Below are 220,446 nucleotides of genomic sequence, written 5' to 3'. Positions count from 1 at the left end.
GCGACGACGCGGCGCTCGTCCTCGTCGACGACTCCTCGCGCTGGCGGCCGCCGACCGCGCCGGTCGTGTGGGGACGCCCCGACACGAAGCGGCCCGGTACCGAGTGCGAGACGTGGGGTGTGCCGGACGAGGCCCAGCGCAAGGCACGGTCTGTCGAGGCCGCGCAGTTGCGCGGTGAGGTGAACCCGGGCAGCGGCTTCGTCGGCAACCAGTACGTCATGGACGTGCGAACCTCCGGTGCCGGGTGGCCGGGCGACGGCACCTCGCCGTGGGGCGGGCTGTCGGGGGCGGCGGTGTTCTGCGACCGCTACCTCACCGGCGTTGTCGCCTCCGACCGGGCGAACTCCGGCCACGGCCGCCTCAATGTCGTCCCGTCCTACGTCCTCCACCACGACCCCGACTTCCGTACCGCCCTCGCGGAGCACGGTGGCGGCCCGGCGGGCGGGTTGGTGGCGGTGGAGTTCCAGGATGTCGCCGACCCCATCGACAGCCCCGCCGCCATCCGGCGGTCCCCGGTGACACCCGCAGCTCTGCTGGAGGCCGGCCGCCAGGTTGTTCCCTTCCACGGCCGCGCGGCGCTGCTCGCCGAACTGGAGGCGTGGCGCGACCAGGGTGGGTTCGGGGCGTGGCTGTTGCACGGCCCCGGCGGGCAGGGCAAGACCTGCCTCGCCCACCGCCTCGGCCGCGAACTCAGCGCCTTGGGCTGGACGGTGCTGTGGCCGCGCGCCGATGCCCGCCCCGACCAGTTGCTGGAGGTGAGGCGGGCGGCGAAGCCGCTGCTGGTCGTCCTCGACTACGCGGAGACGCGCCCTGAACAGTTCGGCGCCCTCGTCGACGCCGCCGCAGAACACGCTGGCACCAGCCCGTTCAAGCTCCTGTTGCTGGCCCGCACCGCCGGTGACTGGTGGCAGCAGGCCCGCGCGGGAAGCCGACAGGCGGAGGAACTCCTCGCCACCGCCCGTACGCGCCGCCTCCCACCATTGGAGGACGACCCGGACCGGCGTGCCGACCACTACCACGACGCCGCCCGCGCCCTCGCCGAGGTACTCCCCACCGTCCCCGGCCTCAACGGGCACAACTGGACCGCTGCCGCCACCACCCTGACGCCGCCTCGACAACTGCCCCGCGACGCCGCTTACGGCAACGCCCTCACCCTCCACATGACCGCCCTCGCCGACCTCCTCGACACCGCACAGGCCGCACCCGCCAGCAGCGGGAACGAGGACGAGGATGTACAGGACGTCGAGGACCGGCTGCTCCGCCACGAGGACCGCTACTGGCAGGGCACCGCCACCACCCACGGCCTCACCCCCGTCCTCGGCATGAACACCCTCAGGACTGCGCTCACCGGCGCAGCCGAAAACGCCGACCTACTGTGGCGACGCCTACCCGCCCTCGCCGACCAGCCCCGCGACCGCCGCGACCAGGTCACCGCCTGGCTCGCACCCTCACCGACCTCTGCGTCCGCCACCACAAGGCCTTGGCCCCGCACATCGTCACCACCAGCACCCGCACCGACCACCCCACCCCCCTCATCACCGCCTTCGACGCCATCACCGCCCACCCCAACACTCCCCTCGACACCCTCAACACGCTCTACGGTCTGTTCCCCCTGGCCAGCCAACGCCTCACCGCCACCGCGGTCCGCCTCGCCCGCACCACGCTGGCTGCGGGTCTCGCACCGCGAGCTCGACGGGACCCGGTCGCAGCCCTACCGCCCGGTGCACCCCCACGACACCCGCAGCCCGCTTCAGGCCGGGGCCGTGGTCGAGGCGGCGGTCGAAATCCTGCCCACCAGCAGGGTCTTCGCGGCGGGCCACCGGCTGGGGCTCGTGATCCAGGCCGCCGACCGCGGCGACCCCACCCGCTTCCGGCACGACGACCCCGCCGACCGGACCCACTCCACGGGAACCAACACGGTGCACACCGGCGGCCGCCACCCCTCGTACCTGCTCGTGCCCGTGATCCCGCCGAAGGACTCCTGAGCCCGCCGGGGCGCCCGGCCGCACGGCCGGCGCGGCCGGCGCGGCCGGCGCGGCCGGGCGCCCCGCGCAGAGCAACCTCCAGGCCGGGTACCGGCCGGTCCCTGCATCGGAACACCGGAAAGGCCCGCTCATGACCACCGACAGCCAGTTGCCCACCACCACGAAGGCGGTCCGGGTCCTCGGACACGGCGGACCCGAGGAGCTGGTCCATGCCGACTACCCGCTCCCGCCACTGGGACCCCGCGATGTCATGGTCGCCGTCGACACCGCCTCGGTCTCGGGTTGGGACCTCAAGTACCGCTCGGGGCAGCTGTCCGGGGAGCGGCTGCCCGGCCGGCGCGCGCTGCCGATGCCCCAGCAGCTCGGCCGCGAGGCCGCGGGCACCGTCATGGCGGTGGGAGACGAGGTGGCCGGGTTCCGGCCGGGGGACCCCGTCGTCGGTGTGGTGCACCCGGAGAACCCGTACGCGTCGCAGACCTACCGGGGCCTGGGCAACCTGTCGACCGGAGTCGACGTGCCCGGCCACGCCGGCCTCGGCTCGTACGCGCAGTACCTGGTGCGCGACCAGCGGCTCTGGCTGCCGCTGCCGGCACACGTCGACCTGGAGCAGGCGGCAGTGCTGCTCTGGCCGTACGCGACCTCGCACCGCCTCGTCCTGAACCGGCTGCGCGTGCGGCTCGGTGAGACCGTGCTGCTGTGCGGAGCCTCCGAAGGGATGGGAGAAGCCACCGTCCGCCTGGCCCGGATGGCCGGCGCCCGGGTCGCCGTGACGACCCGGCACGCCGACAAGGCCGCTCTCCTGAAGGAGACGGGCGCGGACCACGTGGTGGTCACCGCCGACCGGACGGCGGCCGCGGCCGAACTGCGGGACCGGACCGCCGGGACCGGGTTCGACCACGCCGTCGACTTCACCGGTGACGCGGACCTCTTCCGACTGGCAGTCGACGCCCTGCGGTTGGGCGGCACGATCTGCCCGGCGGCCGGCAACCAGCGCACGGGCGGGTACCTGCCGCTCACGATGAGCGATCTCACCCGCTTGGAGATGACGGTCGTCGGTGTGCGCGGTGCCCGCCACCGCGATGCCCTCGAAGTCCTGGATCTGCTGGCCCGGGGGCTGATCGGCATCCGGATCGCCGCACGCTTCCCCCTGTCCCAGGCCAGTCGGGCACACGCGCTGCCGGAGAACAGCACCGACCTCGTGGGCCGGGTCGTCCTCAAGCCGGGGTCGTGACACCGGGTGTCGCGGACACGGGCGGCGAAGGCGCGGGCGGAGACCGCGTTGGCACCCTCGGCCGCACACCAGCGGGTGCAGGCGCCGTAGAGCCGGGCCTGTTCAGCGCGCATGGTCTCGTCGAACCGGCAGGCGCCGGGGGCTTGGCGTCGAGAACGTGGTGCGGCGTTCAACCGCCCGAACGGTGATCGGGAAACGGACCGCCCGGGGCGGTCGGCGGCTGGCCGCCCCGGGTGCCGGTCCGCGCCCGGCGGTCCGTCAGGACCAGTCCCACTGCGGCTCGCCGGTGAAGTCCTTGCTCTCCTTGTCGATGTTGCCGCTCTGGTACTTGTCCTTGTCGGGGAGGGCGAAGACGTACTCGCGCCGGTCGGCCGCCGCGCTCTCCATCTTCTCCGGGACGCTGTGGTATCCGAGCGCGTAGAAGTTCTCGGACGGGTTCCAGGTGTTGTAGCAGTGGATGGCGTTGAGCTTCTTCTGCATGTGCCCGTCGGGGATGTTCAGCACGTAGGCGGCGCCCCTGCGGCGGTAGCTCTCCGGGTAGTCGTAGGCGTAGACGAAGTTGAAGCGCACGTCGGTGAGCACGCCGTCCCACGCCAGGTCCACGGCCGCGTCGGTGATCGCCTTGTGGGTCCGGGTGACCTCCAGCCAGCCCGCGGTGAACTTGTGCGAGGCGCCCGGGTACTGGTCCGCGAGGGACTCGATCTTCGACCTGACCGTCTTGGTGAGCTCCTCGAAGGCGTCGTCGCCGTTGTACGCGGTGTCGGGGATCTTCCAGTTGATCACCTTGTCGACGCCGAGGGCCTTCGCCGAGGCCATGAACTCGGTGGTCCGGCCGGGCACGACCATGCTGTCACCGTCGGTCGGCCATTCCACCCCGTGGCGGCCGTGGGCCGCGCACCGGCCCGAGGGGCGCAGCCTGCACGACCAGTCCACCTTCTCCTTCTTCCCCGTCTCCGGGTTCTTCTGCCACGCCCACTCGTTCATGATGGTTGCCAGCTGGTCGTTCTCACCCCGTGTCACCAGTACCAGGTACACGGGCCGTCCGGCCGCCTTGTGCTCCAGGATCGATCCGGCCAGGCCCAGCGCCTCGTCGTCCTGGTGCGGCGAGTAGAAGATCGCCGGGGCGGACGCAGCCGAGGCCTTGCCCCCCATCAGGCCGGTGCCCGCAAGCGTCGCCCCGGCCATCGCGCCCGCCGTCAGCAGGCGCCGCCGGGACAGGCCCGCGCGTGCGAGGCCCGCCGGTGCGGCCTCCGGCCGGCTCCACCGGGCGGGCCCGAACCCCGGCCCGCCGTCGCCGGTGGAGGCGGAGGGATCGAGGCGGTGGCGGAAGTGGCGATCGGCCATGGGCGGGCTCCTCGGGCAGCGGCGCCACGGGTGCGGCGCGGGGAACGGGCGTTGACGGTGACGGTGACGGTGACGGTGACGGTGGGCGAACCACCGGGTCACACGTACGACACTACGGAGCTGACCCGTCACCGGGCGTCACCCATCGGAACGGGGAGCGCACTCCTGCCTCCGCCGGGGCCCCGGACCGTGCTCCCGGGTCCCGGCCGGCCCGTCGGCGGTGGTGGCGGCGGCAGCGGGGGGCAGCGCACCGTACCGGCTCAACGGCCGGCGGATCCGCTTCGCCGGGCGCCCCGCGCCGCGCCGGTGCCCGGCCAAGACCACCCCGCAGGATGCGCCACCGGACCTCAGCGGGCTCCGCCCCGGAGCGCCGAGTCCAGGATCGGCCGCTCGACCGCGTACCGGCTGCTCGACCCGGCCGTGCAGACGGAGTTCGGGGGCGTCCCACGCGCGGGAGAGCACCGACCCGGCGGCCGCTGGCGCCGGGCCCGCCGGACGCCGCTGGAGGCCGTCGCCCGCCACCACCACGGCACCCTGCCCGACGGGCCGCCCGGCAGGGTGCCGTGGTGATCACCGGCGCCCGCCGCGCGGGAGAATCAGCCGGGTGACCAGCACCCGGCCCCTCCCCCGCGGCATCAGCTCCCTGATCCCGAACGCCCAGCTCCTACACCTGCGGTCGGCGACCGTCCCGGTGCCGGTCCTCGCCGCAGCCGCCGAGCTGATCGCCGCACAACTGGAGGACCCCGACCCGGCCACCCGCGAGGCCGCCGGCGCCGTCCACGCCCCCCTGCTCGCCGCCGTCGAGGACGCCGCACCCGGTGTCCTCTGACAGGTGGTCTTGACCGATTGCCAAGAGATCTTGACCGGCCTGTCCCGGCGATTGTGGATGATCGGGGTGTGCCGGTGCCTCAGGGTGATCATGTGCGCTGTCGAGACGCCATTGATCAACTGCGAGGCCGTGAAGGTGAGTCTGCTGGATGATGATTCGCGAGGATCACCGGCAGGAAACTGACGCTCCATCAGATGTCGGAGCCACCGCCCGGCGACTTCTTCGCTGGGGGGCGGGGCTTCGCGTGCGGTCCCCCGCCGCAGGTCGCCCCCGGGGCGGGAACCGGCGTCCCGATGCCGGGCGGCGCGGGGTTGCTGCCTCGAAGTGGGCGATTCAGGGCATTTAATGTGGTTTTGTCCTGATTTACTGTCAGGTGCCCTGTCGTGCCCGCGCCTTGCAGGGTGGGGCCCCGGGGCGCTTCGCTGTGAGGAGAGGTGAACCTGCGGATGAGTGCTCGTACGCGTGGACGAGGCGATCTGCCGTGGTACCGGGTCGGCCGTCATCGGCCCGTAGCCGTGTTCGACGGCACCCCGGCCGGCTCAGGTGGGCGGCGTGGGGGGCGTGGCGTGGGCGCGCTGCTCTCCGGTGTGGCGCTGCTGGCGGCGAGCGCTGCGCCGGTGGCCGCCGCCGCACCGGCCGGGGGCGTGCCGGTGCGGGCGCATCGGGCCGATCCGTCGCAGACCTTCACCTTCACGGGCGCTGCGCAGACCCTGACGGTTCCGGCGGGAGCGGTGGTCACGATCACCGCGGACGGCGCCGGCGGCGCCGACAACACCGGCACACCCTGTTCCGTCACCGGGACGGGCGGGACGGGCACGCGGGTGGTGACCACCCTGGCGCGGACCACCGCCCCGACGACCTTCACCGTCGACGTCGGTGGCACCGGCGGCAAGGGCTGCAACGGCAGCGGCACGGGAGGTGCCGGGGGATTCAACGGCGGCGCCCCGGGCGGGACCTTCCCGGCCACCGGTTTCCGGTTCGAAGGCCCGGGCGGAGGCGGGGCGTCCAGCGTCAGCGCGGGCGGCTCCCTGATCGTGGTCGCCGGAGGCGGCGGGGCGGCCGGCGGCACCGGAGCGGGCTCCGCCGGGGGGAACGGGGGCGGCGGCGGGACGACGCCGGACGCCGCCGGCGGTACCGCGGGAGGTGCCACCGGCCCCGGGGCTTCGCCGGGGCAGGGCGGCAACGGCGGCTCCACCACCACCAGCACCGGTGGCGCCGGCGGGGCCGCCGGGACCGCGCCGCACTGCGGCGCCACACCGGGTGCGCCGGGCAGCGGGTCCTCCGGCACCGCCGTCGGTGCCGGAGGCGCCGGGGGCGGCATCGGCGGAGGGTGCGCCCTCACCATCATGGGCGCCGGCGGGGGCGGCGGAGGCGGGTACTTCGCCGGCGGGGGCGGCGGCAGCTCCACCGTCAACAACACGGGCACCTCGGCGGGCGGGGGCGGTGGCGGCGGGGGCAGCAGCTTCGCCGCCCCGGCCGGCACCGGCACCGCCTACAGCGCCTCCGCCGTCGGGACGGCGAACAACAACGGCCAGGTGACCATCGCCTACACGCTGCCTTCCCTGACCGTCACCAAAACCCACACCGGGCACTTCACCCAGGGACGGGACGGCACCTACACCCTCACCGTCGGCAACGACACCGGGGCCGCCCCGACCGACGGCACCACGGTCACCGTCTACGACACCCTCCCCGACGGGCTCAGGGCCGACAGCATCAGCGGCACGGGATGGAACTGCTCCCTGATCAACCTCACCTGCACCCGTGACGACGTCCTGCCCTCCGGAAGCAGCTACCCGCCCATCACCCTGCAGGTCGACGTCTCCTGCGGCGCCCGCGACGAAGTGACGAACGTCGCCACCGCCGTCGGCGGCGGCGACACCGCCAGCCACATCGTCACCGACCCCACCACGATCAAGGGCCACGAGCACGACCGGCGCTGCGAGAACCACGAGCACTGGTAACCCGGCCGGCCCTCGCCCGGCGGCGGACCGTCCTCGTGGACGGCCCCGCCGTCAGGCGTTCGCCGCTGACCGGCGACGGCGGGCGGGCGGGGGCCCGGACCGGCACCGGCACCGGCGCCGACGACTGAAAACGCGTGACGCCCGGGCACTGCAACCCGGGCGTCGTCTGTCGCCGGGGCCCTTCCGGCCGCATGACACCTGGTCAGACCCGCAACACGGCCCCGCGTCGTGCCCGCCACCAGAGCGCCGAGCACCACCATCGGCAGGGGCAGGGCCGGAGGAAGCCGAGCGGCGTCATGCCGGTGGCCACCGGGGCGCAGCGGCGCGCCGGAGGCCGGGCCGGCTCCGGTCCGGTGGAGAAGGCACGTGTCGCACCAAGAACAGCGCGGCCTTCACCTCGGAGAAGGGCATGCGACCGGACCACAACCCCGCCGCCGGCACGATGCTGATCGTCACCGACCCCCGGCGGCACGGCGACATCCGCCGGATCATCGGCTCCGCCTTCACGCCGCGGATGGTCCGCCGGCTGGAGGAGACCGTGCGCGCCGTCGTGGTGGAGTCGATCGAGGGCCTGCGGGAGCAGGGCGGTGGCGGGTTCGTCGAGATGGCGGCCCGCCTCCCGGTGGCAGTCATCTGCGACATGCCGGGTGCGCCCCGGGAGGACTGGGCTTCACGCCGGAGCGGACGATGATCGCGTTCGGCTCCGACAAGGGGGCCGGTGACGAGTTCGCGGTGCGGCTGCCGTCCGCCGACCGGGGCGAGCGGGTCTTCGCCGGTCCCGGCGCCTTCGGCATCGCCCGCAACCCCGCCCGGCACCTCGCGTTCGCCGGCGGGGCGCGCTTCTGCCTCGGGGCGGTCCCTCGCGGCCACCGGACCGGCCGTCGTGTTCGACGAACCGACCGGCCGGCTGGACACCGTGGGGCTGGGGGTCGGGCCCGTGCCGGTCCCACTGCTCTGAACCCGCCGGAGCGCACCTCGTCAGGAACCTGACATGTGGCACAACTTCCCTGTTCCACAAGGTTGCTGGGAGCAAAGATGGTGTGCAGAGGAGATCGTTCGATCACCTTCCTTCGAGAGAACGGAAACGATTCACGATGAAGAAGGCCGTGTACGAGACCCCCGAGTTCGTCGCCGCGGGCACCTTCCGCCAGGTGACCGGCTTCATCTACTGGGCCGGCAACGACGGCTCCAACCGCGGCTGGCTCTGATCGCCGAGGGGTAACCGCTGATGACGAGCCACGGCGTTCCGCACTTCTTTGCGCTCCCTGACCGCGAGGAGGCGGGCGCCGTGGCCCGTCGCCTTCGGGAGTCCTCCCCCTCACTGCGCACCGTCGACCACCCTTCGGGCCGGCCCTGGATCATCGGCCGGTGGGACGACGAGGACATCGCCGTCGCCCGGGCCGGCCGTGACGCGGTCGCCCTGATCGGCACCCTCCCCCGTCTCGGGGACGAACTCGAGCGCTGGGCCCGCACGTTGAACGGCCGACCGGACCGGCTCACGGGTCTGTCCCGGTCGCTTCCGGGCAGCTACCACGTCCTGGGCAGCGTCGACGGGGCCCTGTACGCCCAGGGCACGGCCTACGGCATGCGGCGCATCCATCACGTGCGGCTCGACGGATGCCTGGTGGCCGGCGACCGCGCGGTGGCGCTGGCCGACCTGACCGGCGCCGGTGTCGACATCACCGCCGTCGCCCTGCGACTGCCCGACCCGCTCGCCCCCCAGCTGCCCGAGCGCCCGATGTGGCACGGCATCGTCCCGGTGGCGCCCGGCAGTTATCTGACCGACTCCGCCACCGGCACCGCCCGGCACGTCCGCTGGCACCACCCGCCCGAGCCCACCAGGTCGATGGCCGAAGGCGCCGCGGCCGTACGCGAAGCGCTGGTGTCCGCCGTGGCGGCACGCACCCATCGCGGCGGACTGCTCAGCGCGGACATGTCCGGCGGCCTGGACTCCACCTCGCTGTGCGCCGTCGCCGCCGGCCAGGTCGGCGCCGGCGAGTTCATCGCCTGCAGTTTCCCCGGGGACGAGACGGTCTGGGACGACGCCGTCTACGCGCGCCGCGCCGCGGCCGGGTGGCCTCACATCGAACACGTCGAACTCGCCTACGAGGACACGCCGTTGTTCTACCGGGGCCTCCTCGACGACGACTGCCGCACCGACATCCCCGGCATCGTCGCCATGAGCCGGGCCCGCACGACCGCGCTGGTCTCCCTCATGGCCGGGCGCGGTTCACGGCTGCACATGACCGGCCACGGCGGGGACCACCTGTTCTTCCACACCGGCTCGCACTACCACCACCTGCTCACCCGCCACCCGCTGCTCGCCGTTCAGCGCCTGCGCGGCTACCGGACGCTCTACGGGTGGCGGTGGGGTGCCCTGCTGCGCCAGCTGGCCGACCGCCGCTCCTACCGCAGCGCACTGGGCCGCCTCAGCACGGACGTGAGCGGGAACCTGGAGTTCAGCACCCCCACCGTCACCTGGTTCCGGACCCCGGTCGTCCAGCCCTGGCTGACACCCGAGTGCCGCCGGCTGGTGACCGACGCGCTGCGCGAGACCGTCCGCACCGCCCGCCCCCACGCGCCCACGATGGGCCGGCACCTCGAGCTGTCCGCGGTCTACACCGGCACCCAGGAGTGCGCCGCCATCGCCGAGGCCGGCCGCCGCGCCGGGGTGCCGCTCACCATGCCGTACTTCGACGACGCGGTGGTCGACGCCGCGCTGTCGGTACGCGTGGTGGACCGGGCCACGCCCTGGGAGTACAAGCCCGTGCTGAAGGAAGCCGTGCGCGGGATCCTCCCCGAGGACTGCCGGGTACGCACCACCAAGGTCGAGGGCACCGTGGACGCGGTCGGCGGCCTGTACCGGCACCGGGACGAGGTGGGCGCCCTGTGGAAGGACAGCGCCCTGGCCAAGGCCGGACTCATCGACGCCGAGGCACTGGCCAGGCTGTGCGAGACACCCGGCACACCCGCCCTCAAGGACGGCGCCGTCGACTCGACCATCATCTGCGAAACCTGGCTGCGCGCCGTCTCCTGACGTGCCGGCCCACGGATTTGAGGACACCATGAAGCTTCGGAACAGGCAGCACCTGGCGCTCACCGACACCGAGTACGGCGCGGTGCTGCTGGACGGCAAGACCGGCGAGTACTGGCAGCTGAACCCGCCCGCCGCCACCGTCGCCCGCACCCTGCTGGAGGGCGGCGACGCCCCGGAGGCCGTACGGCGGGTCCTGGAGGAGTTCGACGTGGACGCCGAGCGGGCGGCACGGGACGCGCACGCCCTGATCGACGCCATGCGCCAGGCCGGGGTGGTGCAGGAGTGAGCATCACCGTCGCCCTGAGCAGGGAACGCGTCCGACGGCCGCTGAAGCTGCGGTTGCAGACCCGGGTGGCGATCTGTGTCGCCCGGCCACTGGCGATGCTCAAGCCCCACCTGCTCCAGCGCGTGCTGACCCGCCTGGCCCGCGGCGCGACCGCCGCCGACGGCGCGCAGGCCCACGCCGCCAGGGCCTCCGTCCTGGCAGCCAGCCTCAGCCTCAACGGCCTTCGGTCCTGTCTGCCCCGCTCGGTGTCGATCGCGGTGCTGTGCCGGCTTCAGGGCGTCTGGCCGACCTGGTGCGTGGGTGTGCGGTGCGCTCCCCCGTTCGCCGCCCACGCCTGGATCGAGGTGGGCGAGGAACTCATCGGCGAGCCGGGCCTCCACGGCGCCTTCGCCCGCCTGATCAGCGTCGGTCCGGCCGCACCCGGCCGGCGGTCCTGAGCCCGGTCCGACGACCGTCGCGCGAATGCGTCTTCGCCGTCGGGTGGTGCCTGGTAGCCGATCCGGGCCCGGGTGTGGAGCCCGAGGCCGCCTTCCTCTGCTTGTTGCAGGGCGGTGGCTGTGGGGATTCGGCTTGTCAGTTCGCGTTCTGCGTCTGCGAGGGCTCGGCCGACGCTTGCGGGGGGCTGTGCCACCGTCTTCTCCTGTCGTTGGTGCGAGGCGTGTTCACCTCGTACCAACGACCGGGGCCGCGGGCGGCGACGGCGGTACGGGCCCGGTACGGCGGACGAAGCGTCGCGGGCTGCGGCCGGGGTCCCGCGCGGCGGGTGTCGCCGTGCGCCGATCGGACGAAATCCGTGGACACCCGCCGTGCGGGGTCCCGGCCGCGGGACCGGCGGGCTGAACACTGGCTGCCGCCCGGGACCGGCGGGCGCGAGGGAGCGAGGAGACCTGGTGGACCACGGGACGAGCGTGCTGCTCCGGGCGATTCCGCTGCTCATGGGCTCGGTGTCGGCCGCGCTCGGCGGCTACGTCCTCGCGCACTCCACCGGGCCGGGCGCCCGGGTCGCGGGCCTGACGCTGGTCTTCCTGGCCGCCGTCTGTCTCTGCCTGTTCGCCGTCGCGGCGACCGTCGTACGGCAACTGATCGGCCGTTTCGGCGCGTTGGACCGGATCGGCTACCCGGCGTTCGGCTTCGCGGTGGCCGGGGCCGCCGTCGGCTACGGGCTGGTCCTGCTGTCGGAGGGCGACCGGCCGGTGGCCGACTTCGTGGCCGGCGGCGTGGTCCTCGGCATCGGCCTGGTCTGCGTGTGCGTCTCGTCGGTGGCCGCGGTCGCCACCCGCTTCACGCTGATCGGGCACAACGCCGCCCTGCCGGAGGGTTCCCCGCCGCGCTCCCCCGCGCCGTTCGGCCGGTCCGCGGCCCGGGCGCTGGTGGCCGTGCCGGTCCTCGCGGCCGCCGCCGCCTGCGCGTGGGCGATCGTCATGCTGGCCGACGGGGGCGGCGGGGATTCGGAGGGGCGCTTCACGGCCGGGCACGTGGTGGTCGACCAGGCGATCGTCTGCACCGCCCTGACCGGGCTGGTGATCACCCTGCTGCGGCAGATCCGGAACACGTACACCCCGCGGGAGCGGGTCTGGTGGCTCGTCCCGGCCGCCGTACTCGGCGCCATGGACATCACCGGGGGCCTGGTCGTCGTCGCCCTGGACCCCCGGCCCGGTCAACTGGCCACCGGGTACGTGCAGATCGGGCTGGGCCTGCTGTGCTGGACGGTGCTGAGCGCGGTGCTGACGCTCGCCCTCGGCTGGCGCCGTGCCGGGCCGCCGGCCGGCCGCGTCCCGCTGGTCCCGGTCGGCACCGGGCTGCTGTGCCTGTTCATGTCGGCGTTCCTGTTCGAGTCCGCCGACCCGGACGTGCTGGTCGCGGCCCGGGTCCTGGTCGGCCTCGGCGCCGTCTGCTTCTCGCTCTTCGCCGTGGTCTCCGCCCTGGAGGCCGAAGTCGCCGACCGGAACTGACCGGCTGGAGACGGCAGGCGGCTGAAGCGCGGGCGTGCCGCCCCGCCCTCGGAAGGGCCGGGCGGCACGCGCGGGGCGGGCGGGTCAGGACGTGGCGACGGCTCCGCCGGGGACCTCCGCCCAGCTGTTCCACTGGCCGGTGTTGTAGTTGGCGTCGATCGTGTAGACGTGGTCGTCGGTGCCGACCCCGTAGACGTGCATCACGTTGTCGATGACCGTGCTGCTGAGCGACTTCATCTGACGCGTGTCGATCTTGGTCCAGGTCCCGGTCCAGCCGCTGCCGGAGTAGTTGCCGTCCGTGTTGTAGAGCGCGTTGTCCGAGCCGATGATCTCGAGGTGCACGGAGTTGCCGGTCATGGAGGCGGTCAGGCCCTTGGCGCCGGCCGCACCGCCGGGGACCTCGGCCCAGTTGGACCACTTGCCGCTGCCGTAGTCGGCGTCCTTGCCGAAGACCCGGCCGTCGGCGCCCAGGGCGAACACGTGCACCACGTTGCCGCTGGAGACGCTGGTCAGCGCCTTCAGCCCGCTGCCGTCCAGCCGGCCCCAGGCGCCGCTCCAGCCGCCGCCGGCGTAGTTGCCGTCGGTCCCGTACAGCGCGCCGTCCGAGCCGACGATCTGCAGGTGGACGGTGGTGCCGGTGATCGAGGCGGCGAGCGAGGTCGCACCGGCCGCGCCGCCGGGGACCTCGGTCCAGTTGCTCCAGCCGCCGGTGTTGTAGTCGGCGTCCTTGCCGTAGACCTGTCCGTTGGAGCCCAGCGCGAACACGTGCACGACGTTGCCGAGGCTCACGCTGGTGACCGCCTTCAGCGCGCTGCCGTCCAGGCGCGCCCACTGGTTGGTCCAGCCGCCGCCGGCGTAGTTGCCGTCGGTGTTGTAGAGCGCGCCGTCCGAGCCGATCAGGTTGAGCCGGGTGGTGCTTCCGGTCGCGGAGGCGGTGACCGCCTGGTTGACGTCCCAGGAGGTCTGGACGTCGTCGACGACCTTGTTGTAGCGGTAGGCCTTGTAGTCGCCGTTCGGGTGGCTGTCGAAGGCCGGCGCGCTGATGGAGACGCCCGTGCGGTGCTTCACCGGGGTGGAGCCGAACGAGTAGTAGGAGAAGGTGGTGTGCGCCGCGTCGTCCCACTTCTCGAAGAGGATCACGTGGTCGTAGTAGGAGTTGAGGATGTCACCCGGCTTCAGCTGGCTGCGGGGGATCTCCGTCGCCACGCCCGGCAGGCCCTGCGTGTTCAGGCCCGGGGTCTGCAGGTGCCAGGCCATCGACACGTAGCCGGAGCAGTCGGTGCGGTAGTAGGCGCCCTGCTGGTCGGGGTAGGAGCCGCCCTGGTTGTAGCCGATGGACTTGCCGTACCAGTACTGGGCCCGGGCGAGGATCTCGCTGCGCGATATCTGACCGCTGGTCACCGAGCTTGCGGAGGCGGTGGTGACGGTCGCCGCGGTGGTGGCGATCACGCCGGAGGCGGCGATGGCGGCGGCGAGGGCGACACGGACGAGCTTGGAGGCCTTGGCAGACATGTGAGTTCTCCTGGTCGGCACCTGGACATGGCGGTGCCGTGGCAATGGGTGAATGCGGCGGGTGTTCGCCCGGGGGCCGGACGGCTGCCCTGCAGGAGCAGCGGTCGGACGGCGCGGTGGGCGGCGGAAGTCAGGGGCGGCGCGGGTACGGGGCGCCGGGGGTGGGTGCGCAGGCGGCGCGGGTGGCCGGGTGGCGCGGGCCGGACGGGACTACTCCCAGGCGGTGGTGCGGAGGGCGGTGGTGCGGAGGGCGGAGCCCGGCGCGGGGGCCTCCCAAGCCGTGGTGGCGGTGGTGTGGACAGCCGGCGCAGAGCCGGCACCGGAGGCGGCCAGGGCCGGAGCGAGAGCGGCGAGGGCGAGGGCGGCGACCGCGGCGGCCTTGGCGAGACGAGTGCGAAGCATGGTGTTCAGTCCTCTACGAACGTGCTGACGGAAGGGGTTCTCCGGTCTCGCGTCCCGCGGTGACGCTTCCTCCGGTCTTGCCTGCCGGGTGTCGTTCCCTGCTGGCGAGTACTAGCTTCGTCGCAGCTCAGAGCGAGTGGAAGGGCTTTCAGGTGGACGGAAACGTCCCTGGACCGATCCGTCCAGGGAGGCCGGATCCGGACAGCAGCCGCTCGTAGAAGGGGGCCACCAGGGGGACGCCGACGCGGCCGACGGTCCAGCCGCACAGCTCGGGGAGCTCCTTCACGGCGCGACGGCACAGCTCGGCCGCCTGCTGTTCGGCGGCGGCCAGGGAGTCGGCGAGGAGGTAGATCCCCACCACCGCGTCGGGCCGGACGTCCCGGTGCACGGCGACGTGTTCGACGCTCTCGGCGAGGGTGCGCAGCAGCAGCGCGGTGGACTCGGGAAGGTCGCCGCCTGCGGCGGGACGCCGGAGGACGGCGTGGACGAGGTACATGCGTCCACTGTTCCGGGAACCGCATAGGGCTCATAGACGCTCAACCTGGACAGTTCAGGCCCTGGCCGGAAGCGTCCACCGGCAGTTCTGGAGGATTCGAACACTTCGTGCAATGATCTTGCCGTCTCACAGCCATGAAAAGCACAAATGGGGGAATGCGGTGCTGACCGCTCTTGGCTTGGACGCAACGTCGGAGTCCGTGTACCGGGCGATGCTCGCCCACCCCCGTGAAGGGGTCGCGGGTCTGACCGAGCGGCTGGGGCTGTCCGAGGAGGACGTCAGGCGCAGCCTCGACCTGCTCAGCGAGCTGGCGCTGGTGCGGCCCTCGTACGAGCGTGCCGGTGAGCTCCGGGCGGTGTCGCCCGAGGCGGGCATGGAGCTGCTGATGGCGCGGCAGCAGGCCGAGCTGGCCGCCCAGCAGCTGCGGATCGAGGCCTCACGGGCCGCGGCGGCGCAGCTCATCGCCGACTTCGCCGACGCGGGCCGGTCCGCCTCCGGCCCCGGGGTCGACCAGCTGACGGGCCTCGACGAGATCCGCGACCGGATCTCCGTGCTCGCCCGGGACCTGCGCTCCGAGTTGATGACCTTCGCGCCCGGCGGCGGCCACCGGCCGGAGACCCTGGATGCGTCCAAGCGCGACGACGAGGAGCTGCTGGGTCGCGGGGTGCGGATGCGCTCGCTGTTCCTCGACAGCGTCCGGAACAGCCAGTACACGGTGTCGTACGCGACTTGGCTGGGCGAGCTGGGCGGTGAGGTGCGGACCGCCGCCGAGCTGCCCACCCGGATGATGATCTTCGATCGGGCCACCGCCGTCATCCCGGTCAACAGCGAGGACAGCGCGGCAAGCGCCGTCGTGCTCACCGGCCAGGGCACGCTGACCGCGCTGTGCGCGCTGTTCGAGAACGTCTGGTCGGGCGCCCAGCCGCTCGGCGGCGCGGTCCGGGACAAGAGCGGCCTGAGCCCGCAGGAGGCCGCCGTGGTGCGGCTGCTGGCACAGGGCCTGACCGACGACGCGATAGCCAAGCGGCTCGCGGTCTCCCCGCGCACCGCCCGGCGACTGGCCACCGACCTGATGGAGCGCCTGGAGGTCCGCAGCCGGTTCGAGTTCGGCGTACGGGCCGTCCAGCAGGGGTGGCTGCCCGCGCAGCGCTAGTGGTGCGTCGTTGCGAACGTGCCGTGTTCCTCCTGCCTGGGTATCGGCGGTGGCCGCCGTACGCCTACGGTTCGAGCCCTTCGAGCCAGGCGGTCACGTCCAATGACTGCTGTAGGGCCGCTCCGAAGAGGTCGGGGTTGGCTTCGGCGAGGGCGCGGTAGTGGGCGGTGGCCTCCTCGGCGGCGGCCAGGCCCTCCGCCCGACGCCCCAGCGCGCCGAGGTCGATGGAGAGGTTGCTGAGGGTCCCGGCGAGGCTGGGCAGGTAGGCGTCGGGGCCGGCCTCGGCCAGGGCGCGGTAGTGGGCGACGGCTTCCTCGGCGGCGGCCAGGCCCTCCACACGACGCCCCAGCGCGCCCAGCCGGACGGAGAAGTTGGTGAGGGCCGCGGCGAGGTCGGGCAGGTACGCGTCCGGGTTGACCTCGACCAGGGCGCGGCGGATCGCGACGGCCTCCTCGACAGCGGTCAGGCCCTCCGCCTGCCGACCCACCTCGCTCAGAAGGCGGGAGAGGTTGTTGAGAGCCGCGGCGAGGTCGGGAAGGTACGCGTCCGGGTTGACCTCGACCAGGATGCGGCGGATCGCGACGGCCTCCTCGGCGACGGTCAGGCCCTCCGCCCGCCTGCCCACCTCACCCAGCCGGTTGGACAGGTTGGTGAGGGAGGTGGCGAGGTCGGGCAGGTAGGCATCGGGGCTGGCCTCGACCAGGGCGCGGCGAATCGCGACGGCCTCCTCGACAGCGGTCAAGCCCTCCACCCGACGCCCCACCGCGCCAAGGTCGACGGAGAGGTTGTTGAGAGCCGCGGCGAGGTCGGGAAGGTAGGCATCGGGGCTGGCCTCGACCAGGGCGCGGTAGTGGGTGACGGCTTCCTCGGCGGCGGCCAGGCCCTCCACCCGACGCCCCGCCGCGCCCAGCCGGATGGAGAGGTTGGTGAGGGAGGTGGCGAGGCCGGGAAGGTACGCATCGGGGCTGACTTCGGCGAGGGTGCGGTAGTGGGCGACGGCCTCCTCGATGACGGTCAGGCCCTCCACCCGACGCCCCACCGCGCCAAGCCGGGTGGAGAGGTTGGTGAGGCTGCCGGCGAGGTCGGGCAGGTACGCGTCGGAGTCCGCCTCGGCCAGGGTACGACGGATGGAGACGGCCTCTTCAATGGCGGTCAGGCCGTCCGCCTGCCGACCCACCTCACCGAGGTCGACGGAGAGGTTGTTGAGCGCCGTGGCGAGGTCGGGCAGGTAGGCGTCCGGGTTGACCTCGACCAGGATGCGGCAGATCGCAACGGCCTCCTCGACAGCGGTCAGGCCCTCCGCCCAGCGCCCCAGCGCGCCGAGCCGGACTGAAAGGTTGTTGAGGGCCGCGGCGAGGTCGGGCAAGTACGCGTCGGGGTCCGCCACGGCCAGGGCGCGGTAGTGCTGCGTGATGGTGGTGGCGAGACGGGCCACGGTGGTGGCGAGGCGTTGGCTGGCGTGGGGCAGCTGTTCGTGGAGCCCGGTGAGGACGTCGAGCGGGGCGGTGGGGTCGGTGGTGAGGGTGTCGAGCGCGGTGATGAGCGGGGCGGGGTGGTCGGTGCGGGTGGCGGTGGTGATGACGTGTGCGGCCAGGGCCTCGTGGTGGCGGACACAGAGTCCGGTGAGGTGGGTGTCGAGGCGGCCCTGGAAGACGGGGTGGGCGGCGGCGCGGCTGTAGACGGCGAGGAGCTGTTGGGCCTGGGTGTCGTCGGCGCCGTCGAGGAGGCGGTCGGCGAGGGCGGGGTCGGTGTCGAGGACGCGTCCGATGTGGCGTTCTGCGAGGCGGTCCGGCTGGAAAGCACCCCAGGGTGGTCCCGCGACGGTGGTGGGGTACAGCGAGGCGAGCCAGGCCGTGACCCGGTCGCGGCGGTCGCGGGGCTGGTCGGCGAGGGCGGGCAGGCGCCGCCAGAGCAGGTCGGCGTGTTCGCGGTCGGCGGCGCCGGTGAGGTGGGCGGCGGCGAGCGCCGTCCTCAGGGTGTCCGGGCTCAGGCCGGGGGCGAGGCCGCGGGCGGTGGCGGCGTCGCGCCAGTAGCGGGCTTCGTGGCCGAGGAGCCGGTCCTCGACGTTCCGCGCGTCCTCGTCCCCGGTACGGTCCGCGGGTTCGGTGCGTGCGGTGTCCAGGAGGTCGGCGAAGGCTGCCATGTGAAGGGTCAGAGCGTTGCCGTAGGCGGCGTCCAGGCCGAGCCGCCGGGGCGGTTGCAGCCCCGTGGCGGCCGCGGCCCAGTCGTGCCCGGCGAGGCCCTCGACGAACGGAAGCACGGCTGCGAGGGCGTGGGCGGCGTCGAGGTAGTGGCCGACGCGCCGGCCGGGGTGGTCCTCCAGCGCGGTGAGGCGGTGGGTGCGGGCGGAGGCGAGATGGTCCTCGGCCTGCCGACTGGCCTCGCGGGCCTGCTGCCACCAGTCGCCGGCGGTGCGGGCCAGCAGCAGGAGTTTGAACGGGCTGGTCCCGGGGTGCTCGGCGGCGGCGTCGACGAGCGCGCCGAGTTGTTCGGGGCGGGTCTCGGCGTAGTCGAGGACGACCAGCAGCGGCTTCGCCGCCCGCCGCAGTTCCAGCAGTTGGTCCGTACGGGCGCCGGCCCGCGGCCACAGCACCGTCCAGCCCCGGCCGGTGAGCCTGCGGTCGAGGTGGTGGGCGAGGCGGGTCTTGCCTTGCCCGCCGGGGCCGTGCAGCAGCCACGCCCCGAACCCTGCCCGGCCGCACCACGCCTCCAGCTCGGCGAGCAGGGCCTCCCGGCCGTGGAAAGGGACGATCTGCCGCCCGGCTTCCAGCAGCGCCGCCGGTGTCACCGGGGCGCGCCGGGTGGCGGGGTTGCCGGTGGGGTCGGCGAGGTCCTGGAACTCCACCGCCTCCGGCCCGGCCGCCGGACCGCCGCCGTGGGCGGTGAGGACGGCGCGGAAGGCGAGGTCGTGGTGGAGGACAAAGGTGGGGACCACGTTGAGCCGGCCATGGCCGGAGTGGGCGCGGTCGGCGGCGACGACGCCGGTGAGGTAGCGGTCGCAGAACACCGCGGCCCCGGACAAACCACCCCACGGCGAGGTCCTGTCGCCCGACGGCCCGGGGGCACGGGTGCGCAGGTCCATGACGTACTGGTTGCCGACGAAGCCGCTGCCCGGGTTCACCTCACCGTGGAGGTGCGCGGCCTCGACGGGGTGGCCCTCGCGTTGGGCCTCGTCGGGGACGCCCCACGTCTCGCACGGGGTGCCGGGACGGGCGGTGTCCGGACGCCCCCACCGAACGGGAGTGGCGGGCGGCTGCCAGTGCGGGGAGTCGCCGACGAGCACGAGCGCCGCGTCGTCGCGCCCGCCCGGGGTCCCGGCCCACAGCACGGTCCCGGTCGCGGTGCCGGGGCCTGCCGGGTGGAAGACCCTCACCCCGGTGCCGACCGGTCCGGTGACGTGGGCGGAGGTCAGGACCAGGCGTCCGCCGACCGCGTACCCCGACCCCCGTCCGCCCGGACCACTCACCCCGGCCAGCCGTACCCGCTCCACCCGTGCCCCCTGCTGTTCGGTCCTGTGTACCGCTGGGTGGCCGCGGCCGGACCGACGGGTGCCGGCCCTGGCCTTGGCGTCGGCGCGCAGCTCGACCGCGAACTCCGTCTCCACCGGTCCGACCGCGAACACCGCCTGCGGGTCGTCACCGGCCCGCGTCCGCCGGCGGGACATCCATTCGCACCCGCCCCTTGAACACCTGACGCGAAGTCGTGCCGATGCGGACACCGTAGGGCCCGCGCGGGGGCCTTCGCAGTGGAAAGCCGACTTCATGGGGACCGTCCGGCGCACCCGGACACCGGGCGGGCCGACGGTCATCGCGTGGTGCCTTCCGGAGGCCGGGACGGCGGGATCTTGCGGGGCGGGTCAGCCGATAACGGCCTGGGCGTGCCGGGTGAGTGCGTCCAGGAGCGCGGTCTGGTGGTCGGTCAGCTTGCCGTCGGCGTGGGCCTTGTCCTGTTTGCGCAGCCACGTGCCGGGGCGGAAGGCCGGGTCGGTTTCGCCGCCGGTGCGGTTGGCGGGGCCGTCGAGGGTGCCGCCGACGGCGAGGTAGGCGAGCAGGCGGCGGTAGGAGCGGTTCCAGTCCGGTTCCAGGCGCCAGAGTTCGTCCAGGGCGTCGAGCTTGGCGGCCTGGTCGGGGTTGAGGTTGTCGCTCTTGCGCTGGCGGCGCATCCACGCGCCGACCGCGTAGTCGTCGAGCTTCGCGGTGGCGGGGATGGCGAGGTGGCCGTGCTGGAGGTGGAACGCGGCGGCGACCGCGTGCATGCGCTGCCACTCGATCGCGCGCGGGTTGAAGGCGCGGAGTTTGACGGTCTGGAGGATCTTCGCGGCGTGCTGCTTCGCGTTGATCCTGAGCCACTCGATCGGCGACTCCGGCGCCGCCGGCGGCTGCCCGGCCTCGGCGGCCTCACCCTTGGTCGGCGTGGTCGCGGTGGTGTGCGCGGTGCCCTGGGAGCGGGAGGCGCGCAGCTCGGTGATCCGGCCGCGGCGGCCGGGCCGGACCGCCCGGGCCCGCTCGACTCCGAGTACGTGCCGCAGCAGCCGGGGCGCTGGGAGCGCGCAGCTTGCGGACGGCGGCTGGGGCGGTGGAGAGGACGGGGTCGGCGTCCGGAGGGGGTCCGGTGGTTCGGCCGGGCGATGTCGTCGGGGAGCGGCGGCGGCGCTACGGCGACGAACCACGACCCGGGTGGAACCGGGGCGGCCTGAACCGGCGTCCGGCGGCGCGCCGACCTACGATGCGGTGTGGCCCGCTTCGTTCTGACCCGCCGTTCGCCGCTGCCCGCCGAGGCCTGCTGGCAGCGGCTCACCGACTGGCCCCGCCACGGTGACCGGGTGCCGTTCACCCGGGTCCGGGTGGTCGGTGCCGGCGGCGGGCGGGTCGGCGACACGGTACTGGCCCGCACCCGGTTCGGGCCGCTGGTCCTCGACGACCCGATGGAGCTGGTGGAGCTGACCGCCCCGGCGGCCGGGCACGACGGTGTCTGCCGGCTGGTGAAGCGCGGGCGCGTGGTGCGCGGCTGGGCCGTCCTGACGGTCCGTGAACCGGGCCCGGGACGCGGTACCGAGGTGATCTGGGCGGAGGAGATCTCGGTCGCGCACCTGCCGCGGGCCGCCGATCCGCTGCTGGCCCTGTCCGGCCGGGCCGTCTTCGGCCGGGTCCTGGCGCACCTGCTCGCCTGACCTCCCGGCGCGCCCGGCCGGGCGCGTTGCGCGAAGGTCCGCCGCCGGCCGCGCGCCAGGGCCCGCGGGTCGCGCGGCTCGTACCGGAACGGAACCGGGAGCGCCCCGTCTCCTCGGCCCGGGCGCCGTGTCAGTCGGGCAACCGGCCGGTGAGCAGGAACGCGGTGAACGGGCCGCGCACGCGGGGGTGGCGCCGAGATGCGCGTCGGCGTCGCGCTCGGCGAGGTAGCGGGCCGGCGCCGGGAAGGTGTCCTCGGCGCCCTGGCTGAACAGCCCGATCGCCTCCTGCTCGCCTCCCGGGGCCACCGTGCTGTCCAGCACCATCCGGTCGGTGCGGGCGGGGTAGAGGCCGGCGTAGCGATGTGGCCGGTGCCGCCGGCGGCGGCCTCGTGCAGGAGCCGGGTGTAGCCGGCCCGGTCGAGGGAGGGTGGGCGGGCGGAGCGGCGGGACACGCGCGCCGGGCGCGCGGGCCTGCCCCGGGGTCACCGGGCGGGGGCGGAGGGTGCTGGAAAGTATCCGGTGCGGCGGAAGAAGTGGATCATGTTGTCCAGGAGCACCCGGTCGACGGGCGGGCAGCTGATCCCCGACCCCGCGAGGCCGGCTTCGATCCGGCTGCGGTCCATGCGGGGGAAGTGCTTGAAGCCGGACAGCTCGGCCACGGTGATCTCGCGCGTCGCGGCCGGGTTGGTGAAGAGCGGCTCGAACGGGCCGAACGGGTGCTCGGGGTTGTCGGCCATGTGACGGGCCATCGCCCGGGTCCAGTCGCCGTAGGGGACGGTGCGGACCGGGTAGCCGTGGAAGCGGAGCCTGTCCACCAGGACGTCGAGCAGGCATTCGCGGGGGTTGGTGACGTGGAAGGTCTGCCCCTGGGCGGGCTGGGTGAGGCTGAGGTGGACGACCGCCCGGGCGGCGAAGTCGGACGGCACGAGGTTCAGGGGCAGGTCCCAGTCGGGCGCCAGGCCCAGCTCGACGATGATCCTGAAGACCTGGGAGATCGCCGCCGCGGGGTCCCAGGTGTGGGTGACGGTGTCCCCGGTGATGTCGTACGGGCGGTAGATCGCCACCGGCAGCCCCCGGGCCGCGGCGTCGCGCATCAGCCGCTCGGCCACCCATTTGCTCTCGTAGTACCCCATCGACAGCAGCTCGACGTGGTCGACGGGGGTGTCCTCGGTGAGATGCCGCACGCCCAGCGCGTCGATGCCTCTGACCACCCCCACGGTGGAGATGTAGTGCACCGGGACCGCGCGGTACGACGCCAGCGCGATGATCTCCCGGGTGCCGTCGACGTTCGGGGGGCGCAACTGCTCGTAGGGGTAGAGGAAGTTGGCGTGGGCGCCGCAGTGGTGGACGGCGTCGGCGACGGCGGCCAGGTGTTCCCACGCGGCGTCGTCGAGGCCGAGGTGCGGCAGGGCCAGGTCGCCCGGCAAGGCGTGGACACGGTCCTCGGGGAGGTCGCCGGCGACCCCGTAGCGGGCCCGTGCCCGGACGAGGCGCCGGCGGGCGTGGCCGCTGTCGCGGGCGCGGACCAGGACGTGGACGTCGGCGCCGGTCCGGGCCAGCAGCTCGTCGAGCAGACGTGAACCCAGGAATCCGGTACCGCCGGTGAGCAGCACGTTCCGTGGGGCCCGCCAGCGCGGCGCGGGGGGCCGGGTGAGGACGGGCGGTGCCTCCCGGGCCAGGTCCTTGCGCCACCTGTCACCGGTCGCGGAGGTCTGCGCCGGCTCGGCGATGATGTGTTCGACCGCGGCGGTGAACGCGTCCTGGTCCGCGCCCGCGAGCAGCGCCCTGATCAGCCGGTAGCCGTGTGCGCTGCCGACCTGGAGGCGGCGCTGCAGGCGGATGACCAGCTGGGCGGCCTGGAGCGAGCTGCCGCCGCACGCGATGAAGCTCTCCCGGCCCGCGGCCCCGCCCGGCAGTGCGGCGGCCCACGCCTCGGCCACCGCCTGACGGGCCGACCACGGCCGGGCGTCATCGTCCGGCGCGTCCGGCACGTCCGGCGGCAGCCGCGCGGCGGACAGGGCCGCGCGGTCGACCTTGCCGTTGGCCAGCAGGGGGAGCCGGTCCAGCACGGTGATCACGGCCGGGACCATGAAGGCGGGGAGCCGGTCGGCCAGGTACGCGCGCAGCTGCGGCCCGGTGGGCGGCGCGTCCGGGTCCCGGCCGGCCACGTGGGCGGCCAGGTACCTGCTGGTGCCGTCCTCGTGGGTCAGCACGACGGCGTCGGCGACGCCGGGGTGCCCGACCAGGGCCGCGCGGATCTCCTCCAGCTCGATCCGGAAGCCGCGCACTTTGACCTGGTCGTCGCGCCGCCCGCGGAACTCGAACAGCCCGTCGGGGCCGCGGCGCACGAAGTCGCCGGTGCGGTAGAGCAGCCGGGGCGCACCGCCGCCGACCGCCATCACGCGGAAGCGCTCGGCGCTCTCACGCGGGTTGCCCAGGTAGCCGCGGGCGACACCGCCGCCCGCGATGTGGAGCTCGCCCTCCTCCCCCGGGCCGGCGGGTGTGCCGTCCTCCCGCAGGACGTGGCACACGGTGTCGGCGACAGGGCGGCCGATCGGCACGGAGCCCGCCCGCGGATCCAGGTCCCGGATCTCGTGGGTGAGGGTGAAGACGGTGGCCTCGGTGGGGCCGTAGCCGTTGATGAGATGCAGCGGCCGCCCGTGGTCCAGCACGCGCCGCGCCGCGTCGGGGCGCATCACCTCCCCGCCGGCCAGGACGTACCGCAGGCCGGCGAAGGTCTCCGGACGCTCCCTCGCGACGTGGTGGAAGATGCTCGTGGTCAGCCACAGGATGCTCACGCGTTCACGCTCGACGCACCGGTGCAGCTCGTAGGGGGCCAGCAGGATCTGCTGTTCGACGGGTACCAGGCACGCGCCGGCGAGCAGCGTCGCCCAGATCTCCAGCGTGGACGCGTCGAACGACAGCGACGCGGCGTGCAGCACCCGGTCCTCGGACAGCACGTCCATGAACCCGTTGTCCAGTGCGATCCGCGCGACCCCCCGCTGAGGTGCGGGAATCGCCTTGGGCTCCCCGGTCGACCCGGAGGTGAACATCACGTAGGCAGGCGTCGCCACGGCGGCGTCGGCTCCGGGCAGCTCCAGCCGCCCGGAGCCGACGCCGCCACCGCCCAGGACGTCCGCGAGGTCCACGACCTCGGCCTCGACGTCCGCCGGCGCACCGGCGCCCGGCAACCGGACGATCAGTCTCGCCCCGGCGAGGCGCAGCATCGTCCGTACCCGGTCCGCCGGGAGCGCCGCGTCCACCGGCAGGTATGTCGCTCCCGCGTAGACGACTCCCAGGATCGCGAGGATCGCGTCCCCGCCGCGCGGACCGGCCACGGCGACGATCGCCCCGGGGGCGACGCCCCGTCGCCGCAGGCCGCGCGCGCACCGCTCGGCGCCGGCGGCGAGCTCGGCGTAGGTCCGCCGCCGCCCCGCGGCGTCGATCGCCACGTTCTGCGGATGCCGCCGGGCCTGCTCGTCGAACAACTCCGCGAGCGACCGGTTCCATGACGATGATTCGGACACAACGCCCCCTACGTGACCCGCCCCGGGCGCGGCGCCGAGGGCGTCACCGTGCCCGCGCACGGGAGCCGCCCGCGGTGCAGCGCCCTCGCCGCCGGGCCCGCGTGGGCCCGGCGTACGCACCCGCCCCTGCACCCATACTTTGACAGATCCCTGCCAGGATGCGCGACGTCAGGCCCGGGCCCCGGGCGGGCTGCCGGCACCGGACCCCGGTGCTCCGGGGGCGGCGCGCGGCGGTGTGGTGGTCGGGCCGTCGGGGTTCGCGGCGCCGCGGGGGGACCCGTCGGCATGCCGGGCCGAAGCGCTGGGCGCGGGCGGTATCCGCGGGCATGCTGGTCGGGGGTCGTGCGGGACCGGCGTTCGGTGTGGAGGGAATGACGATGGATCAGGACGGACCCGGGGTACGGCTGAACCGTCGCGGGCTGCTGGCCGCCGCCGCGGCCGGCCTGGCGGCGGCGGGGAGCCCGGGCGGTGCCGTCGCGGCGTGGCCGCCGGCGGGCCCGGGTCCGGAGGGCTTCGGGCCGGTGGGGGTGCGGCCCGGGGACGCGCGGTACGAGAGCCTGCTGCGGGGCGACAACCACCGCTTCGTCGGGCGCCCGGACGAGGTGCGGGTGGTCGGAAGCACCGCGCAGGTGGTGCAGGCCGTGCAGGACGCCGTCCGCGACGGGCGGCGGATCGGGGTGCGCAGCGGCGGCCACTGTTTCGAGAACTTCACCGCCGATCCGGCGATCCGGCTGCTGCTGGACCTGTCGCCGCTGGACGCGGTGGGCTGGGACCCGTCGCGGCGGGCGTTCGAGGTGGGGCCGGGCGCCACGCTCGGCCGGGTGTACCGGACGCTGTTCACGGGCTGGGGTGTGACGATCCCGGCGGGCGGCTGCCCGGAGGTCGGTGCGGGCGGCCACCTGGTCGGCGGCGGGTACGGGCCTCTGTCGCGGCGGTACGGCTCGGTGGTGGACCACCTGTACGGCGTCGAGGTGGTGGTGGTCGACCGCGACGGCACCGCCCGCACGGTGGTCGCCACCCGCGAGCCCGGCGACCCCCACCGCGACCTGTGGTGGGCGCACACCGGCGGTGGCGGCGGCAACTTCGGCGTGGTCACCCGGTACTGGCTGCGCTCGCCCGGGGCCGACGCGCTGGCCGCCGGGCCGGCCGCGCCCGACCCGGGTGCGATGCTGCCGCCAGGCCCGTCCGAGATGCTCGAGGCCCTGGTGGAGTGGACCTGGGACCGGGCGAGGACCACGGAGCAGGCCGTCACCACCCTGATCCGCAACTTCTGCACCTGGCACGAGCGGCACAGCGACCCGGGCTCCCCCTACGAGGCCCTGTACGCGATCCTGCGGCTCGCCCACCAGGACGCCGGGACGTTCTCCATGGTGGTGCAGATCGACGCCGGCGTCCCCGGGGCCGCCGACCTGGTGAAGGAGTTCGTCGCCCACGTGAACGCCGGGACGGGCCTCGCCCCGGGCGGCGGCAGCGCCACCGCGCCCTGGCTGTACGTGATGACCTGGCCGGGCAACGGCGAGTCCGGCGACATCGTCACCCGCCGCTACAAGGGCAAGGCCGGCTACCTGAAGCGCTCCTTCACCGGCCCCCAACTGTCGTCGATCTACCGCCACTTGACGAACGGCACCGGCAACGCCGCGTGCGGGATGCTGATCGTCGGCTACGGCGGCCAGGTCCGCGCGGTGCGGCCGGACGCCACCGCGGTGGCCCAGCGGGAGGTGGTGATGAAGGCCGTCTACCACAGCGTCTGGGCGCGGGAGGAGGACGACGCCGCCAACCTGGCCTGGGTGCGCGAGCTGTACCGCGAGGTGTACGGGGACACCGGCGGGGTGCCGGTGCCCGGCGAGGTGAGCGACGGGTCCTACATCAACTACCCGGACGTCGACCTCGCCGACCCCGCGTGGAACACCTCCGGCGTGCCCTGGCACGTCCTGTACTACAAGGAGAACTACCCGCGCCTGCAACGGGTCAAGGCCCACTGGGACCCGCGGGACGTGTTCCGGCACGCCCTGTCGGTCGAACTGCCGCGCTGACGATCGGGCGGGCGGGCGCGGCGTGAGGCCCGTGGGCGGGCGCGGTGGGTGCGCGTCGGCCTCCGCGCGCTCCACTTTCCGGCCAGGTGCCCCGGGTGCCGGTCCGGCGTGTCCGGCGGCCCTGTGATCTGCCCATGTCAGGACGGACGGCGGGTGGCCTTCGGCCGGCGTTCCGGCCGCCCGACCCCGGGGCCTCTCGGGTCACACCGGAACAGGGCGCCCCACGCCTTGCGGAAATCCTGTAGGGAAATGGCCTGGAACGGGTTGGACCAAGGGGTGTTCGATTGACCGTCATGAAAGTGGCCCGGATACTGATCGGGCACGACGCAACGGGAATTCGTTGCGCAGCGGAATTCGATTCGTGATTTTATCCGACTGAGGAGGATTCATGTTCTCGAACGCGAAGAAGGCCATGGGTTCGATGGCCGTGGCCTTCGCCGCGGCGGCCACGCTCACCGTGGCCGTGCCGTCCGGCAGTGCCTTCGCCATCGACCACATCCCGTGCGACGGGAGCCGCAACGACTTCCTCAAGATCTGGTCGCACCTCGACGGCCGTGACAGCGTCGACTGTTACGCGAACGCCGGGTCGATCGGCTTCGGCGGGTGGTGGGTCGACCGGATCTCCACGGGGAACAACGACCTGGTCTACTCCGACGACAACGGCGACTCGGTGAGGGTCAACCGCTGGACCGACATCTCGTACCCGAACCGCCCGCCGAAGGTCAACTCCATCCGGATCCTCTGAGGAACCGGCGGAGCGGGCCCGTACGGAATTCTCCCGGACGCATCGCCGTAAGTCCCCTCACGTGGGTCGCCGTCGAATTCTTCCGTGACGTGAATTCGCTCCACCCCGGCTCGTCGGTGCCGGCCACGCCCCCGGGCATGGCCGGCACCGGCCTGTGGCGCCGCCGCCCGACGGCCCCTGGATCGTGGTGGTCAGGTGGTCCGGATCCGTCGAGGACCTGCTGAGGGGTCGTAGCGGGCCCGGCCCGGGTCGCCGTCGCGGGCGAAGGCGGTCCAGGCGCCGTGGACGCGGGCCGCGAGTCCGGCGGGGACGGGGTCGGGGCCGAGCAGGCGGGTGTCCGCGTGGAGCCAGGGCCGGTGGGCGTTGTCGAACACGAAGGGCAGTTCGACGGTGTGGGCGGCGCCGAGCTGGCCGCCCAGGGCTGTGGAGCGGTACGCGAACGCGTAGCGGTGGGTGCGGCCGCCCGAGATCCGCGCGCCGTACCGGTCTCGAACAGGGCCGCCGCGAGCAGGGCTCTCAGTGAGAGGTGTCTGTCGAGGGTGCGGGGCGGCAACCTCCGTACGGGGGTGGGGGGTTGCCGCCGGCGACGACGGTGCCGCTCTCGTAGGCGATGACGACCATCTGGGCGCGGTCGTGGGCGTGGAGTTTGGCCAGGAGGCGGCGGACGTGGGTCTTGACGGTCGCGGTGCTCAGCCCCAGGTGCTCGGCGATGGCGGGGTTGGGCAGTCCGCGGGCCACCAGGTGGAGGACTTCGCGTTCGCGCGGGGTCACGCCCGGCAGGTCCCGGGCGGGTCGCGGGTGCGGGTCGTGGTGGCGTGCGGCGAACTCGTGGATCAGGCGGCGGGTGACGGCGGGTGCGAGCAGGGCGTCGCCGGCGGCGACGACCCGCAGGGCGGTGAGGAGGTCGGCGGGGAGGATGTCCTTGAGGAGGAATCCGCTGGCTCCGGCGCGCAGGGCGGCGTACACGTACTCGTCCAGGTCGAAGGTGGTGAGGACCAGGACGCGGGTGCCGGCGGTGTCGGGGTGGGCGCAGATGCGCCGGGTGGCTTCCAGGCCGTCCGTGCCGGGCATGCGGATGTCCATGAGGACGACGTCGGGGCGCAGGCGCAGGGCGAGGTCGACGGCCTGTTCGCCGTCGGCGGCCTCGCCGGCGACGGTGAGGTCGGGCGCGCTCTCGATGAGCAGGCGGAAGCCCGCGCGCAGCAGGGCCTGGTTGTCGGCGATGAGGACGCGGACGGGGTGGTTCACGGTGTGCTCTGCGGTGGGCAGGGCAGTCGGGCGTGGACCCGGAATCCGCCGGTGGCCAGGGGGCCGGCGGTGAGGGTGCCGCCGCACATGGCGGCGCGTTCGCGCATGCCGATGAGTCCGTGGCCGCCGCCGGGGCGTCGGGGCGGGAGGCGGGGCGGGGCGTCGTTGACGACCTCGATCTCGACCTCTCCGGGGCCGGTCCGGGAGAGGTTCACCCGGCAGTTCGCGGATCCCGCGTGGCGGACGACGTTGGTGAGGGCCTCCTGGACGATCCGGTAGACCGCCAGTTCCACGCCCGGGGGCAGGGGCGGGTCGGGGTCGACGGACAGTTCCACGTGCGGGCCGGCGCCGTGGGCGAGGGCGGGCAGGTCCGCCAGGCCGGGGGCGGCTTCCAGGTCGGCGCCGTCGCCGGGGGCGCGCAGGACGCCGAGCATGCGGCGCATCTCGGTGAGCGCGGTGCGGCCCGCCGTGCCGACCAGGGCGAGGGTGTGCTCGGCCTCCTGCGGGTTGGTGGCGGCGACGGCGCGGGCCACCTCGGCCCGCACCGTGATGACCGTCAGGTGGTGGGCGACCACGTCGTGGAGTTCGCGGGCGATGCGCAGGCGCTCGTCGGTCACGGCCTGCCGGGCGGCGAGGCGCGCGTGCGAGCGCTGCTCCTTCAGGGCGGTGCCCACCAGCCAGGGCAGGGCCGTCATCAGCGCGGCGAAGACGGCGCCGCCCCAGGCGGCCCCGGGGTCCGGGGCCGGCCGCGGTGCGAGGGCGAGGGCCGCCGTGACGGCGGCCATCGAGCAGCCGAGGGCCGTCGCGGAGCGGCGCCGCGGTTCGCGCGCCGCCACCGTGTACAGGGCGGCCGCGACGGGGACCCAGGACTCCTCCCAGCCGGTGAGCGCGGTGGCGAGGACCGCCGCGGCCAGGACCGTGTACAGGACCAGGAGGGGCCGTGTGCGCCGCAGCGCGACGGGCAGCCAGACCGCGGCCGCCGCAGCTCCCGCGCCCCAGCCGGCGCCGCGCGTCTGGCTCGCGCCGAACGCGAGCGCCAGGAGTACGGCCGCGGCCGTGTCCACGCCGTGCCAGTGCCCGTCCCGCAGACGCCCGGCCACCAGCGGCCGTGACTGCCCATCACCCATGGCGGCCACGCTATCGGGGCCGGGCCCGGGGCCTGTCAGCCCGCAGGACGTCATCTCGCGGGCTGACTCATCCGTGCGGCCGATGCCCTTCGTACCCTCCTGGGCTGACGCCGGGTTCGTCCCCCGGGGCGAAGCCCGCCGGGCCCGCCGGGCGGAACAGTGGAGGGCATGAACCGGAGAACTCTGCTGTCCTCGGGCGCCGCGCTGGCCGCCGCCACGACCCTGGGCCCGCTCGCGCCGGCCGCCGCCGCGCGCCCGGGGCGGGAGGGGCCCGTGTGCTTCCAGCTGCCCGCCCCGGACGGGCCGTACCCGGTGGGCACCGTCGCGCTGCACCTGGCCGACACCGCGCGGCCGGACCCCTGGGTACCCTCCCGGCCCTGCCGCGAGCTGATGATCAGCGTCTGGTACCCCGCCCGCGGCGGCGCGGGGCGGCCCGCCGCCCCCTGGATGCCCCCAGCCGCGGCCGAGCGGTACCTGGCCTCCCTCGGCCTGCCCCCGGGCCGGGTGCGGCTGGGGAGCAGCCACGGCCGCGAGGGCGCCCCCGTCGGCGGGCCGCCGGGCCCGCTGCCGGTCGTGCTGTACTCCCCCGGCGCCGACGCGTCGCGCTCGTTCGGCACCGGCGTCGCGGAGGACCTCGCCGGCCACGGCTTCCTGGTGGTCACCGTCGACCACACCTACGACGCGGCGGCGGTCGCCTTCCCCGGCGGGCGCGTCGAGACGAACCCGCTGGGCGGGGTCGTCGACTACGCCAAGGCCCTCGCCGTCCGCACCGCCGACATCCGCTTCGTCCTGGACCGGCTCGCCGTCCTCGGCGCGGGCGGCCACCCCGGCGTCTGCCGCACCCCGCTGCCCGCGGGCCTGCGCGGGGCGCCCGACCTGCGGCGCGTCGGGATGCTCGGCCACTCCCTGGGCGGCGCCGCCACCGCCTCGGCGATGCTCGCCGACGGGCGGATCGGCGTGGGGATGAGCCTGGACGGGGGCGCGGCGGGCCCGGTGGTGGACGCCGGGCTCGACCGTCCGTTCCTGGTCGTGGACACCCCGGGCAAGGGCGGCATGGACAACAACCCGGCCCTGCGCGCGTTCTGGTCGCACCTGCGCGGCTGGCGCCTGCACCTGACCCTGCGGGGGGCCGCGCACCACTCGTTCGGCGACGACGTGCTGATCCTGCCGCTGCTCGCCCCGCTCCTGGGCAGGTCGGCGTCCGATCTGGAGGAGGACGTCGGGACGATCCCCGGGCGGCGGGCGCAGGCGTTCCAGCGCGCCTACCCGCGGGCGTTCTTCGACCTCCACCTGCGCGGGCGGGGGCATCTGCTGGACGGGCCCTCGCCCGGCTTCCCGGAGGTGGGCTACGACCGGTGAGCGCCCCGGCGGCGGGAGAGGCCCGTACGGTGCGCGGCCGCCGCCCGCGCGGGGGTGCGGGGCCCGTCCTGTCCCGCGCGGGCGGGACAGGACGGGGGCGGGTCAGCGGGGGCCGGGGTCGCTGGTGCCGGGGCGGCCGTTCTCGAGGTGGCCGGCCCAGCGGCGGCGGAAGGCGGGGGTGCCCGGGGCGGTGACGGTGATGTCGTACCAGCGGCTGCGCGGGTCGACGTCGAGGGCGAGCTGCGCGGAGGCGCCCGGGCGCAGGGTGCGGGTCGTCGCGGGGGCCTTGGCGTAGGCGTCGGCGACGGTGACCGTGCGGGGCGCGGGCCCGTTGTTGCGCAGGTGGACGTGGACCTTGGTGCCGCGGGGGTCGAAGCGGGCGACGAGTTCGGTGGCGGCCTCGCCCTCGAACTCCTGGAGGGAGCCGTTGGGGCCGTGCACGGCGAGGTGGTAGCGGCCCGAGTCCGGGAGCGTCCAGTGGTCGGTGAGGGTGTCGCCGCCGGAGACGGCGTAGCGGCGGGGGGCGCTCGCGGGCGCGGTGCGGTCGTAGACGTAGAGCCAGGTGCCGGCCTCGCCGCGGTTCTCGAGGTCGAGGTGGAACTGGCGGGGGTTGTCGGTCTCCTCCTCGTTGACGACGAGGTCGTAGGGCAGGGCGCGGGCCGGGCGGGTGCCGGGTTCCTGGACGGGCATGCGCTGGGGCAGGGGCACCTGGTAGGGCTTGCCCCGGGAGGCGAGGGGGGCGGGCACCGGTATGGACAGGGGCCGGGGGTCGGTGCCGGAGAAGTCGAGGGCGGAGGTGAGGTCGCCGCAGACGGAGCGGCGCCAGGCGCTGATGTTGGGCTCGTCGATGCCGAAGCGGGCTTCGAGGAAGCGCAGGACGGAGGTGTGGTCGAAGGTCTCGGAGCAGACCCAGCCGCCGCGCGACCAGGGGGAGATGACGAGCAGCGGGACGCGCGGGCCCAGGCCGATGGGCTGCAGGCCGCCGGGGTCGGCGCCGGGCACCAGGGGGCTCATCTCGCCGGGGTACGTGCCGAGGTCGAGGAGTTCGTCGCGCAGGCTGGTGCGGAGGTCGTCGGAGACCATGCCCTGGCCGCCGGGGGCGCTGACGGCGGGGGGCATGGGCGGGACGACGTGGTCGAACAGGCCGTCGTTCTCGTCGTAGTTGATGAGGAAGACGGTGCGGCCCCAGACCTCGGGGTTGGCGGTGAGGGCCTCGAGGACGAGGTTGATGTAGTAGGCGCCGTCGGTGGGGGTCGCGGAGGGGTGCTCGCTGTACTTGTAGGGCGGCACGATCCAGGAGACCTGGGGCAGGCGGCCCTGTTCGACGTCGGCGCGGAACTCCTTGAGGGTGTGGTCGGTGGCGCCCTTGTCGACGAGGGGGCCGGTGGCGCCCTCCGCCTTCTGGTAGCGCTCGAAGAACATCAGGGAGTTGTCGGTGTAGTTGTCGGTGGGCGTGCCGGGCTCGCCGGAGCCGCCCTGGTAGAGCTTCCAGCTGACGCCGGCGGCCTCGAGGCGTTCGGGGTAGGTGGTCCAGGTGTAGCCGTTGGTGTCGTTGCGCTCCCACAGGCCGGGGCCGTTGGGCTTGCGGCCGTAGGCGTTGCGCGGGTCGCTGGTGCCCGTCCACAGGTAGATGCGGTTGGGGGCGGTGTCGGCGTGGACGGAGCAGAAGTAGGAGTCGCAGACGGTGAAGGCGTCGGCCAGGGCGAAGTGGTACTGGAGGTCCTGGCGCTTGAGGTGGCCCATCGTCATGACGTCCTGCTTCTGGTTCACCCACTGGTCGTGGCGCCCCTCGTTCCAGGCGAGGTGGCCGCTGCTCCAGCCGTGGTCGGTGCCGGCCTGGTGCTCGGTGGTGTTCCTGGGGTCGATGTACCAGGGCAGGACCTCCTGTTCGGAGGCCGGCAGGCCGCGGTCGTGGTAGCGGGCGGTGCGCACGGAGGCGGCGGGCTGGTGCCAGTTGGGCTTGCCGTCGGGCAGGAGGGTGGGGCGCGGGTCGTTGAAGCCGCGGACGCCGCGCAGGGTGCCGAAGTAGTGGTCGAAGGAGCGGTTCTCCTGCATCAGGATGACGACGTGCTCGACGTCCTCGATCGAGCGGTGTCGGCCGATGGCGGGCAGTGCCAGGGCCTTGCCGACCGCGGGCGGGAGCATGCCGAGGCCGGCCGCGGCGGCGGAGGCGCCGCCCAGCTGGAGGAATCGGCGCCGGTCGAAGGAGGTCACGTGAGGCCCTTTCCGTCGGGGGGACTGGTCCCGAGCGGGCCCGACCCTAGGAGCCGTGGGCGGGGTGTGCGCGGTGTTCGGGCGAATGGTGCGTGAGCGTTCCGCCAATTCCTGTTGTCCAGCCAACTTCGCGGTGGCGGTTGGACGGTGCGGGGGCCGGCGGGGCGCGGGGGGAATCTTTTTCCGCCGGAGCGATGAGTTCGGGTGGCGGCGGCGGTCGGATACGGGAAAGCAACGGCAACTGCCCGGGGAGACCTGAGATGTCCAGCACCACCACCGCCACTGCCACTGCCACCACTGCCGCCGCCGTGAGGTCCGGACGGGCCGTCGTCCGGACGGTGTGGGCGCTGCGGATCCTGCTCGCGCTGTTCTTCGCCCTGGCCAGCGCGCTGCCCAAACTGCTCGCGCTGCCCGCCGCCACCACCGTCTTCGACGCCATCGGGTGGGGGCACTGGTTCATGTACCTGACCGGGCTGGTGGAGCTCGCCGGGGCGGTCGGCCTGCTGGTCGGGCGGCTGGCCGGGGCGGCCGCGGCGGCGCTCGTCGTCTTCCTGGTGTTCGCGTTCGCCGTCCAGCTCACCGCGATGCACGGGGAGAACGCCGGGACGCCGTTCCTGTTCATGGTGCCGCTGGCCGTCGTCGCCTGGAACCGGCGCGGCGACACCGCCGCCCTGCTCGGCCGGCGCCGGTGACCGGCCGTCAGGACGGCGGGCGGGCCTGGCCGGGGCCGGTTACCGGGTGGTAGAACGGTCGGCTCGGCCTTGATCGACAACGTGGGGGTGCGGTGAGCCAGGCCAGCGGGCTGATTCCTGACGGGCTTCGGGAGGGCGGCGCGGCGCGGCGCCGGTCCTGGCTGGTGCGGCGGGGGCTGCTCCTGGAGTCCGCGCCCCAGCGGCGGCTGGCCCTCGGAGGGTTCGTCAACCAGCTGGGCACCGCGGCGTTCCTGGCGACGGTGCCGCTGTACGCCCTGCGGGTGATCGGCCTGCCCGTCGGCCAGGTCGGCCTGGGCCTGGGGGCCGCCGGGGTGGTCGGCCTGCTGGCCGGTCCGCCGGTCGGGCACCTCGCCGACCGGCGCGGCCCGCGCGGCATCTTCCTGGCCACCCTGCTGGTGCAGGCCGTGGCCGTGCTGTCGCTGCTGTTCGCCCGCTCGTTCGCCGCGTTCGTCGCGGCCGTGGCGGTGACCGACCTGGCCGGGGCGTCGGGGGGTGCGGCGCGCGGCCCGATGATCCGCCGCTTCGGCGGCGACGAGGTGCCGAGGTTCCGCTCCTACCTGCGCTCGGCCGCCTTCGCGGCCAGCACCTTCGGGGCGCTGGCCGCCGGCGTGGTGATCCAGCTCGACTCCGCCTTCGCCTACCGCGCGCTGATCGCCGCCAACGCCCTCACCTTCGTCGGCTGCGCGGCCGTCGTGCTCCGGGTGCCCCGGCTGGAGCCGCTGCCCTCCCCCGCCGTGGCCGACCGGTGGCTCGCGCTGAAGGACGGGCCGTACATGGCGTTCGTGGTGCTGGACGGCGTCCTGTGGATGCAGGGCGAGGTGGTGACGTACGCCCTGCCGCTGTGGGTGGTGCTGCACACCCACGCGCCGCGCTGGTTCACCGGCGTGGCGATCGCCGTCAACACGGTGATGGTGGTGGTCCTGCAGGTCCGCACCAGCCGCCGTGTCGAGGGCGGCGAGGCGGCCGGGCGGGCCGCCCGGCGGGCCGGGCCGGCGTTCCTGGCCGGCATGGCGGTCGTCGCGGCGGCCGCGGGCCTTCCGGGATGGGCCGCCGCGGCGGCCGTGGCGGCCGGCGTCGCCGTCCACACGGTGGGCTCGCTGTGGCACGCGGCCGCGTCGATGGAACTGCGGTTCCGGCTGGCACCCGCGCACGCGCAGGGGCAGTACTCCGGCGTGTTCGGCATCGGCATGGGCCTGTGCTACACCGTCGCCCCCGGCCTGCTCGGCCTGCTCTGCCTGGGCTGGGGCGCACCCGGCTGGCTGGTCATGGGCGGCGTGTTCGTCGCGGCGGGGCTGGCCGTGCCGGTCGTGGTCCGGTGGGCCGGACGGTCCCGCGGGCTCGGCGCCGGCTGAACCGGGCGGCACGGTTCCGGGGCGGCGCCGACAGGCCGCCGGTACGGCCGGCGGCGGGCGGTCCGGGGCGCAGGCGGTAAGCGGTCCGGGGTGCCGGCGGGCTCCTGGTGGGTGGGGGAAGGCGTGCAGCGGCCTTCCCGGCCCGGCCCCCGGCGCCCCGCAGCCGGCCCACGGCCCGGTCCCGTCGCCGTGCGCCCGTGCCCCGGGAAGGGGCGCGGGCGTGCGGCGGGTGGGCCCGGCGACTACGCCACCCGGCCCTGCGGGGCTACAGCTTCGTCGCCTCCCGGACGCTGTGCAGGTGGATCAGGCCGTCGTAGGCCCGGCCGACGGCGACCACGGGTGTCGGGACGACCGGGTACTGCGTGCCGAAGCTGTACGTCGGGCGCGGGACGTCCAGCCAGTTGCGGGCCGCGACGGGGGCCTTGCGCAGGTCGGCGTAGTAGTTGCGGTACCGGACCTGGTCGAGCGTGTACTCGTTGGTGCCGGCGCCGGCGGCGGGGACGGTGAACTTCTTCCAGTCGCCCAGGAGCGGCTGGTCCTTGGAGAGGAAGGACCCCTGGTCGAAGGTGGTGCCGATGGCGAGGTAGTCCGCGCCCAGGGCGTCGCGCAGGAACGAGCCCTGGGTCTTCGGGTACGTGGTGGGGTCGGAGGCGGCGTAGCCGACGTGGGTGTCCTGGGCGGACAGCAGGACCTTGCCGCCGAGGTGGCGCTGCCACCACGCCGTGGTGTCGGCCATGACCTGGTCGCGGTAGCGCTCCGCGGCGGTCAGCGAGGCCTGGTCGGAGAGGTCGACGGTGAGGAAGGTGTAGGTCTGGGCGATGTTGCGGGCGTTCTGCAGGGCGAAGTCGAAGTCGCCCTCGCCCGGCTTGCCCTGACTGTTCATCAGGTCGATCAGCTGCTGTGCCGTGGCCCCGTTCTGGCGGCGTTCCGCGAGCGGCCGGTTCAGCAGGTAGCCGTTGACGGCGTCGTCGATCGGGCGCAGGGTGGTGAAGAGCTCGGCCAGCCGGGGCAGCGACTCCGGGTGGGTGCGCCGGACGTAGGAGGTGACCTCGTCGAAGACGCGGGCGTCGAGCCGGGGTGCGCCGATGTCGTCGCCCGTGAAGTGGACCGGGCGGTCGGGGTGTTGGACGTTGTGGTCGCGCATCCATCCGACGAGGGTCGCGAACTCCTCGCGGTCCCACGGGGATCCGGCCATCGTCTCGTGCACCACCTGCCGGGCGTCGCCGCTGCCGTCGCCGTTGCCGTGCTGGAGGTAGTCGTCGATCCGCAGCCCCGCCGACCAGCTCATCTCCAGGGTGAAGGTGGTGAATCCCTTCTTCTCGACGAGGTAGCGGAAGAGCCGGTCCTTCAGCGCGAAGAACTCGTGCGAGCCGTGCGTGGCCTCGCCCACGCCCACCACCTTGGCGTCGCCGACCATCTCCCCGAGGGCGCGCAGGTCGGCCGTGCCGGTGCCCGGCTCCGCCGACAGCAGCGGGTGGGCGATCCTCTCCAGCGCGCGGACGGGGTCCGGCGCGGCGGGTGCGGCGGCGGGTGCGGACGGCGGCGGGGAGGCGTGCGCGGCCGTCGCGGGGGCCGCCGTGGCGGCCAGGGCGAGCGCAGCGGCCGCCAGCCGGAACCGGCTGCTTGTGATCATGTGATGGCTCCTCAACCTTGGTGGTGCACGGCCCCGTTGAGAAGATGATCACGCCTGTGGCGGCCCGCTCGCACTGGGGGCGGCCCGACACTTTCCCGGGGGGACAACCCCCGGCCGGGCCGGGGGGGCATGGCCTTGTCCCGGCCCCGGGGCCCGGCCCAGGACGGCGGACGCGACCGGAGGGGTCCGTCTGCGGACGCCGCGGCCGACGGGGGCGGGGGTCCCGTCGGCCGCTTCCCTGGCCCGACGCCGGTCGACCCGGTGGTCCTGAACCGGCCGTGGCCGGTGCGGCGCACCGGGAGGGCCTGCCCCTGACGGGGGGTGGGCCCTCTTCGGTCACGGGGTCGGGCGGGCGGCACGGGCGAGGGCCTGGCGGCGCAGGTCGCGCAGGCGGTCCAGGAGGGGCTGGTCGGGGCCGAGGGCGCTCTTCTCGGCGTCGGCCTGGAGCCGGTCCACGACGGCGGCCAGGCCCGCCCGGTCCTGGCAGCGGGCGGAGGTCTTCGCGAGGGAGAGCTCGCGGCCGATGAGGTCGTGGGCCTTGGCCGGGTCGCCGCCGTCCTGCTTCACCTGCCGGTCGATCGCGGCCACCGGGTCCGTCAGGCGGGCGGCGTCCTCGTGGGCGGCGGACATGCAGTCGTGCCAGCGGCTCTCGGCGGCGCCGTAGCGGGCATCGGCCTGGACGGCGGTGACGACCTTGTCGGTGAGGACCTGGAAGGTGTTGAACAGGCGCAGGTAGTCGGGGCCGTAGAGGGCGTCGCGGGCGCGGGTGAGGCAGGCGTCGTCGTTGTAGTAGAACTGCCGGTGGTCGGGCAGGTCGACGGTGATCCGGTGGGCGTCGGTGCCCAGGAGGGCGTTCTTCCAGGCCTGGTCGCCGTCGTGGTCCCGGTTGGGGTCGGTCTTCGGCTTCAGGTTCAGCGCGGTGCTGATCACGCCGAAGCCGTCGCTCGCGGCCTGGTCGGCGCCGAGCAGCCCGTACGGGTTGGCGTCGACGCGGTGGTCGCCGGCGGCCAGGGACTGGGGGCGGTAGGTGAAGCCGCGCTCGCGCATGCAGCCGGTGACGAGGGCCTCCTCGGCGTCGTGCAGGGCGGTGCGCTGCTGCTCGTCGTAGTGGGCGACGCCGTCGAAGGGGCGCGGCAGGGCCGTGGGGGCGGTGGTGCCGCCGGAGGTGGAGCATCCGGCGGCACCCGCGCCCAGGAGGACCGCCGCGAGGGCGAGGGTGGTCCTGGTCCTCATCGCCGGGTCAGACCGTGCACCAGCGGTTGGAGAGGATCTGGCCGGGCAGGCCCTGCCCGATCAGGGTCCAGCCGGTGCCGCGGTAGATGGTCCAGCCGAAGCCCGCGGCGTTCTTCTGGGCGAAGACGACGACGTTGCAGCTGTTGCCGTTGTTGAAGGCCGAACCGCCGCTGGTGTTGTTGAAGTTGACGTACTGGCTGAGGTCGTCGTTGTCCTGGTAGACGGTCTGGACGGTGCCGACGTAGTTGGCGCTCCAGTAGACGCACAGGCCGCCGGCGTTGCAGCCGGCCGGGGCGGCCTGGGCCGCGGGGGCGGCGGCGAGCGGGGCGAGGAGGGCGGCGCCGGCGACGGCGGTCGCGGCGGCGGCCCTGGCGAGGCGCGAGGTGATGCTCACGGGGGTGTCCCTTCGGAGAGGGGGCGGGGTGGGCTGAACGCCGGCCGGTGTTCGGGACGAGCCTCGCGGGAGTGCGGGTGCGCCGCTATCCGCTTTCGTGTCGCGGGAGTTGCAGGGTTTGCGGATAGCGGGGACGGGGGGCCGGGGTTCAGGGGCCCGGGCGCAGGGTCGCGGAGGGCGGCCTGCCGTAGGACTGGCGGTAGGCGGCGCTGAAGCGGCCGAGGTGGGTGAAGCCCCAGCGGCCGGCGACGTCGGTGACGGTGCCGTGGGCGCGGCCCTGCGCGATGGCGAGGAGGTCGTGGTGGACGCGGTCGAGGCGCAGCCGGCGCAGGTAGGCGCGGGGGGTGGTGTCGAGGTGGGTGCGGAAGGCCTGGCGCAGGCTCTGCGGGGTGGTGCGTGCGGCGAGGGCGATGTCGGCGACCGTGACGGGTTCGTGGGCGTGTTCCTCGCAGAAGGCCTTGGCGCGGCGCAGGGCGGGGAGCAGGGCGGCGGGGCCGCCGGTGGCCGGGCCGGTGGCCGTCGGGGTGCCGCTGGGCGGGGTGTGGGGCTGGGCGTCCAGCAGGCCGTCGATGAGGAGGTGCTCGAAGTCGCGCAGGCCCAGCGGGGAGCGGCGGCTCAGCGGTGAGGCGAGGAACTCGCGGAAGCCGAGGGCGAGTTGGATCCAGGCGGCGGTCAGGGGGTTGCGCTCGTCGAGGACGGGGTCGAAGCGCGGGCCGGTGGCGCGGGGGCGCAGCCCGCGGGTGTGCAGGGCGCGGGTGAGGGCGGGGGCGGGGATGGTGAGGATGTGGTTGCTCGCCTCGCCGTCCCAGGTCATCGAGATGCGGCTGCCGGGGCCGGCGATGGTCCGGGTGGAGGGCAGGGCGATGCCGTCGACGGTGACCACTCCCCTGCCGGAGAGGGGGAGTTGGACGTTGTAGAAGTCGCCGAGCTCTCCCGGGGAGACGGTGACGTCGGTGCCGTAGCGCAGTTCGTGGAGGGCGAGCCGGCCTTCGTGGAGGCGGGTGAAGCGGCTGTTGAGGCGCCGGCCGTCGGGGACGGTGAGGCGGTGGGGTGCGAGGCGTTCGGTGACGAGGTGGTGCAGCCGGTCGCGGTCGGGGCCCTCGTAGAGGAGGGCGGGGCCGGCGTCGGGGGTGTCGGGGGTGCTGGGGGTGCTGGGGGGTGGGTCGGTGCGCGGCATGGACGTACCTGGCCTCGGCGTGTGGGTCGGGTGGGGTCCGGCCGGGTCGGGTCGGTCTCCGCGGCGGCGGTGGTGCTGGGCCCGGGGGTGGCGGGTTCGTGCGCGCCGGGGGGCCGGCTCGCGGCCGGGTGTTCCTGGCCGAGGGCCTCGTTGCCCGTCGCCCCGTGAAGCGTCGCGGCCAGCGCCCGCCCTGTCTCGCGTGTGGTGGCGCGGGTCGATGCCGGGGTGGGCGTGGTGCGTTGTCCGTCACGATGCCGCACGCCCGCGGGGGCGGGCAACCGTTCGCCGTCTCAGGTGGTGGTTGCGGGTGTCTCACGCGGCCGGCCCGGGGTGTGGGACGCGGGTCGTGGCGGGTGGGGGCGCGGGGCGGGTGGGGGGTGGCGGTTGTCCCGAAGAGGTGCTGTCCGGGCGGCGGGCTGTCCCTATGGTGTGAGCGACAGCCGAACGAAGGGAGAACCGTTGTGGAGCCGATCACCGCTGCTGCTCTCACCGCGCTCGCGGGCGGTGCCGCCACCGAGGCCGGGCGCCAGGTGTGGGAGGCGCTCCTCGCGCTGGTCAAGCGTCCGTTCCGGCGCGGCGGGGGGCCGGATCAGGAGGGGCCGGCCGGGGTGAGCTCCGGGGAGGTCGAGCTCTCGGCCCTGGAGACGCTTCCCGCCGACCCGGGCCGGGCGCAGGCGCTGGCCACCGCGCTGGGTGTGCGGGCGGCCCTGGACCCGGAGTTCCGTGTGCTTCTCGGCCAGTGGTGGGAGCAGGCGCAGGCCGATTCCGCCGGCTCCGTCCACAACAGCAACAGCGTCAGCGGCGGGACCCAGAGCGGTCCGGTCCTGCAGGGGCGGGACATCACGTTCACCATGCACTCCACCGCGCGGGGTGACGGCGAGGGCTGACGCGGCGGCGGGGGCGGCGGCGGGGGCGGCGGCGGGCGGGGCCTTCTAGCGGCGGGTGTAGAAGGTGGCGGTGTCGTGGTTGGCGAGCCAGCGCAGGGTGAGGGGGCAGGTGGAGACGGGGCGCCAGTGGGTGCGCAGGTGGGTGAAGAAGTCGTCGTCGGCGCAGAGGCCGCCGGGGCGGTCGCCGAGGTAGAGGAGGGCGGGGCCCCGGTAGGCGCGCAGGGTGTCGGCGGCCATGGGGTCGCGGTGGGGCGGCCACAGGAGGGCGAGGACGCGGTCGGGGTGGGCGGCGGCGTCGGCGGGGGCGTGGCCGGGGGTGACGGCGGTGTAGCGGTAGTGGGAGGTCCAGCCGTTGTGCTCGGTGCGGGCCTCGGCGTCGGTGGCGAGGACGTCGACGCCCTGGGCGCGCAGGAGGTGGGCCCAGTAGCCGCTGCCGGCGCCGACCTCGAGGAGGGGGCGGCCGTCGAGGCATTCGGCGATCCAGTGCAGGGCGGTGCGGGAGGCCAGGGCCCAGCTGTAGATGCGGGAGAGGTCCTGGCGGCGGGGCAGGGGCGGGCCGAGGCCGGGCGGGAGGTGGTCGAAGACCTCGATGACGGGGCGGGCGTCGGGGCCGTGGCGCAGCGCCGGGTACCACAGGAGGGGGACCATCTGGGGGTTGTGGGCGGCGAAGTCGAGGTCGGCCCCGGGCAGGAGGTCGGCGAGGGGGCGGAAGGGGCGGTCCCAGCCCGGGTGGCGGATCTCGGGCCGGGACTCCCACAGGGCGAGCAGGTGCTCGGCGGTGCGGGTGACCAGTTGGACGGTGGGGTCGGCGGGGGCCGTCACGGGGGGTCGCCAGGGGTCAGAGGGACATGTGGTCGGGCAGGGCCAGGGCGGTGGGGGCGCCGATGGCGATGTGGGCCTCGACGGTGAGGGCGCTCTCGGGGGCGGGGGCCGTCTCGGCGGCGGTGACGCCGGTGACGGCGGCGGCGGCCAGGGCGGCTGCGGCGGTGGCGATGAGGGCGCTGTGGCGGGCGTTGAGTTCCATGGCGGGCCTTGTCCGTTCGTGGGTTGACGGTTCGTCGGCAGCCTAGGCGGCCGGGTGGCGGATGATCAAGGGGCGGGCGGCCGGGGCGGGGTGTCAACCCCGCGTGGTGAAGGGGGCTTAGGCGTCTAAGGCGGTGCGGGGAAGGTAAGGGGGCCCGTTTGCCTGGGGTTCGGGGGTGCGGGGGGTCTTAGGCGGGTGCGCGGGGCGGGGCTAAGGCGTGCGGGGGGCGGAAGATCGGGCAGGCTCCCGATGCCCGGGCCCCCACTGGGGGAGGAAGCTCTTAGGTGTCAGGGAAACGGGAGACGGAACCCGCGAGGGGGAGCCGAGATGTTCGAGTACGACACCTTCCAGCAGCAGGCCAGGGAGCTCGCGCAGCAGGCCGAGCACGAGCGGCTGGTGCGCGAGGCGAAGCTGGCGCGCCGGGGGCTGCGGCGCCCGGTGGCGGCGCGGTTCGAGCGGCGGCCGGTGAAGCCGCGTGCGCACTGAGGGCCGCCCGGCGGGATGTCCGCCGGGGGTCGACGGGAAGGGGAGGCGCCTCGGGGCGCCTCCCCTTCCGGCGTTCGGCGGCCTTCCGGTGTTCGGTGGCCTTCCGGTGTTCAGTGGCGCAGGAAGCGCAGGTAGAAGGCGCCGAAGACGAGGACGATGCCGGCGTTGACCATCAGCCGGGGCCAGAAGTGGTGGCGGAAGAGGAGGACGTCGACGGCGATCACGACGGCCACCATGGCGAGCACGTACAGGACGACGGCGCTCTGCTTTCCCATGCCTTCCGTTGTACTACGCGCGGGCGGCGGGGGTGAGGGGCCAGGCCTGGATGTCGCGGTAGCGGACGGGGCCGGGCTCGGGCCCGGGGCCGGGCTCGCCGCCGACGAGGTGGAGGCGTTCGGCCGGCCAGGGGCGGCCGGTGAAGGCGGCGAGGGTGGCGGCGGCCCGGGGTACGGCGGCGGGGTCGTCGCGGCGGGCGCGGGCCAGGGTCAGGTGGGGGTTGAACGGGCGCGGGCGGTAGTCGGCGCCGCAGGCGCGGGCGAGGGCGCGGACCTCCTCGGCCAGGCGGTGCAGGGCCTGAAGGTCGCCGCCGACGCGGGCGTAGAGCAGGCGGTCGTCGAAGTGGCCGCCCCCGTACAGGTTCAGGCGCGGCGCGGGGTGGGCGGCGGCCGGGGCGGCGAGGGCGGCGCGCAGGGCGGTGGCGGCGGCGCGGGGCTGCTCGCCGAGGAAGGCGAGGGTGATGTGCCAGTCCTCGATGCGGTTCCAGCGCAGGCGGGGGTGGTCGGCGCGGGCGTGGCGCAGGGCGTGGTCGAGTTCGCCCTTGGCGTCGTCGGGCGGGGCGAGGGCGATGAACAGGCGCTGGGTGGCGGCCGGGGGGTGGGCGGTCGGGGGGTGGTCGTCCATGAGGGGGCAGGGTAGTCGCGCAGAGGGCGGGGGGTGCGGGAGGGGCCCGGCGGGGCCCCGTCCCGGGGTGGGTGGGTCAGCAGGTGACGGTGGCGGTGACGGTGGCGGTGGAGGGGGCCCAGCCGGGCTGGTTGATGCTGAAGGAGGCCCGGACGGGGGTGTTGCAGGGGACGGCGCCGGTGACGCTGCCGGCGTTGGTGCCGCCGGTGGCGGCGGAGGTGATGAGGACGGTGGGGTTGTCGGTGGCCTGGGGCGGGCTGGTGACGCCGGCGGTGGTCAGGAGGAAGGTGACCTGCTGGTCCTGCCAGGAGGGGTCGGTGGGCGAGACGTAGCCGTAGGCGCGGACCTGGTGGCCGCTGATGGCGAGACAGGCCCTGATGGTCAGGTAGTTGGGGGCTCCGGGGGTGCCGCAGACGACGGTGTCGGTGCCGGTGGTGGCGTGGGCCGCGGTGGTGGCGGCCGCGGGGGCGAGGAGGGTGGTGGCGGCCAGGGCGGCGGCGAGGGCGGTGCGGTTCACGGGGGTCCTCCGTGGTCGGGTGCCCCGGGACTCCCCCAGGACACATGTGACATGTCACATCGCTTTCGTGTGCGTGCTGGGCATCCTGGCAGGCGTGCGGCGCCGTGGCACCGCCTTCGGGCGCCGGGGCGGGGTTCCTGTCCGCTTTCGGGCCCCGGGTGACCTGAACGGTGTGTCATGGGCCGGTCGGGACGGCGCTGAACTCCCGCATGAGCAGCGGAAGTTGACGGCGGCTGGTCAGGGGGTCAGGGGTTCTGGGGGGCGGAGCGGCGGGCGTAGGCGCGGGCGGCGCGGGCGCGGTCGCCGCAGCGGGTGGAGCACCACTGGCGCCGGCCCTGGCGCAGGAGGAAGCGGACGCAGGGGGACGAGGCACAGGCCGCCAGGCGCGGGGCGTCGGGGCCGGTGAGGAGGTCGGCGGCGTCGGCGGCGACGGCGGCCAGGGCGTGGTCGACCATCGCGGTGGTGGGGTGGGGGGTGGCGCGGTAGGGGCCCTTCCTCTCGTCCCACTGCAGGAGGCGGGCGGTGGGGACGCGGGTGAGGGCGTCGTTGACGGCGGCGAGGGCGGCCGGGTGCGCGGGCTGAGCGCTGGTGTGGGAGGCGAAGAGAGAGCGCAGGTGCTCGCGCAGGGAGCGGACCTGGGCGGCGCACATCTCCTGCAGGCCGGCGGGGGCGGGGGTGAGGCCGTGGGCGAGGAGCCAGTGCTCGGCGTCGGCGGGGGTGGCGAGGCGGTCGAGGCGCAGGCCGGGGAGGGCGAGGGCGCTGTTGGCCAGGGCGAGGGAGATGTGCTGCTCCTCCCCCGGGGCGGGCAGGACGTCCGGGGCCCCGCCGGACGGGTCGGGCCGGTCCGGGCCCTGCAGGTTCGCGGGGTCCCGGGGCTGGTGGGGCGGGGTGCGGGGGCGCTCTGCGGTCATGGTTCTCATGGTAGTGGTTGCGCTCATCCGTGATGATCGCCTAGATTCTCTCACGGATACATCGCTCCCATCCGTGAGGTGAATGTCGTGACCCAGCTTCCCGTGCGCGTTTTCGGCGGACCGACCGCGCTGTTCGAGTACGGCGGCCTGCGCTTCCTGACCGACCCGACCTTCGACGGCCCCGGCGACTACCCCCGGGACGGGCGCCCCGGGCTCACCAAGACCACCGCCCCCACCGGCGGCGTGGAGGACCTCGGGCGGGTGGACGTCGTGCTGCTCTCCCACGACGAGCACCCCGACAACCTCGACCGCGCCGGGCGGGAACTGCTCGCCGGCGTGCCGCTGACCCTCACCACCCCCGGCGGCGGCGAGCGCCTGGGCGGCACCGCGCGGGGGCTGGCCACCTGGGAGGAGGCCGTGCTGGAGCGCCCCGGCGGCGGCACCGTCACCGTCACCGCCGTGCCCGCCGTGCACGGGCCCGGCACGCGCGAGCAGGTCGAGGCCGTCAGCGGCGAGGTCGCCGGGTTCGTCCTCACCGGCGAGGGCCTGCCGACCGTCTACGTCAGCGGCGACAACGCCTCCCTGGAGGCCGTCACCGAGATCGCGGCGCGCTTCGCGCCGGTGGACACCGCCATCCTCTTCGCCGGCGCCCCGCGCATCCCCGTCCTGTTCGACGGCGACCTGCTCGTCCTGGACGGCGCCGGGGCCGCCCGGGCCGCCGGCATCCTCGGCGCCCGCGCGGTGGTGCCCGTGCACCAGGACAGCTGGGCGCACTTCACCGAGGGGCAGAAGGAGCTGGCGGCCGCGTTCGCGGCGGCCGGGCTGGCCGACCGGCTGCAGGAGAGCGCGGAGGTCTGAGGGCCGGCGGTGCGGGTGACGGGACTCGAACCCGTCACCCGCACCGGGGCCGCCGGGCCGCGCCCGCGGTGGCGGGGGCGGCCCGGCGGCGGAGCGGCGGAGCGTCAGCTCCCGGCGGGCGCGCCGGGGGCAGCGGGGGCGCTGGGAGCGCCGGGGAAGCCGGGGGCAGCGGGGGCGTACGGGAAGCCGGGAGTGCCCGGGAAGCCGGGGCCGTACGGGTGGGCGGCGGCCAGCTCGGCGAAGCGCTCCTCCTGCGTGGCCGAGAGCTTCTGGACCACCGCGATCGCGAAGGCCGCCGCGACCAGGTCCAGCACGTCCGAGGCCAGCAGCCACAGCGCGGCCGTGCGGTAGGAGTCGGCGTAGGCGGCGCTGTCGAAGATGTTGCCGCCGATGCGGCCGGTGGCGTTGGCCAGCCAGAAGGTGATCCACCAGGTGTTCAGCACGCCCAGCGGCTGCGGCACCCGCGCCCCGGAGGCGTCGCGGCGGGCGCCGGCCTGCCAGATGTCGACGGCGATCTCGCGGGGGAACCACAGGCACACCACCGGGGTGAACCAGGCGCCGATCGCCCAGCCGCGGGTGCGGCGGTGGCCCATCGGGTCGAACACCTCGGCGTTGACGCGCACCCGGTGGAACCAGGTGATGAAGGCGGCCGCGGTGGCGATCAGGGCCAGCACCTGCAGCAGGCCCGAGAGGGCGACCATCCAGTCGGCGGTGGTGAGGCTGTTGGGGCTGATCTCGTCGGCGGAGCCGAACAGGAGCAGGTCGGCGACGACCGCGAGGACCGAGACGGCCATGGTCACGGCGAGCAGGACGGTGGCGACGGTGGCGGTCGTACGCGGCGACCGGTAAACGGCGGGCGAGGACATCGGTGCTGGAACTCCAGGTCTGGACCACAGGTGACGGGTCGCCACCCTAGGGCTTCACCGTTCGCATACACCAGTGCCTTTTAGTGGCGGGGACGGGAAGGGACGGTGCCCGCCCCCGGGGTCGGGGGCGGGCACCGTGGGGGTGCTCCCGTTACATGCAGGCGCGGGAGGACCAGTGGCTGCACCACAGGGACTCGACGACGGACTCGGACTCCTCGGCGAGGCCCTGGAGGTCGAGGATGAAGGCCATGGCGTTACCTCATTTCTGTGGGTGGGTGGGGTGGTTCACCGGGGCGCGGTGGCGCTCCGGGGGCTCAGGAGGGGCAGGGCCTCGCCGTGGAGGGCCAGCAGGAGGCCGGCGGAGCCGGTGGCCAGGTCGCAGGACAGGCGCAGGAGCTGGTGGCCGGGGACGGCGGCGCGGCCCTGGTGGCGGACCAGGTGCCAGGCGAGGCGGGCGAGCTGGCGCTCGCGGGGGGCGGCGGTGAGGGCGGTGGCCAGGCCGGCGCGGCCTTCGAAGAGGCCGGGCATGAGGACGAACTCGGCGTGGCAGGCGCGTTCGAGCTCCTCGGCGGCGCGGGCGAGGTCGTGGTCGCCGGGCAGGTGGGCCTGCAGGGCGCGGGCGGTGAGGGCGGCGCCGGCGGAGCCGTCGGCAAGGTAGGCGGTGGTGCGGCCGTCGTGGGCGAGCAGGAGGCCCTTGCGGTCCTGGCGGGCGCCGGCGAGGTCCTCGGCCAGGGCGGTGCGGGCGGCGGCGAGCCAGCGCGCCTCGCCGGTGTGCTCGTGCAGGCGCACCAGGAACAGGGCGCTGCCGGTGGGGCCGGTGAGCAGACCGGTGCCGGCGGGCGGTTGGGCGGTGGTGGTGAGGCGGTGGGCGAGGTCCTCGGCGCGGCGCAGGAGGGCGTCGGCGTCCGGGTGGCCGGCGGCCAGGTGCAGGTGGGCCAGGCCCAGGCCGGCGAGCCCGGAGGCGAGGGTGGGGCCGAGGACGCCGAGGCCCTCGCGGGTGGCGGTGAGGTGGTGGACGCGTTCGAGGACGTCGTGGGCGTCGTCGGTGCGGCCGGCCGCGTCGAGGGCCAGGGCGGTGCCGGCGAGGCCGTCCAGGAGGCCGGGGTGGACGGCGTCGGGGCGGCGGGCGGCCGCCAGGAGCCAGTCGAGGTGCTCGGCGGGGACGGGGCGGCCGGTGGCGGCGAGGGCGTAGAGGACGCCGGCGGCGCCGTGGGCGAGGTCGGTGCCCTGGCGGGTGAACTGCTCGGGGTCGCCCGGGTAGAGGCGGTCGGCGCGGTGGGGGGTGGCGGCGGCCAGGATGCCGGCGGCGAGGTCGTCGGCGAGGGCGCGCAGGCCTTCGGGGGTGGCGGGGTCGGGCAGTTCGGCGGGGCCCTGGGGGGCGCCGGCCCGGTGGAGGCGGCCGGGGGGCAGGGTGCCGCCGGTGGCGCGGGCGAGGTCGGCGAGGAGCTGCCCGGCCCAGGTGTCGGGCAGGCCGAAGCGGGCGGCGGCGGCGTGGGCGAGGTCGGCGGCCTTGCCGGCGTCGAGCTCGATCAGGAACGTCAGCGGCAGGAACAGGAACAGGCGCAGGCAGGCGAGGGCGTAGTCGTCGACGGCGGTGCCGGTGCGGGCGGCGGGGCTGATGAAGCCGGGGGCGCCGAAGGCGGGGGGCGTGCCGCCTTCCAGGTCGAAGGCGAGCTCGAAGTCCACCAGGGCCAGGCGGTTGTCGGGGCGCACCATGACGTTGCCGGGGTGAAGGTCGCCGAAGGCGACGCCGCGTTCGTGCAGGGTGCGCAGCATGGCGGTGAGCTGGTCGGCGAAGTCGAGGGCGAGGGCGGCGTGTTCGGCGACGGCCTGGGGGTCGGGGTCGCCGTCGAGGAGGGGGTGGCGGCCGGTGAAGAGGAAGCGTTCGAGTTTCTCGCCGTCGACGAACTCCTCGACGAGGTACTCGTGTTCCCACACGGTGCGGTGCTCGTAGAGGCGGGGGACGAAGTCGAGGCCCTCGAGGCGGCGCAGCATGTCGCGTTCGCGGTGCAGGCGGGTGACGGCGTCGGTGCCGTGGGCGTCGAGGCCGGCCAGGGGGCGGGCCTCGCGCAGGACGACGGTGCGTCCGTCGCGGCGGTCGCGGGCCTTGTAGACGCCGCCGCCGTTGGAGAAGTGCAGGGCGCGTTCGACGGTGTAGGGGAAGTCGTCGGGGGCGGCCTGGTCCTGGGTGCGGGCGTGGATCTGCTCGGTGAGGAAGGGCGGGACGGTGACCCAGTCGGGGACGGAGAAGACGGGGCGGCGGCGGTCGGGGACGAGGGTGCCGTCGGCGTCGCGCAGGGCGGCGACGGTGCGGCCCTGGTCGTCGAGGCAGTAGAGCTGGCGGAAGGCGCCGTAGCGGATGTGCAGGACGCTGGTGCGCCAGCGCAGGTCGCTGAGGATGTAGGGGCCGCGGTGGTCCTTGAGGAGGGGTTCGAGGGCGGTGAGGGTGTCGTGGAGTTCGGCCTCGTCGCGGGGGTAGAGGGTGAGGAGTTTGCCGCTGGAGCCGCGGGGGGCGTACTTGGCGTTGGCCTTGAGGACGGTGGCGCGGCCGCGCAGGTGCTTGACGCTCAGGCGGTGGGCGTGGGCGTGGGCGAGGACGGTGTCGATGACGGAGGGGGCGTTGTCGGGGGTGCCGGAGACGTGGACCTTCCAGCCCTGGTCGGGCAGGACGGTGCCGGCGGGGTGGTGGTAGACCCAGACGCCGTCGCGGGTGCGTTCCCAGCCGTCGGGCAGGGGGGCGGTGGCCTGGGGGTAGAGGTCCTCGGTGTCGTCGCCGGCGGCGGGGTCGTCGTAGAAGACGGGGTCCGTCTGGCAGTAGGGCTCGTAGTCGGACGGGCGCACGCTCGTTGTCCCCCTTCGGCCGTGGCGGGTGGGGCGGGCCGGGGTGGGGCCGGCTCCGCGTCTCCCGACCGGGCGTTCGGTTCCGTTCGGGGGGCACCACTAATCCACGCCCCGGGGGGCCGGGGCAAGACGTTGCGGTTTTGTGGACTGCGTGTTAACTGCCTCTGTCCGGGCGGTGGTTGTGTCCGCAATTGCCCCGCGGGGGGTTCGGCCGGATCGGGGTGAACCGGGTGGGGGGCGGCGTCCGTTGGCGGCGGCGGGCGACCTGGCGGGATCGGCGCCGGGGGTGGTCGCGGGGCCGCGGCGGGGGCGGCGGGGGTGCGGTTTTCGGCCGACTCGCGGGCGGCGGGCTGGAATCGGACGGGATGTCCGTTCCGCGGCGCGGGCGGCGGGGGCGGCCGGGGCGCGGGCACGGTTGGGGCGTGCCGGGGCCCGTGCGGGAGGGCGGCGCGGGAGAGGTTTCGTACGGGGGTGCCTGGTGCGGGGGTGTCGCGGTGGGCCCGGGGCGCCCTGGGTGCGGGAGGGTTCACCTCCCGGCGTCCCCGGGTGGCCGTTTAGGCCGGGACGATCGCGAACGAGCCGTTGGACAGGGCGGTCTCGGTGTACGGGCCGCTGTTGATGGCCTGCGGGTTGTAGGCGTCGAAGACCTGGCCGTTGACGGTGACGTTGGTGAAGTCCAGGCGGTTGAAGGACGGGTAGCTCTGGGACGGGGACTCGATGACCGCCTCCGCGCTGACGTTCTGCCCGTCGAGCTGCTGGACGGTGCTCTCGCTCCAGCCCTTGGTGGTGTCGCTGATCTGCAGGGTGTAGGAGCCGCCGCCGCTGTTGACGACGGAGGCGGTGAACACGTCGCCGGCGTCGACCGGGTCGGAGAAGTACTGCGGCGGCGCCGGGTACATCTCGTACCAGGCCGAGTAGACCGGGGAGCCGCTGGAGCAGTCCGCCTGCACGCCGGTCTGCTCCACCGTCTGGGAGCCGTAGCCGTCGATGCCCACCCACGGGGCGAACAGGTCGCTGGAGGTGTTGCACTGCACGGCGGGCATCGTCCAGGAGCCGGTCACGCTCTGGAAGCCGGAGCCCTGGGCGACGTAGCCGCCCCAGACGCCGCCGTCGTAGCGCGGTCCGTGCCCGAAGTGGTGCGCCCCGTACGCGGGGCGGGCGGTGTGCGGGGCGGGGGCGGCGGAGGCGGGGACGGCCGCCGCGACGGCGGGCAGGGCCAGCGCCGCGGCGAGCGCGAGGCGGACGGTACGGGACAGGGCCATGGGGGGCTCCTCGAGTGGGGGTTGTGGGGCGGCGCCCAGCTTGGGCGCGGCGGCGGCGCGGCGGGAAGGGCGGGGCGGGGACCGGAACGCGACATGGCGGGAACATGCCGATCGGTCAATCCCTTGATTTCGGGCACCCGGTGGCGCACAGTCGCAGGCGGGCGCATCGGGCCCACGGGTGCGGCGGGCGGTTTCGGGTACGAGGAGGGGCCGTGGCGGGGACGGGCGTGCTCGCCTCACTGGGCCTCGGCGCGGCGGAGGAGCGCCTCTACCTGCACCTGCTGGGCACCCGCGCCGCCGACCCCTACCACCTCGCCCTGCAACTGCGCCTGCGCGTACCGGCGGTGACCGCGGCGCTGGCGGCCCTGGCCGGGCACGGCCTGGTGCGCGCCCAGGGGGACGGGGCGTGGAGCGCGCTGGCCCCCGACGTCGCGCTGGAGGAGCTGCTGGAGCGCCGCGAGAGCGAACTGCGCCGCGCCCGCACCCGCCTGGGCGAGCTGACCCGCGCCTACCGCCAGGGCCGCGAGGACCCGCGCGGCGACGGCCCCGCCGAGGTGGTGTGCGGGCGCCGCTCCATCGCCGAGCTGTGGCGCACCCTGCAGTCGCGCACCCGCACGCAGATGCGCGTCCTGGACCGCCCGCCCTACGTGCGGCGCAGCGACGCCGACACCGAGCTGGCGCTGCTCGCGCGCGGGGTGCGGGCCCGGGTCGTCTACCACGCCGGGGTGCTGCGCGAGGCGGGGCGCCTGGAGCAGATCCACGCGTTCGCCGCCGCCGGGGAGCAGGCCCGGGTGCACACGGAACTGCCGCTGAAGCTGGCCCTGTTGGACGAGAGGTGGGCGCTGCTGCCGGTGAGTGCGGGCACGGAGCTGACGAGTGTGCTGCTGGTGCGTCCGTCCACGCTGCTGGAGGCGCTGGCGGGGCTGTTCGAGCTGTACTGGGCGCAGGCGGTGCGCCTGCCCTCGCCTGGTGGGGAGGGCGGCGGGCAGGTCGGGGGCGGCGGGGAGGGGGAGGCGGAGCGGCAGCGGCGGCTGCTGGCGCTGCTGGCCGCGGGGCTCACGGACGAGTCGATCGCGCGTCAGCTGGGGGTCTCCACGCGGACCGTGCAGCGGTGGGTGCGGGAGCTGATGGACCGCTTCGGGGCGCGGACCCGCTTCCAGGCCGGGATCCAGGCGGCGCGCGCCGAGCTGCTCTAACCGGCCCGGCCCGGCCCGGCACGCGGGGGCCGTTCGGAAGCGTGTGCGCAGGTCAGGGGGCCCGGCCGGGAGAATGGGGCGCGTGCGACCGTACGGGCACCGCGTCCGGACGGCGCCGATGCGAAGAAAGCGAAACCCCCACATGGATCTCGGCGTGCGCTGGAAGCTGCACGGTGACGGGCGTACCCCCGCGCCCGGGGCGGTCGTGCGCCCCGACGAACGGCTCTCCTGGCCCAGGACGGCCGGGCTGGGCGCCCAGCACGTGGTCGCGATGTTCGGCGCCAGCTTCGTGGCGCCGGTCCTGATGGGCCTGGACCCGAACCTGGCGATCATGATGTCCGGCGTCTCCACGGCGATCTTCCTGCTCGCCACCCACGGCCGGGTGCCCAGCTACCTGGGCTGCTCGCTGTCCTTCGTCGGGGTGGCCGCCGTCATCCGCGCCCAGGGCGGCTCCAGCGCCGTCGTCACCGGCGCGGTGTTCGTCGTCGGCGCGGTGCTCTTCCTCGCGGGGCTGGCGGTGCGGCGCTTCGGCGCGCGGATCATCCACGCCGCGATGCCGCCGATCGTCACCGGCGCGGTGGTGATGCTGATCGGCTTCAACCTGGCCCCCGTCACCGCCTCCACCTACTGGCCCCAGGACCAGTGGACGGCGCTGCTGACGATGCTGTTCACGGGGCTCGCGGTGGTGTGCCTGCGCGGCTTCTGGTCCCGCATCGCGATCTTCCTCGGGCTGCTGTTCGGCTACGGGATCTCCTTCCTCTTCGACCGCGTCCTCGGGAAGGTCCACGGCGTCGACGCCGCCGGGCACGCCACCGCCCACTGGCGCCTGGACCTGTCCGGCGTCGGCCGGGCCGACTGGGTCGGCCTGCCCGCCTTCCACGGCCCCTCCTTCCAGTGGTCCGCCGTCCTGGTCGCGCTGCCCGTGGTCATCGCGCTGATCGCCGAGAACGCCGGGCACGTCAAGGCCGTCGGCGAGATGACCGGCGAGAACCTCGACGACCAACTGGGCACCGCCATCAGCGCCGACGGCGCCGGGTCCATGCTCTCCACCGCGCTCGGCGGCCCGCCCAACACCACCTACTCCGAGAACATCGGCGTCATGGCCGCCACCCGCGTCTACTCCACCGCCGCCTACTGGGCCGCCGCCGGCTTCGCCCTGCTGTTCGGCCTGTGCCCCAAGTTCGGCGCCGTCGTCGCCGCCGTGCCCGGCGGGGTCCTGGGCGGGATCACCGTCATCCTGTACGGGATGATCGGGCTGCTCGGCGCGCAGATCTGGGCCCGCTCCGGCGTCGACCTGCGCAACCCGCTCAACCTCGTGCCGGCCGCCGCGGGCATCATCATCGGCGTCGGGAACGTGACGCTGAAGTTCACCGACACCTTCTCCCTGAGCGGCATCGCGCTGGGCACCATCGTCGTCATCACCGGCTACCACGCGCTGCGGGCGCTGGCGCCCGCGCACCTCAAGGAGCAGGAGCCGCTGCTGGACTCGGGGACGTCCTCCTACGACCGGGAGGAGGACGGGCGGGGGCAGGGGCAGGCGGGCTGACGGTGGGGCTGACGGTGGGGCTGACGGGCGGGGCGGGGCGCGGGTGATCGAATACCGCCTGTGCCCCGTCCCCGTTCCCGTCCCCGTTCCCGAGGTGAAACCGTGCCGCCGCTGCGCTCCGTCCGCTCCTGTTCCCGTCTGATGAGGCCGCTGTGCGCGGGGGCGGCGGTGCTGCTCGCCGCGTCCTGCTCGGCCTCCCCCGGCGGGGGCGGGGGCGACGGTGCGCGGCCGTCCGGGAGCGCGGGCGGGCGTACGTCCGGGAGCGCGTCCCCCGGCGGGGACGGGGGGCGGGTGATCTGGAGCGCCGACACCGCCGCCGGCCCGTCCTCCTTCGCCTCCGTGCAGTGCGCCGCCGGGGACTTCACGATCGCCGACGACCCCGCCAGGGGCCGGGTGTGGCGGGCCCGCCAGGCCCCCGGCGCGGAGCGCTGCGAGGCGCTCGGCCCCGAGCTGAAGGCCGGCGACACCTTCTACCTCGGCTGGTCCTCCCGCCTCGACATCGGCGACGACGGCGACCGGTACGTGTTCCAGCTCAAGTGCGACCCCAGCACCGGCACCGCCAACCACCCCGTCGAGATCGACGCCACCGCCGGGCGCCTGCGCCTGCAGGAGTGGGACACCGCGCATGTGGCACACCCGCTGTGGACCGCGCCGAACGCGAACGGCCAGTGGCACTCGTACGTCCTGAAGGTGCACCTGGGCCGCGGCGACGGCACCCTCGACCTGTGGTTCGACGGCGCGCGCCAGAACCTCGCCGGCGCCTCCCCCACCTTCACCGGCACCACCTTCGACGGCACCCGCGACTACCTCAAGTGGGGCTCGTACCACCCGAATCCGGGCGAAGCCGTCAACACCTTCACCAGCCCCGTCATGGCCTCCTCCCTGGCCGCCGCGACCCCCGCGCCGGCCGCCCTTGCCAGATAGGTGCACGTGCAATTATTGTCGATGCAGAAGTTGGTGGCGCCCCATACTTCTCCGTTCCCGACGATCCGCACCCAGGAGCCCGCCATGAGCAGCGCCCTGTTCACCCCCCTCACCCTGCGCGGCGTCACCGCCCCCAACCGGGTGTGGATGCCGCCGATGTGCCAGTACAGCGCCGCCCCCGGCGGGGACGCCGTGGGGGCCGCCACCGACTGGCACTTCACCCACCACGCCGCCCGCGCCGCCGGCGGCACCGGGCTGATCGTCGTCGAGGCCACCGCCGTCAGCCCCGAGGGCCGCATCACCCCCTACGACCTCGGCCTGTGGAACGACACCCAGGCCCGCTCCCTGGAGCGGATCACCGCCTTCCTGCGCGAGCAGGGCACCGTCCCCGCGATCCAGCTCGCCCACGCCGGGCGCAAGGCCTCCACCGAGCGCACCTGGGTCGGGCGCGGGCGCCCCCTGGCCCCCGAGGAGCCGTACGGCTGGCGCCCCGTCTCCTCCGGCCCCCACGCCTTCTCCCCCGCCCACACCGCGCCCGAGGAGCTGAGCGCCGAACAGATCGGCACCGTCGTGCGCCACTTCGCCGAGGCCGCCCGGCGCGCGCTCTCGGCCGGCTTCCAGGCCGTCGAGATCCACGGCGCCCACGGCTACCTGATCCACCAGTTCCTCTCCCCCCAGACCAACCGCCGCACCGACGCCTACGGCGGCTCCTTCGAGGGCCGCGCCCGCCTCGCCCTGGAGGTCGCCGAGGCCGTGCGCGCCGTCTGGCCCGAGGACCTGCCGCTGTTCTTCCGCGTCTCCGCCACCGACTGGCTCAGCGAGAACCCCGCCGACGCCCGCGAGGGCTGGACCGTCGAGCAGAGCGTGCGCCTGGCCAAGGAGCTCGCCGCCCGCGGCGTCGACCTCGTCGACGTCTCCAGCGGCGGCCTCGTCCCCGACGCCGCCGTCACCACCGGCCCCGGCTACCAGGTCCCCTTCGCCGAGGCCGTGCGCACCGGCTCGGGCCTGCCCGTCGCCGCCGTCGGGCAGATCACCGGCGCCCGCCAGGCCGAGGAGATCCTCGCCGCCGGGCGCGCCGACGCCGTCCTGATCGGGCGCGAGCTGCTGCGCGACCCCTCCTTCGCCCGCCGCGCGGCCGCCGAGCTGGGGGACGCGGTGCGCGGGCCGGTGCAGTACCACCTGGCGTAGCCGCGAGCCCCTTCTCCGCCCGGCACGGGGGTACGGGCGGGGCGGGGCGCGCGGCGGCCGTACGGTGGGCGGGCCCGCCCGGCACGGGAGTTGGGGCCCCGGGGGCGGGCGGGGCACAAATGCGGTGCCCGGGGGCGGGGGTTCGCGCGAGAATGCGCGGCATGGACGACGTGGTGGCGGGACCTGTGGGGACGGCGGATCCGGCGGGGCGTGTGGCGCAGGCGGCGCGCACGGCGCGCGACTCCGGGGAGGACGAGGACGGGCACGCCTACTGGGCGGTGGTCGAGGCGGCCGCCGCGCAGGACGCGCCCGCAGCGCTGCGCTGCGGGCTCGAACTCCTCGCCTCGCAGGGCGACCTGGAGCGGGCGGCGGGCTGCGACCTGCTCGGGCGCGCGGCCGAGGGCCACGAGGACCTGCGCGCCCCGGCCGCCGACGCACTGCTGGCGCTGGCCGCCGGGACGCTGGCCGCCGGGGCGCAGGCGCCCACCGGCGTGCTGACCTCCCTGGTCTGCGCGCTGGGCCGCACCGGGGACGTGCGCGCCGTCCCCGTCCTGGCCGGCCTCGCCGGCCACGAGGACGCCGACCTGCGCCACGCCGTCGCCTCCTTCCTGCCCCACGTCGCCACCGGGCGCCCCGACGGGCAGGACGTGCGGGCGCTGATCGGCCTCACCCGCGACCGCGACCCCTGGATCCGCGACTGGGCCGCGTTCGCCCTGGGCACCCAGCTCGACCACGACACCCCCGCCGTGCGCGAGGCGCTGTGGGCCTGCGCCACCGACGCGCACGAGGAGGTCCGCCGCGAGGGCGTGCGAGGACTGGCCCGGCGCCACGACGCGCGCGCCGTCCCCCTCGTCGCGCAGCTGCTGGCCGGCGGCGACGAGGAGGGCCTCGACCTCGCCCTGGACGCGGCCGAGGTCCTCGGCTCCCCCGCACTCCTGCCCGCCCTCGGCGCGCTGACCCCCCGCTCCCCCGAGGCCGACCGGGCGCTCGCGGCCTGCGACCCCGACCGGCGCGCCCGTACCGAGGACGACGCCTGGGCCGTGGTCGTCGAACTCGAGCGCCTGCGCCCCGGCATCGGGGCCGCACTCGCCTGGCCGCGCTGCGAGTCGGTGCACGGCCTCCGGCTCACCTGCCTCCACACCCCCGAGGACACCGCCTACGACGCGGCCGCGCTCCTCGCCCGCGCCGGAGGGGACCCGGCACGGGCAGCGGCCCTGGTCCTGGCCGACCTCGACACCGAAACGGTTTCCGATCGGCAACCGGTGTGAAGTCTCAGCCCGAGGATCGGGACAAGAATCGGCGATTACGATTACCCGTGAGAAACCGGTCACGGGTGAGGAGCTGACACGATGACGGCGACGACGGACAGGCAGCCGGGCCTGCCGGACGGGTTCGAGGACGCGCTCTCCCACCTGCAGTGCGCCCTGGTCGCGCGCCGCTCGCGCACCGACCCCGAAGGCCTGACCTGGCAGCAGTACGACGCGCTGGAACTGCTGCGCCTGCGCGGCGCGATGACCCCCTCCCAGCTCGGCGAGCGCCTCGGCGTCTCCCGCCAGACCACCAGCAAGGCGCTGCGCGTCCTCAAGGACCTCCACCTCGTCGGCCAGCGCCCCGCCGGCCCCGACCGCCGCGAGGTCGACACCTACCTCACCCCCGAGGGCGCCGCCCACCTCACCCGCGCCGCCGCCCAGCGCCGCCACAACGCCCGCACCGCCGCAGGCGCCCTCAGCCCCGGCGAACGGGCCCTGTTCGCCGAACTGTGCGCCCGCGCCGCCCGCGCCCTGGAGGAGGACGCCGGATAGGGGCCCGTGGCCTGCTCAGCCCTCCAGCGGCTCCACGCGGATCGGCTCGACGCGGATCGGCTCCGCGCCGCCGAGGTACAGCATGCACCCCTCGTTCTCCAGGCCCGCATCCTCCGGGTCCCCCGTGAACGCCTTCTCCGGCGGGAGCACCCAGATCCCGGCGGTGGGCGCGGGCGACCAGCCGAGGTTGCGCACGGGGTCGTACTCCTCGTAGTGCCCGACGAACAGGCGCGTGGGCGGGATGGAGACCACGCACAGGTCTCCGGCCCGCAGCTCGCAGGCGGCCGGCTCCACGACGTAGGGGACCCACTCCCGGGAGTCCCCGCGCGGGAGCGAGAACCTCCCGTCCCACCGGATGTTCGAGGAGTCGTCGGGGGTCCCCCACGGCCATGCGAGCGTGATGTGGCGCGCGTGCGCCGAGACCACCCTGGCGCGCGCGGGGGCGCAGGAGACGACGGCCTCGCCCCCGGAGCGGGGAACCGTGCGGACGCCCTCGGCCGCGAGGGCCTCGTGGCGCGGGCCGGGCGGGCCGAGCGGGCCCGGCGGGCCGAGCGGGCTCACAGGGCGATCGGGCGGTAGCGCAGGGCCTCGTCGAGGACCTGCTCGTCGGTCATGTCCCCGCTCTGCAGGAAGAGGATGTCCAGCAGGTACGGGTTGTACGGGTAGAGCGCCTCCAACTCGTCGAGCAGCGCCGTGCGCTCCTCCTCCGTGTACCTGCCCGACCTGAGGCGGGCGATGATCGGCAGGCCGCGGGCGCGCAGTTCGGCCCGGGCGCGGTCGACGGGGCCCGTCACCGCAGGCCGTCCGGGGCCGGGAGGTCCGCGAGGGTGTCGAGTTCGCGGCCGATCGCCCCGCGCAGGGCGTCGTGGCGCGGGCCGAGGGCGTGCGCGGGGTCACGCCAGTTGTCGGCGGGGTAGAGCCACACCGGGCCGCGCACCAGGCCCGGGTCCTCCCAGTCGTAGCGGGGCCACACGTGCGCGTGCAGGAACGCGTCGGTGTTGCCGAGGATCTCCAGGTTCACCCGCCGGAACGCCGGGTCCAGGCTCCGGCAGGCCCGCTCGACGGCCTCGCCGAGGCGGTCCATGTCCGCCAGGAACGCCGCACGCCGGCCGCGCGGGAGGTCCGACAGCCGCTCCACGCCGGGCTCGTCGGCCAGCAGCACCGAGTACCCCGGCAGGAACTGCACGTCCCCGATCACCGCGAACCCCGCACCGAGGCGGCGCAGCACGGTGGGGTTCGTGCCGGCCAGGGCGGTGCCGATCCTGTCGGCGCGCCAGTCGTCGTCGCTCATGGGTGCGCACCCTACACGCGCGGCCCAACTGGCAGGCCTGGCAGGCGCGGTGCCGCGCAGCCAGGGCGCGGGCGGGCGGGCCCGTGCCGGGCCCCCGGGCGCCGGAGCGAGGGGCCATGCCGCACCGGACTCCCCGGGGTGTGGCGAGCATCCGCCAGCGGCGATGTTCTGCGCACAAGTGCGCACCACGGACCGTCACGACGAGGTTCACCGCCGATCAGGCGAGCATCGGCTCCGTGCGCCGCTGGGCGCAGCGAGTCATTCCTGAACTCGGCCTAGCTGCACATGAGTTGGGCGATCTCGTGGGCGACGTGCAGGTCGTGCTGTCCGAGCTTGCGACCAACGCGGTCGTCCACGGCTGCGGGGGAGGCGGGCGGGCGTGGTGCTGGGCGCTGCGCTGGGGCTCACCGGGGGCGGCGCGCTGCAGGTGTGCGTCAGCGGCCCCGGGGCCGATCTGCCCGAGGTGCGGTCGGCGGACGGGGGCTCGCGCTGGTCCTCGCACTGGCGGACCGGTTCGGCGTCGACTGCCTTGTCGGGGGCGGGAAGTCGGTGTGGGCGGAGTTCGACCTGCCCGCACTCGCCCAATCCGTGCCGCTCACCGTCGTCGCCGTGGCCGCCGCCCGGGAAGCCCGGCCCCGCCGGTCGGTGTCGGCGCCGCCTCAGGGCCCGGCGGCGCTGGAGCGAATACCCGCAGCCTGACCAGGCCCCCCACAGCACCCGCCCGGCGAGGGCGGGTTGCGAGTAGGCGCGGCACCGCCGCTCCGACCGGCGCCGCGCTCACCGCACCACCGGACCGGCGCCCCACACGGGCACCGGTCCGGTCAACCCCGGCGGCCCGTTGGCGAACTGGGCCGCCTTCGCACGGCCCCGGCATCCCCCGTGGGGCCGGGCCCCCATCACCGACAAGGAGGGGAACCCCCGTGACCGCCACGCCGATCGACCTCTTCCTCACCCGGGCCGCAGCCCTGCTGACTCGGTCCGACCGAGGTGGATGTGGGCCTGGCAACTTTCCTCGCCTCAGTAGGCTTCGAGGGAGTACTCGACCCCGTGCCAGTTGAACTCCCCGGTCTCCTTCCATTTTGGGCCACCGGAGCCGTTAGTGAAGAGCCCCGCGGCATGTCGAGCCATGTCGCGATAGAAGGCAGCCTGGTTCTTGTTGTAATCCTTCTGCTTGTGGGGGTCAGGGCGAAACTTGTACAGATGCTGCGAGTTAGGCACGCCATTGGCTGAGATCTGAAGTTTCCTGCTTCCGGTCCTGTCCTCGTTGTAGCTGAACTCCTGGCCATTGACTTCCACTTCGGGCATGATGGCCCGCCTTCCTGGTCGGTTCTTCATCGGACGTGTGCGCCCCCGGCTGTGGTCGCCGTTTCAGGGCAGCGAGGTTCCTTTTATGGCCGCCTGCCTAATTTTCTGCAGCAAGCGGCCATCAGTCACTTTTTGTCCTCGTACGTGACTTCGACAGGCTCGTCCGGCACAGTCACATTGAAGTCGAGGACGTCCGTTTCCCCGTCCACCCTGTAGACGACATACGTGTGCACGGGGTACCAAGTGGAGATTGCTTCATCGTGGTCCGGAGTGATCGACCTCGAATAGTGTCTCTCATAGGTATAGTTTTCCGTGATCGTTTCAGTGGTGGTGACATTAAGGTCGTGGCCGAATGATGCGCCGATCTCGGCAGAGACCCCCCAGAAGCTGAAACCAGCATGTGTGTTGATACTAAAACTCGTGGTTTCCGAAATCACCTTCCCCTTTTCCTTTGTCACACCCTCGGTGGTCGACCATCCGTATTCCTTGGTCTCGTGAGCTGCATACGTTTGCCATCCCACGCGGTGCCAGCGGGACCACTTCTCGATGATGTAGTACGGGGAGTTCTTTCCCTGCCACGCAGAGTCCTTCCCGTGGTCGTCCTTGATGAGGAAGTAGGGAGCGGCCGTGACACCGGTCAGGACGCCCTTCTCGTCCGGCACCCAAGTCGGCGGCTCATTCATATCCTTGAGCTTTGGGGTGGCAGGCATAGCACTCGGCTGCTTTAGCTTGACAACAGCGGAAAATTCTCCCACTTCCTCCAGGGAGAACAGGTCTTTTCCGTTGTCTAGCTTATCGTCAGTGAAATATGGCTCTTCCACTGTCAAATACTGGGCGACATATGTGCTCCAAAGTCGGACATAGCCGGAACCAGCATCCTTCACCTCCCACAGGATTCCCCCTTTATGGGAGGTCTTTTGGTCGTTCCAGTAGGGAATGTAGTCGGCTCGCACGGAAGGCCCATGCCCCTCGATGGAATGCACTCCAGCGAAACGTCCAGTCACAGCGACAGGGCGTTTCAGGGAATCTCCGGCGACGACTGCGATCATCCAGTGTTCCGGATGCAAGGACGCCCGATGAAATACCCACGTAAACGGCTCCTTCTGGAAACTAATTCCGGAGAAGAACGATCCGTTGTACTTGCTTTTGATGTGGTAAGTCTTGCCAATCGTGGGGATGCTCATGGAAGTTCACTTCCTTCGTGGTGCTGGAGCACTGCGCGCGGGCCGCATGCGGCGGAGCGCCATACATTCAGTGCGCATAGAAACCATCTTTAGGGTGCCTGTTTCTGTGGATGATGTCGCAGTAGATGAGCCACTCAGGTGACCCGGGCCCGACCTCTGTGCCCCGTCCGCTGCCCGGCGGCTCGTAAACCACCGGTCAGTACAGCTCATGCGCATCCGCCTCTCACAGCGGGCGCATCCCGCCAGGCATGTCCGGGAACTGGAAGGAGTACCGGCCGAGCATGCTGACGTGGTGTCGGACGAACGGGGAGAGGCAGGCGACGTCCTACTCGCGGACGTCGAAGCCGTCGGCGAGGAGTCCCGGGGGTGCGCCGTCGATCAACGCGAGCGTCGTGTCCAACTTCCGGGGGTGATCCCGAGCATGTTCCCGTGGGAACGCCGAGGAACAGAAATGCGCGGTGAAGCGGGGAGATCCCGGGAGATTCTTGCAGCTCACAGCGTTGTCGCAGGTCGGGCAGGGGTCCGGTTCCGGTTCCCGACCGGCAGCGGCGGCGCGTTCCCGCCGCTCCCCCAGGAGGCGTCGCGGCAGGCGGCGACGGTCCGCCGTCCGGCGGGGTTCACCTGCGGCGGGGGTGAGCCCGGGGGTGGGCGCCCGCCGCCAGGCGGGTGGGGGGCGGATGGCGGGGAACGGCGGGGACTCTTCCCGACCCACCTGATCACGCGCGGGTGTCCCGAGCCCGCCCCGCCGCCGACGGCGGCGGCCTCCTGCCCGCCCCGGACGAACTACCCTCCGTCAGGGCGACGCGTCGCCCTCGCCCTCTTCCCCGGCCCGACCACCCGGGGCAGCCCCGCCGCCCGGTCCCGACACCCTCCGGAGAAGCCACCATGACCACCACCGCCACCGACGCAGTCCCCGCCTACGAGGACGTGAAGGCCGCCCGGGAGCGCGTCCACGGCGTCGTGCGGCCCGTCCCCGTCCTCGAGACCGACCGGGGAAGCTTCGGCACCGCCCGCGTCTTCCTCGCCCTGGACTTCACCCAGTCCACCGGCTCCTTCAAGGACCGGGGCGCGGCGAACTTCACCGCCGCCCACCTGACCGCCGGGACCATGCCCGCGGCCGGGGTCGTCATCGCCTCCGGCGGCAACGCCGGACTGGCCTGCGCCTGGGCCGCGCAGCGCAACGCCATCCCGGCCACCGTCTTCCTGCCCACCACCGCCCCCGCCGTCAAGGTCGCCAAGCTGCGCACGTACGGCGCCGACGTGCGCCAGGTCGGCGCCGAGTACGCCGAAGCCGCCGCCGCGGCCGCCAGGTTCGCCGCCGACACCGGCGCGCTGGCCTCGCACGCCTACGACGACCCGTACATCGCCGCCGGGGCCGGAACGCTGCTGGGCGAGATCCACGCCCAGGTCCCCGGCCTGGACACCGTGATCGTCGCCGTGGGCGGCGGCGGCCTGTTCACCGGCACCGCGGTGGCCGCCCACGCCCTGGGGGTGCGGGTCGTCGCCGTCGAGCCGGAGAACTGCCGGGCCCTGAACGCCGCGATCGAGGCCGGCGAGGTCGTGGACGTCGAGGTCGACTCCGTCGCCGCGGACTCCCTCGGCGCCCGCCGCGTCAGCCGGGCCGCCCTGCACTGGGCGCGGCGCACCGGGGCCCGCTCCGTCCTCGTCACCGACGACGCGATCCGCGCCGCCCGCCAACTCCTGTGGGACCACCGCCACCTGGCCGTCGAGCACGCCGCCGCCACCGCCCTGGCCGCCCTCACCAGCGGCGCCTACACCCCCGGCGACGGCGAACGCGTCGCCGTCGTGCTCTGCGGGGCGAACACCGACCCGTCCGACCTCGTCACCACCTGATCCCCCGCCCGCCCCGGGCGGGTGGAGCGGGGCGGCGGGGTACCGCGACAGTCACAGGAGGTTCAGCGCGTCCAGGGCGAGGTAGGCGGCGGCGGTGTCGGTCAGCTCGCCGCGGCGCAGCACGCGGGTGCGGAACTGGGCGAGGTCGAGGGTGACGACGTCGATGAACTCGGTGCGTTCCGGGGTCGGTTCGGCGATCTTGACGCAGTCGGTGGCGTAGAAGGCGTGGCGGCGGGTGTTGGAGTAGGCGTCCAGCCAGTAGGCGCCGGCGGCGTGGATCTGGCCGTGGTAGCCGGTCTCCTCCAGCAGTTCCCGGGCGACGGCCTCCGATGCCCGTTCGCCGGGTTCGAGGAAGCCGCCGGGAAGTTCGTAGAGCACGCTGTCGGGGCCGGGGCGGTACTGGCGGGCCAGGACGACCTGCCGGTCGGGGGTGAGGGCGAGCACCGCGCCGGCCGGGCGTTCGCTCTTGAGGTAGAACTCCTCGTTCCGTCCGTCGGGCAGTTCGAACACGGTGCGGTCCACGGAGCGGCCGAACTTGCTGAACACGGTGGTGCGTTCGATCTCGCGCCACGAGGCTGTGGTGTCGCTCGTCATGGCCAGGACTGTACGGCGCGGCGGGGGTGAGCCCCGGGGTGGGCGCCCGCCGCCAGGCGGGCGGGGGGTGGACGGCGGGGAACGGCGGCCCGCCTTCCCAACTCACCCGGTCACGCGCGGGTTTGCGGTCAGGCCGGGTGAGGCTGCTGGACGAACGGCAGGAAGAGGTCCGCCGTGGCCTCCGCGTGGACGGTGAACCGCTCGCGGGCGAGGCCCGGGTCGTGGGCTTCGATGGCGGCGGCGAGGGCGCGGTGGCGCTGGTCGGGGGTGCTGCGGGCGCCGGTGCCGCCGGGGTGGTTGGCGAGCAGGCGGGTCAGTTCGTGCTGGATGCCCTGTTCGGCCTCCAGCAGGCGCCTGGAGCCGGAGAGTTCGGCGATGTGCAGGTGGAGGCAGGCGTCGGCGGTGCGGTAGGCCTCGGCGTCGGCGAGGGCCGCGTCGGCGGCGTCCTCCAGTTCGCGCATCCTGGCCAGTCCGGCCTGCGTGGCGCGGCGGGCGGCGCGGGCGCAGGCCTCTCCGGACACGGCGATGCGCCAGGCCGTCAGTTCCTCGATGTCGGCGAGGGTGTACGGGTGCAGGGCGGTCAGTTCGCCGATGCGGGCGAGGATGTCGGGGACGACGTAGGTGCCGGCGCCGTGCCCGCGCCGGGTCTCGATCAGGCCGTCCTCGCGCAGCACCGCCATGGAGTGGCGCACGGTCATGACGGCGACCCCGAAGAGCTCGGCCAGGGTCTTCTCGGGCGGCAGGCGGTCGCCGCCGACGAGGATCCGCGCGCCGATGAGTTCGCCGAGCCTGCGGGCGATGGCCTCGGCGGCCCCGGCCGAACGCACGGGCTCGATGTGCTGGGTCCAGCTCTTGCCATCCATGAAATCTATTGTCTAGATTTCGCATCTCATCTGCAAGCCGTTCACCGGAGACCCTGGAGAGCCTATGAGCGTCACCGACCGCCCGGCACCCCTCATCGGGATACCCGTACGCCTCAGCGACGGTGACGCGCCCGGCGCCGACGAGCGCGTCGGCGAGGCGAACCGCGTCTTCGAGGAGGTCGTCGCCCTGGTCCGGGCCGCCGGCGCCGAGCCCGTCCTGCTGCACCCGCACTCCCCCGACGCCCCGCTGGAGGAGCAGCTCGCCGGCTGCGCGGGCTTCGTGGTGCCCGGCGGCGGGGACGTGGACCCCGCCCTGTACGGCGACGACCCCGGCCACCCGTCGCTCTACGACGTCAACCCCGCGCAGGACCGCCTGGACGCCGCCGTGCTGCGCCACGCCCTGGACCACCGGCTCCCGCTGCTCGGGATCTGCCGCGGCATGCAGCTGCTGAACGTCCTGCGCGGCGGCAGCCTGCACGTCGACATGGCGCCGACCCCCGTCACGCACAACCCTCCGGCCGGCACCGAGTGGGCCGTCCACGACGTCGCGCTGGAGGCCGGCAGCGCGCTGGCCGGGGCGTTCGGGCGCGGGCGGATCGCGGTCGCCTCCGGCCACCACCAGGCCGTGGACCGCGTCGGCGAGGGCCTGCGGGTCACCGCCCGCGCCGACGACGGCTGCGTGGAGGCCGTCGAGACCATCCAGGGCCCGGACGCGGCCTGGACCGTCGGCGTCCAGTGGCACCCGGAGGCGCCCGTACCGGACGAGGGACTGCGGCTGCCGCTGTTCCGCACACTGGCGGCGCGGGCGGACGCGCGGCGCAGAGCGGAGCCGCGCCCGTGAGCGGCACGCAGGCCCGTACGGGCGCGGCCCCGCGTGAGGGCGAGGCCGTCGACGGGGGCGGGCCGCAGCTGTCGCGCAGCCTGCTCAGCCGCCACATGACCATGATCAGCATCGGCGGCGCGGTCGGCGCCGGGCTGTTCGTCGGCTCGGGCGTGAGCATCCAGCAGGCGGGCCCGGGCGTCCTGATCGCCTACGGCGTGACCGCCGCGATCGTCGTGGTCGTCATGCGGATGCTCGCCGAGATGTCCGTGACCCGCCCCGACACCGGCGCCTTCGCCGTCTACGGCCGGCTGGCGTTCGGCCGCTGGGCCGGGTTCGCCAGCGGCTGGATCTACTGGGTCGGCTGGCCGCTGGGCATGTGCATCGAGTCCATCGCCGCCGGGCAGATCGTCCACGGCTGGCTGCCCGCCCTGCCCGTGTGGCTCGTCGCGCTGGTGATGCTCGCCGCGGTGAGCGCCGTCAACCTCGTCTCCGTGCGCGCCTACGGCGAGATGGAGTTCTGGGTGGTGTGGGTCAAGGTCGCCGTCATCGCGCTGTTCATCGCCGTCGGCCTCGTCGCTGTCGCCGGCCTGCTGCCGGGCACCCCCGCGCCCGGCACCGGCAACCTGCTGGGCCACGGCGGCCTGCTGCCGATGGGCCTGGGCGGCGTGGTGATCGCCACCTCCGGCGCCATGTTCTCCTTCTCCGGCACCGAGATCGTCACCATCGCCGCCGGCGAGGCCGAGGACGCCGCCGCCGCGATCCGCAAGAGCACCCGCACCATCATGTGGCGCGTCAGCGTCTTCTACCTCGGCTCGCTGTCCGTCGTCGTCCTGCTCCTGCCCTGGGACAGCGCCGCCGTCGGGATGAGCCCCTTCGCCGCCACCCTCGACCACCTCGGCGTGCCCGGCGCCTCCACCGTCCTCGACGTCGTGCTGTTCGCCGCGATGCTCTCCACCATGAACTCCCAGGTCTACGCCAGCTCCCGGATGCTGTTCGCCCTGGCCCGCGACCGCGACGCGCCGTCCCTGTTCGCCCGCATCTCCCGGCGCGGGGCCCCGCACACCGCGATCCTGTTCACCTCCGCGCTGGCGGGCCTGTGCCTGCTCCTGCAGGTCTTCCACCCCACCACCGCCTTCAGCCGGCTCGTCGACATCACCGGCGACACCGTCTACATCACCTGGATCGGCATCGCCGCCTCCCACCTCGTCCTCGGCCGCCACGACCGCTGTGCCGGGCGCCGCCCCGCCCCCGGCACCGCCGTCTGGCTGTTCCCGTGGCTCACCTGGGCCGCGCTGCTGGCCCTGCTCGGCCTGTACGCGGTGATGATCGCCCTCGCCGACTCGCGCGAGGACGCCCTGCTGGCGCTCGCCCTCACCGCGGCCGTCTGCCTCACGGGGCTGTGGCTGCAGCGCAGGCGGACGCCGGGCGCCTGAGCGCGTTCCGCCCGTCACCGGGTCCGCCGGTCCCCCGGCGGACCCTCAGTGCTCCGCCCGCGGGACCGGGGCTCCCGGGCCGCCGCCGTCCGTACGGACGAGGACGACGCGGCGCGTCGCCCCGGGCAGCCGGGCGACGCGCAGGCGCAGGACCTCGCCCACGGCCGGCGGGTCGCCCGGGCAGGTCACCCGGCCCCACGTCCCGTCGAAGGCGACGGTGAACCAGCGGTGGCACGGGCGCACCGACGTGACGGTGCCGGTCACCTGGGAGCCGACGGGGTGGCGCTCCCCGATCCGCCGCCACTGGTCGTCGTCGTGCGCCCGGTGCGCGGACAGGGGGCCACGGAAGTCGGCCTCCAGTGGCAGGAGCCTGATCTGGAGGCGCCCGGAGCGGCGCACGTCGTGGCGCAGGACCTCGAACCCGGTGCGCGCCCCGGGCCGCGGCCACCGCTGCGCCTCGCGCGGCAGGTGCCCGGCGTCGACGAAGCCCACGGGCAGGCCCCCGAGGTCCACACGGACCCCGGCCGCGGCGCGGCCCGGCAGCACCAGGTGGTCGCGGACCCTGCCCCGGACGAGGCCGCCGAGAGGGAAGCGGCGGACGAGGCCGTCCACGTCGCCGCCACCGTCACCGTCGCCCATGTCCCCCGCCCCCGGACGGGGTTCGGCCCGGCCCGAGGCGCCCGAGCGAGGCGCGGAGGCGGTCGAGGCCCTGCGCCCTCCAGTGGTCCCGGTCGGGCATCTGGTCCTCCCGGCGCCAGCGCCAGGCCGAGAACATGGCCCAGTCCACGGCGCGGCACCGGTGGACGAGGTCGTGGTCGGCCCCCGGGTAGTGCCGCCCCACCTCGTCGGGCGCGTGGGCGATGTCGAACTCGACCGGCCCGCGGCAGCACGTGGCGAGGTCCACGAACAGCGGCCCCCGCCCCGTGTTGAGGAGGTTGCCCGGATGCGGCTCGCCGTGCAGCAGCTGGTCGCGGGCCCGGTCCGCGCCGATCCCGGCGCCCAGGTCGCGCAGGGTGGCGACGAGGAGCTCCCGGTCCGCGCCGGACAGGTCGGGAGAGCGCTCCGGGTCGGCGACCACCGCCAGGGCCCCGGCGATCCGGTCGCCGACGTGCGGCGCGTCGTCCAGGTCGATCCGGCGCAGCGCGGCGTGGTGGCGTACGAGGGCGTGCGCGTAGTCGGCGGGCGCGATCGGCGCCGCCACGGGTTCGTAGTAGGTCCACAGGGAGACGGCGAAGCCGTCGCGCACGTGGACGCGGGGGGCGAGGCGGGGGTCCAGCCCGGCCACCGGGGCGCCGACCTCCGCGAGCCGGCGGGCGGCCTCCACCTCGAGCGCGGACTCGGCCAGGTGCCCTTGGGGCGCGACCCGGGCCAGCACGTCGCACGGCAGCAGGCGCAGCACCGCGCGGTCCGCGTTGTGGACGACGGCCGCGTCGTCGGCCGGCAGGCCCAGCTCCGAGGCGGTCGCCCGTCCCGCCTCGATGGCGCGGCGCAGGTCCGGGGGCTCCATGCTGCCGTTCTCCTTGTCGTCGGGTACGCGGACGGGGGCAGCGGGGCGGCCGGCGGGTGGGCGGCGCGGCCGGTCAGGTGCAGTAGGTGCCGAGGCCGTGTTCCAGCAGGGCGAACGCCTGCCGCGCGGCGGCGACGGCGCCGGGGTGGACGGCGTCGGCCGTCTCGCCGGCCGCGAGGCGTCGCACGTTCTCCCGGACCAGTTCGTTCTGCACGCCGCACAGCTGGGTCGCCGCCGTGCGCGCGGCGACGTCGCGCGGGCCGGTTCGGGTCTGCTCGGCGAGCGCGGCCGCGAGCGCGTCCACCGTGCGGGCGGCCTGTTCCAGCACGCGCAGCCGCAGGCTCGGCGCGGCGAGGACCATGCGGTGGAAGGCGAGGACGTGCTCGTCGTCGTTGAGGCCGGTGACGACGTCGCGCCGGTCGAGCCCGGCCAGGAAGCGCCGGCGCAGGGCGCCGAGCGCGGACTCGCCGGGGTCCCGGGCGAGGACGGTCGCGGCGGTGTCGTCGAAGTGGTCCTCGAACCGGTGCAGGACCAGGTCCTCCTTGGTCGGGAAGTGGTTGAACACCGTCATCGTCGAGACGTCGGCCGCCGCCGCGACGTCGGAGACGGGGACGCCGTCGAAGCCGCGCTCCAGGAACAGCGCGATCGCCGCCTCGGAGATGGCGCGTCGTGTCTGCTGCTTCTTCCGTTCCCGCAGGCCGCCGGTCCCGTTGCTCATGCCGTCACGCTACCACCTGGCTTATATCGCTACAAAGTTTGATTGACATAAGCGTTGTAGTCACTATAAGAATCCTTCTGGGCGGTCGCCGCGGGGCGTCCGGGCCCCGGAGGAAGCGGACGTGATGGGGGACGGGATGGGCGGGACCACCACGGCGGGGGCGCTCCGCGGGGAGGGCGCGGATCCGCCGATGAGCCGGCGGCACGTCGTGATCGCGGCGGTCGGCTGCTTCGCCACCCTGCTGCTGGGGCTGCTCGACCAGAACATCGTCAGCGCGGTGTCGTGGACGATGGTCAAGGACCTCGATCCGCTGCACGGCGTGGACCACCTGCCCTGGCTGCTGACCGCCTACACCCTGGCCGACTGCGTCGTGCTCCCGCTGTACGGGAAGCTGGCCGACGTCTACGGCGCCAAGCGGGTCTACCTGCTCGCGCTCGGCGTCTTCCTGACGGGGTCCGTCCTGTGCGGCCTCGCGCGGAACATGGCCGAGCTGATCGCCTTCCGGGCCCTTCAGGGCGTGGGCGGCGGCGGGCTGATGTCCGTGACCATGGTCGTCCTCGGGCTCCTGGTCCGGCCGGGAGGAACCGGGGAGCAGGAGGGCCCGGGCAGGGCCGGCATGGGCGGGATCATGGTGGGCCTGGGCATCGTGCTGGGCCCGGCCGCCGGCGGGCTGGTCGCCGACCACCTGAGCTGGCGGTGGGTCTTCTACATCAACGTCCCGCTGGGCGTCGCCGCGTTCGTCACCTCCGTGCTGCTCGTCCGGCTCCCGGTGGCACCGGTCGGGCACCGCATCGACTTCCTGGGCGCCGGCCTCGTCGCCGCGGCCGCGAGCGCGCTGCTGATGATCTCCCAGTGGGGCGGCAGGGACTACGCGTGGACCTCGCCGACCATCGAAGGGCTGGGCATCGCCGCGGCGGTCCTGCTGGCCGCGTTCCTCCGGCGCCAGAGGACCGCGCAGGAGCCGATCTTCACGCCCGCGCTGCTGCGCAACCCGGTCTTCCGCGTCATGGTGCCGCTCGGCTTCTTCGGCGGCGTCGGCCTCGCCGGCTCGGTGGCGTACATGGCCGGATACCTCCAGGAGGCCCGGGGCATGACCCCCGCCGGCGCCGGCCTGCTGTTCCTGCCCATGGCCGTCGGCATGACCGTCGTGGGCGCGCTCTCCGGAAGGGCCACGGCCAGGGCGGCGGGCCGGTACCGCTACCAACTGCTCGCCGGCCACCTGCTGGTGGCCGGCGCGATGGTGGTCTTCAGCACCCTGGGGACCGGCACCCCGCTGTGGATCCTGGCCTTGGGGCTGTTCCTGCTCGGCCTGGGCCTGGGGCTGTGCCTGGGCATCGGCCTGATGATCACCCAGCGCGCGGTCGACCCCGGGCACCTCGGCGTGGCCACCACCTCGGTGCGCTTCGCCCAGCAGCTCGGCGCCTCGGCCGGCCTCGCGCTGTTCGGCACCGTCCTCAACCGCGAGCTCGCCTCCAAGCTCAGCAGCGCGGCGGGCGCCGCCGACGCCGGCGGCCGGCTGAACACGGCGGCCCTGCCCACGCTCGGCCCGGAGCAGAGGCACGCCGCGCTGGAGGCGCTCGTCTCCTCCACCCACACGGTGTTCGCGATCGCCGCCTGCGTCATGGCCGTCCCGGCCGCGCTGTCGATGCTCCTCAGGGAACGGCCCGGGCCGCCCGGCGGGCCGTGAGATCCGGCGCCCGGGGGCGGGGGGGTGACGGGGAACGGCGGGGAGTCCTCTCAACAACCGGATGACACGCGGGTGTTCGGCCGGCGGAGCTCAGGGCGTGCGGGAGATGACCATGAGGTAGTCGCACGGCTCGTCCGTGCGGTTGGCGAAGCCGTGGTCGGCGTCGGCCTGGAAGTAGAGGCAGTCGCCGGCGTGGAGGGTCTCGGTGATGCCGCCGAGGGCGACGGTGAGGGTGCCCGTGACGACCACGACCTGCTTCTCCGTGCCCGGCGGGTAGGCGGGCAGCAGGCCGAGGGAGACGTGGGCGGGCAGGTGGTGGGCGATCAGCTCGCAGCGCCCGGCGCCCAGGGCGGCGGAGACGACGTGCCGTTCGAAGCCGGTCCGCGGGTCGCGGAAGACCGGCCGCTCCTGCTTGCGCAGGACGACGGCGACGGAGGAGGAGGGGGCAGTGCGGGGTGCGCCGATGAGGTCGGACAGGGGCGCGTCCAGGGCGTGGGCGATGCGGGAGGCGACGCCGATGGTCGGGCTCTTCTCGCCGCGCTCGACCTTGGAGAGCATCGCGCGGCTGACGGCCGAGCGCCGGGAGAGCTGTTCGAGCGTCAGGCCGGCCTCCTCGCGGCGGCGGCGCACGTTGACGCCGAAGGCGCCGGCCAGGTCGTCGCCGTTGTGCGGCTGCGCGCCTTCGTGCGCGTCGTGCGCGTCGTGCGCGTCGTGCTCGGTCACCGTGCTCCTCGGTCGGTCGGTCCTCCCCCGCCGTCCACAGTGTAGGGTTTCTTCTAAGGGAGATTCAGTCTTCTATTGAAGACATGACGGAGGGGTCCTGCCATGCGCCTGGTCTCAAGCGGCCGCCACCACGCCACGTTCGAGTTCGGCGGCCTGCGGGTCGTCTCGCTGCGCGACGGCTACATCGACATGCCGCCCACCCGGCTGCGCGACGTGCACGGCTGCGCGCTGGGCGAGCTGCCCGGCGCCGTACCGCTGGCCGGCGGGAACCTGCGGCTGTCCGTCAACGCCTTCCACGTCACCGACGGCACGCGTTCGCTCCTCGTCGACACCGGCGCCTCGAACGTGTGGCCCGACCCGACCATGGGCCTGCTGCACGAGGCGCTCGAGGAGGCGGGCGTCGACCGGGCGCACATCACCGACGTGGCGATCACCCACCGGCACGAGGACCACGTCTCGGGCCTGATCGCCCCCGACGGCACCGAGGCCTTCGCGAAGCTGGAGCGCGTGTGGATCGGCGCGGGCGACGCGGCGGTGGTCGCCGGGCGCCTGGAGCCGCTGCGCGGGCGCGTCGTGCCCGTGACGGAGCCGGTCGCGATCAACGCCTGGGCCACCGCCGTCCCCGCGCACGGCCACACCCCGGGCCACACCGTCTACGAGATCGCCGCGGGCGACGCCGGGCGCCTGATCGTCTGGGGCGACACCGTGCACGTGCCCACCCTGCAGTTCGAGCGGCCCGAGGTGTCCTGGGAGCTCGACGACGACCAGGCCCGCGCCCGCGCCGCCCGCGCCGGCCTGCTGGAGAAGCTGGCCCGCCCGCGCCACTACGTCGCCGGCGCCCACCTCGACTCCCCCGGCATCGCCCGCGTCACCCCCGCCGAAGGCGGCCGCGGCTACGCGCTGGAGTACCTCGCCCCGCCCGTCAACGGCTGAGCGCCGCACGGGCCTTGCGGCCCGGCGGGGGCGTACGGGCCGGGGCGGGCGGCGGCCGGCCTTCTCAACTCGCCCGGCCACGCGCGGGGTTCACCCGCGCGGCGTCAGCGGAGCCACCGGCGCCAGGCGCAGGAGCCGGGCCCGTCCCGGCGGGGGCGCGGCGTCGGCGGGACCGAACCAGAGGCGGACGTCCTCGCCCTCGTGCACGGGCAGGAGCGGGTAGTCGTTGGGGGCGTGCTCGGTGCGGTGCAGCGCGTGGGCGGGGGTGAGGTGGCGGGCGGCGTAGGCATCGAAGGCGGCCGGGTCGTCGGGGTGGCACAGGACGGCGGTGACCTCGGCGGTGCCGGGGGGCGGGGTGTAGCCGGGGCCGCGCAGGAGGTGGACGTCGTCGCTGTCGGCCATGGTGGCGTTGGCCGCGTCGCGGTGGGCGCGCCAGACAGGGCCGGTGTAGAAGGCCTCCAGGGCGCGGCGGCGGCGCGTCATGTCGGGGAAGGAGCGGATCCACACGAAGCGGTCGGGGTCGTCGAGGTCGTAGAAGCGTCCGCCGAGGGTGATGCCGGCGTCCTGCTGGCCGGTGACGAACTCGCGCTCGAAGAGGTCGACGAGGGTGTCGCGGGCGCCGGGGTGGAGGGTGTACCGGCGCAGCTCGACGACGGGTGCGGGATCGTTCACGCGGCGGGCGGCGGGCCCGTCCGGGCGCGGGGCGAGGCCCTGGGCGAGGGGGCGGCCGGCCGCGTGCCGGGTGCCGTGGAGGGGGTCGAAGTCGTCCATGCGCCGCAGGTTAGGGGCGCTCCACTGACATCCACTGTCAGTGGAGGGGGCGGATACTGGGCGCCATGCGCGCTAGCCGGCTGGTGTCCCTGCTCCTGCTGCTCCAGGACCGGGGGCGGATGAGCGCCCGGCAGCTGGCCGGGGAGCTGGAGGTGTCGGTGCGCACGGTGTACCGGGACGTGGAGGCGCTGGCGGCGGCGGGGGTGCCGCTGTACGGGCAGGCGGGGCACGCGGGCGGGTACCGGCTGGTGGACGGCTACCGCACCCGGCTGACCGGTCTGACGGCCGAGGAGGCGCGGGCGGCGTTCCTGGCGGCGCTGCCGGGAGCGGCCGAGCAGCTGGGCCTGGGGCCGGCGCTGGCGGCGGCCCGGCTCAAACTGCTGGCGGCGCTGCCGGCCGCCTCGCGCGAGCACGCGGCGCTGCTGCAGGAGCGGTTCCTGCTGGACGCGCCGGGCTGGTACGCGCCCGCGGACAGCGTGCCGCACCTGGGGGCGGTGGCGCGCGCGGTGTGGGGGCGGCGGGCGCTGGTGCTGCGCTACCGGCGCTGGCGCGCGCCGCAGGAGGTGGAGCGGCGGGTGGAGCCGTACGGGCTGGTGCTGAAGGCGGGGCGCTGGTACCTGGTGGCGGGCGGGGCGTCGGGGGTGCGGACGTACCGGGTCGACCAGGTCGTCGAACTGCGGGAGCTGGAGGAGGAGTTCGAGCCCGCGGAGGGGTTCGACCTGGGCGCGTACTGGGCGGAGCACGTGGCGGGGTTCCGGGCGCGGCTGCACACCGGGCACGCGCTGGTGCGGCTGAGCGCGGAGGGGGCGCGGCGCCTGGGGGTGGAGGCGGTGGCGGTGGGCGGGGACGGGTGGGGCCGGGCGCGGGTGCCGGTGGAGTCGCTGGAGCACGCGCACGGGGAGTTCCTGCGGCTGGGGGCCGAGGTGGAGGTGCTGGAGCCGGCGGAGCTGCGCGGGCGGCTGGCGCAGACGGCGCGGGCGCTGGCGCGGCTCTACGCGCAGCCCGGCGCGGACGGGGCGGGCTGCTCCTGAACTCCTGCCCGCCGAGCAGTGGTTGACGGTGCGTCAGAAGATCGGGGCGACGGCGGGGCGGGAAGGTGTTTGGCGCGGGGCCGGGGCGCTGCTACCTTTCCGCCAGGCCGTGCGAGAGAACGAGGAGGTGGTACCCGTGAACGCAGTATCGACATGGGTGCTCCCCTCCGGGGTCACGGTCGGGCGATAGGTCGTCGTCCGGGAGCGCCGTCTTCACGAGCACTCCCGAAAGGCACGACCGTGCACCTCGACTTCACCTCCGAGCAGCGTTTCGACGACGGCGTCCTCGAGCGCCGCTTCACCCTCAGCGGCATCCCCGGCATCCTGTGGACCCCCGACGCGGCCGGGCCGGCCCCGCTGATCCTGATCTGCCCTCCCCCGCTGGGGCTGGGCACCGTGTACCCGCGCCTGGCCGGGCGGGCCCGCCACTACGCGTCGCGGTACGGCTTCGCCTGCGCCACCATCGAGCTGCCCGGCAGCGGCGAACGCCCCCGCTGGGCCGAGGCCGACCGGGCCCGCGCCGACCTGCGCCGGGCGATGGAGGCGGGCGAGGCGGCGGGCCCCGGCCTCGTCGACGCCCTGATCCTGCCCCTGGTCGAGCGCTCCGTCCCCGAGTGGCGGGCCGCGCTCGACGCGCTCCTCGCGCTGGAGGGCATCGGCGGGCCCGCCGGGTACGAGGGGGGCGTCATCTCCATCGGCGTGCGGCTGGCCGCCGTCGAGCCGCGCATCGCGGCCGCCAACCTGTTCGCCGGCTCCCTCGTGCCCGCCTCGATCCTGGAGGAGGCCCGCAAGGTCGCGATCCCGCTGCACGTCCTGCTGCAGTGGGACGACGAGGGCAACCCCCGCCAGGCGTCCCTGGACCTGTTCGACGCCTTCGGCTCCCGGGAGAAGACCCTGCACGCCAACATGGGCGGGCACACGGGCGTGCCGGCGTACGAACTCGACGCCGGGGCGCGCTTCTTCGCCCGGCACCTGGGGTAGCACCCGCGGCGGGCCGCCGCCCGCGCGGGTTCGCGCGGGCGGCCGCCGCGGGGCCGTTCAGAGCCGTCAGAGCCAGCCGCGCTGGGCGGCCTTGATGCCGGCCTCGAAGCGGCTGCTGGCGCCGAGGCGCTCCATGATCGAGGACATGTGGCGGCTGACGGTGCGCGAGGAGATCCCCAGGCGCTGTCCGGCGGCGTCGTCGGTCAGGCCGGAGCCGAGCAGGCGCAGCAGTTCGCGTTCGGTGGCGGTGAGTCCGGTGTGCGGGTCGTCGGGGCGGGTGGCGCCGAGGGGGACGGCGGTGTTCCAGGCCTGTTCGAACAGGTCGGTCAGGGCGGCGAGGATGCCGGGTTCGGTGACGTGCAGGGCGCCCTTGCGGTTGTCCGCGGGGTCGATGGGGACGAGGGCCTCCCGGCGGTCGATGATGACCATGCGGGGCGGGATGGTGGCCGCGGTGCGGACCTCGCCGCCGTGGCTGAGCAGCCAGTGGGCGTAGACGGCGGCGTGCGCCTGGTGGCGGGTGGAGTCCTGGTAGAGGGTGCGCATGGCGATGCCGCGGGTGAGGGCCTCGGCGTCGGTGGGCCGGGCGGCGTCGAGGTCCTCGGGCCGCTGGTTGCCGGGCTGGCTGGCGAGGGCCTCGGCGGTGGCGCCGTGGCCCATCCGCTCCAGGCGGGCCTGGATGGCGTCCATGCCGAGCAGGCGCTCGCCGTGGCCGGCGCGGTGCTCGGCGCGGTCGGCGACCATGCGGGTGACGGCCGCCCGTGACGCGGCCAACTGCGCCTGCCGGGCGGTGAGTTCGGCTTCCTGGGCGGCGAGCATGTCGGCCAGGCCGATGTCGGGGCTGACCGCGCGCAGCTCGCCGGGGCGCTCGGCGGAGGCCCGTACGAGGGTGAGTCGGCCCAGTTCGTCGAGGTGGTCGTGCACCTGGACGGGGCTCAGCCCGCAGTGTGCGGCGATCTCGTCCACGCCGTGGGCGGGGTGGTCGAGCATCGCCCGGTACACGGCGGTGGCCCCGGCCGTCAGGCCCAGTACTTCCAGCATGTCGCGCCCCCCGGCACTCGTCGGCCGCCCCCCGGTCGAACGGCCCGGCGCATCCAAACAGAGGTACGACGGCCCGCTCAAGGCCGGAAAGATGATCTTTGTCGGCGAGTGGGGCGGTTTGGGCCGGTGCGGCCCGCGATTCCTGCCACGCGGAGAGCACAACGCGGTACGCAAAGCCGAAGATTTTGACATGCCCGCGCCATGATGTCCGGAGCCCGCCAGGCGACTTGGCGCCAGCGGAAAGGCCTTCCGGCCGCGTCGCCGGGCGGCGAGAGTAGTGATCGCCGCCAGGGAGGCCCGACAGGGACAGCCCAGGGGCGGCAGCCGGACGGAGCGTCAACCGCGGGACGCCCCGAACGAATCGGCACACCTCTCCCGTCAATCCCAGAACCCCAGAAGGGCCCCGCCATGATCCGCACCCGTATCGCCCAGGCCGCCGCGGTCGCCGCCGTCTCGCTCACCGTCCTCCTGGCCGTCCCGGCCGCCGCCACCGCCGCCGGCACCACCCCGGCCACCGCCACCACGACCACCACCACCGCCACCGGTTCCGACAGCTTCAGCTGGGGCGGCTGAGCCCGGGGTGGACATCGTCCACGCCAGCCTGCGCCGCCGCCCCGGCGGGACGGCGGAGGCCAACGAGGCGGCCCAGGCCGTGGACGCCCTGTGGGCGCACGCCGAGCCCGGCGACGGACTCCAGCACGCCTACGCCGAGCCCGCCGACGACCGGATCGATCTCCTGCTCTACCTGCTCGGCCGCGACCCGTCCGACCGGCCCGACCGGCCCGACGCCGTTCGCCGCGCGTACGGCCTGATCGCCCGCAGCCACCGCTCCTCGCCGGCGCTCCACCGCGGCTACCTGCCCCCGCGGCCCCCGCAGGCCAAGGACCGCACCGCCGGCTGACCGCGGCACCCGTCCCACCGGCCGCACCCGCCGGGTGAGTCCTTCCGTCCCCGCACCTCCACGCCGTACGGCCCCGCGCCGCCGTCGACCGCTGCTCCTGCAGGGCAGCCGTCCGTCCCGGGCGTGCCCCCGAACCTCCGGCCCGCATCGCGCGGCCGATCGCACCGAATCCGCCTTCCTTCCCGCCATTGAGGAGTACCGCCATGTCCAGCATCACCCGCAAGCTCGCCAAGACCGGTACGGCCGCCCTCGTCGCCGCCACCGCCATGACCGGTCTGACCGTCCTGCCCGCCCACGCCGACGCCTCCGGCATCGCCGCCACCGCCATCGCCGAGGCCAACAACGGGCCCTGCGCCCACGGCGGGTACGTCCCCGGCGACGGTTCGAGCAACTCGTGCGGCTCCGGCGGCAGTTCGGCCGAGGCGTGGTGCGCGGACTTCGCCGGATGGGTGTGGGCCCGCAACGGCGTGGCACACCTGGGGGACCTCAGCCCGAGCGCCGCGAGCTTCTTCGACTACGGGCGCCGCTACGGCACGCTGCACAACACCCCGCAGGTCGGTGACGCCGTCGTCTTCAACTACAACTACGGCACCGACCGTGCCGACCACGTCGCGCTGGTCGTCGCGGTCGGAGGCGGCCGCGTCACCTTCGTCGGCGGAAACGAGGGCCACAGCTCCGGCTACCGCTCCGGGATCGTCCAGCGGGACACCCCGCCGCAGTGGGGAGTTGGCCAGGCCCCGTTCGGCCAGACCATCAGCGGCTACATCTCCCCGGTCTTCAACAACACCCCGGCGGCCAACCCGAACCCGTCCACGCTGCCCACCGGCACCCTGGTGAAGTCGCCCAACGGCCCCGGCGTCAAGGTGATCATCTCGGGCTCCGGCGTCCCGATCGCCGGCTCGGACGTCGCACCCGACGGCTACGACCTGAGCAAGATCGTCCAGGTGGACGACGCGGCCTTCAACGCCCTGCCGACCTCGCCCCCCACCGGCACGGTGGTGCACGACATGGCCGGCGGCGCGGCCCGCTACGTGGTGGTCAACGGTGTCGCGCTGCCGATCTCCGGGGCGGACTGGACCTCGGGCGGCTACGGCACCCGCCAGGACATGGGCGTTCCGAGCAGCTGGCTGCAGGGCGCGGTCCAGGGCACGCTGCCCTCGGGCTGGGTGGTCATGGACCAGTCCGGCGCCGACCCGAGCCGCTACGTGATGGTCAACGGCTCCGCCCTGCCGATCTCGGGCACCGAGTGGACGGCCGACCACTACGACCAGCGGATGCTGATGGGCGTCCCCGGCGACTGGCTGCGCGCCGCGGCGGCCAGGCCGCTGCCCAACGGCACCGTCGTGATGGACCAGAACGGCACCGACCCGAGCCGCTACGTGACCGCCGGCGGCGCCGCGGCGGCCATCGCGGGCTCCGAGTGGTCCGCCGAGGGCTACAGCAACCAGCCGGCGGTGGGTGTGCCGGGCGCCTGGCTGGGGCGTGCGGCCGCCGCCACCCCGGCCGAGGGCACCCTGATCAAGGGACAGGCCGGCACCGACCCGAGCGTCTACGTGGTGGTCAGGAACACCGCGCTGCCGCTGACCAACGCCGAGTTCAGCGGCCCCTACGCCGGGCGCGACATCGTCGCCGTCCCCGAGACCTGGGAGGGCAAGCTGACGGCCCGCCCGCTGGCCAACGGCACCGTCGTCAAGAACGTCTCGGGCGCCGACCCTTCGGTGTACGTGATGGCGGGCGGCATGGCCGTCGCGCTGAGCGGCGCCGACTACACGGGCCTCGGGTACGACAAGCGGCCGCTGGTCGGCGTCCCCGGTACCTGGGAGGCCTCGGCCGCCGGGAAGGCCGCGCCGAGCGACGGCACACTGCTGCTCTCGCCCGACAGCAGCACCGTCTGGCAGGTCGTCGGCGGAGGCAACAAGAAGGCCCTGGCCGCAAGCGACTTCGGGCCCGGCAAGCTCGACCTGAACGACGTGGTCAGCGTCCCGACCGCCCTCACCACGAAGCTGCCGACCGTCACCCAGTAACCCGCGACACCTGCCCGGGGGGCAGCCCGGCCCTCGCCGGCCGGGCTGCCCCCGGGGCGCGGCACACGCCGCCGACCCTCACGCGCCAGACACCTCATCAGCCCACTGTGTTCCGGGGGGAACCACCCATGACCGCTGTCACCCGCAAGAAGTCCGCTCTCGCCCTCGCCGCCGCGCTGCTCGCCCTGGCCGCCCCGCTCACGCTCTCCGGCCAGGCCTCGGCCGCCTCGGTGTCGTCCTGGGACAAGGTCGCGCAGTGCGAGAGCGGAGGGGACTGGTCGATCGTCTCGAGGGGCAGCATCCCCTACTACGGCGGCCTCCAGTTCGACCAGAGCACGTGGCTCGCCTACGGCGGCAGCCAGTACGCGCAGTACGCGAACCGGGCCACCAAGCAGCAGCAGATCCTGATCGCCGAGAAGGTCCTCGCCAAGCAGGGGCCCGGCGCCTGGCCGAACTGCCACGGGCCGCTGGTGGGCGACCACGCCGACCCGTACCCGGCCACGACCTCCTACCCGGACCCGGCCTCGCTGGCCGGCGGCACGCTGGTGAAGTCGCCGAACGGGCCGTCCGTGAAGGTGATGATCGGCGGTGCGGGCGTACCCGTGGCCGGCTCGGACATCGCACCCGACGGCTACGACCTGGGCAGGATCGTGCTGGTGGACGACGCGGCGTTCAACTCGCTGCCGACCACGCCGCCGGCGGGCACGGTGGTCCACGACATGGCCGGCGGCGCGGCCCGCTACGTGGTGGTGGCCGGCGCGGCGCTGCCGGTCTCGGGGGCGGACTGGACCTCGGGCGGCTACAACTCCCGCCCCGACATGGGCGTTCCGACCGCCTGGCTGCAGAACGCGGCGGCGAGCGGACTGCCGACCGGCCTGGTGGTGATGGACCAGTCCGGCGCCGACGCGAGCCGCTACGTGGTGATCAACGGCTCCGCCCTGCCGATCTCGGGCACCGAGTGGACCGCCAACGGCTACGACCAGCGGATGCTGATGGGCGTCCCCGGCGACTGGCTGCGCGCCGCGGCGGCCAGGCCGCTGCCCAACGGCACCGTCGTGATGGACCAGAACGGCACCGACCCGAGCCGCTACGTGATGGTCAACGGCTCCGCCCTGCCGATCTCGGGCACCGAGTGGACCGCCAACGGCTACGCGAACGCCAGCCTGATGGGCGTGCCCGGCCGCTGGCTCGCCGGCGCGGTCGCCAGGCAGCTGGCCAACGGCACCGTCGTCAAGAACGTCTCGGGCACCGACCCTTCGGTGTACGTGATGGCGGGCGGCATGGCCGTCCAGCTGAGCGGCGCCGACTACACGGGCCTCGGGTACGACAAGCGGCCGCTGGTCGGCGTCCCCGGTACCTGGGAGGCGTCGGCCGCCGGTAAGGCCGCGCCGAGCGACGGCACGCTGCTGCTCTCGCCCGACAGCAGCACCGTCTGGCAGGTCGTCGGCGGAGGCAACAAGAAGGCCCTGGCCGCAAGCGACTTCGGGCCCGGCAAGCTCGACCTGAACGACGTCGTCAGCGTCCCGACCGCCCTCACCACGAAGCTGCCGACCACGACCCGGTGACGACCTGCCGCACGCCGCCCCGCCCCGCCTCACCGAGGCGGGGCGGGGCGGCGCACGCGCGCCCGGGCTCCTGCCGCCCGGGCTCCCGCCCACACATACTTAACCAATCGCTTGACTGTTGGGCGGCGCTCCCCCCATAGTCGAGTCCATGCCCACCCAACAGGCGGACCTGGACCGGGTCTTCCAGGCGCTGGCGGACGCCACCCGCAGGGACATGGTCCAGCGGCTGGTCGCGGCGCCGGCCACGGTCAGCGCCCTCGCCCGGCCCTACCCCATGTCGCTGCCCGCCGTGATGCAGCACCTCCAGGTGCTGGAGGACTGCGGGCTGGTGCGCTCGGAGAAGACCGGCCGCGTGCGCACCTGCCGGATCGAGCCCGCCGCGCTGCGCGCGGCCGAGCAGTGGCTCGCCGCCCGGCGCACCGCCTGGGAGGAGGGCCTGGACCGGCTCGGCCGCCACCTGGCCGCCGGCCCTGCCGACAACCCCGATGGCCCTGCCGACAACCCCGATGGCCCCAAAGGTTCCACCGGTTCCACCGGTTCCTGACACGGGAGAAGGACATGACGGACCGCCAGAGCGCACACGCCACCTTCCACCTCGAACGCCGCTACCCCTGCCCGCCCGGGCGCGTGTTCGCCGCCTGGGCCGACCCCCGCGCCAAGGCCGACTGGTTCTCCGGCGCCGGCGCCGTCCACGAACTGGACTTCCGCACCGGCGGACGCGAGGTCAACCGGGCCCGCCGCGCCGACGGCGCGGAACTGGTCTTCGAGTCCTGGTACCGCGACATCGTCGCGGACCGGCGCCTCGTCTACACCTCCACCCTCACCGCCGCCGGCGCCCTCGCGACGGTGTCGCTGACCACGGTGGAGTTCCACCCCGACGGCGACGGCACCCTCCTGACCCTGACCGAACAGGGCGTCTACCTCGACGGCGGCGAGCAGCCCGCCTGGCGCGAACAGGGCACCGGCGCCTGGCTCGACGCACTGGGCGCCCACCTCCGGCGGACAGCGGACGCGACGGCGGGGCGGGCGGCATGACGATCCGCCGGCTGCTCGCCCAGATGACCGTCACCGACCTGGACGCGGCGAGCGCCTGGTACACCGCGCTCCTCGGACGCGGGCCCGACGCCCGGCCGATGGACGGCCTGGCCGAATGGCACCTCCACGACGCCTTCGACCTCCAGGTCTGGGCCGACCCCGCCCGCGCCGGGCACTCGACCGCCGTCCTGGCCGAGTCCGACCTCGATGAACGCCTCGCCCACCTCGCACACGCGGGCATCCGCCACGACGGGCCCCTGGACACGCCCGCCTCCCGCGTCCTGCCCGTCACCGACCCGGACGGCAACCGCGTCGTCTTCACCGGCCGCTGACCCCCGGAGGCCCGGGGGCGGACACGGGGGCGACGCGGCCGGGCGGCCGCCCGGCTCAGCCCGCCGGCGGCACGCCGATGAGCGTGCGGCCGTCGTGGGCGCGGACGCGCGGGAGCGCGTCGCCGCGGAGGGCGTCGAGCAGGCGCACGGCGTAGACCTTGCCCATCCGCTCGCCGACCTCCTGCGGGGTGAGCCACGCGACGGCCGTGGACTCCTCCGACAGCCGCTCGCCGCCGCCCTCGGGGCGGCAGCGGAAGACCAGGGCGACGACGCCGCGTGCGGTGTTCCTGTAGACCCCGGTGAGCCGTTCCACCGAGACCTCGATCCCCGTCCCCTCGTACACCTCGCGGCGCACGCCGTCCTCGAGCGTCTCCGCGAGCTCCAGCACCCCGCCGGGCGGCTCCCAGGCGCCGTTGTCGGCCCGCCGGATCGCCAGAAGGCGGCCGTCCCCGCGCACCACCGCCCCGGCCACGGACACGGAGTGGAGGGGCGTCGGGGCCTGCCGCGGGGGCCTGGTGCTCATCACCGGAGCATAGGAGGCCCCGTCAGGTTCACGGGCCGGCGGGGCGGTTCCCCGCCCCGCCGGGCGCGCCGTTCAGGCCACGAGCAGGCGCAGGCCCAGATCCGCCGCGCCGAGGCCGGCGAGGGCGCTGTTGCGCTCGGCCCACCGGCCGGAGCCGAGGTCGGCGCCCAGGCTGCGTACCGCCCGCTGCTCGGCCTCGGGCCCGACCTTCGTCCACACCGACACCGCGCGGCGCACGCGCTCCTCCAGGTACGCCTCCGGGCGGCGCCAGTACGCCTCGAACAGGCCGTCGGCGCAGTCCCACGGGACGGGCACCGGCTCGGCGCGGGCGCCGATCGCGCCGGCCATCGCGGCGAGCGGGGGGAAGTCCGCGAGGACGGAGGCGAACTCGGGCAGGTAGTCGCGGGTGAGCCAGAACCGGTCCTGCCAGCCGGGCTCGTCGGTGTCGAAGGTGAGCACCACCACCCGGCGGGCCACGCGCCGCATCTCGCGCAGCCCCGCCAGCGGGTCCCCCCAGTGGTGGACGGTGGAGACGGCCATCGCGACGTCGAAGGCCCCGTCCCGAAACGGCAGGCTCTCCGCGGCGGCGGCCACGCACGGCGCGGCGCCGGCGGGCCGCTGCGCCCGCATCACCGCCGACGGCTCCACCGCGGTCACCTCGCGGTCGGCGGGCTCGTAGGAGCCGGTGCCGGCCCCGACGTTGAGCACGGTACGGGCGTCCCCGAGCGCCTCCCGGATCTGCGCGGCGATCCGCGGATCGGTGCGCCGTGTCGCGGGGTAGGCGCCGCCGATCGTGTCGTACAGCCGCGCGCCGAGCATCCCCAGCTGCTCCTCCGGTGTCACCTTCACTCCCTTCGCCCGTGCCGCGAGTTCCCTGTCGATGGCCGCCACCACGGCGTCGGCGCGGTCGCGCCGCTCCAGCACCAGGGCGCGCAGCCGGCGCAGGTGCGCGACCGTGTCGGTGGCCGGGTCACCGACCAGTTCGGCGACCTCCCGCAGTCCGAAGCCCAGCCGCCGGTAGGCCAGCACCTCCCGCAGCCGCTCCACATCCCCTGCTGAGTACGCCCGGTACCCGGCGGCGGTGCGCGCCGACGGCCTCACGAGCCCGACCTGGTCGTAGTGGTGCAGCGTGCGGACGCTCACCCCGGCCAGTTCGGCCACGTGTCCCACGGTCCAGTGATCTTCCACGGCACCGACTATGGGGCCTGACGCCGCGTGAGGGTCAAGCCCCGGCGCCGGGGGCGGGCGGCGTGCGGCGTGCGGACAGGCGCGCGGGGCTCAGGAGGCCGGCGGTGGGGGGTCAGGTGAGGAGCCTGCTGTCGAATCCGTCGGCCAGGAGCCGCTGGTAGGCGTCACGGACGGTCTCCGGAACTTCCTGGGCGACGGCGAACCCGAGCCCCGGGTACTCGATGACCCGTTGGAGGTCGCCCACGAGGCTGTCGATCACGAGGCTGTCGTCGCCGATCGTCTTGGCGTAGTCGTCGAGTTCCATCGGGGCGGAGGCGCACACCGCCTCGACGTGCGGCCACACCTTGCGGCACGTGGCGTACGCGCGGCGTTCCATGTACGGGGTGGTCACGAGCAGCACCGAGCGTGCCTGGACGCCGGCGGCCTCGAGGACCTCCCGGGAGAAGCGGATGTTCTCCCCCGTGTTGCGGGCGGCCGGTTCCTGGAGGACCGCGTGGGCGGGCACGCCGAGTGCGAGGGCGTGTTCGGTGAAGTGCGCGGCCTCGCCGCGGGGGAAGCGCTCGGGCCTGGAGGGGTTGGGCCCGCCGGTGAAGACGATCCGCTGGACCAGGCCGTCCAGGTACAGCGCGGCCGCCTCGGCGGCGACCCCGAGGTCGTGGCAGCCCAGGCCGATCGCCACGTCGCACGGGCGCCGCCGGTGCCCCATCCGGTGGTACTCCCAGATCAGCGCGGCGTCCGCCCACTGCCGGTCGGTGGTCCCGCGCTGCCGAGTGCCTGCCACGTCGTTCTCCCGCTCACTGGAGGCACGGTGCCCGCTGGAAGCCGGCCCGGATGCCCTGGATGCTCCTTTGTTGGTGGGTCATACCGTACGTGGCGGCCATCGCCTCGGCCCGGTCCAGCAGGGCGAGCCCCTCCGCCGCGCTCGCGCGGTCGCTCAGCAGGATGTGCCCGTGGGCGGTGGTCAGCCGCACGTCCTGCATCGGCGCCGGGCCGGTCGCGTTCGAGCGGGCGACCTCGATCTGCCGTGCCGCCTGCGCGAGGGCGAGCTTCTGGTGCGCCGTCGCCCAGTCCTCCACCTCCCCCAGGTCCTCGAACACCCCGATCGCCGCCTGCGTGATGCCGATGGCCTGGCCGTGCCGCCCCTGCTTGTCCAGCGCGGTGCCGACCCAAAGGGCCGCCCTCGCGCGGTCCCGCGGGCTGATGCGGGCGTCGCCGGCAAGCTCCGAGTACCGGGACGCCGCCGCGTCGAGCCTGCCCGACATCTCCGTGACCACCGCCAGCGACAGGTCCAGCTGCGCGATCCGCCGCGGGATGTCCAGGCGGGTGAACAACGTGTGCGCCTGGGCGTACGACGCCGAGGCCGACAACGGGCCGAGCAGCACGCCCTGGTCGCGGCGCAGGTCGCCCACGAGCGAGCTCGAACGGGCCAGGAGGTAGAGGCCCCGCTCGTCGAGTTCGCGCACGGTCCAGCGCGAGCGCCAGCGTTCCAGCAGGCTCCCGGCGAAGACGAAGTCCTGCCGGGACGCGGCAAGGACCGCCCGTTCGATGTCCTCCGTCCACGACTCGTACTCCCACGCGCGGGGTCCCGCCTGCAGTTGCGCGTGCACCGGGGCCCCGGTCTGCTGCGCCACGAGGGCCTCGAACCGTATCCGGGCCCCGGGGTCGCACTGGCGCAGCACGGTGTCGAAGATCGCCTGCGTGTCCGGCCGGGGCCGGGTTCCCGCCCCCAGCCGCTCCCAGTTCGTCACCGCCCGCACCGACATGCCCAGGAGTGCGGCGAAGTCCCGTACGGACTTGCGACACGCCACCCGCAGAGCCTTCGCCTCGAGCCCGGTCCACACGATCACCGCTGTCATCGCCACCTCCTGCTCCGGAAGTCATGGAAGCATCACGGGCGGTGACGGTGCGTCGGAACTGCCACGGAACTGCCACGGCGTGCGATTCCGTGGCGGCCCGGGTTCGGGCAGCCTCGAGGCAGACGACCTCAGCGACCGAAAGGAAGCGGATGCTGACCGAGCAACTGCCCGTCCCGCAGCCCGTGGTGGTCGGGCTCCTGCGTGAAGCCGTCGCCGCGGGGCCGGCCCGCCAGCGGGCTCTGACCGGGGTCCTCGGCGACTTCTGCCGGTGGCGGGAGCTTCGCCTGACCGAGGTGATCACCGACGACGGCACCGGGCCCGACGCCCTCCTCGCGCGCGTCGCGGAGCATGCCCACCTGTACGCCGTGGTCCTGCCGACGATCGCGCACCTTGGCAGCCGTGCCGACGCCGACCGTCGGCTCAGGTGCCTGGCCGACGCCGGCATACGGCTTCTCGTCGCGCGGGGTCGGTGTGCCGAGCGCCGTCGAAGCGGCCGAGACTTCGGCACCCTCCAGGATCCTCTGTCCGGCACCGAGCGAGTGAGGCACCCCATGGAACCGATTTCGCGAACCGTCATGGTGAGGTTCCCGGCCGACCGGGCGGGTGTCGGGTCCGTGCGCCGCTGGGCGCGGCGGGCGGCTTTGCCTGAACTCGGCCTGGACGCGGAGGAGTTGGACGACATCGCGGGTGACGTGCTGGTCGTGCTGTCCGAGCTGGCGACCAACGCGGTCGTTCACGGCTGCGGCGGGAACGGACGGGCGGGCGTGGCGTTGAGTGCCGCGCTGAGGCTGACCGGGGACGGCAGTTCGCTGCGGGTGTGCGTCAGTGATCCCGGGGCGGGGCTGCCGGTGGTGCGGGCGGCGGACGGGGAGGCGGTCGGCGGGCGGGGGCTGGCGCTGGTTCTCGCGCTGGCGGACCGGTTCGGGGTGGACCCCCTGGCCGGGGGCGGGAAGTCGGTGTGGGCGGAGTTCGACCTTCCCGTGCCCGCCCTGGCGGTCGCGCGCGCCCCGGGCGGCCCGGCGGGCGGTGCCGGGGCCGCCGCAGGGGCCGGTGGCGCTGGAACGAATACCGGCGGCGGCCTGACCCGGACTCCACAACGCCCGCCCGGCGAGGGCGGGTTGCGGCCAGGGCACGGCAGCCGCCGCTCCGACACGGCGCCGCGCCCACCGCACCACCGGACCGGCACCAGGTCCGGTGAACTCCGGTGGCCCGTTGGCGAATTGGGCCGCCTTGAGGGGGCCCGGCCTCCCCTGGGGCCGGGCCCCGAACTCGGGAGGGGGTGCGCACCGTGGGCGACAAGGACAAGGGCGGGCGATTCCATTCAGCTGATCGCGAGCGGCACAGGATCCAGGCCCAGCTTCCCCCTGCATGAGGCGACGCCCCTGGCGACCCAGGCTGTCACGGCACCGCGATCTGCCGCGATCGCGTGAAGCTCACGTGCCTTCTCCTGGACTTCGACCATCCACGGGGCCAGCGGGTCGTCTCGAAGGACTCGCTCGAAGTGATCGCGGGCCGTGTCCGGATCACCGACCAGGGCGGCCGCGATCCCGGCGTCGAAGCCCTCCCCGAGAAATCCCCGGCGCACCGGCCTGGACGTCAGGTATCGGGCGACGTCCGGCAGAGCCGGGAACTTCTCCCTCAGCGCGGTCACGCTCGCAGCCGCCTGACGGCTGAGTTCGAGTGCCAGCGGCGTGAACCGGTCCTCGGTGCGGAACAGTTCCGAGCCGACCTGGACTGCGTCCACGTGGAAGGCCAGGTGGTCCACGTCGTGCCACAACCACATCGCACCGACGTGCAGACCGCTGCCGGCAGTACGCGGCGGGGTGAACTCCACAACTCCCAGCCACCACCCGTGATCATCGACCCACAGCCGCGACCGCCCACGCCGGGCCAGGCCGAGCGGCTTCAGGGACTCCCGCGCCGCCGAGGTGATGATCCGAGGAACCGGACTGCGATCTGCCATGACCGGCATTGTCGACCGTCCTACCGACACCCCCGTCGGTACTGAGCATCACCAGCCCACAGGAGTTGGACCGGATCCCGAGAACCGGTTCTGGCTCAACTTCCGTGGCCCGCGCACGGTGAGTGACGATCGAGTGGTGCGGTCGGCGGCGGAACGTTGCCTGAAAATCGCCAGCGGCCGGGCCGAGGTGGCCGACGGTGCGGGACCGTGGACGATTTGGTGCCCCGCCTGGAGGGGCTGCTATTTCCGTCGATCGCGGGTGTCGCTGTGCTGTCGGTCGACGTGGACATCGAGTCAGTGAACGTGATGGCCCAAGCTTCGGCGGCGGGGCACAGTTACCCGGGTTGCGGGGAATGGTCGACCCGGATGCACAGCTCCTACCTTCGGTTTCCCGTCGACGGGCCGGTCGGGGGCAGGCGGGTCCGGTTGAGCCTGCGGGTGCGGCGGTTCGTTTGCGGCAACTCTTCGTGCGGGCGGCGGACGTTCGTCGAGCAGATTGAAGGGCTGACCCGGCGCCACGGCCGCTGGACCGAGCAGCTGCGGTCGACTCTCGCCGCGGTCGGCCTGGCGATGGCCGGACGAGCCGGGGCCCGACTGGCTGAGGTGTTCGGGGTCTCGGTGAGCCGGAGCACGGTGCTGCGGATGGTCGAGGAACTTCCTGATCCGGAGCCGCCGAGCCCGTGGATGGTGGGCGTCGACGAGTACGCGACGCGCAAGGGCCGCGCCTACGGGACGGTGCTGGTCGACGCCGAGACCCGCAGGCCCGTGAACCTGCTGCCCGACCGGGAGGCATCGAGCTTGGCGGCCTGGCTGGCCCAGCGGCTGGGCGTCGAGGCGGTGTGCCGTGACCGCGCACCGTTCTTCGCCGAGGGCGCCACAGCCCGAGCACCGCAGGCCGTCCAAGTCGCGGACCGCTGGCACCTGTGGCACAACCTCAGCGAGGCGGCCGAGCGGGCCGTCGCCCGCCATCGACAGTGCCTCCGCGCCGTAACTCCAGCTCCGAGTTCGGCCGTTACCACCGAACCGGTACTCCAGGAGGAAAACGCGGACCAGCCGTGGCCGACGGGCTTCCGGTTCGCCGATCGCACCCGGGCCCGGCACGCCGCAGTGCACGCCCTGCTGGCCGCGGGCCACAGCTGGCGCGCTGTCCAACGGCAGCTCGGCATGACCTACCGCACGGTCAAGGCGCTGGCCGACGTCGTGGCCCCGGAGGATCTCTTCCAGGGCCAATGGCAGAACCGGCCGTCTGTCCTCGACGACTACAAACCCTACCTCGATGACCGCTGGAGCGAGGGCTGCACCAACGCCTGGAAACTCTGGGAGGAGATCGTCCCTCTCGGCTACAAGGGCAGCTACCAACGCGTCCGGGCCTACATCCGGCTCAAACGCACCTTGCCGCAACCGGTGACCGCACCGCCGCCATCGCCCCGCACCGTCGCCAGCTGGATCCTCCGGCGGCCCACGGCACTGTCCGAGACCGAGCAGATCCAGCTCAAGACCGTCCTGACACACTGCCCCGAGCTCGACGCCCTGACCCGGCACGTCCGCTCCTTCGCCGTCATGCTCACCGAGCGCCAGGGCGAGCGGCTCCCGGAATGGCTCGAAGCGGTCCGCCAGGACGACCTGCCCAGCCTCCACACCCTCGCCGCCGGCATCGACCGCGACCGGGACGCCGTGATCGCCGGCCTTACCCTGCCCTGGAACTCCGGCGTCGTCGAAGGTCATGTCAACCGGATCAAGATACTCAAGCGCCAGATGTTCGGCCGCGCAGGCTTCCAACTCCTCCGCAAACGCGTCCTACTAGCGTGACAGAGCGTTGCTGTATCGGGAACGCCGAGGCCAGCAGTGATCCGGGATCACGGAGTGTCGGCGCACAGCGTCAAGTGACGCAGCGTCGTGTATGCGAGGTAGCCATGCCATGTGTCCATCGTGGGAACCTGGCGGGCGAACTGCATGTAGGAGGTGTTCCCGTCCAGCACTCCCCACAGCACTTCGCCATCCTCGCCTCTGGCTCGCTGGGCGGCGCGGGAGCAGGCCATCAGGGCGGCGCCGACCGCCGGGCGGGACGGGCCGTGGGAATCGGCAGGCCAGTCGATGGGCCGTACCACCTCCGATCCCAGCCAGGCGGCCAGGACGTTCGCCACAGTGCTCCACAGCTTGAACGGGCGCAGTAGGTGTGGGGTCTGGGCTATTCCATCCGGTTTGGCACCGTTCAGGCCCAGGAGTTCAACGAGAGGGCGCTCGAATAGAGCACGGGCGTCCCGGTCGAGGTTATCGGTGCTGTTGGTTGCGTGAACCAGGTTGAAGACCGGGTTCAGAGCCCCGAAATCGCCACGCAGAGTGCCTGGTCGGGCCCGGTGGGGAAGGGCATCCCCTGTGAAGCGGCCCGCGAGCTCGGCTGCAGCCGACCCATTGCCCGAGGACTGGCTGCCCTCCCGCTCCAAGAGCAAGACGTGCGCCGGCCCCAAACCGTAGAACACCTCGCTCAGCTGCCGATCGATCCGGCCTCCGGCCTGGGTGTCCGCGTCGAGGATGAGCTGGTGCTCCTGGCTCAGGATCAGCTCTCGGAAACCGCGCAGCTTGTAGCCCCGGTCGCGCGTCCAGAGAGAGATGAGCCGAGTGAGGTGCTGGGCCACGCCGTCCGGCTTGACTATGAGAAGGGCGAAGCGGTCCGGTTCAAGCAAGGAGGACTCCTGTGCGAGCACGATCTCACGGGGCGCTCCGACTGTACCCGGAGCCCAGACCAAGCCAGTTCGTTACTCTGAGTGGCCATTTCACAGAAGTTGAGCCAGAACCACAACTCGCGATCAAAGCCATGACCCGTTCAAGAACCCGGCGACGGAGTTCGGCCGCCGGTGCGCTCCGCCAGCGCGGAGGTGACCCGTCGGCTCAGGCAAGACTGCCGGCTATCGACCGGGACGCCGTCATCGCAGGACTCACCCTCCCCTGGAACTCCGACGTCGTCGAAGGCCACGTCAACCGGATCAAGATGCTCAAGCGTCAGATGTTCGGCCGCGCTGGTTTCTCGCTCCTGCGGAAACGGGTCCTGCTGGCCTCATAACGGCCTTGTCGGTGGCCGCTGCGATGATCGCCGCACAACGGCGTGAGGAGATCATCATGGGAACCTGGGGCATCGGCCCGTTCGAGAACGACATGGCAGCAGACTTCGCCGACGCGCTGGACGAAGCCGCCGAGGACGAGCGCGAGACCCTGGTTCGCACGACGCTGATCCGCACCATCCAGACCCGGGACTACCTTGAAAGTCCCGAGGGAGCTGAGGTCGTGGCCGCCGCCACTCTCATCGCCGCGCAGTGCCCGGGCGGTGAACCAGTCAGCACAAGTTACGGCCCCGATGAAGCCCTTCCGATCTTCGCCATCGATCTTCGGTCGCTCGCTGCCGAGGCGCTCGACCGCGTGGTTGCTGCGGAGTCCGAGCTTGCCGACCTCTGGGACGAAACAGTGGACGGCCCGAAGTGGCGGCAGGCCATCAGCCGCATCCGCGCCGTCCTCGCACCCGAGCCTGAGCCCCAGGAAGACCGACTCTTCGATCTCTAACCAAATAACCCACTGTTACCGGTCACGGAAGTTGAGCCAGAACCCGAGAACCGACAGCAGATGTCCACCGCTTCGGAAGGCGGCCGAAGGCCACGCTGCGATCGAACGGTGGCGTCCTTCGGGTTCCGGGAACGTGGTCGTGCAGCCGTCACCGGCCGTCAGGGGGTGGAGCTGGATCGCATGGCAGAGCGCAGTCCCCGCCCTGAGATGATCTTCGCGGGGATCAGCCGGAGCCACGTCCACTGCGCCGCCGTGGGCGAGAGCCAGGCGATGGGTACGGACAGCCCGAAGACGATGATGGTGGCGGCCAGATCCCGGAGCACGGCGCGCCCGAGGGTGTCGCTGATGGGTTCGGCTTGAAGGTGCTCCCGGCGCCAGAGCATCGCGGCGATGGCCAGGTGGAGGGCGACGATGACGACGATGACCGTCGCGTACAGGGAGACCGCGGCCGGTTCGTCGGGGTAGTCGGCCAGAAGCGCGGTGGGGAACGGCAGCAGCGCGACCGCCCCGAGCGAAGCCATCGTCAGTCGCAGGAGGGAGGTGTCCAGTCGGCGTACGAGAAGGAAGAGCCTGCGGTGGTCGCGCCAGAATGCGGCCAGGACGTAGAAGCTCAGCCCGTAGGCGGCGACCTGCGGTCCCAGATTGCCCATCGCGTCCCGGAACGCCTTCTCGTCCAGGCCTTCGGGGACTTTCACGTCCAGGACGAGGAGCGTCATGGCGATCGCGTAGATCCCGTCCGACAGCGCGAGCAGCCGGTCAGGGCTTCCCGAAGCAGTGACGTCATGCTTCTGCACTGCCATGGGGCACCTACCTGCTCGAATCAGGACCAACCGCAAAAAAGTACCTACTGCACGGTGGATCGGTGCCGCGCCGGGCCGCAACGACCTGACGCTTCACCTTCACTCGACTGCCACCTGACAACCACTGCGAATCGAACACCGCTCAGGCGACCGCCTCCCGAAGCGGTGAACATCCGAAGCCGAAACGCCTGCGGCGCCTCGACGGCTCCGTCGGCGCCCGTGCCGTGGCCGTGCCGGCGGGGTACGACCGTCGGGCCGGCCTCCCGCGTACCTCTCAGGTGCCCTGATTCGGCTGCTCCGTAAGCCTGTTGAGGGACCGACAGGTCCTCATCCGGAGTGACGCTCCCCCGGTGGCGGCGCTGACACGCTGACTCGTGGCGAACCCCTGTTCGCCCGAGTGAAAGGAAAACCCGTGTCCCGTCGTCTGGCCTGTGCCCTGATCGCGTCCTTCTGTCTGGCGGTGTCCGTGTCGCCGGCCTCCGCCGTCGCGGCCGGGGCCGAGGGCTCCGAAGCCTCGTCGGCCCGCTCGCACGGCGGTCCGCTGCAACTCGCCCTCAAGGGGCTGACCGACGCCAAGGCGGTGTCCGCGATCGCCGAGGTGAGCGACGGCGACCGGCGGTGGCGGGGCGCCACGGGGGTGAGCGACCTGGCCGGCCGGGCACCCGTCCGCGGTGACGGCCGGTTCCGCATCGGCAGTGTCACCAAGATGTTCACCGCCACCACGGTGCTGCAACTGGTCGGCGAGCGCCGGCTCGGCCTGGAGGACCCGGTGTCGAGCCACCTGCCGGGGCTGGTTCCAAACGGGCAGAACATCACCGTCCGCCAACTGCTCAACCAGCGCACGGGCCTGTTCGACGCCACCAACGACGGCACCGACATCTTTCCCGACCTCAACGACCCGGCCGTCTTCCGGAGCTGGCTGGCCCAAGGCGGCCTGAACCGTACGTTCACCGCGCGCCAACTGGTCACCGCGTCCGTCTCCAACCCCCCGTACTTCGCACCCGGCACCCAGTGGGGCTACTCCAACACCAACTTCGACATCCTCGGCCTGATCATCGAACAGGTCACCGGCCACCCCTACGGACAGGAGGTCAGCCGGCGCATCCTGCGCCCGCTCGGGATGACGAAGACCACCGTTCCCGGCCTCTCCACCACGATCCCCGGCCCGCACGCCCACAGCTACTGGACCACCGTGGACGGCGCCGGCACCGGGAACGTCACGAAGACCGACATCGACGTCACCGACCAGAACCCCACCTGGGCCGGCGCCGCCGGAGAGATGATCTCCACCACCGACGACCTGATCAGGTTCGACCAGGCGCTGCTCCACGGGAAGCTGCTGCGTCCGGCCCAGCAGCGCGAGATGACCACGATGCTCGAAACCGTGCCGGGCTCGCACGAAACCGACTACGGGATGGGGCTGGCGCGGGCCCAGCTCTCCTGCACCACCGTGCTGGGCCACAACGGCGGGACGTTCGGCTTCACCACCCAGCTGTGGGGCACCGCCGACCGCCAGGTCGCGCTGTCCTACACCCCGCGGGGCGACGACGCCGAGCAGACGGCGCAGAACACGGCGAGCCTCAAATTCCTCGACGCCGTCTTCTGCGGCACTCGCTGAACGGCCCGGACGCCCCGCCTGTTGGTCGCCTTCGCCTCGACGGTGTACCGCACGCGGTACGTCATGCCCGACACGGCAGCCGGGACAACGGCCGAACGGGGACCCCCCTGTCGGACCGCGGCAGTCATCAGCAGGAGGCAGCGGGCACGGAAGGCCCAGGACGCATCGAAGCTCCGCTGGTGACAGGCGACTTGAGGACCCGCTCACACCAACGGAGCTTCTCCGCGGCCGTCTCGACGGCCGTGGCGTCGTCGCGGCACTTCGAGCGGGGGCGGGTCAGCGCACCACCGGGTAGGCGCCCGTGCGCCAGTCCGTCAGGCGCTTGCGGATGCTCGCCACCATCGGCAGGCCGTCGCTCTCCTCGGGGGTGAACCAGGCGACCTCGAACGACTCGTCGGAGGGGCGCGGTTCCCCGCCGAGGGGGCGGGCGAGCAGGCAGATGGAGAACTCCTGGCGGACCTCGCCGTCGTCGTAGGCGAGGACGTGACCGGGGTTCGTGTAGGTGCCGACGATGCCGGTGACCTCGACGCGCACGCCGGTCTCCTCGAAGGTCTCGCGCACGGCGCAGCCGGCGATGGACTCGCCGAGTTCCATGACGCCGCCGGGCAGCGCCCACATGCCGTTGTCGGTGCGGCGCTGGAGCAGCACGCGGCCGTCGGCGTCGACCACGACGACGCTGGCGGCCGGCACCAGCGCGTCGGGCTTCGGGGCGTGCGGGTTGTCCTCGTAGTCGCGCCTGGGCATGCTCCACCTCCGGTCTCGTGCGGGAATCATGGCACCGCCGGGCCGGTCAGCGTGCGGGGGCGCCGTGTTCCCACAGCTCCTCGGCGTGCTCGGCGAAGCGGTCGAACATGCCGCCGTCGTGGCAGCGGCGCAGGTGCATCATCGGCGAGTCGTGGCCGACCACCCTGGCCAGGTGCGGGGTGACCAGCGCGTCGTGGTCGAAGCGGAAGACGGACAGCCCCACGTGGTTGGGCCCGTCCTCGGGGGCGCTGAAGCGGGCCTCGACGCCTTCGACACCGGAGAGCCTGTCCAGGTGCTCCAGGGTGATGCGGATGCGGGTCGACACGGTCAGGGCCACGTCCTCGACGCTCTCGCGCCGGCGGGTGGTCTCCGAGTCCGGGTCGCCGAGGAGGAAGCGGACCCGGCAGCCCTCCTCGGCCTTGCGGCGCAGTGTGTGGTGCAGGGCCGGCTGCTCCAGCCACACGAAGTAGTTCGTGTATCCGGCCAGGAGGATGTCGTCCGTCGCGTCGCCGATCAGCCGGGCCCACACCGACGTCGGGCACGCCGACCGGTAGGGGTAGGCGGCGAGGACCTCCCGGTCGTGCCCGGTCTTGACGTTCGCCCGGACGGCGTTGGGCCAGATCACTTGCTCATCAACCCCCAGGGCTGCGCACACGTCGTTTCGGTTCTTCTGATGCGGCACCAGCGCCGCGTTCGACAACCAGCGTTCCACGGTCTTGGGTGTGACGCCCCCGCGGGTCGCCAGTTGGCGCGGCGTGAGGCTGGCACTCGCCCTACCTTGCCGGAGCGCGATGTTCAAGAGTCGTCCCCTGGACGTTTGGGCCTTCTTGGACGCTAACGCCCAGACCGCCCTCATGTCCCGGATACGGGGGTGCTTTGGCCCTTCCGAGAGCGAAGGATCGGTGACACACCGAGAAAGACCCATCACGCCCGAACGGACAGACGGCCCATGCCGAAGACGTACGACGAGGACAAGGGCGGGCAGCGCGCCCCCGAGCGAATGGGACGCCCCGTGGAACCGGGTCCACGAACCGTCACGACGAGGTTCCCCGCCGACCGGGCGAGCGTCGGCTCCGTACGCCGCTGGACGCGGCGGGTGCTTCCCGAACTCGGGCTGGATGTGGAGGAGTTGGACGATCTCGCGGGTGACGTGATGGTCGTGCTGTCCGAGCTGGCGACCAACGCGGTCGTGCACGGATGCGGCGGGGGCGAACGGGAGGGGGTGGTGCTGGGCGCGGCGCTGGGGCTCACCGTCGACGGTGCGCTTCGGGTGTGCGTCAGTGATCCCGGGGCGGGGTTGCCCGTGGTGCGGGCGGTGGACGGGGAGGCGGTCGGCGGGCGGGGGCTCGCGCTGGTCCTCGCGCTGGCGGACCGGTTCGGGGTGGACTCCCTGGCCGGGGGCGGGAAGTCGGTGTGGGCGGAGTTCGACCTGCCCGTGCCCGCCCTGGCGGTCGCGCGGGCTCCCCGGGCCCGGCGGGCGGTGCCGGGGCCGCCGCAGGGGCCGGTGGCGCTGGAGCGAATACCGGCGGCGGCCTGACCCGGACTCCACAACGCCCGCCCGGCGAGGGCGGGTTGCGGCCAGGGCACGGCAGCCGCCGCTCCGACACGGCGCCGCGCCCGCCGCACCACCGGACCCGCACCAGGTCCAGTGAACTCCGGTGGCCCGTTGGCGAATTGGGCCGCCTCCGCGCTGGCCCGGCCTCCCTCGTGGGGCCAGGCCCCGCACCACATCCAAGAGGTTCGAGAGAGGATGCGCACCATGGGCGACAAAAACAAGGGCAGCCCGGGCGACGGCGGCGCGGGGAAGCACGCCAAGCCCGGCGGGCCGGCGATCGGCCCCTCGCCGTCGAAGGACGGCCAGAAGCCGAACCCCGACCCGAAGCACAAGAAGTGAGCACCGCCGAGGAGTTGCGCGCCCGCCTGGTGACGGCGCTGACCGGGGCCGGGTCGCTGACGGCCGGCTGGGCCCCGTCCCTGGCGGCCGTGCCGCGCCACGCGTTCCTCCCGGAGACGATCTGGGCGGACTTCGACGGCGGCGACACCGAGTGCCGCCGCGACGAGGACCCCGGACGGTGGCTGCGGCTCGCCTACGCCGACGTACCGGTCGTCACGCAGTGGGACGACGGCGCCGAGGACGGCGGGCGCACCGTGCCCACGTCGTCGGCGTCCATGCCCACGATGGTCGCCGGGATGCTGGCCGACCTGGACGCCGGGCCCGGCCACCGGGTGCTGGAGATCGGCACGGGCACCGGGTACAACGCGGCACTGCTGGCGCACCGGCTGGGGGCCGGGAACGTGTCCACGGTCGAGGTGGACGCGAAGGTCGCCGGCGCGGCGCGCTCCGCACTGCGCGCGGCCGGCTTCGCGCCCGAAGTCGTGTGCGCGGACGGCTCGTTGGGGTGGCCCGCGTCCGCCCCGTACGACCGGCTGCTCTCGACCGTGTCCCTGCGCAGCATCCCGCCCGCCTGGCTGTCGCAGGTCCGCCCGGGCGGGGTGATCGTCAGCCCCGTCTCACCGCTGCTGGGCGGCGGGGCGGTCGTGCGCCTCACGGTCGGCGACGACGCGGCGGCGAGCGGCCGGTTCACGCGGAGTTCCGCGTTCATGCTGCTGCGCCAGCAGCGCTACGTCGGCGCCCCGGTGGACGACTACCTGCCGGGCGAGTGGCCGGGAGATGCCGGACAGTCCTGGACGCGGCTCGACCCCGAGGACGTCGGTGGCGACTGGCCGGCCCTGTTCGCGTGCGCCCTCGCCCTGCCGGACGTCTACTACCGGCGCCACGACTACGGCGAGGGCCGGATGTGGTGGCTGTTCGACACGGCCGTCACGTCCTGGGCCACGGTGGACTCCGCACCCGGGCAACCCCGTTTCGAAGTGCGGCAGTTCGGGCCCCGGCGGCTCTGGGACGAGATGGAGGCCGCCCACGACCGCTGGGCGGCGGCCGGCCGCCCCGGGTACGGGCGGTACGGGCTCACGGTGACCGCCACCGGGCAGCGGGCCTGGCTGGACGAGCCCGGCAACGCCCTGCCCTGACCCCGGCGGGCCGGGCGGACGACGGGGAACGGCCGGCCGCCTTCCCCACTCACCTGTTCACAGAAGGGTGTTCACCGGCAGCGGGGAACCCGGCACCCAGGCTCCGAGAAGCGTCCACCTCGACCGGACCGGCCGTGCGAAGCCTGGAAACGACGGTCAACGAGGCCACCCCGGCCTGACCCCGGGTCGGAGTGGCCGTGCGCGTGGCCCCGACTGCCGGCCTCCTCAGCGCGCTCCGGACGGAACGGGGAAGGACGGGACCGTGCTATCTCGACAGCTGGCGAAGACGTTCGGCCACCGACCGTTCCCAGACGCCGGCGGCGACACGCCGCAGGGGCCTACCGACTCCGCCGCTCGACATGGCGGCGACGACACCAACACACCGCCAAGACGTGCCACTATCGGCGAAGAACACCGTGATGGCGTACGAGGCGATCGATTCCATCTCGTGCTCGGTAGCCCGACCGGTCGATGAGTTTCGGGCAGCCGCGTCGTCTGAACACACGAACGGCCACGAGTCGTCTGATCGCAAGAACACCAGCGAAAGGGTTTCGGATCATGGTGGACCAGGAGCTGAGCAGGCTCGGAAAGTTGGTTGGAACATGGGAACTCGGCGGCGACACGTCGGGCGTCGTGACCTACGAATGGATGGACGGTGGCCACTTCTTGCTGCAGCACGTCGACATGGTGCAGGGCGGCAACCCGACCAAGGGACTCGAAGTCATCGGCCGTCTACGTGAGTTCGGCTCGCCTGAGCCCAGCGCGGACATCAAGTCGCGGTTCTACGGTGCCGGCGGCGAGACCTTCGACTACGTCTACGAGATGAGCCCGGATCTTACGACGCTCACCATCTGGGGCGGCGAGAAAGGCTCACCGGCCCATTTCACCGGAACCTTCGACGACGCGGGCAACGTCCTTCGCGGCGCATGGGTCTACCCCGGCGGCGGCTACGAGTCGGTGATGACGAAGACGACCTGACCCCCCGTCACACCACCAGGTCACGAAGTACTGCTGGAGTATTGGGGCCTCTGACTCCGGGAAGAAATTCAACTTCCGTCTACAGGGATAGGCCCTGAACCGTCCCCAAGTCGGCGGCCACAAGATTGACAGGGCCTTCTGACGCCGAACCGCCGATTCCGGCCAACGCCCGAAAGCACGGGGGCGGCCTCCGACTCCCACCGCCTCTCGGCCCGGTTACCCCGGCCGAGCCCACGGCGGGGACGGATCCGGCGCCCGGCCACCCGGGCCGGGCGCCGCACCCGCGGCCCGGGCCGGGCGCCCGCCGACGGGCGGGCGGGGGGTGGACGGTGGGGAACGGCGGGGGGTTTTCTTCAACAACCGGACGGCGCGCGGGTGTTCGCCCCGGGCCCGGGTGGGCCCGGGGCGAGGCGGGGTCAGCCGAGGAGGTCGGCCTGGAGGGTGACGACCTGGCGGAAGGAGGCCAGGGGGACGCCGTCGGGGTTGGTCATGGTGACCACGCCCATGACGTCGGAGGCGGACAGGTAGGCCAGGCGGCCGGTCGGCAGGTCCTTGCCGGCCTTCGTCCTGCCGGTGAGGGCGGTGAGGGTGACGCCGCCTACGCTGTCCCAGTCCTTGAGGGAGAGGGTGTCGCTCTCGGGCACGGCCTTGGGCACGCTCCTGGCCCGGACGGTGGTGTAGGCGTCCCAGGCCTCGTTCGGGGAGGCGAAGCGCAGCAGGCGGATCTGGGTGCGGGTGCCGTCGGGGGTGGTCCACTCGCGCACGGTGGCGGCCAGGCAGACGTTGCGCTGGAGCATGGGGCGCAGTTTGGCGGCGTCCTGCTGGTCGGCGCCGATCGCGTCGCAGGGCGTCCAGTCGGCGAAGGCGGACGGGGAGGACGGCGTGGACGGCGTGGACGGGGAGGCGGCGGTGGGGGAAGGCGTGGTGGTGGGGGTGGGTGCGGGGGTGTCGGTGCCGGTGGGGGCGGGTGTGGTGGGGCTGGGGAAGGGCTGGGCGGTGGCGGGGCCGCCGGCCTCCTTGGGGGCGGGCAGGACGAGGTAGCGCAGGTCCGCGCGGTGGGGGGTCTTGCCGCTGCCGTCGGGGGCCTTGGCTCCGGCGGGCAGGGGCGGCAGGGCCAGGGCGGGGAAGGTGTAGCGGCCGTCGTCGGCGGTGGCAAGGCCCGGGATGTCGGTGCGGTCGGGGGCGGTGACGGCCAGGGCGGTGCCGGTGCCGGCGAGGGCGAAGACGAGGGTGGCGCCGCCCCAGCGCAGGGCGGCGGCGCGGCGCCGTCGGCGGGCCTCGGGGTCGGCCGGGGCCGCCGGGGCCGCGGGGCCGTACGGGTCCGGGGCCTGGCCGGGGGTGGAGGTGGCGGCCAGTTCCAGGGTTGCGGCGGCGTCCGTGGGGTCCGGGGCCGGGGTGCGGGGGTCGGTGGTGTGGTCGCTCATACGGTGGCTCCCGGGGCGGCGAGGCGGTCGAGCTGCGCGGCGTACAGGGCGATGATCTTGTCCTTGGGCAGCGGCGCGGGCCCCTCGGCGGTCATGATCACCAGCAGGTCGCCCTCGGCGGCCGAGCACTCGAGGTAGTCGATCGGGGCGGAGGGCGGGGCGGGCATCAGGTAGCAGTGCGCCTCGGGGTGCCCGGGCACGGAGGGGCCGACGCGGAAGAGGCCGGTGTCGCCGGTGAAGACGGCCGTGTACTCGTTGATGCGCTGCACCTCCTGCTGGTTGAACTGGCGCAGCTTGAGGCCGATGAGCAGGTCGTTGGCGGTGGTGCGGTAGGTGCGCACGCCGCTGCCGCGCACGTGCAGGCCCTCCCAGTAGGCGCGGATCTTGTCGCGCTTGGCCTTGGGGACCTGCTGGAGCTCGGAGTCGAGCTGGTCGGCGAGCTGGCGGCCGCTCAGCTCGGTGTCGTTGCCGTAGCCGCCCTCGTCGGGTCCGGGCTCGTAGCCGGCCGGGACGGGCAGCAGCAGGTCGCGCAGGGAGCCGAAGTGGCTGCCGTTGGACTTGGCGCCGTACGGGGTGGCGGTGGGCGCGGGGGCCGCGGGTGCGGGGGCGGCGGCGGTCAGGGGCGGGTCGTCGTAGCGGGTCTTGATGATGCCGACGCCGATGACCACGCCGACCAGGGCCGCGGCCACCGTCGCGGCGCCGGCGCGCACCAGGGGGTGCAGGGGCGGGCGCGGGGCGGAGGGCTGCGGCTCGGCGGAGGGGCCGTCGGCGGGCGGCTGCCCGTCGGGCGCCGCGGCGGGCTGTACGGGCGGTGCCGCGGGCGGTACAGCGGGAGGCGTCGCGGGCACGGCGGGCGGTGCGGGAGGCACGGCGGGCGGTTCGGCGGGGGTGCCGGTCACGGTCTCGTCGGTCATGCCAGCCGCTCCCACTGCTGCTTGGCGAGGGCCTTGAGGCCCTCGGGGTCCACCGGCCTGGGCGAGAAGACCTCGATCTCCATCGCCAGGGCGCCGCGCTTGGCGCCGGCGCGGCCGTAGTAGTACTGCTCGGTGCTCTCGGCCCAGTGCTCGGGCTCGTCGAAGACGCGGAAGGAGCCCTCGACGTCCGGGGCGAAGGGCTTGCCGGGCCCGGCGACGGCCACGTCGGAGTGCTCGGGCGTGTACTGGGTGAGCTGGACGCGGTAGCGGATGTCGTCCTTGATCCAGTCGACCTCGGCCGCGCGCCGGAAGCCCAGGCCGAGCAGGAGCTTGAACTGTTCGGCGGCGTCGCCGTGGTGCTGGGCGACTTCGCCGGCCGACGCCCAGGCGGGCTGGTCGGGCAGGTCGCCCCAGGGGGTGGAGCCGGCCGGGGGCGCCACGAGGAGCTTGGTCAGGTCGCCCTCGACGGCGGGGGGCTTGGGCTGGGAGGCGGCGAAGGCGTCCGCGTCGACCCGCTGCTGCGGGTAGGCGGGGCGGGCGACCTGCAGCGGCGGCAGCGGCGTGGGCGGGCGCTGGGCCTGGACGGCGTAGCCGACGCCGGCGCCGGCCAGGACGCCCAGCGCCAGGCCGTACACCGACAGCAGCACCGGGCGGGGCCGGCGCGGGGGGCGGGGCGGCAGTTCGGGGCCGGCGGCGAGGACGTCCGCGCCGAACGGCACGGTGAACGGCGGCGCGGCAGGTGCGGGCGGCGCGGCGGGCGGTGCGGGCGGTGCGGCGGGCGCGGGTGTGGGCTCCGCGGGTTCGGTGGTCACGAAGTGGCTCCCCAGGAAGTGGAGTTGGGAGTACGGGCGGCGGCGGACGGCGCCGGCGGCGGGGTTCAGCCGCCGGAGGCGAGCCGGTCGCGCTGGCGCTTCATCAGGTCGCTCAGCAGCGCCTTGTCCGGGGTGCCCTTCACGTCGACGTCGATGGTGTACTGCACGTCGCCCTGGGCGGAGATGCCGGTCATCGAGCCGGTGTAGGCCTGCTGCTTGGGCTTGTGGAGGAAGCCGTGGGCGTCGGGGTCGCCGTCGATGTCGATCGACTCCTGGGACTTGACGCTGTAGCCCTTGGCGAACTGGCTCGCCTGCGCGGTGGAGCCCAGGTGGATGAGGGTGACGGTGACCTCGGCCTTGCCGTCGGCGGTGCGGTAGACGCGGCTGGCGGCGTCCTGGTAGCCGAAGGAGCGCAGGAGGTCCTTGATGCCGTCCTGCTTGCCGAAGATGTCGGCGACCTCGTCGTCGGTGAGGGTGGTGCCGTCGGCGGGCCCGTAGGTCTCGCCGCCCTCGGGGACGGGCAGCAGGAAGAAGCGCAGGTCGCCGCTGTGCCTGCCGCCGCTGACGCTGCCCTGGACGGTGCTGGCGGGCTTGGGCTCGGCGGTGGCGGTGGGCACCGGGACGGGCACGGCCGAGGGCGTCGGGCTCGCGGACGCGCTCGCGGAGGCCGTGGCGGCGGGCGCGGGCGCGGCCTGGACGGCCGGGGGCCGGTCGGGGCGGCCGACGGCGACGGTCGCGGCGGCGCTGGCGGCGGTGACGGCCAGCAGGCCGACGGCGGCCAGCGCGACGCGCGCGGCGCGCGGCAGGCCGCGCGGGGCGGGCGCGGGCTCGGGCTGCGGCTCGGGCCCGTACGGTACGGGCTCGGGCACCGGCACGGGTGCGGCGGGTACGGCTGAGGCGGCCGGTTCGGGTGCGGCGGCGCTCTCGTGGTCGGGCACGGACAAGGCTCTCCCCCCGGGGAAGTCTGCGGGTCTCCACGCGCGGGCCCTCTCACGGGCACCGCTCCCCCAAGCGTGTTCCCGGACCGTCCATCGCGCGTCTCACCAGGGATTATGAGAGTTCGTCGGCGCGGGCGCCAACCAGATCAATCGCCACACTCCCCCGCATTGGCCGAAGAAGCGGACACGTCGTGACCGAACCGCAACGGGCCGCGGCGCAGCGCCGCCGCGGCCCGTCCTGGGGGGTTCGGTCAGACCGAGCCGCAGTTCTGGACGTTGTCGGTGCGGATGTCGGCGCCCCAGATGTATCCGGCGGTGTTGGCCCACTGGACTCCGTTGCGGCCGGGGCGCTCGATGCCCAGCAGCAGGGGCTTGGAGTTGTTGTCGTAGATGACGCACAGCGCGATGACCTCGTCGCCGGCCCAGGCGGTGCCGATCTGCGGGGTGCTCAGGCCCGGGCCGGAGTAGAGGGAGGTGTCGACGGTGGGGCTGTAGCGGGGCTGGTAGTCGTCGCACAGGGGAAGGAAGGAGGTGTTCTGGGAGAAGTCGGCGGCCCAGATCCAGCCGGCGGTGTTGGCCCACTGGACGCCGTTGCGGCCGGGGCGCTCGATGCCCAGGACGAGCCAGGCCTGGTTGTTGTCCTGCTTGCGGCACACGCCGGCGACGTTGTCGTTCTGCCAGGCGGTGCCGATCCTGGGGGTGCTCAGGCCCGGGCCGGAGTAGATGGCGGTGTCGAGGGCGGGGTTGATCTCCCAGCCGGCGCCGTCCAGCGCCGCGGGCCCGGGGCGCGCCGCGGCGGCGGGGGCGGCGGCTGCTGCCGCGGTGGTGGCGATGGCGGCCAGGCACAGCGCTCCGAGGAGCGCGCCGAGCCTCGTCTTCGTACCGGACATGTCTGTTCCTCCCTGACTGGGGAATCGGTCCGATCTCGCCTCCGCGACCCGGGAATTGACGGTCCATCAGTTATGCCCCGGGGTGTGCGGCGGCGCAGCGTCCAGGATGCCCTCCCCCGCCCTCTTCTGTCATGCACGCGACCTGTTGGGTGGCGGGCGGGGCGACGGGGCGCCCCGCCCGGGAACCGCCTACCGCCCGCCCGTCGGGCCTTGCGCCTCCAGCCGGTTCATGAAGTCGGGCCGGCCCGCCACCGCGAAGTCCTCGTTGGCCCGGCCGGGGTTGGGGGCGGAGGCGAGCGAGACCAGCACGTCGCTTCCCTTCGGGTTCAGGCGGCGGTGCCGAGTTCGGTGCGGGCCCGGTGCCGGAAGTCGCGCACGGCGCTCTCGCGGTGCCAGGGGGCGAGGGCGGTGTCGAACTCGCGGACATAGTCCAGGGCACGGCTGGAGCGGACGCGGGCGAGGACGTCGAGAGCCTGGTTGCCCAGCGCGAGGCCCTGGTCGAGGTCCTTGGCCTGGAGGTGGGCGGTGGCGACGATGGCCAGGCGCATGCCGACGGAGCGGGTGAACACCCCGGGCTGCATGGCCGCGGCGCGGGCGTTCCAGGCCAGGGCGGCCGTGGGGTTGCCCAGGTCGCGGAAGACCTCTGCGGCGTCGGCGGAGAGCCGGGCGTGGTGGTAGAAGTCGATCCAGGCGGGTTCGTCGGCACCGTCGCGGGCCCGGTCGAGGAGGTCCTCGGAGGCGGCGAGCGCGGCCGAGGCCGCCTTGGCGTTGCCGTCGCGGGCGTGGGCGCGGGCCTCGATAAGTCTGGTGAAGGCGAGGACCCGGGGGGCCGCGCGGTCCTTGGCCCGCTGGTAGGCGCCCTGGGCCATGTCGACGGCCTCGCTGGTGAAGCCCCGCAGCAGGGTCTGCATCGCCATGGTGGTCAGGACGTAGCAGCCGAGCTGGACGTCGCCGCCGGCGCGGGCCAGGCGCAGGGCCTGGATGAAGTGGCGCTGTGCGGCGTCGTGCCGGCCGGTGTCGAAGGCCGTCCAGCCGGCCAGGCGGGACAGCTGGGCGGTCACCGAGAACAATTCGCGGCCGACCTCGTCGGAGAAGGTGCCGGACAGCAGCGGGGCGGCCCGGTGCCTGAGGCAGTCGGTGACGGAGCCGGCCTTCCAGCTGCCGCCGCCGTACCTGGAGTCCCAGCGGCGGGCCTCGTCGGCGGCGTCGCGCAGTTCGGCGAGGTCGGCCGCGCCGACCCGGCCCCGGCCGCGGTGGGCGGCGCCGTCGTCGGCGGGGGTGACGAGCCACCGGGTGACGGGGGTGGCGAACGCGCCGACGGCGAAGCCCGTCCCGGTGAGGAAGTCTCGGCGGTTCACACTGCTCCAGAACGACGTGGCGACGCGTACGGCGTCGGCGGGCTCTCGCGGGAAATCCAACCCCACCGCAGCGTCCGGTGTCCCGGCGTCGGCCATACCGATCTCCACCAACTGCACGGGCCGGCCGAGGCGTTCGCCGATCGCCCGGGCCAGCAGCCTGGGCACGGGCCAGTCCGGGACCATGCCCCGGCGGCACCAGTTCGCGACCGAGGTGTGCGTGTACGCCGTGGTCAGCCCGGCCTCAAGGGCGAGCTGGTTCACGCGCAGGGCCAGCGATTTGTGGCTGGCGCCCTCGCACTTTTCGATCATCCGGGCCAGCGCGTCGTTCGGCGGCTTGGCCCGGCGGGTGGTCGACGCCACGGCGTCCCCCTCAGTCGGTCCCCGGCCGGGCGCGGGGTGTCGTACGCGACCGGGCAGGGGAAGTGATGCGCCCGGCACGTGGTGCCGGATCACCGAGGGTATTGCCTCGGATGCTCGTGGTGAACCGCTTTCGCGAGTTGTGAGCCCCCTTGCGAGCCCTGCCCCGACCGGCCGCCACCGGGTTGCCTGGTGCTCCGGGCCTTTGCCGGGGCTGGACGACCACCTCCCGGCGGGGCCGCCACCGGTTCACGCTCGGGGGTGACAACCAGATGTGCGGAATCGCAGGACTGGCCGGCGCCGACGCCGTCCGCCACCAGGCCACCGTCGCCGCGATGGGGCTCGCTCAGCGCCACCGCGGACCGGACGGCACCCGGCACCTGATCTCGGCCGACAGCCGGGCGGTGCTGTCCATGAACACCTTGCTGATCGTCGACGCCACAGCCGCTCCCGGCCCCTACCCGGACCCGGCCAGCGGCGTCGTCCTCGCCTTCAACGGCGAGATCTACAACTACCGGCAGGCCGCCGCCGACTGGGGCATCCCGTTGGAAGCCGGGGAGAGCGACGCCCACCTGGTCCTGCGGGCCTGGGCCAGGCTCGGCCCCGGCTGCCTGGCCGGACTGGACGGCATGTTCGCCCTCGCCGCCTACGACCCGCGCGAGGGCCGGCTGTTCCTGGCCCGGGACCGGCTCGGCGAGAAGCCGCTCTACTGGCGCCTGGACGGCGGACGCCTCGCGTTCGCCTCCGAGGTCACCACCCTGACCGGCTACGGCGCCGCCGAGCTGGTCGTCCGCCCCGAGATGCTGAGCATCGAGACGCCGACCGGCGCCGACACCCCGTTCCAGGGCATCCAGCTCCTCCCGCCGGCCGGGCTGCTGGCCTTCGACGTCGCCACCGGCTCGCTCGCCCAGCACAGGTGGTGGCGCCTGGAGGACCTGGAACCCTGGCAGGGCGACTACCGCAGCGCGCTCGCCCGGTTCTCGACCCTGCTGGCCGACCGCATCCCGATGCGGGCGCCCGGCTCGGACTTCGCGCTGCTGCTGTCGGGCGGGCTGGACTCCTCGGTGCTGGCCTACCTGATGCGCCCGCAGGTCTGCGTCACGGTCCGCTACCCAGGCCACGACCGGCTGGACGAGTCCCGGACCGCCTCCGCCGTCGCCCGGGACATCGGCGCGGAACTGGTCGTCATCGAGCCGACCGCCGCCGACTTCACCCGCGCGCTGCCCCGGATCGTGCACGCGCTGGACTACCCGATGGGCAACGCCTCGACGTTCTCCGAGCACATGGCCTACCGGGCCGTCTCCGAACGTGGCATCCGCGTCGTCGTCGGCGGGCTGGGACCGGACGAGTTCCTGATGGGCTACGTCCGCCATGCGCTCGTCCTCTTCGGCCCGCAGGCGGTGCTGGACGCGGGGCTGGAGTCCTACCGGCCGCTGGCCTCCAAACTCCTGAGCGGGAACGGTCGCCCGCCCGAGCCCGCCGAGGCGATCGTGAAGCTGATCCTGCGCGGGCGCGACCCGGACGGACGGCTGCGGGAGGTGGCCGCCGACGCCCTGGCCCGGGCCCGCGGCGACCTCGCGCGTGGGCTGACCCTGGCGGACCTGGCCACCGCCTGGCGCCCGCTGGTGATGACCAGCGACAAGCTCGCCTCGGCCTTCGCGCTGGAGCGGCGCTCGCCCTACCTGGCCCGTGACCTGGTGGAGTTCTCCTACCGGCTCCCCGCCGAGTACAAGATCGCCGACCCGACCGCCGGCAAGCGGATCCTGCGGGACGCCGCGAAGGCCCTCGGCCTGCCCCGCGAGGTCTGGGGCAGCCGGGACAAGCTCGGCTTCGCCTCCCCCGTCCCGAGCTGGCTGTCCGGCCCGCTGGAGCCCTGGGCCACCGCCCGGATCAGCTCGGCACTCGACCAGGCACCCCTCGGGCTGCACCCGCTGCTGGCCGGCGGCCTCGAGCCCGGCGGACGGTACGACCGCACCCGCATGCAGGCCCTCATGGCGGCGGCCTGGTTCCGCGACCACGCACCGGAAGCGACGGCATGACAAAGCGTCGGCTCACTACCGTGGGCCCATGGACACCCTCCCCCCGGACCCGTCCGCCGCCGCGCCGCGCGGCGCGGTCGCGATCATCACCAACCGCCACGGCGCACTCCTGCTGCACCTGCGCGACGACCTCGACACCATCGCCTGGCCCGGCCACTGGAGCCTCCTGGGAGGCGGCTGCGATCCCGGCGAGAGCCCGGCCGAGGCGATCGTCCGCGAACTCGACGAGGAAGCCGGCCTGGCCGTCGACGGCCTGGCGGAACTCTTCGAGGCCCCCGACGCCCACGGCTCGGGACAGACCATCACCTTCTTCGCAGCCTCCTGGGACGGCGACGAGAGCGTCCTCCCGCTGGCCGAAGGCGTCAAGCTCCAGTTCTTCGCCCCCGAGCACCTGCCCGTCCTGACCATCCCGCCGTTCATCCGCGACGGCGTCCACCGCTACCTCGCCACCCGGCCCGGCACCTGAGATCCCCGTCCCCGCGAGGGGACGGGCACCCGGCCGGACGGCGCCCCTCCCCTCCCCGGAAGGACACCCCGTGAAGCTCACCGTCATCGGCTGCGGCTACCTCGGCGCCACCCACGCCGCCGCGATGGCCGAACTCGGCCACCAGGTCCTCGGCATGGACACCGACGCCGACAAGGTCGGCACGCTGAACAAGGGCCAGGCCCCGTTCGTCGAACGCGGCCTGGACGACCTGCTCGCCAGGCACACCGCCACCGGGAGGCTCGGCTTCACCACCTCCTACGCCGAGGCCGCCGCCTTCGCCGACGTCCACTTCCTGGGCGTCGGCACCCCGCAGCAGGATGCCGACGGCGCCTACGACCTCACCCACCTGCACACCGCCGTGCGCCGCCTGGCCCCGCGGCTGCGCGACGGCGCGCTGATCATCGGCAAGTCGACCGTCCCGGCCGGCACCGTCGCACGGCTGCGGCAGACCCTGGACGAGCACACCCCAGCCGGGGCGCGCGTCCGCCTGGCCTGGTCACCGGAGTTCCTACGCGAGTCGTTCGCCGTCCAGGACACCCTGGAGCCGGACCGCATCGTGCTCGGCGTCGAGGACGGCGACACCCACAGCGAGGCCGTCTTCCGAACCGTCTACGCCGACGTCCTGGCCACCGGCTCCCCGCTGATCGTCACCGACATCGCGACCGCCGAACTGATCAAGGGCGCCGCGAACGCCTTCCTCGCCACCAAGATCTCCTTCATCAACGTGATCGCCGAACTCTGCGAGCTGACCGGCGCCGACGTCCGGCAGGTCGCCCTCGCCCTGGGCCACGACCATCGCATCGGCGCCCAGGGCATGCGGCCCGGCCTCGGGTTCGGCGGCGGCTGCCTGCCCAAGGACCTCGCCGGGTTCACCCACCGCGCCGAACAGCTCGGCGCCGACACCGGCCTGCTCCGCCAGGTCGCGGCGGTCAACCTGCGCCGGCGCGAACGCACCGTCGAACTCGCCCGTGAAGCCCTCGGCGGCGCCGCGACCGGCAAGCGGATCACCGTCTGGGGCGCCGCCTTCAAGCCCCACACCGACGACATCCGCGACTCCCCGGCCCTCGCCGTCGCCGACGCCCTCCACCGGGACGGAGCCGACGTCACCGTCCACGACCCCGCCGCGCTGGACAACGCCCGCAGGACGCACCCCCGGCTCGGCTACTCCGACGACCCCGCCCGGGCCCTCACCGGAGCCGACCTGCTGCTGCACCTGACCGACTGGCCCCAGTACACCGACGCCGACCCCGCCGAGCTGGCCCGGCACACCGCCGTCCCCACGGTCGTCGACGCCCGCGGCACCCTCGACGCGAACCGCTGGCGCGCGGCCGGCTGGACCTTCCGTGCCCTCGGCCGCCCCTGACGACCAGCCCCGGCCCGCGGGGAAGCCGGCACGGCCCGTGCCGAAGACCTACGACGAGGACAAGGGCGGGCGGCACGCCCCCGGAGGAACGGAACACCCCATGGAATCGAGATCACGGACCGTCACGATGAGATTCCCCGCCGACCGGGCGAGCATCGGCTCCGTACGCCACTGGGCGATGCGGGCGGCTCTGCCGGAACTCGGCCTGGATGCCGATGAGTTAGGCAGTCTCGCGGGTGACGTGATGGTCGTGCTGTCCGAGCTGGCCACCAACGCGGTCGTTCACGGCTGCGGCGGGGGCGGACAGGCGAGCGTGGCGTTGAGTGCCGCGCTGGGGCTGACCGAGGACGGCGGTTCGCTGCGGGTGTGCGTGAGCGATCCGGGGGCGGGGCTGCCCGTGGTGCGGGCGGCGGACGGGGAGGCGGTCGGCGGACGGGGGCTCGCGCTGGTCCTCGCGCTGGCGGACCGGTTCGGTGTCGACTCCCTGGCCGGGGGCGGGAAGGCGGTGTGGGCGGAGTTCGACCTGCCCACACCCGCCCGGGCCGTGCCGCTCACCGTCGTCGCCGTGGCCTCCAAGTGGGAAGCCCGGACCCGGCGGGCGGTGTCGGCGCCGCCTCAGGGTCCGGCGGCGCTGGAGCGAATACCGGCGGCCTGATCAGGACTCCACAACTCCCGCCCGGCGAGGGCGGGTTGCGGGCGGGCGTCGCGCCGCCGCTCCGACACGGCGCCGCGCTCACCGCACCACCGGACCGGTACCCCACGCGGGCGCCGGTTCGGTGAACCACGGTGGCCCGTTGGCGAATTGGGCCGCCGATCAGGGCCCGGCCCCTCTTGGGGCCGGGCCCTGCACGAAGGCGGACACGCCCGTGGCCGGCCCGCCGGAGGGGCACCCCTGCTGGGCGAAAGACGGCGGAGATCCCACCTCAACCCGGTTACGCCGCGCGGGTGTCCACCCGCGCGGCGGGGGCGAGCCCGGGGGTGGGCGCCCGCCGCCAGGCGGGCGGGGGGTGGACGGCGGGCGACGGCGGCCGTCCTTCTCAACTCACCTGGTCACGCGCGGGTGTTCACCCCCCCCGGGGGGCGGGCCCGGCCGGTCAGGGCCTGACCACCGACAGCAGCACGTCCACGAGCCGCTCGGCCGCGTCCGGGCGCCCGTGCCCGGCGGCCCGGCGCGCGGTCTCCGCGCGGCGGGCCGGGTCGGTCAGCAGCGGGCCGAGCGCGCCCCGCAGGGCGTCGGGGGTGGCCGGGCCCAGGAGGGCGACGGCCGCGCCCGCCTCGGCGAGGTGGCGGGCGTTGTGCACCTGCTCGTTGCCGGCCGACGTCGCCAGCGGGACGAGCACCGCGGCCCGCCCCAGCGCCGTCAGCTCCGCCAGCGTCCCCGCGCCGCTGCGGGAGAGGACCACGTCCGCGAGGGCGAGCACGTCCGGCAGTTCCGGGCCGACGAACCCGGTCACCCGGTACCGCGGGCGCAGGTGCCCGGGCAGGCCCTCCGCCCTGCGCCGCAGCCGCCCCTCGTGGCCGGGCCCGCACTGGTGGACGACGTTGGCGTGGCCGAGCATCCACGGCAGGTTCTCGCTCACCAGCTCGTTGATCTGCCGCGAGCCCTGCGCGCCGCCGGTGACGTACACCGTCGGCAGGGCCCGGTCGAAGCCCCACAGCCCGAGCGCCTGCACCGCCTTGTCGCCCTGGCCGGCCAGCACCTCCGGGCGCACCGGGTTGCCCGTCACCACGGCCCTGGCCCGTACGGGCCGGGGCAGCAGGCGCAGCGTCGACTCGGAGGAGAGCGCGACGCGCGTGGCCATCCGGGCCAGCGCCCGGTTGCCGAGGCCGAGGCGGACTGTCTGCTCGTGGACCACCAGCGGCCGGTGGCACATCCGGGCGGCCGTGCCCACCGGCACCGCGACGTAGCCGCCGGTGCCGAGCACCACGTCGGGCGCGAAGGCGGCGACGGCGGAGCGGGCCTGCGCCACGCCCAGGGGGACGCGGCCCATGTCCCTGACGTTGGCCGGCGAGACCATCCTGAGCGGGTTGGCGTGGCGCCGGATCTTCCCCGTCGCAACCGCCTTGAACGGGATGTTCTCGGCGGCGCTCACCTGCACCTCCAGGCCCGAGGCGGTGCCGATCCACAGCGCGTCCAGGGCGCCGCCGGCCTCGGCCAGGCGCGTGCGCAGGGCGCGGATCGCGGCGAGGGCCGGATAGGTGTGGCCGCCGGTGCCGCCGCCGGCGACGATGAGCCGCAGGGGGCGGCCGAGGCGGGAGAGGAGGCCGGCGGGGTCTGGGTGCACGGCTGGAAGATACCAGTGCCACCAGGGCACTTCCGCCACGGGCCTGACCGCACGTCAGCAGCGCCCCCGGCGCGGCCCCGCGCCTTGCGGCCGGCGCCTCCGGCAGGCTTGCCCCGGGCCCTGGCCGGTGCTTGTCTGGTCGCGTCAACTCCCCTCAGCGGGAGGGGAGATGAACGGGGGGAGCATCACATGCCGGACTTCGGTGGCGGGCTCGCGAAGATGGCCGTCACGAGCGCCGTGGTCGCCACGGCGGCCTTCGGCCTCGCGACGCCGTCGCACGCCGCGCGGCAGGACGCGCCGGCGTCCGCCGCGCACGGGGCCCACGCGCCCGTCCGGGGCGCCGCATCCGTCCAGGCGGTGACGGAGGACCAGGAGGACCAGGAGAACCAGGGGCACTACCTGTCCAACCCGCTCTGACCCCGCGACGACGGCCCTGGGGCCTCGGCGGGCCCGGGGGCCCGGCCCAGCCGGGCCGGCCGGGCCCCCGGGGCGTCAACTCCGCCAAGACTGTTCGGTGTTGAGGACGGCGAGGGCCTCGCGGGCGGCGAGGCGCCCGGCGTGGCGGTAGGAGCGCTCGCCGGTGTCGACGTCGTGGACGCCGCTGTGGCGCACGACCAGGGCCAGTGCCACCGGCACGCCGGGCAGGGCCTGGGCGAGTTCGGCGGCCACGCCGTCCAGCAGGGCGGCGTGCAGGAGGGCGAGGTAGTCGGGCGGGGCGTCGCCCTGGAGGGTGGCGTCGGCGGCGGTCTCCAGGTGCAGCCCCGCCTCCCAGGGCTCGAAGTCGACGGTGACGATCGCGTAGTCGCTGGGGCAGCCGGCCTGGTGGACGTAGCGGGCGCGCACGCCGCGGACGGGCCGGGGCGGGAAGACGTCCACGGGGGCCGGCCCGGGTCAGCCGCGGTCGACGGTGACGCGGGTGAGGACCACGTCCTCCAGGGGTCGTTCGCCCTCCAGCGGCAGGGCGGCGATGGCGGCGAGGACGTCCTTGGAGGCCTGGCCGGTGACCTGGCCGAAGATGGTGTGGCGGCGGTTGAGGTGGGCGGGGGTGCCCAGGGTGAGGAAGAACTGCGAGCCGTTGGTGCCCGGGCCGGAGTTGGCCATGGCGAGCAGGTGGGGGCGGTTGAAGGCCAGTTCGGGGTGGAACTCGTCGGCGAAGGCGTAGCCGGGCCCGCCGGTGCCGGTGCCGGTGGGGTCGCCGCCCTGGACGGCGAAGCCGGGCACGACGCGGTGCAGGAGCGTGCCGTCGTAGTAGGGGCCGGTACCGGGCGCTGCGGTGCGCGGGTCGGTGTAGGGGCGGGTGCCCTCGGCGAGTTCGGCGAAGTTGCGCACCGTCTTCGGCGCGTGGAAGCGGAACAGTTCCAGGTGGATGGGCCCGTGGGTGGTGTGCAGGACGGCGGCGCGGGCGTCGGTCACGGCGGGGGGCTCCTCGGGCCTGGGCACTCTGAAGAAAAAAGGGGGGTGTGCGAGGGGCCCATGGTGGCACAGGGGCCGGGCCGTAGGGTGGGGCGGGTGAGCGTTCATCTGGTGGTGGGGTACGGGCCCGCGGGGGCCGCGCTGGCGGATCTGCTGGCCGGGCGGGGGCACGAGGTGCGGGTCCTGACCCGCACGGGCGGGGCCGGGCGGGCGCCGGTGGCGGGGGTGGAGCACGTGGCGGGCGACGCCGCCGACGCGTCCGTCCTCGTACGGGCCGCGCGCGGCGCGGCGGCGGTGTACGGGTGCGCGGCGCCGCCGCTGCACCGGTGGGGGCGGGAGTGGCCGGCGCTGGCGTCCTCGCTGTGCGCGGCGGCCCAGGAGAGCGGCGCGGTGCTGGTGCTGCTGGGCAACCTGTACGGCTACGGGCCGGTGGCGGGGCCGCTGCGCGAGGACCTGCCGCTCGCGGCGGCGGGCCCCAAGGGCCGGGCCCGCGCCGCGGTGTGGGAGCAGGTGCTGGCCGCGCACGAGGCCGGGCGGGTACGGGCGGTGGAGGCGCGGGCCTCGGACTTCTTCGGGCCCGGCGTCACCGACGGCGGGCACCTGGCCTCCCGGGTCGTGCCCGCGCTGCTGCGCGCACGGCCCGTCTCCTGCCTGGGCGACCCGGACGCGCCGCACAGCTGGAGCTATGTGCCGGACGTGGCGCGGGCGATGGCCGAGCTCGCGGGCGAGGAGGACGCGTGGGGGCGGGCCTGGCACGTGCCGACCGCGCCCGCCGCCTCGGTGCGGGCGATGGCCGCCCTGATCGCCGCCGAAGCCCGCGGCGACGGAGACGGCGGGGGCGTGCGGGTGCGGCGGATGCCGCCGCTGCTGCTCGGCGCGGCGGGGCTCCTCTCCCCCGTGCTGAGGGAGCTGCGCGAGGTGCGCTACCAGTTCGACGCGCCGTTCACCCTCGACTGCTCCGCCTACGAGGCCCGCTTCGCGGTGCGCGCGACGCCGGTGGCCGAGCAGGTCGCGGCGACGGTGGCGTGGTGGCGCGAACGGGAGCGCCGGGCGGGCTAGCGGACGCCGGGAGCAGTGGACGGAAGACAACGGAAACGGGGTGGGGATCTGTGCTGATCGCGCAGGAGACCGTGTTCGATCCGCAGGAGATGTTCGAGCTCTACGACTCCGTCGGATGGGAGGGCTACACCTGCGATGTCGGCAAGCTCTGTCGTGGCCTGGCGAACTCGCACCTGGTCGTCACCGCCCGCGACGAGTCGGGCGCGCTCCTCGGGCTCGCCAGGACGATCTCCGACGACGAGAGCGTCTGCTACGTCCAGGACCTGCTGGTGAACCCGAAGTTCCACCGGCAGGGCGTCGGCCGGGCACTGCTGGAAGAGCTGAAGGAGCGGTACGCGCACTGCCGCTTCTTCCTGCTGTCCACGGATCACGAGTCGACGCCGGAGGGCAGGAGGAACGCCGCCTTCTACCGGAGCCTGGGTTTCCTCTCCTACGAGGAGAAGCAGATGGCGGCGTTCGGCCTGCCGAGGGTCCGGCCGGCCCGGGACGACGCCGGGGCGTGAGCGGTTGCGCGGCCGCGGCCCGGAGGCGGCCCGCCGCGCAACGGACGAAGGACCGGTCACCCGGTGGGTCGTCCGTTGACGACCCGCCGGTTCAGTCCCACCACAGGGTCCAGGAGCGGGCCCCGGCCGGTTGCCGGGCCAGGGCGGTGAGTGTGCCGTCGCCCTGGTGGAGCAGGTCCGGGCACAGGGCCGCGACCTGCCCGGCCGGCGGCAGCGCCTCGCGCGTGCTCGCGGGCGGGTGCGGGACGCTCAGGCGCAGCGTGTCGAAGCCGGCCTCGACCAGGCGCACGCCGAGGCGGTGCTGCCAGTGGGCGAGGACGGCGGCGACCTCGCCGGTGGTGCGGCGGTTGGCCGCGCCCGTCCAGCCGCAGGCCGCGAGGGCGGCGGCGCCGTCGGGGGCGGCGACCAGGCCCAGGCGTACCGGGCGCACCGCCTCGGTCTCGGCGGCGAGGTCGCGGGCGTCGGCGGCGCCGGTGTCGGCGTGGCCGGGGGCGGGGGCGTGGTCCGTCCCGCCCGCGCCGTCCGGGTGCCGCCAGCGGGCGAGCAGCGCCTGGGCGTCGTGGGCGCGCCCGTCCCCGTCGGGGCGGAGTTCGCCGGTGAGCCAAGGGCGGAAGCCGTCGTCGTCGTCCTCGTGCAGCGGGCTGAGCAGCAGCGGCCACAGGCCGGTTTCCGGGTGGGCGCGGTGCGGGCGCTCCCACGGGCCGATGGGCACGGCGCGGTCGCCGGCCCACGGCAGGGGGTGCCCGTCGGGGCCGGTGACGGTGCGTCCGGGCGGCGGGGGGACGGCGAGGTCGGCGAGGGCGGCGTCCGGGGGTGCGGTCGTCATGTCGGGTGAGGCTGGGTGCGGGTGCCGACAGCGGGGCGCTGGCGCGGGATGCCGGGGGCCGGGTGGCCGTCGGAGGAGGTGCGCAGCGGCGCGGGCGTACCGGGCGTGGAGGGCGTGCCGGACGTGGAGGGGCGGGCGGGGGTGAGGGGGGCGGCGGTGAGGCGGTGGGCGGGGACGGTGGCACCGGCCTGCGCATCGGCGTCCGCACCGGCGTCGGTGTCGAGGCGTTCGAGGCGGACCGCGAAGTTGACGTAGTCGTACGGTTTGCCGCCCTGGTGGCAGTCGTTGCCGGTGACGGTGACGCTGACGCGTGCGCCTTCGCGGGTGACCGGGCCGGCCGCGGTGCGCAGGTCGGGGCGCCAGGTGCCGGGGTGGGGCTGGTGTTCGAGGGTGAGGGTCCAGTCCTGTTCGTCGACGGTCAGGGCGGCGCCGACGGTGCCGGGCAGGACGCGGGTGCCGTAGCGGCCGCGGACGACGGCGCGCTGTTCGTAGTGGGCGTCGCGTGTGGTGACGGTGATCCGCCACGCGCCGTGGAACCTGTGCATGGGCGCCTCCCGGGGGTGAGCGGGGGCGGCCGGCCCGGGGCGGGCGGGTGCTCCCGTGCGGGTCTACGGGCGCGGGGGCGCTCGCGGCTCAGTGCGGCTCGGTGCGGCTCGGTGCGGCTCAGTGCGGGCGGGCGCCGGCGGGCGCCGCCGGGCCCGGGGCGGGGGCGGCGGGGGTTTCGGGGGCCGCAGGGGTGAGGGCGGGGTAGCCGTGGGCGGTCAGGACGAGGTCGGCGTAGCGGGCGTCGGCCAGGGGGACGCCGTGGCGGCGCAGGAGGTCGAACAGGTCGGCCAGGCGGGCGGGTTCGGTGCCGCGGGGCAGGCCGGCGGGGGTGGTGGCGAGGACGCCGAGGACGGGTCCGGGGGTGCGGCGCTCGCGCCGGCCGGGGCCGTGCAGGCGCAGGTGCAGGACGAGGCGGGCGGCGCCGGTGTCGGGGTCGGGGCGGGTGTCCATGGCCAGGCAGTGGATGTCCTGCCAGCGGTAGCGGCGGGGCAGGTAGGCGCGGACCAGGGTCAGGCCGGCGGGGCCGGCGCGCAGCCAGAAGCCGAAGGGGACGGGGGCGGCGGCGGCGAGGACGGCGGCGCAGGAGAGCAGGAGGGCGGGGGCGGGGCCCAGGCGGGCGGCGGCGCCGGTGCGGGTGAGGACGACGCCCAGCGTCAGGGCGGTGAGGCAGCCCAGGGGGGCGCCGGCGGCGCGCCGCAGGAACGCCAGGGGCACGGTGCGGGCGCCGCGGGCCGTACGGGCGGGGCGGTCCGTACGGTCCGTGCGGGCGGTGTGTCGTCGGGTGTGCGGGCTGGGCGGGGTCGGGTGCGGGGTGCGGTGCGGCGGCGCGGTGTTCACGGCCTGCCCCCTCCTGGGCGCTGCGGGCCGGGGGCGGCCGGTCGGGCCGTTCCCCGTCTCGGGGTGCCAGGGCGCGGCCGAGGTGGCGGCGGCGTCCTCGCGCGGGGGCCGGTGCCCCGGGCCCCGGCGGGGGGGCGGTGCGTCAAGTACCGTACTGGTGCGCGGTGTTGGCGCCGGGTCGTTTCGGTTCGTACGGCCTCCGGGTGTCAGAATGTCAGCCGCCCGCACGGGGGTCAACTGGCATGGATCGCGGGTATCGTCACATCCACGCCAGCTGGCGCGGTTCGGCTATCGTGACCTGCCGGCCCGCCCCCGGAGGCCGCCCGGCGGCGGCCGCGGCGGGGCGGCGCGCGGGGACGGGGCGAGGAAGGGTTGCGGCGGATGGCGGGGCAGGACGGGGACGCGCCCGGCGGTGCGGGGCACGCGGACGCGGGGCACGCGGAGACGGGGCAGGACGCGGGGCGGGGCGGGCGGGGGCTGGCGGCGCGCATCGAGGCGCTGTTCACCACCGTGCGCCGGCCCGACCGCGAGCAGTACACCAACGAGGAGGTCGCGCGGGCGTGCCGGGAGGCGAGCGGGGAGTCCTTCTCCACCACCTACCTGTGGCAGCTGCGCACCGGGCGGCGGGACAACCCGACCAAGCGTCACCTGGAGGCGCTGGCGCACTTCTTCCAGGTCCCGCCCGCGTACTTCTTCGACGAGCGCCAGGGCGCGGAGATCGCCAAGGAGCTGGCGCTGCTGGGCGCGCTGCGCGACGCGGGGGTGCGCAGCCTGGCGCTGCGGGCGGTGGACCTGTCGCCGGAGGGGCTGGACACGGTCAGCGAGCTGGTCGAGGTGATCGCCCGCCGGGACGCGGCGCGCCGGCGTCCGCCGTCCTGAGGCCCGCTTGCGCGGGCGGGTGTCCGCGCGGGGGCGGCGGGAGGGAGGGTGCGGGGAGGGAGGTTCGGCGTGCGGGGTGAGCGGGGCCTGCGGGCGGTGCGGGAGCGGGCGGCGCGCAGGGCGGCGCTGCGGCGCTGCCGGCGGGTGGCGCGGGAGCTGGAGGAGGGCGGGCCCTTCGACGCGGGCGCGCTGCTGGAGCGGCTGTCGGTGCGGCGGGGGCGGGTGATCGAGGTGCTGGCGGTGCCGGCGCGGGCGCACGCGCCGTGCGGGCTGCTGGTGTCCACCGCGCAGGCGGACTACATCCTGTACGCGGCGGACACCTCGGCGCTGCACCGCCGGCACATCGTGGTCCACGAGATCGCGCACCTGCTGCTGGACCACGCGGGCTCCGCGGCGCTGGAGCCGGCGCAGGAGCTGCTGGGGCACCTGTCGCCGGCGCTGGTGCGCCGGGTGCTGGGGCGCACCCGCTACGACGAGCCGCAGGAGCGGGAGGCGGAGCTGCTGGCGTCGCTGCTGCTGTCGCGGGCGGCGCGCTCCGGGGGGCGGGGGCTGGACGCGCTGGACGCCCTGTTCGCGCACACCCCCGGGGCGGGCGGGGCGGGGGCGGGCGGGTGAGCGAGCTGGCGCTGTACCCGGTGGCGCTGTTCTTCACGCTGAGCGCCTGCCACTTCGCCGGGCGGCGGGAGGGGGCGTCGGGGGCGGCGGCGCGCTGCACGTGCTGCGCGAGCGTGCTGCTGGGCGCGGCCCTGCTGCTGCTGGCGCCGCCGACGGTGCGCGGGGCGCGGGAGCTGGGGGCGCCGGCGCCGCTGGTGCTGGTGGCGCTGGGGGACGCGCTGCGCGACGGCGCGGCGGCCTCGCTGGGGCTGCTGGCCCGCTCCCTGCGCACCCCCGGCCCCGTACGGGGCCTTGTGCGGGGCTCCGTACGGGGCTCGGGCGGGGTGCGGGCGGCGGTGGGGGTGCTGGCGGGGGTGGTGGCGGTGCGCGGGGTGCTGCTGGCGGTGGCGGCGCCGGACCTCGCGGGCGGGCGGATGGCGGTGGGGCCGGGGTGGGAGGGGCGGTGGGCGCTGGCCGGGTACACGGCGGTGGGGACGCTCTACCTGGGCTGGTGCCTGGGGGCGCTGCGGCGCCGGGTGGCGGAGCGTGCGCGGGCGGCGTCCGGGGCGGCGCGGGCGGGGCTGCGGCTGGTGGGGTGGGGGGTGGCGGCGGGGCTGGTGTGGGACGCGTGGGGCGTGGACGACGTGGTGCGGGCGCTGGCGTACGGGTCGGTGGACGGCGCGGAGGACGCGGTGTGCGCGGTGCTGGGGCTGGTCTGCTCGGCGCTGGTGGCGGCGGGGCTGGGGTGGGCGCTGTGGCCGGCGGCGCGGGCGGCGGCCACGGGGTGGCTGCGCGCGCAGGCCCACTACCGGGCGCTGGCGCCGCTGTGGCGCGACCTGCACGCCGCGCTGCCGCAGATCGCGCTGGGCCCGGCGCGGCGCCTGGCGCCGGTGCCGCTGGACGTGCGCTACGCGCTGTACCGGCGGGTGATCGAGATCCAGGACGCGCGGCTGGTCCTGCGCCACCACCTGGACCCGCGCGCCGAGGCGTGGCTGGCCGCGGCCCTGGGGCGCTTCCCGGTGCCGGCCGCCTGCGCCGGGGCGAGCGCGCAGGCGGCGGCGCTGGCCGCGGCCCTGGAGCGCGCCGCGTCGGGTGCCCGCCCGGGCGTCTGCGCCCCGCCCGGCCCGCCGCCCGGCGGGCAGGGGGCGCAGGGGCCGGGCGCCCTGGACGCGGAGGCCGCCGGCCTGGCCCGCCTGGCCCGCGCCTACGCCACCTGCCCCGCCGTCGCCGCCGTGCGCACCCGCGCCCGCGCCGCCCGGGAGCACCCGTGAGCGGGGCGCCCGCTCCTGGTGCTGCTCCTGCTGCCGGCGCCGGCCGCCGTCGGGGCGGGCGCGCGGCGGCTGCCGGAGGCCGTGCCGGGGCGCGTCGCGCAGACGTGGGACCGACCCGCCGCCCGGGGCCCCTTCCCCAACCCCGGCCCCGTACGGACGAGTTCGACGGCAACGAGCCCGACCCCGCCCGGATTCCGGGCGGGGCGGGCGAAACCCCCCGCCCGCCGAAGCGGCGCGGGCAGTGGGCAGTGGCGGCAACTCCCCTTCCCCGCCACCGCCCCGCACCCCCCGGCCACGCCCGCACGCGGGCCCCACCGGGCCCCAACTCCCCTGCCCCCAACCGGCTTGACCTGCCCTTCGGCCTACCCGAGCATGACTACTGGACCAGTCCACCAATCATGTCGAAATGAGGGACAGTCATGGCACTCCCCAAGTACGACCAGATCGCCGGCGACTTGCGCGGCCGGATCGTGCGGGGTGAACTCGGCCCCGGCGACCCGCTGCCGTCCGAACGCGAGCTGACGGAGCGGTGGAAGGTCGCCCGCGCCACGGTGGTGCGCGCGCTGGACGTGCTGCGCCATGAGGGACTGATCGAGACCCGGCAGGGCACAGGCAGCACGGTGCGGGAACGCACCCCGCTGGCCCGCACGGCCGGCGAGCGCTACCGCACGGCCGTCCGGACCGGCTACATCTACACCGCGGGCGAACACGCGCGGATCCTCTCGGCGGACCGCGTCGCGGCGCCGGAGGATGTGGCGACGGCTCTCGGGGTGCAGCCCGGCGACCAGGTCGCCCGCCGCCACCGCGTGACACTGGAGGGCGAGCGTCCGACCTCCGTCAGCTTCTCGTGGTTCGACTCCGATGTGGTCGGGGCGGCGCCGCGCCTGCTGCTGCGGGAGCGCGTGCGGGAGGGCACGACCCGGTACGTGGAGATGCAGACCGGGCGCCGCCCGCACACCGGCCGGGACTGGTGGGCGGCCCGCCTCGCCACGGCGGAGGAGCTGGAGTTGCTCCAGCTGGAGGCTCCGGCCGCCGTGGCGGAGGTGCGCCACGTGGCCTACGACGCGGACGGGCGGCCTCTGGCCTATGAGGTCGGGATCCACCCCGGCGAGCGGTGGGCGCGCACTGATGAATATCCGCTGGTGGATTGACGAACAGTCAATTGCTTTGAGGGCCTCCGTCCTTGACGGAGGCCCTTTTCGGTACGACCGGCTTGACGTGACTAGTCAACCGGTGGACTATTCATGTGTGCGCTGAGTGACGACGTGATCACCCGCACATCCCCGCTTGTGTCTGCCCCGAGCTTGGGCGAGACCCCCGCGGCCGTGCGACCGGCCCGGGGGCGTGGCCAACCTGGAGAAAGCAGGTCGACATGCAGGACTTTACCGATCCCCCGTTCCCGGAAGAGGACCCGGGGCCGCAGCGGCCCGAGCAGTCGGTGCGGCTGTCCCGCCACCGGCTGTCGGCCCGCGCGGCCCGGAGTCTGCTGCGCACGTTCCTCGCCGGCGTCCCGGGAGCGGAGGTGCTCGCGGCCGACGGCCAGATCATCGTCACGGAGCTGGTGACCAACGCCGTGGTGCACGCCCGCGTCCCCGGGGGGACGTACATCGAGGTGCGGTTCGAGCTGGTCCGTGACCACCTGCGCATCGAGGTGCACGACGCCAGCGGCGAGAAGCCGGTGCTCCGGCGCTCCACCGGCCCGGACGACCTGTCCGGCCGGGGCCTTCGCCTGGTGGAGGCCCTGTCGGCGCGGTGGGGCTGCACGCCCCGGCCGGGCGGGACGGGAAAGCTCGTCTGGGCCCTGGTGGGCCCGGAAGGCGGCGCGCGGTGAACCCGGTGGGCCAGCCCCCCGCGTGGAAGAGGTCGGGGTGTCACTACTGCGGCCTCGGCGTGCTGCCGGCGCACGCGCGGTACATCATCGTCGACGGCCGCACGGCACGGGTCCACGCATGGCACAAGCGCCGCACCGAGGAGGTGGCCGCCCGATGAGCGAGGCGACCAGCGGCTCCGGCGCGCACGCCGGGCCCGTCCGGCGCACCCCTGGCAGCGGCCGACCACGGCCGGAAACAGGCCGGTTCGGCAGTGGAGGCCGGCGACCACCCGCCCCCGAAGGCGGGCGCGGCAACGGGCGGCGGACCCGGCCCCGCCCGGGTCCCGGGCGGGGCCGGGCGAAACCCCCGCGCCCGCCGTACGTGGCACGGGCGGCGGCGGCAACTCCCCTGCCCCGCCTGCCGGTTCCTGCGCCCCGGCGGCGGGGAGAAGCCCGGCCGCTCCCGCCCTCCGGTTCCGCCCCACGACGACGGGCACGACGGGGTCGGCCACCCCGAGGGCGCCCTCGTGGTGGCCGACCGCACCCGCACGCAGGCGAGTTCGCGCCGAGCCCCCGAAGGCGGGCCCGGGCCCGCCCGGGGTCCGGGCGGGGCCGCGGCTAAGCCCCCGGGTCCCGGGACGGCGGCAACTCCCCTTCCCCGCCTGCCACTTCCCCACCCGACCACGACGGCGGGCGCGGCCGACACCGGTGGGAAGCCGGGCCCGCCGGGGCGCGGCGGACGGGCGGCGGGGAGCAGCGCTGCGGCCCGTGCCGTCCGGTGCGCCCGCGGCGGCGAGGGGCCGGGGCCGCGTCCTCGTACGGCCAACCGCCGACCGCACACAGGCGGGTTCGACGGGGGTCCGGCATCCGCGTTGCTGCGGCCCGGACCGGCGAGCGGCCCGGGGCGCTCCTCTCGCTGTGGCCAACCACGCTCGCGGGCGGGCGAGTTCGTCCGAGGCGGCCGTCACCTCGTCGCTGGGCCCTCCGTCTGCGTGGGCGGGCGGCGGGGGGCGGCCCCGCCCGGGCTGCGGGCGGGGCCGTACGGCCCTCGTCCGTCGGGGCGGTGCGGACGGCCGGCGGCAACTCCCCTCCACGGCAGGCCTCTTTCGGTCTTCGGCCGCGAAGCCGGGTGCGGCAGGCGGGGGGTGGGCGGGGCCGCAACGAGGCCCCCGGGTCCCGGGCCGTGACAACTCCCCTGCCCCGCCTGCTGCTTCCTCCTTACCCGACCGAAGGCGGGTGGGGCGGCGGCAACTGCCCTGCCCCGCCTGCCGGTTCTCCCCTCCCCCGCCCCGGGCCGGGCGGCGGCGGTCAGGGGCGGGGGGTGGCGGCCAGGGAGCGCAGGTGGGCGTGGACGGCGGCGGGTTCGGTGCCGGTGAGGGCGGCGATCTGGGCGCAGGAGCGGTCCAGGACCAGGTGCAGGAGCAGGACGTCCTGCTGGCGGGCGCTGAGGTGGGCGACGGGGTGCAGGGGGCCGGCCTGGGTGCGGACGCGGTGGCGTACGGCCTGCCAGGCGCAGGCGGCGGGGCTGGCGGTGGCCAGGGCGTCGAGCCAGTGGGCGGCGAGGTCGTCGAAGGCGGCGCGCACGGCGGGCGGGGCGTCGCCGGGGGGCAGCAGGAGGGCGGCGTAGTCGAGGTAGTGGGGCAGGTTGAGGTCGTAGAGCGCCCACAGCCCCAGGCGGGGGGCGAGGGCGCGCGGCGGTGTGGGCATGGCCCTCTTCCCGGACGGCGGGCACGAACAGCGGGCGCGGGCACGAATGGCAGGCGCGGGCACGAATGGCGGGCGCGGGCGCGGGTGGTGCCCGCCCCGGGGCCGGCTCCCTGGCGGGGCCGGCCGCGGGGCGGGGGGGTTCTCAGCGGGCGGGCCGGGCGCTCTCGGGGCTCGGGGGCCCGTAGGAGCCGTAGGGTCCGTGGGCGGCGTGCAGGCCGTAGGGGAGGGGGCCGGCGTCCTCGCGGTCGGCGGCCAGTCCCGCGCGCAGTCCGGCCCACAGGCGGAAGAGGATCTCCGTGGAGGCGCCGGCGCTGGAGGTGCGCATGGCGGTGGTGAACTCCCGTTCCCAGGCGCGGGGTCCGGCCGCGGTGGCGGGGGTGCGGGCCTGGTGGACCCGCTCCCAGGCCGCCGCCCACTGGCGGGCGCGGGGCTCCTTGACCCCGCAGGCCTCCATGTAGACGAGGAACAGGGGCCTGCGCAGCGGGGCCTCGCCGCGCAGGACCAGGGCCAGGGTGGAGGGGGGCAGGCGCCGGCCCGCCTGGCGGGCGCGGTGGTCGAGTTCCTCCAGGGAGGGCCAGTGGGCCCTGCGCCGCATCTCCAGCATCGCCTGGCGCAGGTCGCCGAAGGAGTCGACGTGGTCGGGGTGGCGCCCGCGCCGGCGCGGGGCCCGCAGCCGGCGGGTGCCCGAGGCGTGCGGCACGCGGGTCCAGTACGCGGCGTGGGCCCACTTGCGGCGGGCGGCCTTCAGGTCGCCGCCGCAGGCGCCGGTCAGCGCCTCGACGGTCTTCCAGCCGGGCAGGGTGCGCCCGGTGGCGGCGCGCTGCAAGGTGGTGGGGTGGTAGTTGGTGTGGGCGGCCAGCTCACGGTAGGTCAGGCCGGAGCGGTCGCGCTGCTCGCGCAGCCACGCGGCGAGCTTGCCCAGGGCGGGTTCGCTGGCCTCGATCGGCTTCTCGGGGCGTCCCATCGCTTCGTCGGCGCCGTTCCCGCTAGGCCCGCTCCCCCCGTGTCCTGGCTCCCAGCAGGCAGGCGCCCAGGGCCAGTTCGAGGGCCGCGCCGGCCGGGGTGCCCGCGCGCACCAGGGCGGCGGCCACGACGACGACCACCACGACCACCACCGCGCTCACCGGGGCGCCGTGCGGGCCCTGCGGCCCGCGGGGGCGCAGGGAGTCGGCGCGGGATCGGGCACGGGGGCGGGGGTGGTGCGGGGTCCGGGGCGGGTGCGCGGCGCGGGGGCCGGCGGCGGCGCCGTGGACGGGGGTGTGGACGGGGGTGTGCTTGCTGCGCTTCCTCGTCATCGAGGAGCCCTCCTATATCACCGTCTGCTCCAACAGGCGGGCACTTTCGGCGGTTGGCGTCGCACCCGGTGCCCGGTGACACAACACTGTGTCAGGCGTACGGGTGAATCCCAATCGGTTCGGTGAACATCGCGCGGATTGATGCGCCCGCCTCCCGCCCCCCGTGCGCGATCCGGCTCACACCCGCGGCGCGGGCGCAGGTCACGGCCGCGAAACCCGGATTTGATGCGCTTTCGTGCAGGGTGGCCTTGTGGCCACCGTGGCCGGATGTGACGATGGGCGGCGGCGTCGTCCGGGCCCTGGGCCCGGAACCCGGGGGCGCCGTCGGCTCCAACATTCTCGGGAACCCCGGCAGCGGGCCGTGTTGGCGCATGGGCCCGTCCGGACAGCAGAGACCGCCCGGCCGCCGTTCTCGCGGCCCGAGCGGTCTCTCTGCGTTCCCCCGCATCCCCCTGCGCTCCCCCGCGTTCCCGGGGGCGCTCGGCCCCGGCCGGGCGGCGCGGCGCGGCCTCCGTACGCCCCCGGGCCCCCGCCCCGGACGCGACTCGGCGCGGCGGGGGCGGGGGCGGGGGCCCGGGGACAGGGTCTCAGGCGGGTCTCAGCACTGCGGCCGGCGGCCGTGGTTGGCCCCGCGCCGGGCCCTGGCCTTCTTCTTGCGGCGACGCTTGGACGACATAGGGCCACGCCCCTTTCCTCGGCCGGACGCGCCCGCGCCCGGCACCCGGCCACCCCGGGCCCCTCCACCGTTCCACACCCCCGCCCGCCCCGCGACCCGCCACCGCGACTCCCGCCCTGGCGTGCGCCCAACTCCCCGCCCCACCAGGGAGGTTCACCGGCGACGGGCGCCCGGCGGCCGGGACGGCCGGGGCGCAGCGGCCGCCCGGCCCGGCCCCGCCGGCGCGGACGCGGCCGGACGGGACGGAACGGGCGGACGGGACGAGCGGACGGGCGCGGCCGGACGGGACGGAACGGGCGGACGGGACGAGCGGACGGGCGCGGCCGGACGGGACGGAACGGGGCGGGAGCGGCCGGGCGGGACGGAACGGGGCGGGAGCGGCCGGGCGGGACGGAACGGGGCGGGAGCGGCCGGACGGGACGGAACGGGGCGGGAGCGGCAGGACGGGAGCAGCGGGACGGGACGGGGCGGGCGGACGGGGGCGGGCGCCGTCCCCGGGGTGGGCCGCCCGGGCGCGGCCGCCCGTCCGGGCCCACGGGCGCCCGCCCCGCCGGGCGGGCCGCGCGGGCGTCAACGCGGCGGTGCGCGGGCTCGCCCGTTCGAGGGGGCCGGTGTGCGCGGTGGGGCGGGTGGGACGTAGCGTCAAGGCGGCGGGGGCCCGGCGGGCGACGACGGCGACGGCGAGGGGTGTACGGGGTGCGCGGGTGGCGGGGCGGGCGGGCGGTGGCGGCCGCGGTGGCGGCGGTGGCGGTACTGGCGGCGTCCGGGTGCGGGCCGGAGAGCGCCGGGCGCGGGGCGGACACGGGCACGGCGCTCTCCGGCGACACCGCCCCCGCGACCACGGGCGGCGGCGCGGGCGCGGGCGCGGGGCGGCCGGTGGCGCTGGTGTACCGGGGCGAGTCGGCCTGCGAGGGCTGCCCGGAGGCGGCCGCCGACATGCTCGGGCGCGACGGGTTCGAGGTGCGCTTCGTCGGCGCCGACGAGCAGGTCCGCTTCGGCCCCCGCGCCCTGGAGGGGGTGGCGCTGTACGTGCAGCCGGGCGGCACCAACGGGCAGGAGGTGAACGCCGCGTGGCGCCTGCTGCGCCGCGAGGAGGGCTTCTCCCCCGAGCTGGTGCGCTCCTTCGTGCGCGGCGGGGGCCGCTACCTGGGCCTGTGCATGGGCGGCTACCTGGCCGGCGACCCCGGCTTCGACCTCCTGCCCGGCGACTCGGGCCAGTACATCCGCTCGCAGGGGGCGAGCGTGGCCACCGAGAAGGACCAGCTGGTGGAGGTCGCCTGGCGCGGGAAGACGCAGCGGATGTACTTCCAGGACGGGCCGTACTTCGACGTGGAGGGGCCCGGCGCGCAGGTGCTGGCCCGCTACCCCAACCAGCGGGCGGCGGCGGTGGTGGCCGCGTACGGGGCGGGGCGGGTCGCGGTCAGCGGCCCGCACCCGGAGGCGCCCGCGCAGTGGTACCGGGACTACCGGCTGCCGGACGAGTCGGGCTCCTCCGCCGCGCTGGGCGAGGACCTGCTGCACACCCTCATGGCCCCCGCCGACCCGCCCCCGCCCGCCCAGTCATCCCCCGCCCCGTCCTCGCCGTCCTCGCAGGCGCCGTCGGCGCACTAGTGCACCCCGGGGCGGTGCGGACCCCGCGGCCCCGCGGCCCCGGCCTGCGCCGACGGCCCCCCACCCGGCCCCGCGGCCCCGCGGCCCCGCCCGGTGCACTGCCCCACCCCCTCCCGTACTAGTGCACCAATCCGGAAAAGCCCCAGGGCAGGCCTTGTTGACGCCCCGACGTACGGCGTACGGTCGCGGGTATGGAGAACACCCCGGGCCCCGCCCGTCCCAGCGACGTCCTCATCAGCGGCGCCGGCATCGCCGGCCCGGCCCTGGCCCTGTGGCTGCGCCGGCGCGGCTTCACCCCGCTGGTCGTCGAGCGCGCACCCGCCCCGCGCCCCGGCGGGCAGGCCGTGGACCTGCGCGGCGCGGCGCGCACCGTCGTCGAGCGGACGGGCCTGATGCCGCGCTGCCGCGAGCTGTCCCTGCCCCAGCGCGGCATCGCCCTGGTCGACTCCCGCGGCCGGCGCACCGCCCGCATGCCGGTGGAGCTGTTCGAGGGCGAGGGCATCGTCTCCGAGATCGAGATCCTGCGCGGCGACCTGGCCGCCCTGCTCCACGAGGCCTGCCTCGCCGAGGGCGTGGAGCACCTCTTCGACGACACCGTCACCGCCCTCCACGACGACAACGACGGCGGCGACGACGACGGCGGGGTCCTCGTGAGCTTCGAGAACGCCCCCGCCCGGCGCTTCGCCCTCGTCGTCGGCGCCGACGGCCCCCACTCCACCGTGCGCCGCCTGGCCTTCGAGAACGGCGGCGCGGCCGGCCACTACCACCCCATCGGCGGCTGCCACGCCTGGTTCACCCTCCACGACGCCGCCCTCGCCCGCGAGCTCGACCAGTGGTTCCTGATGTACAACGCCCCCGGCGGCCTGGTCGCCGGCGCCCGCCCCGGCCGCCTGCCCGGCGAGGTCAAGGCCGGCCTCGCCCTGCGCCGCGCCCCCGCCCACCTGCCCCGGGGACGGGCCGGACGGGCGGCCCAGCAGCGCCTGCTCGCCGAACGCTTCACCGGCGCCGGCTGGCACAGCGACCGCCTCGTGGCGGGCATGCTCGACGCCGACGACTTCGCCTTCGACACCTTCGGCCAGGTCCGCGCGCCCGCCTACAGCCGCGGCCGCACCGTCCTGCTCGGCGACGCCGCCCACAGCCCCAGCCCCCTGACCGGGCTGGGCACCAGCCTCGCCCTGGTCGGCGCCTACGTCCTCGCCGGCGAACTCGCCGCCCCCGGCGCCGACGTCCCCGCCGCCCTGGCCCGCTACGAAACCCTGATGCGCCCCTACGCCGCCAAGGCCCAGGAACTGCCCCCCGGCGGCGTCGGCGGCTACGCCCCCGACAGCGCCCTCGCGATCCGCCTGCGCGCCGCCTCCATGCGCTGGATGGGCCGCTGGCCCCTGCGCCCCCTGCTGGCCGCCCAGTTCGCCAAGGCCGACGCCCTCGACCTGCCCCACTACCCCCTCCCCGCCCACGCCTGACACCCCGCCCGGCACCGCACGGGGGTCGGTGCCGGGCGGCGGGAGGTCAGCGCGCCTGGTTGAACCGCAGCATGTTGCCCGCCGGATCCCGGAACGCGCAGTCGCGCACCCCGTACGGCTGGTCCGCCGGCTCCTGCAGCACCTCCGCCCCCGCCGCCCGCAGCCGCTCGAACACCGCGTCGCAGTCGTCGGTCCGGAAGATCACCCCGCGCAGCAGCCCCTTCGCCAGCAGCTCGGCCGCCGCCAGCCGGTCCTCCTCACTGGCGTGCGGATCCGCCAGCGGCGGCTCCAGCACGATCTCCACCCCCGGCTGGTCCGGCGAGCCCACACTCACCCACCGCATCCCCTCGAACGCCACGTCGCTGCGCACCTCGAAGCCCAGCACGTCCCGGTAGAAGGCCAGGGCCCGGTCGTGGTCGTCCACCGCGACGAAGCACTGCGCCAGCTCGATTCCCATACGCCCCACGCTACGCGAACCCGCCCCGCCCGCACGGACCCCGTCGCTGCCCGCTACCCGCGTACGGGACGGGTGCCCAGCCGCGCCGCGCACGCCGGGATCCCCGCCCCCGCCCCGTGGTCCGCCGCCCGGTACGCGCTCGGGCTGCACCCCACCAGCTGCGTGAACCGCGCACTGAACGAACCCAGCGACGTACAGCCCACCGCCATGCACACCTGCGTCACCGACAGGTCCCCGCGCCGCAGCAGCGCCTTCGCCCGCTCGATGCGCCGCGTCATCAGGTACCCGTACGGCGTCTCCCCGTACGCCGCCTTGAAACTGCGCGCGAAGTGCCCCTGCGACATCAGCGCCGTCCCCGCCAGCGCCGCCACGTCCAGCGGCAGCGCGAACTCCCGGTCCATCCGGTCACGCGCCCGCCGCAACCGCACCAGATCCTCCAACGGCACCCGAATCGCCACACCCGCCAACCTACCCCCGCCCACCGACACCCCGGCCCGGGACCGGAGGCCGGAGGCCGGGGCGCACGGGCCCGGGCCGGGCGGACGGGCGGGCGGACGCGGGGTCCGGAGGCCGGAGGCCGGGGTGTCGGAGGCCGGGGTGTCGGACGGGCGGGTGCGGGACGGGGCCCCTCCCCGGCCGGGCCCGGCCGCGGGCGCCGATCTAGGGTGGGCCCCATGATCTCCTCCCCGATAACCAGCCCCGCCCAGGCCCTGCGGGTGCTGATGGAGGGCAACGCCCGCTTCGTCCACGGCCTGCCCGAACACCCCAACCAGGACGCCGGGCGCCGCGCCGCCCTCGCCCCCGCCCAGCGGCCCTTCGCGGTCCTGTTCGGCTGCTCCGACTCCCGCCTCGCCGCGGAGATCATCTTCGACCAGGGCCTGGGCGACCTGTTCGTCGTGCGCACCGCCGGCCACGTCACCGGCGCCGAGGCCCTGGGCAGCATCGAGTACGGCGTCGCCGTCCTGGAGTGCCCCCTCGTCGTCGTCCTGGGCCACGACTCCTGCGGCGCCGTCGGCGCCGCCGTCGACTCCCTCGAACAGGGCCGCCTGCCCGGCGGGTTCGTCCGCGACGTCGTCGAACGCGTCACCCCCAGCGTGCTGGCCGCCCGCGCCGCAGGGATCACCGACGTCGACGGCATCGTCGACGAGCACATCCGCCAGAGCGTCGACCTGCTCCTGGAACGCTCCCAGGTCCTGGCCGCCCGCACCGCCGCCGGCACCGCCGCCGTCGTCGGCCTCTCCTACCGCCTGCGCGACGGCCGCGCCCGCACCGTCACCGCCCACGGCCCCCTCACCTGACCCGCCCCGCCCCGCCGCCCCCGCCCGGGGCCGGCGGGGTCAGGCCGGCGGGCGGTTCAGCACGAGTCGCACACACCCGTCGCCGGCAGCTCGATGAAGCACCGCCCGCACACCGCCGCCACCCGCTCCACCGGCGCCGGCGCACCCGACGCCGCCCGCGTGCCCGACGCCCGCGGGGCCCGCGCCCCCGAGGCCCGCCGCGACAGCGACTCCCGCAGCCGCGGCGCCAGCGCCGGCGTCCCCCCGTCCGCCGGCAGCGCCGCCCCGAAGTGCCGGTAACACGCCAGCCGCGCCGCCGCCGCGTGCTCCTCCCGGTCCATCTCCGAGGCGAGCGGCGCGTGCCCCGCCACCGCCAGCACCTCCAGGTACCCCGCCCCCACCCGCCCGTCCTGCGCGTGCACCACCAGCGCCGTCAACGGCGGATCCCCCCGCCGGTGCGCCTCGCGCACCACCAGCGCCAGCACCTTGCCCAGCCACTGCCGCTGGTCGAAACGCGTCCGCACCCCCGACGCCTCCTGCACCGCCTCGGCCAGCTCCCCCTGCGTGACCACCGCGTGGTAGCGCCCCGCCACCTCCACCAGCGCCGGGTACGCCGCCCGCGTCCACACGATCTGCGCCTGCGTCGCACTCACCGGAGCACCGTCCGCCACCCGCCAGTACCCGTGCCCCTGACCCGCCACCGCACCCACCCCCACACCTCGCCCGACCCGCCCGTGCCGAAGCAAAACTACCCCCCGCCCGCACCCGGCGCGCCGGCCAGCCCCCCACCCGCCCACCGACCGCCCGCCCACCGCCCGCCGACCGCCCGGGCTTGACTTCAACCCCTGTTGAAGTCGTCCCATAGGACCCGCCGGCCGGCCGCGGCCCCGGGGCACCCGTCGACGCCCGCCCCACCCGCACCGGCCCCCGCAAAGGAGGGGGCGCGGGAGCCGGGGGACACGTGCCGATCCCCGCGATCGTGCCAGGCACACACCCCCCGGCCCCCACGCCCCCGACCCCGGCGGGCACACACAACCGGCAGCGACGCACCCCTCTCACCGGCCGGGCCCCGCACCACGGCATCCCGTACGGCCCTCCCCTCCCCGCCCCGAGCAGCTCCGCCGCCTCCGGCCCGAACACCCCCGGCATCCCGGCCAGTTGAACACCGGAGCACCACCAGGGCCCGGCCCCACCCGGCGAACACCGCACAGGAAACCGGCCCTGCCCTGCCCCACGCGCCTTCCCCTGCGCGGGAAGTCGGCCCCGCCGACTTCCCGCGCAGGTGGCAGAAGAGAAGAGGGGAACAGGGCCGAGCGAGAAGACGGTGCTGCCGGCCCGACCGGACCGGCAGCAGGAACACCCCTCCCCGCCCCGGACAGACCCGCCGCCACCAGCCCCAACACCCCCTCCGGACCAGCCGGTTGACCGCCGACCCGGCCGCCGCACGCCGCACGGGAAGCCGGCCCCGCCCGGCACCTACGATCAAAGGCCGTGACCACCACCCGGGCAGACGGCCTCACCCTCGACACCGGCCCCGCACGCATCGACCCCGACCGCGTGCACCACCGGCTCTCCACCGACGCCTTCCGGGCCCTGGGCCGCAGCCGCGAGACCGTCGCCCGATCACCCGGGCACTCACTCGTCCTCAGCGTCTACGCTCCCCGCGCCGACGGGCAGGCCGCCTTCGCCCGGGCCGTCACCGGCTACGCCACCTTCGGCCGGCTCTGCGACGTCTACGCCGCCCCCCACGCACGCCGCCACCGCACCGGCCCCCCACCGGCTCACACGCCTGATGCTCTCCACCCTCGACGCCCACGACGTCTACGCACGCGCGGGGCTTCACCGCCGTACCCGAACCCGGAAAACTCATGCCGCCCACCCCGCCCACCACCCCGACACCCCCCGGCACGGACCCGCAGCACCGACCCCCGGAAACCACCCCGGCACGGCCGCCACGACCCGCCCGCCGGGGAGTCAAGGACACCGCGGACGCAGGCCGAGCAAGCGGACCCAGGCGCCGGCGCGGTGGCCGACGCCCGCCGCGCCGGCAGCCACCAACCGCGCGGGCGACACCGCGAACGCACCGCCCCCACCCCCGCCGACGGCCCCCGACACCCGGCGCCCGCCGCACGGCACCCGCCGCACGGGAAGCCGACAAACCCCGGCCCCCGCACGGGGCCGAAGCACGAACACGCAAAGAAAGAGGGAGGAAGGACAAAGAGGCAGGGGACCAGGGACGGGCGGAAAAGACCGCGCGGCCGCGGTCCACAGGACCACGGCCGCACCACGCACCTCCCGGCCCGGCCCGCCGACCCGGGCAGGACCCGCCAAAGACCCCGCCCGCCGCACACCCCGCCCGCCGGAACCCGGCCACGGAGACCGGAACAGCGGAACCCCTCCGGCAAAGCCGCACGGGAAGCCGGCCCCGCCGGCCTCCCGTGCGGGCAGCAGCAGAGGAAGGGGGAAGAGCGGGGACGGAGAAGCCGGTGCGGCCACGGCCCCACTCCCCCGGCCCGGCCCGCCGGCCGCCCGTCAGGCCCGGACCGGCCTGCGGCGGGACGGCCCGGCGGGGCGCCGCCCGGGCCGGCCCGCGCCAAGAAATCCGCCCCCGCCCGCCCGCCGCTCCGGCAGGAGCCGGCGAGGAGGAAAAGGAGGACCAGGGACGGGCGGAAAAGACGGCGCGGCCGCGGTCCACAGGACCACGGCCGCACCACACACACCTACTGTTTCCGGCCCGGCCGGGGGCGGGCCCGCGTTCCGGGCCCGCCCCGCGGGGTCAGGCCCGGGCCGCCGCCCGGCGCCGCGAGGAACGCCGCCGGGCCGGCACCGCCTGCCCGCCCTCCCACGCCGCCACCGGGTTGCCCAGCCAGCGCGTCGCACCCGGCACACTCTCACCGCGCATCACCAAGGACGCCGGACCCACCGTCGCATCCGCCCCCACCGACGCGTTCAGCAAAACGATCGAGTGCGGCCCGCACGTCGACCCCTCACCCAGGTCCACCGGACCCAGCCGCATCACCCGGTCGTGGAACAGGTGCGTCTGCAACACCGTCCCCCGGTTCACACTCGCACCCGCCCCCACCGTCACCAGATCGCTCTCCGGCAGCCAGTGCGTCTCGCACCACACACCACGCCCCACCTTCGCCCCCAGCGAACGCAGCCACACGTTCAGGTACGGCGTCCCCGTGATCGCCCCGCCCCCGAACGGCATCGCCAGCTCCTCCACGAACGTGTCGTACAACTCGTTGCGCCACACGAACGACGACCACAGCGGATGCTCCGCCACCGTGAACCGCCCCACCAGCAGCCACTTCGCCACCGTCGTCACCCCCAACGCCACCACACCCGCCACGATCAGAACCACGCCCGACGCACCCAGCGCCGCCCCCAGGCCCCAGCCGTCACGCACCTCCTGCAACACCGCCATCACCAGATCCGCCAGCACCGCCGCCACGATCAACGGCACCAGCCGGCACACCTCCACCAGCGCCCGCGCCCACACCAGCCTGCGCGCCGGCGCATACGTACGCCCCTGGTCCCCGCCGGCCGCCACCCGCGGCAGCGCGAACGCCGGCCGCCCCAGCCACGACGAACCCTCGGGCGCATGCGCCGGAGCATCCGAGAGCACACCCACCAGGCAGTTGTCCGGCAACGTCCGCCCCGGACCCACGATCCCCGAATTCCCCACGAACGTACGCCGACCCACCCGCGACGCCCCCAGGTGCAGCCACCCGCCCCGCAACTCGAACGGCGCCACCAGCGTGTCGTCCGCCAGGAACGCCCCGTCCTCCACCCGCATCAGCTTCGGCAGCGACAACACCGTCGACGCCTCCACACCCCGCCCGATCCGCGCCCCCAGCAACCGCAGCCACACCGGCGTGAACAACGACGCGTAGAACGGGAACAGCGAACGCCGCGCCGTGTCCGACAACCGCGACACCGCCCACGCACAGAACGCCACCCCGCCACCGGCCGGATAGAACCCCGGCCTCAACGGCACCGACAACACCCGCACCAGCACCGCTATCAGCAGCGCGTAGCACCCGAGCGTCAGCACCGCCAGCGGCACCGTCCACGGCAGCAGCGTCAACAACGCCCCGCCCAGCGTCGACGACGAACCCACCAACGGCAACGCCACCACCAAAGCCGGCACCGCCGCCACCACCGGCACCACACCGAACACCACGAACGCCGCCGAATACGCCAGCGACCACCACCGCGACACCCGCCCCGGCCCCGCCAGCGGCCACACCGTCGCCCCCTGCCCCGCCGCACCCTCCACCGGCCGCGCCGGAGACCCGTGCCACACACCACCCGCAGGAACCGAACCCGTCACACACGCACCCGGCGCCACCCGCGCCCCCGCACCCACCCGCGCACCCGGCATCAACGTCGAACGGTGACCCACCACCGCACCCTCGCCGACCTCCACCGACCCCACACGCAGCACATCCCCCTCCAGCCACCACCCCGCGATATCCGCCTCCGACTCCACACACGCACCCGCACCGATCCGCGCAAGCCCCGTCACCGGAGGAACCGCATGCAACAAAGCGCCCCCACCCACCCGGCACCCCAGAAGCCGCGCGTACCGCACCCCCCACGGCGTCCCCGCCAGAGCACCCGTGTTGAACACACCCGCGAACCGCTCCGCCGCCCACACCCGCACATGCACACCACCACCACGCGGATACGACCCCGCCCGCACCCCCGCCGTCAGCAACCGCACCCCCGCAGCCGCCACCACGGAGCGACCCGGCGCACTGTAGAACACCACCAACAACGCCACCACCGGCCACCACGACGAATGCGGCGCCCACGACAACCCCGCCCCCAACAGGTTGTCCACCCCGATCAACACCACCACCCACCGCAAACCCGACAACCCGAACAACAACACCAACACCAACGACTGCCACACACCCGCACCCCGAGGCGTCACCCCCACCCGCCCCGCACGACCCGCCGAAGACGAGGAAAAACCATCCGTGTGCGAAATATCTTCCGCACCGCGCCCGCCGGCTCCGCCGGAACCACCCGCACCCCCACCATCACTACCGCCCGCACCACCAGCGCCCCCCACCACCGGCGGCAACGTATCCAAAAACGCCGCCATCTCCCCCAGCACCGGATGCGCATACACATCCGCCACCGACACCCCCGCACAACGCCCCCGCAACACCGACACCAACCGCGCAGCCGTCAGAGACGAACCCCCCACCGCGAAGAAATCGTCCCCACCCCCCGCACGCGCACCCAGCAAACGCTCCCACTCCCCCGCCAGCCACCCCGCCGTCCCCTCCAACACCACACCCGCACCCGCACCCGGGCCGTCACCCCCACCACCCGACCCGCCCGCACCGCCCGCACCGCCCGCACCGCCCGCACCCGGCAACGGCCACGGCAAAGCACCCCGATCCACCTTCCCCGACGTCTTCACCGGCAACGACCCCACCACCGCCAACACCGGCACCAACGCCTGCGGCAACCGCCCCAACAACACCTCCCGCAACCCCGCCACATCCAGCACCACCCCCGGCGAAGCCACCACATACCCCACCAACAACTCCGCCCCCGCCGGCGTCCGCCGCACCGCCGCCGCAGCCGCCACCACCCCCACCAACCCCTGCAACGCCGCATCCACCTCCCCCAACTCGATCCGCCGACCCCCCAACTTCACCTGATCATCAGCCCGCCCCAGAAACACCAGACCCGCCGGATCATTACGCACCAAATCACCACTGCGGTACACACGCGGCGACGACAACGCCGGATGCGGCGCAAACTTCTCCGCATCCCGCACCGGATCCAGATACCGCGCACACCCCACACCACCAATCAGCAACTCCCCCTCACCACCGAACGGCACCACCGCACCCGACGCATCCACCACCGCCACCTCCCACCCCGCAAGCGGCACCCCGATCCGCACCACCTCCCCCGCCACCAACCGAGCCGCCGTCGCCACCACCGTCGTCTCCGTCGGCCCATACGTATTCCAAAACTCCCTGCCGGGAACAGCCACCCGCTCCACCAACTCCGCCGGACACGCCTCACCCCCCACAATCACAAGACGCACCCCCGCCAAACACTCCACCGGCCACAACGCAAGAAGAGTCGGCACCGTCGACACCACCGTCACCCCCCGCTCCACCAACCACGGCCCCAAATCAACCCCCGACCGCACCAACGACCGAGGAGCCGGCACCAACGCCGCCCCCGACCCCCACGCCAACCACATCTCCTCACACGACGCATCAAACCCAACCGACAACCCCGCCAACACCCGATCCCCCGGACCCAACGGCGCCCCCTGACAAAACAACCCCGACTCCGCCTCCACAAACGCCACCGCACTACCGTGCGACACCGCCACACCCTTCGGCCGACCCGTCGTCCCCGACGTAAAAATCACCCACGCCTCATCCGACGCCACCGGCCACCGAGCAACACCCGACCCCACAGGCCACCACTCACGACGCCAAAAACCCCCCTCCCCCAACACCCCACACACACCCGCGTCCTCCCACACCAACTCCGCCCGCTCATCCGGATCATCAAAATCCACCGGCACATACGCCGCCCCACACCGCAAAACCGCCAAAACCCCCACATACAACCCCACACCCCCCGACCTCAACCGCACCCCCACACGATCCCCACCACCCACACCAAACCCCGCCAACACCCCCGCCAACACCTCAACCTCCCCCCACAAACCCCCATAATCCAAAACCACACCACCCCCATCCACCGCCACCGACGACCCAAACAACCCCACCACCCCAAACAACACATCCACCAAAGAACCCGCACCCGAACCCGAACCCGACACCACCGGCCACAACCCAGGCTGGGGAAGCTGCTGCTCGTACTGCTGGTACTGCATCGGCGCCTGGTACTCCGCCCCGTACTGGTACTGCTGGGGAAACGCCTCCGGATAGCCGGTCCCGTACTGATAGCCCGCCCCCTGCTGGGGATAGCCCGCCCCGTACTCCGGCGCACCAAAACCCGCCGGGTAACCCGCCATTTCCTGGCCTGCATCCATGAAAAACGTCGTCCTCTACGAAAAAAGCTGAAAGAAAAGTAAACGGAGGCGTGCACACACAGTGACCTGACAGGGAACGCCACCCACTACCATCGCCCACCCAGGACGGTGCCTGGCGCCACAGCGGCAGGATCAAAGGAACTTCTCACGAACCACGCCATGAAAAGCCCGAAAACACCATGAACCAGGCAGGCAAACCCCGCCAAAGCACGCCCACACCCTAGCCACTCAGCGCACCTCTCCGATCACGGGCAACCGGCGCCGCAGCTGGCACCGCAACCGGCCGTGCTCCCGCTCCCACACCACCCAAAGTGACAGCTGACCGCTCCGGTGCCCACCTGCTGCCCAGGAAACCGGCCGTCTGCCCAGAAACCATCCAGCTGGGCGCAGCCCGCTCACAGGCCACTCGAGACGAGCCGACGCGCGATTCCGCGAATCGGTTCCAAGGAACTTCGACGGAAATGGCTTTGTCCACAAATCGCGACAACGGAGGGCGGATCGCCGACCTCTGCACGGCGGGCAGGAGGTGGCACCCGATGGGCGCGAGGCTACCCAGGGGGCGTGAGCGAGGCCGTCCACGCGGGGCTCAACCGAAGGCCCAGACGCCGCAGCCGATGCCGTCGCCGCACTCGTAGCGCTGTCGCCCCATCCTCGGCTTCACGCTCCGCGGGTGCGGTTGGCGGCGTCGCAGGTGCGCAGGTCGTGGCCGGCGGGGAGGGCGGTCAGCCCCCACAGGGCCACGGTCGCCGTCCCCTGGCGGAGTTCGGCTTCCCAGGCTGCCCCCAGCACCTGTTCTCCCGGGGTGGTGGCGAACCGGAGCAGCGGCCACGACACCTGGTTGACCCACCGGGCGGCCGCGAAGGGCGCCAGGAAGGCCGCCAGCAGGGAGACCTCCAGCGGGGCGGGCCAGAGCTCCCGGTGCGCGCTCATCCACACCCCGGCGACCGCGCAGGCGACGACCACCGCGCCGAGCAGCACCGGCGTCCGCCGGTTCACCCGCCGCAGGCGTTCGACCGGTTCCTCGTCGTCGGCCAGGCCCTGCTCCGCGAGCCGCGCGCGCAGGGCCTTCGCCTCCGGGGAGGCGTTCACCGCCCGGAGGAGCGCCCGGAGGAGGGCCTGGAGGTCCCCGGTGAGCGCGGACCCGAGCGAGCGCACGGCCACCGCCGCGAACGCCGCCGGCAGAAGCACCAGGACCAGCCACATGACGTCCCCTCCCGGTCGGGCCCGCCCCGGTCTGTGCCCCGCGAGGACCGCCAGGCAACCGGCAACTTGGGTGGGCGGAAGGGGATTTGACCTTGGACGGACCGAGGCGGCGGCGAGGGGCCGTCAGAGCTCGATCTCCTCCCCGGAGGCGGTCCAGGCGAAGACCTCGCCCGAGGGGCCGGGCCAGATGGAGGCGTAGTCCTCCCGGTAGTCGACCAGACCGCCCTCACCGCGCAGGATCGTGAAGCGGACCGTCACGTGCTCACCCGCGGGGATCTCGTGCTCGAAGCCCATGGGCTCGAAGATCACCAGGAGCGGCTCGTCAGGGCCTGCCGCCACCACGATCTCCTCCTCTTCCAGCGGTGTTCTCCTGCGTCGCCTCCACCACATGGCGATCTCCTTGACCATTGCTTTGCTGATCCTTGAATCGATCATATGATCCACGAAGTTGGCGATCCGACCATCCAGCCAGGGGGCGCAGCAGCATGCGGACGGCACACACGGGGTCCACGACGACGGACAGGGCGGCGCTCGTCGTCTCCCGGCTGATCCTGGGCGCGGAGGTGCTCGGCAGCCTCTGGGTCGCGGTGGTGACGTGGATGCTGCGCGGCCTCTTCTACTTCGACGAGGACGGCCGTTCGGGCCTGCTCGGCCCCGCCGTCGCCCTGGCCTGGGCGCTGCTGTGCGCCGCGACCCTCGTCGCGACCCGGCGCGGTGGCGGGCGCGGGGTGTTCACCGCCGCGGCGGTGGTGCATGCGCTCGCCGCCGCCTGGGCCTCGTGGCACACGGTGTGGCCGCTGGCCGCCGGGGCGGTCGGGGCTGCGGCGGTACTCGCTCTCGCCGGTCGGCGCGGTGCTCGAACTCCCCTGCGGCTTCGTGGCCTCTCCGGCTGAGACCTCTTCACCCGACCCCGACCCCGACCCCGACCCGACCGCCGGGCCGCGAAGTCACGCCCCGGCGCTGGTACGGATGTTCAACGATCGGACCCACTGGGCGAGTTCGGCGTGGAAGAGCTTGTCCGGCGAGAGCGTCTGGGCGCGCAGGTGGCCGTAGATCTCCAGCGCGACCAGGCCGTGCAGGTGGCCCCACATCCGCAGCGCCAGGGCCACCCCGGCCGGCGGTAGGGCGGGAAACGCCGGGCGGACCTTGTCGAGCAGGCCGGGGTCGAAGTCGTCCCAGCCGAAGTCGCCGCCCCCGTGCGCCTGTTCGGCGCCGCTCCAGGCCGCGTCCGCCAGCGCGGCGATGCCGATGCAGACCCGGCGGGCGGCGTCCGGCGCGGCGCCGCCCGCCGGGGCCCGGTATCCGGGGACGGGGTCACCGTAGATCAGCCGGAAGCCTTCGGGGTTGGCCAGTGCCCAGGTGCGGAAGGCGCGCGCCCAGGCCTGTATCCGCTCCGCCGGGGCGTCCTGCGCGGAGGCGGCCCAGGCGGCGTCGACGGTGTCGGCGAGCGCGGTGTAGACGTCCACGATGAGGGCGGTGACCAGGTCGTCGCGGGTGGCGAAGTAGCCGTAGATGGCGTTGGCGGTCATGCCCATCTCGCGGGCGATCGCTCGCAGGGCGATCGCGTCGGGGCCGCCCGAGCCCATCAACTCCAGTGCTGTGCGCTTGATCTCGGCGGTCGTCTCGATCCGCAGTCGCTCGCGCCGTCCGGTGCTTCGGGTGTCTGCCACGGGATGACTCTACAGCGTCACGGCTCTGATTGCCGTTCAGAAACTGCACGCCGTATAGTTTTCGCACGGCGTGAGGCCCTGCGGTCTCGCGGCGCCCATCCGGCATGACCACGGCATGAATCAAGGGGAGAACCATGCACATCGGCGTCATCGGAGCCACCGGCACCATCGGCAGCAGGGTCGTCACCGAGGCCCTCCACCGCGGACACCGCGTCACGGCATTCAGCCGGGACGCCTCCGCGATCACCGACCGGCGGGAGAACCTCGACTGGGCGAGCGTCGACGTCCTGGACGCCGCGAGCGTCGCCGCCGTCCTGCCCGACCTCGACGTGCTGATCAGCGGCTTCCAGCCGGGGAACGCGGCGAGGGACTTCGCCGACACCCTCCGCCGCTCGATCGCGGACCCGACCGTCTACGCCACCGCCGCCCAGGCCCTGCTCAAGGCCCTGGAGAGCCGTCCGCGCACCCGGCTGATCGTCATCGGCGGCGCCGGCAGCCTGGAGATCGAGCCGGGCGTCGTCCGCGCCGACCACGAGGAGCTCGTCCACGCCTCGCTCGACGAACTGGGCCTGCCCCGCGAGTACGCCGCCGCCGTACTCGGGCACCGGGAGGCGCTGAACGTCCTGCGCGCCTCGAACCGGCTCTGGACGTACTTCAGCCCCGCCGAGCAGATCGCCCCCGGGGAGCGCACCGGGCGCTTCCGCATCGGCGGCGACCAGCCCGTCCTGGACGCCGACGGCCGGAGCCGGATCTCGGTGGAGGACGCAGCGGTCGCCCTGGTCGACGAGGCCGAGCTGCCCCGCTTCGTCCAGCGCCGGTTCACCGTCGGATACTGATCCTGCCGGAGCCGCGCCCGCAGGGCCGGATCCGGCCGCCTTCAACAGCCCGATCCGGCCTGATCCGGCCTGATCCGGCTCTGCGGGAAGCCCCGACCCTAGACCCCGGTGAGCAGCGGGGTCAGCTCCGCCGCCCACTGCGGGTACATCGCCACCTTCTCCTCGTGCAGGGCGCCGATCCGCGCCGCCAGGTCGGGGGCCGGATCGTCGGACATGTCCGGGCCGATGGCGAGCCTCGCCAGGTGCGGGATGATCTGCGGGTCCCCGGCCAGGTGCACCGGGTCGTGCATGTAGCGGCGCAGGGCCGCCATGTCCTCGATGCCCACGCAGTAGGCGTGGGTGAAGCCGTCCGACGGGTCGAGGTTCTGGCCGACGGACGAGAACACCACCGAGTCGACGGCGGCCGTGCGGCGCATGACCGCCAGCACGTGCTCCTTCTCCTCCTCGGTCGCGCCGTCCTTGAACGCGAAGCGCAGGGTGTGCACGATCACGGGTCCCCCAAGCGGTCGTCAACTGAACCAGCTGGTTCAGGAATCTGGTCTTACTGGTTCTGCTCTAGACTGAACCCATGGGTTCAGATCCGTCAACTGCCGTCGTTCGTACCGCCCGTGGCGCGCGGGGCCGGGAGCAGCGGCGGGAGGCGATCCTCGGCGCCGCCTTCGCCGTCTTCGCCCGGCGCGGCTACGCGCAGACCTGTGTGCAGGAGGTGGCCCAGGAGGCGGGGGTCGCCAAGCCGACGGTCTACAACCACCTGGACGACAAGGAGACGCTCTACCGCGAGGCTCTTCAGGCCGCCGCCGGGCGGGTCGCCGAGCAGGGCGTCGCCGTGGTCGAGCGGCTGCGCGGGGCGGGGGGCCACGGGGCGGTGCGGGAGGTGCTGACGGAGGCCGGGCGGGGCCTGGCCGAGCTGTGGAACGGGCCGGAGGCGAGCGCGCTGCGGCGGCTGGCCGAGGCCGAGGCCGGCTCCTTCCCCGGGCTCGCCGCGGACCTGCGCCTGCGCACCGACGTGCGCCTCCAGCGCGCGCTGGCCGACCACCTCGCCCGACTCGCCCTCGCCGGGCACCTGCGGGCCTGCGACCCCGACCGGGCGGCCGAGCACCTGCTCGCGCTGCTGACGGGCCCGGCGCGCTTCCGCCCGTACGAGGAGGAGGCGCCGGGCGGGGAGGACGCCGAGCGGGCCGTCGAGGTCTTCCTGCGGGCGTACGGCGCCTGACAGTTGATCTAGGGAGCGTCGGCCCCCAGCAGCCCCGACAGCACCGCCGCCGTCGAGGCCAGCAGTTCCTCGGCCACCGCGCCGCCCGCCGCCGTGCGCGCGAGCAGCCCCTCCCGCGCCGCCAGGATCACCGCCGCGGCCTGACGGGCGCTCGCCCCCGTGGGTACCAGTTCCGGCAGCGCCCGCTCCAGGACGTCCGCCGCCGCCCGCGCCAGCAGCGCATCGTGCGCCGCGACCTGCTCGGCCAGCGCCTCGGAGCGGGCCGCGACCAGCCGGAACTCCAGGAACAGCAGGATCCAGCCGGTCTCCGCGGGGTCGACCCGCAGCAGTGCCTCGGCCAGCAGCCGGGCCCGCTCCTGCGGGGCCAGGCCCGGGCAGGCGGCGGCGAGCCGCTCCAGTTCGGCCATCCGCTCGGCGGCCCGGTCGTCGAAGAGCGCCAGCAGGAGGTCCTCCTTGCTGCCGAAGTTCGAGTAGAAGGCGCCGCGGGTGTACCCGGCGGCGGCGCAGACGTCCTCGATGCTCGTCCGCGCGAAGCCGACGGTGAGGAACAGCTCGCTCGCCGCGGCGAGCAGCCGCGCCCGGGTGTGGACGCGGCGGCGGGGCGGCCGGGGCGCGGCGGCGGCAGCGTTGGCGGGGTCGGTGGGCGCTGGGTTCACAGGAGCACGATACATGGTGTATTCAGTACAGGTCGTATTCAATACGTCCCGTACTGAACCGGAGGCGACCCGGCATGTCCCGACTGCTCATCACCAACGCCCACCTGCTCCACCCCGAGGACGGCACCCTCACCGACGCCGGCTGGCTGGAGGCCGCCGACGGCCGGATCACCGCCACCGGCACCGGCCGTCCGCCCGCCGCCACCGAGGACGTCCGGGTCCTCGACGCGCGGGGCGGCACCGCGCTGCCGGGCCTGATCGACGCCCACGTGCACCTGCTCGTCACCTCGCTCGACCTGCGGGACGTGGCCAGTTGGACGCCCGGCTACGCCACCGTCCGCGCCCTCGCCGAGGCCGAGCGCATGTTGCGCCGCGGCTTCACCACCGTGCGCGACGTCGGCGGCGCCGACCACGGCATGGCCCGCGCCCTGGAGGAGGGCCTGGTACCCGGCCCCCGGCTCCTGCACGGCGGCAAGGCGCTCTCCCAGACCGGCGGCCACGGCGACCTGCGCCCGCTCGGCGACAACTCGCTCCCCTGCTGCGAGGCCCGCCCCCACTTCGGCCGCATCGCCGACGGCGTGGACGCGGTGCGCACCGCCGCCCGGGACGAGTTCCGCAAGGGCGCCCGCCACCTCAAGGTGCTGCTCTCCGGCGGCGTCGCCTCCCCGCACGACGAGATCGCCGCCGTCCAGTACAGCGAGGACGAGATCCGGGCGGCCGTCGAGGAGGCGGACAACCACAACCGCTACGTCACCGTGCACGCCTACCACCCGCGCGCCATCGACCGGGCTCTCAGGGCCGGGGTGCGCTGCGTCGAGCACGGCAACCTGCTGGACGACGGCACGATCGCGCTGCTGCTGGAGAAGGACGCCTACCTCGTCCCGACCCTGGTCGCCTATGAGCAGACCGCCCGGCTCGGCGCGGCCTCGGGCCTGCCGCCGGCCTCCCTCGGCAAGCTCGCCGAAGTCCGCGACCGGGGCCTGGAGGCCCTGGAGCGCGCCCACCGCGCGGGCGTCAACCTGGTCTACGGCAGCGACCTGCTGGGCCCGCTGCACCCGGCCCAGCTGGAGGAGTTCACCCTGCGCGCCCAAGTCCAGCCCGCGGCCGACGTGCTGCGCTCCGCGACCACCACGGCCGCCCGGCTCCTCGGCATGGAGGGGCGGATCGGCACGCTGGCCCCGGGCGCGCACGCCGACCTGCTCGTGGTCGACGGCGACCCGCTGGCCGACCTCACCGTGCTCACCCGCCCGGAGAAGCACCTCCACGTCGTCAAGGCGGGCGTGCCGGTCTGAGCGCGGCTCAGACCGCCGGGGCCTCCGTGCGGTTGGTGAGCACGGCCTCGGGCGAGACGCCGTGGGCCGCCAGGGCCTCGGCGATGACGGCCTGTCCGGCGGCGAGGTCGTCGCGTATCAGGATGTCCAGCAGGACGGACTCCGAGCGCACCTCGCCGTCCGGCCCCCGGCGCATCGTGGCGCCGCCGATCTGGGCGTTGCCGAGGCCGGCCCCGACCAGGCGGCGGTCGAGGTCGTCCATGACCGTACGGCCGTAGCCCGCGGGGCGGCCCTGGACGGGCAGGTCGAGGCGGAGGTCCCAGTGCCGGGCGCCGGCCAGCGGGCTGCGCCCGTACCAGCGGGCGACGAGGGCGCCGGGCCGGAGCGCGGCGAGGGTCTCGACGGCCCAGCAGGCCTCGGCCGTGTCCTGCGGCTCGGCGACGGCCCGGAGCAGCACGGGATGCCCGTACCCGGCCGCGCGCAGGGCGGCGGCGAGCTCCGGCAGGTGCGCGGCGCCGTCGGCGGCCGTGCAGCGGGCGAGGGCTGCGGCGACGGCCGGGGCGGCGAGGGCCGGATCGGCGGCGGCCTCGGCGAGGAGGTGCTCGGCGCGGGCGAGGAGGCTCCCGAACGCCGCGAAGGGGAAGTCGCCGCCCTTGCACCGCAGGGTGTACAGCGGCGGGGCGAAGGGGCGGCGCCCGGTCTGGGTGGCGACGGGGTGACCGCCCGGTCCGTCGGCGGACCACACCAGGCCGCTGCCCGCGAGGTTGCGCCACTCCCACCAGTCACGCGTCTCGGGGCGCAGGCCCGGGCCGCCGCCGGGGCGGACGTGCCGGAAGGCCGCGTCCACGAGCGGGCTCATGGCGCCGGGGTCGTCGCCGTCGTCGAGGACGGTGAAGGTGGCGAGCAGCGCGAGCACCGGGCCGGGGTGGCGCAGCTCGGGGTCGACGAGGGCGAACGCCCGGGCCAGGCGGTCGAGTTCGCCCCAGCGCAGGGCGTGCGGGATGGGGTGGGCCTGGTCGATCCAGCCGAGGGCGGCCGGTTCGTCGAGGCCGGGGGCGTCGAGGTCGAGGCTGTAGGTGGCGTAGGCCAGGTCGACGTCGAGGACCAGTTCGTGGCCGTCGCCGAGGGCGAAGCGGGCCGTGAACTCGTCCTCCCAGTTGTTTTCCTCCGACAGGTGGTCGTCGTCGTAGGTGTCGCCGTGCTCGAACAGGTAGCGCGGCCAGAAGTCGGGTGCGGTGAGGCGGGCGGTGAAGGCGTTCTCCAGGGGCACGTCGGCGACGCTAGCGCACACCACTGACAGTCCGTCCGGGACGGTCGGCGGCCCCGGACCCGCGCGGGGAGGCGCGGGGAGGCGCGGCGGGACGCACACTATGACGCATGACCAGCAGCACTCCGCCCCCGGGCCACGACGACCACCACGACTCCTCCCCGCCCCCCGGCTGGGAGAACCCGGCGGTGCGCGCCGACCGGCGCCTGGTGGAGCTGCTGCAGGAACTGAGAGTGCTGCAGACCGGGGTGCAGATCGTCTTCGCGTTCCTCCTCGGCGTGGCCTTCACCCCGCGCTTCGCCGAACTCAGCGACGCCCAGCAGGACATCTACGTCACGACCCTGCTGCTGACCGTCGTCGCCTCCGCCGTCCTGGCGACGCCGGTGGCCCTGCACCGCGGCCTGTACCGACACCCGGGCAAGGCGCGGATCGTCCGCGTCTCCGCCCGGGTGGCGCAGGTGGGCCTGCTGCTGCTCGCCTCCGCGCTGACCGGCGCGGTGCTGCTGGTGCTGGACGTGGTGCTGGGCGCCCCGCTCGCGGTGGCGATCACCGCCGTGGTGGCGCTGATCTTCGCCTCGCTGTGGTTCGTCCTGCCCTGGGCGGTGCGCCGCCCCCTGCGCGAGCCGGAGGCATGAGTCACGGCGGCGGCGCCCACCTGGGCGGGGCCGGCCCGGTGTCGTCCAGGACGGTGCTCCCGCTGCCCGTCGCCCGCGCCTGCCCCTCGGGCGGGCGCGGGCGACGGTGCGGGACCGGGCCGGGGCCGGCTGTCGGGCGCCGGAGGCCGGGCCGGGGAGTCGCGCTGCTCCCCCCACCCTCTCCGGAGTCCGACGGAGGGCCGGACCGCTTACCCGGGTTCGCCGCGTTCGGCCTCAGGCGTCCTCGATGTCCGAGATCAGCTTGGTGGCGAGGTCGCTCTGGACGGCCAGCCTGGTGTGCCCGGCGTCGGGGCCGGTGCCCCAGGTGAGGGTGACGGTGGTGAACAGGTGCCCGGCGCCGGAGTCGTGGTAGCGCACCTCCCAGCGGGTGGGCACGTCCTGGGCGCGCAGCACGCCGTCCGCGTGGTTGGCCTCCTCCCAGGCGGCGAGGCGCTGGCGCAGGTCCTCGGTGAGGTAGTGGGCGCGCAACTCGTCGCCCAGGTTGTCGGTGCCGTCGGAGACGGCGTCGATGTAGGCGCCGTAGAAGTCGGCGACCCGGTCGACGGCGGAGTCGGGGCCGCCCTCGCGCACGGGGGTCGCGGCGTCGGTGTCGGACATGAGAGGTCTCCCTACGTCGGGGGAATCATGCTGCCAGTGGCATCAACGACCGTACATGCCAAGGGGTTTCGCGCGATCGACCACGAGATGTCCCGGCTCATCGGCGCCAGGCCGCAAAGGTGGCGATCGCCTTGAGCTGGTCCACCGTCAGCGCGGGGGTACCGGGCAGGGTCTCGGTGTCGTCCTTGCCGTTCCACTCCGAGACCATGACCCGGGTGCCGTCCGGGTGCAGGGCGTCCACCAGCCAGCGCAGGGTCGGCCCGGTGTCGGACTTGCTCGCGCCCATCGTGTGGAGCTGGACGAGGGTGCCGTCCGGGAGCTGGGTCAGGGCGGCCGGGGAGACCGACCGCCGGAAGCTCTGGGCGGCGGCGGCCACCTCGGCGCTGTCCAGGGGGCGCGGGGTGACGGTGACGGCGAGCATGCTGGTCCGCCCTTCCCGCTCGACCGTGAGGTGGCCCTTGCCCGGGGTGTGCTGGGGGGCGCCGGGGTCGCTGCGGGTCTCGGGCGGCAGCATGGCGACGGCGGTGGTGACGATCTCGTCGGGCCGGAACTCGGCGGCGGCGACCGGGGCGGGAGCGACGGTGCTCGTGCGGCCCCCGGCGAAGACCGGGTCCCAGGCCTTGCTGGTGGCGATGACGGTGAGCTGCTCGGAGCTCAGCGGCGGAGCGGCGCGGGTCAACGGGGGCCCGTAGACAGTGGAGTTGACCTCCCAGAGGCTCACCTGGCGGCCGTCCGGGCCGGTGTAGGTGATCCGCCACTCGCGGACCTTCATCGGCTCGACGGGCGCGAGCTTGTCGATGACGACGATGCCGCCGTCCGGCAGGACGGTGCGCTCGCACCCCTCGACGGGCCGCTCGACGGCGTCGGCGCACTGGGTGCCGCGGGTGGTGTCGGTGATCGGCAGGGCGGCGCGGCCGACGGTCAGGTTGACCATGCCGGCGCCCTTGCCGTCGTCGAAGACGACGTGCGCGGCGGGCGGAGTGCTCCTCTCCGGCCCGTCGTTGGGCCCCTGGGCCCAACTGCTGCCGACCGTCCCGGGGGGCAGCAGCGCGATCAGCGTGTCGGACATGAACCGGTCCTCCAGGTGGGCGGGCCACTCCCCGGCCACCGGCCCCGCCACCGTGGCGCGGCCACCGCCGCCGGGCAGCAGCGGCCCGGCCAGGACGGCGAGGGCGACGACGGCGGCGCAGCCCCCCAGGAGCGCGGCGCCCTGGCGGCGGCGGTGGCGCCGGTGCCGGCGGCGGGCCGCCTCGGCGAGGTCGGCGGCGGGCGGGGCGGGGGCGAGGTCGGCGGCCTCGTGCAGCAGTCGGGTGAAACCGGGGGCGAGCGGGTCGTCCATGGGCATGCCGGTGCTCCTCAAGCGGCGGGGCGGGGAAGGGGGTTCAGGATCGGGCGAGGTCGTCCAGCTCGGAGCCGAGGACGGCGCGCAGCCGCACCAGGGCGCGGGAACTGCGCGAGCGGACGGCGCCCGCGCCCAGGCGCATCACGTGCGCCGTCTCCTCGACGCTGCGGTCCTCCCAGAAGCGCAGCACCAGCACCGCCCGGTCGTGGGCGGGCAGTTCGGCCAGCGCCCTCAGCAGGGTGACGCGCAGGGACGGGTCCGGGTCGGCGACGGGCTGCTCGGCGAAGGTGTCGGTGACGTGCTCCCCCGCGGAGCGCCTGCGGCGGTAGGAGAGGAAGGTGTTGACCAGGACGGTCTGGGCGTAACCCGCCTGGTTGTCCATCCGGGAGACCTTGCGCCACTTCCCGTACAGCTTGCCGAGCGCCTCCTGGGCGAGGTCCTCGGCCAGGTGCGCGTCACCGCCGGTCAGCAGGAAGGCGGTTCGGACCAGGTGCCGCCCGCGGACGGCGGCGAACTCCTGGAAGTCGTGGGTGTTCGTGCGCTCCATGACCTTCTAACGCGGTGGGGGCGGGATCCCGTCGCGCCCGGCCCGGAAGGCCTAGAGGTGGAGCAGCAGTTCGTCGAGCCCGCGCAGCACCTGCACGCCGGGGACGGCCGGGCCGCCGCGGCCCGTGCGGTCGAGCCAGAAGGCCGTCAGCCCGGCGTCGCGGGCGCCGATGCCGTCCACGTCGTGCCGGTCACCGACGTAGGCGACCTCGGACGGGGCGAGGCCGAGTGCGGCGCAGCCGGCGTGGAAGATGGCCGGGGCGGGCTTGGCCTGCCCGAACTCGTCGGAGCAGAGCAGCACTTCGTCCGGGAAGTGGTGCAGCAGGCCGATGACGGCGAGCTTCTCGCGCTGGTGCCCCAGCGAGGAGTTGGAGACGACGCCGAGGCGACGGCCCGGGGTGAGGGCCGCGAGGACGGGGGCGGCGTCGGGGAAGGCGGCGCGGGCCGCGTCGCGGTGGGCGACGTAGCCGGCGAACCAGGCGGCGGCCTGTTCGTCGGTGAGCGCGGAGCCGCCCTCGCCGAGGTGGTCGAGGAACTCCCGTGCGCGGGCGCGCTGTTGGCCGGTGAAGGTGAGCTCGCCGGTCAGGAAGCGCGCGTACTGGGCCTCCATGACCTCGCGCCACAGGCCCACGGCCGCGTCGGCGTCCGGGAACCGGCCGAGCAGGCCGCGCTCGCCCAGGTGGGCGAGCAGGCCTGCGCGGTCGGAGCCGGAGTAGTCGTAGAGGGTGTCGTCGACGTCGAAGAGCACGCCCCTGATCGGCAGGCTCACGCGGGCAGTTGCTGGCGGAAGCCGTCCAGGACGGGCGCGGTGGTGGTGGCGATGAACTCCGTGACGCGGTACTCGGCCACGCCGGCGAGGAGGAAGGGGTCGGTGGCCGCCAGGGCCTCGATCGCGGCCCGGTCCTCGCCGACCGCGAGGATGATCCCGCCCTCGCGGGGCACCTTGCGCCCGGCGGCGAGGAAGGTGCCGTCCTCGATGTGGCGGCGCACCCAGGCGACGTGCTCGGTGAGCCCGGCGTCGATCCGGTCCAGTTCGGCGGTGTAGGACAGCTCCAGGATGAACATGGGGCCCCACCCTAGCCTCGCCCGCCGGCGCCCTCCCCGGTCGGGTGTCCCCCGCAGCGTGTCAGGTCCGATCCTGCCAGCTCGGAGGGGGTTTCCGGTAGGACGTAGCGCACCCTGTTCCTCCCTTGTCCGGGCATGCCCGCGGCCCGCAGACTCGTCCGCATCCACTCCTTCGGCCTTCGCGCCGTCGCCCGCCCGGGGCGGCGTGCGCGCACGCCGTGCTGCCCGGATCCGGGCGGCGGGGGTGGGGATCGACGGACGACACGAAGGGGGCCCATCGGATGCGGGTGCACAAGGACCTGGTGCTGAAGGCGCGGATGCGGCTGATGAGCCACGACGGACGGGTGCTGCGCGGCGAGGAGGGTCTGCGGGTCTACCGGACGCTGTTCCCGCTCGCGCCGCGGGTGTACGGCTCGCGCCTGGCGTACGTCCTGATCGAGGTGAGCCGCCGGCCCGCCTTCGCCGCCCTGCCCGAGCGGCGGCGGGCCCTGCTCACCGAGGCGGTGGCGGCGGCCCGGGCGCTGGACGAGGAGCAGCCGTACCGCGCGAAGATGCTGGAGCGCGCGCTGGGTGACCTGGCGCTCCTGGACTCCACCGCCGCGACACCGGCGGTTCAGCCGGGACAGGAAGGGGGTGCCGGGCAGTAGGTGAACGGACCGTCCCTGCGGTACTACATTGCTCATTTGACGCACGATCGGAGAATCCCCTGATATGAGCAGCACAGGACTGTCCCGCCGCGACCTCCTCGCCCGAGCCGGCGCCGGAGCCGCCGCCGCGCTCGTCGTCGGCTGGAACACCACCACCCGCGCCTGGGCCGACGCCCCCGGCCCGCAGGTCGAGCAGCTGCCCGCCCTGGACGGCGCCGTCACCCTCGTGAGCGGCGAACTCGACCGCTTCTCCTCGGACTTCGGGCACATCGTCCGGCAGTCCCCGCGCGCCGTGCTGCGCCCGGGCTCGGTACGCGACGTCCAGCGGGTCGTCGCCTTCGCGCAGCGCCACCGCATCGCAGTCGCCGTCAACGGCCAGAGCGGGGACGCGGCCAAGCTCGGCACGGCCGGGCTGGAGTCGCACTCCAGCTACGGGCAGGCCAACCCGCGCGGCGGCATCGCGATCGACGCCCGCGGCCTGTCGCGGATCGTCTCGGTGCGGCCCGGGCGGGCCGTCGTCGAGGCGGGCGCGACCTGGGCGCAGCTGACCGACGCCGCGCTGGCGACCGGCTGGGCGCCGCCCTGCCTGACGGACTACCTGCACCTGTCGATCGGCGGCACGCTCAGCGTCGGCGGCATCGGCGGCGGCGTGCGGCACCACGGCCTGCAGACCGACACCGTCGAGTCCGTCCAGGTGGTCACCGGCACGGGCGAGCTGGTCGAGGCCTCGCGCGAGCGCCACCGGGACCTCTTCGAGGCCGTCCTGGCGGGCGTCGGCCAGGCGGGCGTGATCGTGCGCGTCACCCTCCGGCTCGTCCCGGCGCGGGCCCGCGCCCATGTGTTCAGCCTCTACTACGACGACCTGGCCACCTACCTGGCCGACCAGCAGAGGGTCCTCGCGGACGGCCGCTTCGACCTCCAGGCGGGCGAGGCGCTGCACCCGGCGGACGGCGGGCACTGGCGCTACAAGGCGGAGCTGGTCGCCCACGGCGACGAGGGCGAGCCGGTGGACCGGGAGGCGCTGCTGGCCGGGCTGAACCCGGTGGCGGCGGAGACGACGGTCGTCGAGCAGAGCTGGCGCGAGTACGCGTTCCGGGTGGACGGCTTCGCCGAGTACCTGCGCGCGGCCGGGTTCTGGAACCTGCCCAAGCCCTGGCTGAGCCTGTTCCTGCCCGCCTCCGCCACGCCGGAGTTCATGGCGGCGGCGCAGGCCGAGCTCGGCCCGGCGGACCTGGGCGCGGGCATCCTGCTGTTCTACCCGTACGCCCGCGAGCCGATCTCCACCCCGCTGGCCGTCCTGCCGGACTCCCCGGTCGGCTGGCACTTCGACCTGCTCGCCTTCCCCGGCCCGGGCGCGGACGTCCAGGCGGCGCTGCGGCGCAACCGCCGCCTGCACGACCTGGCCGTGCGCCTCGGCGGCAAGCGCTACCCGATCGGCGCGGTGCCGGACCTGACGGAGGCGGACTGGCGGCGGCACTACGGCGCGCTGTGGGGGCGGGTCCAGCGGGCGAAGCGGCGCTTCGACCCGGCGGGCGTCCTCACGCCGGGTCAGGGCGTGCACGCGTCCTGACCGGTACGGGCCGGGGTCGCTCCTCGCGGGCGGCCCCGGCCCGTCGTCCGGACCCGACTCAGACCAGGCGGTGCATGCCGATCGAGTGCGGCGCGGTGGGCACGAAGCCGTGCCGGGCGTAGAGCTTGTCCGCCGGGCCGTCCGCGATGAGCGAGACGTACGCGCCGGGCACCGCCCGCTCCTCCAGGGCCCCGACCAGCGCGGCCATGATGCGCCCGCCGAGGCCGCGGCCCTGGTGCTCGGGCAGGACGCACACGTCGGCGACCTGGTAGACCGTCCCACCGTCGCCGACGACGCGGCCCATGCCGACCACGCCCGCCTCGGGGTGGTGGACGGTCACGCCGTGCCAGGTGTTGGTGAGGCCGGCGGCGACGGCCTCGGCGGGGCGGTCGGTCATCCCGGCGCCGGTGCGCAGGCCTCGGAACGTGGCCACGTCGGGGACGCCCACCCGGATCTCGTAAGGGTCACTACTCGCACTCATGACTTACATGCTAGTCGTGAACCGATAGACCGTCGACTCCCGGGGGCGGAAGCCCGCCCGCTCGTACAGCCGGTTCGCGGCCTCCCGGGAGGGCCGGGAGGTCAGGTCGACCGTCCGCGCCCCGGCCGCCTCCGCCAGGCGCACCGCCTCGGCCGTCAGCGCGGCGCCCACGCCGTGGCCGCGCGCCGAACCGTCCACGACGACGTCCTCGATCCGTGCCCGGACGCCGGAGGGCAGCGGGAACACCACCAGCGTCAGCACGCCGACGACCGCCCCGCCGAGCCGAGCCGTCAGGACGGTGTTCGCCTCCGCGTCCACCACCCGGGCCACCGCCGCCGCGTCCAGGCCTCCGGCCGAACTCGAGAGCTGCGGCAGCAGACCGGCGAACGCCGCCACCACCTCGTCCGTCACCTCGCGGACGACCTCCACGTCAACACTCATGGGGCCGGACCCTACCTCCCCCGCCTCCCCCGTCCGAACAAGATGTTGCGGAGGTGTTGCGGTCCACGTGGCCGAGGGGCCCGGCGTAGTAGCGTCGGGCGTGCAAGTCAGGGACGCGACAGGGATCTTGACAGCCAACCGGACGGGGGTCGACAGGTGGGAAGGGGTGGTGGGTGTGGCACGGGCACGCGCGACGGCGCGGGTGATCAAGCACCCCGGCGTGGAGGACGTCAACGTCCAGCAGGTACTGGAGGCGCTCGCCGACCCGGCCCGGCGCACCGTGGTGCGCACGCTCGCGCACTCGACCACGCACCTCAGCTGCGGCTCCTTCGACCTGCCGGTCGGCCGCTCGACCAGCAGCCACCACTTCACCGTGCTGCGTGAGGCCGGGCTGCTGCGGCAGTACTACATCGGCACCACCAAGATGAACGCCCTGCGAACGGAGGAGCTGGAGGTCCGCTTCCCCGGGCTCCTCAACGCCGTCATCTCCGCCGCCGACAACGAGGCTGCCTCCAAGGGGGGTTGACGCCCTCAGCCCCTCAGCCTCTTGACCTCTTGACCTCTTGACCTCTTGACCTCTTGACCTCTTGACCTCTCGGCCCCTCGGCCCCTCAGCCCCGAGGGCCCGCGTGGTCCGGCGGCGGGGCGATGGCCTGGGCGTCGGCCCCCTCGCCGACCCAGAGGCCGATGAGGAGGGCGGCCGTGGCCTCCAGCAGACGGGCGCGGGCGAGCGGCCCCGCGCCCAGGGGAAGGCAGCCGAGGTCCCCGACGAGGCGACGGGCCGTGGCGAGGGCCCGTTCGTCGTCGCCGCAGAGCGGGACGGCGAGCGGGCGGCCGTCGAAGACGGGCGGGCGCAGCCGCCAGACGCTCTCGTGGCAGAGGTTGAACGCCTTCACCACGTGCGCGCCCGGGGCGGCGGCCGCGATCCGCTCCGCGACGGACGGGCCGGTGCCGGTGGCGAGGGTGAAGCCGGGGCCGACGGCGTTGGCCGGGTCCAGCACGGTGCGGCCCGCCAGCTCCCGCGCGTGCTCGGCCGCCAACTCCTCGGCGGCGCCGTACGGGACGGCGAGCAGGACGGCGCCGTCGCCGTGGTGCACCGCCTCCCGTACCGTCCCGGAGCGGGCCCCGATGCGCGCGGCCGTCGCGGCGGCCCGTCCCGCGTCCCGGCCGCCGACGAGCACGTCGTGCCCGGCGCTCGCCCACTGGCCGCCCAGGGCGGTGGCCATGCCGCCGTTGCCGATGATGCCGATCCTCATGGTCGCGCTCAACTCCCTTGTGCCGGTGTGCCTATGGGCCTCGCATGGAACGTACGGCGCCGCTGGTGCACCATTCGGTGCATGAGCGCTCACCAGGGCTTCCTCGCCGACTGCCCCGCCCGCCTGGCCTTCGACCTGCTCGGCCACACCTGGGACCCGGTGGTGCTCTGGGCACTGCGCCACCACCCGTACCGCCCCTGGGAGTTGCGCCGGTCGATCGGCGGGATCAGCCCCAAGGCCCTCACCGACACGCTCAACCGGCTGCGCCGGGCGGGCCTGCTGGCACGCACGTCCCGCCCCGGGGTGCCTCCGCACGTCGAGTACGCGCTGACGGAGCTCGGCCGCAGTCTCCTCGGCCCTCTGGAGGCGCTCGGCGCCTGGGCCGACGAGCGCGGCGGCGAGGTCGCCCGGGCCTGGGAGGACAGTGAGCGGCCCGCCCCCTGATCACCCCTGCGCGGCGAGGAGGACGCGGCCGGCCTCGGTGTGGACGTACAGCACGGCCCGGCCCGCGCGGCGGCGGGCGACCAGGCGGGCCTCGCGCAGGACGCGCAGGTGGCGGCCGACCGAGCCGAGGGGCAGGCCGGTGAGGGCGACCAGCTGCGTGGTGCTCCTGGGCTCCGCCAGCCGCGTCAGGACGGCGGCCCGGCCGGGGCCCAGCAGGGCGGCGAGCGGTCCGGCGGGCTCCCCCGGCGGCTCCGCCAGCTCGCCCGCGCACGGGTAGACCACGCCGTAGCCGCGCGGCCCGAGCGCCGGGCCCGGCTCGTCCCAGCACAGCCAGCTCTGGCCGGTGGTCACCGGGACGAACACCAGCCGCGCGCCCGCGAGTCGGCGCTCCCCCGCGTCCCCGGTGGTGATCTGCAGCCGGTCCCCGCCCAGCCAGCGCATCCCCGGGCGGGTGCCCTCCAGGGCCGCCGCCCAGCCGGCGTGCCCCGCACGGGCCGCGCGGGCGAGGATGTCCGCCTCCAGGACGCGCCGCCGCCGGGGCCAGTCCGGGGCCACCGTCTCCTCCCACACCCAGGCCAGCAGCCGCACCGCGCACCCAGCCACGTCCCCCTCCGCGAGGACGGGCGGCAGCGGGCCGCGCAGGCAGCGCGCGAGGTCGGCCCGCGCCGCCTCCGGGGCGGTGGCCCGGACGGCAGCCAACTCCCCTTCGAAGGAGGGTGCTTCGCCCGGAACGGGCGTCAGGAAGGTCGCGTTCCAGGCTCCCCCGAGCGCCGCCGGGACCAGCGCCGCCGCCGTCGGATCGTCCGCCAGCCGGGCCCGGTAGGCGCCGAGCCGCTCCTCCAGCCAGCGCCGCCGCCCCGGGTGCGCGGCGGCGGGCCGGTGCAGGGTCTTCAGCGCCGCCAGCGTCTCGGCCAGCGGGGAGACGACGAAACGCGCCCCGGCCAGGGTGTCCGCGTCCACCTGCCACCAGCCCATGACACCCTCCCCGTCACCCTCCCCGTACGGTCTTTCGCGCCCGCGCGAAAACCTAACGCCCCCGCCGCCACGGCGCACACACTGCCCGCCATGCCCTCCACCTACCGGGAGCTCGCACGGCACCGCGGGTTCGCCGCGCTGTTCGCCTCCTCCACCGCCCACACCGCCGCCCAGACCCTCGCCTCCCTCGCCCTCGGCGTCCTGGTGTACGGGCGCAGCGGCTCGCCCCTGCTCTCCTCCCTCGCCGCCTTCGGCCCGGCGCTCGCCCACCTGCTGGGCGCCGCCACCGTCCTGGCCGGCGCGGACCGCCTGCCGCCGCGCGGCGCGCTGACCGCCCTGGGCCTCGTCTCGGCCCTCGCCACCGCCGTCCAGGCGCTGCCGGGCCTGCCGCTGTGGGCGCTGTTCGCCCCGCTGCTGCCGCTCGGGCTCGCCGGCTGCCTCGCCGGGGGCGTGCGCCACGGGCTGCTCGACGAACTCCTCGGCCGGGACGGCTACCTGCTGGGCCGCTCCGTCCTCAACGCCTCGACGGGCGTCGTGCAGATCGCCGCCTTCGCCGCCGGGGCCGCCCTGACCGCCGCGCTCACCCCGGCCGGCGCCCTGCTGCTGGCCGCCGCCTGCCACCTGCTCGCCGCCGCGACCGCCCGTACGGGACTGGCCCGCCGCCCGGCCCGCCGCGCCGGGGCGGCGACCCCGGCCGCGAGCTGGTCCGCGACGGCCCGGCTCTGGTCCGACCCCGGGCGGCGGCGGGTGTACCTGGCGCTCTGGGTGCCGAACGGGCTGATCGTCGGCGCCGAGTCCCTGTTCGTCCCGTACGACCCGGCACACGCGGGCCTGCTGCTCGCCGCCTCGGCCGCCGGGATGCTCGCCGGTGACGCGGCCGCGGCCCGGCTCCTGCCCGCCCGGCTGCGCGGGCGCCTGGCCATACCGCTGTGCGCCCTGCTGGCCGCGCCGTACCTCGCGTTCGGCCTGCGCCCGCCGCTGCCCGTCGCGTCGGCGCTGGCCGCCGTCGCGGCGCTCGGGTACGGCAGCGGCCTGCTGCTCCAGCAGCAGTTGCTCGACCGTACGCCCGGCGACCTCACGGGCCATGCGCTGGGCCTGCACACCAGCGGGATGCTCGCCGTCCAGGGCCTCGCGGCGACGGCGGCCGGGGCCGCCGCCCAAGTCACCTCCCCCGGCACCGCGATGACGCTCACGGCCGCCGCCTCCCTCACCGTCACCGCCCTGCTGTGGCCCCGGCGGGGCCGGGCGGGCAGTAGGATCGACCGCGCTTACACAATTTGTCATCCGCACCTCTGGTAGGAGGCTTTTCATGGCTCAGGTCACGCTGAAGGGGAACCCGGTCCAGGTCGGCGGCGAGCTGCCCGTCACCGGCAGCCAGGCCCCGGCGTTCACGCTGGTCGGCGAGGGTCTCGCGGACGCCTCGCTCAAGGACTTCGCGGGCAGCCGCAAGGTCCTGAACATCTTCCCGAGCATCGACACCCCCACCTGCGCGACCTCGGTGCGCACCTTCAACGCGAAGGCCTCCGCGCTGGAGAACACCGTCGTGCTGTGCATCTCCGCCGACCTGCCGTTCGCGCAGGCCCGCTTCTGCGGCTCCGAGGGCCTCGACAACGTCAAGACCCTCTCCACCCTGCGCGGCCGCGACTTCCACGGCTCCTACGGCGTCGACATCGCCGACGGCCCGCTGGCCGGCCTGACCGCCCGCGCTGTGGTCGTCCTCGACGAGAACGACACCGTGCTGCACACCGAGCTGGTCGCCGAGATCGCCGACGAGCCGAACTACGAGGCCGCCCTCGCCTCGCTCAACTGATCGCACCCCGGTCGACACCGGGGCGGTGTACGGCGGCTGCCGTACACCGCCCCGGTGCGTTCCGGGCTTTCCCCCTGGCGGTGCGGCGCCCTAGTCTTGGCGCCGCTCGTACGGGCTCGTACAAGCTCGTAGAAGATCGACACCTTGCAGGGGGAGACAACCATGGCCTCGACGATCGCGGTGCACGCGGAGCCGCCGAAGTTCGGGCGGCGGGGGACGTTCAGGGTCGTGGTCGACGACGTCCTGGCGGGGCAGGTCAAGCAGGGCGAGACGCTGCGCGTCCCCGTACCGGCGGGCGCCCACACCGTCCGGGTGACGGCGAAGGACCGCGTCCGCTCCAACACCCTCACCGTCCAGGCCGTCGAGGGGCTCGAACACGTCGTGGCCGCCCGTGGCACCGGGCTGCACATCGCCCTCGCGCTGCTGGTCGGCGTCTCCGTGGCTGCGGTTCCGTGGGGCGGGCTCGTGGCCGCGCTGGTCGTCGCCGCGGTCCTCTACGCCGTCCCCGGCCTCCTCTTCCGCGTCCACCCGGTGGCCGTTCCCCAGCCCTGGAGCGCCCCGGTGCCCGAGCAGCCCCAGGCCGGCGGCCTGTGGTGGGAGTCCGACCCGGCCCTCGCGAAGCGCTACCGCAAGGACGGCACCGCCTGACCGGGCGCCCACGGCGGCGCCGGCGGCGGCTGGCAGGATGACGATCATGAGCCGGATCATCAACTACCGCATCTCCGGGAGGGCCAAGCTCCTCCCCTACCTCGGGGCCGCCGACGGCCTGACGCCCGACCAGCGGCGCGTCCACGGCATGATGCTGGACCGCGCCCGCCGCGAGCAGGCCGAACTCGACTGTCAGGGCGTCGACTTGGGTCTGACCGTCCCGGCCGCGCTGGAGCAGCTGACGGCCGGCCGGGCGGACTCGACGGCGCGGTACGCGGGCGGCGCGTACACCCGGGCGCTGCAGTGCATGATCGCCTGCACCTCCTCGGACCCGAACGACCTCGGCGTCTACTCCCGGCCCTCGACGTTCTTCTCCCTCCTCGACGAGGAGCTCACCCGCGCCGGGGTGGACCCCGAACTCCTCTTCCACGCACGGCTGTTCTCCGGACCGCCGGACGAGATACCGTTCCCCCTGCCGCATCCGGGCGACGGCCCGTACATCGGCATGTTCCCGCTGGCGCTCGCCGGGAGGGCCGCCGAGGCCTACCGCGCGGCGCTGGATCTGGTCGGGGAGGGATTCCGCCACGACCTGCGCGAGCTGGCCGAGTTGCTGGAGTTCGCGCACCGGGGATGGGAGCCCTCGACGGGGAACGCCGACCGGTACGGGCACGACACGATCTACTTCTTCACCCTCGGCTGATCGACCGAACCCACCTCCGGAGAGGGGCACATGAGGAAGCCGGGCCACCTGGTGCGGCGACTGCCGTACGGCCTCCTCGCGCTGGTGGGGCTCGGCCTCGTGGTGCTCTCCTTCCTCCGCTACGGAGCCCTGCACGAGGAGGACATCGCCTTCCGCTCCGCGCCGGTCTGCGGCACGCCCGCCGCCACCCGACACCCGGACTGTGTACGGCTGGAGAGCGGCTGGGTGGTGCGGAAGCGGGAGGACCACGACGACCACGAGGTCACCGTGGGCCGCGAGGGCACCGAGGACCGGGACTACCAGGTCGATTCACCGCTCTACGAGGCGCTGAGCGACAACTCCACCCTGGAGCTGCGGCTCTGGCACGGCCGGGTGGTCTCGCTCGCCTTCCAGGGTCACAACTCCGAGCCCATGAACACCCCGTGGCTCTCCATGCTCTGGGTCGGCCTGCTCGCGGGCGTGGGCACGGCGGCGCTCGTCACGGGCCTGAGCGGGCCCGACGAGGCCGAGTGGGTGATCCCGGCCGCCCTCGCCACCCTGTTCTCGGCCGCCGTCTGGTTCCGCGGCTCGCTCATCCTGACCGAGCGCCGGCCCGACTGGGCCACCTACGGCGAGCCCGCCGTGGTCTGGCTGCTGGTCGTGGCCTTTCTCCTCTACCTCACGGCGTGAGCCGGTGCGCCCGGACCTACGGCCGGGCGTCCCAGGCTGCGAAGTCGTACGCGTCCCAGAGTGCGCGCTCGTCCTCGTGCGGCGCGTACCGCACCGTCGGGTCCAGGTCCCAGATCCGGGTGGCCCGGCTCTGCGCCGAGTACTGCGGCCAGCCGGGCGCGGCGGAGCGGGCGAAGGAGGTCCAGGCGTCCATCATCCGCCCGGAGAGGGCGGTGAGGGCGGGGCGCTGCTCGGCGACGGTCTGCGCGCCGCGCGGGTAGGCGTCCAGGGCCAGGGTGCCGAAGACGAAGGGCAGTTCGAGGGTGTGCATGGCGCCGAGGTTCTGCGCGGCCGGCAGGCCGGGCACGTACGGGACGTGCCAGTCGAACTGGTAGACGTAGGTGGGCCGCCACCGTGACTGGGCCTCGGCCAGGCGCAGGCTGGGCACCCGTTCGGTCTGATCGGTGAGCATCGCGTTGACGACCCGGCCCTCGGGCAGCCCGGGGCGGTTCGCGGCGTAGCGGTCGTACATCTCCTGCTTGCGCGGCGCGAGGACGGGCGGGATCGCGCGGTAGGCGCTCAGCGGGAGGTCGAGCACCCGGGGGTCGAAGAGCGCCCAGTAGTCCGTCTCGTTCTCGGTGCTGCCGGTCATGACGTCGACGTGCCGGGCGCTGCCCGCCGCGACCCGCTCGAAGACGGGGCCGGGGACGAGCGCGCCGTCGATGTACGGGCCGAAGAAGACGGCGGCGGCCGGGCCGGCGAGGCTGCCCTGGGCGCGCTGCTGGAGTTCGAGGACCTGCCGGGTGGTCAGGCGGTCGAGGTCGGCGACGCTGTGGATGCCGCCGGTGGCGAGGACGTGGTCGGCGGTGGCGCGGGCCGAGGCGGCGGTGTGGACGAGGTAGCCGGGGCCGCTCTGCACGACGGCGCGGCGGAAGAGGCGCTCGGGGTGGTCGCCGGCGAGCAGCGCGCTGATCGAGACGGCGCCGGCGGACTGGCCGAAGACGGTGACCTGGCCGGGGTCGCCGCCGAAGGAGGCGATGTGGCGGCGCACCCAGGCGAGGCCGGCGACCTCGTCGCGCAGGCCGTTGTTGCCGGAGCCGGCGTAGGCGGGGTCGAGCCCGCCGAGTTCCGTCCAGCCGAGGACGCCGAGGCGGTAGTCGAGGTTGACGACGACCACGTCGCCGCGTTCGGCGAGCCGCCCGCCGTCGAAGTCCGGCTGGCCGGCGGCGCCGAGTTCGTCGGCGCCGCCGTGCAGGTAGACCATGACGGGCTTGGGGCGACCCCGACTCGCTTGCGGCGCCCAGACGTTGAGGTAGAGGCAGTCCTCGACTCCGGGCCCGCCGACGGTGAGGTCCTGCGGGCAGCCGGGCTTCACGGCGGTGGCGGCGAGGGTGCCGCGCCAGGGGGCGGCGGGCTGCGGCGGGCGGAAGCGCCGCTCGCCGGTCGGCGGCGCCGCGTACGGGACGCCGAGGTAGGCGCAGCGGCCGCCCTGGCCCACGCCCTGCAGCCGGCCGAGGGAGGTCGTCGTGCGGCAGCCGTGCGTGGGCGCCGCCGCCTCGGCGGGGAGCGCCGGAAGGGCCGCCAGGAGCAGGCCCGCCGCCGCTGTGGCCGCCCACCGTGTGAGTGTGTGCACCGTGCCCGCTCCCGTCCGCCGTTTCGTCGACCCTGGCGTCCAGGGTGCTCGCGTACGGGGCGCGGTGTCACCGCCGTCCGGGTGGATCCGGGCGTCTCCACCCCCGGGTGGAGACGTGCGCCTGTCCGGGCCCTCGAACCAGGTTCACATGCGAACAGGGGCCAACGGCCCGCCCGTGCAGCGGATTCAGCGCGGCCGGCGCTGCTCGGCGGCGGTCGACGCGTGGCGGCGCAGTGGGGCGAGTTCGCGTCCCAGGGTGCGGACGTCCCGGGCGATGCGGGTGGCGATCTCGGCGTGGTCGGTGCCCTCCGGCAGCAGGCGGGACCAGGAGCGGGACTTGGCCGGACCGTCGTGCACCATGTGGAAGTTGAGCCTCACCACCCCGGCCACGTCGACCAGGCTCACCAGCACCCGGGTGTCGGCGAGGTCGATGGTGACCTCGTTCCCGATGCACGAGCACGCCACCAGACCGTCGATGTCCTGCTCGGCCAGGTGCCTGGCCAACGGGACGGCCCTGCCCCGGACCAGAATCGGACGCTCCACCAGTCCCACGGGACCCGCCTCCTCTACCAGCTACGACGACCCTCCCGGCCTCGGCGCGTTGCGCGCCGTGACGGACCGAGCACGCCCATGCTCCACCACACCCCTCCCGGGCGCCAAGTCCACGTCTCGGTAAGTGAATTGGGCGAAGGCACCGGCCCGGCGCACCGGCGCACACCGAGGCGCACCCACCACCGGGGGCGGACGGGCGGGGTTCGGACGCGATCTGAGTACTCCTACTCAGGCGCCCCGGCCCTCCGACCTGCCAGGCTCTGGCACATGCCAGGAACCGGCCCTCCCACCGCCCGCGAGGTGCGCCGCCCGGCGCGGCGCTCCGGGCCTCCGGCGGCCTTCGACCTCGCGGTGGGCGTCCTGCTGATGGTCACCCTGGCGCTGGTGTACGTCGGCCGGATGTTCAGCAGTTCTGCACCGGAGGCCGCCCGGCGCACCGCCTCGCAGGTGGCCCACGCTCACCTGGAGTTCACCTGGGGCCTGCTGCTCGCGGTGCTCTGCCTCGCCGGGCTGGCCGCCCTGGTGCGCGCCCGCTGGACGGCGGTGCTGCACCTGGTGGCGGCCGGCGTGCTGCTGGCCTCCTCGCTGCTCCAGGCCTGACGCCTGGGCGGGTGCGTCTCCGCGTCTCCGCGTCCTCCGCGTCCTCCGCGTCAGCGGGTGGCGCGGCCGTGCAGGACGAGCGCCCGGGCGAGGGCGCCCAGACCGGCCGTGCACAGGGCCGTGCGCAGCATGTTGGTGGCGACCCACGTCCCGGCGAACTTCTCGCGGACGGCGGCGAGGTCGTGGATGCCCGCCGGGTCGCCGGCCGCCGCGAGGTCGTTGTTCAGCGGGACGTTGACGCCCATCGTCACGACCAGCGCCAGCACGTACAGCGCCGTCGCCGCGCCCGCCCACAGTGCCACCCGCCGACGCCCGGCCCGGTGCTGCAGCCAGGCCGCCGCCCCGGTGGCCACGAACGCCCCGACGAAGACCAGGCCGAACACCCCGTTCTCGATCGACCTGTTGATGTGCTGCATCGCCGTCACGTACGTCCGGTCGTCCCCCACCGCCAGCCCCGGCATCACCGACACGTCGAACGCGAAGAACAGCCCCGCCATCAACCCCATCGCGATCGTCGACCCCACCAGCACCGGCCCCGCCACCCGACCTCCGGACTCGGTGTGGGTCGCCTCGTGGTGCGGCATCGTGTTCGTGCGCATGTCCGGGCCCTCTCTCGTGTCAGCTCTCGTGTCAGCGGGCTCAGGCGTTCCAGACGCCCGTGGCGGCGGCCTCGCGGGCGTAGTCCGCGAAGTCCCTCGGCTTGCGGCCCAGGGCGCGCCGGACCCCGTCCCCGAGGGAGGCGTTGCGGCCGTCGAGGATCGTCGAGAAGAGGTCGGCGAAGTCCCCGGGCAGGCCCTCCGCCTCCAGGACGGCGCGGTACTCCTCGACCTCCACCGGCACGAACCGGATGTCCCGTCCGGTGGCGCGCGCCAACTCGCCGACGGCCTCGGCGAAGGAGAGCAGGCGCGGGCCGGTCAGCTCGTACACCTCGCCGGCGTGGCCGGGCTCGGTCAGGGCCGCCACGGCGACGTCGGCGATGTCCTCGGCGTCGACGAACGGCTCGACGGCGTCGCCGACCGGCAGGGCGACCTCGCCCGCGAGCACCGGGTCGAGGAAGAAGGACTCGTCGAAGTTCTGGTTGAACCAGGCGCAGCGCACGACGGTCCACGCGGGCACGCCGGACTCCATCACGGCCCGCTCCCCCGCCTCGGCGGCCTCCTCGCCGCGCCCGGAGAGCAGGACCAGCCGCCGGACGCCGCGTTCGGCGGCCAGCCGGGAGAAGGCCCGCACCTGCTCGACCGCGCCGGGCACGGCGAGGTCCGGGTGGTACGTCACGTACGCGGCGGCGACGCCGTCGAGCGCGGCCCCCCAGGTGGTCCCGTCCTGCCAGTCGAAGGGCACCTCGGCGTGGCGCGAGCCGACCCGCACCTCGTAGCCGCTCGCCAGCAGCCGGGCGGCGACGCGGCGCCCGGTCTTGCCCGTGCCGCCGATCACCAGCACCGCGCCCGCTTCGGTCGACAGCACACCGTTCATGGCCATAACGATCGTCCTCGTTTCGATAGGTCGGATCTTGATAGGTCGTCGGGGAGGGCGAAGAGGTCCGCTCTCCGGAGCGTCCGCCCGGGCTCCTCGTCCTGGTCTCCATCGAAGCGTCCGCCGCTCCCCCGGGCCATGGCCGCTGCGCTCAGCTCCATGCGCGAGCGTCTACGCCGCGCGCCCGGCGCTGTATTCCCCACCACAGCACACCGCGCCGACCGGCCGGAATCGGCCTCGACCGCCTCTCGACTCCGCCTCGACCGGGTCGGCGGACTTGCCTACCGGGCGCCCCGGGGCCTACGTTTTGAACGCATTCAATTTGAATGCGTTCAAAACTGCTTCAACGCTCCGCTCCGAGGGGGAACACCATGGGAAGACGGCAGATCGCACCGCCCGCCGGGGAGTCCCGGCTGATCGTCCTGCTGGCCGTCCTGAGCTGCGTGCCGGTCGTCGTGAAGTCGCACACCGGCTACGCCCCTCCGCACGCGGCCTACGTGATCATCGAGATCGCGGTCGGCTTCCTCGCCACGCTGCCGCTGCTCATGCCGAGCTCGGCGGAGTTCCGCGCCGTCACCCTGACCTGCGGCTGGCTGATCCTCGGCGGCGAGATCCTCGTATCCGCACCGTTCCTCCTGCTGCCGCTGGTCATCTTCGTGCCGGCCCTCCCCGCCGGCGTCCTGCTGCTGATCGCCGCGAGGCGCGACGCCCCGATCACCCGACTGGCGATCGCCGCGGGGATCACCGCGGTCCCCTACGTCTGGCTGTTCAGCTGGATCGCCTGACGCCCGGGCGAGCGCCCCACGCGCCCCCTGGCGATGATGGTCCGGCGACGGACCGAGGGCGCCCCCGACCAGGGGCGCCCGCCCCGGGGGCGGACGAGGGGGCGAGCGGGGCGGCGTGCAGGGGGCGAGCGAAGGAAGGCCCCGACATGACCGATCCCGCGAAACCCTCCCCGTCATCCCAACGGCGGCACGCGCTCCCGCCCGGCACGGTCGCGACCGACGTCCCCACCCGGCTGGACCGGCTGCCGTGGTCCCGCTGGCACTGGCGCATCGTCATCGGCCTGGGCACCGTCTGGATCCTGGACGGCCTGGAGGTGACGATCGTCGGCAACATGGCGGGCCGCCTCGCCCAGGACGGCAGCGGCATCAGCATCACCACCGCCCAGGTGACCACCGTCGCGGCGGCCGTGTACGTGGCCGGGGCCTGCACCGGCGCCCTGTTCTTCGGCTGGCTGACGGACCGGCTGGGCCGCAAGAAGCTGTTCATGGTGACGCTCGCCGTCTACCTCGCCGCGACGGCCGTCACCGCCCTCTCCTGGACGGCCTGGTTCTTCTTCCTCTGCCGCTTCTTCACCGGCTTCGGGATCGGCGGCGAGTACGCGGCCATCAACTCGGCGATCGACGAGCTGATCCCGGCCCGGCTGCGCGGCCGGATCGACCTGATCATCAACGGCAGCTTCTGGATCGGCGCGGGCCTGGGCGCCTTCGCCTCGATCGCCCTGCTGAACACCTCGCTGTTCGCCACCGACGTCGGCTGGCGGCTGGCCTTCGCGATCGGCGTGGTGCTGGGCCTGGTGATCCTGCTGGTGCGCCGCCACGTGCCGGAGAGCCCCCGCTGGCTGTTCACCCACGGGCGGGCGGCCGAGGCCGAACGGGTGGTGGAGGAGGCGGAGCGGGCCGTCGAACGGGAGACCGGCCACCGGCTGCCGCCGCCCGAGGGGCCGCCGCTGCTGATCCGCGAACGGGAACCGATCGGCTTCGCGACGATCGTTCGCACGGTGATCGTCCGCTACCCGCGCCGCACCGTGCTGGGCCTCGCCCTGTTCGTCGGCCAGGCGTTCCTCTACAACTCCGTCACCTTCGGCTACGCCACCATCCTCACCACCTACTTCGCCGTCCCCGAGGGCGAGACCGGCTACTACTTCGCGGTGATCGCGGTCGGCAACTTCCTCGGCCCGCTGCTGCTGGGCCACCTCTTCGACTCCGTCGGCCGCAAGCCGATGATCGCCGGCACCTACCTCGGCTCGGGCCTGCTGCTGTTCGGGACCGCCGCGCTCTTCCAGCGCGGCGCGCTCTCCGCCACCACCATGACGGCCTGCTGGACGGCGGTGCTGTTCCTCGCCTCGGCCGGTGCCAGCGCCGCCTACCTGACGGTCAGCGAGATCTTCCCGCTGGAGACCAGGGCGATGTGCATCGCCTTCTTCTACGCGGTGGGCACGGCCGTCGGCGGCATCAGCGGCCCGCTGCTGTTCAACGGCCTGGTGAGCAGCGGCGAGGTCTCCGACACCACCCTGGCCTTCTGCGTCGGCGCCGCGCTGATGGCGGTGGCCGGCCTGGTGGAGGCCGCGATCGGGGTGAAGGCCGAGCGGCGCGGCCTGGAGTCCCTGGCCGCGCCGCTCAGTGCCGTCAGACCGTCGGCGCGGGACTGATCACTGCGGGACTGATCCCCTCAGGACCGATCACCGCAGGACCGATCACCGCAGGACGCCGCGGACGGCCTCCGGGTCGGTGGGCGCGAGGCGCGCCGCGCCGGACTCGGCCGTGAGCGACTTGGCGGCGGCCGGCGGCGGGGTCACGTACACCGGCGCCGGGTCCGCCTCGGGCGCGCAGGTCTTGGCGATGCGCCCCTTGCCGTCCGGCAGGCTGCCGTCGCGCAGGTAGGCGGTGAAGGTGTCGTCCAGACAGGCGTTGCCGTGGAAGAGGATCTCGTGGAAGCTGCCGCCGTTCTGGACGACCAGCTTGGAGCCCGGCAGCGCGTCGTGCATGGCGAGCCCGCCCTCGTACGGGGTGGCGGCGTCCTCGGTGGCCTGGAAGAGCAGCACCGGCGGCAGGCCCTTGCCGGTGATCTTCAGGCGCCCGGCCTGGTTGCCCTGGTAGGGCCAGAACATGCAGGCGGCGTTGTACCACATGTTGTTATACGTGTAGAAGGGCGCGACGGCGTCGACCTTCGCCTGGTCCTTCTTCCAGAACTCCCAGTCGCGCGGCCAGGCGTTCTCGGTGCACTGCGCGGCGTTGTACGCCGGGAAGGCGCCGTCGTCGGCGCCCGGGGCGGCGTACCGGTTGTACGCGATGGAGAGCGGCCGGGTGTCGTGCTGGGTGACGTAGGCGGAGAGCACCGTCGCCATGCGGGGCCAGCGCAGGAAGTTGTAGCCGCCGCCGTAGAAGGTGTCCTCGAACTCGGCCGGGCCGATCTTGCCGGGGGCCGGCGCGGCCGCGACCGGGTCCTTGCGCAGGGCGTCCTCGACCTGGGCGTAGGCCTTCTTCACCGAGGCGGCGTCGGTGCCCAGGTGGTAGACGGAGTCGGCCTTGGCGGCCCAGTCCGCGAAGGCGTCGAAGCGGCGCTGGTGCTCCTTGTCCTGAAGGATGTTGTGGTCGTACCAGCTGATGGTCGGGCCGACGATGCTGTCCAGGACCATCCGGCGCACGTGCGAGGGGAAGAGCTGGCCGTAGGTGGAGCCCAGCGTGGTGCCCCAGGAGCCGCCGTAGAAGTTGATCTTCTGGACGCCGAGGGCGCGGCGGATGCTGTCCATGTCGCGGGCGTTGTCGACGGTGGTCATGTGCGGCAGCAGCCAGGACCAGTCGGCCGCGCAGTCGGCGGCGTACCCGGCGGCCTTCTTGAGCCAGGCCTTCGCGGTGCCCTGGCTCAGCTGGTAGTCGGGGCGCTCGCCGTCGAAGTAGTGGGCGTCGCAGATGACATGGGGGTCGCTGCCGTTGGTTCCGCGCGGGTCGAAGCCGATCCAGTCGTAGGTGGAGGCGACGTCCTTGGGGATCTGGCCGGAGATGTACGCGGGCATCCAGAGCCCGGAGTCGCCGGGGCCGCCCGGGTTCAGCAGGATCGGGCCCTGCTGCTTGTCCTTGGGCGCGGTGGCGGGCAGGCGGTTGAGCTTGATGCTGATCTTGCGGCCGCGGGGGTCCCGGTAGTCGACCGGCACCTCCAGCATCGCGCACTGCAGCGCGGGGGTGGTGGCGTCGTTGCAGGAGGTCCAGGCGAGACGCCCCTGGCCGGTGTCCTCCGGGGCGGCGGCGTCGGGGTCGGCGGCGGAGGCGGAGGTCACGCCGAAGGTGGCGACGGCGGCCGCGGCCGCCAGCAGGGCGATGGCTTTTCTCATGGGGAGCATGATGTGACATGTGCAATGGCACATCTAGAGGGCCGGTCGGACTTTACGAAGACTTGACCCGGTCAGCCTCTCGGCACCCTGATGGATCATCAGACTTCTCGCCCGCCCGGGATGTTGGCCCCCGATCCGCTCGCCGCCCGTGGCTAGCATCGGAACCGCATTCCGTTCGCGCGCTAATCGCCTGGGACGGGCGGCGGCGGACAGGCCCTGACAGGAGAGTTCATGCACGTGTCCCACCCCCACGTCCACCCCGTCAGCGACACCCCGACCCCCGCCGACCGCGCCCTGCCGCAGGGCCTGCCCTACCCGGACGGCTGGGCCGCGCTCGCCTTCTCCGCCGAACTGCCGCCCGGCAAGGTCCTCACCCGCCAACTCGCCGGGGAGGACGTGGTCCTGTACCGCACCCGCGGCGGCCGGCTGCGCGCGATCCGCCCGTACTGCCCGCACCTCGGGGCCCACCTCGGCCTCGCCTCGCTCGACGGCGAGGAACTCGTCTGCCCCTTCCACAAGTTCGCCTTCGCCCCCGACGGGCAGTGCGTGCGCACCGGCTACGACACCCCGCCGCCCCGCGCCGCCCTCACCCACCTGACCGTGCGCGAGGTCAACGAGGCCGTCTTCGTCTGGCGCCACCACGACGGCCGCGAACCCGACTGGGAGATCCCCTCCTGGCACCTGCTCGACGACCAGCCGCTGCGCCACGCCGCCTGGGAGATGCCCGGCTACGCGCAGGACGTCATGGAGAACTCCGTCGACCTCGGCCACTTCGTCACCCTGCACGGCTGGCCCCAGGGCGAGTTGGCCGCCCCCGTCGAGTTCGACGGCCACCGCTTCCGGGTCTCGATGCGCGTCCAGGAGACCTTCCCGCTCATCGGCCTGCGCCAGGTCGACGTCGAGGTCCACGGCTACGGCCTCAGCTGCCTGCACACCGACGTGCGCACGCCCTCGCTCGGCATCGAGATCTGCTCCCTCGTGATGGCCACCCAGGTCAGCCCCACCCGCATGCAGCTGCGCCAGGCCAGCCGGTTCACGCTCGCCGAGCCGCGCAGCCTGCCGCCGGCCGTCGCCCGGGCGCTCAGCCGGACGGTCACCACGCTGCTCGCGGGCCCGATGTTCAAGCGCAACTGCGAGTTCACCGCCGCCGACTTCCCGATCTGGTCCACCAAGAAGTACCTGACGCCGCCCAAGCTCGCCGCCGGCGACGGGCCCATCGGCGCCCTGCGGCACTGGGCCCGCCGGTTCTACCCGCCGGACCAGCTCGGCCGGGCCGTCGAGCCCGAGGCTGCCGAGCCCGAGGGCACCGAACCCGGGACTGCCGGGCCCGAGGCCGCCGGGACGACGGCGACGGCGACAACGGCGGAACGCGAACCGGCGCGCCCCTGAGGCCCGTACGGCAGGAGGGAGCCCCGGCCCGCGGGCCGGGGCTCCTCCCGCGTCAGGTCGGGCAGCCGATGTGCGCGAGCGCCCGCTTGAGCAACGCGCCCTGCCCGCCCGGCATGTCCTGCAGCACCAGCTCCGAGGCCGCCTCCTGCGGGCTGAACCAGACGAGGTCCAGCGCGTCCTGCCGCGGCCGGCAGTCCCCCGACACCGGGACGACGTAGGCGAGCGACACCGCGTGCTGGCGCGGGTCGTGGAACTCGGTGATGCCGAGCGTCGGGAAGTACTCGGCGACGGTGAACGGCTGCAGCGAAGCCGGGATGCGCGGCAGCGCGACCGGCCCGAGGTCCTTCTCCAGGTGCCGCAACAGCGCGTCCCTGATCCGCTCGTGGTGCAGCACCCGCCCCGACACCAGCGTGCGGGTGACCGTCCCGTCGGGACCGATCCGCAGCAGCAGCCCGATCTCCGTCACCTCCCCCGTGTCGTCGACGCGGACCGGCACGGCCTCGACGTACAGGATCGGCATCTTGGCCCGCGTGGTCTCCAGCTCCTCGGGGGCCAGCCAACCGGGCGTGGTTTCCGTCAAGTCAGACATCCGCCGATCGTACGGTCCCGAGCGGCCTCTCCGCCCCTCCCCCCGCCGCACTTCCGAAACAAGTGGCCCACGGACCCCACCCCTTGGGCCCATTCGACGGTCGACGACGACCTGCCCGGAGGCGGGGGGGCTGCTCCGGGCCGGCCGGAGCCGCGGCGGCCCCGGGGCGGCACGCCCGCGAGGAAATCCCTTGCTGAAAGTTGCCGAATGACTTTGCAGGAACCCTTGACGACCCGTGGGAGCGACCGGGATTGTCTACTCCTGCCACCCGGCCGGGACCGGAGCCGGCCCCCACGGCCGCAGGCCGTCGTGCCTCGGCGCGAGCCGCGCGCCACGGCCGCCACCCGGCCGGTCCCCCACGCGCCCACCACCCCTGGGAGTCCTGTGATGTCCTCACCCCGTCGCGCCCCGGCGCCCTCACCCCTGCCGCCGCCGTCGCCCCGGAGAGCGCACCGCCGCCGGGTGGGGCTGTTCGCCGCCGTCGCGCTGAGCGCCGGTTCCCTGCTCCCCTTGGCCGTCCAGGGCGCCGCGCACGCCGCCGCCACACCGAACGGCGGGGACGTCATCGCCAACCTGTTCCAGTGGAACTGGAACTCCGTCGCCTCGGAGTGCACCGACGTCCTCGGCCCCAAGGGCTACGGCGCCGTGCAGGTCGCTCCCCCGCAGGACTCGATCAGGGTCCCGGGGCACCCCTGGTGGGAGGTGTACCAGCCCGTCTCCTACCGGCTCGACAGCCGCATGGGCACGGAGGCCCAGTTCAAGGCCATGGTGACGGCCTGCCACGGCGCCGGGGTGAAGGTCTACGCGGACGCCGTCCTCAACCACACCGCCGGTTCCAACCAGAGCAGCACCGACTCGTACGGGGGCGCGAGCTTCAGCCCCACCTCGTACACGTACGCCGACGTGCCGTACGGGCCGTCGGACTTCCACTCCTCACCGCCGTGCCCGAACTCCGACCTCACCATCAAGGACTGGAACAACGTCACCCAGGTCCAGGAGTGCCAGCTGCTCTCCCTGTCCGACCTGAACACGGAGAGCGACTCCGTCCGGGGCAAGCTCGCCGGCTACCTGAACAGCCTGATCGACGCGGGCGTGGACGGCTTCCGGATGGACGCCGCCAAACACATCGCGCAGGCCGACATGGCGAACATCCTCTCCCGGCTGCGCACCACGACCTGGGGTGCGAGGCCGTACGTCTACCAGGAGATCTTCCCCGGCGGCAGCGGGCAGCTCGCCCCGGCCGCCTTCGAGGGCAACGGCTCCGTCCTGGAGTTCACCTACGCCACCAAGCTCAAGGAGCAGTTCAACGGCAGCATCGCCAACCTCAAGACCTTCGGGCCGAGTTGGGGACTGGAGCCGAGCGACAGGTCCGCCGTCATGGTGACCAACCACGACCTCGAACGCGACCGCACCACGCTCACCTACAACGACGGCGCCAAGTACACCCTCGCCCACGTCTTCGAGCTGGCCTGGCCGCACGGGACACCGCAGGTCTACTCCGGCTTCCGCTTCGCCAACCGCGACGACTCGCCGCCCGCCGACGCGAACGGCTACGTGACGGACACCGACTGCGGCAGCGGCCGGTGGGCCTGCACGGACCGCGACCGGGCCGTCGCCAACATGGTCGGCTGGCACAACGCCGTGCGCGGCGAGGCCGTCGCGAACTGGTGGGACGACGGGAACAACGCCATCGCCTTCAGCCGCGGTGGCAAGGGCTGGGTCGCCATCAACAACGGCGCCTCCGCGCTCACCCGGACCTTCGGCACCGGGCTGGCCGCCGGCACGTACTGCGACGTCGTCCACGGGGACGTCAACGGGAGCGCCTGCACCGGCCCCACCGTCACCGTCGACGGCGCGGGGAACGCCTCCGTCACGGTCGGCCCCGGCGACGCCGTCGCCCTGTACGCCGCGACCACGAGCACACAGCCGCCCACCACGCCTCCGACCGGCACGCCGACCAGCACCCCGACCGGCGCGACCGTCTCCGAGACCTTCACCGTGAACAGGACGACCACCCAGGGCCAGAACGTCTACCTGACGGGCTCGCTCCCGCAGCTGGGCAACTGGGCGCCGGCCGCCGCGATCCCGCTCTCCTCGGCCGGCTACCCGCTGTGGAGCAGCGGCGTCACGCTGCCCGCCGGGACCTCCTTCGCGTACAAGTACCTCGTCAAGGACGCGGCGGGAACCGTCACCTGGGAGTCCGGGAGCAACCGCACCGCCACCACCGGCTCCGGTCCCGGAGCCCTGAACGACACGTGGAACGGCGGCGGTTCGGGACAGGTCACGGTCACCTTCAGCGAGAACAGGACCACCACCTGGGGCCAGAACGTCTACCTCGTCGGCTCCCTCGCCCAACTCGGGCAGTGGAACCCCGCCGGAGCCGTCCCGCTGTCCTCCGCCGCCTACCCGAACTGGACGGCCACGCTCGCCCTCCCGGCCGGCACGTCCTTCGCGTACAAGTACCTCGTCAAGGACGCCTCGGGGGCCGTCACCTGGGAGTCCGGCGCCAACCGCACGTACACGACGGGAGCCTCGGGCGCGGTGACGCTGAACGACACCTGGAGGTAGCGGGACTGACGGGCCGGTGCCGGGGCCGCTCCCCCGGCACCGGCCCCGCAATGGGGGGCGGGAGGTCAAGACACTCCCAAGCCGCATTCAATCGGCGCGGAATCCACAATTCCTTCGCGAAATGCCTACTTTCCGAGCGCTCGACCGCCGAGACTTATCAGTCACTCAAAGTCACCGGGCGCCGGATGCAACCGCCGCTCAGCCGCCAAGTTCGACCACTCTCAAAGTCGTCCTGGACGCTCGGGCGGGATTCGTGTAGCGTCGGATTCGCCCATGTTCTCCATGCAGAACAGCAGTCAATTGTTTTCGGCCGGGCGGGGCGGAGGAAACGCTGACCGTGTTAACCAATTTATTTGGCGGGGCGCGCACAGAACTTCTCGAACGCCAATCAGAAATATCCGAGATCGAGAGAAGACTCGACGATCTGAGCGGCGGATTCGGTGGGGTCATCGCAATTGAGGGCGCGCCGGGCACGGGCAAGACCAGCCTCCTCCACCACCTGCACTGCAAGGCCGTCGACAGCAAGTTCCTGGTACTCCGCGCGAGGGGGAACGAATTCGAGGCCTCGTTCTCCCTGGGAGCAGTCGCTCAGCTGGTTGAATCCGCCTCCGAGGACATTCCGGGCGGGAATCTTTCCGCCCGTCTGCAGGCAACGCGCGTCGCGCACCTGCTGCACGGTGAACTTCTCAACGAGGCACATCCCGCGGAATGGCACGCGCTGCTGCACGAATTGCACCGGGTGTTTCTGGACCTCGCCGGTGAGCGGCGGCTGGTTCTCGTCGTCGATGACGCGCAACTGGCCGATCTGCCCTCGTTGCGGTTCCTCAGTTATCTCGCCGCCCTGGTGGGGCGGAGTCCCATCGTGCTGACCGTCGCCATGGAGCCCCGGGGGCCCGGTCCGGCCGCCGATCTGCTGGGCGCCGTGGTCACCTCCTTCGAGTCGACGGTGCTCCGGCCGGCGCCGCTGAGCCTGCGGGCGCTGGAGAAGGTCGTCGCGGAGACCGTCGGCGGGCCGGACCCCCGGGCGGTCGCCGAGTCGCTCCTCGAAGCGACCGGCGGTACCCCGATGCTGGTGCGGGCCGTGATCGACGAGGCGGCCGCGGGGACCGGGCGGCCCGCCGGGGCGGGCGCGGACCGGCTGACCGAACGCGCGCCCCGCAGTCTCGTACGGTGGATCGTCCGCAAGCTGCGCAGCCTGCCGGAGCCGTCCCTCGAACTGGCCCAGATGGTGGCGGTGTTGGGCCGGGCCACGGAGCCCCTGGTGGTGGAGCAGACCACCGGCCGCGGCGACGCCGGGGTCGACGAGGCGCTCGCCGCGCTGATCGACGCGGAGATCCTGGTCGACGGGCCTGAACTGCGGTTCGCCCATCCGCTGGTGCGCACGGCGGTGGACGCCAGCACCCCGCTGGTCACCCGCGGCCGGTTGCACGCCCGCGCGGCACGGGCGCTGGCCACCACCGGGGCCTCGCCGGAGCGGATCGCCGGCCACCTGCTGGAGGCGCCGGCCCGGGCCGATCAGCGGGCCGTCAGGAGCCTGCTCGACGCCGCCGCCGCGGCGACCGCGCGGGGCGAGCGGGGCACCGTGTGCTATCTGCGCCGCGCCCTGCGCGAGCCCCCGGCCGACCGCGATCTGCCGATGGTCCTGAGCCAGCTCGGCGCGGCGGAGCTGCCCGTCGACCACGAGGCGGCCGCCGCCCACCTCGGGGAGGCCCTGGAGCTCACGTCCGCTCCGGACGCGCGCGGCGCCGTCGCCCGCGACCTGGCCTGGGCGCTCGCGGCCGGCTCCCGGTTCGAGGAGGCCGTCACCGTCCTGGCCGACGCCATCGTCGAACTCCCCGCCTCGGACACCGTCGCGGACCTGCACGACGCGCTGTCCTGGATCGGCAGGCTGTCGCCCGGCGCGCGCGACCTCCAACGGCAGCGCCTGGCCGGGATTCGGGAGCGGACGACCGGGACGGGCCTGCCCTGGGACCTTCACGGCCTCCTTGACGACCTGTGGAACGGCACGGACGCCCGGCGGACGGCGGACTCGGCCGAGCAGGTCCTGCGCCGGGCGGGTCTGCCCGGCGAGGGCGGCGTCAGCTGGGGCGCGGCCCTCACCGCGTCCTGGGCCCTGGCGGCCTGCGACCGGCTCCCCGAAGCGCACCGCGCCCTGCGGACGGTGTCGGAGGAGTCCCGGCGCCGGGGGGTCCACCTCCTCCACCTCGACGACTGTCTGCGGGCGTCCGTCGAGCTGCAGCTCGGTCGGGTTCCGGCCGCCGCCGAGCTCGTCGCGACGGCGCTGGAGGCGAGCGAGTCGGCGGGCCGCCCGACGATCGCGCAACCGATCGCGGCGGCCGCCCTGGTCGAGTCGCTGATCGAGCTGGGCGAACTGGAGCGGGCCACCGCCGAACTGGCGAGCCGTGAGCTGCTCGACGCCGAGGTGGACACCCCCGTCCACCTCCCCCTGCTGCGCGCTCGCGGACGGCTGCGGCTCGCACTCGGGCAGACCGACGCCGGGGTGGCCGACCTGCTGAGGGGACGGCGACTGGACGCCGAACTCGGCCCGGCGGCCGGGTCGGTGGGGAGGTGGACCCCGCTCGTCACGGCCCTCCACAGCAGTGGGCGGGTGCGGGACGCACAGGAGTTGGGCGAGGAGGAGCTCGCCCGGGCGCGCGCCTTCGGAGCGGCCCGCCCGTTGGCCGTGGTGCTGCGGACCCTCGCCGCGACCGCGGCCCCGGACCGCGCCCTCCGGCTCCTGGAGGAGGCCGTCGGCCTGCTGGACGGCTCACCGGCCGTCCTCGAACGGGCCCGCACCCTCTACGTCCACGCCAGGCTGCTGGGCAGCACCGGCCGGACCCCGACGGCGCGCGAGCACCTCGGGCTCGCCGCCCAACTCGCCGTGGAGTGCGGGGCGTCCTCCCTGCACGGGCGGATCCGGGAGGAGTTGCTGTCCCTCGGCGACCCGGCCCGCAGCCCGGCCCGCGACCCTCGCCGCCGCAAGCGGTCACCGTCCGTCCTGACGCCCTCCGAGGAGCGGGTGGCGACCCTCGCCGCCGAGGGCCTGAGCAACCGGGACATCGCCCAGAAGCTCTTCGTGACGGTCAAGACGGTGGAGTGGCACCTCACCCAGGCGTACCGGAAGCTCGACATCGTCTCCCGGGAGGACCTCTCCGAGGCGCTCCAGGCCGCGGAGCACCGCTGACGGGTCATGGGTGCTCCTCTCCTGGGGTGGGGTGCGTCGTGGGCGGCGTTGGTCGTCATTCCTGGCGGCCGTAGGCGCGCACGGCGAGGGGGCAGAAGACGACGAACAGGGCGGCCGACCAGAGCAGCGTGCGGCCGATGCTTCCGTCGTCCGGCGTCCCGTTGAGCAGCGCACGGCAGGCGTCCATGACGTGGGTGACGGGATTGACGTCCGCCCAGGCCCCCAGCCATCCGGGGAGGGTGTCGGTCCGGGAGGCCAGGCTGCTGCCCAGCTGGAGCGGCAGGAAGGCGATGAAGCTGAACGCCTGCACGGCCTCGGCGCTCCTGACCTTGACACCGAGGAACACGGTGACCCAGCTGAGGCAGAACCCGAAGAGGATCGCGAGTCCGGTCGCCCCCAGCGCGGCGCCGATGCCGCCGTGGACGCGGAATCCGAGGGCGAGGCCGACGACGAACAGGATCGCGACGGCGATCAGGTAGCGGAGGATGTCGGCCGCCACGGAGCCGAGGAGCGGTGCCGTACGGCTGATGGGGAGGCTGCGGAACCGGTCGGTGACGCCGTTCTTCAGGTCGAGGTTGATGGCCGACCCGGTGGAGATCATGCCGGCCAGTCCGGCGCCCATGACGACGATTCCGGGGAACAGGTACTGCAGGTAGTCGCCGGTGGAGCCGGCGACCGGGCGGCCGAACAGGTAGAGGAACAGGACCATGAACAGCGCGGGGGTGACCACGCCGTTCATGATCGGTCCCGGGTTGCGGGTGGTCTTGGCGAGGCTGCGCTGGGCGAGCACCGCGCTGTGCCGCAGGACGGCGAGGCGTCGGGGGCGGGCGGCGGCCGTGGTGGTGGCCGCGGCGGTGGCGGTCATGCTGCCTCCTCGGCGTCAGCGGTGGCGTCGGTGGCGGGCTCGGCGGCGACGTCGGCGGTCGGGGCTCCGGTCAGGGCCAGGAAGACCTCGTCGAGGCTGGGCAGGCGGAAGGCGATCTCACCGACGTCGATGCCGCGCTCCCGGAGCTGGGTGACGATCTGGAAGAACTCGGCGTCTCCCGCGACCGGCACGGCGAGTTCCTGACGGCGTGAGCGGTCGGGCTCGCGGCCCGCGACCCGGGCGATGACGGCGGCGGCGGGGTCGAGGTCGGCGACGTCGGCCGGGCGGAGGACGACCGCGTGTCCGCCGATCCGGCGCTTGAGGTCGGTGGGCGTACCGGAGGCGATCACCCGCCCGTGGTCGATGACCGTGATGCCGTCGGCGAGGGCGTCGGCCTCCTCGAGGTACTGCGTCGTGAGCAGGACGGTCACGCCGTCCTCGCCGAGCCCCCGGATCAGCTGCCACAGCTCGTCGCGCTTGCCCGGGTCCAGTCCGACCGACGGTTCGTCGAGGAACACGACCTCGGGCCTGCCGACCAGGCTGGCGGCGAGGTCGAGGCGGCGGCGCATCCCGCCCGAGTAGGTGGCGACGGGGCGGTCGGCCGCGTCGTCGAGTCCGAAGCGGGACAGCAGTTCACCGGCCCGTCGGCGGGCGTCGCCGCGCCGGAGGTCGAGGAGTCGGCCGATCATGACGAGGTTGGACCGCCCGGACAGCTCGTCGTCGACGCTGGTGTTCTGCCCCGACAGCGCGATGCGTCGGCGGACCTCGGCCGGATTCCGCCGGGCGTCGATCCCGGCCACGCGCACCTCGCCCGCGTCGGGGCGCAGCAGCGTCGCGAGAACGCGTACGACGGTCGTCTTGCCGGCGCCGTTGGGGCCCAGCAGTCCCAGCACGTGCCCGCGAGGAGTCGAGAGGCTCACCCCGTCGACGGCCGTCGTCCGGCCGAAGGTCTTGATCAGTCCGTCGACCTCGAACCCGTTGTCGTCCACGACCAACTCCAATGTTCGCGCCATCCAGATGTCTTCATCATCTGAATGCCGCCTGTATCATGACACACCTGGAGACGAAGGGGACACCGTGGCGAGACTGACCCGTGCGCAGCAGCAGGAGCGGACCCGCGCGGCGGTGCTGGTCGCGGCCCGGCAGGAGTTCGCCGAATTCGGCTACGTCGAGGCCAAGATCGACCGGATCGCCGAGCGGGCCGAGCTGACCCGGGGGGCCGTCTACTCCAACTTCACCGGCAAGCGCGCGCTCTACCTCGCCGTCCTGGTCGACGCCGCCGAACGCGCCCGGGACGCCGCCGAAGGCCCGGCGAACCCGCCCGCCTCGGTCGGACAGGCGCTCGGCGCGTTCGCCCGGGTCTGGCTCGAACGGCTGCCCTTCCTAGGCGACTCCCCGGGGAGCGGCCACCTGCAGCTGCGCTCGCTGTCCGGGGTCCTCGGGACCGAGCCGGCGCGGGCCGCGCTCGCCGAACTCGTCCGGTTCGAGGCGCTGTTGCTCGCCCTGGCCCTCGAACCCCGCTCCACCCCGAGCGCCGGGACGGTGCGGCGCGCCGGGCTGGCCCTGACCCTGCTCCACGGGGCCGCCGCCGTCGCGGAGAACGCCCCCGGCGTCGGCGACCCCTTCGACCTGGCGCGCGCCGCCGAACACCTCGCCGACCTCGCCCTCGGCGACGACCGGGAGCCGCCGCACCTGCCCTACGTCGATCCGGCGCGCTCGACCGAGACCCCGTGGGCGCCGCCCGGCGGCCTGCGCGACGAGATCACCGGACGCCCGGTCGACCTCGGCGAGGACGGGGTGGTCGTCGTCCTGGGCGCGGGCCGCCTCTCCGCCGCCGAGGACGCGCTGCGCTCGGCGGGGCCGGAGGACGCGGTGACGGTCGTCGTCGTCACGGGCGACCCCGCCGAGACCGGCCGCCTGGCGCGGCTGCGGATCGTGGACCTCGTCGGCTGCCTGCGCCGGGTGTTCCCGGCCGACCGACTGCCGCGGGCCCGCGTCGTGTTCGACGACGGCGGCACTGTCGCGGCGGCCCTCGACCACCCGTCGGCCGAGGACCCCGACCTCACCGAGATCGCCGTCCGGGTCCGCGACGGACTGGTCACGACCCACGCGACGGGCCGCGGCGCGGGCTACGCGGCGGCCCGTCAGCCGGAGCACGACCAGCGGCACTAGGTGGTGAGCGACACCGTGCCCAGGGCGCCGAAGTCGGCGTGGACCTCCTGGCCGGGCCGGAGGTCCACGGCGCCGGACCAGGAGCCGGCCAGGACGAGGTCGCCCGCCGTGATGCCCGTGCCGAAGTCCGCCAGGATGCGGACCAGACAGGCCACCGACTCCGCCGGGTGGCCCATGACCGCCGAGCCGACGCCGGTGTGCTCGGCGCCGCCGCTGCGCAGGCGCTGCTCACCCACCCCGACCAGCTGGCGCTGCTCCGCGCCGACCCCGAGCTGATCCCGCAGGCCGTGCACGAGTTGCTGCGCTGGTGCGGGCCGGTCCTGGTGTCGCGGCTGCGGTACGTCACCGAGGACGCCGACCTCGGCTGGGGGTCGTTCCAGAAGGGGGACGTGGTGATGGCCGCGCTGAGCGGCGCCAACCACGACCCCCGGGAGTTCCCGGACGGGGAGCGCCTGGACATCACCCGCCGGCACGAGGCCCGCGGGGAGGCGCACGTGTCCTTCGGGGCCGGCCCGCACTACTGCCTCGGCGCCGGGCTGGCCCGCCACCAGGCCGAGGTCGCCCTGGGCCGGCTGCTCGCCCGCTGGCCGTCCCTGTCGCTGGCCGTGAGCCAGGAGGAGCTGAACTGGCAGCCGGTGTCGGGCATGCGCAAGCTGGAGCGGCTGCCCCTGCGGCTGAACGGGGCCTGAGGGCGCGGCGGTTCACAGCACCGTACGCTCCGGGAGCGGGCCGACGCGCAGCGTCTCCGCAGCGATCAGCGCACGCTGCTTACTCGCCGCTCACCGGCCCGCCTCCTCGGCGGCGTCGTCCGCCGGGTGCCCGGCCCGGTGGGCGTGGACCTCGTACAGCTCGGTGCCGACCAGCGCGGGGTCCTGTCGCACCCGCAGGGAGAAGCCCGCGCCCCGCAGCAGCCCGCTCAGCTCGGCGAGCCGGTCCCCCTCGTCGTGGACCTCGGCCACGACGGCGCCGATGCGCGGCCAGTCTTCGGCGTCGACCCCGCGCAGCACGTCGAGTTCCGCGCGTTCGACGTCGACCTTGAGCAGAGCGACGGAGCGCAGGTCGTGCTCGCGCATGAGCGCGGAGACGGTGGTGACGGGGACCTGGATGTTCCGGCCCTCGTGCAGTCCCTCGACCATCATGTCGACGGCCTCCTCGTCCAGGCCGTTGTGGCGCAGGAACGTCCTGGTGAGGGCGTCGTCGGCCTCGCGGTCCGCGTACAGGCCGGAGTTGCCGGGGGCCGCCGGGTAGTAGGTGAAGTCCTGGACGCCGGGCGCGGCCCCCACGGCGGTGCGCACCGGGGTCGCACCGGGGACGTGGCGGGCGAGGTTGTCCCGCAGGCACGCGAAGACGTCCGGTACCGGTTCGGCGGAGACGATCCGCAGGGGGCGCTGGGCATCGGCGAAGGCGATCGACACCAGCCCGATGTTGGCACCGATGTCCAGCACCGTGTCCCGGGGGCGCAGTTGGCGCGCGGCGAGCCCGTACAGGCCCTCACCCGTGGCCTCCCGCCAGATGAGCAGGGCCTCCGCGGGGCTGGTGCACGACACTCGCCGGCCGTCCGGGAGGTTCACCTCCCGCCGCGTCGCGCCGGGCGCGTCCGCGGGCGCGGTGCGTTGCTCGCTCATGGTGGCTTCCTCCGGATCAGGCGGCGACGAGTCGTACGGGCAGCGCGTCGTGGCCCCGGATCAGGATCGACCGCGTCCGCCGGGGCGGGCCGGTCAGCTCGGCGTCGCCGACACGTCGCAGCAGTTCCTCGAACAGGACGGTGAGTTCCCGGGTCCCGAGCGACGCGCCGAGGCAGTAGTGGGGTCCGGCCGCGAAGGTGAGGTGGGGGTTGGGCCGCCGGGTCACGTCGAACCGGTCGGGGTCCGCGAACACGGTCCCGTCGCGGTTTCCGGCCGCCAGCCACAGCGCGACCTGGTCCCCGGGGGCCAGCGCGTGGCCGGCGACCTCCACCGGGGCGGTGGCGGTCCGCAGGACGTGCATCGCGGGACTGGTGAACCGCAGGATCTCCTGCACGGCGGTCGGCAGCAGCTCCGGGTCCTCGCGCAGCGCCGCCCACTGTTCCGGATGGCGCATCAGCGCCAGCAGGCCGCCGACGCTCGCGTGCCGGGTGGTCTCGTTGCCTCCCGAGACGAGCCCGTCGCAGTTGAGGAAGATCTCCTCGTCGGTGAGGGGAACGCCGTCGACCGTGCCGTGCGCCAGCGCGGTGACGATGTCCTCCTGCGGTTCGCGCCGGCGGCGGGCCAGCAACTCCTCGTAGTACGACAGGATGTCCGCGTGGGCCTCGGCCGGGGCGAGCGGGTCGGCCGCCTCGTCCTCCCCCGAGCCGAAGGCCACCATGATGCGCTCCAGCATGAAGTCCCGGTCGCCGGGCGGCACTCCGAGCATGTCGCAGATCACCGACAGCGGCAGCCTGGCCGCGACCCGGGTGAAGTCGCACTCGCCGGCCTCCAGGGCCTCGTCCAGGGCGGCGGTGACCGTCTCGCGCATGGTCTGCTCCAGCCGGGCCACCATGCGCGGGGTGAAGGCGCCGCCGACGATCCGCCGAATCCCGCCGTGGCGCGGCGGATCGGTGATGATCAGCATCTTCCCTGCGGCGAGTTCCGTCGCGGCGGGGTTCTGATCCAGCCGCATGCCCTGCTGGGAGCTGAAGTTCCCGGGGTCCTTGAGGACCCGGGAGATCTCCGCGTGCGACAGCACGGCGTGGAACCGGCGGCCGTCGTACTCCCCCCCGTGCACGGGGGCGGCGCGCCGCATCCGCTGCCAGAGCTCCTCGGGGTCCCCGTGGGCGTAGAGGTCCGGGTCGCAGAGCTCCAGCGAGGAAAGTGCGGTGACCGGTCGACCACGTGACATGCCGATGGCTCCTGGGGTGAGGGGGATGAGCCGATTGTGCCCGGCACCCGCTCCGCGCAGAACCCCAGAGTTGCCCATGCGCCGCCCCACCCGACCCCGGGGGCGCCGCCGCCCAACTCTGGGGGCACCCCCTCGGCCCGCCCCCTCCCCAGCCGCACGTCCGAAACCCGTGGCCCACGAACCCCACCCACTGACACCATGCGACGGTGAACGACGACCTCCCCGACGGCTGGACCATCGAGCGGCTGCGCCTCGCCTCGGGCGACGACGAGGCCGCCCCGCTGACGCTCGACCGGCTCGTCGTCCTCGCGGAGCACGGCAGCGCGGACTACGAGGTGCTCCGGCCCGACGCCGTTCTCTCCTTCCACGACCTGTGCCTCGCCCGGGCCGACGGCGAGTGGTACATGGGGCTGCTCGAGGCCGACGGCTCCGTGGTCTGCTGGTCCTCTTACGGCCCCGATCTCGCCGAGGCCGTCCGAGCGTTGTGACCCTCAGAGCGACCCGGCCTCCGGCCAGTGGGACCAGTGGGTGTTGGGGGCCACCGTCGGGCGGTAGCGGGCGGGGTCGGCGGCGGCCAGAGCCTCGGCGAGCAGCCGGAAGGGCTCGTGCGCGCTGGGCGCCGTCTCCCAGAAGTCCTCCGGCTGGTTCCACTCCTCCAGGCGCAGCAGCGGCGGCAGATCGGCGGGCAGGCCCGCCCGCAACTCCGCCTCGTCGGCCAGCAGCAACTCGCGGTGCTCGGGCACCAGGCTGCGGAACACGTCCTGCAGCGGCGTACCCGGCGCCGCCCCGACCGGCAGCGGCCTGCCCCGGACGACCACCGGCACGCCCCCGCCGTACACCTCCTCGCCCTCGGGGTCGAGCGCGGCCACGTTCTCGACCCGGTCGAGGAACGCGCAGTCGCCCGGCTCGCCCTGCGTCAGGCAGTTGCCGAAGCGGTGCACCACGTCCACGAGGTTGCCCGACCGAGGCCCATAGCCGAGCAGTTCGGCGACCACGGCCCAGCGCTCGGCGTCCGCGAAGAGGCTCATGCGGACCTCGACCGGGTAGAAGTAGCCGTTGTCCAGGTCGGGGAAACAGGCCTGGTCGGCGCAGTGGTCGAACTGGCCGAGGATCGAGGAGACGGTCGTCACGGGGCCCGATTCTAGGAGCTGCCCCGCCCACTCGGTCGGTGCCCGCCGGGAGGTGGGTAGATTGACCGATCATGAGAACACCAAGCGGGGGCATCCGGAAGGCACTCGACCTCCTGGGGGCCGAACACCCGACGGCGGACCGCTCGCGCACATTCCTCGCCCGGGCCCTGCTGGGCGTCGCGGTCCTCCTCTTCACCTGGATCCTGGTGCTCGGCTCGACCACCCGGGGCCAGGCCGAGGTCCGCAACTGGTCCACCGCCTGGGTCGGCATGGACGTCCTCCAGGTCGCCGGGCTGCTCGCCACCGGTCGGCTGCTCGTCCTACGCTCCCGCCGCACCGCCCTGGCCGCCGCCGCGTCCTCCACCCTGCTCCTACTCGACGCCTGGTTCGACGTGCTGACCGCCGAGGGCGGCGGCGCCTGGTACACCGCCCTCGCGATGGCCCTCCTGGTCGAACTCCCGGCCGCCCTGGCCCTCGCGGCCCTCGCCCACACCGCCCTGGACTGGCAGGGCGGGGCCGCCGGGCCTCGCTCGACACCGCTTCCCCAGGACGCGATCGAGCCCCCGGCACCCGGGGACGTGAGGACAGCAGTCGGGCAACCCTGACAGGGCGGACCAGAGGTGGGCTCGTCCCCGTGGTCGGACGACCGAGGCCCCGGGCTCAGCCCTGTGCGGGCCGGTTGAGGGCGTCCCAGGCGCCGCCCCTCGCCCCACAGGCTCCCACCCTTCCGAATCGGGCATGGGGTCCGCAGCGGGCTGCCTGAGCAACCCTGCGCTGCCAGGACAGGCCCCGGCTGCGGCGCAGGGTGATCGGTTACGAACCCCGGTCCTGGCAGTGGACCATGGGGCCGGAGCCAGCCCGCCTCGGAAATCAGCAGGCCAGCAGTCTGTGGTGCTGCGTCAGGGGGCCCGGCGGCCCCGGGGGGCGTAGGCGAGGGTGGCGGCGAGGGCGGTCATGGCGGCGGCGAGGGCGAAGCCGGGGGCAGGGGTGGTGCCGGCGACGAGGGAGCCGGCGAGGGCGGCTGCGGCGGCGGAGCCGGCCTGGCCGGAGGAGTTGAGCCAGGCGAAGGATTCGGTGAGGACCGGGGCGGGGGCGGAGCGGGCGAGGAGGGTGAACTGGAGGGTCATCATCGGGCCGATGAGGAGGCCCCCGGCGGCGAAGAGGGCGGCGAGGGCCAGGGGGTGCGGGGTGAGGGAGGCGGTGGTCCAGGTGAGGGCGAGGAGGGCCAGGGCGGCGGTCAGCCAGGTGGGGAGGGGGCCGGGGAGGCGGGTGGCGCCGTGGAGGAGGCTGCCGGTGGCGCTGCCGACGGAGAGGGCGGCGAGCAGCCAGCCGCTGTGGGCGGGGGTGCCGTGGTCGCCGGCGAAGCGGAGGGCGGCGACCTCGACGGCGGCGAGGGAGCCGGTGGCGAGGAAGGCGAGGGGCAGGCTGGCGCGGACGGCGGGGACGCGCAGGGCGCCGGCCCAGTCGCGGGTGCCGGGGGCGGTCGGGGCGAGGGCGCGGACGGGTGGGCGGGTGGCGAGGCCGATGCACCCGGTGAGGGTGCAGAGCGCGGAGAGGGCGAGGCAGGCTTCCGGGGGGAGGACGCCGGCGAGGGCGGCGAGCAGGCCCGGGCCGGCGATGTAGACGAGGTCGATGACGACGGTCTCCCAGGCGGAGGCGGCGGCCTTGAGGTCCTCCTCGCCGTTGAGCATCCGGCCCCAGAGGGTGCGCATGACGGGCGCGACCGGGGGGAGCAGCGCCCCGACCGCGAAGGTCGCGCCGAGCAGGACGGGGCCGGGCAGGCGCGCGAGGGTGACGGCCAACAGCACCAGCATGGCGGCGAGTTGGGTGAATCCGGAGACCAGGAGGACGTGGCTTGCGCCCCGCCGGTCGACGAGCCGGCCGCGCAGCGGGCCGCTGAGGCCCGCGCCGACGGCGTACGCCCCGGCGGCGGCTCCCGCCAGGGCGTACGAGTGGCCGGCGCCGGTGGTCGCGAGCATCACGGCGAGGACGTTCATGCCGCTCGGCAGCCGGGCGACGAGCCCGTAGACGACCAGGGGGAGCACTCCGGGCCGGGTGAACAGCCGTCGGTAGCGCGAGTGTCGGGGCGCGAGGCTGGTCGAGGTCAACGGGGGCCTTCCTTGCCCGGGAGCGGCGCGAGGGGGACGAAGCGCTTGAACTTGCCGTGCTCGGAGAGCGGGAAGTGGTCCACCAGCCGGATGGTGACCCGGGGTTCGGGCAGTTCGGGGCGGCGCAGGAACTCGGTGACGGTGCGGTGCAGGGCCGTCGGGTCGAAGGGGCCGACGGGCCGTACGGAGATGTCGGCGCCGTCCGGGGTCTGGCGGACCTGGTAGTCGGCGACGTGGTGCTCGTAGTCGACGAAGGCCATCCGGAAGGTGTAGAGCGGGACTTCGACGCCGCCGGGGTAGACGAAGCCGGTGGTGCCCAGCCGGTTCCGGCCGGCGTCGGGGCCGGCGAGGCGGCGGCCGGTCCAGGGGCCGGGGTTGGGCTCGTCGAGGAGGGTGATCTCGTCGTCCAGCTCGTAACGGATCAGCGGGAGCAGCCGGTTGATGACGTTGGTCAGCAGGACGCGGTCGGAGCGGACGCCCGGTGGGACGGGCCGGTGGCCGCTGTCGACGGGTTCGAGGACGATGTTCTCCTCGACCACGTAGAGGCCCGGAACCCCCGGGTGCGTGTGGGCCATGGTGCCGCTCTCGCTGGAGGCGTAGTAGTCGATCAGCGGGGCGTCGAAGGAGGCTTCGATCGCCGCGGCGACGGCGGGCCGCAGGGGTTCGCCGGCCACCCCGAGGGCGTCGGGGGCGATCGTGAGGGCGCCGGAGTCGGCGGCCTGGGCCAGCTGGTGCAGCAGGGAGGGGTAGGCGAGGACGAAGGTGGGGCGGAAGGCGTTGAGCTGCTCGATGATCTCCGCCACGGGCAGCGAGACCGGGAGCTCGATGTACGTCTCCGGCGGCTCGAAGGTGACGCGCCCGGCGCGGCTCATCCGGGTGGGCAGGCTGGTCATCAGGTAGGCCCAGCGGTTCTCCTTCGCCCAGCCGCGGTGGCGGGTGAGCCAGGCGAAGCTGCGGATGTCGGCGAGGCGGACCTCCAGCCAGCCGGGGAAGTCCCAGGCGAAGACGGCGCCGGTGCCGCTGGTGCCGCTGGTCTCGACCAGGTGGTAGTGGTCGAGCAGGTAGGCGGGGCCGTTCTCCTCGACGCGGCGCAGGTGCCGGGTGGCGAGGTCGAGGGTGAGCCGGGGGTCGGTGACGATGGCGTCCCAGTTCTCCATCAGGTCGGCCTTGGTCATGACGGGGAGCTCGCCGAGGTCGTCCCCGGTGATCTGCTCGGGGTCGATGTGCCGCAGGCGTTCGGCGTGCCAGGGCGAGTGTCGCTTCGCGGTGCGCAGCAGGTCGCGCAGGCGTTCGTCGCGCAGGGCGCGGCGGGCGGCGTCCGGCCAGGTGAGCTGGTCGACGGCGGAGTCGAGGCGGCTCGCGAAGGCCTGGACGTGGCGCCGGCGGTCCTTCTCGTAGTCCCCGGTGAGAGGGAGGTCCCCGGCGAGGGGGAGGTCTCCGGTGAGGGGGAGGTCTCCGGCGAGGGAGAGGTCTCCGGTCGGCGGAGTCGGGTGGTCAGCCATCGGCCTGGTGGTCCTCTCGGGGCGTGAACTCGGCGGCGACTCCGGTCCAGAGCTCGCACATCAGGCGCAGCGAGCCCTGGTCGACGCGTTCGTCGACACCGTGGAACATCGTGAAGTAGTCGTCGGAGGCGATGTGTTCGGTGAAGAGCCCGTACCCGTAGCAGACCGATCCGGTGGGCCGGACGTGCCGGGCGTCGGTGGTGGCGGAGCTGATCGCCGGGACGATCCGGCCCTTGGGGGCGAGGCGGGCGGTGACGCTCTCCAGTGCCTCCCACAGCGGTGTCCGGCGTTCGGAGCGGCTGCCGGCGCGCCAGGTGCCGAACTCGGTGCGGACGCCGCCGATGCCCTGCAGGCAGTCGGCGAACAGGGCCTCCACCTGCCGGCGGGTCTGCCCGGGCATGACGCGGACGTCGAGGGCGATGTCCACCCGGTCCGGGACGACGTTGTGCTTGGTGCCGCCGCGGATGACGTTCGGGGAGACGGTCATCCGGGTGACGGCGTGGAAGTGCCGGGCCAGGCCGAGCGGGATCTCGTCGAGGGCCTGGTCGAAGGCGGCCGGGTCGAGCAGCCGGCGCCGCAGGTCGCCGCGGTGGCCGAGCCCGTCCACGTACTCCCGCCAGGTGTCGTCGAGGTGGAGCTCGGGGGTGAGGCGGGAGAGCCGTTGCAGCACCTCGGCGGCGGTGACGACCGCGTTGTCCGTACGGTACGGGAAGGCCCCGTGGCCGCTGGTGCCCTGGACGACGAGGGTGCAGGGGTAGGCGCCCTTCTCGCCGACGAAGCACTCCAGGGCGGCGACCCCGTCGGGGGTGGGGATGGGGAACCCGCCGGATTCGGTGATCACCGACGTGTCGCGCAGCAGCTCGGGCCGGTGGCGCACGAGCCAGCCGGCGCCCCAGTGGCCGCCGGCCTCCTCGTCGGCGACGGCGAGCAGGGTCAGGTCGCGGGCGGGGCGGAAGCCGGAGCGGGCGAGGTGCTTGAGCGCCACGGCCATGGTGGCGGTGATGCCGAGCATGTCGACGGCGCCGCGCCCCCAGATGACGCCGTCCACCAGCTCGGCGGCGAACGGGTCCCTGGTCCAGCCCTCGGGGCGGGCGGGGACGACGTCGAGGTGGCCGAGCAGGGTGAGGCCGCCGGAGGGGCCGCCGGTGCCGGGCAGGGTGGCGATCAGGGAGCCGCGGCCGGGGTGGGGTTCGACGGTCTCCAGCCGCAGCCCGCTGTCGGAGAGGTAGTCCGCGAGCAGTTCGGCGCTGCGCAGTTCCTGCCCGGAGTCGGGGGTGCCGTCGTTGACGCAGGCGTGCCGGATGAGGCGCCGCAGGAGCGTGGTGGCCTCGTCGAGCATGGCGCCCGGGTCGAGGGGGGCGGGGGTCACCGGGCGGCCCCGGCCCGGGCCCGGGCCCCGGCGACCCCCGCGACCGGCGGGGCGATCGGGTCGGTGGCGGCGTCGAGGGCACCGGGGACGGCCGCCGGGAGCAGGGCGCGGGCGACGCGGACGGCGTCCACCGTCTCGGGCACGTCGTGGACGCGCACCACGTCGGCGCCGAGCTGGGCGGCGGCGCAGACCGCGGCGAGCGAGCCCGGCAGCCGCCGTTCGGTGGACTCGCGGCCGGTCAGCTGCCCGACCATGGTCTTGCGGCTGACGCCGACCAGCACCGGGAAGCCGGAGGCGGCCAGGCGGGGGATGGCCCGGAACAGGGCGACGTTGTGGGCGAGCGTCTTGCCGAAGCCGAACCCGGGGTCGATCCAGACGGTCGGCGCCCCGGCGCGCAGGGCCTCCTCCGCGATGGCGTGCAGGAACTGCGCGACCTCGGCCACGACGTCCACGTACCGGGGCGCCTGCTGCATGGTGCGCGGGGTGCCGCGCATGTGCATGGCCACGTATCCGACGCCCAGTTCTCCCGCGAGCGGGCCGAGGGAGCCGGAGACGTCGTTGACGATCGAGGCCCCGGCGGCGACGGCCGCGCGGGCCACCTCGGCCTTGCGGGTGTCGACGGAGACCCGGCCGTAGGGCGCCAACTCCCGTACGACGTCCAGGACCCGGGCGCGTTCGACGGCCGCGGGGACCTCGGCGGCGCCGGGCCTGGTCGACTCACCGCCGACGTCGACGATGTCGGCGCCCGCGGCGAACATGGCCAGGCCGGCCCGGACGGCCCGGTCGGTGTCGGCCCGGGCGGTGTCGCTCCGGTCGGTTCCAGCCCGGTCGGTCTCGCTCCGGTCGGTCTCGCTCCGGATGCCGTCGAAGCCGTGCACGCCTCCGTCGTGGAACGAGTCCGGGGTGACGTTGAGTACGCCCATGATCTGCATTGCCGGGTTCAATCCCCCCTGGTAGCGGTGGAGTTGGCGAGCGGGACGGCCGTCACGAGGTCCAGGGGGCCGCCCACCCCGTTGTGCCGGGCGAACCCGTGGTCCGTCGCGCCCGTGAGGCCGGACGCCTGGCGGGCGGCGAGCTCCCCGTCGAGGGCGACCACCGCCGCCTCGGCGGCGCGCAGGGCGCGGGTGAGCAGCTCCTCGGTGAGGTAGCGGCCGGTGGCGTCCGTGGCGGCGCCGTCGATCCACAGCGCCTCGCGCCGGCCGGTGGTCGTCAGCCAGGTGAGCAGCGGCTCCCCGTCGAGCAGGTCGGCCGGGGCGCCCGCCGTACGGGCCAGGGCGGCCCGGGCGTGCCCGCCGACCACCAGGACCCGCAGGTCGAAGCGGTGGGAGCGCTCGCCGCCGGTGGTGCGGCGCAGCTCCATCCACGGCTGGGCGATCCGGTCGGTGCCCGGGTCGGGGAGGTCGCGCAGCGCGGTGACGGCGTGCCGCTCGACGCCGTTGCCGGCGGCGCCGACCCTCGGCTTGAGCACGGCGTAGCCGCTGTCCGTGCCGGTGCGCAGCAGCTCGCCGAGGGGGACGCAGGGCACGACGGGCACGCCCGCCGCGGCCAGGACGCGGTAGGTGGTGAGCTTGTCGCCACAGACGTCCCGGGCCCCGGGCGTGTTGACGACCTCGGTGGCCGGTCCGCCGGTGACGCCGGGCAGCCGGTCGAAGACGACCGTACGGGCGGCGCCCCGAGCGGCCAGGTGGGCGTCGGCGGCGGGCCGGTCGGCCAGGGCCGCGTCCACGCCCCGGGCGCGGAGCCCGAGCAGCAGGGCGGAGAGGTCCCCGAGGGCCGTCTCCGAGCGGTCGAAGTCGCCGACGAGCCGGGAGGCGGGCGCCACGGTGACGGCGTCCGTGGACGGCCCGGGCGGCTCCAGGCGGAAGCACTCGGGCAGGGTGACCAGGCACGGGTCGCCTCCCGCCCGGAGGGCGAGGGCGTCGGCGAGGGCCTCCAGCACGGGCGGGCGTCCGTCCGGGCCGGCGGGCTCGCGCAGGACGCCGGGGTGGTCGTTGACCTCCAGGACGAGGACCTCGCCGTCGGCGGTCACGACGACGTCGACCCCGGCGAGCAGCAGACGGGAGGCGCGGAGTGGCTCCGGGGAGCCCGGCGGCGTGCTGCCGCCGGGCTCCCCGGGCGTTGCTCGGTGTGTCATCCGGCGTGGCGGTCCGGCGCTACCGGGCGCCCGCGGCCGCGGCGGCGCGCAGCGGCTGGGCCGGGCGGTCGGAGACCGGGTTGTCCGCGAGGATGTCCGCCCACAGGGTGCGCAGGTCGGTCAGGCGCGGGGCGAGCAGGGACAGCGAGCTGCCCTTGACGATGTCGACGATCGCGATCGTCTCGCCCTGCGACAGGTCGATCCCGCTGCCCTGGAGGGCGCGGAACGGGTCCCGGGCGAGGTCGCCGAGGAAGCCCTGCGGGTCCTTGCGGGCGATCTCCAGGACCGCCTCGATCTTCTTCAGCGAGAAGATGACGGTTGCCATGACTGTCTTCCCTTCGGTGTCGGTGATCTCTTCAACTTCGCTTCTGCTGGCTAGAACTGAGTGGCCGTCAGGCGCTTCATCACCTCCGTCGCGTAGCGGACACCCGGCCCGGTGAGCCGCAGCAGCGGTCCTTCGGCCCGGACCAGGCCGAGGTCCGTCAGCTCGCGCAGGACGGGGGCGACGCTGTCCAGGCCGATGCCGGCCCGTCGGGCCAGCGCCTCCGGCTCGACGCCGAGCATGCACAGGCCCATGGCCAGGTCCCGCTCGAGCGTCTGCCGGGGGGTCATCTCCACCGAACGCCCCACGGGGCGGCGCCCGTTGTCGGCGTCGCGGTGGTAGGCGGCGTGCACGGTGTGGTTCTCCCACAGCTGCCGGTGGCTGCGGCTGTAGGCACCCGGACCGAAGCCGAGGTAGTCGGAGCCGTCCCAGGTGGTGATCACGTACCGGCACTCGAAGCCGGGCTCGGCGAACTCGGTGAGCGAGTACCGGGGCAGGCCCGCGCGGGTGAAGGTCTCGACGGCGTGGGCGCGCATCTCGTCGATGACGTCCGGGTGCGGCTGCGGGGGCACCTCGCCGGACCTGATCAGCCGGGCCATCACCTCGTCGGGGAAGAGGATCATCTGGTAGGCCGACAGGTGCTTGACGCCCAGGTCGAGGCAGCGCTGGACGGTCTCGCGCCACATCTCCATCGTCTGGCCGGGCAGCCCGTACATGATGTCCACGTGCAGGTTCTCGATGCCGGCGGTGTGCACGGCCTCGGCCATCGCGATCGCCTGCGCCGCGTCGTGGGAGCGGTTGAGGGACTTCAGCAGCGGGTCCTGGAACGCCTGGATGCCGATGGACACCCGGTTCACCCCGGCGTCCCGGGCGATCCGCAGGTCCTCCGCGGTCTTGGTGCCCGGCTCGGACTCCAGGGTCACCTCGGTGTCCTCGCGCAGCCCGAACTCCCGGCGCATCCGGTCGACGAAGTGCGCGATGGCGTCGTTGGGCAGCAGCGAGGCGGTGCCGCCGCCGAGGTAGACGGAGTGCAGGGCGGCCTCGGACAGGTCGTCGGTGGCCACCACCGTGTCGAGCTCGCGCCACAGGCGGGGGACGAACCCGTCGAGCGAGTCGCGGCGCAGCCGCTTGCGCTCGAACGTGCAGAAGGTGCAGATCTTCTTGCAGAACGGGACGTGCAGGTAGACCGAGTAGCGCTTCCACGCCTGGGGCGGAGGCTGGACGCCCCGGTCCCAGAGCGCCTTCGGCGGGTGGTGGAAGACGTAGCCGCCGTCGTCGCGCAGCTCCTCGGGCCCCTGGGGGTCCCGGGGCTTTTCGATGGTCAGCGTTTCCATGCCAGCAGCCTCTCCACAGGGTTTCCGATCGGGCAGTCGTCGATGCACATGCGGCATTCGATGTAGGTCTTGTCGGTCAGCGCCTCGGCCCGGCTCCTCGGGTCCCACGGGGCGGCGACCACCTGCTGGCACCGGCTGCGGTGGAAGGCGTCCTCCTCCAGCGCGTCGACGGGGCAGGAGCGCAGGCAGTTGCCGCACTTCACGCAGACGTCGCTCAGCAGCAGCGGGCTCTCGGCGAGCGGCGCGTCCACCAGCAGGGCGTGGATCTGCAGCCAGGAGCCGTGGTCGGGGTGCAGCAGCAGGTTGTTCCAGCCGCGGTTGCCGATCCCCGCGTACTCGCCGACCTCGACCATGGAGACGCCCTGGGCGGTGAGTTCGGGCAGGTCCTCGGTCGCGATCCCGGCGCGGTCGAGCTCGCGGCGGATCGCGGTGGCGGCGCGCAGCAGCACGTAGTTGGCGAGCAGCGAGCGGTACTCGCCGTGGTGGTGCCAGACCCACAGCCCCTCGTCGGTGATCGGGACGGCGTAGCAGAAGACGCTCCACCCCAGGTACGGCCGGAGGGTCTCGGTGGTGCCCTCCGGTACGAGGGCCAGGTGCTCCTCGGTGAAGACGAAGGAGCCGTGGACGGCGTCGGGGATGGCGCGGACGAGTTCGGTGGTGATGGTGATGGCGGCGTCGGTCGGGCCGGCCGGAGCGGGCGGCATGGGACTCCCGGGGAATGAGGGGGAATGAGAAGGGATCAGCGGGCGCAGCGCACGGAGGCGGCAGCGGCGGTCGCGGCCACGGGTCTCGGCCGGTTGCGCGCCGCCCACTCCTCGGCCGCGGCGACGGCCCGCAGCACCGGCTCGGCCTTGAGCAGCGCCTCCGCGTGCTCGGCCTCCGGGTCGGACTGCCACAGCACCGCGCCGCCGGCCCCGACCGTCACCCGGCCCTCCCGGACCACGGCGGTGCGGATGGCCACGGACAGGTCGGCCGCGCCGTCCACCCCGAACCAGCCGATGGCGCCGGAGTAGACGCCGCGCGCCGAGGGTTCGAGCCGGTCGAGCAGCTCCATGGTGCGCAGCTTCGGCGCCCCGGTCATCGACCCGGGCGGGAAGGCCGCCCGGAAGCAGTCCACCGCGCCCAGCCCGGGCCGCAGTCGGCCCTCCACCGTCGACACCAGGTGGTGGACGGTCCGGTACGACTCCACCGCCATCAGGGACGGGACCCGGACGGTGCCGGTGGCGCAGACCCGACCGAGGTCGTTGCGGAGCAGGTCGACGATCATCAGGTTCTCGGCGCGGTCCTTCACGCTGGTGCGCAGCGCCTCCGCCCGCAGCGCATCCTCGGCCGGGTCGGCGGCGCGGGCGGCCGTGCCCTTGATCGGCTTGGCCTCGGCCCGGCCGTCGCCGTCGATCCTCAGGAAGCGCTCGGGCGAGGAGCTGAGCACGGCCAGGTCGCCGAAGCGCAGGTACGCGGCGTACGGGGCCGGGTTGATCCGGCGCAGCGTCCGGTAGAGCGTCAGCGGGTCGACGTCGGTGCGGGTCGTGACCCGGTTGGTCAGGCAGATCTCGTAGCTCTCGCCCTCGCGCAGCCACTCCTGGCAGCGGGCGACGTCGGCCAGGTAGGCCGCGCGGTCGCGGGCCCAGCGCGGGGTGTGGCGCGGCGTGTGGCGGGGCTCGGTGTACGGCTGCGCGGTGACGGGCGGGGGCGGTACGGCCTCGGCGACGGTGCGCTCGGACTCGGCGAGCCACCGCCGGGCCTCGGCCTCCCCGCCGGGCAGGGCCAGGGCCAGGGCGTGCACCTCGCGGCGCTCGTGGTCGAAGGCGAGCAGCCGGTCCACGAACAGCAGGGCGGCGTCCGGCAGTTCGGAGCGGTGCACGAGCGCGGGCGTCCCGGCGCACTCGGCGCGCATCTCGTAGCCGAGGTAGCCGACGAAGCCGCCGATCAGGTCGAAGGGCAGGCCGTCGGGCCTGTCGGCCCGCAGCCGGTCGAGCTCCGACCGCAGGTGCTCCAGGAGGTTGCCGGTGCCCACCTCGTGGCGCAGCACCCGGGACAGCGGGCCGTCCTGGCCGCCGAGGTACGAGAAGCGGGAGGCGCCGTCGCTGCTGTCCAGCCAGAACGCGTGGGACCGGTCGGCGTACCGGGCCGTGAACACGCTCTCCGGCTCCGCCCAGCGGGCGAGCCTGCGCGTCAGCACGCGCACCCCGGCCGGTGCGGTGCGGGCCTCCCCCGGTAACGCGCCGCCCGCGGGCCGGGCGGGCCTCGCCCGCTTCCGTAACGGCGTCAGGTCGCGGAAATTGGTGAGCAGCCCGCGCCCGAACTCCGTGGCCACGGACTCGGGATGGAATTGCACTCCCCAGTGCGGCCGGTCGGTGCGCGCGACCGCCATCACCGACCCGTCCGGGGCCCAGGCGGTGCGGCGCAGATTCCCGGGTAATGATTCCGCCACGACCAGGGAGTGGTACCGCACGGCGTCGAATCCCTGCGGAATCCCGGCGAACAATTCCGACCCGTCGTGGAACACCGACGAGATCTCCCCGTGCGCCGGCCGCCCCGCCCGGACCACCCGGCCCCCGGCCTCCAGCGCGACCCCCTGATGCCCGAGGCACACCCCGAGAACGGGCAGGTCGGTGCCGCTCAGGACCTCCCGGCAGAGCCCGAAGTCCCTTTCCCTGCCCGGATGTCCGGGCCCCGGCCCGATCACGACATTGTCGAAGCCTTCGGTCGGGGCCCGCCGAGCCCCCTCCCCGTCAGCGGTGAGCACCACCGGCTCCTCGCCGTTGACCTCGGTCAGCAGCTGGAACAGGTTGAACGTGTACGAGTCCTGATTGTCGATGAGCAATGTGCGAACCACGCGAGCACCCCCGTTCGCTCCCCGGCTTCGTAGGCGATCGTGCCACCGGTCGATACCACTGGGGTAGGAGACGTCGGGTGATTTCACGGTGCTCAACACATCCGAAACACTGCGGACAAGCGAACGCACCAGGAGGGCTATCGGGCTTCGCCGAAGGCGCGTCGGTAGGCGCCGGGGGTGGCGCCGAGGGCGGCCCGGAAGCGGTGGCACAGGTTGACCGCGGAGGCGAGGCCGACCCGCGTGGCGATGGCCTCCACACCACCCTGGTGAGGTGGCGCCGCCGCGCCGCCACCGACTGGACCGCCTACCTCGAAGCCCGTAGCGCCGACCGGGTACCAGGAGGCGAGACAACCGGGCCCTGGCGGGCCAGGCTGTTGTCGTTCTTCTCCTGCTCAGGTGTCGTCTTCACGGGGGCGGGACTACCTGTCGTTTCCCTTACCGGAGTACGACGGTGACGCCCTTCTCGCGCAGGAGGTTCACGGTTTCCTCGAAGTAGGACAGGCCGCCGCAGTGGTGCAGGATGTGTCCGGCGAGGGCGTGGCGGGCGATGTCGGCGTGGTGCCAGACGAGGGTGAACGGGGGGACGACGGAGGGCCCGCCGCCCAGGTAGTCCGCCACCGAGTCCAGGGATGTCCCGTAGTTGGCGCCGGGGCCGAGCAGGGCTTCGCCGAGTGCCAGGAGCAGGCCGGCCCGGTCCGTGACGTACTGTCCGTCCAACTGGTACGTCCCGCCGGAGAGGCCCTCCGGCCCGTACGGGCCAATGCTGGTGAGGTCCAGCCACTCGGACCGGCCTTTGGCGTCGAACTGTGCCCACTGGTTGGGCAGAGTGGGAACGCCGTCGGACCAGGTCTCCCACACTGGGCGGGCGGCCGGAGTGGGGCGGTCGTCACCGGGGTCGGTGATGGTGACGTCGATCAGGGCTCCGCCGAGGACGGATGGGCGTGCCTCGACGATGTGCAGGTCGAGGCGGTACCCGGTCATCGTCCGGCCGTGACGGTCGAGGGGCCGGAGCGTGATCGGATCGCCCTCCTGTGGAAGGGGACGACACAACAGGGCGCGAAGCGGTGCGGCGGGTTCGCAGCCGATCAGGTGCACGGGCTGGGTGGGTCGCTGCGGGCGCGGGGTGAACAGGCCGTCAATGGAACGGCAACCGTCCGACGGGCTGCCCCCTTGGATCGAGTGGATCGAGTGGATCGAGGGGAACCACAGGTCGAACCGCGGCCTCGAAGGCAGCCGTTTGCTGCCCCAGTAGTCGTCCTCCCTGACGCCGACGCCCACGACGATGTCCACGCACCCGGGATCGCCCGGCGTGGGCCACTGGGCCAGGACAGCCGTGTCCTCCAGGTCCCAGAAACGAGCCGGCCCGTCGTTCGAGGGATCCACGGGCTCGATCGAGAGCATTCCGTCCCCCAGCAGCCGCACCGGTTCGGCGCCGGCCGCCACGGCCTGGACCAGCAGGCTCTCACGCGGGCAGCCCCGCAGTGTCAGGACCTCTCGCGGCAGCGGAGGCGGGTCCATGAACAGGCCCTCGACCTCCGCGCACCGCCCCCACAGCACGGCCTCCTCCTCGTCGAAGTCCTCCCGCACCAGGAGATACCGAACCGGGAAGTCCCGCTCCCACACCGCATGTTTCTCGGACCGCACGCTTCTCCCCTGCTACCAGGCTCTCTTGGCGCGCCAACACTACGGTCCACTGGCATGGAAGCCCTCCGAATATCGCGTGCTTGGAACGACGCTCCCCACCACCCGGTGCCGACGCCCAGCGCAAGGCCTTCGGCAACGACCTCACGCATCCCCAGCTGCTGATCGCCTCCTCGTCCTCCAACAGCAGCAAGTCCGACCCTGGCCCCGGACCAGAACTCCGCACAGCTCGTCATGGCGCTCCTCACCATGATCAACACCCCGGCGGAGCGGGTACGGCGCCGGGCGCAGGCGCTGCGCCCGCCCACGATCGCCTGCGGCGGCGGGACCTCGCCCTCGCCGCAGGAAATGTGGGCGCGAGTGGAGGCGGCGATGCCGCCGCGTTCGGCGAGTTCGGCCAGGCGCCCGCGGATCTCGACTACCGCCAGATCCAGCAGCCGGTACGCCGTCGTCGACCGGGACACCCCCGACTCAGGCGGACCGGGGTCAGCGTCCGACGAAGTTCTTGGCGACCAGCAGGTCCAGCACGTTGGTGTGGAAGTCGGGGAAGTCCATCGGCACGATCCCGAAGTGGCGGGCCTCGTTCGTGCGCGCGTTCAGGTAGTCGAACACCGGCGGCATGATCGCAGCTGCGTTCAGCTTCGGCCACTTCCCGCCCGCGTAGCTCGTGAAGTTGATGTACATCTTCGGCGAGCCCTGGTTGTAGTAGGCCTGGTCGAACTGGGCGACCACCGCGCGGGCCTTGCCGTCGGTACCGACGCCCTCGTACTGGTCCTGGGTGTCCATCAGCCCGGAGTTGCCCCAGTGCATCACGTTCCACGTGGAGTCGGAGCTGGTGTCGAAGTCCGCGAGCAGCACGATCTTGCCGCGGGCCTCTCCGAGGCTGGGCCACCAAGGGGCTGTCCAGAACAGGTTGCGGTAGCCGAAGCCGTCCAGGTGGTACTGCATGCGGCGCAGGAACTCCACCGAGTTGATCGGGTTGCTGCCCGCGTTCTCGTTCCTGATCCGCATGACCAGGGCCTCGCGCGGCGACTGCTTGAGGAAGGCCCGGCACTGGTCCAGCACCATGGCGAGCGTGCTGCCCTGGTAGAAGCGGTCGTGGAAGACGCCGAGCCAGTTCTTGGTATCGCGGTCGTTCAACGGGAACCGCTGGCAGCGGATGTCCAGGAAGCGGATGCCCCGCTGGAGCTGCTCGGGGACGCCCCAGTTCTGGGTGTGCGACCACTCGGTCCCGTTCCACGGATCGGTGCAGCACGAGTCGTGGGTGCCCGGGATGGTCAACTGGGTCAGGGACAGGCCGTTGGGGAGATTGGACATCCAGCTCTCGCTGCTCCACGAAGCCGCCGCGGCGGGCGTGGCCGCGGTGAGGCCGAGTCCGGCGGTCAGAGTCCCGCCTCCCACCGCGGCGCTCCAGCGCAGGACATCACGGCGGCTCGGGTGGACGGTCATGGGCTGCTCCTCGGTCCGGGACGGTGGACTGCCTGCACGACCGTCAACGGGGAGCACCCGCGTCCCGGTTCATCCGGCTGAGGTGGGCAGGGCGGCCCGTGCCGGAAATGCCCGCGCCCACAGGCCTGTTCGGCGTGACCGCCCCGGCAGACACCGCGTGGCTGCGCACCGTGCTGTCGGACGAGTCGGTGCCCGGCTGCGGCCTTGTCGAGAACCCCGGTGATGGCCCGTCATGGTCTGCGGCTCGAGACCGGATACCTGCACAGGCACGGGCTCGTTCGATCGGCAGCCGTGCCCCCGGTCTGGTAACCGCTTCTCAGGCACGGGCCACCGCACGACGACGGGCCGCCACGCCACCCCGCTCACCCCCAGGCCAGCGGCCACCGGCCACCGGTGGGACAGGCGCCCCGCCCCCGGCCGTCCCCTCACGCGGGCTCGGGTGCGGGTCCTCCCCGACACCACCCCGAGACAGGACCAGGGTCGGATCAGTACCCCTCCCTGATGACACGCCACGGCCCCGCCTGCAAGCGTGGCAGCGACGATCCCGGCCCGAAGGAGCCGACATGACACGAGGTCGAACCACACGACGCGCAACGATCACGGGCGCTGCACTACTCACCGCCGCGGCAACGGCGTTCACCGCCGCACCCGCCCACGCCGCCCCACCCACACCGCCCGCACGGCACAGCGGCCCCACCACGCACCTCACCCTCCCCGCACCCACGGGACCGCACGCACTGGGCACGGTGTCACTGCACCTGGTCGACCCCTCACGCCGGGACACCTGGGTCCCCAGCCAGCCGGTACGCGAGCTGATGGTGCAACTGTGGTACCCGGCCAAGCCCTCACCCGCACACCCCCACGTGCCCTACATGACCCCCGGCGCCGCCGCCGCATTCATGACCGCCAACCACCTCCCCGCCGACCGGATCACCCTGCCCCCCACCCACTCGACCCAGAACGCGCCCGCCGAACCCGGCCGCCACCCGATCCTCCTCTACGCCCACGGCTCGCACGACAACCGCGCCGGCAACACCGCACTCCTCGAAGACCTCGCCAGCCACGGCTACACCGTCGTCTCCATCGACCACACCCACTACGCCGAGGAAACCGAACTCCCCGACGGCCGCGTCGCCACCGAAGTCCACGACCCCGACCCCGGCCACGAACTCGACACCCGCGTCGCCGACACCCACTTCGTCCTGGACCAGATCACCGCCCTCGCCCACGGCGCCAACCCCGACGCCGAACACCGCGCCCTGCCCCCCGCACTGGCCGCCACCCTCGACCCCGCCCGCACCGGCATGTTCGGCGCCTCCTTCGGCGGCGTCGAAAGCGCCGCCGCCATGAACACCGACCCCCGGATCACGGCCGCAGCCAACCTGGACGGCCCCCTCTCCGAACCCGCCTTCGGACCCATCAGCCACACCGGCGTCACCAAACCACTCCTCAACCTCACCTCCGCGGCCGCCGACAGCCACCCCCCGCTACGCCCCCTCCTGCACGGCTGGGGCCGCGTCTACCGCATGGACGGCAGCCAGCACCTCACCTACTCCGACGGCGAAACCCTCACCCCCCAAGCCCAACCCGTCCTGCACATCCCCACCGACCAACTCACCCAGCAATACGGCACCATCGCCCCACCACGCGCCCTGTACCTCACACGCACCTACCTGCGTGCCTTCTTCGACCAGCAACTACGCAACCGCCACACCTGCCCCGACCCCTTCAACGACCCCTCCACCACATACCCCGAAATGAAACCCGGCCCGTAACCCCGACCACACCCCCACGGCAGCTCGCCGTCGAGTGCCGACCGCTCGGCGACGGCGAAGTCCGGGACCTCGATGACATCCGACAGCAGGTCCGCGAACTCGACCTCTACCTCGCAGCCCCGCTCCCAGGGAAGGAAAGCCCTCTTAGAACTCCTAACAAAATGAGATGAGGGATGCCCCCGATCGGGCGAGGATGTCTCAGTACTCGCCGATGAAAGGGCAGCTATGGGCGACAGTGCTCCGCAGGAGCTGATCTCCCGAGCTGATGACGAGGGGAACAGCGTCACCGTCAACGTTCTGGGACCGAGCGCCGGCTGGAGTGCCGGCCTCGACGCCGAGATCGTCGTCAAGACGCCCTTCGTGGCCGGCCGCGTCGACCTCGCGTTGTACGTCTCGAAGCCGATCCGCCCACCACCCGAACGCCCAGGTCGGCGCGGCACCCACGCTCCTTCAGCGGTGTGGCGGGGAGTTCGGGGGCAGACGGTCGGTCGCCGGCGAAGCCGCGCACCTTGCCGAATCGAAACGTTGTCATCCAATCCGAACGGGCTTGTGCAGCCCAGGCCGTTGACCGCTCGATGAAGTTCCACCACATACGGCCCAGCCGAGCCGTCCTCCGATCGGCATTCCTGTCTCAACACCCCGGCGGCCCAGCGCTGTTCGAGGGCCTCGAAGTCGGGGCAGCGGCCAGTGCCCGGCCCACGAGCGACGATTGCCGCAGTGGACCGAGATGGCTGTCCTGCCACCCCCTCCGGCGTGGTGGACAACGGTCGATCGACACGTGAACTCCGCGACGGGGGTGCCTGTCCTGCGAGCCATGTGGCGGGGCACTGCACCCTGGAGCCCCCGGGGCCTGAGCTGAGGAGTTGCTGAGGTCAGCCCTGTTCGGGGCGGGTGTGGGCTTCCCAGGCGGTGTAGCCGCCGAGGAGGTCGGAGACGTCGGGGTGGCCGTGGTGGCGCAGGAGGCTGGCGGCGATGGAGGAGCGGTGGCCGCCGGCGCAGTGGACGACGAGGGGGCGGTCGGTGGGGATCTCGTCGAGGCGGGCGGGGAGTTCGGCGAGGGGGATGTGGAGGGAGCCGTCGACGGAGCCCGCTTCGCGTTCGCCGCTGGTGCGGACGTCGAGGACGGTGGGGGGCTGCTCGGCGGCCAGGGCGGTGCGGAGCTGGTCGGCGGTGAGGCGGCCGGCGGGGGTGAGGTGGTCGGCGAGGGCGGGCAGGGCGCCGGCGGGGTTGCTCAGGTAGCCGGCGATGTGGTCGAAGCCGATGCGGGCGAGGCGGGTGACGACCTCGTCCTCGCGGTCCTGGGGGGCGATGATCGCGAGGGTGCTGTCGGGGGTGAGGACGGTGCCGGCCTGTTCGGCGAAGCGGCCGTCGAGGGGGACGTTGACGGCGCCGCGGAGGTGCCCGGTGCCGAACTCCTCGGGGCTGCGGGTGTCGAGGACGACGGCGCCGGCGGCGCGGGCCTCCTTGAAGCCTTCGGGGCACAGCGGCCGGGTGGGGCTGGTGCGGTCGAGCAGCGGGCGGTCCTGCCGGTTGAGGGCGGCGTCGTGGCCGAAGTAGGCGGGGGCGGCGGTCTGGCCGGCGGTGACGATGCGGACGAAGGTGGCCTCGTCCATGGGCCGGCAGGCGTAGTTGGTGCGGCGCTGGGCGCCGATGGTGGAGCGCTTCTCGGTGGAGAGGTTCTTGCCGCAGGCGGAGCCGGCGCCGTGGGCGGGGAAGACGAGGGTCTCGTCGGGCAGGGCCATCAGCTTGCGGTGGACGCTGTCGTAGAGCATGGCGCCGAGTTCCTCAGCGGTGACGCCGACGGAGGCGAGCAGGTCGGGGCGGCCGACGTCGCCGATGAACAGCGCGTCGCCGGTGAGGACGCCGTACGGGACGGCGTCGTCGGGCTGCTCGTACACGAGGACGCTGATCGACTCGGGGGTGTGGCCGGGGGTCTCCATGATCTGGAGGGTGACCTCGCCGAGCTCGATCCGCTCGCCGTCGGCGAGCTTGCGGATCGGGTACCCGGTCTCGGCGCGGCGGCCGTAGCCGATCCAGGCGCCGGTGCGGGCGGCGAGTTCGAGGTGGCCGGCGAGGAAGTCGGCGTGGAAGTGGGTGTTGATCACCGCCTCGACGGTGAAGCCGTGCGCCTCGGCCTCGGCGACGTACTCGTCCACGTCCCGGCGCGGGTCGACGACGACGGCGCGGCCGGTGTGCTCGTCGGCGATCAGGTAGGAGGCCTGGGAGAGGCAGTCGAGGTAGAACTGGGCGAAGTACACGGGGAACCCTCCTGGGGCGTGGCGGCGCGAGGCGCAGCGTCGTGGTCTTGATACCCCCCGGCGTATGTCGACCAGCATAGTCGTGCCTGGGGCGATACGGGGCGGGGTATCTCCGAACGATTTCGATAATACCCCCGGGGGTACTATGGTGGTCGTCGAGGGGGATCGGCCGTTGCCCGCGCCGTGCTGTTGAGCCGGCGCGCACCCCCGTCCAGCCGGGCCTTCGCCGCCCGGCCGCACCGCACCATCGGAGAAAGCCCATGCACCCGCTGCCGCACGTCGCTGCCCGCTGCCCCGTTCCCGGGCGTGTCATATGACCGCGCTGATCCTGGCCCTCGTCGCCGGGGCCGTGGTCGGCCTCGCGCTCGGCGGGCTCGGTGGCGGCGGCAGCATGCTGGCCGTCCCCGCGCTCGTCTACCTGCTCGGGTTCACCCCCGCCACGGCCACCACCGCGAGCCTGGTGATCGTCGCCGCGACCTCCCTGACCGGCCTGCTCGCCCACGCCCGCGCGGGACGGGTCCGCTGGCGCACCGGCGCGCTGTTCGCCGCCGCCGGGCTGCCCGCCGCCGCGGCCGCCGGGGCGCTGTCCGTCCATCTGCCCGGCGCGCTGCTGACCGGGGCGTTCGCCGTCCTGGCGGCCCTCGCGGCCTGGCGGATGCTGGCGCCCCGCGCCGTGCGGGAACGTTCCGCCGCCGGGGCCGGACGGGCGAGCGCCACCGGCGCCGGCCTCGGCGCCGTCACCGGACTGCTCGGGGTCGGCGGAGGCTTCCTGGCCGTCCCCGCGCTGGTCTCGGTGCTCGCCTTCACCATGGCCGAGGCCGTCGGCACCAGCCTGCTGGTGATCACCGCCAACTCCCTCGCCGCCCTGCTCCCCCGCCTCGGCTCCACGGCGGCCATCGACTGGTCGGTGGCCGCACCGTTCACCGGCGCCGCGATCCTCGGCGCCTGGGACGGCAAGCGCCTCGCCGACCGCCTCAACGGTCCCACCCTCCAACGGGCCTTCGCCATCGCCCTGTTGGGCGTCGCCGCGCTGATGCTCGTGACCACCTTCCTCTGATCGATCCCCCTCCCCCCACGAAAGGCCTCCCCGTGACCACGCCCCTGACCGTCGAGCAGCTCCACCCCCGCCTCGACCGGCTCACCCTCGTCGACGTCCGCTCCCCCGGCGAGTACGCCGCCGGACACGTCCCCGGCGCCCTGAACATCCCCCTCGACCAGCTCGACCGCGCCCTCCCGGCGCTGCGCCGCGCCGCCGGGCACGGCGAGATCGCCGTCGTCTGCGCCTCCGGTCAGCGCGCCGGCACCGCCTGCACCCGCCTCGAAGCCGCCGGTGTCGCCACGTACATCCTCACCGGGGGCACCAACGCGTGGTCCGCCGCCGGTCGGCCGCTGGACCGCCCCGCCGGCGGACGCGCGGTCTGGGCCATGGACCGCCAGGTGCGCCTCGCGGCCGGCTCGCTCGTCCTGGCCGGGCTGCTCGCCGACCTCGCCCTCCCGGGCGCCCGCTGGTTCTCCGCCACGATCGGCGCCGGGCTGGCCCTCTCCGCCCTCACCAACACCTGCGCCATGGGCAAGGCCCTGGCCCGCCTCCCCCACAACCGCCCCCGCCCGGGCGCGCCCACCCTCGACGACACCCTGACCGCCCTCCCCGGCGCCGCGCGCTGACCGGCCCGACCGGGCGTGCCCGACGGATCCCGACCGTTCGTTCCAGCAACGAACGGTCGGGATCCGAACGCCGACAGGCAGCCGAGGGTCAGCCGCGCCGCTCGGCGAGGACGAGGTAGTAGTCGAGGATCCCCCGCTCGTAGGCCCGGAGGAAGTTCCGGGGCCAGGTGTCCGGCGCCCACCACCGGCCGAGCCACGCGTCCCAGCCGGGCCAGACGTGCCGGCCCATCGACTCCGCCCGTACGCCGGTGAGCCCGGCGGCGCCCATCGCGTCGGTGAGCGCTCCCACCGGCCGGGCGATGTCCAGGCCGTTCGCGAAGGTTTCGAGCAGGGCGGCGAGTTCGGCCGGCCGCCCGGGTTCGCCGTCCACGGTGAAGAAGCTCGCGACCGCCACCCGGCCGCCCGGCCTCAGGACCCGGGCCGTCTCGGCCGCGAAGGCGGCGACGTCCGGGAAGTGCTGGGCGGCCTCGACGCTGACGACGAGGTCGAACTCCCCGGCCCCGAACGGCATGCGCTCCGCGGCCCCCCGCACGAACCGCAGGCGCTCCGGCTCGCTCCGCAGCAGACCGGCGTGCGTGTCCCGCGCCCGCCGCAGCTGCTCGGGGTGGATGTCCATACCGGTCGCCCCGGCCCCGCCGTACTCCCGCAGCGCCAGGGCACAGCCCATGCCGAGCCCGCAGCCGACCTCCAGGATCGCCGCCGACGGCGGCGGCTCGGCGGCGGCCAGGACGTGCCGGTAGAGGTCCTCCTGGCTGCGGACGCGCTCCGCCTCCCCGACCGGCCCGGCGAGGTCGATCCCCTGCCAGTGGCCGAAGTTGATGAACCCGCCCGCGAAGATCGGGTTCCGGCTCAGGTCCTCCGGGCCGTACGTCTCGCTCACCGCAGGCCCCATCACGGGGCTCTCCTGCTGGTCGCCGTCCGCCACCGTCTCACACCCTCCGATACGCGGGCACGGCCGGACTCGTCGGGACGTCCGCGCGTGCCTCCCCTGTCCTCGTCCCCGCCATCGTCCCAGTCGCCGTGCCGGAAAAGGCTCCTGACGTCGTCTCAGCCCTCGTCGGGGATCCAGCTGCCGTGGAATCCCGTCGGCACCCGCACGGGCAGGTGCACCGTGGCGACCGGATCGCCGGTGAAGTCCTCGGCGGAGAGGACGACCAGGTCGCTCGCGCCCCGGTCGGGGTCGTGGACGAAGGTGAGGAGGTAGCCGTCGTCCTCGGCCCGGGCGCCCTCGCGCGGGACGAAGGAGGTCTCGCCCGCGTAGCGCCCGGCACCGAAGCGGCGGACGGTAGCGGTCTGCCGGCCCAGGTCGTGCTTGATCAGCGCGTCGCCGGCCGCCTCCGGGGGCAGGGCGTCGAGCCCTTCGGTGTCGGCGAGGTGCCGCAGCAGGTCGGTGGCGACGGTGGAGTAGCCGTAGCGGTGCGGTCCGCCGACCACGGCGGGGCTGACCGCGGGGAACTCCTGGGGCCTGTCGTCGAGGCGGGACTCGACGACCCTGCCGGAGACGGTGTCGACGAGCCAGCGGTCCAGGGTGGGCCTGCTCTGGTCGGTCAGGGCCCCGCCCGTGAACATCCTCGGGTAGCGGACGACGTCGACGACGACGCGGTCGCCGTCCTCGTACGCGTTGAGCGTGTGGAAGACGAAGCAGGGCTCGACCTCGAACCACCGCACCTCGCCTCCGGCCCGGGGCAGCAGGCCGATCCGCGCCGGGCGGCTCTCGTCCCAGACGGCCGGGTACGTCGCGCGCTCCAGGTTCACCCGCTGGTCGACGCTCGCCGAGAGGTCGAGGAGGACGACGTGGTCGCGGGTCAGGGCCATGTCGTGGACCACCGGCCGGTGCGGGACGGGGACGTCGACGGCACGGACGACCTCGCCCGCCGCCGAGACCACCAGGTGCCGCAGGACCGCGCTGTCCCGCTGCCAGGTGATCGCGTGCAGCTCCCCGGTCGCCGGGTCCGTCTTGGGGTGCGCGGCGAACCCCTCCGGCAGCGTGCCGCAGAAGTCGCTGGCGCCCACCGTCTCGATCTCGTACGAGAGTTCGTACGGGCGGTAGCCGCCCTCGACCAGGGCGTACGTCCGGCCGCCGTGCCCGATGACGTGCGTGTTGGGAGCGACGTCGAAGATCCGCGGCGCGGCCCCCGGGCGGGCCCGCTCGCCGAGGGCGTTGGCGATGACGGCGCTGCGGACCAGCCGGTTGCGGTACCACTTCGCCCGCCCGTCGCGCAGCCGCACGCCGTGCACCATGGCGTACCCGGCGAACAGGTGGCGCGCGCGGAGGTCCTCCGGGCGCATCCCGTTCGGGCCGTTGCGCAGGTAGCGGCCGGTGAGTTCGGCGGGGAGCGTGCCCGTGACCGGGAGGTCGAAGGCGGTGACTTCCCCGTCCACCGGGGTGTAGCCGCCCGTGAACGGGTTGGTGGCGGTGAGCACCGCGGGCTCCTCCTGGTCGCCGGTGGCCGGGCGCGCCGAACGGCGCACGCGGCACAACGACCGACCCTCCCGGGCGGTGACGCTCGTTCACACGCCCGAGGGCGCCTCCGTCACCTCCACGCGAACGCCCGGCCAGTGGCGGGCGAGGTCGGCGAAGAAGCGGTCGCCGTCCACGGCCGTCTCGGGCGGGTGGACGCCGGGCTCGCGCGCCGTGCCGTCGATCAGCTGCGCGGCGGCGAGGGCGGCCGGGACGCCCGTGCTCTCGGCCATGTCGGCCAACACCTTTTCCGCGCCCGCCAGTTCGGCCAGGACGGTGTACGGGCAGCCCGCCCGGGTGCCCGTCGCGGCGGCGAAGAAGCCCGGGAGGCTGCCCGGGCCTCGCATGCCTGGCGCCAGGGCAACGGCGCGCAGCACCCGGCCCGGGGAGGGGCGGTCGAGCTGGGCGGCGGCGGTCTCGTTGGTGAGGCGACCGGCGTCGAGGTCGCGGCGCAGCACGTCCAGGAAGGCGGCCGTCCCGGTGGTGACCACCATCAGCCCGGCCGAGGCGCCGCCCGGGCGCAGGGTGCGCCGGAGGGTGACGGGCTCGGGGTGTCCGACGGTGTAGGCCGTGCCCCTGCGCCCGCCGGGCAGGCGCAGGGCGACGGGGCGCAGCGGCGGCCGGTGGACGATCCGTCCGGCCTCGACCGTGGCGACGGCGCCGCCGATCTGCTGCATCCAGTGCACGGCGGCCGCCGAGAGGCCGTCCGGTGAGCCCTCGTGCGGCCCGACGTCCACCGGCCAGGCGGTGTACACGTCCGTGAGGGTGTCGAGCCGGGCGGCGGCGCGGGCGGCGAGGAGGTTGCTGATGCCGGGGCTGGCGCCCATCCCGACGAGGGCGCACACGCCGGCCGCCCGCGCCTCGACGTCGAGGTCGAGCATGGCTGCCGTGGGTTCCCAGTCGTCGCAGAGGTCGAGGTAGTGGGTGCCGGCGCGGATGGCGGCGCGCAGCACGCCGACGCCGTAGCGGTAGTAGGGGCCGACGGTGTTCAGCACGAGGTCGCTGCGGTGGAGGGCCTCGTGCAGCCGGGCGGTGTCGGCGACGTCGACCCGGGCGGCGCGGACGGGGACGGCCGTGCCGGCGGACAGGGCGGCGGCGGTCCGGCGGGCGGCCTCCGGGTCCCGGTCGGCGACGACCAGGTCGACGACGCCGGGCAGCCCCGCGACCACCCGGGCGGCCACCCTGCCCATCGCACCGGCTCCGCCGAGGGCGAGCACCTTCATCGTGTTCACCCCTTCCGGGTGTCGAGCGCGGTCAGGAAGCGGGTCATCCCGTCGAGGTAACCGGGGGTGAAGAGGGAGCGGGGTGCGGCGACGGCGAGGAGGGTGCTCCTGAGCTCGGAGTCCTCGACGCTCTTGGGGACCATGTTGTGGGTGGAGTCCTCGAAGCGCAGGACCTGGAGGGCGCCGGGCGCGGTGAGCAGGCGGCGGTAGCCGGCCTCGGTGTCGTCGCTGTCGACGTTGACGTCCCGGCCGCCGAGGACGAGTTGCACCGGGACGCGGAGGTGGGCGAGGTCGTCGGTGGCGTCGGAGCGGAAGTTGCGCTTGTTGAACTCCCAGCGCTGCGGGGTGAGTCCGTCGACGTCGCCGCCGGACGCCCGGTACCGGTCGTAGCTCCAGCCGGCCCGCAGGGCGGCGAGGGTGCGGTCGCTGCGGGCGACGGCGGCCTCGGTCTCGGCCTGGCCGGCGCCGCGTTCGCGGAGTTCGGCGAGCAGGTTGTAGCGGCCCTGCTGGAGCCAGTTGACGGCGGGGGCTACGGCGATCAGGAACGTCACGTCCGGGGACTGCCGGGCGGCCTTGGGCATGACCCATCCGGCCTGGCTGGCGCCCCAGAGGCCGATGCGGGCGGGGTCGATGCCGGGCTGGGTCTTGGCCCAGGCGATGGCGGCGAGGGTCTCGTCGGCGCGGTCCTGGATGCTCTGGTCGAGCCAGTCGCCGGGGGCGCCGTTGACGCCGGGCTTGTCCCAGGAGAGGGTCGCGTACCCGGCGCGGGCCATGGCCTCCCAGAGGGGCCGGTAGAAGGTGTCGTGGGTGGCGTCGACGGGCCCGTCCCCGTGGACGAAGACGACGAGGCCGTACGGGCCGTGGCCGCCGGTGGGGCGGGCGAGGACGCCCTGGAGCGGTTGTCTGCCGCCGGTGACGGTGACGCGCTCCTCCTCGATGTCGTACTCGTTCTGGTACACGACCCAGCCGCCGGTGCCGACCAGCAGTACGAGGACGGTGGCGAGCGATCCCCAGAGCCGGCGGCGACCGCGCCGACGCGTGCCCGGGCGCCCGTCTCGAATCCGCATAACGTTCATCATCCAATCTATCGTTTTCAAAACGAACGTATCAGATACGAACGGTCTATGATGATCGCCATGCAGGAGATCCCGACCCGGGTGCTGGTGGACGCCCTCGTCCGCGCGGACGACACCGTCGACTGCGGCGAGCTCTACGCCGTGGCCGGTCGGCTCGGCATGTCCGACCAGCAGGTCCGGCTGACCATCAAGCGCCTGACGGCGGACGGCCGCTTCGTCCAGGAGGGCCGCGGCCGACGCGCCGTCCTGCGCTCCACCTCCACGGCCCGGCGCTCCTTCGAGCCCGACGTCGAGCACCTCACCCTGATGTACTCCCAGGACGCGGGCCTCGCCCCCTGGGACGGCCTGTGGCACCTTGTCGGCTTCGCCGTCCCCGAGCGCGACCGCCTCGCCCGGGCCTCCCTGCGCGAGGCGCTGCTGCGCCTGGGCGGCGCCCCGGTGCAGGCCGGCCTCTACGTCTCCCCTCACCCCTGGGAGCGGGACGTGCGGCGCGAGGCCGGCGCCCTCGAACTGCTGGATCACCTGACCTTCCTCACCACCCGCGACCTGCGCACGGGCTACGTCGACCACCCCCTCAACCTCGCCCGCCACTGGTGGCCGCTGAAGGAGGTCGCCGAGGGCTACGAGCGCCTCGCAGACCTGGCCACCGACCGGCTCGCCCAGCTCGCCGAGGGCGGCCTCGGCGAGACCGAACTCCTCACCGTCGCCATCGAGTTGGCCGCCGCCTTCACCGAGGCGACCGAGCCCGACCCGCTGCTCCCCCCGGAGCTGCTGCCGCCCTCCTGGCCCGGCGTCCACGCGCGCGACCTCGTCGCCCGCTGCTGGTCCCTGCTGCTCGCCGACCGGCAGCCGGGCGAGCCGATGCTGTTCAGCGCCTACGCGGGCGTGGTCGCGCTGATCACCTCCACCCCGGACTGACCGTCCTCCCCGCCCGGGGCCGCCGGCTCCCGCAGCCCCCGGAACAGCAGCCAGCTCAGCAGCGGCATCGCGACCAGCGGCAGCAGCGCCGTGCGCAGCGAGGTCGCGTCCGCCAGGGCGCCGATCGCCGGGCTCGCCAGGCCGCCGATCGAGACGGTCAGCCCGAGGGTGACGCCGCTGGCGGTGCCGATCCGCGAGGGCAGGTAGTCCTGGCCCAGCGTCACCTGGAGCGAGAAGGGCACGTACAGGCCCGCCGAGGTCAGCGCCACGAAGCCGTACAGCGCCGGGCCGGGCACCAGCAGCAGCCCCGCCACGGCCGCCGCCGCGACCAGGTACGACCACCGGGTGACGGGCACCCGCCCCCAGCGGTCCGCGAGCGCGCCACCCAGCACGGAGCCGACCGCCCCGCCCGCGTACAGCACGACCAGCGCCGCCGTCCCGGCGGAGGAACCGCCGCCGAGGCGCTGGGTGACGAACAGCGCCAGGAAGGTGCTCAGTCCGGTGAACGCGATCGAGCGGAACACCACGGCGAAGGACAGCCGGACGAACGACCGCACGTCGTCCCGGCCCGGCGCCCGCGTGGCGGCGTCCCCCGGGCCGTCCTGCCCCAGGGAGCGCAGCACCGGCAGGCAGAGCAGGGCCCCGGCCAGCGCCGGCAGCACCAGCAGCGGGGTCGCCCGCAGGCCGCCTCCGCCCGCCACCACGGCCGCGACCAGCAGCGGGGCCGCCGCGAAGCCCAGGTTGCCGCCGAGGGAGAACCAGGCCATCCCCCGGTGCCCGCCGCCCGCGACCGCCCGGGCGACCCGGGCCGACTCCGGGTGGTAGGCGGCCACCCCGACGCCGGACAGCGCCACGAAGGCGAGGGTGAGCCCGTACGAGTCGCCGACCCCGCTGAGCGCCATGCCGATGCCGGAGAGCAGCGTGCTCACGGGCAGCAGCCAGGGCAGGGGCCAGCGGTCGGTCACCGCCCCGAACAGCGGCTGGGCGACGGAGGAGAGCAGCGAGGCGGCCAGCACCACGCCCGAGACGGCGGCGTAGCCGTAGCCGCGCTCGGCGACCAGGAAGGGGACGAGGGCGGCGACCGCGCCCTGGTAGACGTCGACGCAGGCGTGGCCCACGGAGAGCACGGGAATCCGGTGTTGTGTCTGCACCCCGCCATGCTCGGGGCCGGGCCCGGTGTCGGACTTCCGATAACCTGCCTGGTAATGCCGACAAACCGCCAGCCGGGAATCCGGTACGACCCCGTCGCCCCGACCCTCGCCCAGCGGCTCGCGCCCGGCACCGGGATCGACGCCCACCGGCACGACGACCACCAGATCGCCTACGCGGCCCGGGGCGTGCTCGCCATCACCACCGACGCGGGCTCCTGGGTCGCGCCCGGCAACCGCGCGATCTGGGTGCCGGCCGGGACGGTCCACGCCCACCAGGCGCACGGCACCCTGGAGCTCCACCTCGTCGGGCTGCCCGCCGGGGAGAACCCGCTCGGGCTCGACCGCCCCACCGTCCTCGCGGTCGGGCCCTTGCTGCGCGAGCTGATCGTCGCCTACACGCGCTCGCCCGGGGAGGAGTCGCCCGAGCGCGCCCGGCTGCGCGCCGTGCTCCTGGACCAGCTGCGCGCCTCCGCGCAGCAGCCCCTGCACCTGCCGACGCCCACCGCCCCGCTGCTGCGGGACGTGTGCGCCCTGCTGCACGCCGACCCGGCCGACCACCGCACCCTCGCCGAGCTGGGGCGCGCCGTCGGCGCGGGCGAGCGCACGCTGTCGCGGCTGTTCCGCGCCGACCTCGGGATGACGTTCCCGCAGTGGCGCACCCAGCTGCGGCTGCACCACGCCCTGGTGCTCCTCGCCGAGGGCGAGCCCGTCACCGCCGTGGCGCACCGGTGCGGGTGGTCCTCGGCCAGTGCGTTCATCGACGTGTTCCGCCGCACCTTCGGGCACACGCCCGGGAACCGTTCGGACCGCTGACGATCGTTGCACGAACGATCGTTGCGCGAACGATCGCCCCGCACCCGGCCCCTGCCTCTCCACCCCCACACGACCCGCACACCACTCCCGTTGTCGGTGGCCTCTGGCAGGCTGGGGGCATGTGCGGCCGCTTTGTCTCCACGACCACGCCCCAGGACCTCGTCTCGCTGCTCGGCGAGCTGCGATGGGACGCGGCCGAAACCCTCGCGCCCAGCTGGAACGTGGCGCCCACCGATCCGGTGCCCGCCGTCCTGGAGCGCGTCGACCCGTCCACGGGCGAGGTGCTGCGCCAGCTGCGGACGCTGCGCTGGGGCCTCGTCCCGTCCTGGTCGAAGGACCGCTCCGGCGCCGCCCGGATGATCAACGCCCGCTCGGAGACGGTCGACACCAAGCCCGCCTTCCGCCGGGCCTTCACCGCCCGCCGCTGCGTGGTCCCGGCCGACGGCTACTTCGAGTGGCGCGAGGTGCCCGCCGAGGCGGGCCGCAAGAAGTACAAGCAGCCGTACTACCTCAGCACCGACGACCCGCTGCTGATGGCCGGCCTCTACGAGTTCTGGCGCGACGCGACCCTCCCCGAGGACGACCCGCTGGCCTGGCTCGCCACCACCACGGTCATCACCACCGACGCCACCGACAGCGCCGGCCGCGTCCACGACCGCATGCCGCTGACCATCGCCCCGGACGACCTCGCCGACTGGCTCTCCCCCTCCCACACCGACGCCGCCGAGCTCCGCCACCTCCTGCGCCGCCCCGCCGGCGGCGACCTCCGCGTCCGCGCCGTCCCGCTCACCGTCAACAGCGTCCGCAACAACGGCCCGGACCTCCTCGCCGACGCCCCCGACCCCCTCGGCCTGGCCGACTGACGAGTCTCGCCGACCCCGTCGGGAGGGCTCAGCGCTGCCGTATGGTCGCGAACCCGCACACCGGCGTGCAGAGCGTGACGATCCCGCTGTAGCGGTGCGTGGTGCGGCCGTGGCTGACGCTGTGGACGGCCACCTGCTCGCGCAGCGTGGGCTGGTGGCAGCGCGGGCACCCGGCGGCGACGGGCTTGCCCCAGGGGCGCTTCGGGTCCAGCTTGCCGAAGGCCACCACCATGGAGACCAGCATCAGGCCGGCCGTCCCGAAGCCGACGTAGCGCCAGATCTCCTTCGAGGACTCCCGGCGGTCGATCATCTCCGAGTACGTGAAGGAGCCGCCGCCCCCGCGCGAGGAGATGATCCGGCAGACGTTCCGGTGGGTCATGGTCGTGCCGTCGCACGTGGGCGGGGTGTCCGGGTCCGGGCTGCCGATCACGAGGGCCACGAAGAGGCCGATCACCGCGATGGCGCCGAGCACGACCACGGTGCTCGTCCGGCTGCGCCCGGTGCTCCGGCGCAGGCGCTGCTTGATCGCCGTGTCGATCACGGTCTGCGCCATGTTCCCGTCGTTGCCCGCCACGTGCTCTCCCCCAAGGTCGTGCGTTCAAAGCCCGAATGCTCCCATCAGCCACGGGTGTTGACAAGGACTCGCCAGAAGCAGCGGACCGATCGCTCCCGAAGCGATCGGTCCGGCAACGATCGGTCCTGCTTCGACTCACACCCGCCTCACACCCGCCTCACACCTGCGTCACACCCGCGCGCACACGGCGGCCAGGAAGTCCTCCGCGCCCTGCGGGTCGAGGAGCCACTCGCCGAGGTCGGAGGGGTCGTCGAAGGCGTTGGCGAAGCGGTCGGCGACGGCCGGGACGCGGGCGCCCGCCTCCAGGATCCGCAGGACGTGCGGGGGCGGCGGGGCGAGCATGGCGTTGGTCCAGGCCGTGGAGGCGCCGACGGCGGTGTCCCAGAACCGGTCGAAGGCGGCCTGCATGAAGTCCCGGTCGAAGGGCTTGCCCCCGTGGGCGAGGATCGCCTCCAGGTAGACGGCCGCGCACTTCGCGGCGTTGTTGGAGCCCTGGCCGGTGACGGGGTCGTTGGTGACGACCACGTCCGCCACGCCCAGCACCGCGCCCCCGCCCGGCAGTTCGCCCACCGGCCGCCGGACCACCGGGGCGAACCGGCCGGTCAGGGTGGCGCCCGCGTCGGTGAGCTCGACCCCGGCCCGGGCCCGCTCGTACTCCCAGGGGACGTGGGCGCGCATCAACTCCAGTGTCACCCGCAGGTGTTCGGACGGGCTGCGCAGCCCGTCGAAGGCGTCCGCCGGCCCGCCGGGCAGGGCCTCCCAGAACAGGATGTCGCACGGGCCGTCGGCGGTCAGGCCCGGCAGCGCGAAGAAGTCCCCGACCCCGGGCACCAGGTTGCAGTTCGCGGCCTTCACCTCCTGCCCGGCCCGCGGGCCGAGGCCGTGCACGTAGGCGGCGGCCAGCGCGCGCTGCGGCCGGTCGTACGGGCAGCGCTCCTCGTCCCGCTCGAACAGCGAGCCGAGGCCCCCCTTCCCGGTGGCGACCAGCACCAGCTCGTACGAGCCCGCCAGGTGCGCCACGTCAGCGGCGCCGACCGGCTGGACGATGACGCGGCCGCCCCGGTCGGAGAAGGTCTCCAGCCAGGCGGGCATCTTGAGGCGCTGGTCGACGGACTGGGCGGGGCTGCGCAGCCTCCCCAGCCACTCGATCGCCGGCGTGCCGCTCCCGTCCGGCCCGGCGACGGTCACCCCGACGCCCCGGATCTGCGGCGCCTCCTCCGACCAGAAGTCCAGCCCCAGGGCCCGTTCCGTGCGCATCGCCGTGCCGAACATGCACTGGGTGGAGAGCACCCGGCCCCTGCGGACGGCCTCGGGGGAACGGTCGGTCATCACGGTGACGTCGTAGCCGTGGTGCTGGAGTCCGAGGGCCAGATGGAGCCCGGCCTGCCCGGCTCCGACGATCAGAATCCTGCGCATCGTTCCCGCTTTCCTGAGTAGTCCGCCTACGGTTCGCCCGGGCGGGCCCGCGTGCCAGTGGACTGGATACCAGCCCGGCCCCACCGCGTCCACGGAACCGCCTTGTCTCCCGGCGCGCGCCCGCGATCCCGCGCCGGTCACCGGCCCGGACGCGCCGCCGTCCGACGCCGGAGCGGTCGGGACCCGGACGGACGAACAGCGCGACGTGCCGTCGTCCCGCCGCCCCCTGGCCGCACCACCCGACCCCCACCCCCGACGCCCCGCCTCAGCCCGTGACCAGCCGCCGCCCGCTGATCTCCTCGGGCCGCACCCGCACCCACCGCGGGCGGTCCCCGCCCGCCCAGGGCGCGGCGCCGGTCAGCCCGGCCAGGCGCTCCAGCTCCGCCGGCTCGTCCACGTAGTGGGCGGAGCCGAGGGCGAGGACGCTCCAGCCTCGCCCCTGCCGTTCGTCGATGTGGTCGACCTGGAAGGCCAGGTCCGCGCCCTCGGCCGGGGCCGCCGCCTCCCCGTCGCCGGTCCGGTACGCGAAACTCCCCTCGTCCACCACGTAGTTGACCGGCAGGACGACCGGCCCCGGGTGCACCGCCAGCGCGACCCGCCCGATCCCGTGCGTGCCGACCAGCTCCCAGCACTCGGCCTCGGCGAGATCGAGCAGGCGCGGTCGCGGGCCGGGCGCGGACTGCCCGGGCGGGGCGTCCTCGCAGCCGTTGAGCAGCTCGTCCCGGCTCAGGCCGAGCGCGGCGGCGATCCTCAGGAAGCCGCCGGGGTCGAACTCGGGCCCGGCCTGCACGAGATGGTCGAGGTAGCGCGGGGCCATCGCCGCGCGGCGGGCCAAGGAATCGTCGCTCAGGCCGAGTTGGCGGCAGCGGTCGCCGATGCGGCGGGCCAGGTCGGCGTGATCGGGGGTGTCGTTCACGGTGGCGGCTCCTCGCCTTGCCGGGGTGCCCCGGATGCACACGGACGGTGACCGGGCCGCTCCCCATCCAAGCGCCCGGCCCACGACAAGTCGAGGACTGGGCGGGCGCCGTGTCGCGTCGAGGTCGGGCACGAACCGGCCCCTCCACCGGCGGGCCCTCCGTGACCGCCCTTGATCCACTACGAACAGGCTGCGATCATCCGCCTGACGCCTCATCACACCGGCGCCACCGAGGAAGCACCGAGCAGGACCAACGGGGAGGAACACATCGTGATCGTCGTGACGGGCGCCACGGGCACGGTCGGCGCCGAGGTCGTCCGGGGGCTGCGCGAGCGCGGCGCGGCCGTACGGGCGGTGGTGCGCCCCGGCTCGAAGGGCCGCCCCGAGTGGGGCGACGCCGTCGAGCGGGCCGAGGCCGACTTCGCGGACGCGGCCTCGCTGGACGCCGCCCTCGCCGGGGCGGAGGCGGTCTACCTGCTGGTCGCCGTGCACCCGGACATGGCCGCCCACGAGCGCAACGTGATCGACGCGGCGGCCCGCTCCGGCCACCGCCCCCGCGTCGTCCTGCACGCCGCCGCCGGCGTCGACCGCCGCCCCGAGGGCGTGCGCTTCATCGGCGCGCACACCGCCGGGCTGGACCACCTGCGGGCCTCGGGCCTGCCGTGGACCGTCCTCGCGCCCAACGGCTTCCACCAGAACTTCCTGGGCATGGCGCAGGCCGTCCGCTCCGGCACCCTGGCCGTGCCGGGCGGCGCCGGCGCGGTCTCGTACGTCGACGCCCGGGACGTCGCGGAGGCGGCCGTCGAGGTGCTCGTCGGCGAGGGCCACGAGGGCGCCGTGTACACCCTCACCGGCCCGGAGTCCCTCACCCACGGCGAGCTGGCCGAGCGCCTCGCCGCCGTCGCGGGCCGCCCGGTGGCGTACACGGCCGTCGAGCCCGCCCAGGCCCTGGCCGGGATGCTCGCGGCGGGCCGGCAGCCCTGGCGGGCGGAGGGCCTGACCGAGCTGTACGGGTACTACGCGGCCGGGAACGCCGCCGAGGTCGGCCCGGACACGGCCCGGCTGACGGGCCACCCGCCGCGCTCCTTCGCGGAGTTCGCCGCCGAGCACGCGGAGGACTTCCGCGCCTGAACCCTGACTGCCCGTCAGTCACCGGCCGGCGCGACCGAGCGCGCCAGCCGGTGCAGGGCCCGCTCGGAGTCGGAGCCCGGCACGGCGGTGTACACCGCGATCACCAGGTCCGGATGGTCCGCCACGGTCAGCGCCGACGCCGACAGCCACAGCGGCACGCCCGCCCGGGCGCAGACCAGCTGCAGGGTGGCGTGGCTCTGCTCGTGCACCAGGTGCTCGTCCCAGAGCCGCCTGAACAGCGGGCTGTGCTCCCGCAGTTCGCGGATCTCCCCGGCGAGCGCCTCGTCGCGCGGCCAGCGGCCGGCCTCGCTGCGCAGCAGTCCGACGGTGCCCCGCGCCTTGCCCTCCCAGTCGGCGTAGAGCCCGGGCACGCGCGGGTCGGTGAACACCAGCCGCCCGACCGTCCGCTCCTCGGGCCACAGCCGCCCGAAGTCGAGGAAGACGGCGGCGGCGAGCCGGTTCCAGGCGAGGATCGCCCCGCCCCGGCCGAGCAGGTAGGCAGGCGTGACGGCCATCGAGTCCAGCACCGACTGCAGCCCCCGCCACCGCTCCGGCGGGAGGCCGGCCCCGCCGTCCTCCTCGGTGGGCCGGGCGAGGCTGCGCAGGTAGCGGCGCTCGCCCGGGCTCAGCCGCAGGGCGTCGGAGACGGCGTCGAGCACGGTGTCGGAGACGCAGGAGGCGCGGCCCCGCTCCAGCCGGGTGTAGTGCTCCACGCTCATCGCCGCGAGTCCGGCGACCTCCTCCCGCCGCAGGCCGCTGACCTTGCGGAGTCCGTGCACGGGGAGCCCGACCTGGTCGGGCCGCAGCCTGGCGCGCCGGGACATCAGGAAGTCACGGAGGGCTTCGACTTGATCCATGCCCTTGATTGTTTCCGTACCGTCAACGCCGGTCCATACGCCCCGAGAAGGACCGCCCGTCATCTCCAGGTCACATCCTGACCTCCCTGACACTCCGTCATCAGGATGATGCTCGGTCTGTCGCCCCCGATCTGAGGACGTCGGGGGCGGCACACGCACCCCTGCATTCAACTGCCGTTCCCGGCAGTGCTGTTCACCCATCCGCCGGCCGCGCCACCGCGCGGCCGGCCCTACAGAGAGGAGGGCCTGTCCATGGCCACCACCACCACCCGCCCCGGCAGGCGGCGCGCGGCCGTCGCGCTCGCCGGACTGATCGCGTTCACCGGCCTCGGCCTCGCGACGGCGTCGACCGCCTCGGCGGAGTCGTTCGCCAAGAAGTGCTACGTCGAGGTCTACTACAACGGCACCTGGCACAAGGTCCAGGTCAAGTGCGAGCCCGTCCCGCCGCTGGCGCCGCGCTGACACGTCCGACCCCGCTGAGACACCCTCGACGGCCCGTGCCCCCGTACGGGCCGTCGCCCGTTTCCCGGACGATCACGCCGACCCGCTCCGCTGCCAGGTCACACCGCGACCTCCCTGACGCCGCGTCAGCTGCGCCAGGCTCGTGCCGCCGCCCCCGCCCGGGGACGGCAGGAGCGGCGGCGCGCTCCTTGCACGAAGACGGCCGGCCCCGCTCCCGGCAGGGCCGGCCCCTCACGAAGGGGACCGACTCCATGGCCACCAGCACCACCACACTCACCCGCGGCAAGCGGCGCGCGGCCGTCGCGCTCGCCGGACTGATCGCCTTCACCGGCCTCGGCCTCGCGACGGCGACCACCGCCTCGGCGACCGGCTTCTCGAAGAAGTGCTACGCCGAGTTCTACTACGAGGGCGCCTGGCACAAGATCCAGGTCAAGTGCGGCTAGGCCCCCGGGGCGACCTCGCAGGACCCGGCACGGCCTCGCACGACCGGACAGCAGCCTGACAGCGGCCTGACACCCCGTCGACGGCCCGTTCACCCCCGTACGGGCCGTCGACCGCTTCCCCGCCGCGCGAGTGCCCCGTACGTACTCCGCAAGAGCCGCGCAAAAGCCCTGTCCCACCCGCCCGACCGCGCGCATACTGTGCTCCGCGGCTCGCCGCCCGCGCGACAGGGCCACTCCGGACCCGGCCGGGCCGCGCCGCGTACGGGGGAGGCCGAACGACCGTGGCAGCGCTCGTGATCGTCGTCGTGCTGGTGCTGTTCCTGCTCGCCACCGGGGTGAAGGTGGTGCAGCAGTACGAACGGGGTGTGGTGTTCCGCCTCGGCCGGGTGCGCGGGCAGGTCCGCGAACCCGGGATCACCCTGCTGATACCGGTGATCGACAGGATGCGCAAGGTGAACGTCCAGGTCGTCACCATGCCGGTGCCCGCCCAGGAGGGCATCACCAAGGACAACGTCTCGGTGAGCGTCGACGCGGTGCTCTACTTCCGCGTGAGCGACCCGATCCGGGCCACCGTGGACGTGCAGAACTACGGCTTCGCGATGCTCCAGGTCGCCCAGACCTCGCTGCGCTCCATCATCGGCAAGAGCGAGCTGGACGATCTGCTCTCCGGCCGCGAGAACCTCCACCAGGGCCTGGAGGTCATGCTGGAGAGCCCGGCCACCGGCTGGGGCGTGCACATCGACCGGGTGGAGATCAAGGACGTCAGCCTGCCGGTCTCGATGAAGCGCTCGATGGCCCGCCAGGCCGAGGCCGACCGCGAGCGCCGGGCCCGGATCATCACCGCGGACGGCGAGTTCCAGGCCGCCTCCAAGCTCGCCGAGGCGGCGGCGACGATGGCCGAGACCCCGGCGGCGATGCAACTGCGCCTGCTCCAGACCATCGTGGAGGTCGCGGCGGAGAACAACTCGACGCTGGTCCTGCCGTTCCCGGTGGAACTGCTGCGCTTCTTCGAGACCGCGGCGGCCCGCGTCACGGAGGCCGCCCCGCCCGAGGACAGGAGCACCGACTGGCCCCGCCCGTAAAGCCCTCACCCCATAGGCCGTCTCTATGAGCCCATAGACCGGCGCCGACTACACCCCCGCCCGTCCTCCGGGTTTGCTGCGCAGGTATAGTCCATTACCCGTTGCGCCAGCCCGGAGGACAGGTTCACCATGCACCGCCCGATCAGGGTCGCGATCGTCGGAGCCGGCCCCGCCGGCATCTACGCCGCCGACGCCCTGCTGAAGTCCGACGCCGCCCAGAACCCCGGGGTCTCGATCGACCTCTTCGAGCGGATGCCCGCCCCCTTCGGCCTGATCCGCTACGGCGTGGCGCCCGACCACCCCCGGATCAAGGGCATCGTGACCGCCCTGCACCAGGTGCTCGAGAAGCCCCAGGTCCGCCTCTTCGGCAACGTCGACTACCCGACCGACCTCGCCCTGGACGACCTCCACCGCTTCTACGACGCCGTGGTATTCTCCACCGGCGCGATGGCCGACCGCTCCCTGCGCATACCCGGCATCGAGCTGGACGGCTCCTACGGCGCCGCCGACTTCGTCTCCTGGTACGACGGCCACCCGGACGTGCCGCGCACCTGGCCGCTGGAGGCCGAGAAGGTCGCCGTCCTCGGCGTCGGCAACGTCGCCCTGGACGTGGCCCGCGTGCTCGCCAAGACCGCCGACGAGCTGCTCCCCACCGAGATCCCGCCGAACGTCCACGAGGGCCTCAAGGCCAACCGCGCCGTCGAGGTCCACGTCTTCGGCCGCCGCGGCCCCGCGCAGGCCAAGTTCAGCCCGATGGAGCTGCGCGAGCTGGACCACTCGCCGAACATCGAGGTCATCGTCAACCCCGAGGACATCGAGTACGACGACGGCTCGATCGCCGAGCGCCGCTCGGTCAAGCACGTCGACCTCGTCGCCTCGACCATCGAGAACTGGGCTATACGCGACGTCGGCGACCGCCCGCACCGCGTCTACCTGCACTTCTTCGAGTCCCCGACCGAGGTGCTCGGCGAGGACGGCAAGGTCGTCGGCCTGCGCACGGAGCGCACCGAGCTGGACGGCACCGGCAACGTGCGCGGCACCGGCCGCTTCACCGACTGGGACGTCCAGTCCGTCTACCGCGCGGTCGGCTACTACTCGGACGAGCTGCCGAAGCTCCCCTTCGACGCCGTCTCCGGCACCGTCCCGCACGAGGCCGGCCGCGTCCTGGACGGCGACGGCTCGCACCGCGCCGCGACGTACGTCACCGGCTGGATCAAGCGCGGCCCGGTCGGCCTGATCGGCCACACCAAGGGCGACGCCAACGAGACGGTCGCCTGCCTGCTCGACGACCACGCGCAGGGCCGCCTGCCCGGCGCCGTCGACGCGGACCCGGCCGCCGTCGAGGAGCACCTGCGCGCCCAGGGCGTGCGCTTCACCACCTGGGACGGCTGGAAGCAGCTCGACGCCCACGAGAAGGCGCTGGGCGCGGCCGAGGACCGCGAGCGCGTCAAGGTCGTCGAGCGCGAGGACATGCTGCGCCACAGCGGCGCCTGATCACCGCCGGCAGCGCGAAGGGGCCCGGTTCCACGGAACCGGGCCCCTTCGTCAACTCCCCTGCCCCGCCGACGGGTTGGGCCGGACGACGGGCAGTAGCACCTCGTCCACGATGGCCTGCGGGTCGACGCGCTCCGCGTCCCCGCCGCACATCTTGATCCGGTACAGCATCAGCGCCGGCACCAGGTCGGTGACCAGCGGCGTCACCGCGCCCGGCCGCACCTCGCCGCGCGCGACGCCGCGCTCCAGCACCTCGCCGATCATCGCGGTGGTCGGCTCCACGACCCGCTCCAGCACGATCTCCAGGAAGGCGTGCGCCCGCCGCTGGTCCAGCTCGCCCATCAGCACGCGCACGGCGGTGCCCACCTCGCTGAACATCGCGGCGCGCAGCCTGGTCACCACCTCCAGGAGGTCGCCGCGCAGCGCACCGGTGTCCGGGGTCGGCCCGGCGGGCGGGACGCTGGCGCGCAGCGCGTCGCGCACCAGCTCCTCCTTGCTCGACCAGCGGCGGTACAGGGCCGCCTTGCCGGTCTGCGCGGCGGAGGCGACGCCCTCCATGGTCATCCGGGCGTAGCCGTCGGTGGTGAGCTGCTGGAGGACCGCCTCGTGGATGGCGTTCTCCAGCGCCTCGCCGCGCCGCCGCAGCGGGGTCGTCGGCGCCGCCGCGCGCACGGTGCCGGTCTCTGCGGTCATGCTCCGTACCTTCCTCGGGTCCTGCCTCGTCGCCCTCTCCCCCGGCCCGCTCCCCCGGGCACTGTCGATGTTAGTGAACGAACTCGTACCCTCCCAGTCACGTTCGCTCCCGGCCGCCATCCCACCGGGTCCGGTCCGGTGGCCGCCCGGAGCGGGGCGGGTTTGCATGGAGTGGCCCCGCCCCAGTGATCCGGAGGTCGAGCCGTGTACGAGATGTGGGCCGAGCACGACCCGGCGGTGTCCCCGCCGGCCGTGGTGTGGCACGTGGTGGCCAAGGACGACGCGTCCTCCTCCCTGTGCGGGCGGTTCCTGGAGCCGTCCCAGCGGGTGATGCCGAGCCTGGACGCCCCCGCCCCGGAGACCCCCGACCGCTACTGCGATCCCTGCCTGCTCACCGTCCGCACGGCGATCGCGGCGGCCGCCCGCTGACGCTCCCCGGGTGCGCGTCAGCCGGGCGCGCGTCAGCCGGGTGACGGCCAGGAGCGCAGCAGGGAGTCGAGGGCGTCGAGGATGCGCTCCCAGGACTCGTCGGTGCTGCGCGGGGTGTGGGCGAAGCCGCCGCAGCGCTCCAGCGCGACGTACCCGTGGAAGGTGCCGCCGAGCAGGCGGACGGCGTCGGTCTCGGCGGGTTCGCCGAGGTCGTAGCCGCGCAGGAGGGCCCTGGTCATCTGCCCGTGCCGCACGAGGGCGCTGGACCACGCGACCTCGGGCTCGAACGGGAACTGTGCGGCGGCGTAGCGGCCGGGGTGCTCGCGGGCGTAGTCGCGGTAGGCGCCGGCGAAGGCGGCCAGGGCATCGCGCCCGGCTCGGCCGGCGATGTCGGCGGCGACGCGGTCGGCGAGCTCCTCCAGGGAGAGCAGGGCGATCCGGACCTTGAGGTCCTGCGAGTTCTTGACGTGGGAGTACAGGCTCGCGTCCTTGACGCCCAGGCGGCGGGCGAGGCCCGAGACGGTGACCTTGTCGAAGCCGACCTCGTCGGCCAGGTCCGCCCCGGCGCGGGTGACGCGTTCCGTGTTCAGTCCTGCGCGTGCCATGCCGTCCTTTGTCGCTCGTCGATCGCCGTCGATCACCCTCGATCGCCTAGGGCAAATATACATTTGCC

The 220,446-nt window shown here is 74.3% G+C and carries 215 protein-coding genes and 3 pseudogenes (1 of these 218 only partly in view); 101 read left to right on the top strand and 117 right to left on the bottom strand.

Annotation, left to right across the window (positions count from 1 at the left end; genetic code table 11):
* Together ACIRRS_RS10810 and ACIRRS_RS10805 are read left to right on the top strand one after the other, a co-directional pair.
* Positions 1–1,985: the 3' portion of a CocE/NonD family hydrolase C-terminal non-catalytic domain-containing protein gene (locus tag ACIRRS_RS10810; RefSeq protein WP_402967845.1), read on the top strand. The gene continues 190 nt to the left of window position 1, outside the view; 1,985 of the gene's 2,175 nt are visible here — the last part of the coding sequence; its start codon lies off the left edge, out of view; the stop codon is at positions 1,983–1,985.
* A 130-nt stretch (positions 1,986–2,115) separates the two neighbouring features.
* A complete protein-coding gene (locus tag ACIRRS_RS10805) occupies positions 2,116–3,216 on the top strand; it encodes a zinc-binding alcohol dehydrogenase family protein (protein ID WP_402967843.1) in 1,101 nt (366 codons plus the stop codon).
* A gap of 258 nt (positions 3,217–3,474) precedes the next feature.
* Here ACIRRS_RS10805 and ACIRRS_RS10800 read toward each other — a convergent pair whose 3' ends face one another.
* Positions 3,475–4,560: a PIG-L deacetylase family protein gene (locus tag ACIRRS_RS10800; protein WP_402967840.1), complete on the bottom strand. Its 1,086-nt coding sequence runs from the start codon at positions 4,558–4,560 to the stop codon at positions 3,475–3,477.
* Positions 4,561–5,164: 604 nt separating this feature from the next.
* Between ACIRRS_RS10800 and ACIRRS_RS10795 the strand changes: the two genes are divergently transcribed.
* From ACIRRS_RS10795 to ACIRRS_RS10760, 8 genes are all read left to right on the top strand, one after another.
* Positions 5,165–5,389, top strand: coding sequence for a hypothetical protein (locus ACIRRS_RS10795; protein WP_402967837.1), 225 nt, complete (start codon positions 5,165–5,167; stop codon positions 5,387–5,389).
* A gap of 566 nt (positions 5,390–5,955) precedes the next feature.
* Complete coding sequence (locus ACIRRS_RS10790) at positions 5,956–7,353, top strand: hypothetical protein (RefSeq protein WP_402967834.1); 1,398 nt, start codon at positions 5,956–5,958, stop codon at positions 7,351–7,353.
* A gap of 409 nt (positions 7,354–7,762) precedes the next feature.
* Positions 7,763–8,044 (top strand): hypothetical protein, encoded by a 282-nt coding sequence (locus ACIRRS_RS10785; RefSeq protein WP_402967831.1) that lies wholly within the window; start codon positions 7,763–7,765, stop codon positions 8,042–8,044.
* 403 nt (positions 8,045–8,447) lie between these two features.
* Positions 8,448–8,561: a keywimysin-related RiPP gene (locus tag ACIRRS_RS10780; protein WP_402967828.1), complete on the top strand. Its 114-nt coding sequence runs from the start codon at positions 8,448–8,450 to the stop codon at positions 8,559–8,561.
* 80 nt (positions 8,562–8,641) lie between these two features.
* Positions 8,642–10,390 (top strand): asparagine synthase-related protein, encoded by a 1,749-nt coding sequence (locus ACIRRS_RS10775; RefSeq protein WP_402967825.1) that lies wholly within the window; start codon positions 8,642–8,644, stop codon positions 10,388–10,390.
* A gap of 28 nt (positions 10,391–10,418) precedes the next feature.
* Positions 10,419–10,676 (top strand): lasso peptide biosynthesis PqqD family chaperone, encoded by a 258-nt coding sequence (locus ACIRRS_RS10770; RefSeq protein WP_402967822.1) that lies wholly within the window; start codon positions 10,419–10,421, stop codon positions 10,674–10,676.
* The gene (locus ACIRRS_RS10765) at positions 10,673–11,113 is read left to right on the top strand and encodes a lasso peptide biosynthesis B2 protein (protein ID WP_402967820.1); all 441 of its coding nucleotides are present in this window, start codon (positions 10,673–10,675) and stop codon (positions 11,111–11,113) included. Before ACIRRS_RS10770 ends, ACIRRS_RS10765 begins: the two co-directional genes overlap by 4 nt.
* Positions 11,114–11,566: 453 nt before the next feature.
* Complete coding sequence (locus tag ACIRRS_RS10760; RefSeq protein WP_402967817.1) at positions 11,567–12,628, top strand: DUF2776 family protein; 1,062 nt, start codon at positions 11,567–11,569, stop codon at positions 12,626–12,628.
* A gap of 84 nt (positions 12,629–12,712) precedes the next feature.
* Here ACIRRS_RS10760 and ACIRRS_RS10755 read toward each other — a convergent pair whose 3' ends face one another.
* The 3 genes from ACIRRS_RS10755 to ACIRRS_RS10745 all read right to left on the bottom strand — a co-directional run bounded on the left by ACIRRS_RS10755 (position 12,713) and on the right by ACIRRS_RS10745 (position 15,038).
* Complete coding sequence (locus ACIRRS_RS10755; RefSeq protein WP_402967815.1) at positions 12,713–14,140, bottom strand: hypothetical protein; 1,428 nt, start codon at positions 14,138–14,140, stop codon at positions 12,713–12,715.
* Positions 14,141–14,350: 210 nt separating this feature from the next.
* Positions 14,351–14,542 carry a hypothetical protein gene (locus ACIRRS_RS10750; RefSeq protein ID WP_402967812.1) on the bottom strand — a complete coding sequence of 64 codons (192 nt, stop codon included), beginning with the start codon at positions 14,540–14,542 and terminating at the stop codon, positions 14,351–14,353.
* Between the two features lie 148 nt (positions 14,543–14,690).
* Positions 14,691–15,038 (bottom strand): hypothetical protein, encoded by a 348-nt coding sequence (locus tag ACIRRS_RS10745; RefSeq protein WP_402967809.1) that lies wholly within the window; start codon positions 15,036–15,038, stop codon positions 14,691–14,693.
* 160 nt (positions 15,039–15,198) lie between these two features.
* On the opposite strand from ACIRRS_RS10745, the gene ACIRRS_RS10740 reads away from it, so the two are divergent.
* Entirely contained in the window at positions 15,199–16,191 is a 993-nt protein-coding gene (locus tag ACIRRS_RS10740) for a LuxR C-terminal-related transcriptional regulator (protein ID WP_402967806.1), read from the top strand.
* Between the two features lie 64 nt (positions 16,192–16,255).
* On the opposite strand, the gene ACIRRS_RS10735 is transcribed toward ACIRRS_RS10740, so the two are convergent.
* Together ACIRRS_RS10735 and ACIRRS_RS10730 are read right to left on the bottom strand one after the other, a co-directional pair.
* Positions 16,256–19,855, bottom strand: a complete 3,600-nt coding sequence (locus ACIRRS_RS10735; RefSeq protein ID WP_402967803.1) for a tetratricopeptide repeat protein — start codon at positions 19,853–19,855, stop codon at positions 16,256–16,258.
* A gap of 192 nt (positions 19,856–20,047) precedes the next feature.
* Complete coding sequence (locus tag ACIRRS_RS10730; protein WP_402967800.1) at positions 20,048–20,860, bottom strand: helicase associated domain-containing protein; 813 nt, start codon at positions 20,858–20,860, stop codon at positions 20,048–20,050.
* A gap of 63 nt (positions 20,861–20,923) precedes the next feature.
* Here ACIRRS_RS10730 and ACIRRS_RS10725 point away from each other — a divergent pair, with 63 nt between their 5' ends.
* A complete protein-coding gene (locus ACIRRS_RS10725) occupies positions 20,924–21,361 on the top strand; it encodes an SRPBCC family protein (RefSeq protein ID WP_402967797.1) in 438 nt (145 codons plus the stop codon).
* 482 nt (positions 21,362–21,843) lie between these two features.
* Here the strand turns inward: ACIRRS_RS10725 and ACIRRS_RS10720 are convergent, their stop codons facing one another.
* Entirely contained in the window at positions 21,844–24,888 is a 3,045-nt protein-coding gene (locus tag ACIRRS_RS10720; RefSeq protein WP_402967795.1) for an amino acid adenylation domain-containing protein, read from the bottom strand.
* A gap of 377 nt (positions 24,889–25,265) precedes the next feature.
* Between ACIRRS_RS10720 and ACIRRS_RS10715 the strand changes: the two genes are divergently transcribed.
* A complete protein-coding gene (locus ACIRRS_RS10715) occupies positions 25,266–26,921 on the top strand; it encodes an FAD-dependent oxidoreductase (RefSeq protein WP_402967792.1) in 1,656 nt (551 codons plus the stop codon).
* A gap of 388 nt (positions 26,922–27,309) precedes the next feature.
* On the top strand, positions 27,310–27,666 hold the full coding sequence (locus tag ACIRRS_RS10710; RefSeq protein WP_402967789.1) for a beta/gamma crystallin domain-containing protein: 357 nt from the start codon (positions 27,310–27,312) through the stop codon (positions 27,664–27,666).
* A gap of 191 nt (positions 27,667–27,857) precedes the next feature.
* Here ACIRRS_RS10710 and ACIRRS_RS10705 read toward each other — a convergent pair whose 3' ends face one another.
* The 3 genes from ACIRRS_RS10705 to ACIRRS_RS10695 form a co-directional block, all read right to left on the bottom strand.
* Entirely contained in the window at positions 27,858–28,040 is a 183-nt protein-coding gene (locus tag ACIRRS_RS10705; protein ID WP_402967786.1) for a hypothetical protein, read from the bottom strand.
* 142 nt (positions 28,041–28,182) lie between these two features.
* Positions 28,183–28,914, bottom strand: a complete 732-nt coding sequence (locus ACIRRS_RS10700) for a response regulator (RefSeq protein WP_402967784.1) — start codon at positions 28,912–28,914, stop codon at positions 28,183–28,185.
* The gene (locus tag ACIRRS_RS10695; RefSeq protein ID WP_402967781.1) at positions 28,911–30,041 is read right to left on the bottom strand and encodes a sensor histidine kinase; all 1,131 of its coding nucleotides are present in this window, start codon (positions 30,039–30,041) and stop codon (positions 28,911–28,913) included. Before ACIRRS_RS10695 ends, ACIRRS_RS10700 begins: the two co-directional genes overlap by 4 nt.
* Before the next feature lie 168 nt (positions 30,042–30,209).
* Between ACIRRS_RS10695 and ACIRRS_RS10690 the strand changes: the two genes are divergently transcribed.
* Positions 30,210–31,400 carry an alpha/beta hydrolase family protein gene (locus ACIRRS_RS10690; protein ID WP_402967778.1) on the top strand — a complete coding sequence of 397 codons (1,191 nt, stop codon included), beginning with the start codon at positions 30,210–30,212 and terminating at the stop codon, positions 31,398–31,400.
* A gap of 102 nt (positions 31,401–31,502) precedes the next feature.
* Here the strand turns inward: ACIRRS_RS10690 and ACIRRS_RS10685 are convergent, their stop codons facing one another.
* The gene (locus tag ACIRRS_RS10685; RefSeq protein WP_402967775.1) at positions 31,503–33,614 is read right to left on the bottom strand and encodes a phosphocholine-specific phospholipase C; all 2,112 of its coding nucleotides are present in this window, start codon (positions 33,612–33,614) and stop codon (positions 31,503–31,505) included.
* Positions 33,615–33,874: 260 nt separating this feature from the next.
* Here ACIRRS_RS10685 and ACIRRS_RS10680 point away from each other — a divergent pair, with 260 nt between their 5' ends.
* Positions 33,875–34,306: a DoxX family protein gene (locus tag ACIRRS_RS10680; protein ID WP_402967772.1), complete on the top strand. Its 432-nt coding sequence runs from the start codon at positions 33,875–33,877 to the stop codon at positions 34,304–34,306.
* Positions 34,307–34,398: 92 nt separating this feature from the next.
* A complete protein-coding gene (locus ACIRRS_RS10675; protein WP_402967769.1) occupies positions 34,399–35,679 on the top strand; it encodes an MFS transporter in 1,281 nt (426 codons plus the stop codon).
* A gap of 265 nt (positions 35,680–35,944) precedes the next feature.
* Here ACIRRS_RS10675 and ACIRRS_RS10670 read toward each other — a convergent pair whose 3' ends face one another.
* From ACIRRS_RS10670 to ACIRRS_RS10655, 4 genes are all read right to left on the bottom strand, one after another.
* The gene (locus ACIRRS_RS10670; RefSeq protein WP_402967766.1) at positions 35,945–37,312 is read right to left on the bottom strand and encodes an erythromycin esterase family protein; all 1,368 of its coding nucleotides are present in this window, start codon (positions 37,310–37,312) and stop codon (positions 35,945–35,947) included.
* Positions 37,313–37,648: 336 nt separating this feature from the next.
* On the bottom strand, positions 37,649–38,545 hold the full coding sequence (locus ACIRRS_RS10665; protein ID WP_402967763.1) for a hypothetical protein: 897 nt from the start codon (positions 38,543–38,545) through the stop codon (positions 37,649–37,651).
* Between the two features lie 7 nt (positions 38,546–38,552).
* Positions 38,553–38,939, bottom strand: coding sequence for a peptidase inhibitor family I36 protein (locus ACIRRS_RS10660; RefSeq protein WP_402967760.1), 387 nt, complete (start codon positions 38,937–38,939; stop codon positions 38,553–38,555).
* A 148-nt stretch (positions 38,940–39,087) separates the two neighbouring features.
* Entirely contained in the window at positions 39,088–40,116 is a 1,029-nt protein-coding gene (locus ACIRRS_RS10655) for an AraC family transcriptional regulator (protein WP_402967757.1), read from the bottom strand.
* Between the two features lie 461 nt (positions 40,117–40,577).
* Between ACIRRS_RS10655 and ACIRRS_RS10650 the strand changes: the two genes are divergently transcribed.
* Positions 40,578–41,003 carry a hypothetical protein gene (locus tag ACIRRS_RS10650; RefSeq protein WP_402967754.1) on the top strand — a complete coding sequence of 142 codons (426 nt, stop codon included), beginning with the start codon at positions 40,578–40,580 and terminating at the stop codon, positions 41,001–41,003.
* A 45-nt stretch (positions 41,004–41,048) separates the two neighbouring features.
* On the opposite strand, the gene ACIRRS_RS10645 is transcribed toward ACIRRS_RS10650, so the two are convergent.
* Together ACIRRS_RS10645 and ACIRRS_RS10640 are read right to left on the bottom strand one after the other, a co-directional pair.
* The gene (locus tag ACIRRS_RS10645; RefSeq protein WP_402967751.1) at positions 41,049–41,825 is read right to left on the bottom strand and encodes a hypothetical protein; all 777 of its coding nucleotides are present in this window, start codon (positions 41,823–41,825) and stop codon (positions 41,049–41,051) included.
* Positions 41,826–41,841: 16 nt separating this feature from the next.
* Positions 41,842–42,027, bottom strand: coding sequence for a hypothetical protein (locus ACIRRS_RS10640; RefSeq protein ID WP_402967748.1), 186 nt, complete (start codon positions 42,025–42,027; stop codon positions 41,842–41,844).
* Between the two features lie 327 nt (positions 42,028–42,354).
* On the opposite strand from ACIRRS_RS10640, the gene ACIRRS_RS10635 reads away from it, so the two are divergent.
* Positions 42,355–42,513, top strand: a complete 159-nt coding sequence (locus ACIRRS_RS10635) for a hypothetical protein (protein ID WP_402967745.1) — start codon at positions 42,355–42,357, stop codon at positions 42,511–42,513.
* 110 nt (positions 42,514–42,623) lie between these two features.
* Here ACIRRS_RS10635 and ACIRRS_RS10630 read toward each other — a convergent pair whose 3' ends face one another.
* The 4 genes from ACIRRS_RS10630 to ACIRRS_RS10615 form a co-directional block, all read right to left on the bottom strand.
* A complete protein-coding gene (locus tag ACIRRS_RS10630) occupies positions 42,624–42,788 on the bottom strand; it encodes a hypothetical protein (RefSeq protein ID WP_402967742.1) in 165 nt (54 codons plus the stop codon).
* A gap of 13 nt (positions 42,789–42,801) precedes the next feature.
* On the bottom strand, positions 42,802–43,413 hold the full coding sequence (gene thpR, locus ACIRRS_RS10625) for an RNA 2',3'-cyclic phosphodiesterase (protein ID WP_402967739.1): 612 nt from the start codon (positions 43,411–43,413) through the stop codon (positions 42,802–42,804).
* A 76-nt stretch (positions 43,414–43,489) separates the two neighbouring features.
* Positions 43,490–43,930, bottom strand: coding sequence for a hypothetical protein (locus tag ACIRRS_RS10620; protein WP_402967737.1), 441 nt, complete (start codon positions 43,928–43,930; stop codon positions 43,490–43,492).
* 245 nt (positions 43,931–44,175) lie between these two features.
* A complete protein-coding gene (locus ACIRRS_RS10615) occupies positions 44,176–44,841 on the bottom strand; it encodes an ABATE domain-containing protein (RefSeq protein ID WP_402967734.1) in 666 nt (221 codons plus the stop codon).
* Positions 44,842–44,928: 87 nt separating this feature from the next.
* On the opposite strand from ACIRRS_RS10615, the gene ACIRRS_RS10610 reads away from it, so the two are divergent.
* The gene (locus ACIRRS_RS10610) at positions 44,929–45,699 is read left to right on the top strand and encodes an MBL fold metallo-hydrolase (RefSeq protein WP_402967731.1); all 771 of its coding nucleotides are present in this window, start codon (positions 44,929–44,931) and stop codon (positions 45,697–45,699) included.
* A 104-nt stretch (positions 45,700–45,803) separates the two neighbouring features.
* Here the strand turns inward: ACIRRS_RS10610 and ACIRRS_RS10605 are convergent, their stop codons facing one another.
* From ACIRRS_RS10605 to ACIRRS_RS10595, 3 genes are all read right to left on the bottom strand, one after another.
* Positions 45,804–46,565, bottom strand: a complete 762-nt coding sequence (locus tag ACIRRS_RS10605) for a DUF4328 domain-containing protein (protein WP_402967728.1) — start codon at positions 46,563–46,565, stop codon at positions 45,804–45,806.
* A gap of 285 nt (positions 46,566–46,850) precedes the next feature.
* On the bottom strand, positions 46,851–49,406 hold the full coding sequence (gene lanKC / locus ACIRRS_RS10600) for a class III lanthionine synthetase LanKC (RefSeq protein ID WP_402967725.1): 2,556 nt from the start codon (positions 49,404–49,406) through the stop codon (positions 46,851–46,853).
* A 554-nt stretch (positions 49,407–49,960) separates the two neighbouring features.
* Complete coding sequence (locus ACIRRS_RS10595; RefSeq protein WP_402967722.1) at positions 49,961–50,668, bottom strand: G1 family glutamic endopeptidase; 708 nt, start codon at positions 50,666–50,668, stop codon at positions 49,961–49,963.
* Between the two features lie 212 nt (positions 50,669–50,880).
* On the opposite strand from ACIRRS_RS10595, the gene ACIRRS_RS10590 reads away from it, so the two are divergent.
* From ACIRRS_RS10590 to ACIRRS_RS10565, 6 genes are all read left to right on the top strand, one after another.
* Positions 50,881–51,864: a helix-turn-helix domain-containing protein gene (locus tag ACIRRS_RS10590; protein WP_402967719.1), complete on the top strand. Its 984-nt coding sequence runs from the start codon at positions 50,881–50,883 to the stop codon at positions 51,862–51,864.
* Positions 51,865–52,006: 142 nt separating this feature from the next.
* Positions 52,007–53,410, top strand: coding sequence for a uracil-xanthine permease family protein (locus ACIRRS_RS10585; RefSeq protein WP_402967716.1), 1,404 nt, complete (start codon positions 52,007–52,009; stop codon positions 53,408–53,410).
* 291 nt (positions 53,411–53,701) lie between these two features.
* On the top strand, positions 53,702–54,334 hold the full coding sequence (locus tag ACIRRS_RS10580; protein ID WP_402967713.1) for a heparin lyase I family protein: 633 nt from the start codon (positions 53,702–53,704) through the stop codon (positions 54,332–54,334).
* An 84-nt stretch (positions 54,335–54,418) separates the two neighbouring features.
* Entirely contained in the window at positions 54,419–55,522 is a 1,104-nt protein-coding gene (locus ACIRRS_RS10575) for an NADH:flavin oxidoreductase/NADH oxidase (RefSeq protein ID WP_402967710.1), read from the top strand.
* Between the two features lie 161 nt (positions 55,523–55,683).
* Positions 55,684–56,790, top strand: coding sequence for a hypothetical protein (locus tag ACIRRS_RS10570; protein WP_402967707.1), 1,107 nt, complete (start codon positions 55,684–55,686; stop codon positions 56,788–56,790).
* Positions 56,791–56,871: 81 nt separating this feature from the next.
* The gene (locus ACIRRS_RS10565) at positions 56,872–57,324 is read left to right on the top strand and encodes a MarR family winged helix-turn-helix transcriptional regulator (RefSeq protein ID WP_402967704.1); all 453 of its coding nucleotides are present in this window, start codon (positions 56,872–56,874) and stop codon (positions 57,322–57,324) included.
* Positions 57,325–57,339: 15 nt separating this feature from the next.
* On the opposite strand, the gene ACIRRS_RS10560 is transcribed toward ACIRRS_RS10565, so the two are convergent.
* From ACIRRS_RS10560 to ACIRRS_RS10540, 5 genes are all read right to left on the bottom strand, one after another.
* Positions 57,340–57,885 (bottom strand): hypothetical protein, encoded by a 546-nt coding sequence (locus tag ACIRRS_RS10560; RefSeq protein WP_402967701.1) that lies wholly within the window; start codon positions 57,883–57,885, stop codon positions 57,340–57,342.
* Positions 57,882–58,118, bottom strand: coding sequence for a hypothetical protein (locus ACIRRS_RS10555; protein WP_402967698.1), 237 nt, complete (start codon positions 58,116–58,118; stop codon positions 57,882–57,884). Before ACIRRS_RS10555 ends, ACIRRS_RS10560 begins: the two co-directional genes overlap by 4 nt.
* A complete protein-coding gene (locus tag ACIRRS_RS10550) occupies positions 58,115–58,615 on the bottom strand; it encodes a diadenosine tetraphosphate hydrolase (RefSeq protein ID WP_402967696.1) in 501 nt (166 codons plus the stop codon). Before ACIRRS_RS10550 ends, ACIRRS_RS10555 begins: the two co-directional genes overlap by 4 nt.
* A gap of 1,017 nt (positions 58,616–59,632) precedes the next feature.
* Positions 59,633–59,920 (bottom strand): hypothetical protein, encoded by a 288-nt coding sequence (locus ACIRRS_RS10545; protein ID WP_402967694.1) that lies wholly within the window; start codon positions 59,918–59,920, stop codon positions 59,633–59,635.
* A 125-nt stretch (positions 59,921–60,045) separates the two neighbouring features.
* Positions 60,046–61,104, bottom strand: coding sequence for a hypothetical protein (locus tag ACIRRS_RS10540; RefSeq protein ID WP_402967691.1), 1,059 nt, complete (start codon positions 61,102–61,104; stop codon positions 60,046–60,048).
* 885 nt (positions 61,105–61,989) lie between these two features.
* On the opposite strand from ACIRRS_RS10540, the gene ACIRRS_RS10535 reads away from it, so the two are divergent.
* Positions 61,990–62,958 (top strand): serine/threonine dehydratase, encoded by a 969-nt coding sequence (locus tag ACIRRS_RS10535; RefSeq protein WP_402967688.1) that lies wholly within the window; start codon positions 61,990–61,992, stop codon positions 62,956–62,958.
* A gap of 51 nt (positions 62,959–63,009) precedes the next feature.
* Here ACIRRS_RS10535 and ACIRRS_RS10530 read toward each other — a convergent pair whose 3' ends face one another.
* Both ACIRRS_RS10530 and ACIRRS_RS10525 read right to left on the bottom strand, forming a co-directional pair.
* Positions 63,010–63,552: an NUDIX hydrolase gene (locus ACIRRS_RS10530; RefSeq protein WP_402967685.1), complete on the bottom strand. Its 543-nt coding sequence runs from the start codon at positions 63,550–63,552 to the stop codon at positions 63,010–63,012.
* A gap of 128 nt (positions 63,553–63,680) precedes the next feature.
* Positions 63,681–64,415, bottom strand: a complete 735-nt coding sequence (locus ACIRRS_RS10525; RefSeq protein ID WP_402967682.1) for a FadR/GntR family transcriptional regulator — start codon at positions 64,413–64,415, stop codon at positions 63,681–63,683.
* 64 nt (positions 64,416–64,479) lie between these two features.
* Here ACIRRS_RS10525 and ACIRRS_RS10520 point away from each other — a divergent pair, with 64 nt between their 5' ends.
* Positions 64,480–65,256: a gamma-glutamyl-gamma-aminobutyrate hydrolase family protein gene (locus ACIRRS_RS10520; RefSeq protein ID WP_402967679.1), complete on the top strand. Its 777-nt coding sequence runs from the start codon at positions 64,480–64,482 to the stop codon at positions 65,254–65,256.
* Positions 65,253–66,671, top strand: a complete 1,419-nt coding sequence (locus ACIRRS_RS10515) for an amino acid permease (protein WP_402967676.1) — start codon at positions 65,253–65,255, stop codon at positions 66,669–66,671. The genes ACIRRS_RS10520 and ACIRRS_RS10515 overlap by 4 nt, the downstream gene beginning before the upstream one ends.
* Before the next feature lie 45 nt (positions 66,672–66,716).
* On the opposite strand, the gene ACIRRS_RS10510 is transcribed toward ACIRRS_RS10515, so the two are convergent.
* From ACIRRS_RS10510 to ACIRRS_RS10500, 3 genes are all read right to left on the bottom strand, one after another.
* Positions 66,717–67,310 (bottom strand): hypothetical protein, encoded by a 594-nt coding sequence (locus ACIRRS_RS10510; protein ID WP_402967673.1) that lies wholly within the window; start codon positions 67,308–67,310, stop codon positions 66,717–66,719.
* On the bottom strand, positions 67,297–68,178 hold the full coding sequence (locus ACIRRS_RS10505) for a phosphotransferase family protein (RefSeq protein ID WP_402967670.1): 882 nt from the start codon (positions 68,176–68,178) through the stop codon (positions 67,297–67,299). The genes ACIRRS_RS10510 and ACIRRS_RS10505 overlap by 14 nt, the downstream gene beginning before the upstream one ends.
* A gap of 73 nt (positions 68,179–68,251) precedes the next feature.
* Positions 68,252–68,896, bottom strand: a complete 645-nt coding sequence (locus ACIRRS_RS10500; RefSeq protein WP_402967667.1) for a TetR/AcrR family transcriptional regulator — start codon at positions 68,894–68,896, stop codon at positions 68,252–68,254.
* A 190-nt stretch (positions 68,897–69,086) separates the two neighbouring features.
* Between ACIRRS_RS10500 and ACIRRS_RS10495 the strand changes: the two genes are divergently transcribed.
* Entirely contained in the window at positions 69,087–70,583 is a 1,497-nt protein-coding gene (locus ACIRRS_RS10495; RefSeq protein ID WP_402967664.1) for an MFS transporter, read from the top strand.
* 90 nt (positions 70,584–70,673) lie between these two features.
* Here the strand turns inward: ACIRRS_RS10495 and ACIRRS_RS10490 are convergent, their stop codons facing one another.
* Positions 70,674–71,306, bottom strand: coding sequence for a helix-turn-helix domain-containing protein (locus ACIRRS_RS10490; protein WP_402967661.1), 633 nt, complete (start codon positions 71,304–71,306; stop codon positions 70,674–70,676).
* Positions 71,307–71,408: 102 nt separating this feature from the next.
* On the opposite strand from ACIRRS_RS10490, the gene ACIRRS_RS10485 reads away from it, so the two are divergent.
* Positions 71,409–72,239 carry an MBL fold metallo-hydrolase gene (locus tag ACIRRS_RS10485; protein ID WP_402967658.1) on the top strand — a complete coding sequence of 277 codons (831 nt, stop codon included), beginning with the start codon at positions 71,409–71,411 and terminating at the stop codon, positions 72,237–72,239.
* Between the two features lie 90 nt (positions 72,240–72,329).
* Here the strand turns inward: ACIRRS_RS10485 and ACIRRS_RS10480 are convergent, their stop codons facing one another.
* Entirely contained in the window at positions 72,330–73,010 is a 681-nt protein-coding gene (locus ACIRRS_RS10480) for an NIPSNAP family protein (protein ID WP_402967655.1), read from the bottom strand.
* Between the two features lie 65 nt (positions 73,011–73,075).
* Between ACIRRS_RS10480 and ACIRRS_RS10475 the strand changes: the two genes are divergently transcribed.
* Both ACIRRS_RS10475 and ACIRRS_RS10470 read left to right on the top strand, forming a co-directional pair.
* Positions 73,076–74,041: a helix-turn-helix transcriptional regulator gene (locus ACIRRS_RS10475; RefSeq protein WP_402967652.1), complete on the top strand. Its 966-nt coding sequence runs from the start codon at positions 73,076–73,078 to the stop codon at positions 74,039–74,041.
* Between the two features lie 240 nt (positions 74,042–74,281).
* Positions 74,282–75,022, top strand: a complete 741-nt coding sequence (locus ACIRRS_RS10470; protein WP_402967650.1) for an alpha/beta hydrolase — start codon at positions 74,282–74,284, stop codon at positions 75,020–75,022.
* Positions 75,023–75,088: 66 nt separating this feature from the next.
* On the opposite strand, the gene ACIRRS_RS10465 is transcribed toward ACIRRS_RS10470, so the two are convergent.
* Positions 75,089–76,060: a LuxR C-terminal-related transcriptional regulator gene (locus ACIRRS_RS10465; protein WP_402967647.1), complete on the bottom strand. Its 972-nt coding sequence runs from the start codon at positions 76,058–76,060 to the stop codon at positions 75,089–75,091.
* A gap of 408 nt (positions 76,061–76,468) precedes the next feature.
* Between ACIRRS_RS10465 and ACIRRS_RS10460 the strand changes: the two genes are divergently transcribed.
* The 7 genes from ACIRRS_RS10460 (at position 76,469) to ACIRRS_RS10430 (ending at position 81,917) form a co-directional block, all read left to right on the top strand.
* Positions 76,469–76,633: a hypothetical protein gene (locus ACIRRS_RS10460; protein ID WP_402967645.1), complete on the top strand. Its 165-nt coding sequence runs from the start codon at positions 76,469–76,471 to the stop codon at positions 76,631–76,633.
* A gap of 7 nt (positions 76,634–76,640) precedes the next feature.
* Positions 76,641–76,961, top strand: coding sequence for a hypothetical protein (locus tag ACIRRS_RS10455; RefSeq protein ID WP_402967642.1), 321 nt, complete (start codon positions 76,641–76,643; stop codon positions 76,959–76,961).
* 203 nt (positions 76,962–77,164) lie between these two features.
* Positions 77,165–78,985, top strand: a complete 1,821-nt coding sequence (locus tag ACIRRS_RS10450) for a CHAP domain-containing protein (RefSeq protein ID WP_402967639.1) — start codon at positions 77,165–77,167, stop codon at positions 78,983–78,985.
* Between the two features lie 128 nt (positions 78,986–79,113).
* Positions 79,114–80,550, top strand: a complete 1,437-nt coding sequence (locus ACIRRS_RS10445) for a transglycosylase family protein (protein ID WP_402967637.1) — start codon at positions 79,114–79,116, stop codon at positions 80,548–80,550.
* Between the two features lie 148 nt (positions 80,551–80,698).
* A complete protein-coding gene (locus tag ACIRRS_RS10440) occupies positions 80,699–81,094 on the top strand; it encodes an ArsR/SmtB family transcription factor (protein WP_402967634.1) in 396 nt (131 codons plus the stop codon).
* Between the two features lie 14 nt (positions 81,095–81,108).
* Positions 81,109–81,585 (top strand): SRPBCC family protein, encoded by a 477-nt coding sequence (locus ACIRRS_RS10435; protein WP_402967631.1) that lies wholly within the window; start codon positions 81,109–81,111, stop codon positions 81,583–81,585.
* Positions 81,582–81,917: a VOC family protein gene (locus ACIRRS_RS10430; RefSeq protein WP_402967628.1), complete on the top strand. Its 336-nt coding sequence runs from the start codon at positions 81,582–81,584 to the stop codon at positions 81,915–81,917. Before ACIRRS_RS10435 ends, ACIRRS_RS10430 begins: the two co-directional genes overlap by 4 nt.
* Before the next feature lie 55 nt (positions 81,918–81,972).
* On the opposite strand, the gene ACIRRS_RS10425 is transcribed toward ACIRRS_RS10430, so the two are convergent.
* The 5 genes from ACIRRS_RS10425 to ACIRRS_RS10405 form a co-directional block, all read right to left on the bottom strand.
* Entirely contained in the window at positions 81,973–82,440 is a 468-nt protein-coding gene (locus ACIRRS_RS10425; protein ID WP_402967626.1) for an NUDIX domain-containing protein, read from the bottom strand.
* A 72-nt stretch (positions 82,441–82,512) separates the two neighbouring features.
* On the bottom strand, positions 82,513–83,610 hold the full coding sequence (locus ACIRRS_RS10420) for a MerR family transcriptional regulator (protein ID WP_402967970.1): 1,098 nt from the start codon (positions 83,608–83,610) through the stop codon (positions 82,513–82,515).
* Positions 83,611–83,740: 130 nt separating this feature from the next.
* Positions 83,741–84,334, bottom strand: coding sequence for a YdcF family protein (locus ACIRRS_RS10415; protein WP_402967967.1), 594 nt, complete (start codon positions 84,332–84,334; stop codon positions 83,741–83,743).
* Between the two features lie 88 nt (positions 84,335–84,422).
* Positions 84,423–85,484, bottom strand: a complete 1,062-nt coding sequence (locus tag ACIRRS_RS10410; protein WP_402967623.1) for a hypothetical protein — start codon at positions 85,482–85,484, stop codon at positions 84,423–84,425.
* Positions 85,485–85,612: 128 nt separating this feature from the next.
* A complete protein-coding gene (locus tag ACIRRS_RS10405; RefSeq protein WP_402967976.1) occupies positions 85,613–86,221 on the bottom strand; it encodes a hypothetical protein in 609 nt (202 codons plus the stop codon).
* Here ACIRRS_RS10405 and ACIRRS_RS10400 point away from each other — a divergent pair.
* Entirely contained in the window at positions 86,126–86,914 is a 789-nt protein-coding gene (locus ACIRRS_RS10400) for an ATP-binding protein (protein ID WP_402967964.1), read from the top strand. The genes ACIRRS_RS10405 and ACIRRS_RS10400 overlap by 96 nt on opposite strands.
* Here ACIRRS_RS10400 and ACIRRS_RS10395 read toward each other — a convergent pair.
* The gene (locus tag ACIRRS_RS10395) at positions 86,806–87,447 is read right to left on the bottom strand and encodes a hypothetical protein (RefSeq protein WP_402967621.1); all 642 of its coding nucleotides are present in this window, start codon (positions 87,445–87,447) and stop codon (positions 86,806–86,808) included. The genes ACIRRS_RS10400 and ACIRRS_RS10395 overlap by 109 nt on opposite strands.
* 207 nt (positions 87,448–87,654) lie before the next feature.
* Between ACIRRS_RS10395 and ACIRRS_RS10390 the strand changes: the two genes are divergently transcribed.
* Positions 87,655–89,256 carry an ISL3 family transposase gene (locus tag ACIRRS_RS10390; protein WP_402967619.1) on the top strand — a complete coding sequence of 534 codons (1,602 nt, stop codon included), beginning with the start codon at positions 87,655–87,657 and terminating at the stop codon, positions 89,254–89,256.
* A 47-nt stretch (positions 89,257–89,303) separates the two neighbouring features.
* On the opposite strand, the gene ACIRRS_RS10385 is transcribed toward ACIRRS_RS10390, so the two are convergent.
* Entirely contained in the window at positions 89,304–90,131 is an 828-nt protein-coding gene (locus ACIRRS_RS10385) for a nucleoside-diphosphate kinase (protein WP_402967618.1), read from the bottom strand.
* Between the two features lie 388 nt (positions 90,132–90,519).
* On the opposite strand from ACIRRS_RS10385, the gene ACIRRS_RS10380 reads away from it, so the two are divergent.
* Positions 90,520–91,002, top strand: a complete 483-nt coding sequence (locus tag ACIRRS_RS10380; protein ID WP_402967961.1) for a DUF4259 domain-containing protein — start codon at positions 90,520–90,522, stop codon at positions 91,000–91,002.
* Between the two features lie 158 nt (positions 91,003–91,160).
* Here ACIRRS_RS10380 and ACIRRS_RS10375 read toward each other — a convergent pair whose 3' ends face one another.
* Complete coding sequence (locus ACIRRS_RS10375) at positions 91,161–91,802, bottom strand: TMEM175 family protein (RefSeq protein ID WP_402967615.1); 642 nt, start codon at positions 91,800–91,802, stop codon at positions 91,161–91,163.
* Between the two features lie 412 nt (positions 91,803–92,214).
* On the opposite strand from ACIRRS_RS10375, the gene ACIRRS_RS10370 reads away from it, so the two are divergent.
* Positions 92,215–93,420 carry a serine hydrolase domain-containing protein gene (locus ACIRRS_RS10370; RefSeq protein ID WP_402967612.1) on the top strand — a complete coding sequence of 402 codons (1,206 nt, stop codon included), beginning with the start codon at positions 92,215–92,217 and terminating at the stop codon, positions 93,418–93,420.
* Between the two features lie 276 nt (positions 93,421–93,696).
* Here ACIRRS_RS10370 and ACIRRS_RS10365 read toward each other — a convergent pair whose 3' ends face one another.
* Positions 93,697–94,164, bottom strand: a complete 468-nt coding sequence (locus tag ACIRRS_RS10365) for an NUDIX domain-containing protein (protein ID WP_402967609.1) — start codon at positions 94,162–94,164, stop codon at positions 93,697–93,699.
* 46 nt (positions 94,165–94,210) lie between these two features.
* Positions 94,211–94,789, bottom strand: coding sequence for a DUF5919 domain-containing protein (locus tag ACIRRS_RS10360; RefSeq protein WP_402967606.1), 579 nt, complete (start codon positions 94,787–94,789; stop codon positions 94,211–94,213).
* Between the two features lie 324 nt (positions 94,790–95,113).
* Here ACIRRS_RS10360 and ACIRRS_RS10355 point away from each other — a divergent pair, with 324 nt between their 5' ends.
* The 4 genes from ACIRRS_RS10355 (at position 95,114) to ACIRRS_RS10340 (ending at position 98,172) form a co-directional block, all read left to right on the top strand.
* Positions 95,114–95,701, top strand: coding sequence for an ATP-binding protein (locus tag ACIRRS_RS10355; RefSeq protein ID WP_402967603.1), 588 nt, complete (start codon positions 95,114–95,116; stop codon positions 95,699–95,701).
* A 222-nt stretch (positions 95,702–95,923) separates the two neighbouring features.
* A complete protein-coding gene (locus ACIRRS_RS10350) occupies positions 95,924–96,058 on the top strand; it encodes a hypothetical protein (RefSeq protein WP_402967601.1) in 135 nt (44 codons plus the stop codon).
* The gene (locus ACIRRS_RS10345) at positions 96,055–97,194 is read left to right on the top strand and encodes a methyltransferase domain-containing protein (protein ID WP_402967598.1); all 1,140 of its coding nucleotides are present in this window, start codon (positions 96,055–96,057) and stop codon (positions 97,192–97,194) included. Before ACIRRS_RS10350 ends, ACIRRS_RS10345 begins: the two co-directional genes overlap by 4 nt.
* 558 nt (positions 97,195–97,752) lie before the next feature.
* Entirely contained in the window at positions 97,753–98,172 is a 420-nt protein-coding gene (locus tag ACIRRS_RS10340; RefSeq protein ID WP_402967595.1) for a hypothetical protein, read from the top strand.
* Positions 98,173–98,588: 416 nt separating this feature from the next.
* On the opposite strand, the gene ACIRRS_RS10335 is transcribed toward ACIRRS_RS10340, so the two are convergent.
* From ACIRRS_RS10335 to ACIRRS_RS10310, 6 genes are all read right to left on the bottom strand, one after another.
* Positions 98,589–99,596, bottom strand: a complete 1,008-nt coding sequence (locus tag ACIRRS_RS10335) for a hypothetical protein (RefSeq protein WP_402967592.1) — start codon at positions 99,594–99,596, stop codon at positions 98,589–98,591.
* Positions 99,593–100,510, bottom strand: a complete 918-nt coding sequence (locus ACIRRS_RS10330; RefSeq protein WP_402967590.1) for a hypothetical protein — start codon at positions 100,508–100,510, stop codon at positions 99,593–99,595. The genes ACIRRS_RS10335 and ACIRRS_RS10330 overlap by 4 nt, the downstream gene beginning before the upstream one ends.
* Positions 100,507–101,322: a hypothetical protein gene (locus tag ACIRRS_RS10325; RefSeq protein WP_402967587.1), complete on the bottom strand. Its 816-nt coding sequence runs from the start codon at positions 101,320–101,322 to the stop codon at positions 100,507–100,509. The genes ACIRRS_RS10330 and ACIRRS_RS10325 overlap by 4 nt, the downstream gene beginning before the upstream one ends.
* A 65-nt stretch (positions 101,323–101,387) precedes the next feature.
* A complete protein-coding gene (locus ACIRRS_RS10320) occupies positions 101,388–102,260 on the bottom strand; it encodes a hypothetical protein (RefSeq protein WP_402967584.1) in 873 nt (290 codons plus the stop codon).
* Positions 102,261–102,511: 251 nt separating this feature from the next.
* Positions 102,512–103,150 (bottom strand): hypothetical protein, encoded by a 639-nt coding sequence (locus ACIRRS_RS10315; protein WP_402967581.1) that lies wholly within the window; start codon positions 103,148–103,150, stop codon positions 102,512–102,514.
* A 326-nt stretch (positions 103,151–103,476) separates the two neighbouring features.
* The gene (locus ACIRRS_RS10310; protein ID WP_402967578.1) at positions 103,477–104,868 is read right to left on the bottom strand and encodes a sporulation protein; all 1,392 of its coding nucleotides are present in this window, start codon (positions 104,866–104,868) and stop codon (positions 103,477–103,479) included.
* A 269-nt stretch (positions 104,869–105,137) separates the two neighbouring features.
* Here ACIRRS_RS10310 and ACIRRS_RS10305 point away from each other — a divergent pair, with 269 nt between their 5' ends.
* The 4 genes from ACIRRS_RS10305 to ACIRRS_RS10290 all read left to right on the top strand — a co-directional run bounded on the left by ACIRRS_RS10305 (position 105,138) and on the right by ACIRRS_RS10290 (position 109,409).
* A complete protein-coding gene (locus tag ACIRRS_RS10305; RefSeq protein WP_402967576.1) occupies positions 105,138–106,904 on the top strand; it encodes an asparagine synthetase B family protein in 1,767 nt (588 codons plus the stop codon).
* 28 nt (positions 106,905–106,932) lie between these two features.
* Positions 106,933–107,370: an NUDIX domain-containing protein gene (locus tag ACIRRS_RS10300; RefSeq protein ID WP_402967573.1), complete on the top strand. Its 438-nt coding sequence runs from the start codon at positions 106,933–106,935 to the stop codon at positions 107,368–107,370.
* 70 nt (positions 107,371–107,440) lie between these two features.
* A complete protein-coding gene (locus ACIRRS_RS10295; protein ID WP_402967571.1) occupies positions 107,441–108,754 on the top strand; it encodes a UDP-glucose dehydrogenase family protein in 1,314 nt (437 codons plus the stop codon).
* Positions 108,755–108,881: 127 nt separating this feature from the next.
* The gene (locus ACIRRS_RS10290; RefSeq protein WP_402967568.1) at positions 108,882–109,409 is read left to right on the top strand and encodes an ATP-binding protein; all 528 of its coding nucleotides are present in this window, start codon (positions 108,882–108,884) and stop codon (positions 109,407–109,409) included.
* A 439-nt stretch (positions 109,410–109,848) separates the two neighbouring features.
* Here ACIRRS_RS10290 and ACIRRS_RS10285 read toward each other — a convergent pair whose 3' ends face one another.
* A complete protein-coding gene (locus tag ACIRRS_RS10285) occupies positions 109,849–111,039 on the bottom strand; it encodes a UDP-N-acetylglucosamine--N-acetylmuramyl-(pentapeptide) pyrophosphoryl-undecaprenol N-acetylglucosamine transferase (RefSeq protein WP_402967565.1) in 1,191 nt (396 codons plus the stop codon).
* A gap of 189 nt (positions 111,040–111,228) precedes the next feature.
* On the opposite strand from ACIRRS_RS10285, the gene ACIRRS_RS10280 reads away from it, so the two are divergent.
* Positions 111,229–111,456, top strand: a complete 228-nt coding sequence (locus ACIRRS_RS10280) for a hypothetical protein (RefSeq protein ID WP_402967563.1) — start codon at positions 111,229–111,231, stop codon at positions 111,454–111,456.
* Positions 111,457–111,531: 75 nt separating this feature from the next.
* On the opposite strand, the gene ACIRRS_RS10275 is transcribed toward ACIRRS_RS10280, so the two are convergent.
* Positions 111,532–111,915 carry a hypothetical protein gene (locus tag ACIRRS_RS10275; protein ID WP_402967560.1) on the bottom strand — a complete coding sequence of 128 codons (384 nt, stop codon included), beginning with the start codon at positions 111,913–111,915 and terminating at the stop codon, positions 111,532–111,534.
* Between the two features lie 15 nt (positions 111,916–111,930).
* On the bottom strand, positions 111,931–112,452 hold the full coding sequence (locus tag ACIRRS_RS10270; RefSeq protein ID WP_402967558.1) for a peptidylprolyl isomerase: 522 nt from the start codon (positions 112,450–112,452) through the stop codon (positions 111,931–111,933).
* Between the two features lie 96 nt (positions 112,453–112,548).
* Between ACIRRS_RS10270 and ACIRRS_RS10265 the strand changes: the two genes are divergently transcribed.
* Positions 112,549–113,511: an NAD-dependent epimerase/dehydratase family protein gene (locus ACIRRS_RS10265; protein ID WP_402967555.1), complete on the top strand. Its 963-nt coding sequence runs from the start codon at positions 112,549–112,551 to the stop codon at positions 113,509–113,511.
* Positions 113,512–113,561: 50 nt separating this feature from the next.
* The gene (locus ACIRRS_RS10260; protein WP_402967552.1) at positions 113,562–114,014 is read left to right on the top strand and encodes a GNAT family N-acetyltransferase; all 453 of its coding nucleotides are present in this window, start codon (positions 113,562–113,564) and stop codon (positions 114,012–114,014) included.
* Between the two features lie 91 nt (positions 114,015–114,105).
* Here the strand turns inward: ACIRRS_RS10260 and ACIRRS_RS10255 are convergent, their stop codons facing one another.
* The 3 genes from ACIRRS_RS10255 to ACIRRS_RS10245 all read right to left on the bottom strand — a co-directional run bounded on the left by ACIRRS_RS10255 (position 114,106) and on the right by ACIRRS_RS10245 (position 116,223).
* The gene (locus ACIRRS_RS10255; RefSeq protein WP_402967549.1) at positions 114,106–114,840 is read right to left on the bottom strand and encodes a DUF4253 domain-containing protein; all 735 of its coding nucleotides are present in this window, start codon (positions 114,838–114,840) and stop codon (positions 114,106–114,108) included.
* Positions 114,837–115,385, bottom strand: a complete 549-nt coding sequence (locus tag ACIRRS_RS10250) for a hypothetical protein (RefSeq protein ID WP_402967546.1) — start codon at positions 115,383–115,385, stop codon at positions 114,837–114,839. The genes ACIRRS_RS10255 and ACIRRS_RS10250 overlap by 4 nt, the downstream gene beginning before the upstream one ends.
* A 118-nt stretch (positions 115,386–115,503) precedes the next feature.
* Positions 115,504–116,223, bottom strand: coding sequence for a hypothetical protein (locus ACIRRS_RS10245; protein ID WP_402967543.1), 720 nt, complete (start codon positions 116,221–116,223; stop codon positions 115,504–115,506).
* Positions 116,224–116,604: 381 nt separating this feature from the next.
* Between ACIRRS_RS10245 and ACIRRS_RS10240 the strand changes: the two genes are divergently transcribed.
* From ACIRRS_RS10240 to ACIRRS_RS10220, 5 genes are all read left to right on the top strand, one after another.
* Positions 116,605–117,102, top strand: a complete 498-nt coding sequence (locus ACIRRS_RS10240) for an XRE family transcriptional regulator (RefSeq protein WP_402967540.1) — start codon at positions 116,605–116,607, stop codon at positions 117,100–117,102.
* 69 nt (positions 117,103–117,171) lie between these two features.
* Positions 117,172–117,717 carry a ParH-like protein gene (locus ACIRRS_RS10235; protein WP_402967537.1) on the top strand — a complete coding sequence of 182 codons (546 nt, stop codon included), beginning with the start codon at positions 117,172–117,174 and terminating at the stop codon, positions 117,715–117,717.
* Complete coding sequence (locus ACIRRS_RS10230; RefSeq protein WP_402967534.1) at positions 117,714–118,967, top strand: MAB_1171c family putative transporter; 1,254 nt, start codon at positions 117,714–117,716, stop codon at positions 118,965–118,967. Before ACIRRS_RS10235 ends, ACIRRS_RS10230 begins: the two co-directional genes overlap by 4 nt.
* Before the next feature lie 419 nt (positions 118,968–119,386).
* The gene (locus ACIRRS_RS10225) at positions 119,387–120,118 is read left to right on the top strand and encodes a GntR family transcriptional regulator (protein WP_402967531.1); all 732 of its coding nucleotides are present in this window, start codon (positions 119,387–119,389) and stop codon (positions 120,116–120,118) included.
* A 221-nt stretch (positions 120,119–120,339) separates the two neighbouring features.
* Entirely contained in the window at positions 120,340–120,798 is a 459-nt protein-coding gene (locus ACIRRS_RS10220) for an ATP-binding protein (RefSeq protein ID WP_402967528.1), read from the top strand.
* A 1,287-nt stretch (positions 120,799–122,085) separates the two neighbouring features.
* On the opposite strand, the gene ACIRRS_RS10215 is transcribed toward ACIRRS_RS10220, so the two are convergent.
* From ACIRRS_RS10215 to ACIRRS_RS10205, 3 genes are all read right to left on the bottom strand, one after another.
* Positions 122,086–122,484, bottom strand: a complete 399-nt coding sequence (locus ACIRRS_RS10215) for a sigma factor-like helix-turn-helix DNA-binding protein (RefSeq protein WP_402967525.1) — start codon at positions 122,482–122,484, stop codon at positions 122,086–122,088.
* Between the two features lie 142 nt (positions 122,485–122,626).
* On the bottom strand, positions 122,627–123,448 hold the full coding sequence (locus ACIRRS_RS10210) for a helix-turn-helix domain-containing protein (protein WP_402967523.1): 822 nt from the start codon (positions 123,446–123,448) through the stop codon (positions 122,627–122,629).
* A gap of 22 nt (positions 123,449–123,470) precedes the next feature.
* Positions 123,471–123,779: a hypothetical protein gene (locus ACIRRS_RS10205; RefSeq protein ID WP_402967520.1), complete on the bottom strand. Its 309-nt coding sequence runs from the start codon at positions 123,777–123,779 to the stop codon at positions 123,471–123,473.
* 1,372 nt (positions 123,780–125,151) lie between these two features.
* Here ACIRRS_RS10205 and ACIRRS_RS10200 point away from each other — a divergent pair.
* Together ACIRRS_RS10200 and ACIRRS_RS10195 are read left to right on the top strand one after the other, a co-directional pair.
* Positions 125,152–126,066: a hypothetical protein gene (locus ACIRRS_RS10200; RefSeq protein WP_402967517.1), complete on the top strand. Its 915-nt coding sequence runs from the start codon at positions 125,152–125,154 to the stop codon at positions 126,064–126,066.
* Positions 126,067–126,257: 191 nt separating this feature from the next.
* Positions 126,258–127,529, top strand: a complete 1,272-nt coding sequence (locus ACIRRS_RS10195) for an FAD-dependent monooxygenase (protein WP_402967514.1) — start codon at positions 126,258–126,260, stop codon at positions 127,527–127,529.
* A gap of 46 nt (positions 127,530–127,575) precedes the next feature.
* Here the strand turns inward: ACIRRS_RS10195 and ACIRRS_RS10190 are convergent, their stop codons facing one another.
* Both ACIRRS_RS10190 and ACIRRS_RS10185 read right to left on the bottom strand, forming a co-directional pair.
* Complete coding sequence (locus ACIRRS_RS10190) at positions 127,576–127,986, bottom strand: VOC family protein (RefSeq protein WP_402967511.1); 411 nt, start codon at positions 127,984–127,986, stop codon at positions 127,576–127,578.
* Between the two features lie 53 nt (positions 127,987–128,039).
* Positions 128,040–128,432 (bottom strand): helix-turn-helix transcriptional regulator, encoded by a 393-nt coding sequence (locus ACIRRS_RS10185; protein ID WP_402967959.1) that lies wholly within the window; start codon positions 128,430–128,432, stop codon positions 128,040–128,042.
* Positions 128,433–128,660: 228 nt separating this feature from the next.
* On the opposite strand from ACIRRS_RS10185, the gene ACIRRS_RS10180 reads away from it, so the two are divergent.
* A complete protein-coding gene (locus ACIRRS_RS10180; protein ID WP_402967508.1) occupies positions 128,661–129,284 on the top strand; it encodes a carbonic anhydrase in 624 nt (207 codons plus the stop codon).
* Positions 129,285–129,340: 56 nt separating this feature from the next.
* On the opposite strand, the gene ACIRRS_RS10175 is transcribed toward ACIRRS_RS10180, so the two are convergent.
* The 4 genes from ACIRRS_RS10175 to ACIRRS_RS10160 form a co-directional block, all read right to left on the bottom strand.
* Positions 129,341–129,916, bottom strand: a complete 576-nt coding sequence (locus tag ACIRRS_RS10175) for a hypothetical protein (RefSeq protein WP_402967505.1) — start codon at positions 129,914–129,916, stop codon at positions 129,341–129,343.
* A 2,123-nt stretch (positions 129,917–132,039) separates the two neighbouring features.
* On the bottom strand, positions 132,040–136,152 hold the full coding sequence (locus ACIRRS_RS10170) for a Pls/PosA family non-ribosomal peptide synthetase (RefSeq protein WP_402967956.1): 4,113 nt from the start codon (positions 136,150–136,152) through the stop codon (positions 132,040–132,042).
* A gap of 816 nt (positions 136,153–136,968) precedes the next feature.
* Positions 136,969–137,514 (bottom strand): hypothetical protein, encoded by a 546-nt coding sequence (locus ACIRRS_RS10165; protein WP_402967502.1) that lies wholly within the window; start codon positions 137,512–137,514, stop codon positions 136,969–136,971.
* 123 nt (positions 137,515–137,637) lie between these two features.
* The gene (locus tag ACIRRS_RS10160) at positions 137,638–137,922 is read right to left on the bottom strand and encodes a hypothetical protein (RefSeq protein ID WP_402967499.1); all 285 of its coding nucleotides are present in this window, start codon (positions 137,920–137,922) and stop codon (positions 137,638–137,640) included.
* Positions 137,923–137,999: 77 nt separating this feature from the next.
* Here ACIRRS_RS10160 and ACIRRS_RS10155 point away from each other — a divergent pair, with 77 nt between their 5' ends.
* Positions 138,000–138,407, top strand: a complete 408-nt coding sequence (locus tag ACIRRS_RS10155) for a hypothetical protein (RefSeq protein ID WP_402967496.1) — start codon at positions 138,000–138,002, stop codon at positions 138,405–138,407.
* A 54-nt stretch (positions 138,408–138,461) separates the two neighbouring features.
* Here the strand turns inward: ACIRRS_RS10155 and ACIRRS_RS10150 are convergent, their stop codons facing one another.
* Positions 138,462–139,184 (bottom strand): TetR/AcrR family transcriptional regulator, encoded by a 723-nt coding sequence (locus tag ACIRRS_RS10150; protein ID WP_402967493.1) that lies wholly within the window; start codon positions 139,182–139,184, stop codon positions 138,462–138,464.
* Between the two features lie 134 nt (positions 139,185–139,318).
* On the opposite strand from ACIRRS_RS10150, the gene ACIRRS_RS10145 reads away from it, so the two are divergent.
* Entirely contained in the window at positions 139,319–140,020 is a 702-nt protein-coding gene (locus tag ACIRRS_RS10145) for an NAD(P)-dependent oxidoreductase (RefSeq protein ID WP_402967490.1), read from the top strand.
* Positions 140,021–140,118: 98 nt separating this feature from the next.
* Here the strand turns inward: ACIRRS_RS10145 and ACIRRS_RS10140 are convergent, their stop codons facing one another.
* Entirely contained in the window at positions 140,119–140,511 is a 393-nt protein-coding gene (locus ACIRRS_RS10140) for a Dabb family protein (RefSeq protein ID WP_402967487.1), read from the bottom strand.
* A gap of 77 nt (positions 140,512–140,588) precedes the next feature.
* On the opposite strand from ACIRRS_RS10140, the gene ACIRRS_RS10135 reads away from it, so the two are divergent.
* The gene (locus ACIRRS_RS10135) at positions 140,589–141,233 is read left to right on the top strand and encodes a TetR/AcrR family transcriptional regulator (RefSeq protein WP_402967484.1); all 645 of its coding nucleotides are present in this window, start codon (positions 140,589–140,591) and stop codon (positions 141,231–141,233) included.
* Positions 141,234–141,241: 8 nt separating this feature from the next.
* On the opposite strand, the gene ACIRRS_RS10130 is transcribed toward ACIRRS_RS10135, so the two are convergent.
* Complete coding sequence (locus ACIRRS_RS10130) at positions 141,242–141,889, bottom strand: TetR/AcrR family transcriptional regulator (RefSeq protein ID WP_402967481.1); 648 nt, start codon at positions 141,887–141,889, stop codon at positions 141,242–141,244.
* Between the two features lie 74 nt (positions 141,890–141,963).
* On the opposite strand from ACIRRS_RS10130, the gene ACIRRS_RS10125 reads away from it, so the two are divergent.
* Positions 141,964–143,181, top strand: coding sequence for an amidohydrolase family protein (locus ACIRRS_RS10125; protein WP_402967478.1), 1,218 nt, complete (start codon positions 141,964–141,966; stop codon positions 143,179–143,181).
* 7 nt (positions 143,182–143,188) lie between these two features.
* Here the strand turns inward: ACIRRS_RS10125 and ACIRRS_RS10120 are convergent, their stop codons facing one another.
* Entirely contained in the window at positions 143,189–144,430 is a 1,242-nt protein-coding gene (locus ACIRRS_RS10120) for a hypothetical protein (RefSeq protein ID WP_402967475.1), read from the bottom strand.
* A gap of 107 nt (positions 144,431–144,537) precedes the next feature.
* Between ACIRRS_RS10120 and ACIRRS_RS10115 the strand changes: the two genes are divergently transcribed.
* Entirely contained in the window at positions 144,538–145,062 is a 525-nt protein-coding gene (locus ACIRRS_RS10115; protein WP_402967472.1) for a DUF6328 family protein, read from the top strand.
* 234 nt (positions 145,063–145,296) lie between these two features.
* Here the strand turns inward: ACIRRS_RS10115 and ACIRRS_RS10110 are convergent, their stop codons facing one another.
* The 5 genes from ACIRRS_RS10110 to ACIRRS_RS10090 form a co-directional block, all read right to left on the bottom strand.
* Positions 145,297–145,680, bottom strand: coding sequence for a hypothetical protein (locus tag ACIRRS_RS10110; protein WP_402967469.1), 384 nt, complete (start codon positions 145,678–145,680; stop codon positions 145,297–145,299).
* A gap of 97 nt (positions 145,681–145,777) precedes the next feature.
* Positions 145,778–147,025 carry a hypothetical protein gene (locus ACIRRS_RS10105; RefSeq protein ID WP_402967466.1) on the bottom strand — a complete coding sequence of 416 codons (1,248 nt, stop codon included), beginning with the start codon at positions 147,023–147,025 and terminating at the stop codon, positions 145,778–145,780.
* Positions 147,026–147,062: 37 nt separating this feature from the next.
* On the bottom strand, positions 147,063–147,569 hold the full coding sequence (locus tag ACIRRS_RS10100; RefSeq protein WP_402967463.1) for a SigE family RNA polymerase sigma factor: 507 nt from the start codon (positions 147,567–147,569) through the stop codon (positions 147,063–147,065).
* A 51-nt stretch (positions 147,570–147,620) separates the two neighbouring features.
* Entirely contained in the window at positions 147,621–148,337 is a 717-nt protein-coding gene (locus tag ACIRRS_RS10095) for an HAD family hydrolase (protein ID WP_402967460.1), read from the bottom strand.
* Positions 148,334–148,633 carry a YciI family protein gene (locus ACIRRS_RS10090; RefSeq protein WP_402967457.1) on the bottom strand — a complete coding sequence of 100 codons (300 nt, stop codon included), beginning with the start codon at positions 148,631–148,633 and terminating at the stop codon, positions 148,334–148,336. Before ACIRRS_RS10090 ends, ACIRRS_RS10095 begins: the two co-directional genes overlap by 4 nt.
* A gap of 281 nt (positions 148,634–148,914) precedes the next feature.
* Between ACIRRS_RS10090 and ACIRRS_RS10085 the strand changes: the two genes are divergently transcribed.
* Entirely contained in the window at positions 148,915–149,280 is a 366-nt protein-coding gene (locus tag ACIRRS_RS10085; RefSeq protein WP_402967454.1) for a hypothetical protein, read from the top strand.
* Positions 149,281–149,344: 64 nt separating this feature from the next.
* Positions 149,345–150,850, top strand: a complete 1,506-nt coding sequence (locus ACIRRS_RS10080) for an FAD-binding protein (protein WP_402967451.1) — start codon at positions 149,345–149,347, stop codon at positions 150,848–150,850.
* A gap of 58 nt (positions 150,851–150,908) precedes the next feature.
* Here ACIRRS_RS10080 and ACIRRS_RS10075 read toward each other — a convergent pair whose 3' ends face one another.
* Both ACIRRS_RS10075 and ACIRRS_RS10070 read right to left on the bottom strand, forming a co-directional pair.
* The gene (locus tag ACIRRS_RS10075; protein WP_402967448.1) at positions 150,909–151,331 is read right to left on the bottom strand and encodes a GNAT family N-acetyltransferase; all 423 of its coding nucleotides are present in this window, start codon (positions 151,329–151,331) and stop codon (positions 150,909–150,911) included.
* Positions 151,332–151,334: 3 nt separating this feature from the next.
* Positions 151,335–151,772, bottom strand: coding sequence for a GNAT family N-acetyltransferase (locus tag ACIRRS_RS10070; RefSeq protein ID WP_402967445.1), 438 nt, complete (start codon positions 151,770–151,772; stop codon positions 151,335–151,337).
* A 175-nt stretch (positions 151,773–151,947) separates the two neighbouring features.
* On the opposite strand from ACIRRS_RS10070, the gene ACIRRS_RS10065 reads away from it, so the two are divergent.
* Positions 151,948–152,298 carry a transcriptional regulator gene (locus ACIRRS_RS10065; protein WP_402967442.1) on the top strand — a complete coding sequence of 117 codons (351 nt, stop codon included), beginning with the start codon at positions 151,948–151,950 and terminating at the stop codon, positions 152,296–152,298.
* Positions 152,299–152,383: 85 nt separating this feature from the next.
* Here ACIRRS_RS10065 and ACIRRS_RS10060 read toward each other — a convergent pair whose 3' ends face one another.
* Positions 152,384–153,028, bottom strand: coding sequence for an NADPH-dependent F420 reductase (locus ACIRRS_RS10060; RefSeq protein ID WP_402967439.1), 645 nt, complete (start codon positions 153,026–153,028; stop codon positions 152,384–152,386).
* Positions 153,029–153,109: 81 nt separating this feature from the next.
* On the opposite strand from ACIRRS_RS10060, the gene ACIRRS_RS10055 reads away from it, so the two are divergent.
* Entirely contained in the window at positions 153,110–153,472 is a 363-nt protein-coding gene (locus tag ACIRRS_RS10055) for a winged helix-turn-helix transcriptional regulator (protein ID WP_402967436.1), read from the top strand.
* On the opposite strand, the gene ACIRRS_RS10050 is transcribed toward ACIRRS_RS10055, so the two are convergent.
* Positions 153,473–154,447, bottom strand: coding sequence for a helix-turn-helix domain-containing protein (locus tag ACIRRS_RS10050; protein ID WP_402967433.1), 975 nt, complete (start codon positions 154,445–154,447; stop codon positions 153,473–153,475).
* A 90-nt stretch (positions 154,448–154,537) separates the two neighbouring features.
* On the opposite strand from ACIRRS_RS10050, the gene ACIRRS_RS10045 reads away from it, so the two are divergent.
* The 5 genes from ACIRRS_RS10045 (at position 154,538) to ACIRRS_RS10025 (ending at position 158,274) form a co-directional block, all read left to right on the top strand.
* Complete coding sequence (locus ACIRRS_RS10045; protein WP_402967430.1) at positions 154,538–155,746, top strand: MFS transporter; 1,209 nt, start codon at positions 154,538–154,540, stop codon at positions 155,744–155,746.
* Positions 155,747–155,756: 10 nt separating this feature from the next.
* Positions 155,757–156,257 carry a thiol peroxidase gene (tpx, locus tag ACIRRS_RS10040; protein WP_402967427.1) on the top strand — a complete coding sequence of 167 codons (501 nt, stop codon included), beginning with the start codon at positions 155,757–155,759 and terminating at the stop codon, positions 156,255–156,257.
* 162 nt (positions 156,258–156,419) lie between these two features.
* Positions 156,420–156,905, top strand: a complete 486-nt coding sequence (locus ACIRRS_RS10035) for a hypothetical protein (RefSeq protein WP_402967424.1) — start codon at positions 156,420–156,422, stop codon at positions 156,903–156,905.
* Positions 156,906–156,951: 46 nt separating this feature from the next.
* Positions 156,952–157,605 (top strand): hypothetical protein, encoded by a 654-nt coding sequence (locus ACIRRS_RS10030; RefSeq protein WP_402967422.1) that lies wholly within the window; start codon positions 156,952–156,954, stop codon positions 157,603–157,605.
* Positions 157,606–157,635: 30 nt separating this feature from the next.
* Positions 157,636–158,274: a hypothetical protein gene (locus tag ACIRRS_RS10025; protein WP_402967419.1), complete on the top strand. Its 639-nt coding sequence runs from the start codon at positions 157,636–157,638 to the stop codon at positions 158,272–158,274.
* A 16-nt stretch (positions 158,275–158,290) separates the two neighbouring features.
* On the opposite strand, the gene ACIRRS_RS10020 is transcribed toward ACIRRS_RS10025, so the two are convergent.
* Both ACIRRS_RS10020 and ACIRRS_RS10015 read right to left on the bottom strand, forming a co-directional pair.
* On the bottom strand, positions 158,291–159,886 hold the full coding sequence (locus ACIRRS_RS10020) for a carboxylesterase/lipase family protein (protein ID WP_402967416.1): 1,596 nt from the start codon (positions 159,884–159,886) through the stop codon (positions 158,291–158,293).
* Between the two features lie 186 nt (positions 159,887–160,072).
* Positions 160,073–160,429: a hypothetical protein gene (locus ACIRRS_RS10015; RefSeq protein ID WP_402967973.1), complete on the bottom strand. Its 357-nt coding sequence runs from the start codon at positions 160,427–160,429 to the stop codon at positions 160,073–160,075.
* A gap of 276 nt (positions 160,430–160,705) precedes the next feature.
* Between ACIRRS_RS10015 and ACIRRS_RS10010 the strand changes: the two genes are divergently transcribed.
* A complete protein-coding gene (locus ACIRRS_RS10010; RefSeq protein ID WP_402967413.1) occupies positions 160,706–161,038 on the top strand; it encodes a DUF6234 family protein in 333 nt (110 codons plus the stop codon).
* Positions 161,039–161,088: 50 nt separating this feature from the next.
* On the opposite strand, the gene ACIRRS_RS10005 is transcribed toward ACIRRS_RS10010, so the two are convergent.
* Together ACIRRS_RS10005 and ACIRRS_RS10000 are read right to left on the bottom strand one after the other, a co-directional pair.
* The gene (locus ACIRRS_RS10005) at positions 161,089–161,637 is read right to left on the bottom strand and encodes a DUF1772 domain-containing protein (RefSeq protein WP_402967410.1); all 549 of its coding nucleotides are present in this window, start codon (positions 161,635–161,637) and stop codon (positions 161,089–161,091) included.
* Between the two features lie 40 nt (positions 161,638–161,677).
* On the bottom strand, positions 161,678–162,511 hold the full coding sequence (locus tag ACIRRS_RS10000; protein ID WP_402967407.1) for an NmrA family transcriptional regulator: 834 nt from the start codon (positions 162,509–162,511) through the stop codon (positions 161,678–161,680).
* 371 nt (positions 162,512–162,882) lie between these two features.
* Between ACIRRS_RS10000 and ACIRRS_RS09995 the strand changes: the two genes are divergently transcribed.
* Positions 162,883–163,296, top strand: a complete 414-nt coding sequence (locus ACIRRS_RS09995) for a hypothetical protein (protein WP_402967404.1) — start codon at positions 162,883–162,885, stop codon at positions 163,294–163,296.
* Between the two features lie 146 nt (positions 163,297–163,442).
* A complete protein-coding gene (locus ACIRRS_RS09990) occupies positions 163,443–164,945 on the top strand; it encodes an MFS transporter (protein WP_402967401.1) in 1,503 nt (500 codons plus the stop codon).
* A 45-nt stretch (positions 164,946–164,990) separates the two neighbouring features.
* Here ACIRRS_RS09990 and ACIRRS_RS09985 read toward each other — a convergent pair whose 3' ends face one another.
* Positions 164,991–166,625, bottom strand: coding sequence for an alpha/beta hydrolase (locus ACIRRS_RS09985; RefSeq protein ID WP_402967398.1), 1,635 nt, complete (start codon positions 166,623–166,625; stop codon positions 164,991–164,993).
* Between the two features lie 231 nt (positions 166,626–166,856).
* On the opposite strand from ACIRRS_RS09985, the gene ACIRRS_RS09980 reads away from it, so the two are divergent.
* A complete protein-coding gene (locus tag ACIRRS_RS09980; protein WP_402967395.1) occupies positions 166,857–168,014 on the top strand; it encodes a Rieske 2Fe-2S domain-containing protein in 1,158 nt (385 codons plus the stop codon).
* A 52-nt stretch (positions 168,015–168,066) separates the two neighbouring features.
* Here the strand turns inward: ACIRRS_RS09980 and ACIRRS_RS09975 are convergent, their stop codons facing one another.
* The gene (locus tag ACIRRS_RS09975; RefSeq protein WP_402967392.1) at positions 168,067–168,603 is read right to left on the bottom strand and encodes an NUDIX hydrolase family protein; all 537 of its coding nucleotides are present in this window, start codon (positions 168,601–168,603) and stop codon (positions 168,067–168,069) included.
* A gap of 387 nt (positions 168,604–168,990) precedes the next feature.
* Here ACIRRS_RS09975 and ACIRRS_RS09970 point away from each other — a divergent pair, with 387 nt between their 5' ends.
* From ACIRRS_RS09970 to ACIRRS_RS09960, 3 genes and pseudogenes are all read left to right on the top strand, one after another.
* A complete protein-coding gene (locus ACIRRS_RS09970; protein WP_402967389.1) occupies positions 168,991–171,171 on the top strand; it encodes a carbohydrate-binding module family 20 domain-containing protein in 2,181 nt (726 codons plus the stop codon).
* Between the two features lie 337 nt (positions 171,172–171,508).
* A pseudogene (locus ACIRRS_RS09965) lies at positions 171,509–171,994 on the top strand (ATP-binding protein); the annotation flags it as partial.
* A 39-nt stretch (positions 171,995–172,033) separates the two neighbouring features.
* Positions 172,034–174,355 carry a LuxR C-terminal-related transcriptional regulator gene (locus ACIRRS_RS09960; RefSeq protein WP_402967953.1) on the top strand — a complete coding sequence of 774 codons (2,322 nt, stop codon included), beginning with the start codon at positions 172,034–172,036 and terminating at the stop codon, positions 174,353–174,355.
* A 55-nt stretch (positions 174,356–174,410) separates the two neighbouring features.
* Here the strand turns inward: ACIRRS_RS09960 and ACIRRS_RS09955 are convergent, their stop codons facing one another.
* Both ACIRRS_RS09955 and ACIRRS_RS09950 read right to left on the bottom strand, forming a co-directional pair.
* Positions 174,411–175,220, bottom strand: a complete 810-nt coding sequence (locus ACIRRS_RS09955; protein ID WP_402967386.1) for an ABC transporter permease — start codon at positions 175,218–175,220, stop codon at positions 174,411–174,413.
* Positions 175,217–176,233 (bottom strand): ATP-binding cassette domain-containing protein, encoded by a 1,017-nt coding sequence (locus ACIRRS_RS09950; protein ID WP_402967383.1) that lies wholly within the window; start codon positions 176,231–176,233, stop codon positions 175,217–175,219. The genes ACIRRS_RS09955 and ACIRRS_RS09950 overlap by 4 nt, the downstream gene beginning before the upstream one ends.
* A gap of 64 nt (positions 176,234–176,297) precedes the next feature.
* Between ACIRRS_RS09950 and ACIRRS_RS09945 the strand changes: the two genes are divergently transcribed.
* Positions 176,298–177,392, top strand: a complete 1,095-nt coding sequence (locus ACIRRS_RS09945; RefSeq protein ID WP_402967380.1) for a TetR family transcriptional regulator — start codon at positions 176,298–176,300, stop codon at positions 177,390–177,392.
* Here ACIRRS_RS09945 and ACIRRS_RS09940 read toward each other — a convergent pair.
* Complete coding sequence (locus ACIRRS_RS09940) at positions 177,389–177,568, bottom strand: hypothetical protein (protein WP_402967377.1); 180 nt, start codon at positions 177,566–177,568, stop codon at positions 177,389–177,391. The two genes, ACIRRS_RS09945 and ACIRRS_RS09940, sit on opposite strands and share 4 nt — an antisense overlap.
* Here ACIRRS_RS09940 and ACIRRS_RS09935 point away from each other — a divergent pair.
* Complete coding sequence (locus tag ACIRRS_RS09935; protein ID WP_402967374.1) at positions 177,560–178,081, top strand: cytochrome P450; 522 nt, start codon at positions 177,560–177,562, stop codon at positions 178,079–178,081. The two genes, ACIRRS_RS09940 and ACIRRS_RS09935, sit on opposite strands and share 9 nt — an antisense overlap.
* Before the next feature lie 90 nt (positions 178,082–178,171).
* Here ACIRRS_RS09935 and ACIRRS_RS09930 read toward each other — a convergent pair whose 3' ends face one another.
* Together ACIRRS_RS09930 and ACIRRS_RS09925 are read right to left on the bottom strand one after the other, a co-directional pair.
* A complete protein-coding gene (locus ACIRRS_RS09930) occupies positions 178,172–179,017 on the bottom strand; it encodes an FkbM family methyltransferase (protein ID WP_402967371.1) in 846 nt (281 codons plus the stop codon).
* 16 nt (positions 179,018–179,033) lie between these two features.
* Positions 179,034–180,248, bottom strand: a complete 1,215-nt coding sequence (locus ACIRRS_RS09925) for a cytochrome P450 (RefSeq protein WP_402967368.1) — start codon at positions 180,246–180,248, stop codon at positions 179,034–179,036.
* Positions 180,249–180,454: 206 nt separating this feature from the next.
* Here ACIRRS_RS09925 and ACIRRS_RS09920 point away from each other — a divergent pair, with 206 nt between their 5' ends.
* Positions 180,455–180,736: a hypothetical protein gene (locus ACIRRS_RS09920; protein WP_402967365.1), complete on the top strand. Its 282-nt coding sequence runs from the start codon at positions 180,455–180,457 to the stop codon at positions 180,734–180,736.
* Between the two features lie 3 nt (positions 180,737–180,739).
* Here ACIRRS_RS09920 and ACIRRS_RS09915 read toward each other — a convergent pair whose 3' ends face one another.
* A complete protein-coding gene (locus tag ACIRRS_RS09915; protein ID WP_402967362.1) occupies positions 180,740–181,378 on the bottom strand; it encodes a DUF7003 family protein in 639 nt (212 codons plus the stop codon).
* Between the two features lie 71 nt (positions 181,379–181,449).
* Here ACIRRS_RS09915 and ACIRRS_RS09910 point away from each other — a divergent pair, with 71 nt between their 5' ends.
* A complete protein-coding gene (locus ACIRRS_RS09910) occupies positions 181,450–181,983 on the top strand; it encodes a hypothetical protein (protein WP_402967359.1) in 534 nt (177 codons plus the stop codon).
* 294 nt (positions 181,984–182,277) lie between these two features.
* Here the strand turns inward: ACIRRS_RS09910 and ACIRRS_RS09905 are convergent, their stop codons facing one another.
* The 12 genes and pseudogenes from ACIRRS_RS09905 to ACIRRS_RS09850 all read right to left on the bottom strand — a co-directional run bounded on the left by ACIRRS_RS09905 (position 182,278) and on the right by ACIRRS_RS09850 (position 196,073).
* Entirely contained in the window at positions 182,278–183,486 is a 1,209-nt protein-coding gene (locus tag ACIRRS_RS09905) for a hypothetical protein (RefSeq protein ID WP_402967356.1), read from the bottom strand.
* The gene (locus tag ACIRRS_RS09900; RefSeq protein ID WP_402967353.1) at positions 183,483–184,988 is read right to left on the bottom strand and encodes a phenylacetate--CoA ligase family protein; all 1,506 of its coding nucleotides are present in this window, start codon (positions 184,986–184,988) and stop codon (positions 183,483–183,485) included. The genes ACIRRS_RS09905 and ACIRRS_RS09900 overlap by 4 nt, the downstream gene beginning before the upstream one ends.
* Positions 184,989–185,034: 46 nt before the next feature.
* A pseudogene (locus ACIRRS_RS09895) lies at positions 185,035–186,327 on the bottom strand (M20/M25/M40 family metallo-hydrolase); the annotation flags it as partial.
* A 26-nt stretch (positions 186,328–186,353) separates the two neighbouring features.
* The gene (gene folP, locus ACIRRS_RS09890; protein ID WP_402967350.1) at positions 186,354–187,280 is read right to left on the bottom strand and encodes a dihydropteroate synthase; all 927 of its coding nucleotides are present in this window, start codon (positions 187,278–187,280) and stop codon (positions 186,354–186,356) included.
* Between the two features lie 17 nt (positions 187,281–187,297).
* A complete protein-coding gene (locus ACIRRS_RS09885; RefSeq protein WP_402967347.1) occupies positions 187,298–188,491 on the bottom strand; it encodes a hypothetical protein in 1,194 nt (397 codons plus the stop codon).
* A gap of 19 nt (positions 188,492–188,510) precedes the next feature.
* Positions 188,511–188,816: a hypothetical protein gene (locus tag ACIRRS_RS09880; protein WP_402967344.1), complete on the bottom strand. Its 306-nt coding sequence runs from the start codon at positions 188,814–188,816 to the stop codon at positions 188,511–188,513.
* Positions 188,817–188,866: 50 nt separating this feature from the next.
* Positions 188,867–190,147, bottom strand: a complete 1,281-nt coding sequence (hemW, locus tag ACIRRS_RS09875; RefSeq protein WP_402967341.1) for a radical SAM family heme chaperone HemW — start codon at positions 190,145–190,147, stop codon at positions 188,867–188,869.
* On the bottom strand, positions 190,135–190,851 hold the full coding sequence (locus ACIRRS_RS09870) for a 4Fe-4S binding protein (RefSeq protein ID WP_402967338.1): 717 nt from the start codon (positions 190,849–190,851) through the stop codon (positions 190,135–190,137). The genes hemW and ACIRRS_RS09870 overlap by 13 nt, the downstream gene beginning before the upstream one ends.
* A 35-nt stretch (positions 190,852–190,886) precedes the next feature.
* Complete coding sequence (gene pabB / locus ACIRRS_RS09865) at positions 190,887–192,983, bottom strand: aminodeoxychorismate synthase component I (RefSeq protein ID WP_402967335.1); 2,097 nt, start codon at positions 192,981–192,983, stop codon at positions 190,887–190,889.
* A gap of 137 nt (positions 192,984–193,120) precedes the next feature.
* Positions 193,121–193,240, bottom strand: a pseudogene (locus ACIRRS_RS09860) (AraC family transcriptional regulator); the annotation flags it as partial.
* Positions 193,241–193,418: 178 nt separating this feature from the next.
* Positions 193,419–194,627 carry a hypothetical protein gene (locus tag ACIRRS_RS09855; RefSeq protein ID WP_402967332.1) on the bottom strand — a complete coding sequence of 403 codons (1,209 nt, stop codon included), beginning with the start codon at positions 194,625–194,627 and terminating at the stop codon, positions 193,419–193,421.
* Positions 194,628–195,110: 483 nt separating this feature from the next.
* Complete coding sequence (locus ACIRRS_RS09850; protein WP_402967329.1) at positions 195,111–196,073, bottom strand: phosphatidylinositol-specific phospholipase C; 963 nt, start codon at positions 196,071–196,073, stop codon at positions 195,111–195,113.
* Between the two features lie 746 nt (positions 196,074–196,819).
* Here ACIRRS_RS09850 and ACIRRS_RS09845 point away from each other — a divergent pair.
* Both ACIRRS_RS09845 and ACIRRS_RS09840 read left to right on the top strand, forming a co-directional pair.
* On the top strand, positions 196,820–197,848 hold the full coding sequence (locus ACIRRS_RS09845; protein ID WP_402967326.1) for an alpha/beta hydrolase family protein: 1,029 nt from the start codon (positions 196,820–196,822) through the stop codon (positions 197,846–197,848).
* Positions 197,849–198,073: 225 nt separating this feature from the next.
* The gene (locus tag ACIRRS_RS09840) at positions 198,074–198,427 is read left to right on the top strand and encodes a DUF5959 family protein (protein ID WP_402967323.1); all 354 of its coding nucleotides are present in this window, start codon (positions 198,074–198,076) and stop codon (positions 198,425–198,427) included.
* 293 nt (positions 198,428–198,720) lie between these two features.
* On the opposite strand, the gene ACIRRS_RS09835 is transcribed toward ACIRRS_RS09840, so the two are convergent.
* Positions 198,721–200,106 carry a rhodanese-like domain-containing protein gene (locus ACIRRS_RS09835; protein WP_402967320.1) on the bottom strand — a complete coding sequence of 462 codons (1,386 nt, stop codon included), beginning with the start codon at positions 200,104–200,106 and terminating at the stop codon, positions 198,721–198,723.
* Between the two features lie 313 nt (positions 200,107–200,419).
* On the opposite strand from ACIRRS_RS09835, the gene ACIRRS_RS09830 reads away from it, so the two are divergent.
* On the top strand, positions 200,420–201,163 hold the full coding sequence (locus ACIRRS_RS09830; RefSeq protein WP_402967317.1) for a sulfite exporter TauE/SafE family protein: 744 nt from the start codon (positions 200,420–200,422) through the stop codon (positions 201,161–201,163).
* Between the two features lie 32 nt (positions 201,164–201,195).
* Positions 201,196–201,771 carry a rhodanese-like domain-containing protein gene (locus tag ACIRRS_RS09825; protein ID WP_402967315.1) on the top strand — a complete coding sequence of 192 codons (576 nt, stop codon included), beginning with the start codon at positions 201,196–201,198 and terminating at the stop codon, positions 201,769–201,771.
* An 88-nt stretch (positions 201,772–201,859) separates the two neighbouring features.
* Here the strand turns inward: ACIRRS_RS09825 and ACIRRS_RS09820 are convergent, their stop codons facing one another.
* The 4 genes from ACIRRS_RS09820 to ACIRRS_RS09805 form a co-directional block, all read right to left on the bottom strand.
* Complete coding sequence (locus tag ACIRRS_RS09820; RefSeq protein WP_402967312.1) at positions 201,860–202,696, bottom strand: methyltransferase domain-containing protein; 837 nt, start codon at positions 202,694–202,696, stop codon at positions 201,860–201,862.
* Between the two features lie 122 nt (positions 202,697–202,818).
* The gene (locus ACIRRS_RS09815) at positions 202,819–204,243 is read right to left on the bottom strand and encodes a carotenoid oxygenase family protein (protein WP_402967309.1); all 1,425 of its coding nucleotides are present in this window, start codon (positions 204,241–204,243) and stop codon (positions 202,819–202,821) included.
* Positions 204,244–204,282: 39 nt separating this feature from the next.
* Entirely contained in the window at positions 204,283–205,455 is a 1,173-nt protein-coding gene (locus ACIRRS_RS09810; protein ID WP_402967951.1) for a saccharopine dehydrogenase family protein, read from the bottom strand.
* A gap of 5 nt (positions 205,456–205,460) precedes the next feature.
* Positions 205,461–206,522, bottom strand: coding sequence for an alpha/beta hydrolase family protein (locus tag ACIRRS_RS09805; RefSeq protein WP_402967306.1), 1,062 nt, complete (start codon positions 206,520–206,522; stop codon positions 205,461–205,463).
* 69 nt (positions 206,523–206,591) lie between these two features.
* Between ACIRRS_RS09805 and ACIRRS_RS09800 the strand changes: the two genes are divergently transcribed.
* Positions 206,592–207,449, top strand: coding sequence for a PaaX family transcriptional regulator C-terminal domain-containing protein (locus tag ACIRRS_RS09800; protein WP_402967303.1), 858 nt, complete (start codon positions 206,592–206,594; stop codon positions 207,447–207,449).
* Here the strand turns inward: ACIRRS_RS09800 and ACIRRS_RS09795 are convergent.
* Positions 207,407–208,600: an MFS transporter gene (locus tag ACIRRS_RS09795; protein ID WP_402967300.1), complete on the bottom strand. Its 1,194-nt coding sequence runs from the start codon at positions 208,598–208,600 to the stop codon at positions 207,407–207,409. The genes ACIRRS_RS09800 and ACIRRS_RS09795 overlap by 43 nt on opposite strands.
* A 54-nt stretch (positions 208,601–208,654) precedes the next feature.
* On the opposite strand from ACIRRS_RS09795, the gene ACIRRS_RS09790 reads away from it, so the two are divergent.
* Both ACIRRS_RS09790 and ACIRRS_RS09785 read left to right on the top strand, forming a co-directional pair.
* Positions 208,655–209,413 (top strand): AraC family transcriptional regulator, encoded by a 759-nt coding sequence (locus ACIRRS_RS09790; protein ID WP_402967297.1) that lies wholly within the window; start codon positions 208,655–208,657, stop codon positions 209,411–209,413.
* 119 nt (positions 209,414–209,532) lie between these two features.
* Positions 209,533–210,276 (top strand): SOS response-associated peptidase, encoded by a 744-nt coding sequence (locus tag ACIRRS_RS09785; RefSeq protein WP_402967294.1) that lies wholly within the window; start codon positions 209,533–209,535, stop codon positions 210,274–210,276.
* Between the two features lie 28 nt (positions 210,277–210,304).
* Here the strand turns inward: ACIRRS_RS09785 and ACIRRS_RS09780 are convergent, their stop codons facing one another.
* From ACIRRS_RS09780 to ACIRRS_RS09770, 3 genes are all read right to left on the bottom strand, one after another.
* Entirely contained in the window at positions 210,305–210,850 is a 546-nt protein-coding gene (locus ACIRRS_RS09780) for a hypothetical protein (RefSeq protein ID WP_402967291.1), read from the bottom strand.
* Between the two features lie 168 nt (positions 210,851–211,018).
* The gene (locus ACIRRS_RS09775; RefSeq protein WP_402967288.1) at positions 211,019–212,266 is read right to left on the bottom strand and encodes a styrene monooxygenase/indole monooxygenase family protein; all 1,248 of its coding nucleotides are present in this window, start codon (positions 212,264–212,266) and stop codon (positions 211,019–211,021) included.
* 265 nt (positions 212,267–212,531) lie between these two features.
* Positions 212,532–213,182 (bottom strand): helix-turn-helix domain-containing protein, encoded by a 651-nt coding sequence (locus tag ACIRRS_RS09770; protein ID WP_402967285.1) that lies wholly within the window; start codon positions 213,180–213,182, stop codon positions 212,532–212,534.
* A 270-nt stretch (positions 213,183–213,452) separates the two neighbouring features.
* On the opposite strand from ACIRRS_RS09770, the gene ACIRRS_RS09765 reads away from it, so the two are divergent.
* Complete coding sequence (locus ACIRRS_RS09765) at positions 213,453–214,313, top strand: NAD(P)H-binding protein (protein ID WP_402967282.1); 861 nt, start codon at positions 213,453–213,455, stop codon at positions 214,311–214,313.
* A 14-nt stretch (positions 214,314–214,327) separates the two neighbouring features.
* Here ACIRRS_RS09765 and ACIRRS_RS09760 read toward each other — a convergent pair whose 3' ends face one another.
* On the bottom strand, positions 214,328–215,170 hold the full coding sequence (locus ACIRRS_RS09760; protein WP_402967280.1) for a helix-turn-helix domain-containing protein: 843 nt from the start codon (positions 215,168–215,170) through the stop codon (positions 214,328–214,330).
* 252 nt (positions 215,171–215,422) lie between these two features.
* Between ACIRRS_RS09760 and ACIRRS_RS09755 the strand changes: the two genes are divergently transcribed.
* The 4 genes from ACIRRS_RS09755 (at position 215,423) to ACIRRS_RS09740 (ending at position 218,651) form a co-directional block, all read left to right on the top strand.
* Positions 215,423–215,632: a hypothetical protein gene (locus ACIRRS_RS09755; RefSeq protein WP_402967277.1), complete on the top strand. Its 210-nt coding sequence runs from the start codon at positions 215,423–215,425 to the stop codon at positions 215,630–215,632.
* Between the two features lie 251 nt (positions 215,633–215,883).
* On the top strand, positions 215,884–216,075 hold the full coding sequence (locus ACIRRS_RS09750) for a hypothetical protein (protein WP_402967274.1): 192 nt from the start codon (positions 215,884–215,886) through the stop codon (positions 216,073–216,075).
* A gap of 281 nt (positions 216,076–216,356) precedes the next feature.
* Entirely contained in the window at positions 216,357–217,157 is an 801-nt protein-coding gene (locus ACIRRS_RS09745) for a slipin family protein (RefSeq protein ID WP_402967271.1), read from the top strand.
* Between the two features lie 129 nt (positions 217,158–217,286).
* Positions 217,287–218,651: an FAD-dependent oxidoreductase gene (locus ACIRRS_RS09740; protein ID WP_402967268.1), complete on the top strand. Its 1,365-nt coding sequence runs from the start codon at positions 217,287–217,289 to the stop codon at positions 218,649–218,651.
* A gap of 51 nt (positions 218,652–218,702) precedes the next feature.
* Here ACIRRS_RS09740 and ACIRRS_RS09735 read toward each other — a convergent pair whose 3' ends face one another.
* Complete coding sequence (locus tag ACIRRS_RS09735; RefSeq protein ID WP_402967265.1) at positions 218,703–219,344, bottom strand: TetR/AcrR family transcriptional regulator; 642 nt, start codon at positions 219,342–219,344, stop codon at positions 218,703–218,705.
* Between the two features lie 204 nt (positions 219,345–219,548).
* On the opposite strand from ACIRRS_RS09735, the gene ACIRRS_RS09730 reads away from it, so the two are divergent.
* Entirely contained in the window at positions 219,549–219,773 is a 225-nt protein-coding gene (locus ACIRRS_RS09730) for a hypothetical protein (RefSeq protein ID WP_402967262.1), read from the top strand.
* Between the two features lie 32 nt (positions 219,774–219,805).
* Here the strand turns inward: ACIRRS_RS09730 and ACIRRS_RS09725 are convergent, their stop codons facing one another.
* Positions 219,806–220,378, bottom strand: coding sequence for a TetR/AcrR family transcriptional regulator (locus ACIRRS_RS09725; RefSeq protein ID WP_402967259.1), 573 nt, complete (start codon positions 220,376–220,378; stop codon positions 219,806–219,808).
* Between the last annotated feature and the right edge of the window lie 68 nt (positions 220,379–220,446).

The sequence above is a fragment of the Kitasatospora sp. NPDC101183 genome (assembly GCF_044767945.1).
GTDB lineage: Bacteria > Actinomycetota > Actinomycetes > Streptomycetales > Streptomycetaceae > Kitasatospora.
The sequence above is the reverse complement of the archived record's forward strand: the minus strand, read 5'-3'. Positions and strand labels throughout refer to the sequence as shown.

Bases quoted from the DNA above. Each gene is read 5' to 3' on its own strand.
- ACIRRS_RS10315 (WP_402967581.1), bottom strand. From the start codon at position 103,150: ATGTCCGGTACGAAGACGAGGCTCGGCGCGCTCCTCGGAGCGCTGTGC.
- ACIRRS_RS10575 (WP_402967710.1), top strand. From the start codon at position 54,419: ATGAGCAGCGCCCTGTTCACCCCCCTCACCCTGCGCGGCGTCACCGCC.
- ACIRRS_RS09985 (WP_402967398.1), bottom strand. From the start codon at position 166,625: ATGAGAAAAGCCATCGCCCTGCTGGCGGCCGCGGCCGCCGTCGCCACC.
- ACIRRS_RS09735 (WP_402967265.1), bottom strand. From the start codon at position 219,344: ATGACCGCAGAGACCGGCACCGTGCGCGCGGCGGCGCCGACGACCCCG.
- ACIRRS_RS09725 (WP_402967259.1), bottom strand. From the start codon at position 220,378: ATGGCACGCGCAGGACTGAACACGGAACGCGTCACCCGCGCCGGGGCG.
- ACIRRS_RS09925 (WP_402967368.1), bottom strand. From the start codon at position 180,248: ATGTCACGTGGTCGACCGGTCACCGCACTTTCCTCGCTGGAGCTCTGC.
- ACIRRS_RS10525 (WP_402967682.1), bottom strand. From the start codon at position 64,415: ATGGATGGCAAGAGCTGGACCCAGCACATCGAGCCCGTGCGTTCGGCC.
- ACIRRS_RS10635 (WP_402967745.1), top strand. From the start codon at position 42,355: ATGTTCGAGTACGACACCTTCCAGCAGCAGGCCAGGGAGCTCGCGCAG.
- ACIRRS_RS10085 (WP_402967454.1), top strand. From the start codon at position 148,915: ATGCGGGTGCACAAGGACCTGGTGCTGAAGGCGCGGATGCGGCTGATG.
- folP (WP_402967350.1), bottom strand. From the start codon at position 187,280: ATGGGCGTACTCAACGTCACCCCGGACTCGTTCCACGACGGAGGCGTG.
- ACIRRS_RS10800 (WP_402967840.1), bottom strand. From the start codon at position 4,560: ATGGCCGATCGCCACTTCCGCCACCGCCTCGATCCCTCCGCCTCCACC.
- ACIRRS_RS10510 (WP_402967673.1), bottom strand. From the start codon at position 67,310: ATGGGCGACGGTGACGGTGGCGGCGACGTGGACGGCCTCGTCCGCCGC.
- ACIRRS_RS10485 (WP_402967658.1), top strand. From the start codon at position 71,409: ATGCGCCTGGTCTCAAGCGGCCGCCACCACGCCACGTTCGAGTTCGGC.
- ACIRRS_RS10545 (WP_402967694.1), bottom strand. From the start codon at position 59,920: ATGCCCGAAGTGGAAGTCAATGGCCAGGAGTTCAGCTACAACGAGGAC.
- ACIRRS_RS10255 (WP_402967549.1), bottom strand. From the start codon at position 114,840: ATGACGACCGCACCCCCGGACGCCGCCCTCGCCGACCTCGCCGTCCCC.
- ACIRRS_RS09800 (WP_402967303.1), top strand. From the start codon at position 206,592: ATGCAGGAGATCCCGACCCGGGTGCTGGTGGACGCCCTCGTCCGCGCG.
- ACIRRS_RS09760 (WP_402967280.1), bottom strand. From the start codon at position 215,170: ATGGATCAAGTCGAAGCCCTCCGTGACTTCCTGATGTCCCGGCGCGCC.
- ACIRRS_RS10520 (WP_402967679.1), top strand. From the start codon at position 64,480: ATGAGCGTCACCGACCGCCCGGCACCCCTCATCGGGATACCCGTACGC.
- ACIRRS_RS10080 (WP_402967451.1), top strand. From the start codon at position 149,345: ATGAGCAGCACAGGACTGTCCCGCCGCGACCTCCTCGCCCGAGCCGGC.
- ACIRRS_RS09805 (WP_402967306.1), bottom strand. From the start codon at position 206,522: ATGCGGATTCGAGACGGGCGCCCGGGCACGCGTCGGCGCGGTCGCCGC.
- ACIRRS_RS10640 (WP_402967748.1), bottom strand. From the start codon at position 42,027: ATGGAACTCAACGCCCGCCACAGCGCCCTCATCGCCACCGCCGCAGCC.
- ACIRRS_RS09940 (WP_402967377.1), bottom strand. From the start codon at position 177,568: ATGGGCCACCCGGCGGAGTCGGTGGCCTGTCTGGTCCGCATCCTGGCG.
- ACIRRS_RS10030 (WP_402967422.1), top strand. From the start codon at position 156,952: ATGAGCCGGATCATCAACTACCGCATCTCCGGGAGGGCCAAGCTCCTC.
- ACIRRS_RS10060 (WP_402967439.1), bottom strand. From the start codon at position 153,028: ATGAGGATCGGCATCATCGGCAACGGCGGCATGGCCACCGCCCTGGGC.
- ACIRRS_RS10435 (WP_402967631.1), top strand. From the start codon at position 81,109: ATGACGGACCGCCAGAGCGCACACGCCACCTTCCACCTCGAACGCCGC.
- ACIRRS_RS10695 (WP_402967781.1), bottom strand. From the start codon at position 30,041: ATGGGTGATGGGCAGTCACGGCCGCTGGTGGCCGGGCGTCTGCGGGAC.
- ACIRRS_RS10010 (WP_402967413.1), top strand. From the start codon at position 160,706: ATGCCAGGAACCGGCCCTCCCACCGCCCGCGAGGTGCGCCGCCCGGCG.
- ACIRRS_RS09750 (WP_402967274.1), top strand. From the start codon at position 215,884: ATGGCCACCAGCACCACCACACTCACCCGCGGCAAGCGGCGCGCGGCC.
- ACIRRS_RS10170 (WP_402967956.1), bottom strand. From the start codon at position 136,152: ATGCAGTACCAGCAGTACGAGCAGCAGCTTCCCCAGCCTGGGTTGTGG.
- ACIRRS_RS09900 (WP_402967353.1), bottom strand. From the start codon at position 184,988: ATGGCTGACCACCCGACTCCGCCGACCGGAGACCTCTCCCTCGCCGGA.
- ACIRRS_RS10210 (WP_402967523.1), bottom strand. From the start codon at position 123,448: ATGGGACGCCCCGAGAAGCCGATCGAGGCCAGCGAACCCGCCCTGGGC.
- ACIRRS_RS09790 (WP_402967297.1), top strand. From the start codon at position 208,655: ATGCCGACAAACCGCCAGCCGGGAATCCGGTACGACCCCGTCGCCCCG.
- ACIRRS_RS10440 (WP_402967634.1), top strand. From the start codon at position 80,699: ATGCCCACCCAACAGGCGGACCTGGACCGGGTCTTCCAGGCGCTGGCG.
- ACIRRS_RS10375 (WP_402967615.1), bottom strand. From the start codon at position 91,802: ATGGCAGTGCAGAAGCATGACGTCACTGCTTCGGGAAGCCCTGACCGG.
- ACIRRS_RS10280 (WP_402967563.1), top strand. From the start codon at position 111,229: ATGCCGGACTTCGGTGGCGGGCTCGCGAAGATGGCCGTCACGAGCGCC.
- ACIRRS_RS10750 (WP_402967812.1), bottom strand. From the start codon at position 14,542: ATGCTTCGCACTCGTCTCGCCAAGGCCGCCGCGGTCGCCGCCCTCGCC.
- ACIRRS_RS10535 (WP_402967688.1), top strand. From the start codon at position 61,990: ATGACCACCACCGCCACCGACGCAGTCCCCGCCTACGAGGACGTGAAG.
- ACIRRS_RS10570 (WP_402967707.1), top strand. From the start codon at position 55,684: ATGGACGACGTGGTGGCGGGACCTGTGGGGACGGCGGATCCGGCGGGG.
- ACIRRS_RS10415 (WP_402967967.1), bottom strand. From the start codon at position 84,334: ATGGGGCACCGGCGGCGCCCGTGCGACGTGGCGATCGGCCTGGGCTGC.
- ACIRRS_RS10250 (WP_402967546.1), bottom strand. From the start codon at position 115,385: ATGCACAGGTTCCACGGCGCGTGGCGGATCACCGTCACCACACGCGAC.
- ACIRRS_RS09870 (WP_402967338.1), bottom strand. From the start codon at position 190,851: ATGCCGCCCGCTCCGGCCGGCCCGACCGACGCCGCCATCACCATCACC.
- ACIRRS_RS10045 (WP_402967430.1), top strand. From the start codon at position 154,538: ATGCCCTCCACCTACCGGGAGCTCGCACGGCACCGCGGGTTCGCCGCG.
- ACIRRS_RS09810 (WP_402967951.1), bottom strand. From the start codon at position 205,455: ATGAAGGTGCTCGCCCTCGGCGGAGCCGGTGCGATGGGCAGGGTGGCC.
- ACIRRS_RS09885 (WP_402967347.1), bottom strand. From the start codon at position 188,491: ATGACACACCGAGCAACGCCCGGGGAGCCCGGCGGCAGCACGCCGCCG.
- ACIRRS_RS10205 (WP_402967520.1), bottom strand. From the start codon at position 123,779: ATGACGAGGAAGCGCAGCAAGCACACCCCCGTCCACACCCCCGTCCAC.
- ACIRRS_RS10465 (WP_402967647.1), bottom strand. From the start codon at position 76,060: ATGCTGGAAGTACTGGGCCTGACGGCCGGGGCCACCGCCGTGTACCGG.
- ACIRRS_RS10220 (WP_402967528.1), top strand. From the start codon at position 120,340: ATGCAGGACTTTACCGATCCCCCGTTCCCGGAAGAGGACCCGGGGCCG.
- ACIRRS_RS09880 (WP_402967344.1), bottom strand. From the start codon at position 188,816: ATGGCAACCGTCATCTTCTCGCTGAAGAAGATCGAGGCGGTCCTGGAG.
- hemW (WP_402967341.1), bottom strand. From the start codon at position 190,147: ATGGAAACGCTGACCATCGAAAAGCCCCGGGACCCCCAGGGGCCCGAG.
- ACIRRS_RS10365 (WP_402967609.1), bottom strand. From the start codon at position 94,164: ATGCCCAGGCGCGACTACGAGGACAACCCGCACGCCCCGAAGCCCGAC.
- ACIRRS_RS09980 (WP_402967395.1), top strand. From the start codon at position 166,857: ATGCACGTGTCCCACCCCCACGTCCACCCCGTCAGCGACACCCCGACC.
- ACIRRS_RS10530 (WP_402967685.1), bottom strand. From the start codon at position 63,552: ATGACGAGCGACACCACAGCCTCGTGGCGCGAGATCGAACGCACCACC.
- ACIRRS_RS10670 (WP_402967766.1), bottom strand. From the start codon at position 37,312: ATGATCACAAGCAGCCGGTTCCGGCTGGCGGCCGCTGCGCTCGCCCTG.
- ACIRRS_RS10615 (WP_402967734.1), bottom strand. From the start codon at position 44,841: ATGACCGCAGAGCGCCCCCGCACCCCGCCCCACCAGCCCCGGGACCCC.
- ACIRRS_RS09955 (WP_402967386.1), bottom strand. From the start codon at position 175,220: ATGACCGCCACCGCCGCGGCCACCACCACGGCCGCCGCCCGCCCCCGA.
- ACIRRS_RS10425 (WP_402967626.1), bottom strand. From the start codon at position 82,440: ATGAGCACCAGGCCCCCGCGGCAGGCCCCGACGCCCCTCCACTCCGTG.
- ACIRRS_RS10605 (WP_402967728.1), bottom strand. From the start codon at position 46,565: ATGTCCTCGCCCGCCGTTTACCGGTCGCCGCGTACGACCGCCACCGTC.
- ACIRRS_RS10165 (WP_402967502.1), bottom strand. From the start codon at position 137,514: ATGTGGCTGGTCCTGGTGCTTCTGCCGGCGGCGTTCGCGGCGGTGGCC.
- ACIRRS_RS10785 (WP_402967831.1), top strand. From the start codon at position 7,763: ATGCGACCGGACCACAACCCCGCCGCCGGCACGATGCTGATCGTCACC.
- ACIRRS_RS10595 (WP_402967722.1), bottom strand. From the start codon at position 50,668: ATGGCCCTGTCCCGTACCGTCCGCCTCGCGCTCGCCGCGGCGCTGGCC.
- ACIRRS_RS10355 (WP_402967603.1), top strand. From the start codon at position 95,114: ATGCCGAAGACGTACGACGAGGACAAGGGCGGGCAGCGCGCCCCCGAG.
- ACIRRS_RS09950 (WP_402967383.1), bottom strand. From the start codon at position 176,233: ATGGCGCGAACATTGGAGTTGGTCGTGGACGACAACGGGTTCGAGGTC.
- ACIRRS_RS10035 (WP_402967424.1), top strand. From the start codon at position 156,420: ATGGCCTCGACGATCGCGGTGCACGCGGAGCCGCCGAAGTTCGGGCGG.
- ACIRRS_RS10475 (WP_402967652.1), top strand. From the start codon at position 73,076: ATGCGCGCTAGCCGGCTGGTGTCCCTGCTCCTGCTGCTCCAGGACCGG.
- ACIRRS_RS09840 (WP_402967323.1), top strand. From the start codon at position 198,074: ATGGGCGACAGTGCTCCGCAGGAGCTGATCTCCCGAGCTGATGACGAG.
- ACIRRS_RS10445 (WP_402967637.1), top strand. From the start codon at position 79,114: ATGACCGCTGTCACCCGCAAGAAGTCCGCTCTCGCCCTCGCCGCCGCG.
- ACIRRS_RS09970 (WP_402967389.1), top strand. From the start codon at position 168,991: ATGTCCTCACCCCGTCGCGCCCCGGCGCCCTCACCCCTGCCGCCGCCG.
- ACIRRS_RS10055 (WP_402967436.1), top strand. From the start codon at position 153,110: ATGAGCGCTCACCAGGGCTTCCTCGCCGACTGCCCCGCCCGCCTGGCC.
- ACIRRS_RS10215 (WP_402967525.1), bottom strand. From the start codon at position 122,484: ATGCCCACACCGCCGCGCGCCCTCGCCCCCCGCCTGGGGCTGTGGGCG.
- ACIRRS_RS09990 (WP_402967401.1), top strand. From the start codon at position 163,443: ATGACCGATCCCGCGAAACCCTCCCCGTCATCCCAACGGCGGCACGCG.
- ACIRRS_RS10075 (WP_402967448.1), bottom strand. From the start codon at position 151,331: ATGAGTGCGAGTAGTGACCCTTACGAGATCCGGGTGGGCGTCCCCGAC.
- ACIRRS_RS10190 (WP_402967511.1), bottom strand. From the start codon at position 127,986: ATGGGAATCGAGCTGGCGCAGTGCTTCGTCGCGGTGGACGACCACGAC.
- ACIRRS_RS10100 (WP_402967463.1), bottom strand. From the start codon at position 147,569: ATGGAGCGCACGAACACCCACGACTTCCAGGAGTTCGCCGCCGTCCGC.
- ACIRRS_RS10500 (WP_402967667.1), bottom strand. From the start codon at position 68,896: ATGAGCAACGGGACCGGCGGCCTGCGGGAACGGAAGAAGCAGCAGACA.
- ACIRRS_RS10505 (WP_402967670.1), bottom strand. From the start codon at position 68,178: ATGGAGCCCCCGGACCTGCGCCGCGCCATCGAGGCGGGACGGGCGACC.
- ACIRRS_RS10745 (WP_402967809.1), bottom strand. From the start codon at position 15,038: ATGTACCTCGTCCACGCCGTCCTCCGGCGTCCCGCCGCAGGCGGCGAC.
- ACIRRS_RS10665 (WP_402967763.1), bottom strand. From the start codon at position 38,545: ATGAGGACCAGGACCACCCTCGCCCTCGCGGCGGTCCTCCTGGGCGCG.
- ACIRRS_RS09975 (WP_402967392.1), bottom strand. From the start codon at position 168,603: ATGTCTGACTTGACGGAAACCACGCCCGGTTGGCTGGCCCCCGAGGAG.
- ACIRRS_RS10305 (WP_402967576.1), top strand. From the start codon at position 105,138: ATGTGCGGAATCGCAGGACTGGCCGGCGCCGACGCCGTCCGCCACCAG.
- ACIRRS_RS10070 (WP_402967445.1), bottom strand. From the start codon at position 151,772: ATGAGTGTTGACGTGGAGGTCGTCCGCGAGGTGACGGACGAGGTGGTG.
- ACIRRS_RS10195 (WP_402967514.1), top strand. From the start codon at position 126,258: ATGGAGAACACCCCGGGCCCCGCCCGTCCCAGCGACGTCCTCATCAGC.
- ACIRRS_RS10090 (WP_402967457.1), bottom strand. From the start codon at position 148,633: ATGTTCATCCTGGAGCTGTCCTACACCGCCGAACTGGACCGGATCGAC.
- ACIRRS_RS10410 (WP_402967623.1), bottom strand. From the start codon at position 85,484: ATGACAGCGGTGATCGTGTGGACCGGGCTCGAGGCGAAGGCTCTGCGG.
- ACIRRS_RS09930 (WP_402967371.1), bottom strand. From the start codon at position 179,017: ATGAGCGAGCAACGCACCGCGCCCGCGGACGCGCCCGGCGCGACGCGG.
- ACIRRS_RS10240 (WP_402967540.1), top strand. From the start codon at position 116,605: ATGGCGGGGCAGGACGGGGACGCGCCCGGCGGTGCGGGGCACGCGGAC.
- ACIRRS_RS10335 (WP_402967592.1), bottom strand. From the start codon at position 99,596: ATGAGCGACCACACCACCGACCCCCGCACCCCGGCCCCGGACCCCACG.
- ACIRRS_RS10135 (WP_402967484.1), top strand. From the start codon at position 140,589: ATGGGTTCAGATCCGTCAACTGCCGTCGTTCGTACCGCCCGTGGCGCG.
- ACIRRS_RS10680 (WP_402967772.1), top strand. From the start codon at position 33,875: ATGTCCAGCACCACCACCGCCACTGCCACTGCCACCACTGCCGCCGCC.
- ACIRRS_RS10155 (WP_402967496.1), top strand. From the start codon at position 138,000: ATGCGGACGGCACACACGGGGTCCACGACGACGGACAGGGCGGCGCTC.
- ACIRRS_RS10180 (WP_402967508.1), top strand. From the start codon at position 128,661: ATGATCTCCTCCCCGATAACCAGCCCCGCCCAGGCCCTGCGGGTGCTG.
- ACIRRS_RS09755 (WP_402967277.1), top strand. From the start codon at position 215,423: ATGGCCACCACCACCACCCGCCCCGGCAGGCGGCGCGCGGCCGTCGCG.
- ACIRRS_RS10565 (WP_402967704.1), top strand. From the start codon at position 56,872: ATGACGGCGACGACGGACAGGCAGCCGGGCCTGCCGGACGGGTTCGAG.
- ACIRRS_RS10450 (WP_402967639.1), top strand. From the start codon at position 77,165: ATGTCCAGCATCACCCGCAAGCTCGCCAAGACCGGTACGGCCGCCCTC.
- ACIRRS_RS10050 (WP_402967433.1), bottom strand. From the start codon at position 154,447: ATGGGCTGGTGGCAGGTGGACGCGGACACCCTGGCCGGGGCGCGTTTC.
- ACIRRS_RS10770 (WP_402967822.1), top strand. From the start codon at position 10,419: ATGAAGCTTCGGAACAGGCAGCACCTGGCGCTCACCGACACCGAGTAC.
- ACIRRS_RS10340 (WP_402967595.1), top strand. From the start codon at position 97,753: ATGGTGGACCAGGAGCTGAGCAGGCTCGGAAAGTTGGTTGGAACATGG.
- ACIRRS_RS10735 (WP_402967803.1), bottom strand. From the start codon at position 19,855: ATGTCCCGCCGGCGGACGCGGGCCGGTGACGACCCGCAGGCGGTGTTC.
- ACIRRS_RS10430 (WP_402967628.1), top strand. From the start codon at position 81,582: ATGACGATCCGCCGGCTGCTCGCCCAGATGACCGTCACCGACCTGGAC.
- ACIRRS_RS10300 (WP_402967573.1), top strand. From the start codon at position 106,933: ATGGACACCCTCCCCCCGGACCCGTCCGCCGCCGCGCCGCGCGGCGCG.
- ACIRRS_RS10290 (WP_402967568.1), top strand. From the start codon at position 108,882: ATGAGATTCCCCGCCGACCGGGCGAGCATCGGCTCCGTACGCCACTGG.
- ACIRRS_RS10715 (WP_402967792.1), top strand. From the start codon at position 25,266: ATGGATCAGGACGGACCCGGGGTACGGCTGAACCGTCGCGGGCTGCTG.
- ACIRRS_RS09910 (WP_402967359.1), top strand. From the start codon at position 181,450: ATGAGAACACCAAGCGGGGGCATCCGGAAGGCACTCGACCTCCTGGGG.
- ACIRRS_RS10110 (WP_402967469.1), bottom strand. From the start codon at position 145,680: ATGTCCGACACCGACGCCGCGACCCCCGTGCGCGAGGGCGGCCCCGAC.
- ACIRRS_RS09850 (WP_402967329.1), bottom strand. From the start codon at position 196,073: ATGACCGTCCACCCGAGCCGCCGTGATGTCCTGCGCTGGAGCGCCGCG.
- ACIRRS_RS10395 (WP_402967621.1), bottom strand. From the start codon at position 87,447: ATGGCAGATCGCAGTCCGGTTCCTCGGATCATCACCTCGGCGGCGCGG.
- ACIRRS_RS09785 (WP_402967294.1), top strand. From the start codon at position 209,533: ATGTGCGGCCGCTTTGTCTCCACGACCACGCCCCAGGACCTCGTCTCG.
- ACIRRS_RS10125 (WP_402967478.1), top strand. From the start codon at position 141,964: ATGTCCCGACTGCTCATCACCAACGCCCACCTGCTCCACCCCGAGGAC.
- ACIRRS_RS09775 (WP_402967288.1), bottom strand. From the start codon at position 212,266: ATGCGCAGGATTCTGATCGTCGGAGCCGGGCAGGCCGGGCTCCATCTG.
- ACIRRS_RS10690 (WP_402967778.1), top strand. From the start codon at position 30,210: ATGAACCGGAGAACTCTGCTGTCCTCGGGCGCCGCGCTGGCCGCCGCC.
- ACIRRS_RS10655 (WP_402967757.1), bottom strand. From the start codon at position 40,116: ATGCCGCGCACCGACCCACCCCCCAGCACCCCCAGCACCCCCGACACC.
- ACIRRS_RS09830 (WP_402967317.1), top strand. From the start codon at position 200,420: ATGACCGCGCTGATCCTGGCCCTCGTCGCCGGGGCCGTGGTCGGCCTC.
- ACIRRS_RS10630 (WP_402967742.1), bottom strand. From the start codon at position 42,788: ATGGGAAAGCAGAGCGCCGTCGTCCTGTACGTGCTCGCCATGGTGGCC.
- ACIRRS_RS10005 (WP_402967410.1), bottom strand. From the start codon at position 161,637: ATGCGCACGAACACGATGCCGCACCACGAGGCGACCCACACCGAGTCC.
- ACIRRS_RS09995 (WP_402967404.1), top strand. From the start codon at position 162,883: ATGGGAAGACGGCAGATCGCACCGCCCGCCGGGGAGTCCCGGCTGATC.
- ACIRRS_RS10495 (WP_402967664.1), top strand. From the start codon at position 69,087: ATGAGCCGGCGGCACGTCGTGATCGCGGCGGTCGGCTGCTTCGCCACC.
- ACIRRS_RS10000 (WP_402967407.1), bottom strand. From the start codon at position 162,511: ATGAACGGTGTGCTGTCGACCGAAGCGGGCGCGGTGCTGGTGATCGGC.
- ACIRRS_RS10160 (WP_402967499.1), bottom strand. From the start codon at position 137,922: ATGGTCAAGGAGATCGCCATGTGGTGGAGGCGACGCAGGAGAACACCG.
- ACIRRS_RS10145 (WP_402967490.1), top strand. From the start codon at position 139,319: ATGCACATCGGCGTCATCGGAGCCACCGGCACCATCGGCAGCAGGGTC.
- ACIRRS_RS10550 (WP_402967696.1), bottom strand. From the start codon at position 58,615: ATGAGCGACGACGACTGGCGCGCCGACAGGATCGGCACCGCCCTGGCC.
- ACIRRS_RS10480 (WP_402967655.1), bottom strand. From the start codon at position 73,010: ATGGACGACTTCGACCCCCTCCACGGCACCCGGCACGCGGCCGGCCGC.
- ACIRRS_RS09740 (WP_402967268.1), top strand. From the start codon at position 217,287: ATGCACCGCCCGATCAGGGTCGCGATCGTCGGAGCCGGCCCCGCCGGC.
- ACIRRS_RS10585 (WP_402967716.1), top strand. From the start codon at position 52,007: ATGGATCTCGGCGTGCGCTGGAAGCTGCACGGTGACGGGCGTACCCCC.
- ACIRRS_RS10115 (WP_402967472.1), top strand. From the start codon at position 144,538: ATGACCAGCAGCACTCCGCCCCCGGGCCACGACGACCACCACGACTCC.
- ACIRRS_RS10755 (WP_402967815.1), bottom strand. From the start codon at position 14,140: ATGTCTGCCAAGGCCTCCAAGCTCGTCCGTGTCGCCCTCGCCGCCGCC.
- ACIRRS_RS10540 (WP_402967691.1), bottom strand. From the start codon at position 61,104: ATGAGCATCCCCACGATTGGCAAGACTTACCACATCAAAAGCAAGTAC.
- ACIRRS_RS10805 (WP_402967843.1), top strand. From the start codon at position 2,116: ATGACCACCGACAGCCAGTTGCCCACCACCACGAAGGCGGTCCGGGTC.
- ACIRRS_RS10460 (WP_402967645.1), top strand. From the start codon at position 76,469: ATGATCCGCACCCGTATCGCCCAGGCCGCCGCGGTCGCCGCCGTCTCG.
- ACIRRS_RS10710 (WP_402967789.1), top strand. From the start codon at position 27,310: ATGTTCTCGAACGCGAAGAAGGCCATGGGTTCGATGGCCGTGGCCTTC.
- thpR (WP_402967739.1), bottom strand. From the start codon at position 43,413: ATGGACGACCACCCCCCGACCGCCCACCCCCCGGCCGCCACCCAGCGC.
- ACIRRS_RS10780 (WP_402967828.1), top strand. From the start codon at position 8,448: ATGAAGAAGGCCGTGTACGAGACCCCCGAGTTCGTCGCCGCGGGCACC.
- ACIRRS_RS10105 (WP_402967466.1), bottom strand. From the start codon at position 147,025: ATGCCCATGGACGACCCGCTCGCCCCCGGTTTCACCCGACTGCTGCAC.
- tpx (WP_402967427.1), top strand. From the start codon at position 155,757: ATGGCTCAGGTCACGCTGAAGGGGAACCCGGTCCAGGTCGGCGGCGAG.
- ACIRRS_RS10350 (WP_402967601.1), top strand. From the start codon at position 95,924: ATGGGCGACAAAAACAAGGGCAGCCCGGGCGACGGCGGCGCGGGGAAG.
- ACIRRS_RS10025 (WP_402967419.1), top strand. From the start codon at position 157,636: ATGAGGAAGCCGGGCCACCTGGTGCGGCGACTGCCGTACGGCCTCCTC.
- ACIRRS_RS10225 (WP_402967531.1), top strand. From the start codon at position 119,387: ATGGCACTCCCCAAGTACGACCAGATCGCCGGCGACTTGCGCGGCCGG.
- ACIRRS_RS10330 (WP_402967590.1), bottom strand. From the start codon at position 100,510: ATGACCGACGAGACCGTGACCGGCACCCCCGCCGAACCGCCCGCCGTG.